The following is a 230,686-nucleotide window of genomic DNA, read 5'->3' on the forward strand; positions in this document are numbered from 1 at the left end:
GCTCATATAGAAGGGTACATTTTTGTAGGCCTGCTCCGAGCTTGTTCCGCCATCCTTGTTCCACATATCAATCACTTGACCGTTTTTCACAAAGGAAGTAAAACGCTCGCCCAATCCGTAAACCAGCTCGCCCACGCCGAGGTCCAGCTCTTCGCGCATATAAGTTCTTGTTTTACCTTCTTTAATATAGGCCATCGACTTCACGCGACTGCCCGTCAGGCGCTCCGCTCCGCGATAGAAGGAAACATGCCACTCCTCGCCCATTTGAACATGAGCGCTCAATGAGCCGCTAGTAAATATAATTTCGTTAGCCGTCTCTTCGATTTTCACAAAATCGCCTGTCTCCGGAGTCAGCATAAATCGCGGACCGCGTTGTCTTACTCCTTTAAAATGAACGAGCTTTACCCCGATAATTCCAGGCTTTGGTGAATGAAATTGCACCTTTAACATCGGCGTGTTTAATATATTTGAGCGAATAGCTATCGGACGTGGAGATACGTGGACAGTCAGCTCCTTATTATCAATTATATGATCATAGGGCTCGACTGCGCTTATCACCTCGTACTGCTCGCGAATCATCCAATTTCCGTCAGTAAACTTCATATTCTCCACCTTTTTCTATGTTGTGACATCTTATTGTGGCAGCTTTACAAGGACGTTATAGGTTTCACCTGCCTGAATATTGCTAACAGTATGACCCTCGATGATCTGATCGTCCACATAAACAGCCATTTCTTTTATATCCGCATGACGCTCGATTACAATATGGAACTCTGCGCCTCTAAACTGGCGATGAATTGAGGCCGTTTGCCAGTGAGACGGTAGCTGAGGAGCAATTGATAGTCCTTCCTTGCTGCCTCTTACCCCAAATAATCCGTCAATAATGCAGCGATATACCCAGGCTGCTGTTCCTGTATTAAAAAGATGACTCGATCTTCCCGCAGTCCGAGGTATTTGCCGGTAGGCTCCGCGGTAATAATTAGGAATAAATACTGGCAATTGACCACGATGAATAAGATCAGCTTGATCTGGACCAGGTATCATTTTTCTTAATAAGCGATATGCATGATCCTGCTGCTCCACCTGGTACAGGGCAAAAATATAAAAAGCTGCCGCGTGATTATAAACCGCACCATTTTCCGCACTGCCCGGATGCTTTTGCGTTAGACGACCTACATCCTCACGCATCTTCGTAAATGCCGGCGCTAATTTCTCAACACCATAAGGAGTTTCCAACAGCTCCTCTACTGCACGCAAAATTTTTGCTTGTTTTTCTTCATCTGCTGCTCCACTCATTAGCGACCAGCCTTGAGGATTGATGTAGATTTTGCCTTCCTCATCGGTATGAACACCAAACAACACGTTGTCATCCGTAATTCCTCTGGCATACCAGTTTCCATCCCACAAATATTTGTTTGCAATGGCATTGGTCTGCTCCGCTTCTGCTCTGAAGCGCTCTGCAACATCCGCTCGTCCTGCATCCTCACAAATCTGTGCCCACACCTTAAATGCATAAGCGGAAGCAATCGTCAGCCAGCCGGAAACACCTTTGCCCTTGTAGCCGACCATATTCATCGGGTCGCACCAATCGCCCTGCTCTATATAATTTAGCCCGCGCTCATCTCTCGTCGTGAGCAGCCAATTCATCGCGCGCACAATGTGCTCAAACACGCTAACAGCTGTTGGATCATCCTGGAATGGAACCATTTCATCCAAAATCGAATAGTCATTGGTCTCGTCCAAGTAGGTCATTAGACAGATCGGCAGCCAAATACAGTGATCTGTATGCGGCACTTGGTTAATATATTTCAGCTCTGCATCCTTATGCAAAATAATACCGTCCGGCATAGCACCAGATGCTGCTTGCTGCTGTAGTGCAGTCAGAAAAGCTTGACGCGCGGTTGTCGGGTCAATATAACTCATGCCCATATTGTCCTGCAAATAGTTGCGAGTTTGCGGATCTGTCGTTAGACGATTCGTCTGTCCGTGATAGTAAATTTGTCTCGGCAACCAATGGTTTACAAATTGATCAAAGGAGGCATCAGGTGTTTGAATCGTCATCCTGCCTGCGCCGCGCCCAATATATTGCTGGTAGGCTTGCTGCGCTGTGGTAAAGCCGTCCTCTCCTGCTGCATTGGTCTGTACAAAGTATTTATCTCTTAAAGCTGCAATTTCTTGTTTATTGTTGGCAGGCCCGAATAAAAAGCGGAATTGCTGCTCCTCTTCAGCCTCCAATGTTAAGCGAAATTGCATAACAGCAGCAGGTGTTTCATAGCGTGCATCACTATTGCTTAACATGTCATTGGCTAATGCGGAAGGATTATGAATGCCTCCTTCTCCTTCGAAGACCTCCCAATTGGCTTCCCAGCTATGTGGCGCTTTATCGCTTAACAAAAAGGTCATATCCTTCAGCTTTTTAATCTTTTCATAGTCCTTATACTTCTGATAAGGAGTAATCGAGGTGCAAACAATTCCTTGCAGATCAGCTTCATATTGACCAGCCTGATTCATCCAGGACATATATCCAATCGTAAATGACGGGTAAATACTAATTTTCCGTTGCTTATGCGAGTTGTTTTTGACGGTAACCTTCCACATTTCAAGCGGCTCGTCAGGTGACAAAGAAAGCGACATATTGAGTTCTACCTCGTCAAATACGACCTTCCAGGAAATTTCGTGCTGTCCAACAATAAATTGATATTGGTCTGGCATGGCGCGTACAGGCTCATATGGAGCCGAAAATAGTTTCTTGCTTTCCTCATCCTTTATATAGACAAATCTGCCTGGATGATGCGCAAAATAAGGTTGTTCAGGCTGCATAAAGGTTTTCATTTCCATATTGGGCGCATATGAATATTTCGCAGGCTCAGGCTGCATAAATTGTGCGACCGCGTAGCCTCTGCAATTGACGTCCATCATCATATGATCATTCCATAAGAAACCTGATGCTTTGGGCATGACGACCGGGCTATTCAAAATAATAGATTGCTCGTCCTTTGCTGTCTCTACCATTTTCTCTATCATGTGATCTACTCCTTACCTTCATATTCAAACCAATCAAAATATGCTTTTGTTTTATAACGCGAGTAGTTATACATGGCGATAAATACTCCTGTAAAACCACCGGCAACTTCTGTAGACAGCAGACGGGTTTCCCCTTCACCTATCCCGATCCATTGCCCATTGCCTGCTCGATAGGAGAACAGATAGTCTGTCGGCGTTGCTTCTATCCGTATTTGCACATCGGTGCTGTCAATTGGCTCAGAGTGCTTTTCATCAATCAAGCTGCCGATTTGCCTGCGCAATACAAGCTGCAGCTGACCATTAACTTTCGTCAATCCAATATCGTAATGATGCTTGTCATCCATAAATACAGTTAAACCCGCTTCATCATCATGCTGCGGATTATATGCCATGCTCGCAGTAATCTTGCAGCTATGATGCTGCTGTCTGCGCCCGATAAATGCAGGATACCCTGTACTAGCCAAGCGATCAGGAGAGCCAGCAAGCATTAGATAGCTTTCTCGCTCCGACAAAGACCATGTCGTCTGTGCTTCGCTGCGGATAAATGTCCAGCTATTATCAAGCTGTGCACCAGCAAACTCGTCTCGAACAGGTGTATGCTCCCACTTTGCCAGCGGCAGGCTTGGTGCTTGCTCTTCTAATTCAACTGTACCTTGATGACCAATTATCGGCCAGCCATCCTCTGTCCAGTGAACAGGCGCTAAAAAGGTTTCTCTGCCAATATGATGACGATATGGATACGAAACTGGACGTACTCCCAGAAACACCGCCCACCAGCTTCCGTCTTGTGCCTGCACCAGATCAGCATGACCAGTAGATTGAATTTTACGACCTGAACTGCGATGGGTAAGAATCGGATTATACGGACATGACTCAAAGGGGCCGTATGGCGATTTGCTGCGAGCAACAACCTCTGTATGTCCATACTCTGTTCCGCCCTCAGCGCACATTAAATAATAGTAGTCGTTGATTTTATATAAATGAGGAGCCTCTGTAAATTTCCCCCCAGTTCCTTGCCAAATGAATTGTGTTTCCGTTAATTTCTTGCCTGTCTCAATATCAATTTCGCATTGATAGATCCCAATTCCTTGTTCCGTTCCTGTACTTGTAAAATAAACTTTGCCATCCTCAAATAAGAGGGATGGATCGATGCCTGACTGATCTACATAGATCGGTTCTGACCACTCGCCGGCAGGATCATCTGCCCACACGTAAAAATGGCCACATTTCTTTTCATTCGTCGTTACCATATAAAAGCGTCCTTCGTGATAGCGAATCGTCGGTGCCCAGACGCCTTCAGAAATTTTTGCTCCTTCCAGCTGCAGCTGACTTTCCTTCGTTAAACAATGACCAATTTGCCGCCAGTGCACGAGATCCTTGCTATGCCAGATCGGAATTCCTGGAAAATATCCAAATGAGCTCGTTACAACATAATAGTCATCGCCAGCACGACAGATGCTAGGGTCAGGATAAAAGCCTGGAATAATCGGATTTTGGAATTTCATAGTCCACACCTCCTAAACATTTTTCAAAGGAACTTCTATAATATCTAATTGATAAGGTGCAAGCTCAAGCTCCGCTTCTCTCGCTGCTTCATTAAGCAGACTATAACCAGGGTGATCGAGTGGAATGACAACCTTCTCTCTGCTCAGATTCAAAATAAACAGATACTTGTTGCTGTCATTAAAGCGTTCTATAATTTGCACGCCCGCCGGCAAGCCAGCATGATAAGCAATATGCTGCTCCTCAGCTAATCGAGTCAATAGCTTTCGAAGATAGCGCTCCTCTGGATGAGTAGCTGCATAATACACCTTGCCGTTGCCTACGCGGTTGCAGGTTACCGCCGCTGTTCCGCTGTAAAATTCGTCCTCGTACCAAGCAATCGCTTCTGCTCCCTGCAAGCTGACAATATCGCACCAAGCAGAGCATGTATACGTCTCTCCAGCTTCGTCTCGAATATGCACAACATCTTGTCCAATCGCATCATACTCTTCCACATAAATGCCTGAGCTTTGCTGCAAATATCCTGGCAGCATTGCCTGGATATGCTGATTATTAATCAGTTTCACTCCGGAACGGAATGTTGTTAACACGGTACCTCCAGCGTGCGCAAACTGCTCCAGCCTGTTAGCCGTTTCAGCGTCCAATACATATAAGCTGGGAGCTATTACAAGCTTATATTGATCTAGTAAAGCACCGACTTCTATGACATCACAGCCAATTCCGAGCTTGGTCAATGCGCGGTGATAATCTTTTATATTTTCATAATAATCAAACCCGTTGGATTGATGCTGGATACGCATCGCTTCCATATTTTCATGTGAGATTAAAATCGCTGCCTGATGCTGAAAGGTCGTATTTATTAATTTCGGCGACAAACGATTCACTTCTTGCGCAAACTGCGAAAATTCCTGAAATCTTCGACCAGGCACATCACTCGGATCAATTAAGCCCTGCCAAAACTGCTCTGCTCCAGCCGCCGCCGAGCGCCAGCGAAAATGCAACACTTTATCTGCGCCTTTGGCAATAGCTTGCCAGGCAAAGGCTCGAATAAATCCTGGGTAAGGAGCTCGCCATGTCGGAAACCAGCAGCCTGGCGCTCCACTAAGCTGCTCCATAATGTAAAAGTTTTTTCTTTTAATGCCTCGTGTAACATCGAGCGCTAAAGCTCCACTATACGAGCCGGTTGCTTGCTTATGAGGAGCCGTATTCGGATAATAATCGAAAGAAGCAACATCAAGCACACGACCAAGCTGGTGCAAATTCAACCGTTGCGGGTATGTGTGAAAATTATGGGTTATAAACTGCTGCTTGCTATATTGGCGAATAAGTTTGATTTGTTCTGTCAAAAACGATTCCGTCGTATCCCATTGAAATCTGGTGAAGTCTAATAAATACGATGGATTTTGAAAGCGAGAGCCGCCATAAGGCACCGTAACTTGTTGCCAATCACTGTATTCTCCGCTCCAGACAATCGTCCCCCACTGTTCATTTAATTGGCTAATGGTTTCATATTTGTCAATCAACCACTGCCTAAATGAAGCATTGCACTGAGGGCAGTGACAATCCTGCATGCCAAATTCATTGTCGATTTGCCAGCCAATAACGGCTGGATGCTTGCCATAACGACTAGCCAGCTGATTGATAATAGCTGCTGCATAGTGCTTTAATGAATGGCTATTCAAGCAACGATGACCTCTGACGCCGGCATGATTAGTCGCTCCATTGGCATGAATCGGGAGAACATCCGGATGTTGATCTGTCAGCCAGCGAGGCGGAGTATTGGTAGGCGTGCAGAGAATAACTGCTATGTCATGTTTGGCAAACAAGTCGATTACTTCATCCAACCATTCCAGCGCATACTGCCCTGGCGCAGGCTCCATTCGACACCACGCGAATTCTGCTAATCGAACAACGGTGACTCCCGCTTCCTTCATTCGCTTAACATCTGCTTCCCATTTCGCTGAATCCCATTGTTCCGGATAATAAACTACTCCTACTTGCAATCGCTCATTCATCATTGCGCAACTCCATTTCTAACATAAAGGCTGTTCCGACAATCAAATGATCTCGTTGGAACAGCCTCATGCTACACTACTATATAATGAACTATTTTAATTTATCCCAAGCAGCTTGCATATTTTCTGTCCATTGCTGTGCATCTACTCTTCCTGCTAAAAACTCTTGAATGACGCTGCCAAATTCTTGCGTTACGCCATCCGGGTATTTACCAGAAATGTTAGGGAATGCTTCACCACGATTCACATAATCAACCAGCTCGGACGCAAGTGATCCCATATCTTCCGGGGAAGCTTCAATTGTAGATAGAGTAGGAATGAATTTGAAGTTTTTCGTAATATACTCTTTCCCCATATCAGATGTAACCAGCCAGTTCAAAAACATTTTTGCTTCTTCTTTTACTTTGGAATCTTTATTCACAACCAGGTTAACAGGTACGCCAACCGTAACTTTGCTCGTTACTGCTGCATCGTCGCTAATCGGCATTGGCAGAATGCCCATATTCATATCAGGATTAATGCTGTCGATCATATTTTGCGTCCAGTTTCCTTGCTGCATCATAGCTGCTTCGCCATTCGCAAACATCGTAACTGCCGTATTATGGTCGGTTGTTAATGGATTTTTGTTACCATAGTCTAATGTTAATTGCATTAATTTTGCCCAATTCAAAAAGTGCTCATTGCCCGCAATTGTAGCCGTTCCATCATTCAATCCATCAATAAATGCATTCGTATCCGGCTGATTGTTAAACGCTACACTAACGCCTTGGCTGCCGACTAACCACCATTCGTAATAAGCATTGGCAAATGGAGTTATGCCCGCATCAGAGATTTTTTTCGCTGCTGATTCAAGCTCAGAATAGGTTTTAGGCAGCGGATCAATGCCTACTTCTGCAAAAATGTCTTTGTTATAAATATAGCCGAAGCCTTCCATACTAAGAGGCAAGCCATATACTTTTCCATCTAGTGTAACCGGATCAGCTGCTGCTGGCGAAATGTCTTTCACCCACGGTTGATCAGATAAGTCCTCAATTCGTTCTTGCCATAGCAACAATTTAGAATAACCGCCATTGGAGAAAATATCCGGGCCTTCACCAGAAGCAAACTTCGTTTTCAAGCCAGCTTCGTAGTCGCCGCTGCCGCCTACTGTTTGTACATCGATTTTAATATTAGGATGCTCGGCTTCAAACGCTCTTGCCAGCTCATGCAATCCTTCTACAATTTCAGTCTTGAATTGGAAAACGGTAACTGTCTTTTTCTCTTGAGATCCATCTGCTTGCGTGTTTCCATTGGTGCCTTCTTTTGAATTGCCACCACAAGCCGCTAATACGAGTACCATAGCTAATAAAATGGAAACTAATTTTCTCTTTTGCATTTTAACGCTCCCCCTCAAAATTCAATTAAGTTAATTTATAATAACATGTCGTTATTACCCTTTGACTGAGCCGGCTGCAATCCCTTCTACAATGTAACGCTGTAAAAACAGGAAGAACACAATAATAGGTGTAACGCCTAGTACTAATGCCGGCAGTGCAAGATCCCATTGCTTCGTATATTCTGAGAAAAACGAAAAGGTTGCTAATGGAATCGTTCTAAGCTCTGGTTTTTGCAAAATTAATGACGGTAACAAATAGTCATTCCAAATCGCTAACGTATTCAGTACAATGACTGTCATTAGCATCGGCTTCAGCATCGGCAATACAATTCGGAAAAAGACACCAATGCGAGTAGAGCCGTCCACTGTAGCCGCTTCTTCAATTTCTAATGGAATTGATTTCACAAACCCATGGAAAAGGAAGACCGCCATCGGAGTACTTAAGCCCAAATAACTAATAATGAGTCCGATTTTCGAATTCATTAAACCTAATTCACTAATGACGCGAATAAGCGGCATCATAATCGTCTGAAATGGCACGACCATAGCGGCAACTAATACAAGCAGAAAAATCTGATTAAATAATGTATTAGCACGAACCATTCGGTAAGCCGCCATACAGCTAATAAGCCCGATTAATGCTACGCCGACAACAGTAATGACGAGAGAATTGGCAAAGGCTTCTGGAAAACGAGTTAACGTCCACGCTCTGGAGTAGTTCTCCCATTGAAATACTTGCGGCCAGCTTGCAGCGTCCGACATAATTTCCCCAAAGGGTTTAACGGAGTTTACAAAAAGGAAGTAAAACGGTGCGAGAAAAACGAGTGAAACTAGCACCATCCCTATTTCGAGAATAAGTGTTCTGCCCGTGTATCGTTTCATCGTTATGCCTCCACCTCCTTGCTTTTCGTCACACGAACCTGAATTAACGTAATAATTGCAACTGTAACAAAGAATAATAATGCTTTAGCGGTACCAAGACCGTAACGGTTATTTTGGAACGCTTCATTATAAATATTCATCGCTACTGATTCCGTGGACTTGTACGGTCCGCCTGCTGTTAGCGACAGGTTAATATCAAAGATTTTGAACGACCAGGAAATAGCCAAAAATAAACAGATCGTAACGGCTGGCATAACTAGTGGAATAGTAATGCTGCGCAGCATTTGCCAGCGATTAGCTCCATCAATTTCTGCAGCCTCAACAATTTCTTTAGGCACATTCGTTAATGATGAAATATAAATGACCATCAAGTAACCAGCCTGATGCCATATAAACACAATAACGATACCCCAAAATCCCGTGGTTGGATCACCTAGCCAAGCTAGTCCGAAAAAAGACCAGTCCGTAAGCTTATAAATGGTGTCAAACCCTTTAATAAAAATAAACTGCCAAATAAAACCTAGCAGTAAGCCGCCGATTACGTTCGGCATAAAGAAAACCGTCCGCATAATGTTCCGTAATTTCAATGCATTCGTTAACAAGTATGCAAAAACGAAGCCTACTATATTCACCAAGACTACGCCAACAACGGTAAACTTAGTGGTAAATATAAACGACTGCCAAAAACCTGTATCATCCGTGAACAGTGTTTTAAAGTTGCTAAGCCCTACCCAGTTGACTGTTTTTGCGATACCATTCCAATCTGTTAACGAATAGTACATCCCTAATAAAAATGGTACTATGAGAATAAGAACGAAGAATAAGAACACGGGTCCGACAAAGAACGCTTGTAGTCCCCATTCCATCTTTCTTTTTTTCATGAGGTATCTCCCTTCTTCAATCTTTGATGCTAAAGTACTTTCATTATAAAGACAGGAAGACTATACAAATACCTACTAGCGTGAACTAAAAGGGGTAAAATATTGATTGGGAGTGTTAAGTTGAAGTTCAAGACAATTCGAAGCAAGCTCATTGTATTTTTATTGCTGGCAACGATTATACCGATATCGACTACGATGCTGGTCAGTTATTATTATACAAGTGAGTCTTTAAAACAAAGAATAGCTGACGAGAATATGAATTTGCTATTTCAAGGGGCGCATAATTTGTCGGCGCTATTAGATAATTTAAATCGCGCAAGCTCTAATATTTATACGATTCAGACACTTATTCAAGGCGGCTACAACGATATGTATAGTGAATCGCGTGTATATGACGCACTGCGTTACATGACAACGGTCGTTCCCGATGTGTTTCAGGTGTATTTGTATGAAAATAAAAATAACAAGGCAACCCTTGTTACCTTGCACACGCCTAGTCGCAACTACAATATTGATGTTTATCCTGCCTTGGAGACTAACGAGCAGCTATTACCAACTCATTTAAGCCATACGTATGGACTAACATCGTTAACAGCCAACCATACACCTCGACATGTATTTACTTTTCAAAATCAAATACAAAAAATACCTTCTACGGAGGTAATCGGTTACTTAGCGATTGATGTTGATATTAAAGCGGTTACGAATATCGTTCATAATTTGTATAATCCCGGCGCTGAAAAATTTTATATTATCGATCATCATAATCAGCTCATATATAGTGATGATGCTGAACAGTACGAGCAGCCTTTTGCAGCCAGCTGGTACAACGAAGGTGTGCTGGCCAGCGAACAAATGCAAAATTATTTTGAAGCAGACAACAGCTTGTTTGTTTATCAAAAAATAAAAAACAATTTAACCGACTGGACATTAGTAAAGGAAATTCCTATCTCCTATTTAACGAAGGAAGCTAAAAAAGCTGCTACGATTAACATGTTGCTGCTAGCGATCTCGTTAATTACGATTATTATTGCAACCATCATTATTTCGATTCGTATTACATCGCCAGTACGCCAGCTTACAAGGTATATGAGCTTAATTCAAAGCGGTCAATTAAATGTCGCGATTCCATCCGTAAAGCAGCATGATGAAATTAGTGATGTCATTAATCGTTTCCGCGAAATGATGAATACGATTAACAATTTAGTTTTACGGGAGTATCAATTAGAATTGTCGAGTAAAAATAACCAGCTAAAAGCAATGCAGGCACAAATAAACCCGCATTTTCTCAATAATACCCTGCAAATTATCGGGACTTTAGCTTTAGAGCAAAATAATACCCGGATCTATAAGCTGCTTTCCTCGCTAGCTAAAATGATGCAGTACAGCATGCATAACAACAACAAGGTCGTGACACTCAACGATGAGCTTGATCATGTGAAGGCTTATCTTGAGCTGCAAAAGGAGCGGTATGAAAATCTATTTTCCGTACACTTTAATATCGATGAAGCGCTGCTGCCCAAGCCTGTACCAAAGCTGATATTACAACCGATCGTGGAAAATTATTTCAAGCACGGCTTCGAGCGAAATAAAGATAATCAGCAATTAATGATTCAAGTAAGTGCATTGCCTGCTAACATGATATGTATCAAAATAAGCAATAATGGACTACCAATTGCACCTGAGAAGCTGCAAGCCTTGCATCAAAAGCTGGAGCATACCGCGATTAATTTGCTTGACCAAGCTGACCATGATCGTGATGAGCATTCAATAAACTCCTCCATCGGTCTAAATAATGTACTAACAAGATTGAAATTACTTTACGATAACAAAGCAACCTTAGAGATTAGTAATCAATCAGACAACAACGGAACTGTTGTAATGATTACGTTTCCTGCACAAGTGAAATTGGAGCGTGAATAAAAGTGAAAGCTTTAATAGTAGATGATGAATCTCGCGTACGCAAGGCGATTCGGCTATTAGTGAATTGGGAAGAGCATGGCATTCATGAAATTAGAGAGGCAGATGGCGGCAACAAGGCAATCGAAATGATGAATGAATATAAGCCTCAGCTCGTCATTACGGATATGATGATGGATGCTGGCAACGGCATGGAGTTAACGGCCTGGATAGAGAGGTTCTCAAAAACCTGCAAATTTATCGTCATAAGCGGACATGATGATTTTGAATATATGCGCCATACCGTACAGCACGGCGGAATCGACTATATATTAAAACCGATCGATGCCGATATTATTAATTCTGCTGTAGCTACGGCTGTAAAGGCATGGTTAGCCGAAGAGCATTCGCGCCAAATTCAACTCGAGCAATCGATTATGCTGAATGAAATAAAACCGGTGCATGATGAGAAGCTGCTTTCACGGCTTATTGATGATGTCGCAAATATTAACACTACGGTGCAGCGATTAATAAAAAATCGTGTTATTCCAGATGGGATTACGGATGTACAACTCGTTATATTACAATTTAACAATGCAGATCAACCGCTATTAGAAAGGTTCGGCAACGATGTCGATCTATTGTTATTCGCTATTGAAAATATTTGTCATGAGTGCATTGGCGGGAATGCTAACGGTATAGCATTTAAATACTGGGGTTCATTCGAGCAAATCATATTACTGCTGTGGGATCATAAAGTAGATGCAGCCTTCATTACGAGCCAAATTAATCAGACGATGCATACTCTTTTTTCCCGCAAGTTCCACTTTGGAACAACGAAGCTGGACAAGTTTCCAACTAGTCTGGCTAAACAATATGACGAGGCGATCGCAGCATTAGATCATCGTAATTTGCTTGATGTCGCATCCTATTTGCATGATGCTAGTGAACCTCTCCTGCGTCTGCAACATCATGCAGATTATTCGTTTGCAGACGTTAGAGAGGAATGGCGAGTCGCATTATTAAGCGGCAATCAGCACCTGATTGAGAAATGCTCGACCTCCTGGCTGCAGCAATTTGTAAATCATGGTTATTTAAGCCCTCATCTATTACAAAACTGGTTAGAAGATATGCTTAGCTTTCGCAACTCTTTATTGCAAGAAATATCGAGCAATCAAAAAAATGAGCTATTAGCAATGTTGGAACAGCAGGATACAGCAGTTCCGCCACCGAGCATAAATGATTACAGCATTAAGATTCATGATTGGCGGCAATGGGTGCTGCAGTTCAACTTGAACCTGTCGCAAGCCATTACCAATAGCTTGCAAAACAAATCGCGTTCATTCTCTGATATTGTGTCATATATAGAGCTGCATTATAATGAAGAGCTTACCTTGCAGGAAATTGCTGATACGTTTCAAATTAGCCGTGAATATATTTCCAGAAAGTTCAAGCAAGATTATGCGATCAGTTTCACAGAATATTTAACCAGCTTTCGCTTGAACAAAGCAAAAGCTTTATTGCGAAATCGTAATTTGAAGCTAAATCAAATAGCAGAAATGGTAGGTATTCCAGATATCAAATACTTTAGCAAAGTATTTAAAAAGCATGAAGGCGTAACGCCAAATGAATACCGCAAAACGTTAATGAATTAAAAACAGATCAGCTTCTCCATCGGAGAAGCTGATCTGTTTGTATTCGCAATCCTTTCAACCCTCGTGCAAGCTAATGACAGCTCTTAGCTTTCATTCTTTACAGCTTTATCAGCATTCAGTTCACTGTCAGTCTGCTCGAGTACGTTAGCAATGTATTGCTTAAGCTCTTCTTCACTCGTTACAGCCAGAACTGCGGCTTTACCAACATAGGTTTCTTGCAGCAGATTCATTGGAGGAATTTGCATGCTTTCGCCCATCGTGCTTTTATAGCCTACCGTAGCAAGCTTCCACATATCATTTACCGATAAATTCGTATCGACGTAAGGACTAACCTCCTCCAGAATAGCTGGAAGCTTCATAACCGAGGTCGTAGAAGTCAATTTATCGACAATTGCCTTGAAAAACTCCCGCTGCCGCTCAGTGCGCGTAAAGTCGGAGGTGGCGTCATGGCGGAAACGAACATATTGCAGCGCCTTGTCGCCGTCCAAATGCTGCTGCCCTTGCTTCAAATCAATATCATACTCATGCTTGTCCGCTTTACTTGGATAATACATATCCTTCTCTACGTAAAAATCCACTCCGTCTATTGCATCTACCAGCTTGATAAAGCCTTGAAAGTCGGTATATACATAATATTGAATCGGTATCCCCAGCAAATCGCCAACCGCTTGCATCGCCGTATTCGGCCCATGGGTGATTGCCGTATTGATGCGGTTCTTCTTATGTCCAGGAATATCAATATAAGTGTCGCGCATGATGGAAAACAGATGAATGCGCTGCTTAACCGGATCGAGCGAAACGACCATCATCGAGTCTGATCTCGGAATTTCCCCTTCCGAGAAGCCGCGGGCATCAACGCCCATCAGCAAAATATTAACAGGCTCCGTGCCTGTCCATTCTGGGGGCTTAACCACTTCTGTTTCCGCTGAAGGCAAACCTTTAAAAGGAGAATTGTCTGGAGATTTCTGCAAGCTTTGCAATCCATTCAAAACCGAAGCAATATAATACGTTGCACAACCGATTAGCGCAAGCGCAACGATCATTATAACCATTAAAATTTTTTTCTTGCTTATGTTCATTAGAGTATGTCCTTTCTCTTTTTAAAACTAGCTCCATGGCTACGTAACGGCGAGTCTGCAATCCTCCTAAGTGTAGCCGCTGAATGTATATAAAAAGAGATAGACTTGTATAGAAGTTGTAAAATTTGCGATTATGGCATAGAAAATGCTCCTCTTTGCAGTAGACAGTTCTGTTATTTCAACTGTCTACCAAAAGAGGAGCATGGATCGGCAACTTATTTGACGGCCCCGATCGTAATCCCTTTTACAAAATACTTTTGAAAAAATGGATATGCGATCAGAATCGGCAGCACGCCAATTGCAGCGATTGCCATCCGCACCGATGTGCTAGGAAGCTGAGCAATAGCTTGGCTCGCTCCTGTCCCGGCTGCACTGCTGTTGCTGGTCAGAAATTGAATATCCATAATCATTTTTGTCAGCACTGTCTGTATCCCGAACAGATTGGTATCTGTAAGATAGATCAGTCCATTGAACCAATCATTCCAGTAGGCGATTGCCTGGAACAAGCCTATTGTAGCCATTATTGGCAAAGACAACGGCAATATAATACGATAAAAAATTTTAATTTCCCCCGCTCCATCAATGCTTGCCGCTTCGATCAAGGCCGGCGGGATAGAAGTCAAGAAGAAGGTCCGTACCAGCAGCACGTTGAATCCGTTCATAAGCAGCCCAGGAATGAGCAAGCCAAAAATTGTATTTTTAAGATCAAAAGTTTGCGTGTAGACGAGATAGGTCGGAACGAGTCCCCCATTAAACAGCAGCGTGAAAAACACGAGAAAGGTCCATAAGCGAGCAAGCGGCATATCTCTGCGCGACAAAGGATAGGCCAGCATTGACGTAATCGCCAGACTGACGACAGTCCCGATTACAGTAATCAGAACTGTAATCCCGTATGCTCTGCCGATCTCCAGCTTATGAATCCACAAATATTCATATGCTTTCAAGCTGAACTGTTCAGGAAAAAACGAGTAGCCATTTTGAATAATGCTTTGCTCACTGCTAAGTGAGGAAATAATAAGCAAGCAGAACGGAATAATACAAGCGGCAGCAAAAAGAGACAGTATAACATTGGCCACTATGTTGATTCCTTTATGATCCAGTGCCATTGTCGATCACCTCAATCTAATTAAAATAGAGCATTCTCACGATTTATTTTACGGACGATGAAATTTGCCGACAGAACCAGAATGAATCCGACAATAGACTGATAAACGCCTGCAGCAGATGCCATACCGATATCGCCCATAACCATTAACGATCTGTACACATACGTATCAATCACATTGGTTGCATCCGACAGCATGCCTGTATTCATTGGAACCTGATAGAACAAGCCGAAATCCGAGTAAAAAATGCGTCCGATGCTAAGCAATGTAAGCATTACGATTACAGGTGTAATAAGCGGAATCGTAATGGCCCGAATTTGCTGCCATTTCGAGGCGCCATCCAGCTTGGCTGCTTCATAGTATTCATGGTCTATACTAATAATTGATGCCAGATAGATAATGCAGGAGAAGCCCACTGATTTCCACAGGTTCACGAGCGTTAATATATAAGGCCAGTACTTCGGTTCGGTGTACCATGAAATCGGATCAATACCGAACAGCGGCAGAATTGTCTTGTTCATGAAGCCTGACTCCATGCTGAAAGCTGCATAAGCCAGATAGCCTACCACGACATAAGAAATCAAATGCGGAAGTACAATAATGCTTTGATAAAAGCGGGACAATATTTTTTTTCTAACCTCGTTTAACAAAATAGCAAAAATAATCGCAAGTATTGTTCCTAAAACAATAAAGACCGCATTATATAAAATGGTGTTGCGAGTAATGATATAGGCATCGCTCGTTTTAAAGAGATACTCGAAATTTTTAAATCCGACCCAGTCGCTTCCCCAAATGCCTTGCGTAAAATTTACGTTTTTAAAGGCGATAAACATTCCTAGCATCGGCAAATAGTTATTGATGAATAAATAAATTAGCCCGGGAAGCATAAGCAGCATAAGAGGCCAATATTTGTAATACGTCTTCCACTTGCTTCTTAACGTATTGCCCATTTGAAATCCGTCCCCTCCAATTCACTTGAAACGGACAATCCAATCGACAAGCAGCGATTGAATTGTCCGTCCTCCCTTAACTCACTCCATTAGCTGCAGCCCAAGCGTCAAGCTGCTTTTGCTTCTCTTCAATAATTTTATTAATACCGGCATCCTCCAGCTTTTTCAGGAAATCCGGAAGCGTTTTGTCGACATCAACGACTCCGCTCTCCAGCACTCTGCGATATTGCTCCAAAACAGCGTTGCAAGCAGCAATTTCATTTTTCAGCTCATCGCCATTGAAGGAAAATCCGAGCGCCTTGGAAGCGGCAGCTGATTTATTAAACTGCTCCATCTCCTTGTAAACCTCCGGGTCATCGCCTTCGAATACATAGGATAAAAATTGATTGCCGTGCATCCAGCTATAGTTTTTATAAGCAACATTATCGCCCGTAACCCCTTCAGGGTACTTAATCACATTGTCGCTGCCTTCAACCTTTACATAATGCTTGCCTTCAATTCCCCAATCAATCAAATTAATAATCTCTTGATCGGTATAGAGCAAATTCAAAAATTGGAGTGTTTTCGCCGGATTTTCTGATTTTGCAGCAACACCAAGTGCAACATTAGTTACTGTATCCGTTTTGGCAACGGCTTCCCCAGTGCGAGCAGCAACCATCTCCAGACCAACATTGCGGCTTTCCTGCTCTTCAAAACCAGGCTTCATGGCGGAGAACCAGCCAGCTGCTTTGCCCGATTTAACAATAACGTTGGTAAACTCAGGCGTTGTTGCCGCGTCTTGCAGCAAATAGCCTGCAACATACCATTCACGCAGCTTGCGTAAAATATGCTCATACTCCTCTGTTGCAAACAGGTTGACTACTTCCAAATTGTCCAAGCCGTTATTCATCAATACGCCAAGATTGTTGCCTAGCGGATCATGGATAGCGTACGTGCTTAAAATAGAGCCATTCGATAAATTCGCAGCGCCAACCATGCCCGGCTCATTTTCTTTAATCGCCTTAAATATAATCTCTACATCGTCAAACGTTGTTACCTGGCTCAAATCAATATTATGCTTTTCTACCAGGTCCTTTCTTACAACAAAACCGTAATCCTGCGCAAGGTCGCGAATACTCGGAATACCGTAGCTTACGCCATCAACCTTGGTTGCGTTATAGTAGTTCTCGCCAAGCACGTCAATGGTAGCTTGGGCATTCTCCTCCATAATGTTCCCGATTGGATATAGTGCGCCTCGTGAAATCTGAGTGCTGTAATCGCCCAGCATGACGAATGCATCCAGCTTCTCGCCGCCAGAGAGCATTAAATTAATTTGATTTGTGAAAGCGCTGTTGCTAATTGGCAGCAGCTTTACAGTGGCGTTGATCTTCTCCAACGTAATTTTGTTGATTTCATCCTGAACCAGTTGAAGATCGGTTGGAACACTTTCAAATGTCGGGTATGCATAAACAATTTCATATGGCTTTTCCCCTTCACCCGCACCGCCAGTATTCGTCTCTTGCGTCTGATTATTGCCATTCGCTCCATTCCCGCTGCAAGCGGCCAATACAAGCATCGTCGCCAGCAGCATCGTTAACCAGCTAGCCTTTTTCTTCATAACTTCTCCCCCCGTACATTAACGTTCAGATCCGAAGTAATTCGAATCATGGCTTCATTATATAGTTGGCGATACTGGGCCACTACTCAGATTTCGACATGTCAGTTGCACAGAATCGACTTTACTGCTGCTTCGTCGCACGGTAGTTCAATCGATATTCATGCGGACTGGCACCGGCAAACTTTTTGAATCTGCGCGAAAAATGGGCGAGATTGGAATAGCCGGACTGCACAGCAATGGTGCTGATTGGCAGCGTCGTTCGCTCAAGCAGATGCTGTGCCTGCTGCATTCTTTTGCTAATAATAAGCTCCGTAACCGAACAACCGGCTTCTTTTTTGAGGAGTCGATCCAAATAATCGGCATTAAGGTAAAGATGGTTCGCAACCTCTTCCCTCGTTAATTTTTCAGCGTCGATATGCTGCGCAATAAATCGCTCCACCCGTTCTATAATGGATGGTGAATTCTCTACAGTATCCATATATTCCATAGCTTTGCGAACGGTATAGTGTACCCAATCAATCATGTGGCTGACCGAATGCGCCGCCTTCTGAAATCGTTCCGTCGAATCAGCGTTGTCAAATAAAAGATGGGCTTCAATGCCTTTGAGCTTCAGCACATAAAATACGGTCTGAAGCAAATTATGGTGGAACCGATACAAGTTATCTGCATCCATCGCTTCCGAGCCGATGAAGCCCGTAAGAAAGGCTTCCGCCTCGGCAATGACCTGCTCTCCTCGTCCTTCCTTAAGCATGACGGCCCACAAATTCATATCAGGCAGGGCAAGCTCTGCGCTTGCAGCGTTTCGGCTTTCCCACGTAAACACATTTTTATGAATCGCAACATTACGCTTGTCCCACTCCAGCAGCTGACTGACCATTTTGCTTAACTCGTGACTATAAATATCCAAACCGATATAGATGGATAAATCGCAGTAGAAATAAGTAGAAGCAGATTCTATAAATGCTGTGCACCGTTCTTGCAGTTGACTTCTTAGTATAGATACGTCCTGCTCAACCGGAATAAGCGCAAGCAGCTTGCGCTGTTCCAGCTTGAAGAGAAAGCCTGCTCCCTGCAATCCTAACAGTTCCTCGCCGCTATTCGTTAACGCGTACTCTATAATTTTTTCATCTCTTACAGTAAGCGGCTTATGATAGCGATCAATTGACAGCAGCACCGGCAGCAGCCGCAGCTGTTCATCGAAAGGAATGTTGCGCTCCTCTGCTTCTTTTTTAATCGCCGCCAAATTCGACGGGACCGTCTGATCGATAATATCCATCCATAAACGTTCAGCGACTAAAGGCTGATGGCGTGCCCAATAGTAGCCAATTTGACTATATTGAATCTGATCATGCTCCTGTCGAATTTTCTCCAATACGCGAGCCACCACTTCATAAAGCTCATCGTTCAGCACTGGCTTGAGCAAATAATCGAAGCTGCCGAGCTGCATAGCACGTTTCGCATAATTAAAATCAGCATGACAAGTCATAAATACAGCTTCTGTTCGCGGATAATGCTCCTTTACCCAAGCCAGCAGCTCAAGTCCGCTGCCTTGAGGCATCTCGATGTCGCACAACATAAGATCAATCGCGACACTATCGAATATCTCCTTCGCTTGACGAGAATTGTAAGCCTTATAGACAGCGGTAATGCCTAGCTTCTCCCATTCGATGTCTGCTTCCAAAGCATCTGTTAGAAGCTTCTCATCATCTACTATTAACATTTGAATCATTACGCTTTACCTCCCTGATTCATGCTGTTGGCCAAGTCGGGCTTGAAGGGCAGTGTGAGATTTACAACTGCTCCTTGCGAAGCTGCATTAAAAAATTCAACGGAGGCTCGCTGCCCATACATTAGCCTCAACCGCTGCTTCACATTCCAAATCCCTATATGCTCGCCTTCCTCATCAACAATTCGCTTGTCTTGCTCGAGACTCTCGATAATACCTGGTTTAAATCCCGCTCCAGTGTCACGAATTTGGATAAACAAATTGGGCTGCGGAGACTCAATAAGCTCAATCACAATTTCAATGCGCACTGGCTCGTCAAGCGTAATGCCGTGCTTGATTACATTTTCAACAAATGTATGGATAATCAACGGAGGAACTGGTGTGCGCAGCAGAAAATCCTGTACTTGAATGTTGGACACGATCTGATCGGGAAACCTCAATTGCTGAATACGCAAATAGTTGCGTACATGCTGCAGTTCGTCCTTTAATGCGACAAAATCCAGATTGCTTTGAAACATATAGCGGAAATATTGGATGAGACATAGTGAAATTTCTTCTATTTTCTTTACATCCTTCATGCGAGCTAACGTATACAGCATATTTAATGTATTAATAAAGAAATGCGGCTTAATTTGCAGCTGCAAATGTTGAAGCTCTGCTTTTTGCTTCTTCAGCTGCTCCTCGTACACACTTATGCGCAAATCTTTAATCTCGCTTATCATATTGTTAAAGGTATCATTAAGAATTTGAAATTCTACCGATGTTTGATATTGCTTGATCTGCATGTCCAGATTGCCTTGGCTAATCAGATTCATCGTGCGCAACAGTCGATTAATTGGCTTAAGCAAGGTTGTCCGGAGAAACATAAAGCCGATTAGCAGGATGATAATCGAACCAAACGGAAGCAAATAAGAGATTGCTTTCAACGTGGGAAGCTGCTGCAAAATTTGCTCGTCTGGAATAAACGCGAACAGTCCAAATTCTCCTCTGGTCGATTGCTCTCCTATTGCAAGAAAGGTGCGTTTTTCCCCGGTAAGGTAAAAGGATGGAGCATCGAGCTTAATCGCTACACCATACTCATGCACAAAAGCAGCATTGACGATAGGATTGCCCTCATGATCGCTAAGCACTGCTGCTCCTGTATCTTCCAGCCCCAGTAAATCCAGCGTCGTCTGAAGCGAGCTGACATTAATCCAGGCACTAATGACAGAATGGTCGCTTAAAATAAACGTTCTGACCAAAAATACTTGATCACCGTTTTTCGTAATATACCATTTGCGCTGCATCTGCTGATCTGGAATAGGCTTGTGCGCAACCTCCTGTGTAATATGCGACTTTATATACATCCGGTCGTGCAAGGCTGAACGCTCGCGAAAGGCATATAAATATTGCTCGTCCTTGGGAAGATAGATGGAAATACCGTCGATAACCGGGAAGCGTACAATCGAATTTGATATTTCCTTATTCAAGCGGGTCGCTGCAAATACACGCTCGTCGCGATCCGTAATAAATGCCATATCAGATAAATCCGTATCGGACATCAAGCCGATCAAGTAGTTGTCAACCTCGCTCAGTCGTCCATCAAGCTGATCGCGGTACAACGTTAACAAGTCTTCACTGGAGTTGGCAACCTGCTGACGCACAACCTCAATTGCATACACATTTGAGTAAATAATAAAGCCAATAAGCGGGATGACAATCATTAATAAGCCAGCCATCAGCTTCATGCGAATTGAACGCCACGTTAATTTTCGCAACAGATTATTGGATATCCAGAACAATGCTAACTTCCTCCTGTCTCAATACGGTGCGCGAATAAGTTATCCTATGATAGCCTCACCTGTGTCGGTTGACAAGCTCCATTCTCGACCAATTGGTTGTATCGTTTCGACTTTATAGGATGTCCAAACATTCCGAATTTGATGGCGAGAGCTTTGCACACAAAAAAGCACCTTGTTCATTAAAGGTGCTTGGCTTCTTGCATTTTATTTAAAAGATCAGCTAGATATGGAAAGCTCAGTACAACCATAATATTTTGACTAAACCCGATAAGCTGTTTCGTTTCCGCATTAAACGAGAGGACAACCTGCGGCTTCTTCGTCTGCTTGTTTTTGAAAATGATCATGCCGGGAGCAACCTCTTCAATCAGCATGGGGTCTTCAAGATCCAGCTCATCATGCTTAATATCGCCGATTTGCTTCAGCAGCTGCTTGGCCGTGGCGATAACCTCATCTTTATTAGGGCTGCTGCCAGGTTGAACCTTCGATTCATAGAATTCGTAAGTTTGAATTTCCTGAATTTCTCCATCTTCAGCGTCCAGCATAATTGTATACTGATCGCGACTGTCATAGCTGTTAGTAGCAAACACACTGTATAAGCCATTAGGTATATCACCGAGCTCCTCTTTATATTGAACGAGCGGGTCCGGATCTGCTCTTCCTTTAAAGCTGTACAGCATGTTCTTTATCTGCTTCAGCTCGAGCGCATTTACTTCTATATTTAAATCCTCCAATGAAAAATTGGTATTATAATACTTATTAATCGCATTCACGCTTAATGTATGAATGACTTCCTCCGATAAAGCTCCTGGACTTTCCTGCTTCTGCTCGGGCGTTACCTGAGCGATTTTTTTCACCATTACCGTATCCTTCGGAATAGGCTGGTAATAGGCGCTGGCACTGCAGCCTGACATTAAAAGCGCGGAGACCAGCCCGACAGCGATTAATCTAGTTATGTTCATTGCTTCACCTCATTACGTTTCCCGGTCTCGAATATAACCTTAATGGTTGTCCCTACATTCTCTTCGCTGGCAACCTCGAACGTACCGTGATGCATCCGCGCCACGCTTTGGCAGATGGATAACCCGAGACCAACGCCGTTGTATCGTCGTGATCTTGCTTTGTCTGAAACGTAGAACGGTTCAAAAATTTTGTCCAAATGCTCGGGCGCGATGCCAATCCCTTGATCAGCCACCACTAAAACGCAGCGCTGCTCCTCGCCATATACCTTGATCGTAATAGTATCCTGCTCAGCAGATGCTTTAATCGCGTTATCGACCAAGTTATAGATGAGCATTTTCATCAAGTCCTTGTCCATCTCCATCCAGCAATCGTTAGCGTCTATTGCAATTTGAATTTGTCTTTCTTTCGCTTTCATTGTTAATACGGGCTCAGCTTCATCAAGCACCGCCTTCAAATTTTCCATACTCAGCTCAAAATGGTCCTCGCGTATTAATATTAAGTCCATCATTTTTAAGGAAAGCGATTCTAGCCGTTTCGCTTCATCATGGATAACATTCAGCCCATCTACAAAAACATCCTCCTGATATTTCGTAACGCGCAAAAAATTAGCATAGCCGATAATCGAGGTCAGCGGGGTTTTCAGCTCATGCGTGAAGTCATGGATAAAGCGCTGCTTTTCGAGATTGTTCAGCTCAAGCTCATTAATTTTATCCTCAACCACCTGAACCATTCGGTTAAAGTTTTCAGCCAGATTGCCGATTTCATCCTTCGTGTTCACATCTACTCTTTTCGAAATATCGCCTTGAGCAATCACTTTGGCTGTTCTAACCATTCTTTCAATTGGTCGAGTCAGTCCTTTACTAATGAAAATCATAAGGATCAAATAGAGCAGACAAGCTATAATATCAACCTTCATGAAAAACTGATACTGCTCAACCCGTTCTTCATAAACCGCAGTAACATCCTTCATATAGCGGATTGAATATTTTCTGTCATTAAGATCGACCAGGCTGGAGGTGAACAGAATCGTTCGCTCTCCCACATCGCTCAATATAGACAAAATTTCATCTTTAGCTGGAGACTGAAGCTCTTCCCATTTTTGCGGGATAGCAAAATCTATGTTGCTGTACGCAACTCGATTTGGTTCCTCGATAATGTTGAGATACATAGTATGATCGCTATTTTTGGCAACAAATTCATTGCCGATTGTCGTCCATACGGTTTGTTCGTAGTCCGGGGATCGATAGATTTTAAGAAAAGGAACGATGGCTTCCATTGTGGAACGAATACTCATATTTTCTCTAAGCGTCGTGTCGATTTCCTGCTGCAGCAGCTTGCTGTGATTGCGTTCGATAATGAGTACGGAAGCCAATGTAAAAATGATAATAAAGGGCAGGATGGAGAATAGGTAAATCTTCTGCCAAAGCTTCATGCCTAATCCTCCATTCGGTAGCCGATTTTGTAGACGGTTTTTATATGATCGTACAGGTTGAGCTTCTTGCGCAATGATTTAATATGCATGTCCACTGTTCGCGTCTCGCCAAAATAGGAGATTCCCCATACTTTATCAAGCAGTTGCTCTCTGGACAGGGCAATATTTTTATTTTTAAGCAGCACAACAAGCAGTTCAAACTCCTTAACCGTCAGCTCTACTGGCTTGCCATGAAGCTTCACCTCTCTTTTGTCCAGCAGCACCTGCACGTCTTTAAACGCCATAATCGTTTCCTCTCTGCCAAATCTGCGCAGCACCGTCTCAATTCGGGCAAGCAGCTCAAGCGATTCGAATGGCTTTACGATATAATCCTCCGCGCCCAGCTTCAAGCCGTGCACCTTGTCGATAACAGAATTTTTTGCAGTCAGAAAAATAACCGGTATGCGCAGTGGTTCTATTTTCTTCATCAATTCAAAGCCGTCGATTCCCGGAATCATCACATCCAGCAAAATTAAATCGAACCTTTCTCGCTGAAGCAATTCATAAGCATCCCGCCCGTTATACACTTCTGTAGTGTCATAGTTTACGATGTTAAGATTCATTTTAATGATTTTTGAAATATTAATATCGTCTTCAACAATTAATATTTTTTTATTCAAAGCATTCCGCACTCCTGACCATTTACGATTAAAAACATTATACATGCTGCCCTGTTAAAAGTGAATTAATGCGAAAAAAGCCTCGATTTCCACACTGTCTGGCAAGCGGAACTCGAGGCTTTCATATGCGTAAATGATGGCATTTACTCTATCCATTCTATGATGACGATGTTGTCAATATTGCTGCCATCTGCACTCCATACATTAACATGCTTATTGCCGCTGCCATGCAATTCACTATTTTGCGCTATAAAATCATCATACGATATTTTCTCATAGCGCTTATGCTCCCCCTTAATGGAATCGAGGAAGTAGTCAATTTTATAATAGCAAATGTAGATCCGACTATCGGCAGTCAAATTGAATTCAGCAAGCTTTCAGCGCTCCGGAGCAAAAACATCCTCCAGTCGCTTTTTAAATCGTAATGCTCCTTATTTGAATTTTTTAAGGTTGCATTACGATGTTATAGGCGACACACTGCGTTTTTCGGATGCTTTGCTCCTCCGCTGTAGCTTTTTTTTGAGTGCAAGGCCAAGAAGCTTGGACGATAGTAGAAAGCGAGGAGCGCTAGCTGCGACACAAGCTACGTGAGCACCTACAATGTTTCCGCAGGAAACATACCTCGGAAGCATAACCTTTTCGCTAGCGTTCAAGATTCGCCGTCGACTATGCTACAACGCAGCACATCGTCATCAAAGTCCAGCTTTTGAACCCACCTCTTCCGATCGAGGTTTAAAAAGCTGGGCTTTCAGGACCAAGAAGATGGCGCGATACTAGAAGGCGAGGAGCGCAGCGTAGGCAAATTGCTACGTGAGCACCGCAGCCTTCGGTAGCGTGACATATTCGCCGTCGAATACGCTACAACGCAGCGCATCGTCATCAAAGTCCAGCTTTTTAAACTTCCTCTTCCAATGAAAGGTTCAAAACTGGACTTTCAGGACCAAGAAGCTTGGACGCTAGTAGAAAATGAGGAGCGCAGCGTAGGCAAAAAACTACGTGAGCACCGGAATTTTCGCTAGCGTTCAAGATTCGCCGTCGACTATGCTACAACGCAGCGCATCGTCATCAAAGTCCAGTTTTTGAACCCACCTCTATAACTGTTTTTAGCCATCTCTTTGCTAGCAGATAATGCCCCGCCGCCGTCGGGTGAATGCCGTCCCATAGCCATGCTTCTGCATGTGTACGCTTGGCTGCTTCATCAAATACATCCTGCAGCGGCACAAATAAGGCGTCGAACTGCTCGGCAAGCTGCCGTGTCTTTACTTGATAATCACTAATCAATTCGCGCCATTGCGCAAAGTTGTCCCGCGTTGCCTCCGTCTCTAATATAAACGGCTCGCACAGCACCAGCTTCGTTTGCGGCAGCACTTCCTTTGTCTCAGCCAGCAAATGGCGGTAGGTGCGCTCAAAGCGGTCAGTTGCGCCTCCTGCATGCTGATGCACAATATGCCATGCATCGTTTACACCTGCTAAAATACTGATCAGATCAGGCTGCAAGCTAATCGCATCCTCGTTCCAGCGCGCGTATAGATCGGAGACACGATTGCCGCTAATGCCGCGATTGATGAACTGCGGATGGTACTCGGCATATTTGCTGCCCAGCTTGCCTGCAATCATATAAACATAGCCATGCCCTAAAATATGATTCAAATCGCTGCCGCGATCGCGATTGCCATCGGTAATGGAATCGCCTTGAAATAAAATAACTGAAGAGTGCTTGATTATTTGATTTTCCATTTAGCTCAATTCCTTTTCAATAGACGAAATAGAGGCAGCGCAACAGCTCTGCCTCCTATCATTCAACTATATTCAAATCGAATTGTCTACTGAGGCTAGTCGGCGCTCCGGAGCAATGCATCCTTCGCTGAAGTATCTGTTGGGTAGTCCCTTCAGTAAAATTGGGTACCGCTAAATAGGCTAGCCTTTTATGGAGCCGGCAGCCAGGCCTTCTACAATTCGATCGCTTAAAAAGATAAAGGCTATTAGAATTGGCAGGATGCTGATCATGAGTGTCGCGCCAATTGCACCCCAATCGGTTGTGTATTGACCGATGAAGTTTTGCACGCCGACCGTTAAGGTTTTTAGTTCATTTGAGCTAATAAACGTATTTACGAATATAAACTCGTTCCAGTTATAAATCATATTGACGATCCCGGTAGTCGCCACCACTGTACCGGTCATCGGGAAAATGATCGTCAGCACCAGTCGATGAATGGAGCTGCCGTCCATAACTGCCGCTTCTTCTATTTCTCTAGGGATCGTATAATAGAAGCCGAGCATAATAAGCACCGTTATCGGCAGGTTGAAGGCAATATACGATATTATGATCGACAGCGGATGGTCGATTAAGTGAGCGAAGTTAAACATGCTGTACAGCGGAATCAAGGTGGAATGGACCGGAATCATCATCGCGACCATTATCATCCCCAACGCCAGCTTGCTCAGCTTCCAGTTCATGCGCGTAATCGCATACGTAGCGAAGGACGCGATTACAACGGTTAATAGAGTAGCCACCACCGTTATCCATAAGCTGTTCAGAAAGTAAGTGCCGATATTGCCGGCGCTCCAAACCTTCTCATAGTTTTCCCATTTCGGTTGAAGCGGAAAAGACAACGGATGCGAGCTGAAGATCTGCTGATTGCTCTTCAACGAAAAGGTTAGCAGCCAATAGATCGGGAAGAGCTGGACAACTGCAATGATGAACAGCACGATATAAAGTACAGCTCTGCCGGCTGCTCCGATTGGCGAGCTGCCTGCTGTAGAACGTAAAGGTAAGCCTTGCATCGCACTTCTCTCCTATCAATATTGGATTTGCTCTTTGGAGGCGGTTAGCGCTCGAATGAGCCAAGTCACAACTAAGCAAATGAGCAGCAGGAAGAAGCTGACCGCGCTCGCATAGCCGAAGTCAAAGGATTTGAAGGCAATCCGATACATGTACGACGCCATAACCTCGCTCGCGCCATTCGGGCCGCCGCCTGTCATGACATAAATGAGATCGAAATATTTAAGCGAGCCGACCATCGCAAGCACCAGCGTCACCTTAAGCACCTCGGTAATGAGCGGAACTTTTATCCGATAAGCGATTTGCCATGCTGTTGCGCCATCGATTGTTGCTGCTTCCTCTACTTCCTTTGGCACGCCCTTTAAGGCTGCATAATAGATCAAAATGTAAAAGCCCGCGTACTGCCACAAAATCGGCAAAAAGATTGCAAACAGCACAATATCGGTGTTGGCCAGCCACTCTGGCGTATTGACGACGCCAAGCTTTTCCAAAAAAATGTTAATCAAGCCGTTGGACGGATGATAAATTTTCAACCACAGCTGTGCGATTGCAACTGAGGATAGCAGCATCGGAATCAAATATATTTTGCGCAGCGTATTAGCCCCTTTAATTTTGGAAGCCAGCACTAATGAAACCGCCAAATAAAGAATCAGGCTCAAGCAGGAAAACAAGGCAAGCAGCAAGGAATGCAGCGCACTGCTCCAAAACGCCTTGTCGCCAATCAGCTCCTTATAGTTTTCAAGGCCGACAAACGTCATTGCCTTAATGCCGTTCCAGTCGTTCAACCCATAGTAACCAGTCAGCACAATCGGAATGTAAATGATTAGAGCCAACAGCAGCAGTGCTGGCAGCATATACAGCGCAATAATCCATTTGTTGGACATCATCTTGTTCATGGTGCGAATCCCTCCCAGCAAGAAGGCTGCTCTAAAGCTCCAGCAAATTTGGATTTTAGAACAGCCCTGTAATCGTTCAACTATTTTTTAATCGCTTGCTCATGTGCCTCGGAAAATTGCTCAGGAGTGGCAGCATTGCCAAACAGTGCTTGAATTTGATTCAAGTGAACCTCGGCTGCTTCCGCTTCCAGCTGCACGTCTGCATATAGCGTAATGCTGGTTGCATTATTCATTTCATTGAACAATTCGACATACAAATCAGCCAGCTCAACGCTGCTTGTATCGACCTTTGTAGCAGGAATGACGCCTGCATCGGTTACTGCTTTTTCACCCCATTTTTCAACGAAGTAAGCTACAAATTGCTTCGCCTGTTCCTTCACTGGCGAGTTTTCCGCTACGAACAATCCGACGCCAGGGCCGCCGACCCAGCTGTTCGCATCGCCTTTGCCGCCGCTGACGACAGGGAATTTAAAGAAGCCTACCTTATCCTTGAACTCCTGCGGAATTTCCTCATTAGCTGTAAAGTTAGCCAGCTCCCATGTACCCATCAAATACATCGCTGCTGCTTCATTATAGAAATCAGCCTTGCCTTCATCATTGGACAGACCGTTGAAGCCTTTGTTAAATGCGTTCAGATTAACCAGGTTCTGCACCTCGCCAGCTGCTTGCAGCAAGCTGTCCTGCATGTACGTGTCCTTGCCTGCCAATGCGTTGGAGAATACCTCCTGGCCTGCGATGCGATCCGCCAGGTACATATACCAGAGTGAACCAGTCCAGCGATCCTTGTTGCCAAGCGCGATTGGCGTTACGCCGTTATCAACAAGCGTCTGCACAACGTTAAGGAACTCATCATATGTCGTTGGCACTTCAAGATTGTGGTTAGCAAAAATTTCCTTGTTGTAGTAGATCGGCGCAATGTTGAATTCAAGCGGAACACCATACGTGCTGCCGTCTACCTGAAATGCGTCCGTCGTACCTGCTACAAACTGATCGCCCAAGCCGTTGCCAAGCAAATCGTCCAGCGAAGCGAACAAGCCGCCTTCCACATACGGCTGCAGGAAGCCTGCTGCCCACGTTACCCCTACATCAGGCAGTGTATTGGAGGTGGATAAAACTTTCAGCTTGTTTTTATACTGCTCGTTGTCCAGCACCTCCAGCTTGATCGTTACATTCGGATGCTCGTCCTGGTACTGCTTAATGATGTCATTGACCACTTTGTTTTGCGCAGTGGATACGCCTTCAGGCCACAAATGCATAAAATTAATCGTAACCTTTTCATCAGCGCTCGTCGGGTCTGGATTTGCTGAGTTGCTTTCATTCTGATTATTGCCTTCTGCAGAGCCATTGCTGCCTCCGTTCGAGCTGCTGCAGCCTGCCAGCACTACCGTTAGGATCAAAAAGAGCAAAACTATCATTTTTTGTGTCTTCATGTGAATGATCTCCCCTTTTCTTGAAATCGTTTACAGTTTTATTTTATTAGGGATTATTGTATTGGGTAAGGATACAGCCATTAGGAAAAACTCCACTTTTATTAGAGGTAGTTTCAAAAGCTCGACTTTGATGACGATGTAATGCTTCGTAGTGGATTCGACGGCGAATATGTCACGCTACCGAAAAGGTTATGCTTCCGAAGTATGTTTCCTGCGGAAACATTGTAGGTGCTCACGTAGCTTTTTGCCTACGCTGCGCCCCTCGCCTTCTAGGGCGTGTCTGAGAACTCCGAGGACAGCCAATTTTGCCGAATTTTCGTTCCATGCAAGGCGCGATTGTGAAGGCGTACCGGGCGTACGTCAAGCAAACGGAACGAAGCAGGGGGCGAAAAGGCGGTGAAAGAGACCCCTGAGCGGGTTTTCAGACACGTCCTAGTATCGCGCCATCTTCTTGGTCCTGAAAGCCAAGCTTTTTAAACCTCATTGATAAGGGTAGTTTCAAAAGCTCGACTTTGATGACGATGTAATGCTTCGTAGTGGATTCGACGGCGAATATGTCGCGCTACCCGCTACCGTAGCCACACGAGATGGCGGTTGGGTTGAGTGCTCTATTAAATCAGGTTTGCTGCTTGCGATATTGGGCGGGGCTTAGCTGCTCATGCGCACGAAAGACGCGAATAAAATAGCGATCTGTCTGATAACCGACCTGTTCGGCGATTTGCTGGATCGACAAGCCGGTTGTTAGCAGCAGCCGCTTGGCAAGCTGCAGCCGTTGGCGCGTCACATAATCGGAAAAGCTGATGCCCGTCTGCTCCTTAAATAGCTGGCTAAAGTAATTCGCGTTCATATGCAGCATCTCAGCCAGCTGCTTCGCTGAAATGGCTTCACCAAGATGCTCGCGAACATATTGCATGGCCTTGTTAATATCCGCATGTCCTGTTTCCTGCTCCAGCTCCAGCAGCTGTACGTCGGCAACCTTCATTAGCCGATCCTGCTGCAGCTTTTCTTCTCTGCGCTCCAGCGCCCGCTGTACGGCCGCTATAATTGATTTTTTCTCCAGCGGCTTTAGCAAATAATCAATCGCTTCAAATTGAATCGCCTTTTGTGCATAGGCAAATTCGGAATAGCCGGATATAAAAATACAGTGCGGCTTTCGCTTTAAGCTGCTTACTCTTTCTACGAGCTCCAAGCCCGTCAGGCCAGGCATGCGAATATCGGAAATAAGCACATCAATCGCTTGCTTCTGCAGTAGCTCAAGTGCCGCCAGACCGTTGTCGGCAAGGTAAATGTGGTAGCTGCCCGTCAGCCACCCCTCCAGCACGCGCTTGATCCCTTCCCTTGTCCGCGGCTCATCGTCGGCAATTAATAGCTGAATCATACCATTTCCTCCCTTATTTGCGCAGGAATATGAAAGCCAACCTCGGTTTCCTGCTGCGAGCTTTTAATAAACAGCCCTTGATGGCTGCTGCCGTAATATAGCTTCAAGCGCTGATTGGTGTTTTTTAGTCCCATCCCTAGATGCTTGTCCTTGTCCTGCTGATGAGCGACAGGAGCTGCATCCTGCGCCAGCTCATGCGTTAATTTATGGAGCTGCTCGCTTGTAAAGCCTGGTCCGTTATCGATAACTGAAATGACAAGCTGCGGCGCTTCATCAGCCCGTCTTACAAGAATCGTCAGTCGACCAGGGTTCAGGTTGCGCTCAATGCCATGCTCGATCGCATTTTCAATAATCGGCTGGATCATCAGCTTCGGAATCGGCACCTGTTTAAGCGACTCCTGGCAAATGATTTGCCACTCAAAGCGCTCCATCAGCCGCATTTTCATAATGAGCAAATAACGCTCGGCATGCTCCAGCTCATCGCCAACCGTCACCCATTGATCACTGTCCTGCTTCGTGATCACATAGCGGAACACTCCGCTCATCGCCACAATGACCTCGGCAAGCTCGCTTTGCCCTTTCTCCTCCAGCTCCCAGTAGAATGCCTCCAGCGTATTAAACAGAAAATGCGGATTAATTTGTGCCTGCAGCGCTTTAAGCTCGGTCTTGCTTTGCAAAATTTCCTTCTCATATACAACCTGAATGAGTGCTTGCAGCGAATCTACCATTTGGTTATAGGTGTTGTTCAGCTCGGCGATTTCGATCGTCTGACTGCTGGCATCAATATGCTTTAGCCCGCCTAATCGCGCACCTCGCATGGCCCTGATCAGCTTCAAAATCGGGCGGCTAATTCGTTCTGCGATAAAATAGCTTAATATTAAGAAAAGCACGCTGCTGACAAACAAAAAAATGATGATCGTTGAACGAAGCAGCGCCAGCCCTTCTGTTGCTTTGGTGACTGGTGTTAAAATGCTCAGCTCCCAGCCAGCAAGCGGTATGCTGCGTTTCACATTAAAATAGTCCTGATTACGAATGTCGACGACGTCCATAGCCCCTGTAGCTTCAGGCAGCGCTAGCGAATCGCCAGCATTTGTGAAAATGACATGGCCTTGCTGATCCGTCAGCCACATATAGTCGGCTTGCTCCTGCCCCGTATCGGTCAGCAGCGATAAATCGAACAGCGAGAGATCGACATGCACAACTAAATAGCCGACATGCTGAAATGATTGGTTCATGAGTCGAATGTTGCGCATCGTTACGATGCTGTTAGGAAATTTGTCGTTGTAGCTGGTCCATACCAAGCGGCCCGCTGCCTGATCGGTGAGCTCAATCCACTGCTGCACATAGCGCTCATCGAGTCGCTCATTGCTAATTGGCAAATAGCTTTCATGACCGAGGGTGTAAATTTCGATTGCTTTAATGCCCTGCTGGTACGCCTCCAGCTTGCGAACCTCCTGCTGCAGCAGCTGCAGCTGATCAAAGCTCGCCTGCTTGCCGTTGTAGCTGTCCTGCAGCAGCGACTGCACCATCGCATTCGTTGCCACCTGCGAAGAAAAGGTATCGATTTGCTTCATTAGCAGCTCGACATTGGCAATCGACTGCACCGCTGTATTTTCCATATGCTTCTCAGCATTGGTTTGCAGCAAGCGGCTGACCTGCACATTAATATAAATGCCGACCGTTAGTAGAATAAAGAGCATCATGCTTGTATAGACGACAAACATTTGCTTGCGAAACGTATTCAGCTTCATCCAGCTTCGCATTGCCATTCCTCATTTCTGAGCAAAATGAATTGCATTCCAGCTGCTGCGCCTTATTAAAGCGCTTGCAGCGCCTACCATAAAATGTAATCAAAAATCACGCAAAGCACAACCGTAAACTTGTACCATCTAAAGAAATAAAAGAAACTTCTATATAATCTGCAGGATAGGTGGACAAATTAAAAAAGACGGCAGCTCATTCGGAAATACGTGAACGAGTGACGTCTTTTCGCTTTATTATTTATTTTTCAAATATATCCCGGTTATCGTTCCAATAATAATTGATATTAAAACAGTAATAACCAAGCCTTGCATAAGACCAAGCTTTACTGATAGAATCCCGGAAACCACACCAACCAAAGCTACAACAAGAATAAAATAGGTTAGTTTATTTTTCATTTATCTTGTGAGACCACCAGCAATAAATCCACTTACAGCTCCACCGGCAAAACCACCTACGAAACCAACAATCGCTCCACCGACTGCTCCTGGCACCGCGCCTGCACCTAGAAACGAACTTCCGATAAAGGCCCCAGTAACAGCGCCAGATACTGCACCTCCTGCTGCACCAGATACTGCTCCAACTAATGCTCCATAAGCAGCTTTACCCCAATCCCAACCACCAGTAAGAGTATACAACTCCTCAAGGTCAAGCGTTGCAAATTTAGAATTTAGACTCATTTCCATTTTAAATTCTCCTTTGATTTAATATATTTTGAAAGATGTTATGGCTATTATCCTATAACATCTATTCAATATAAAGAAAACTTAGATGTTGTTTGGATTTATTGAAATATACAGATCAAAAAAAGGAGATTCACCATATTGAATTTTATCGTCATTAACATTTACATTGTATACAGACGTAATTTGCTGCAACTCATGCCGTAAAATATATGTAAATAATTCATTATAGGCATCTTCTATCTTATTCGGATCACCAACATACCTCGTATACAGCGCATTCACCAACTGAAATACATCTTTAAACTTATAAGGCGAGTTAAGCTCAATAACTCTATCAATCGCCACAAGAAACTCAATATCTAGCATCTGTTCTCCATTTACAATTTCAACACTGTGCGTAGCTGATATCATTGGTCCGGCTTTTTGGGCCCCACTCTCTTGTAGTTTCCGTACAAAATGCTGAAGCGCATCATTAATTTCAGAAGCAGTTAATTTGCCTCTGAATGATGCAACCTTTTCGTATCTAAGCGTCTTGCCCTGTTCAATCGTTGTTGCTGTATTCATTGATCAGCCTCCTTTTGGCGCTGTACATACAATCATTACACAAAAGATTACATTCTAATCCAAATCATGTAAATATCCCAAACGGGATATTTACATGATTTGGATTACGATATATAATACTTAGTTTACTAGAAGGAGTGTGAGCACGACGCTTATTTCGTTAAAGCTCGATAGTGATATTCCGTTATATGAGCAATTGCGCAATCAGATTGTGCTTGGTATTGCGACTGGCAAGCTGCAGCCGCAAGAAAAGCTGCCTACAGTGCGACAGCTGGCGGAGGAGCTTGGCATTAATACGATGACCGTCAATAAGGCATACGCTTTGTTAAAGCAGGAGCATTATATTGTGATCGATCGTCGGCATGGCGCAAAGGTACACGCACATCCTGGCAAGGCTGCAATCGATGAGGAAGCCGCTGACCAGCTGGAGCAAAAGCTCGAGCTTATGATCGCGGAGGCATCGCTGCAGGGCGTAGCCGCAGATACCTTTTACAATCTGTGCGCGCGCATTTACTCGAGAATGAATATCCAGAAAGCATGAGGTGATGGTATGCTGATCGTATTAACGATTCCTGCGATTATTGTTTTTATTACACTTTTGCTTACATATCGCTCAGTGGCCAAATATAAGAACGGTATGCTGTTTGCAGTAACGCTGCCGCCGCATGTGCTGGAGCACTCGGAGCTGCAAAGCATTCAAGCGACTTATCGTAAGCAATTCAAGGCAACCTGGATCGGCATCCTGATTGCTTATCTTCCTTTGTTCGCGATGAATCAATGGGCCGCGCTACAAATCATCTATTATTTGCTATGGATTACGATTTCAATTGTTGTCGTCGTATTTCCGTTTCGCAAAGCGTTTCGCGCTACGCTGGCACTAAAGCGGCACGAGGAGTGGTTTGTTGGGGAAAAGCGCGTCATACACGCCGATTTGCGAGCAGCTCAATTGAAAAATAAACGCGCGGCATCGCCAGCGCTGTTCGTGCTGCCGCTGGCACTATCGGTGCTGCTGACGATTTGGGCTGGTTCCGCAGATAAGCAGCTGTATGGCATTGGCGTCTGTGCAATGGTGATAACGCTGCTGATGCTTGGCGCGGTTATGCTTATGCTGCGCAGCAAGGCCACCGTATATAGCGAGCATTCCGAGGTCAATATTGCCTTGAATCAACTGAAGCGTCGCTCCCTCTCTTATTTGTTCTTCACTCTGGCTCTTGTTGAAAATGTTCACTTTTACTTAATTGCCCAACAGCTGCTTAACGAAAATGAGCAGATGGCAAACCTTTGGCTGGGGATAACGATTGGCTTCACACTTCTGCCTGCCGCGATGATTATTATTGTGTATCGGCGAGTGAACGCGATGCAGCGTGAAATGCTGGAGCTGGAGGGCAAGCCGATTTACAGCGACGATGATGAATATTGGGCAAATGGGTTTACCTATCACAATCCTTATGACAAAAGCATTATGGTGCCGAAGCGAGTCGGCATTGGCGAAACGATCAATACAGGTACGATAGCCGGCAAGATCATTATGGGTGGAGCTGTAGGCTTGCTTGTCGTTGTTGTGTTCGGAGTGTCGTTCATGCTCATTCGCTCAGAGCTTACAGCTCCAAGCTTGACGATTTCGAGCGATGCTCAAGTCATGATTGACTACCCGATGTACTCCTTCTCATTTGCGATTGAAGAGATTGAAGAAGCGGAGCTGGTCGACAGCGTTCCTTCCGGCGTCAAAACCAACGGGGAGGCCGTCAGCAGCTATGCGCGCGGACATTTCCGCTTGAAGGATATCGGCAAAGCGCGGCTGTATGTGTTTAAGAACAATCCGCCATATATCCGGCTTAAGCTGGCCGATCAAGTTGTGTATTACAACGATGCTGATCCTGAGGCAACTAAAGCGCTGTTTGAGCAGCTGCAGAACGCTATGCGCTGACCTGTCTCGATATGACAAGCCCCCGACTGTCCTGGCTCTTGGACGGCGGGGGCTGCTTGCTGTGTCGCAATTTATTAAATTGACTGGTTCGAGCAGGCTAAGCAGCTTTAAAGTGTTCAGCATATCGCCTATACACGCTTCGCTCCAAATTGATATACTTGAGCTAGCCACTTCTGGCGCTGCTGCTCGCTGGAGCCTCTAACAGGAGATAGCTGGGTAACTTTTTTGGTGGAAATGCCGCAAAATTTTAATATATTGCGAATCATTACTTTCTGTCCCGCCCGCCTGTTCACAAGCAGCTCATACCAGCCTGGTGTATCGGATGTAATGATGAGATGAGCCGATTTGCCGCTCAGCAGCTTATCCCAGTAAGCGGAGTTTTTGCGGTACTTAAATGCAAAGCCCGGCATAAAGGTACGATCAAAAAATCCTTTCAATATAGCCGGCATAGAGCCCCACCAGTTCGGATAAATAAACACGATATGATCAGCCCAGCTAATAAGCTTTTGCGCTTGCTGCAGGTCCTCCTCTAAATCCATAGACTTGCGATACCCGTATTTTAGCACAGGATCAAATTGCAGTTGGCTTAAATCAATCATTTGCACCGCCGCAGCATGATCTGCTGCCCCTTGTATATAGGAAGCGGCCAAGGCAGCGCAAAAGCTTTCCGGGTTCGGGTGTCCGTTTACGACTAAAATATTTGAGCTCATTCCATTATTCCTCCTTGTTAAAAGCTACTACAAGCATACTGGAAAATGGATTGCGGCCCTATGTTCAAACACGCAAAATGATTGACTATTTATGCAAAGGTAGGGATGCACTAGATGACGAATAGCTTATCGATCACATTGGTATATCCTGTTATTAAAACGATTGTGCAGAAAGGATACAACACCGAGCCAATTTTCCAGGCGGCAGGCTTTGATCCGCGGCGTTTGCAGCATGCAGATAATCGAATCGAAACTGAACAATTGAAGCAATTGATCGAGGCGGCAGCACAACATACAGGCGATGATTACTTTGGCTTAAGCCAAGGGATGCTGATGGAATTTGCCGATTTGGGGATTTTGGGCTATGTGATTTCCCATAGCAAAACGGTTGGTGATGCGCTGCAAGCCTATCTTCGCTATTACCAAATTTTGATGGACTGTGTGCATACTATAATCACCATCGAAGAGGAGCAGCTCGTTATTCGTTTTATTGAGGAGGAAGCTCTCCATCTGTCCAGGCATTGTATGGATGAGATGGCAGTAGGCTTGTCTCGTATTATAAAAGCGCTGGCGATGCAGCCGCTGCCGCTAAGACAGGTCAGCTTCACCTATGAGCAGCCAGGCAGCATTGGTCCTTACATCGAAGCGTTCGGTTTGGCCCCGCAATTCGCTCAGCGGTATACGGAGCTGCGCTTCGATAAGGATATCCTTAACTGCGAGGTTATGTATGCCGACCACTATATGCTGCAAGCATTTGAGGAAATGGCACAAGCCGCAATGAAACGGCTCTTGCAAGGCAAGCAGTTTTCAGACCGAGTGATCGAATGGATGCATCAATGCATGCCGAACAGCTTTCCTACCTTGAAACAGACAGCAGAAGCTTTTTATATGAGCGAGCGAAGATTGCAGCAAAAGCTGGCAGAGGAGCAGACCACCTTTATCCAGCTTGCCAATCAAGTGAAAAAGGAGTTGGCGATCAGCCTTTTGAAGCAGGATGAATGCTCGATTAGCCAAATTGCCTATTTGTTGCATTTTGCGGAGCCAAGCTCATTTCAAAATGCGTTCAAGCGTTGGACGGGCAAAACTCCGGGGCAGTATCGCTTGACGCTGCAATCATCTGTTTATGATTTGGCTGAGTAGATTTGGCCAAGTAGAGCAGAGGCTTGCGGCGGACATTTAGCTTTGTTATGGAGCTTCGGTTGAGAGGTTGATCAATAAGTAAGGGCATTAAGTAAGGGCAATAGGTTAGCTCGAAGCTGCTTCCTATTGCCCTTTTGCGTGCATCCAGTTTATTTCTATTGCCGCGCTTATACTTGCTTTTGCAGCATTGCAGCTAAACTAGCTGTTCAATCCGAGCAGATCAAGCAGCCTGATGAGCATAACGACCGCTTCTGCACGAGTTGCGATCTGCAGTGGCTCAAGCTTTTGACTGCTTGATCCTACAATCAGCTTCTCTTCAACTGCTTTGGCAAATGCTGCTGACGCCCATTTTGGAACCTCAGCATGGTCTGTAAAGCTCGATAAAGCCTGGTCTTCCGCATTATGATCATCCCATTCCACAGCTCTGCTAATGAAGGCTACCATTTCCGCTCGTGTAATGGCTTCAGATGGTCGAACTGTTCCGTCTGCATAACCTTGTATAACTTGATGCTCGACAGCAGCCGCTACAGCCTGAGCTGCCCATGGAGCTACAGTATCTGCATCTTGAAAATCAAGCTTGGCTGCAGAATCAGTCCATCCGAGTGCTCGAGCAAGAATCGTTATAAATTGCTCGCGAGTGATCAATTCATCTGGACGGAAGCTTCCATCCGCAAAGCCATCGACAAGCTGGATAGCCGCTGCTCGTTTAATCGCAAGCTGCGCCCAATGGTTTGCAGTATCATTGAATTGAGCTGGCGACTCGGGGGACGGATTCTCTAGTAAAACTTCATCCTTAACTGCAAGCAATGCAAACGTTGCAAACTGATCGACTTCGGCTACGAATGTACCTGCATCCACTTCGCCTGCAATTTCAAGCCATTCAGCCTGAACAGGATCATAATAATGAAGTGCTGCACGATAGCCTTGCTGCAGCATGCTTTCATCGAAAGCAAAGCTTAAACGAGTTGGCTGCTTCAAGCTTCCTTCAAAGCTTTTTAACAGCTCAAATGCAGCGCTTAGTGGTTGTGATTCTGCCGGTAATGCAGCTCGTTGTTGCTCGCTTAGCGCAAGCTTCTCAATTGAAACTGTAAATGGTCCATCATATGCGTTACTGCCAATTTCCACCTTCAGCTCGTTGCCATAGCTTGTCGAGCAGCCGATTTCATTACAATAAAGATATAGCTTATTCGACGGTACAGACGGCTGTGGGCTGATGACCTGTCTTGCAACTTCTACCGAAATGCCAGCTGCAAGCTGCTGCGGATTGTCAATGCCAGCAGGCAATGCCAGATTGCCTTTGAACTGGTATGTGCCTGCTACAGCTCCGTTGTACGTTGGTGTGCCATTGTCCCATGTGACTGCTACTTCTAGTGCTGTATTATCGCTTAGTGTAACTTTTACTTTCTCAGGTAATTCTAATGCAGATAGCTCCGTTCCGTATGTTACGGTTAACTTTTCCAATTCAGCTACCAACTTCACTGTAACTGGCACTACTTGCGCTTCTTCCACTTCCACCTCGATGCCAGCAACCAGCTCTTGCGGATTGCTGATGCCAGCAGGCAGTGCTAGATTGCCTTTGAACTGGTACGTACCCGCTACAGTTCCGTTGTATGCTGGTGTACCGTTGTCCCATGTGACTGCTACTTCCAGCGTTGTATTATCGCTGAGCGTGACTTCTACTTTCTCTGGCAGCTCTAGTGTAGTGCGCTGGGTTCCATTTGGAACGATTAGCTTATCCAGTTGTGCTACTGACTCTACTGTAACAGGAACTATTGGTGCTTCTTCCACTTCAACCTCAATACTTGCAACTAACCCCTGTGGATTGTTTATACCAGCAGGCAGCGCTAGTTCACCTTTGAACTGATAAGTTCCCGCTACAGTTCCATTGTATGCTGGTGTAAAGTTGTCCCAAGAAACTGCTACTTCCAGTGTTGTATTATCGCTTAACGTCACTTTCACCTTTTCTGGCAGTTCTATTGCAGAGAGCTCCGTTCCATTCGGTACGATTAGCTTGTCTAGTTGTGCTACTGATTCTACTGTAACAGCAACTATTGGTGCTTCTTCTACTTCTACCTCGATGCTTGCAACTAGCTCCCCTGGATTCTCTATACCAGCAGGCAGCGATAAATCACCTTTGAACAGATACGTACCCGCTACAGTTCCGTTGTATGCTGGTGTGCCGTTGTCCCATGCCACTGCTACTTCCAGCGTTGTATCATCGCTTAGCGTGACTTTCACCTTTGCAGGCAGTTCCAGTACAGAGAGCTCCGTTCCATTTGGTACAATTAGCTTGTCCATTTGTGCTACCGACTTCACTGTTACTGGTACTACTGGCGCTTCTTCCACTTCTACAACAATGCTAGCTGCTAGCTCTTGTGGGTTGTCTATCCCAACAGGTAATGCTAGATTGCCCTTGAACAGATACGTGCCCGCTACAGTTCCGTTGTATGCTGGTGTGCCGTTGTCCCATGCCACTGCAACTTCCAGCGTTGTATCGTCACTTAACGTCACTTCCACCTTTTCTGGCAGCTCTAATGCAGATTGCTCAGTTCCATTCGGCACGATTAGCTTGTCTAGTTGAGCTACTGATTCTACTGTAACAGGAACTACTGGCGCTTCTTCTACTTCAACTTCAATGCTAGCTGTTAGTTCTTGTGGATTGTCTATACCAGCAGGCAGCGCTAGATTGCCTTTGAACTGATACGTTCCCGCTACAGTTCCATTGTATGCTGGTGTACCGTTGTCCCAAGAAACTGCTACTTCCAGCGTTGTATCGTCACTTAACGTCACTTCCACCTTTTCTGGCAGCGCAAGCGCAGAAAGCTCAGTTCCATTCGGCATGATTAGCTTTTCTAGTTGAGCTACTGACTTCACCGTTACTGGTACTACTGGCGCTTCTTCTACTTCAACTTCAATGCTAGCTGTTAGTTCTTGTGGATTGTCTATACCAGCAGGCAGTGCTAGATTGCCTTTGAACAGATACGTGCCCGCTACAGTTCCGTTGTATGCTGGTGTGCCGTTGTCCCAAGAAACTGCTACTTCCAGCGTTTTATCATCGCTTAACGTCACTTCCACCTTTTCTGGCAGTTCTAGTGCAGAGAGCTCCGTTCCATTCGGCACGATTAGCTTGTCTAGTTGTGCTACTGATTCTACTGTAACAGCAACTATTGGTGCTTCTTTTACTTCTACCTCTATGCTTGCAACTAGCTCCCCTGGATTCTCTATACCAGCAGGCAGCGCTAGATTGCCTCTAAATAGATACGTGCCCGCTACAGTTCCGTTGTATGCTGGTGTGCCATTGTCCCATGCCACCGCAACTTCCAGCGTTGTATTATCGCTTAACGTTAATTCTACCTTTTCTGGTAGCTTCAGTTCAATTAGCTCAGTTTTATACGGTACGATAAGCTTGTCTAGTTGAGCTACTGATTCTACTGTAACAGCAACTACTGGTGCTTCTTCTACTTCTATCTCGATGCTGGCAACTAGCTCCCCTGGATTGTCTATACCAGCAGGCAGCGCTAGATTGCCTTTGAAGTGATACGTTCCCGCTACAGTTCCGTTGTATGCTGGTTTGCCATTGTCCCATGCCACTGCTACTTCCAGCGTTGTATCGTCACTTAACGTCACTTCCACCTTTTCTGGCAGCTCTAATGCAGATTGCTCCGTTCCAGTCGGCACGATAAGCTTGTCTAGTTGAGCTACTGATTCTACTGTAACAGCAACTATTGGTGCTTCTTCTACTTCTACCTCGATGCTTGCAACTAGCTCCCCTGGATTCTCTATACCAGCAGGCAGTGCTAGATTGCCTTTGAACTGATACGTACCCGCTACAGTTCCGTTGTATGCTGGTGTGCCGCTGTCCCATGCCACCGCAACTTCCAGCGTTGTATTGTCGCTTAGCGTTACTTCTACTTTCTCTGGTAACTCTAATGTAGAAAGCTCCGTTCCATTCGGTACGATAAGCTTGTCTAGTTGTGCTACTGATTCTACTGTAACAGCAACTATTGGTGCTTCTTCTACTTCAACCTCAATACTTGCAACTAGCTCCCCTGGATTGTCTATACCAGCAGGCAGCGCTAGATTGCCGCTAAACAGATACGTTCCCGCTACAGTTCCGTTGTATGCTGGTGTACCGTTGTCCCAAGAAACTGCTACTTCCAGCGTTGTATCATCGCTTAACGTCACTTCCACCTTTTCTGGCAGTTCCAGTGCAGATAGCTCCGTTCCATTTGGCACGATAAGCTTGTCCATTTGTGCTACCGACTTCACTGTTACTGGTACTACTGGCGCTTCTTCCACTTCTACAACAATGCTAGCTGCCAGCTCTTGTGGGTTGTCTATCCCAACAGGCAGCGCTAGATCACCTTTAAACAGGTACGTACCAGCTACAGTTCCGTTGTATGCTGGTGTGCCGTTGTCCCATGCCACCGCAACGTCCAGCGTTGTATCGTCGCTTAACGTTACTTCCACCTTTTCTGGCAGCTCTAATGCAGATAGCTCCGTTCCATTCGGTACGATCAGCTTGTCTAGCTCAGAGACACTTGCTGCAATTGCATTTTGCGTAAACTTAAGCTCTATTGGAGCTCCTGCTTCATAACCAGCCGACCAATCCTGCTTGTATCTGACTAGAACGTTTAGATCACCAGGGAATATGGGTGGAGCAGACGAAAGATACGGCGTATAAACGGTGCCATTATCAAGCGAATATTCCATCGCTTCCGTTAAACCAATAATGGTATTGCTTGCATCATCGATGCTCAATTCAGCGGGCGCACCAACCTTTACATGCAGAAAAGGACCTGATGCAGCATTGCCCGCCGTTAAATAGCTGCCATCCTCAAGCTGTTCTACGAATCGCAAGTTATAAGTGCCAGCAAACCACTTTTCCCATTGTCTGTTCCCATTAGCATCAATTTTCAGCAGCATTCCGTTCAAGCTATTATTGCCCCCAGCAATGATGTAACCACCATCTAAAGTAGAAGCTATATGATAAGCCAGGGAATTGCTGTTTGTTTGAGAAGGATAGGTGCGCATCCACTCTTGTTCATGATTGGCATTCACCTTAATCAAAAGCGCACGCTGACCAGAGCTTAAATCACTTCCGGTTAGAAAATAACTGCCGTCCTCCAATATGTACGCACTTTGCAAGGTCGTAGACCCGGTGCCCACGCTTATAAAATCTCTAACAATATTGCCTGCTTGATCGATCATAACGGTATAGCCGTTAGTGTTCAGGCTGCCGCTATCGCCAATAATTAAATAATTATTCCCTATTTTTTGTACATCTCTTACATACTGCTCGCCAGCTCTTGAAATGCGTTTGTCTGTAATTTTGTTGCCGTTATGATCTGTCCACAGCAGCTGAATATCGCGCTCCGCCCCTGAACCAACGTAGCCGATTACGAAAAAGCCGTTAGTATCCTCAAATATCGCCGCAACACTTCCTTGAGAATAGTCGCCGGTTTCCTTTACAAACATATAGGAGCCTCCGGCATCAAGCTTGCCGTATATCCATTGGTCGCGCACAAAATCCCGCCCTGCAAACAAATAACCGTCGTCCCTTGCTTGCATGACATAATTAAGCGAAGTAAAACGATCCGGCTCTTCCTCGAAAATGAGCGTTGACCATTCGATAGCTCTTGCTTTATTCATCTTACTAATATAGTTTTCTCCCACGACAATATATTTGCCGTCTGAGGTAGGCTTAACGGCGCTAATACCAAAGTTTTGCGATACTGTCGTATGCACCAGCCTGCTGCCCTGCTCATCCAATAATTCTGCAGCTTGAACAGATGGCGCCAATACGGGGAGCGCTAGCAGAAAGACAAGCCATAACATTACTGTCTGTTTACATGTTTGCCATTGCAAGATTCTCATCCTCCATAGTTTTTATTTATCATTTAGATGCGACGCCTATAACCTTGCTGTATCAATGCTTGCTGCCTATCTACTACAATAAATTTATTACATAACTCTACCACATTTTACTATACTAAAGTGCAATAGATTTGACAATTTGCTGCAGCTGCTTTCAAACGCCATATTCATATAAAACAGCAAAAAAATACCTTCAGAAGCTCAATCATGATAAACTCATGATCTTAAGCCTGTGAAGGTATGGAGGTGTATAGTGATATGTTGATATGGTGAAAGAACAGTGAAGCTTAAGCCTCCGCCTGCATCACCCAGTGTCCCGGACTCGCCTCCACCAAACGAGCATTGGAGAGCTGGTAAGGATCGCCTTGATCCAGTTCCTCGACGCGCAGCTGCTTGCGATCCGGCACAATATCAGGATCAGGGATTGGGATTGCAGTAAGCAACGATTGGGTATAAGCATGCAGTGGGTTGGCAAACAGCTCCTCGCTCTCGGCCAGCTCAACAATTTTCCCGCGATACATAACCGCAACACGGTCGCTAATTTGCTTAACCATCGCCAAATCATGAGCAATAAACAGATACGTCAAGCCAAGACGCTGCTGAAGCTCCTGCAGCAGCTCGGCAATCTGCGCTTGAATAGAAACGTCAAGCGCTGAAAGCGGCTCGTCGCAAACGATAAATTCCGGATTAACAGCAAGCGTTCTGGCAATACCGATCCGTTGCCGCTGCCCGCCTGAAAATTCATGCGGATAGCGCATCGCATGCGAGGCTTCCAGTCCAACCATTTCAAGCAGCTCTTCAACTCTGCTTTGCCGCTCGCGCTTACTGGATACAAGTCCGTGTACGTCCAGAGGCTCGCCAATAATGTCAGCGACGCGCAATCTAGGGTTCAAAGAGGCGAATGGGTCCTGAAAGATCATGCCCATATGGCGTCTCAGCTTTTTCAGTTCTTTTTTATTCAAATGCTGCAGCGGAAAGCCTTTAAACAGCACCTCGCCGCCAGTAATTTCGTGCAGCCGCAAAATGCTTCTGCCTGTCGTTGACTTGCCGCTTCCCGATTCGCCTACCAGGCCAAGCGTTTCTCCGCTTTGAATATGAAAGCTGATATCATCAACTGCCTTAAGCGTTCTCCCTTTTCCCAAATCAAAATGCTGCTTCAAAGACGAGACAGCAATGAGTGGAGTGTCTGCTTGTTTATGAACAGAGCCAGCAGCTGACGACTTCTGTTTCTTCTGATCAAGCCGCGGCAGCGCGTTTAACAGCCGCTTCGTATATTCATGCTGTGGATTTTTGAATATTTCTCTCGTTTCTCCGCTTTCAACGATCTCGCCGTTTTTCATAACGATCACCCGATCGCACATGCCTGCTACAATTCCCAGATCATGCGTTATCAAAATAATCGCCGTGCCAAATTGCGCCTGCAGCTCCTTCATTTGCTGCAAAATTTGCGCTTGAATCGTTACATCGAGCGAGGTTGTCGGCTCATCAGCAATTAAAATCGAAGGCGAGCAGGCCATTGCCATTGCAATCATCGCACGCTGTCTCATACCGCCCGAAAATTCATGAGGATATTGGCTGTAGCGGATTTCGCTGTTTTGAATGCCGGCAAGCTTAAGCATGTTAATCGCTTCTTGCTTTGCTTGCTCGGGCTTCATCGCTCTATGCCTGAGCAAGCCCTCCTCGATCTGGCGGCCAACGCGCATCGTCGGATTGAGTGAAGACATCGGGTCCTGGAACACCATGCTAATGTCGCGTCCGCGGATTTGCTCCATTTGCTGCTCTGATTTTTGCGCCAGGTTTTCGCCATTAAACCAAATTTCTCCACTCTTCATCATCGAAGGAGGAGAAGGCAGCAGCCGCATAATAGAGCGAGCCGTTACACTTTTTCCACTGCCTGATTCCCCGACAATGCCTAATGTCTCGCCTTGATTCAAATGAAAGCTGACGCCTTTTACAGCTTGAACCTCTTTGTCATGGGCGAAAAAGGACACTGATAAATTGTCTACCTTTAATAATGCGCTCATCCTATCACCTTCAAAGTCAATGATGTCTATATCGTTAAGCTTTAATGACATGCTTGGAATAAATTATCTTGTTCTTTCCAAAACTAAGCCTCAGCCTGCTTGTCAACCTTTTTTTCAGTATTGACAGGTGGGTGGCCTCAAAATATAATCTACTATATCTATAGGAATAATGCAATTTAAATTCAAGCCGCAATCGTATATATTAAATCGTATATAATTAATGAAATTGAACTTATACCATATTAACTGATTGTCAGAACGAGAACAACAAAGGAGTAGATAGCATTGACAGGGCAAGTTGCATTACATCAGGACAGCATCGCAGACAAAGCTGTCTCTATCTACAAAAAAATGCTGCGACATCCTACTTATAAATGGCTCTTGCTCATTTTAGGCTTGCCGCTATCCATTATTCTAATTCCAATCTTCCGCTATTTTTCGGCAAAAAGCGGATATGCTCGTCTTAAGGAAAGCACTGTACAGGAGCTGACGCAATCAGGTCTGCCAGCGCAGTTGTTGCAGGAGGCACGCGAGCAGGTCAGACGCAAGCACCAATTTTTTGGGCAGTCGGTTAACGAAAAAGCGCTTGAGCAGGAAGCCAAAGCATGGGCTGACACAAAATTTTCAAATGCAGTAGATCAGCGCATGCAGCTTCAACAGCACACAGCAGAACCGTTTATGTTCGAGCATGCGTTTCAATGGTTTATTATGCACCCCGCTCGCTTTGCGTTATCCATTATTATTGCATTTCCCATGTACGTGCTGATGCTGATTTACAGCAACCCTTATGTGAAATACATTATTGAACGGTTAGTTATGGCTGTATTAGTCATTTTAGGCGTATCTGTACTCGTGTTTACGATTTTATATATTTCTCCAATGGACCCGGCGTCTAATTTGTTAGGTGAAACGGCAACCGAGGAGCAAATTGCCTCCTTCAATCAACTGTACGGTCTGGATCAACCTTATCTGGTTCAGCTCTGGGACACATTAAAAGGCATTGTAACACTAGATCTCGGCAAATCCTTTGCAGGCAATGAGCTCGTATCAACTGCGATTGCCAACAAATTTCCGATTACACTTACGTTGACCGTCATTGCTACCATTCTGGCGGTTATAATCGCTTTGCCAATCGGTATTATTTCTGCAACCAAGCCTAATTCGGTATTCGACTATTCCTTTATGTTCATTGCTCTGCTTGGACTGTCGATTCCAAACTTTTGGCTTGGGCTAATTTTTATATTGAATTTTTCGATTAAGCTGTCCTGGCTCCCGGCAACCTACAGCCCGGGGAACTGGATGTCGGCGATTATGCCTGTTGTCGTGCTGGGCACGGCGCTAATGGCTTCTGTCGCCAGAATGACTCGCTCCTCAATGCTTGAGGTCATTCATGAGGATTACATTATTACAGCCAGAGCCAAGGGCTTGAAAAGCAGGCATGTGCTGTGGAAGCATGCTATCGGCAATGCCTTGATTCCGATTATTACTGTAATCGGCTTGCTGTTCGGCAGCATGCTTGGCGGCGCGGCAGTGACAGAAAAGGTATTCAATATTAGCGGGATCGGAAGCTACATTGTCGACAGGCAGTTTATACCGGATATTCCTAGCATTATGGGCGGTGTTGTCTACACTGCTATTACGATTTCAATTGTGAATGTGATCGTCGATCTGCTGTATGCCTTTTTAGATCCGCGCATCCGTTCAAAAATGAAACAATATTAAATCAGGGGGAGACGACTGTGGTCAACATTGCATCAACACAACAGGAAATCAACTTTCGGTTGAAGTCAGCCCCGGAATATAGAGAAGCCAGCCTGGCGGGACTGCTTTCCTTATTAGTTGCCGCTATATTGCTGCTAAACGCGATATGGGTGGAAGGTAACAGCTTTCAGCCTCTTCTGCTCATCATCGGCGGCAGCTACCTGTTCTTTGCTGTTATACAGCTTGTAATCTGGTTCTTTATTCGACGCAATTTGCTCCATCATGGACATATTACGCCTGCTGTACGAAGATCAGGCTATTTGCTGCTGCCAGCGATTTTGGTTGCCAATGTGTTTGTAGTCATTGCTGGCAGCCAGCTGATTAAACGTTCAAAAAGCACTGCCTATACTTTGGCTGTTTATACACTGCTGTCCACGATTTTGACCTTTGCCGTTTCAGCGCTGAATACACTGAAGCCTTATGTAGCAGATTACTTCTTAATTGGCATGGCGCTGCTGTTAATTTGCGCCATTTTCCAGCTTGTTTCACTACTGCTGCTTGCCAAATATAAGCAAGAGGATTTTCTGCCACGCTGGATGTACGTGGTCGCAGCAATACTCATTGCAACAGCCGCTACCGGAAATGTGTTCGCTTTGTTCCTGGGCATTATGCTAATTGCGAAAATCCGCAATCAAGGCTACACCTCGGGAACGCGCTTCGGCGAAATTTTCGAGAAGCTGGCCAGAAGCATGACGTCCATGCTGGGCTTGCTTTTTGTATCTTTTTTAGTTACATTAGCAATTACAAGCATGCTTACCTTTGACAGCAGCTTGGCGATTGACAACAACTACAGCGCAATTTTACAGCAGCCTAGCGCAATGTACCCGCTTGGCACCGACAATTTCGGACGCGATTTATTTTCCCGCATCATAATGGGGGCTAGAATATCGCTGCTTGTCGGCGTTCTAACGACGGTTATTCCATTAATAATTGGCGGATTGCTTGGCGCGATTTCAGGCTATTATGGCAAGCATACGGACAATATTATTATGAGAGCCTTGGACATTTTGTACGCTATTCCGGGCATTCTGCTGGCAATTGCTATTATCGCAGCTTTTGGCGCTGGTATCTTTAATCTTATTATTGCGCTCAGCATTGGCTCAATTCCAACCTATGCGCGGATTATGCGGGCGAATGTACTGCAGGTTTCCTCACTGGAATATGTGCAAGCCGCTTCAGCGATCGGCTCCAGTGACCGCTTGATTTTATTCCGTCATATTTTGCCCAATACGGTTGCACCGATGATTGTGCAGTCCACGCTTACAATCGGTACTGCCGTCATTTCAACAAGCAGCCTAAGCTTTCTAGGGCTTGGCGTTGAGCCGCATATACCGGAGTGGGGCAATATTTTGAAGCTGGGCAGCGCTTATTTGGAAACTCATCCTTATACCGCGATCTACCCTGGTCTTGCCATTATTCTGCTCGTGCTTGCCTTCAACTTTTTAGGAGACGGCCTGCGCGATGCGCTTGATCCGAAGCTTAACTAGGCAATGAGCTTAAGCGTCACTTAGCAGCGGATCTGTCACGCTTGTATTCTATCGCCTTGCTGAATGCATATTAAGGCTATGCTTAAGATGGGCTTTGAATAATCAATACATTTCATATAAACAACATTGGAGGGAAATAGCATGAAAAAAAATATGAAATTCATCGCCTTGCTGCTGATCGTTTCCGTGGTGCTAAGTGCCTGCACATTGAAAACGAAAGACGAATCCGGCGAGTCAACTACACCATCTAATAATGCCAACGTCGATCAGACGCCTGTCGATATCGAGCTGCTTGGCATGAGTGCCAATGAGGATGATCTTAACATTGTGCGCGACCAGCTTGCCAAAAACGGCTTTAACGTCAAGCTGAACATTCAGCCTGACTACGGCAGCTTCAAGACACAAGAGGATGCCGGCAATTTCGATATTTCCTTGTCCAGCTGGACTACGGTTACAGGTAACCCGGACTATGCTGTCCGCTCCTTGTTCAAAACTGGCGGAGACTACAGCATTTTGTCTGATCCGGAAATCGATGCGTTGATTGATGAAGCATCGACGCAAACGCCTGAGCAATATCAAGACACGTACAAACGCTTTGAAGAAGCGCTGGTGTTTGAAAAAGCTTATATCGCTCCTTTATTTAATTCGATTAAATCGCAAGCATTCAACAAAGAGGTTTTGGCCGCAGACTCTGTACGCATCTCCAAATCCCGTTCTTTGCCTTGGGAGGAGCTTGAATTTACGGACACTGCAAAGCACGGCACTGACCCGCTAATTTTGCAATCGACATTCCCTACCCTGACTTCTCTTGATCCAATCAAGGGCAATGACGGTTCGATCAATATTATTAATACAAACCTGTATGTTCGTCTTGTTAACTTGACTGATGACGATAAAATTACGTCAGACGGCTCGCTTTCCTTAAATCATGCGATCGCGGAAGGCAATACCGAATACTACTTTATTTTGCGCGACGATATTAACTTTGCTAAAGTTACAGACAAAAAAGCAGTTGATTCCGGCGAGCGTGTCGGAGCAGACGATGTTATCTTCTCCTTGAACCGTGCCAAAGACAGAAACTCTGTGCCTGATCATCGTACCTATACGCTGCATGAGCATATTAATACGGTTGAGACTGTAACGGATCTTGCCGCTCTTGACGCACTTAAGGTTTCTGGCAGCGACGAGACAGTTCGAGCAGCGCTAGAGAAAGGCCTGGATGTTAAAATTTCCGAGCTTGTTGCCGATAAAAAAGATGCCAACAACAAAGAAGGCAAATACCAGGTTGTGAAGCTAACGACAACGACACCGTTCCCGCAGGTGCTTAACTATTTGGCTCACCAATCTGCAGGTATCGTTTCTCAGAAGCAGGTTCAAGCGATTAATACGTATGATGTAGAAAACTTCGATGTGAACAAAGATATTCCATATGGCGATCAAAATACCGTTACGGAAGGAAGCCAATACAACAATACGCTGTATACGAGCGGCCCTTACATTTTATCCCATAAAAACGACTACGAGGCTACCTTCTATAAAAACCCTGCGTATATGAAGGGTACTGAGCATGAGCCAAGAATCGAAAACATTAAAATCAAATTCATTCAGGATGCTGACAGCACGTTATCAGCGCTTCGCAGCGGAGAAATCCACTTGTTCTACGGCGTCAGCGAGTCCAAATTTGACGTTGTAAAAGGCGACAGCAAGCTAGAGCTGCAGTCCATTCCGAGCAACGCGGTATCGTACTTGCTATTCAACACAAGCAATCGTCCAGTAGCTGAAAGTGCAGATTTGCGCAAAGCGGTGCTGTACTCGATTAACCAGGAAGAATTTATTACGTTCTACTCTGGCAACAAGTACAAAGCTACCTCAACCCTTAGCCCAATCGTCAACACTGGTTTGGAGCTTAAAGCAGATGCAGCTAAAGCTAAAGAGCATCTGAATGCTTATAAAGCAAGCAAATAATCGGATAGATCATTTGGCGTAAAAGTCAAAACTGAGAGGCTGCCTATTGGCAGTCTCTTGCTTTAACCGCAGCTGCTATGAAAAGAATGATTATGACAGGGAGAGATACGCGATGAGTGAAACGACACAAGGAACAAAAACGAAGCTGTCGCAATGGGAAGCGTTAATGCTGGAATCATTGCGCGGACTTGGCTGGTCAGATGACGAATTGATCGATCGGGTTATGCGTCAGGAGCTGCCTCAGGATGATAGCAAATTTGAATTTGATTACTCGGGATTGGCTGCGCTGGCCAATGAGCAGCAGGAGACCTTTATAAGTGCGGTCAAGGATGGCTATACGATCAAATACAATACGATTCGCGGCATCCATAGCTGGATTTTGCTTACCTTCAAGCAGGACGCCCAACTCATGCTTGAGCCACCCGACGCAGAAGCGATTTATGCCGAGCTTAGTGACAGTGAAGCCAAGCGGCTCGCTTCCGTTCTATCATTCGGCTGGCAAATTAAAACTGTCTCTCGTGACGCAGAGCAGGCATTAACATCAGGCAAGCAAGTAGAGCCAGGAAAGCAAACATATGAAATTAAGCCGATTGCCGGCAATTAGCAGACAGCAAAGGACAGCATGTTCAAGCACTTCAGCTTGAGCTCGCTGTCCTTTGCTGTTCAGGACCAAAGAAGATGACACGATACTAGAAGGCGAGGAGCGCAGCGTAGGCACAAGCTACGTGAGCACCGGAATTTTCGCTAGCGTTCAAGATTCGACGTCGAATAACCTCCAACGCAATCGCATCGTCATCAAAGTCCTGCTTTTTAACCTACTTCTTCCAATCGAGGTTTAAAAAGCTGGGCTTTCAGGACCAAGAAGCTTGGACGCTAGTAGAAAATGAGGAGCGCAGCGTAGGCAAATTGCTACGTGAGCACCGGAATTTTCGCTAGCGTTCAAGATTCGCCGTCGAATCCGCAACAGAGAAGTTACATCGTCATCAAAGTCCAGCTTTTTAAACTTCCCCTTCCAATCGAGGTTTAAAAGCTGGGCTTTCAGGACCAAGAAGATGGCAAGATACTAGAAGGCGAGGAGCGTAGCGTAGAGCGTTGCTACGTGAGCACCGCAGCCTTCGGTAGCGTGACATATTCGCCGTCGACTAAGCTACAAAGCATCACATCGTCATCAAAGTCCAGCTTTTTAACCTACCTCTCTTAAAACAGCTTGTTACGCACGAGCAGTGCTGCCCCCGTCGCAACAGCATCCTCCAGCAACAGCCCTTCCATAAATTGCGCCTGGTATAGCGGCGAGTTGTACGTATACTTATGCGCGATGCTGGCTACAATTTCCGAGTAGCCTTTGTATGCCGAAATGAGCGCCCCGCCAATAATGACCTGATGCGGCTGAAACGTATTAATTAAATTCGCTACGCCTATGCCTAAATACATAGCAGACTGATGAAACAGCTCGCGCACGACTGGGTTTTCATGCCTCAGCTCGCGAATTAAAAAATCAAAATCAATTTGCGCTTCCTGAGCTGGAGCTGGGGTTGTCGAGCTTATACCCGTTCTGCCCAACCGATACTGTGTTTTATATTGCTCAACCAGGGCAGGAATCGACGCGTAATTTTCCAGCGCGCCTGCCGGCTTCCCTGGCAATATTGGCGGATCTCCTGCTCTAATAATCATCTCGCCAAATGCGCCTTCGCGATCATAGCTGCCCTGTACCAGGCTGCCGCCGGAAATCATCGCCGTGCGCAAGCCAACTCCTGCATTAATATAAAGCAAATGCTCAGCTTCAAGCCCTTGCTTGCGAAACATTAGCTGCTCGCCAATAGCTGCACAATCTGCGCCATTGTCAACCAATACAGGCATATCCATCCATTGTGCGACAAGCTCGGAGATCGGCAAATTCGCCCAGCCCTCTGCCGGAAAATGTGCAGGATTGATTAAAACGCCGCTCGTGCGATCAAGCGGACCGATTGAACCGATGCCAATGCCGACGATTTGCTCAAGCGAAAGCTGATGATCCTTGCAATAAGCGGAAATTTTTTGCGCGACAAGCTCGATAAACACCTCTGGCTTCATTGAGCTGTCCATTCTCCAGCGCGTAAGCGATTTCGCGTTAAGCGCCAGGTCATACAAACCAAGTGTCGCGTAAAAGCGTGAAATTTCAATCCCGACAATATAACCGTAATCGTGATTCACATTATATAAAATCGGCCTCCGTCCACCCTTGGACGGGCCGTAGCCGGAAGAAAGCAGCAAGCCTTCCTCTACCATATCCTGCAGCAGTCTGCTGGCAGTAGAGCTCGCTAGTTGCAGCGCTTGCTGAATCTCTTCCTTCGCGACATCATTTCGCTGTGCAATATATTGAAAAATGCCTCTTTTAGACGGAGATAAAGAAATAGAGCGTCTCATTATACACTGCCCTCAATTCTCAAGTAATAATATAGGAATTATATACTATAACCATTATAACGAACAGTCCACACAAAAAAATGATTTTCTCTTTAAACTTAATCCCAAAATGGAATAAAGATGATATGATATATAAAGACTTATCTAATCGGGAGTGATTATCTTTGACTAAAATTAAAAGGTTATTCTCTTTTTGGGAAAAACTTGAGAAATATACCCTTTTCCAGCTATTTGTCTCATTTTTGAAAATTAGCCCCTCCTCTTTCGGCGGCGGTTATGCCTTAATTCCAATCATCGAAAAAGAGGCCGTCCAGCAGCGCAAATGGTTAAGTGAGAGGGAAATTGCTGATGTCTTTGCCTTGGCTCAATCCGCTCCAGGTGCAATTGCTTTGAACTCGGCGATTTTTATCGGGTACCGTATGAAGGGAAAGCTTGGAGCGCTGGCTGCGCTAAGCGGCATCATCCTCCCCACCTTTCTTATTATGATCGTTTTATCCTTATTATTTTTGCAGGTTCACGATCATCCGAAGGTTGAAGCTGCCTTCACCGCTATTCGTACGACGATACTGGCGCTTATCGTCTATGCGGCGTTAAAAATGGGCAAGCAAGCGATTGTCAACTATGCAGCAATGATTATTTGCATTGCCGCTGTGCTGGCACTCTATTTCTTCAGCAGCTGGCTACACCCAATTTTTATTATTGTACTAGGCGCGATAGCCGGAATTGCAGTCTGCTCCCGCCATTCTGACGAGCTGCAACAGACCAAGCAAGAAGAAAAGCAGCAAACAGCTGCCCAGGATGATTATAGCGACTATATGATATAGCGAGGTAGATGCAGCATGATGGAGCTTCTCCAACTCTTTATTACCTTTTTTATGATCGGCCTTGTATCATTTGGCGGCGGGTATGCGATGATTCCGCTCATGCAAACGGAAGTAGTCAACCGCTATCAATGGCTGACCCTCGATCAATTTACTGACGTAACCGCCATCGCCGGCATGAGTCCGGGACCAATTGCCGTCAATATGGCGGTTTCGATCGGCTATATGCATAAGCAATTGCCTGGAGCTGTTGCTGCAACACTTGGCATTATCGGGCCTGCCTTTTTATGCATTTTAGTACTCGCCGCTTTCTACAAGAGAATGAAAAACAACCGTTACTGGCAAGGCTCCATGTTTGGAGTCCGCGCTGCTGTAACAGGCTTTATTGTTTATTCCGCGATCATATTTACTAAAAACAACGCTCTGTTCGGGGCAAATATGTGGTACACGCTTAGCCAGCTTATTATTTTCGGCGGTTCCTTTATTGCGATCGCCTATCTTAAAAAACATCCAGTCTATGTCATTGCTATATCAGGCTTGGTCGGGATCGCGTTATACAGCTAATCTCAAACTAATCGCATATCTTTCTGGAAATTAGAAATAATAGTGATGCGCAGCTTGCGCAAGTACACCATATCAATTTACGCTTACAGAAAGGTGCGTGCTGCAGATGGAGCTGCTTAAGGATTTAGGTGTCGTCATGATCAGAGTTGTTACCATCTTTCCCTTGATGCTGGCTGTCACACTGTTTATGGGGCGAAGAACGATAGGTGAAATGCCTGTATTTGATTTTCTAATTATTATTGCTTTAGGTGCTGTTGTCGGGGCAGATATTGCCGATCCGAACATTGAGCACATTCCAACTATATTTGTTATTCTGCTAGTCGCTCTGCTGCAAAAGTTGTTTTCGATCAGTTCAATCCGTTATCGCAGGTTTGGCAAACTAATTTCCTTCGAGCCCATCATTATCGTTTATCAAGGGAAGCTAATCCATAAAAATATGAAGAAGATCAAATATTCTGTAGACAACGTGCTACATATGCTGCGCGAGGAACAGATATTTGATCTAAAGGACGTTCATTTATGCGTCGTAGAATCGAATGGGCGAATTAGCGTTTTGGAGAAAACAGAGCCGCCGCAGCCCGAGGCTGCAATTTCATTTCCTATTATAAAGGAAGGGAAGATCGAGGTCGCCATATTGTCCGGGCTCGGCATTAGCGAGGCGTGGGTAAGACAGCAGCTGGCACAAAGGCAGCTTGCTCTGGATTCTGTTTTTCTCGCAACAGTCGATCAAAACAAAATTCTTTCCATCACGCTATACGAGGAGGAAGCCCATCAAAGCCTGCCACCCATTATCCATTAGCATTAGCAGCCTTGCACGCCTCTTCTCCCTACACGATCACCCTGCTCGTTACCTCAACCAGCTTGTCCGCAATTTTCTCAAGCGGCATAATATAGTCTACAGTCCCCGATTCAATAGCTGCTCTCGGCATTTCAAATACGGTGCATTTCATTTTATCCTGAGCGATAATCGAAGCAGCGCCAGCCTGCTTGGCCTCTGGCAGCTGCTGCGCGCCATCCTTGCCATTTCCCGTCAACACGACATAATGGCTTTTGAGCTCACGCAGCTTGCTTACCGAGGCAAATAACTCGTTGATCGGCCAACCAGACAGCTCTTCCTGCTCCTGCTGCTGCAAAGCAATGCGCAGCCGCCCGTTCCTATTAACGACCTTCATCAAACTGCCGCCAGGCGCCACATACACATGTCCATTAAGCACAATATCCCCATGACACGCCTCCTTCACCCGCAACGCGGAAATACTGTCCAAATGCTCCGCAAGTGCTGCTGTAAAGCGCGGCGGCATATGCTGCACAATTAAAATCGGGTAGGCAAAGCTTGACGGCAAAGCAGACAATATTTGCGACAGCACCTGGGTTCCGCCAGCAGCCGCACCGATAGCCACGATCTGCTCAACCTCAAGCTCGGAATAGGGATTCGTTTTAGGCATGCCGGACATCATTTTTAGAGCCGCATAAAACGGAACACCCGACCAGGGGCTTAAATAATTCACTTTTGCCGCCGCCTTAATCTTTTGCAGCAATTCAACTTGAAAATCGTACTCATCACTGAACTGTTCGCATTTCGGCTTTTGCACAAAGTCAATGGCACCTTCATGAAGTGCAGCAATCGTTTGCCTAATGCCATAGTAAGTAGGTGAAGCAAGCATAATGATCGGAGCAGCCGCAGCTCTCATAATATCAGCTACCGCAATTGCAACATTTTCGGCAGACAGCTCGCTTGCCATGACAACAACATCCGGTCTGACACGCTGCACTTTTTCTGCTATATCATATCCACTGCTGGATATATCGATTATTTCCAGAAAATGATCCTCTTTTACTGCTGCCCTTATCAGCTTTCTTATGAATGGATCGTCGTCAGCAACCAGTATTTTTATTCGCACTTTTTTACACATCCCAACTATGAAAACTTCTAATTTTAAGATCATAAAGAGCTAGTAATTTAGGACTAATTTTCATAATTCTATGATTTTGGAAAAGCTGTTACTAAGACCATTATACCATCTTTTAGTAATTTTAGTACGTGAATAATAGGTTGTAATTAAAAGTTTGCGAAAAGGATACACTTAAAATAAAAGGAGTTGTCCCTAATCATGAACTTAAGAGATGCACGCAAATTAAAACAACTTAGTCAAGAAAAAGTTAGCAGATTGGTCAATATTTCCTTGAAGCATTACCAGAACATTGAATACGGCATAGCAATGCCAACCGTGAACATCGCTTTGCACATTTGCGAGGTCCTTGAGGTAGACCCGCGCACTATTGAGGAGTGGAAGGATAGAAAAAAAACGCAATAATCCATGAAAGGATTAATAAAAAAAGCCCAGTCACCATTTGATGACTGGGCTTTATCATTAAGAAAGGATGCAATTCATCTGCAATTTTGCATAACCTTTCAAGCTTACATATTCATTTAAAAAGGCGGGTACAATAGCCTGCGCACTAGCCTTTCACCGACCCCGCTGTTAACCCTCTTACTAGAGATTTATACGTAAAGAAGCCGATCAGAATCGGGATAATAACAACCATCGTTCCGGCAGCTGACATTTTGCCCCAGAAATAACCTTGCTGCGTCATAAATTTACTCATATACACAGGCAAAGTCGCCGATTGCGTAGCAGTCGCAGTAACTGCGAAGAAAAACTCATTCCATGTCACAATAAACACTAACAACGCAGAAGAAATGATTCCGTTTTTAATTAAAGGCAGCATAATCTTGAAAAAGGTTCCGGCCTTGGAGCAGCCATCGATTTTTGCCGCCTCTACAATTTCACCAGGAATTTCTTTGAAATACGTCGTGCACATCCAGATCATTAATGGAATTCCCGCTCCTGTATTCAACAAAATTAAAGCTAGCTTGGTGTCCAGCAAATGAAGCTTTGCCAGTACAATATAGACCGGTGTAATGACGGCCACCGCAGGCAAAAAGATCGTTGTAATAAACCAAAAATATATATTGTTTGCTTTTTTAAGCGATGAGTAAACAAGCGCATAAGCGCCCAACACTCCCAAAATGGCCGATACCGCAACGGTTCCCGCTGTAACGAGCACAGAATTGTTTAAATGCTTGAAAAATTCAGGCGTAACGACAGCCCGATAATTTTCCAGGGTAGGCGTAAAGGTCAGCGAAGGCACAGCCACTTGACTTTCAAATTTGAAGCTGGACAAAAACATATAAAGCATCGGAAAAAGCCATAGCAGCACTACAACATACGCTATTGTTGTCAACATATTATTTTTCAAACGTCTGCTCAATCTTCTCACCACCTAAGCTTGATGTTCAACTATTTTTAGTATTGGTTTTATTCATAAAGCCGTAAAATCTTTGGACAACAATAAGCGTTAGCACTACGGTCACAACTGCTATAGCGGCAGCTGTTCCAACATTCCAATCATAGAAAAGCGCCTTATAGGAATAATACGGCAGGTTGCTCGACGAACTGCCCGGTCCACCGGATGTCGTCACGTAAATTAAGCCGAAAACCTTCAAAATATTAATCAGACCTAATGTCATAGCCACATTAATATGATCCTTAATAAGCGGCAGTTGAATGCTGGTCAGCAGCTTCCAGCCAGTCGCTCCATCGATTTTCGCACTTTCAATAATTTCAGAAGGCATATTTTGCAAGCCGGCCATTATAATAAGGAAGAAAAACGGCGTCCATTGCCATATGATCAGTATCATTATTGTAAGCAGCGCGTATTTTCCGAAGAAATCAATCGGATCAATCCCTAGCGCACTTGAAATATAATAGTTTAGTCCAAGCGATGGGTTAAGCATTAGCGTCTTCCATATAATACCTACAACCGCTTCCATTACGAAGTATGGAATAACGAACAGCGTTCTTAACAAATTCACACCTTTAAAGCTTCGATTCAGCATCAAGCCGAACAAAATGCCCAGCACAGTGCAGATTGTTAATGTTACGACAACAATTGCCAAGGAGTTAAAAACGACCTGATAAAACTGGCCGTCGGTCAAGATTTTTTTATAGTTGCTGATGCCTGCAAAATGAATGCCCAAATCAGGCCTTTTTACATTCCAGCTAATAAACGAAAAGATTATTGTAAGAATAAACGGAATTTGTGTGACTACCCCAACCACGACAAGCGCTGGAACAATTAGCAATTTACTCTTATCGCCCTTAGTATTCATTAGTTTTCTCCTCTTCCATTAATAAAAATTACTGGTACGAGCATCTCCGTACCAGTAATTTTGGAGAATGCAGTACTTGTTACTTCACGTATCCTCCTGCAACAGCTACATCGGTCAAGATTTTTTGTCCTTCTTCCAAAACTGCATCAATTGATTTTTGATCGACTAGATAGGATGCAAGCAATTGGGCGATTTGCTCACCCCAGGAAGAATATTCAGCCATATTTGGAATCGAGTTGCCCGTATATGGCGTTTTATTGATTGAAGGATTATAGAAATCCACCTGCAGGATTGCTTTTTTAGTTATATCTGCAAAATCGCTGGCTTGCTTATAGTTTTCATTGTCATACGTAGAAACGCGAGTGCCTGATGGCGTGCTTTCCCAGCCTTTTTTCTCGCCAACAAGGCTGATATATTCCTTGCTTGTCGCCCATGTCAAAAATTTGAATGCAGCATCTTTGTTTTTAGAGGAAGCGTTGATCGCCAAGCCCCAGCCACCGATCGTATTGGTTGCGTCCTGCTTCACTTGAAGCGGCGCCATTGCATATCCGATTTTTCCGGAAACCTGTGAATCCGTAGAGTTGGCGAGTGTTCCAGCAGAAACGCTGGCGTCATACCACATCGCAGCCTTGCCTGTTGACATCAAATTCAATGCTTCTGTGTAGCCGGTAGAGGTTGGCCCCGCTTGACCAGCGTCAGCTAAAATTTTCTTGTAAAACTCAATTGCATTTTTCATTTCTGGCGTATTGAAGGTAGCATTCCAGTCCACATCATAGTATTGCGCGCCAAATGCGTTGGCAATGGAGCTGAAAATGAACATGTTTTGCCCACTTCCTGGCAAGCCGCGCAATGCGATGCCTGCTATTCCTTGCGCTTTATCCTGCGCCTGTACTGCCAGCTCATACACTTGTTCCCATGTTGGATTTTCCGGCATCGTCAAGTTCTTTGCTTCAAAAATCTCTTTATTATAGAACAATAAGGTCGTTTCTGCGTAAAAAGGCAGTGCCCCTAGCCCTTTAGTTTGCGAGGATAGAGAATCTCTTACAACCGGGAAAACATCGTCCAGGTCATACCATGCTTTATCCTCATCGCTCATTCCATTCAACAGCTCGTCCAGCGGCTCGGTCCAGCCATTATCCAAATATACGGCTGAATCCTGTGCGCCAATTGTAAACAAGTCATATTGTCCGCCGCCCAAGCCAACGTCCTGAGTAATTTTCGAACGAATCTCATTCTCGGACAGAACCGTATAATTTACCTTGATGCCTGTTTTTGCAGTAAACTCTGAAGTCATCTCTTCCATAACGACCATATCATTGTTGTTTACTGTCGCAATATTGAGCACCACTTCCTTGCCCTTATTATTGCCGCTGTCTCCATTAGCGCTGCCGTTATTTTCAGAACAGCCGACTAATAATGAGCCGAATAGTGCAGCTACCGATAGTAAGCTTACTGCATTTTTCATCTGTTTGTTCATAAGTTGACCCTCCATTAACCGTAATGTGTTTCTATAAAATCGATAATATCGAGTGAATCCATATACTTTTTAACTACCATCAAGCCTGTCCCTTCCAGCATGCCGCCCTTCTCGCATTTAGAAATGCGAATATCAATCGAATCGACAATTTCCTCTGGCAGGTCACTGCTCAAATTCGTTTTAAGCTGCGCGATAAGCTTAGGCGAATTGACAATCATATCGCCAAACACGATCGTGTCCGGATTCAATATATAGAGCAGGTTTTTAATTCCGTATGATAGAAACCACGCCATTTGGTTGACTGCCCAAACCGCCAGCTCATCATCCTTTTCATAGTAATGATAAATATCGTTAATCGTAGAATGCTCGTGAAGCTGGCTGTGCGGAAACTCATGCAAGCGCTGTTCTACCAGGCGCACCAGGTTTTTAGGCGCCGCATAGCGCTCCAATATGCCTACTTTATTAAATTCATTGCGCTTGGCGTTGAAATTAATGCCCATATGGCCAATTTCTCCTGCGATTCCGTTCTTGCCGCGAATCAAATTTCCGTCAATAATAATCCCGCCGCCAATCCCGTCACCCAGGTTCAAATACATCATAATGCCCTTCGTATTTCCTGTTTCTTCTACGTAGTCTCTCCATTCCCTTAAGGCAGATACGTTAGCATCATGATCAATGTAAACCTTCATATGAGGGTATTTGCTCTGAATCTGCTTCTGGAAATCAACCTTGGACAGCTCGGGCATATCGTAGACTTTGGCTATCGTTTGGCCGTTATAGGTCATTAGTGGGCCGACTATGGCAATCCCGATGCCCAGCACCTTTTTGCCTGCATCCAATGCGATCATTCTGTCGATCCCTTCATAAATGATAGAAAGAATCGCCTCCACCGGAGTATCCTTATTAATTTCCACCATGCTTTCTTGCAGCACTGCCGCTTGAATATCGCATAAAGCAAACTCAATCGCGTCGCGATTAATTCGTATGGCAACGGATACTACATCATCAAGCGCCAAGGTGATGCCGGTAATTTTACGACCGTTTTCAGATTGAATTGGACCCTGTTCCTTGATTACACCCATTTCTTCAAATTCATTAATAATATTCGTAATCGTTGCTTTGTTAAGCCCGCTTTTCACTGCAAGCATTGATCTTGATATGATGCGATGTCTTAGCAGCAAGTTTAAGACGAGGCCGCGATTCGCTCTTTTTACTTCATCTATGTTTTGTGCTCGTTTCATTTTTCCTCCATTCTGTTTATCATATAAACTTTTATTGGACAAAAAATTTACATATTCAACTTTTGTTCGTTCGACAATTAGAATATATTACACACTGGAAGCGTTGTCAACTAGAAATATCGATTTAATTTCGTTGATTTTCGATAAACATCGTAAGAAATTTGTCGAATCGCTGAATATTCCACATTGAATTAATAAATTTTTTCGAATCTAAATGTTTACATGATAAACTTTATAATTTATGATATGGGTATATTTTAATACTAACACTGAATTAGACGAGGAGAAATTGATATGAGTCAAACGATGAAAGTAGCGATCATGAATACAGTCGGCAAACTGGACTTTGAGCAGAAGCCGTTGCCTCAAGTAAAGGATGATGATGTTCTTATTAAACTGGACTACGTAGGCATCTGCGGTTCAGATATGCATCTATTTGAAAACGGTTTTATCGGTGAAAAGCATGTTACAGAGCCGATCGTGCTCGGACATGAGCCTGGCGGAATTGTTGAAGCGGTCGGGAAAAATGTAACCTCGCTCAAACCTGGCGACCGCGTCGCGGTTGAACCTGGGATTCCTTGCTATACATGTGATTATTGCAAATCAGGTCGTTACAATCTTTGTCCGCATGTTTACTTCTACGCATCTTTGCCTGTGCTGGAAGGCTGCTTCGCAGAGTACATTTCCCATCCTGCGAATTTATGCTTCAAGCTTCCTGACAACGTAAGCACATTGGAAGGCGCTTTAATGGAGCCTTTGGCGGTCGGCATGCATGCCGCGCTGCAATCTGGCGCTCAGGTAGGTTCATCTGCCGTCATCCTTGGTGCTGGAGCGATCGGGCTGCTGACGATGCTTTCTTTAAAAAGCATGGGCGTAAGCACGATTACAGTTGTTGATCTTGTGCAGAATCGTCTCGACAAAGCAAAGGAGCTAGGCTGCACCCATACCATCAACGCCAGCGAGACCAATGCAATTGAAGCGGTAATGTCGCTTACAGGCGGCGAAGGCGCTGACTATGTATTTGAAACAGCCGGCTCAGAGGCAACGATAATGCAAACTGCCAAATTAGTTAAGCGCGGCGGTACGATTGTACTCGTTGGCTATACGAGCAGCGGCAAGGCGCAAATGCATGTGAACAACATTATCGATAATGAAGTAACGATTAAAACCGTATTCCGCTACCGCAACATATATCCTAAAGCAATTGAGGCTGTTGCCAGCGGCAGCATTCCACTAAAAGCGATTGTGTCCGACGTATTCGAGTTTAGCCGCATACAGGAAGCAATGGAAAAAGCGATCCAGCATAAAGATAAGGTTACCAAATGCGTCATTCGCATTCATGACTAAATTTTCGATTATATGTACGAAATGGAGGGCTATGCGTGGAAAAAGAAAGCACAATTGTTGCTGGAGTAGATTTTGGCAGTGATTCTGTAAGAGTCATTATGGTGGAAGGCGCAACAGGAACAACACTTGCTGAAGCGGCCTGTCATTACCCACGCTGGTCGACAAAACAATTTTGCAATGAAGCTATTAGTCAGTTCAGACAGCATCCATTGGATTATATCGAGGCCTTTACAAAAGCTTTCAAAACTGCACTTAACAATGCTGGCGAACAGGCTGGACAGCGGCTGCGCAGCATCGGCATCGATACGACAGGCTCAACGCCCTGCCCTATTGATGAAAACGGCGTGCCGCTCGCTTTGAAGAGTGAATTCTCAAGCAATCCGAACGCTATGTTTCATCTATGGAAGGATCACACCGCCGTCGCCGAAGCCGAGGAAATAAATACTGTTTTTTCTACCGCTGCTGAAATCGACTATACACGCTATCAAGGCACCTATTCCTCGGAATGGTTCTGGGCAAAAATTTTGCATACGATCAGAAGCGATGAGCAGGTGAAGCAAGCCGCCTACTCTTGGCTCGAGCATTGCGATTGGTTTGTCAATCTGTTGCTTGGGCAAAGCGACCCGCAGGCAATGTACCGCTCCTCCTGCGCTGCAGGCCATAAAGCGCTTTGGCACAGCCATTTTCAAGGCCTGCCGGCTGACGAGGTGCTGCTGCAGCTCGATCCCTATCTGCTGCTCGTCAAGCAAAGATACGGAGCCGGGCCAAGCCACGCTGATACAGCAGCAGGTACGATTTGCAAAGCATGGGCTGCTCAATTGGGCGTCAATGAGCAGGTCGTCATTTCCGGAAGCTCATTTGACGCGCATGCCGGAGCAGTCGGCGCAGGCATTCAGCCTCGCACACTAGTCAAGGTTGTTGGAACATCCACTGTTGATATGATGATTGAACAGCCCGAGCGTCTGGTCGGCAAGGAAATGAAGCAGATTTGCGGAATCGCCGAGCATTCAATCGTGCCCGGCTATGTAGGAATTGAAGCTGGACAAGCTGCATTTGGCGATATTTTCGCTTGGTTCAAGTCCGTCTTAATGTGGCCGCTTTCGAGCACTTTGCAGCATATGGACAGCTTAAACGAGCAGCAAAAACAACAGCTGCAGGAGCAAGCCGAACAGCAGCTGCTCGTCCAGCTCGAAGCCGCTGCCAAGCAGCTTCCGCTCGACGCAAGCCAAGTGACCGCGCTGGACTGGTTCAACGGCAGAAGATATCCGGTGCTGAATGAAAATGTTAAAGGTGTGATTGCTGGCTTGAATCTCGGCAGCACCGCTCCTGCGATTTATCAATCGCTGATTGCCGCTGCAGTTTTCGGAGCCAAGCGTATTTTTGACAGCTTCCTCGAGCACGGACTAAGCATTGATCGCATTATCATCATTGGCGGAATAGCGAAAAAATCTCCTTATATTATGCAGATGATGAGCGATGTTCTAGGACGTCCGATTATGATCAGCAAGGAGGATCAGGTTTGTGCCAAAGGAGCCGCGATTTATGGCGCTGTAGCATGCGGCTTGTTTCCCAGCATTGAGGAAGCGCAGCGCGTTTACTGCGAGCCATACGAAACAGATTATGATCCTGATTTCAGCAAGCAGCAGCTATATGAAAGCAAATATAAGCAGTATCTCGAACTGGCTCAGCATATTGAAGCCTTTCACAGCAATTAAACTACACTGATAAAGGAAGTGCATATATGAATACTAGCATCGAGCAGCTATCTGTTATGTCGTTGCGCAGCCTTGCGATTGATATGATCGAGCAGGCCGGCTCCGGCCATCCCGGCATGCCGCTTGGCTGTGCTCCTATGGCCTATGCCCTATGGACTCGACATATGAAGCATAATCCGAAAAATCCAGCCTGGTTTAACCGCGATCGCTTCGTGCTTTCCGCTGGCCACGGCTCAAGCCTGCTCTACAGCTTATTGCATCTGTCAGGCTATCCCCTTTCAATAGAAGATTTAAAGCAATTTCGCCAATGGCAAAGCAAGACGCCAGGCCATCCCGAATATAAGCATACACCGGGCATCGACGCAACTACCGGACCGCTTGGGCAAGGCATCGCTACAGCGGTAGGCCTCGCGCTTGCCGAGCAGCATCTGGCCGCCGTGTATAACCAGCCTTCTATGAGCATCATCGACCATTTTACGTATGTCATCTGTGGCGATGGCGATCTTATGGAGGGCATCTCATACGAAGCCGCATCGCTCGCAGGGCATTTACAGCTGGGCAAGCTGATTGTACTGTACGATTCCAATGATATTTCGCTTGACGGCGAGCTGCATATGACATTTTCCGAGGATGTTAAGCTGAGATTCGAGGCGCAGGGCTGGCAATATATTAAGGTTGAGGATGGCAACGACATCTCGCAAATCCTGCAGGCACTTGAGCTTGCCAAATCCGATTCCGCCAAGCCGACCTTGATCGAGGTGAAAACGACGATCGGCTTCGGCTCACCCAACAAAGCAGGCAAATCTGCCTCGCACGGCTCTCCTCTAGGTGCCGAGGAAGCTAAATTGACCAAGCAAGCCTTGGCTTGGAAGCATGAAGAAGCCTTCTACATCCCTGAGCAGGTCTATGCTCATTTTGAAGAAGAGGTCGCCCAAAAAGGAATCAGGCAGGAACAAGCATGGCAGGCATTATGGGAGCAATATGCTCTTGCCTATCCTGAGCTGGCCAAGCAGCTGCAGACGGCAATTCATAATGAGCTTGAGTTGAATTGGCAGGAGGCGTTGCCCCAATATCAATATGGCAGCGAAGCTGCAAGCCGCGCCGTTTCCGAAGAAATCATCAACCGTTTAAGCCAGCAGCTGCCAAGTCTGATCGGTGGTTCTGCCGATCTTGCCAGCTCCAACAAAACGATGATCAAGCACTCGGAGCCGTTTTTACCGCAATCCTATCAAGGCAAAAACATTTGGTTCGGCGTTAGAGAATTTGCGATGGGCGCCATGCTAAATGGGCTGGCGCTGCACGGCGGGTTGAAGCCGTACGCAGGCACATTTTTCGTTTTCTCCGACTATTTGCGTCCTGCGATTCGTCTTGCAGCGCTTATGGGTTTGCCTGTTACCTATGTATTTACGCATGACAGCATTGCAGTTGGCGAGGATGGGCCAACGCATGAGCCCATCGAGCAGCTAGCTTCCTTGCGAGCTATGCCGAACCTGTCCATTATCCGCCCTGCCGATGCCAATGAAACAGCAGCAGCTTGGCGAATTGCACTGGAATCAACCTCAACTCCAACTGCACTTGTGCTTAGCCGACAAAATCTGTCTACGATGAAGGATTCGCATCTGCTTGCCTACGATGGCGTTTCCAGAGGCGCCTATACGGTGTCCAAAGGAAATTCTGACAAACCGCACGCTTTATTATTGGCAACAGGCTCCGAGGTGCAGCTGGCGCTGCAGGTTCAACAAATGCTAGCCAAGGAGCAAATTGACGTTGCAGTAGTGAGCATGCCTAGCTGGGATCGCTTCGAACAGCAGCCAGCGGAATACAAGCATACTGTGCTTCCCCCATCCATCAAGAAGCGGGTTGCCATTGAAATGGCGGCTTCTCTAGGCTGGGAGCGCTATGTCGGCGATGAAGGAGACATTATCGCAATTGATAAATTCGGCGCCTCCGCTCCTGGAGATACAATCATCGAGCAGTATGGCTTTAGCGTCGTGCAAGTAGCGGCACGCGTTAAGAAACTGCTAGAGCTGCAGTAAGGCTGCCATGCACGATTTCGCATGGCATTATATTAGCTTTCTCTCCCCCTTATATGGAATTCAACGAGCCGCAGACGAACCGTCTGCGGCTATTTATGATGCGTCCCCTGCTTTTCGTGCCAATTTCCACAATCTTCTTTAAAAAGTGAAGTAGATTGTAAAGTTATTCAGGTAAAAAGGAAAATTATGTACCGTTATAATCAAGCTTAGGGATAGTTAAGCGCTTTCAATTGATGTCGCTTCGCTATTTCTACTAAATCTAATAGGGGGAATGTATCGGATGAAAGGTAAACTTACGAGGTGGATGTCGGTGATGCTTGCAGTTGCACTGCTGCTTCCATCAGGCTGGCTCGCTCCTGCTACAAAGGCAGAGTCGAATCCTGAAAAAGTCGTATACCATGAAACTTTTGAAAGCGGTTTAGGCGTAGCCACTCCGGCTGGCGCAAAGCTGACAGCTGTCTCGGATGCGATCTTTGCAGGCAATGAAGACGGCAATGCGATTCACCTAACAGAAAGATCGGCCGGCTGGAATGGCGCTGATATTCCATTCAGCAGTGTCGGTATGGAAAACGGCAAAGCATATACCATTACTGTGACAGGCTTCGTTGCCGCTGATACAACCGTACCAGAAGGCGCACAGGCGCTATTGCAAAATGTAGATACGTATAATGGTTTGTACGTGCCGGCAGATTTGACTGCTGGGCAAGCCTTTACGTTAACAGGCAAGTATACGGTAAATACGGAGCCAAATGGAGATGGCAATGCTGACCGCGCCTTGCGTATTCAGTCGAATTCAGCAGGTGCTGAGGTGCCTTTCTTCATTGGCGATATTTTAATTACGACTACCGAAGAAAACACTGGCGAGGAGGAGCCTGAGGAGGAGCGTCCACCTGCCAAGCCATTTGCGCCTATTACTTTTGAAGATGAACAGCTTGGCGGCTTTGAAGGCAGACATGGCGATGAGCAACTAACTATTACCGATGAAGCGAATCATACCGAAGGCGGCAAGTATGCCTTGAAGGTAGAAAACCGCAACAACACTTGGCATGGCCCTTCATTGCGCGTCGAGCAATATGTCGATAAAGGCCAGGAGTACCGCATTTCCGCTTGGGTTAAGCTGATTTCTCCAGATTCAGCACAGCTACAGCTGTCCACGCAGGTAGGAAATGGTGACGGAGCAAGCTATAACAATTTGCAGGGCAAAACCATTAGCGTTGAGGATGGTTGGGTTAAATTTGAAGGAACGTACCGTTACAGCAGTGTTGGCAATGAGTATTTGACGATTTACGTGGAAAGCTCGAACAACAGCACGGCTTCCTTCTACATTGACGATATTACCTTTGAGCCAACTGGCACGGGCATTATCGATATCGAACGCGATTTAACGCCGCTAAAGGACGCCTATAAGGACTACTTCCTGATTGGGAACGCCATCTCTCTTGGCGAATTAGAAGGAACGCGCCTGGAGCTGCTTAAAATGCATCATAATCTGGTCACCGCAGAAAATGCGATGAAACCAAGCTATGCATACGATGATGAAGGCAATTTCGACTTTACGACTGAAGATGAGCTTGTGCAAAAAGCGCTGAATGAAGGCTTTAAAATTCACGGACACGTGCTGGTATGGCATCAGCAATCGCGCGAAGCGCTTCATACCGATGTCAATGGCAATCCGCTATCGCGCGAGCAAGCGCTGGCTAACCTTGAAACTCATGTCAAAACAGCCGTTGCGCATTTCGGAGATAACGTTATTTCCTGGGATGTTGTCAACGAAGCAATGAATGACAACCCGTCGAATCCGGAAGATTGGAAGGCTTCCCTGCGTCAATCCGGTTGGCTGAAAGCGATCGGTCCTGACTATATCGAGCATGCATTCCGCTTTGCGAAGGAAGTGATCGACGAAAACGGCTGGGACATTAAACTGTACTATAATGACTACAACGATGACAATCAACGCAAAGCAGAAGCCATTTATCAAATGGTTAAAGAAATTAACGAAAGCTATGCCGCAGAAAATAATGGCGAGCTGCTGATCGACGGCATCGGCATGCAGGCGCACTACAACTTGAACACGAACCCGGAAAATGTTCGCCTTTCTATGGAAAAGTTCATTTCCCTCGGTGTTGAGGTTGGCGTAACTGAACTGGATGTTACCGCTGGCAGCGACAATGTGCTGACGGAGGAGCAAGCGAAGCAGCAGGCTTATCTGTATGCGCAGCTATTCAAGCTGTACAAGGAAAATGCAGAGCATATCTCTCGCGTCACGCTGTGGGGATTAAATGATGCAACAAGCTGGAGAGCGGCGCAAAGCCCGCTACTATTCGATAGAAATCTGAAGGCTAAGCCTGCTTATTACGCCATTTTAGATCCTGAGAAATTTATCGAGGAGTATGACGGAGGCGAACAGGTTGAGGCCAACCGCGGCCAGGCAGTATTTGGTACGCCAGTAATTGACGGTCAGATCGACGGCATTTGGAATAACGCGCCAAGCCTGCAAGTCAACCGTTATCAAATGGCATGGCAAGGAGCGAACGGTGTCGCGAAAGCGTTGTGGGATCAAGAAAATCTGTACGTTCTGTTCCAGGTGAGCGACTCCGAACTGGATAAATCGAATGCAAATGCCTGGGAGCAGGATTCAATCGAGGTTTTCATCGATGAAAAGAACGATAAAGCAACCTATTATAAGGATGATGACGGTCAATATCGCGTTAACTTCGAAAATGCCGGCTCATTTAATCCGGAAAGCATAGCTGAGGGCTTCGAATCCGCTACTCATGTAACGGAGTCCGGCTACACAGTTGAAGTGAAAATTCCGTTTAGAGCGATTACGCCAGCGAAAAATACCGAAATCGGCTTCGACCTGCAAATTAATGACGCCAAGGATGGCGCTCGTCAAAGCATTGCCACCTGGAACGATTTAACGGGTCGCGGCTTTGAAAATCCGGCTGTGTTTGGCATATTAACCTTAGTTGATACGATCGGCAACCCGGGCGGCAATCCAAATCCTGATCCGGGCACGAATCCAGGTACGACTCCACCTGCCAGCAGCGGGGATAGTAATGCCATTACACCTGCATTAACGAACAACAACAATCATATCGTCGGCCAAGTGACAGCCGAGCAGCTTAACCAAGCAATTGCAAAAGCTGCTGCCGATGCAAATGGACAAAAGCAAGTTGTGATTGAATTGACCAAGCAAGCAAATGCTGCTTCCTATGAAGTGCAGCTGCCAGCCAAAGGATTGCAAAACTACGATAAAGCCGATCTTATCATTAAAACAGAATTGGCAACGATTACTCTGTCTGCTCAGTCTCTACTTAATGCAGCAAGCAGCGCGGAGCAGCTCGCTATTCGTGTTGCCCCTGGTTCTATCGAGCAGCTTGATACAGCAGCAGGCGAAAAGGTTGGCGACCGTCCGACAGTAAGCGTTAGTTTGCTAGCTGACAATAAAGCTGTGGCCAGCTTGAATAGCAACGCAGCTACGATTTCAATTCCTTACAAGCCAGAAGCAGAGCTGAATCACGACAGCATCGTTGTATGGCGTCTCGACGAAAACGGCAGCGCCGTCACCATTGCAAACAGCCGCTATGATGCAGCAGGCGCTGTAATCTTCGAAACAAACGAACCAGGCAGCTTCGCAGTTGCATATGCTGCCCATGCCTATAGCGATGTAGCTAATCTGCCTTGGGCGCAGCAGGCGATCCATACAATGGCAGCACGCGATATTATAACGGGTACGTCGGAAACCAGCTTTGCTCCGCATACGCCGATTAATCGCGCTGACTTTATCGCTTCGCTAGTTCGAGCACTTGGCCTCAAGGCTGATGTTAGCAGCACATCGATGTTTAACGATGTACAGGACAATGCAAGCTACTATGAGGAGCTGGCAATTGCGAAGACGCTGGGGATCGCTACCGGCTTTAACGACAATACCTTCAAGCCTGATAGCAGCATTTCTCGTCAGGATATGATGGTGCTGACCGTACGAGCACTTGCTAAAGCAGGCAAGCAGCTTGAAGAAGCTGGCTCGCTAGACAGCTTCAGCGATGCTGATTATGTAGCGCCATATGCAAAAGCTCAAGCTGAAGCGCTTGTGCAAAGCGGCATTATTAACGGTAAAAACGGAAAATTAGCTCCGCAGGATTCACTTACTCGCGCTGAAGCAGCCGTTATTCTATACCGTATCTGGAAGCTGTAAAAACTGAAAGCAAGCAATATGCAATAAAAATAGGGGTTGCCAGAAGTCAATGAACATTGACTTCTGAGCAACCCCTATTCATGCTGTGAATTACTTGCGTTCGGATATAATTGGACTCGTGTTTTCCACTACATCCAGAATCTTTTCACCTTTGATCATCGAGGAATGACATTTAGGGCATTCGGGAGTTGCGGAAAAAGAAAAATTGTCTCTCATCCATCCCTTGCAGTTCTCGTTCGTGCATGACCATATTACAGTTAACTCAGTTGGAATATCTTCTAATGGTTTTTTTCGAGAATTATACATGTGCTCCCCTCTTTCTATTCCTAATTTATCAAGGATACTCGATAGCTGCCCGACTGAAATTAGTGTAAAAAAATTGCCCCAAGCATGTTGTTCGGGGCAATTCGTTCATGTACTAAAGTTTTACAACGTTTTCTGCTTGAGGACCGCGGTTGCCTTGAACAATGTTAAATTCAACGCGTTGACCCTCTTCCAATGTTTTATAGCCTTCGCTTACGATAGCGCTGAAATGTACGAATACGTCGCTTCCGCCTTCAACCTCGATAAATCCAAATCCTTTTTCACCATTAAACCATTTCACTGTACCTGTTTCCATTAAATAAACCCACCTTTTCATTGTTCCCAAAATTTACTGAAATAAAAAAAATTTGCATGCTGCTTGCGGTTATTGAATAACTAATAACCTCACATCATGCAAATATCACTCTGTTCGTTATTTCAATAACTCATTATAACACACATTGAATAGAAATGCCAACAAGTATTTTCTTATATCACCAGTATTGAAATTTTCTGTTAACGCTGCTCTCTAACGTTCAAGAAAATAATCGGTTCGCCTACTCATAATCTTGCTTAATCCTCCCTCCGACTGAGATTCAACCCAACTATAGACCAATTCATTTAAACTCGGCATCAGATAAAATGAACGTAAACAAACGATCTTCAGTAGGAGGAGTCTCATGTCTAACCTGCGTTCAAAACGGACTTGGTTAATCGCAGTCTCATTACTTGCCATAGGCGTAAGTACGTATTTGACTATTACAAACTTTTTCTTTGGTGTAACATCCTCTGGACTTATCCAAAACAAATTAAACCAGCATATGCAGCTATCCAACATTTATTACATCGTGCTATATTTGCATATCGCTACTGGTATTATCGCATTATTGATTGGCTGGCTCCAATTTATCGAGTCCTTTAGAAAAAGAGCTATCGGTTTTCATCGAATAATCGGTAAAATCTATAGCGTTTGTATTCTCTTCTCTGGCATAAGCGGCCTGTTTATCGCTTTCAAAGCTACTGGCGGATGGATATCTACGTTAGCCTTCTTACTGCTTTCTTTATTATGGATTTACACCATTATAAAAGGGTATCGAGCTATTGTTGTGAATAGAGATCAACGAAGTCATCAGAAATGGATGCTGCGCAATTATGCGCTGACCTTTGCTGCAGTCACACTGCGCATATATTTACCAATCTGCATGCTGTTGTTTGGATTTGAAATGTTTGAGCTGTATTACCGCGCCATCGCCTGGCTTTGCTGGATTCCGAATCTTATCATTGCAGAGTGGATCATCCGACGAACTGCTCATCGACTTTCATAAGAAAGGGTATAGAAAATCAATAACCCGTTTTCGAGCCAAGCAGCTTACGCTGCCTCCGACTCGAAAACGGGTTTTAGCTAATCATTTATAGTCTTGCCTGCATTATGACAATTATAGTTATATGAAGTTACTGCCAAAGCTCATTGGCCGCTGCCTGGAACGGCTCCTTATACTTCTCAATGACAGTCGATACGGAAACCCCTTCGCGCAGCTCGCCAACAAATTCATAGTATGGCATTGACGGATAAGCGTCTATTCCTTCAATAACTCTTATGCTTTCCCCGGCCGTTCTTGCATTCTGTACATCCGCTTCGTTTTGGAACCATTTCTCAAGATCCGCTTGTCTTGGATAGTCATACACCGATTCTATATCATATATTTTTTCCCACAGATATACAATTTGCTCGGGATTCTCTACTGCCTTAGGAATGGTGTAATAATTTGGAATCGTATTGAACGAATGATAGCCTGTTGCACTAGGTCCTTTCGGGAATGGCAGGAAACCGATATCGTAGTCCGCCATATCCGTATTAAAGGAATCCATCTCATAATCCGCACCAGCGAACATCAGCGTATTGCCTTGAATGAAAAACTGCTTCGGCTCAGTCCAGTCTCCCCCTTCCGTCGGTCTTGCCACCGCTTCCGTTGCAAGGCGGGAAATGAAGTTCAACGCTTCCAGCGTTTTAGGATCTTCAAGCGTTTGCTGTCCTTCCGCGAACATGCTTGCTTCATTGGCAGCCAAAGCCTGAATTAGAATCGAGTCTGATGCAAGCCCCCACGTATCGAGCTTGCCATCGTTATTCGTATCCTGATTCGCTTCCTTGGCAACCTGGACAAAGGTATCCCAGTTCCAATTGTCCGCATCAACATATTCTTGAAGCGATTTGATACCGAGCTGATTCATCAGGGTGCGGTTATAGAAAACACCTTGCGATGCGCCAGCAACTCCGATCCGGAAGCCGTAGCCTTCGCCGTCAAACTGTGACAGCTCGCTTGTATATTGCAAAACAAACGCATTATCATTCGTCACATAATCATCGAGCGGCCAGAATAGATCCTGCTTGACCAGCGTAGGAATCATCCATGGTCTTGCCAATCGAATAATGTCTCCAATCGGCTCGCCGGCCATTAGTGAAGCCGTAACCTTATCTTTATACTCGCCATAGTCTACAACGACATATTCTACCTTGAAATTATGCTTCTCCATAAGAGCATCCAGATTAGCCTTCATCTGAATCCCGTCCGGGCTATTCTCCTGAATTGACTCGTCATACCAGGAAACGAGCTTTAACGTTCTGCCCCCCATATCAAAATCCATCTCAGGCGTTGCATTAGGATTAACGGATTCTTCTTCCGTCTGCTCGGAAGAATTATCATCTGGAGCAGCATTGCCACCATTATTGCTAGCGTTAGAAGCGTCTGAATCATTTACAGCTCCCCCGTCTCCTGTCGTACTGCTCCCGTCATTGCCGCCATTGCTGCAAGCCATCATAAATACAAGCATCAAACTACATAAAACGAACAGCACTTTCCGAGTGTTCATTTGCGATCCCCCTTTTTATCGTCAGCCCATTCTTTAGATAACGCTTTCATAACCAAATTATATAAATGCTCTCAGCTGTACCACCATAGAGCATTTAAAGATTATTTGTAAAAATTAAACATACTTTTCAGACTAAATGTCCAAGCTTTTCACAGGTTGTAATGGGCTGTAAACGATGTAAAATCTTCCGTAAGCAGTATTGCTATTGTAAGGGGGAGAGTCGTGTGAATATAGAACAATTTGAATATCTCAATCCGAACATTATTCATTTTGTAGAAAGAAAAAATACTCCAGATTGGATTATTCCAAAGCGACAAAACGGTTTCCATGAGCTCTACTTTATATTGGATGGAAAAGCTGCCTTTAACGTTGATGGACAATGCTTCACAGCTCAGGCTGGCGATATTGTTTACATCAAGGGCGGCAGTACTCGTGAAGCGCATACGTACAAAGCCTGTCCGGTGCATACCTTCGCCGTTAACTTTCACTGGTTGAATGACAATCACGTATCGCTGCCATTTGGAGCATTGCTTAAAAATAAAATGAATCAGGACATCCTCGCCTATCTTACAGAAATTCAACAAGTCCATTCACTTAAGCCTACCTTTAGCAAATTTAAAGAACGCGCCTTGTTTATGCTGCTGCTAAATCATTTGTTTCAATTGTATTTCTGCAGAGTCCAGTCCAACATCGACCCAAGAATAAAAAAAATTTTAGATTATATCCATCTCCATTTTGCCGACCAGATCGAAATTAACAGACTCGCGCACATGATCAATCTGCATGCCGTCTATTTAGGCAAGCTGTTTAAAGAGAACACTGGCTTTACCGTTAAAGCCTACTTGAACCGAATTCGCATTAATCAAGCAGAGCGCCTGCTTGCCGCCGGACAATTCAGCGTAACGGAGGTTGCCGAGCAGTGCGGGTTTAGCGATATATACTACTTCAGCAAGGTGTTTAAAAGGACGAAGGGCTATTCTCCTTCAATTGTTATCAAGCAAAACATTATATAAGTACAAAAAAAGATGCACCGTCAGTTAATTGCATTGCATAAGCTGACGATGCATCTCAATAGTGTTCTAGTATCCAATCTTTAGCTGCCTTAATCGTTAACCCGGTTGAATTTAACGGGCATTAACCTGCAAGCGAATAACATTCCAGGAAGCCTTGGACAGCAGCGCTTTAACATTGGCCTGATCAATCGTTGTTTTGCCGCCATTATGCGGAACGACATTGTCAGGAGCATCCTTCGTATTGATCGCCTTCAAGTCGTCATGCTCAAGCACAATATGCTCAAGCAGACTGACATTGCCAAAGCTGCGCAAATCAACATCAAGCTCCATTTGCTCGCTCAAATGGCGGTTGACAGCAAATATTGTAATGATGTCCTGCTCCTCATCATGCACGCTAATCGCTTCAAGATATGGAACATCTGTATAGTCCTTGGAATCATATTTCGGCGAATCAATAATCGCCTGCAGCGCCTTGCCTCTGCCGTATTTGGAGGCATGAAGAAACGGATAATACGTTGTTTGCAGCCATAGCGCACCATTGCGCTCTGTCATAATTGGCGCAATAACGTTGATCAATTGAGCTAAACAAGCCACCTTTACGCGATCCGCATGCCTTAAAATCGTAATCAAGTAGCAGCCTAGCGCCAGCGCATCCTCATGGGTATAAACATCCTCAAATTCAGGCGGCGCGATTTGCCAGCGTTCCTCCGCACGGCTTGAGCCGATCGTTTTCCATACATTCCATTCATCAAGCGACAGCATCAGCTTTTTCTTGCTGCGCTTTTTAGCTTGAACTGCGTCCGAAATCGAAGCGACACTCGAAATGAAATGATCGAGATTCATCGACGACGCCAGGAAGTTGGCTGTATCATTGTTGTTATTGTTGTAATACGCATGCAGCGATAAATAATCAACCTGCTCGTAGCACAAATCAAGCACCGTATCCTCCCAATAGCCAAATGTGCTCATGCCGCTGCTGGAGCTGCCGCATGCCACCAGCTCGATTGTCGGATCGACCCACTTCATCGCCTTCGCTGTTTCATTGGCGATGCGGCCATATTCCTCAGCCGTTTTCGCGCCAATTTGCCATGGACCGTCCATTTCATTGCCGAGACACCATGTTTTAAAGCGATGCGGCTCCTTATAGCCGTGGGAAATACGCAAGTCACTCCAGTATGAGCCGGAAGGATGATTGCAATATTCAACCAGATTGCGAGCAGCGTCAATCCCTCTTGTGCCAAGATTGACTGCCATCATCACCTCAGTGCCGACCAGCTTCGCCCAGTCAGCAAACTCATTCGTGCCAACCTCATTCGTTTCCGTTGTCCACCACGCAAGCTCAAGCAGACGCTTGCGCTGCTCCTTAGGACCAACGCCATCCTCCCAATTGTAGCCCGATACGAAGTTTCCTCCAGGATAGCGAATAATCGGTACCTGCAGCGCCTTTATCGCCTCTATCGCATCCTGGCGAAAGCCTTGTTGATCAGCAGTTGGATGATCAGGCTCATAGATCCCCCCATATACCGCTCTACCCAAATGCTCAATAAATGAGCCATATATACGCTTGTCTACAGAAGAAATGACAAAGTGCTTATCGATTAACATGTTAGACTTCAAAGCCATACTCGCAGCCTCCCTATTTAGAATTAACTTATAACCAAATTCTATAGCTTGATATTCTCATTAAATTTGTATCATATTATAGTTATTGATACAATTAAAATCATCAGGATTCGTAAAATTCATAATTCTAAAGGAGAGGCAATATGCTTTTAACAACGAACACAGCTTCCCTGCAGGTGTATGAGGCGCTTGCGAGCGACATCCGCCTTAAAATTATCGACCTGCTATTCATAAAGGAAATGCATATTAAAGAGCTGGCTGCCGAGCTTTATTTAAGCAATGCCGTTGTGAGCAGCCATGTGAGCAAGCTGGAAAAGGCGGGCATTGTCGGCAGTCAAATGAGACGGATTGATGGAGGAACATATAAATATTGCTTCGTAACGAGCGAATTTATGCAAATTAAGCTATCCCCTGCCAAACGAGAGACATATTTCAAAGAAACAGCCATTCCTGTCGGGCATTATTCAGAGCATGAGGCAGTACCGACCTGCGGCATAGCAACAACTGAAAAAATTATTGGCCATTACGATGACCCCGTTTCCTTTCTTGAGCCCGAAAGGATGAATGCCGGTATTCTCTGGTTTGCCAGAGGCTTTGTTGAATATAAAATTCCAAATTACTTGCTGGGCGACCAGCGGCTGACCGAGCTGGAAATCTCAATGGAAATCGGCTCGGAGGCGCCTCAGGTTAACGAGCATTGGCCGTCTGATATCCGCTTTTATTTGGATCAGCAGCTGCTCGGAACATGGACTAGCCCGGGCGATTTTGGCGAACAAAGAGGCAGATTGACACCCGCCTGGTGGAAAAGCGACGTCAACCAGTACGGCATGCTGAAGGTGCTGCGCCTGAATGAACGCGGCGCCTTTATTGACGGCGTTAAAATTTCAAGCATGACGATTGATGCCCTTGATCCATCCGCCAGCTACTGGAGCTTTCGAATTAGCGCCGAGGAGCTGAAGAAGGGGCGCGGCGGCTTGACGCTTTACGGCCGCGGCTTCGGCAACTACGATCAGGACATCGTAGTCAGAAGCTATTACACCGAGCTCGATTAGCTTCTGATTTGCCCCAAGCACAAGTCCGTATATGCAAAGGGCTGCTGATCGAATCCTTCGATTCAACCAGCAGCCTTATATGCATACATTACCAAGGGGGAGTAATATTGCATTTTTCCCAAAAAGCTAAGAAATAATACCAACCTGTTTTAGAACTTGACGAATTTCCTCTCTGGCCGCATCATCCAGGGAACGGAAAGGAGCACGTACCGGGCCGGAAGGCAAGCCGACAATGTCCAGCGCAGCCTTGACCATGGCAGGCTGACCGTACTTTTTGGCAAGCTCGCGAATCGGCTGCCAGCTGTAGTAGCGCTCGATCGCTTCCTCTTGGCGCCCTGCCTTAATATCCTCGTACAGCGCTACAAATTCACTTGCCATAAAGTTGGCATTGGTAGACGTACAGCCTGCAAGCCCTGAAGCAATCGCGCCTAGAGCAAGTCCGTCAGAACCGCACATAACGGCAATTTTGTCCCCTGCATAGGCTTGCGTGCGAACAAGCGCATGCAAATCTGTCGCACCCTGCTTCACTCCTGCAACATTGGACAGCTCAGCAAGCCCTTTAATTTCCTCAGGCGTTAAATGCACGCCAATGCTTGCGCTGTTGTAAATAAAGATTGGAAAATCGACCGCGTCATTCAGCAGCTGAAAATGGTAGGCTATATCAGTCGGACGCACCTCCGAAACATAAGGCGGCGTAACCATAACACCACTGGCGCCATATTCTTTGGCAGCCTCGGTCAGCATAATCGCCTCCGCCGTTCCGCTGGCTGCTGTACAGCATAGCAGCGGCACTCTGCCAGCCACTGCTTGCGCGGCATATCGGAACAACGCTTTGCGCTCCTCAGCCGTCATACTAGGATATTCGGCGTACGTTCCGCCTACAACAATACCATGAGCGCCCGCAGCAATATAATGATCGATATTGCGCGCCAGCGCCGCCTCGTCAATAGCTGATCCATCCGCAGTAAATGGCGTGATGGCGAGTACATAAATCCCTTTCAGCTGAGCCTTCAATTGTGCAGCCTTCATCCTGCTTCACCCTCTCGTGTCGTCGTTATAGCTTGTAGCCCAGCAGCTTGCCAAGCTGCTCCAATCCTTCCTCAATTTCCGCCATGGATATCGCATAGGACAAGCGCAAATGCTTGCCGCTGCCAAAGCCGGTCCCCGGCATGACTGCAATATTGCCCTCAGTAAGCAGCACATCAGCAAGCTTGTCCACCGAATCAATAACCTGACCGCATAATGTTTTGCCCAGCCATTCCGAAGCATCTACCCAGACATAAAACGCACCATCCGGCACCAGGCATTTCAAGCCGCGAAGCTGGCGAATTCCTGCAACAAGCACTTCTCTCCTTGCCAAATACGTGTTGCGCATCTCCTTAATGCTGTCCTGCGGCCCATCAAGCGCCGCAAGCGCAGCGGCTTGGGCAATCGAGGCAGGATTGCTAGTCGTATGCGATTGCAGCTTAAGCATGGCCGCTGCTACATGTGCCGGAGAGGCGGAATAGCCAATTCTCCAGCCAGTCATGCTGTAGCTTTTCGAAACCGCGTTAATGACAATCGTTCTTTCCTTCATCCCGGGCAAACTGGCAATGCTGGTGAAGCCTTCCTCTTGAAACACGAAGCAGGAATATACCTCATCGCTAATTACCCACAAATTATGGCGTATGCAAAATTGTGCAATTTGCTCCAGCTCCGCACGCGTATATACCGCGCCAGAAGGGTTGTTCGGCTGATTCAAAATAAGCAGCTTGCTCGCCGAGGTGACCGCCTGCTCCAGCATATCGGGCGTCACCTTGTAGCCTGAGCTGGCATCTGTTTCCACTAAGCAGGGAATGCCGCCTGCGAACTTGATCTGCTCCGGGAAGGAAACCCAATACGGCGTTGGCAGCAGCACCTCATCGCCCTGCTGCAGCAGCGTATTAATCGCATTAAATAGCGAATGCTTGCCGCCAATCGAGACGACAATCTCATCAGGCTCGTAGTGCACGCCGCATTGCTCCTGCAAGGAGCGCGCTACAGCCTGGCGCAAGGATAAAATGCCTGCTGTGTCGGTGTAGCCCGTAAAATTATCGTTTATTGCATCTATCGCTGCTTGCTTGGCATGCGGCGGGGTCGGAAAATCAGGCTGGCCCAGCCCGAAGCGGTATACCTTGCTCCCTTCCCGCTGCATGCGAGCAACCTTTGCTTCCAGCTCTGCCGTTGGCGAAGGCAGCAGCTTTTCTGTCCAAGGAGCCAGAAGGTTGTTATTTGTTTGTTCTGCAATCATCGCCAGCTCACCTCGATCAAATTTGTAATAAGCGGTCCGCGGCTTGCAGTCCGCAGGCTGTTGCTCCGCTTCAGCTTTCACCTAAGCTTCCACTTGAGACGCCGCCTCTAATGCAAAGTAGGCATACACATAAGCGGCTTTTTCCAGCTCATCAATCGTTACCCACTCGTCAACCTTGTGGGCGATGCTAAAATCGCCAGGACCGTAAATAACCGCCGGAATTCCTTTCGCAACAAAATGCGTCATGTCACAATTGGCGGTCAGACCGGTAATGACCGTCTCCTGTCCGTACACATCGGCCAGCACCTGTTTGCCGAGCTGCACAAGCTCATGCTGCTCATTCGTTTCCGAGGCTGTGCCGGTTGTCGGGATCATCCGCTCAATATAGACCTGCCCTGCAAGCTGGGGGTCACTCTCCAATACGTTCATCATTTCCTCAAGCGCAGCCTGCTCCGACTCGCCGGGAATTAAGCGCCGATCAATAAGCGCCTCGCAGTAATCCGGAATCATCGACTCCTTTATGCCGCCCTTTATAATCGTTACGGCAAGCGAGGATTGCCCGGTAAGCGGATGAGTGCGATGAACAAGCTGCTCCTCAGCAAATCGATCGAGTGCCACAACCGCCTTGGCCATTAGCGAAACTGCATTTTTGCCAAGCTGCGGCGTAGAGGAATGAGCAGATACGCCCTTAACCGCAACAATCGGTCGAATGCTGCCGCGATGAGCAATAGCGAGTGTTCGATTCGTCGCTTCGCCAATTACGGCAAAGGAAGCAGTCAGCTCCTGCGGCAAGCCTTTGGCGCCTAGACTGGCAGCCTCCTCATCGACTACCGCAGCCAAAATGATATCTCCAGGAAGCGCAATTGCTGCACTGGCGATCGCTTCAATCGCCACCATCATCGCCGCAAGCGGACCTTTCGCATCCATCACACCGCGCCCGATAACGCGGCCATCATCAACCTGCATCGTAAACGGATCGCTGCTCCAACCTTCTCCCGCCGGCACGACATCAATATGCGTATTGAAAATGATCGACTTCCCTCGACCGGAGCCCTTCAACACGGCAATTACATTAGGCCGTCCAGGCTCTACCTCCTGCAACGACACCTCGCAGCCTGCTGCTCGCATAAAATTTGCGATATAGTGCGCCGCCTCCTGCTCCTTGCCACCGGGATTCACGCTCTGAAACGCAACTAGCCGCTCCAGCACCTGCAGCACACGTTCGATTTTGATTTCACTTCCCAGCTTCAGCTTTAATTCGTCCATCCTCATATCGACTTCACCATGCCTCCGTCGACGAGCAGTGTTTGCCCGGTCACATAGCTCGCATCATCCGAGCAAAGGAATGCAACTACCTTTGCCAGCTCCTCCGGCTTGCCGTAGCGGCCAAGCGGAATTGCCGCTTCTGTTTTCGCCTTGTACTGCTCGGGCGTAATGCCTGCTTTTTGCGCTCGCAGCTGATCCAGGCTGCGCACACGGTCGGTATCAATGCGCCCTGGCGCTACTGTGTTGACGCGAATGCCGTAGCCGGCAAGCTCCTCCGACAGCGTTTTGCTTAAGCCCGCTACTCCCGTGCGCATTACGTTGGACAGCGTTAAGCCAGCAATCGGCTGCTTGACAGATGACGAAGCGAGATTAACAATCGCCCCCGACCGTTCCTTCAAATGCGGCAGCGCATAGCGCACCGTACGCACAATGCTCATCAGATTCAGCTCAAACGCGTAAAACCAATCCTCTTCCTGCAATTGCTCAAATATGCCCGCTGGCGGTCCGCCGCTATTCGTCACTACAATATCCAGCCCGCCAAATACATTGACCGTCTGCTCGACGCAGGTGCGAATATCGTCTTCCTTGCAAACATCGACCTGCAGGCCAATTACCGACGAGCCTGTAGCAGCGGCAATTTCCGCAGCAGTCTGCTCCGCCACCGCCAAATCCCGGCTAAACAGCACAACGTTCGCGCCTCTTGCCGCCAGCTCGCTCGCAACCGCTTTTCCCAGTCCTTTGCTCGCCGCCGCAACGATAGCGGTTTTCCCATTCATTGAAGTTGTCATAGGCTTAACCTCCGATAATAGTCAATTCTCTTGGCAGCGACGTTAAAATTTCGCAGCCCGTCTCAGTTACAACCAAGGTTTCGCTAAAGCCAACGCCGTACTGGTTAGGCACGCGCAGCGCTGGTGGAATATGAAACACCATGCCCGGCTGCAGTACACGCTCATCATCACGCTGCAAGCTCATAATATGCCCTTCGCCCCAGTCAGGCGCAAAAGCAACTCCAATTGAATAGCCTGTACGCTTGCGGAACAAATCGTATAGGCCGGCTTTTTCAATCGTGCCGCGGCAAGCCTGATCGACCTCGCCAGCAGTAACGCCCGGCTTGATCGTCTCGATCGCGGCATTCAGGGATGCAATGCATACCTCGCTCACGCGCTTGATTTCATCCGAAGGCTCGCCCGTATAGGCAGCCCGCATCAGCGCGCCATGATAGCGATTGACTGCACCCGCTACCTCAAGCAGCAGCGTCTCGCCTTGCCCAATCACTTTATGTCCCCAAGCCGCATGCATATTGCCGGAGCGGTTGCCGGACGAAATAAACGGCTCCATTCCCAAATATTCTCCGCCAGCCAATATCATCGCCGAAAACATCGCTGCCGCCGCTTCATCCTCATTAGCGCCAACTCGAATTGCATCCAGCCCTGCCTGCATCGAGGCATCTGCAACCTTGCAGGCTTGGCGAATATAGTTAAGCTCGTTGGCCGACTTAATAACACGAAATGCTTCAACCGTACCCTGCCCGTCCACAAGCGAATATTGATCAGCCAAGCATGCAGCCAGCTTCTTGTAATTGCGAACCTGCAAAAACCACGAGCCTGTCTCGACACCAATCTCGCCTGCTGCAACACCCATAGCTTTAACAGTAGCAGCTGTCATTTCCACCGGGTCATTCGTATCCTCATAAGTTACAACCTGCTCCAATGACAGACAGCTGTACGTCTCCACATTCGCCAGCTCGCCACGGCGCAGCACCAGCCTCGGCTCACCTTGCGCCGGCACGATTAAGCATTGATACATGTAATAGCCCGGGCTTTGATAGCCGGTCAAATAAAAAATATTTTCCGGAGTATGCACCAGCAGCGCCGGCCATTTCTTGCTTTGCAGCTCCTGCTGCACCTTGCTCACACGACTTTGAAATTCTTCAATTGGAAATATTAGCTGCGACATTGTCATCCCTCTTTCGTATTTTGAATATTCAGCGCTTCGGAGCAATGCATCCTCCAGCCGCTTTTTAAATCGTAATGCTCTTATTTGAATTTTATGGTTGCATTACGATGTTAAAGGCGACACACTCCGTTTTTCAGCGCTCCGGAGCAATGCATCCTCCAGCCGCTTTTTAAATCGTAATGCTCTTATTTGAATTTTTATGGTTGCATTACGATGTTAAAGGCGGCACACTTCGTTTTTCGGTATGCATTGCTCCTCCGCTGTAGCTTTTTGAATGCAGGACCAAGAAGATGTGGCACGATATTAGAAGGCAAGGAGCGCAGCGTAGAGCAAAGCTACGTGAGCACCGCAGTTTTCGCTAGCGTTCAAGATTCGCCGCCGAATACGCTACAACGCAATTACATCGTCATCAAAGTCGGATTTTTGAACTTCCTCTTCCAATGAGAGTTCAAAAATTCGGCTTTCAGGACCAAGAAGATGGCACGATACTAGAAGGCGAGGAGCGCAGCGTAGAGCAAAGCTACGTGAGCACCGCAGCCTTCGGTAGCGTGACATATTCGCCGTCGACTAAGCTACAACGCAACCACATCGTCATCAAAGTCGAACTTTTTGAACTTCCTCTTCCAATGAGAGTTCAAAAATTCGGCTTTCAGGACCAAGAAGCTTGGACGATAGTAGAAAACGAGGAGCGCAGCGTAGAGCAAAGCTACGTGAGCACCGCAGTTTTCGCTAGCGTTCAAGATTCGCCGCCGACTAAGCTACAACGCAACCACATCGTCATCAAAGTCGGATTTTTGAACTTCCTCTACCCGCTATATAGCTCTGATCGCCGATCCCGCAAATACGGAATCCTCTCCTCATACTGCTCGTTAAGTGACAAATCAATTGTCAGCAGCTGCATCGCTTCCTGATCCAGTTCCGCATCGAGCAGTAACTCACCGCTGGGAGCAGCCACCTTGTTGTTGCCAAACAGCCAGCTTTCCTCTGTTAGCCCACCAACCCCGTTGACTGCTGCTACAAATCTCGTATTTTCCAGCGCTCTCGTCGCAAAGTAAATATTCCAGCGATGCGCTAAATCCTTCGTAAATGCCGAGGGCGCAACTAGCAGATCAGCTCCCTGCAACGTCAGCGACCTTGCCATTTCAGGAAATGCTGCATCATAGCAAATCATTAGGCCAACCTTGGCAAAATCAAAGGCGATGACGAGCAGCTCATCGCCAGCCGCAAAATAGCGTTGCTCCTCAGCCCATAGATGAACCTTGGCATACTGAGCAACGATTTCCCCTTTGCGGTTGATGACCAGCGCACCATTGACAATGCCCGATGTTGAGAGCAGTGGCATCGGCAAAATTGCGTTGATCGCAGCCGCCTTTGCCGCCTCGCAAAGCTGTCGCACCGCCGCACTCTGCTCATGCTGAGCAAGCTCTCGATAACGACTGCCGAGTGCATCCAAGTCATAGCCTGTCAGAAACAGCTCAGGAAAAACAACAAGATCAGCCTGCCGCATACCCGCTTCCTGCATAAAGGAAATCGCCTTGCGCGTATTGCCAGCCACATCTCCTATAACACTATCAAATTGCACAAGCGCCAAAGTAGCTGCTCGCATACGATCACCCTCCATTTATTTGCGCATGTTATTGAATACGGCCGCTGAAACGCCCTGCCGCTGTCTGTAACGAAACTGGATATCACTATTTCATTCAATCGTTTGAATTCAAATTCTAATGAATCTATTGCATCTTATTTGGCCAATTTCCTCAGAAAACAAGCATTTTTCAAGCATTAACGATATAGAGATTCATTAGCGCTCCAAATAGCGCCATTCAACCAAATTAACGTTACTCAGCTTCATTAGAATTCACCAGCGCTCCGAAGCGCTAGCTGCGGCAAATTGCTACGTGAGCACCGCAGCCTTCGGTAGCGTTCAAGATTCGCCGTCGACTATGCTAAGTAGCAACGCATCGTCATCAAAGTCCAGCTTTTTAACCTACCCTTCCAATCGAGGTTTAAAAAGCTGGGCTTTCAGGACCAAGAAGCTTGGACGCTAGTAGAAAATGAGGAGCGCAGCGTAGGCAAATTGCTACGTGAGCACCGGAATTTTCGCTAGCGTTCAAGATTCGCCGTCGACTATGCTACGTAGCAACGCATCGTCATCAAAGTCCAGCTTTTTAACCTACCTCTTCCAATCGAGGTTTAAAAAGCTGGGCTTTCAGGACCAAGAAGATGGCACGATACTAGAAGGCGAGGAGCGCAGCGTAGGCCATTAGCTACGTGAGCACCGAAGCCTTCGGTAGCGTGACATATTCGCCGTCGAATCCTCTACGAAGCATCACATCGTCATCAAAGTCCTGCTTTTTAACCTACCTCTTCCAATCGAGGTTTAAAAAGCTGGGCTTTCAGGACCAAGAAGCTTGGACGCTAGTAGAAAATGAGGAGCGCAGCGTAGGCAATAAGCTACGTGAGCACCGGAATTTTCGCTAGCGTTCAAGATTCGCCGTCGAATCCTCTACGAAGCATCACATCGTCATCAAAGTCCAGCTTTTTAACCTACCTCTAACTGATTTTAGTTAAAAACTGTTCTAACTTGGGATACCCCCCCACCTCGCCCAGCTTGCTGGTCGGAACATCCTCGACGATTACTCCGTCATCCATAAAGATGATGCGGTCTCCGACGCGTCTGGCAAATTCCATTTCATGCGTGACGATGACGACCGTCATCCCGTCTCGCACAACATCGACAATGACATCGAGCACCTCGCCCGTCATTTCCGGATCAAGCGCTGAGGTCGGTTCATCAAACAGCATCAGCTTTGGATTCATTGCCAGTGCTCTTGCAATCGCGATCCGCTGCTGCTGTCCGCCTGACAGCTGCTCGGGATAATGATTCATCCGCTCTGTTAGCTGCACGCGATCAAGCAGTCGCAGTGCGCGTTCGCGGACAATTTTTTCATCCTCCTTGCGCACGATCTTTGGCGCGAGCATGATATTTTCCAACGCAGTCAGATGGGTGAACAAATCGAAGGATTGGAACACCATGCCGATCTCGGAACGATTTTGTCTGGAAGCCAAAATGTCCTTGCCTTCAAACAATATTTTGCCGCTATCAATCGACTCAAGCCCTGCCATGCAACGAAGCAATGTGGACTTTCCTGAGCCGGACGGCCCGATAATGACGACCTTTTCACCTTCTTTAATGTCCAAACGAACCTGCTTCAATATTTGCTGACCGTTATACGATTTCGTTAAAGCTTCAATATGAATCATGGTCATCCTCCTCTCGTGATCAGATGCGGTTACGCTGCCGGTTGACTCTCACTGGAAAGCTGAGAATTAGCAACAATTTTACGATTTTTCCGCTCGGAAGCTTTCACGACATCAAGACGCCGCTCGATGTAGCCCTGCAGCATCGTAAAGAGCGCGGTAAAGACGAGATAGTAAATGACCGCTGCAATTAACGTGTCGATATAGTTAAAGGTAGCACTTGCGGCTTGCTGTGCAGTCAGCAGCAGATCCATATAGCCGACAACCGAAGCCATCGCCGATGTTTTCAGCATGCCGATAAACTGATTGCCCGTAGGCGGAACGATTACGCGAAATGCTTGCGGCAGCACGATGTAGCGCATCGCTTGCCAGCGGCTCATGCCAAGCACATGCGCCGCGCGATGCTGGCCTTTGCCAACCGAATTTAAGCCTGAGCGAATAATTTCCGCCATATAGGCCGCTTCATTCAAGGCCAGCGCCAGCAAGGCGCATTCAAAGCCCGACAGCTTGATGCCGAATTGCGGAAGCGCATTGAACACAAAGATAAGCTGAACAAGTACGGGAATGCCTCTAAAAAACCAAATGTATCCGTTCGCCGCGCCATTCAAAGCCTTCCACTTTGACATTTTCATTAATGCAATAATAAATCCGAGTAAAACGCCAAACAGTTGTGCCAACAGCGTCAGCTTTAACGTATTGATCGCAGCAGTAGTAAACGACTGTGAGGTCATATAATCAACGATGCTGTTCACATGCTCCAAGAAGCTCATTATTATCACTCTCCCTTGATTAGCTGTCGGCAATGCAGCAACACTGCCGACAGCACCTGTTCATCCCGATCCTGTTATTCATTAACTGCTATCGCTATTTAGCCAAGCGGTTAGAATATGCTCATTTCAAATGGCAAATTGTATTTCTCCATCAGCTTGAAGTAAACGCCTTGCTTGACCAAGGAATCAACGGCTTCAGATATTGCTTGCGCCAGTTCGCTTTCGCCTTTATTGACGGCGATACCAATTTGTGTGCCAGAATCCATTGTATGGGCAATTTCAAATACGCCTGCGCGCTCCTCCATCAAATAAGCTGCACCTGGAGAAGAGTGCAAAAATGCGTCTGCTCGTCCATTTTCAGTTGCCAGCACCGCATCGTTTGCGGTAGGCAGCGCCAAAATTGTAATTTGCTCAACACCTTGGCTTTTCAGTTCTTCATTGAACTCCGTTACATAAACCTCTTCAATCGCGCCTCTCGTTACAGCAACTGTTTTGCCGGATAACGATTCCATCGAGGTGATGCCTTGCTCATTGCCGGCCGGCACGACGATGGAGCGTCCAATGCCCATATACTTAACGAAATCAACCTGCTCAGCGCGAGCATCGGTAATAAACATCGCCGAATTGATCAGATCAATTCGTTTGCCTTGCAAGGCAGGGATCAGTCCATCAAAGTTCATTGCGACGATTTCCACCTCAAGCCCCAGCTCTTTGGCGATCAGCTCCATAAACTCGATATCAAAGCCGACATATTGCTCGTTTTCCATATATTCAAATGGAGGATAGGTTGCAGCAACTCCGTACGTAATTTTGCCTGGTGTCACAAGCTCGTACGAATTACCGCTATCTGTTGACGCCTCATTGGTCGTACCAGCATTGCTGTTATTGCCTGTTGTCGTGCTGCCGCCGGATTGGTTCGTATTGCTGCTTGAGCATGCTGCGAGAAATACCATCAAACCTGCAAGTAATAGGCTAAACTTTTTCAACTTCATATAAATCCCTCCATTGTGTCTGGTTAATGTAATGTAGAACAAACTCTTCAGTTTTGCGGTTATGCTCGACGAGAAAGCGTCCTGCCTCCTCAGCGCGTCCTTGCTTCATCAGGTCAACCAAATGGCGATGCTCCTGAATAGAGCCTTCAACCATATGCTGGTCTCGCAGCAAAATGCGGCGGTAACGCTCGCTTTGCTCCCATAGCCGGTTAATGATGCCAAGCATGAGCGGCTGCTGCGCCAGACCGTAAATGTACATATGAAACTGGCGGTTTGTTGCAAGAATCGTCTCCAGTTCACTGCCAGCAAGCTTTTCCTGCTCGGCAATCATGCCATACAGCTTGTCCACGTCCTCCTTCGTCATATGCTGGACACCAAGCTTGATTGCCGCTTCCTCAAGCAAGCAGCGAACAAAGTAAATTTCCTGCAAGTGCTTGACGGACAGCTCGCTAATAGTCGCGCCGCGATGAGAATGAAGCTTGACGAAGTCCTGGGCAGCCAGCTTCTCCAGCGCACTGCGCACAGGCATTTTACTCACCTGCAGTCGTTCGGCAATCGCATCCTGATCCACCTTCTCTCCTGGCGCCAGCTCTCCTGTCAAAATCCACTGCTTAATTTGGAAATAAACATGCTCTGCTACCGTTCGCATATTTGGCGGTTTCTCCAATACACATCGCCTCCAGATTTGATCAAATATCAAATATCACATTCAAGATGCTCACATCATAATAGATGTTTTAATATCGCGTCAATATATCTAACATATTTTAATCGAATAATGTAATTTAAAGTCGAATAATGCAAATTCAATTAGATATTTTATAGTTTCTTTTAATTTAAAGTTATGTTATCTTACATTTATCATTAAAAATCAAAGTCATTCAATTAATTCACGTCATATAATATGACACATAACATTGAGGTGCAGCCTATGTATATTACTAGTGTTGATATTTTCAGATATGATCTTCCGTTATCGCCGCCGTTTACCCATGCTTCATCTGGCACCGTAACTCATTTGCAGGAGGTGTATGTGAAGCTGACAGCAGATACGGGAGAGGTTGGCTGGAGCGAGGTGCGAGGAAACTGTGAATATGTAACCGGAGATACGCCAGAGCGCATTGTTGCCGTGCTGCAGCATCGCCTCGCCCCTTGCTTGCTGGGCAAGAATCCATTGCAGCGCAATGCGATTAATCGCGAGCTGGATCGCCTGATTGCCGGCAATAGCGCTGCCAGGGCAGCGATCGACATCGCGCTGCTTGATTTGGCAGGAAAACACTATCATATCCCGGTCGCACAGCTGCTTGGCGGCATTGTTCAGTCCAGCTTTGCCAGCGATGCTACGATTGCATTTGGTACAGTTGAGCAAGCGCGGCAAGAAGCAACAGACTATTTGCAGGCTGGTTTTCGGGTGTTGAAGGTTCGGGTTGGTACGGATCGTGTGCTGGACCTCGCGCGTGTTGCAGCTGCCAGAGAAAGAATAGAGCAATTGGGTTTAACGGAGGAGGTGCTGTTTTGCGTCGATGCCAATCAAGGCTGGAGCGTGAAGGAAGCGGCAATCCGTATTGCGCAATACGCGCCGCTTGGAGTGGAATGGCTCGAACAGCCCGTGCCAGCAGAGCATATCGCCGGCTTAAAAGCCTTAAAGCAAATGAGCACTATTCCGATTGTAGCCGATGAAAGCTGCAAGTCCATTGCCGATGTCGCACGCATCGCCGCGGAGGATGCAGCAGATATCGTTCATCTGAAAATTGTAAAGGCAGGCTCGATTGCCAACCTGCAGCAAATGATGAGTATCGCCGAGGCATTTCATATTCCAGTCATGCTTGGACAAATGGATGAAGGGCGATTAGCGACCGCTGCACTGCTGCATGCCGCAGCAGCCTCCAACGCCAAGCATTTTGAGGTATGGGGCTTTCAACGCGTCAAGGCTGAGGATGATCCTGCTTCAGCGCTAATGGTAGAGAACGGCCGTGTTCATTTGCCAGCGGGCGCCGGCCTGGGCATAAGCGTGGACGAAAACCGCTTGCACAAGGTGGTCAGTCTGTCCCTTTAAGCAGAGAGCCCTGCTACCTGCCAGGCAGTGAACTGCCCTAAAGCTGTCAGCGAGCAGGAAAAGCAACATTCGCCGCTCGCTGACACAGCATAGGCAGTCAGCCTCACATGCACCATATTTCATCCCTGACTGACCAGACGTTTGTAGTGTGAGCAAACTTCTATTCATGCACAGCTCGGTTGGCTCTCCCCGCTGCTTTTACCGGGCATTCGCTTAGCTATGCGCTTCTTCAGCAGCCATCGCAATCGCTTTTGTTTCGTGTATAGTACCAAATGGATGGGCTGGCGGGCCGTAAATCGTATAGAGCTTGAGCGGCTTATTCCCTGTGTTGATGACGTTATGCCACGTCCCGGCCGGAACGAGAATCGCATAATCCTCCTCAACATGCTGCTGGAAATAGAGATTGTCTTGTGTGCTGCCCATTTGTACAAGCGCTTTGCCTTCCTCTATACGCAAAAATTGATCATGTTGCGGATGTACCTCCAGCCCGATTTCTTCCCCTGCATTAAGGCTCATCAGCACAACCTGAAGATGACTCCCTGTCCACAGCGCCGTACGAAAATTTCGGTTTTGCTCTGTTGCTTCCTCAATATTAATAACAAAAGGATTGGCTCCGTAGTCATGCAGCATCAGCTCTCTTTGCCATTGCTTCCTTTCCTCGCTCCAATCAAAGCCGCTCCAACGGTAATAATCAGCCCCAATATGGTTGCAACAATAATTACTCCAATAGATATAGCCGGGATAATGCCATCCAGCGTATTCATATAATCTGGGATACAACCCCAATCACCCCTTATCTCGTCATTCCTATATGTTATGCTGCTGCCTAAGTAAAGGTAACGTTAAAACACCAGCGGTTCAATTGAACTAAAAATATATAAACAAATTTTAGATTTTCATGGTATATTATTCCTATATTATGAAATAAGGAGTAGAAAACAACCTATGAAAAAAGCTCTTCTCACAGCAATTATTTTCTGCTTGATTATGATTGGCCTGCCTCAGGCAATGGCACACGCCTCAACCAACACTGTAAAAGTGAAAGAGGTAAAAGGTGACGCTATATTGTTGGAGGATGGTACACTATGGCTTAAAAAGCCGCAAAAAGGTTTTACAAAGTATCAAACGAACGCAGCCACCATTCGAAGCCAGGATTCATCTCCTGACAGCATCGGGCTTACTGAGAAAGGCGAGCTCGTATACTGGGGCGACAAGAACACACCTACTGTTGATAAGAAGCAAACGAATATTAAACAGCTTGACGGCAACTATTATGTGAAGCATGATGGCACAGTTTGGAATACGGATGGACAGCAATATACGAATTATAGCGACGTCGTCATTTTAGGCAATGGCGCTTTCTTCAATAAAAAAGGCGAGCTGCGCAACTCTAGCGATGGATATGTATTGGCAACAGTCGATGATCCAGAATCGATCGTTAGCCTGAAAGCAACTGAAGATTTCATTGCATTTCTCGATAAAAACGGAAAAGTTACGGCTCTGAGCGATTATGATTTTGAAGTGATTGATGGCGTTGTTGTCTACAACACTTACGTTGTTGCTGAAAATGCGGTCAGCATTGATTTCCATCCATCTGACGCATTAATTGTAACAAAAAAAGATGGTACAGCCTGGATAACAGCGATAGAAGGGACTTATAAGGACAAATTTAAATTAGTCGAGCAAATAAAAGACATTAAAGACGCGGTTCAAGTATCCGATTATTATGGAACATTAGCCTACGATCCAGAGGCTGGACGAGATTCTGATGAAACGATTATTGTTACAACTGAAAGAAATAAACCACAGTGGTTAGTTAAGCATAAAGACGGAAGCTGGAAAATTTACCGAGATAATAAGGTTTATCCTATTGAAGCGCCGACGATAACCGGCCTGTCATTGACAGCTTCTAATAGCAAGCTTGCGGTAGGCAATACGGTCAGCTTCAAGCCTGTTCAAACCTACAGCAATGGATACAAGGAAACATTGTCTGGCGCAAAGCTAACGTTTGACAAGCCCTATTTGGTTAAAGCACTAAGTAATGGCTCTTACAAAGCTGTTGCAGTAGGCGAAACTAAAGTAAGCGTAACGGAAAATGGCAGCAGCAAGTCAGTTACAATTTCAATTAGCGCCAGCTCCAATTTAACTGGAGCGGTGAGCAAGGATAATACGACATACTTGCCACTCGTTTCCGTATTCAAAGCTTTAGGAGCAACGGTCAGCAACAAAGACGGCAAAACCTTTGATGTTAGCCTTGGCGATACAAAGCTGCAGCTTAAAACAGGGCAAAAGAAAGCAAAGCTTAATGGCAAGGACATTACCTTAAACCAAGCCGTTCAAGTCCATAATGGCACAACTGTTTTCCCTGCTGCCCTCTTAACAAAAGCGTCAATCGCCAAGCTTGATTGGGACAGCAAATATAAGAAAATGAAAATTACGATCGGCAAAGCAGCTTTGGTTGTCGAATCTGCAGAGACAGCAGCGATCGAGAAGAAGGAAAAGCAGGGCAATCTGACCCAATTTATTAACAAATCCTATTGGGTTAACCGCTACAGCGATTGGGAAAGATTCATGAAGCTTACCGTTACAGATATCGTGCCAACAAGCGGAGATAATTTCCAAGTTGTCTTCAAAAATGCTAATGGCAAAACGTATAAGATGAAGGAAACTTCCAGAGATTTCGTTTCAGGTATTTTGAATGATTCAGATACATTCTTGTCCTTCGATCCGTACAAAAAATATAGCTGGTCAACTTCAACGTGGAACATGATTAAGGCCGAGAAAATTGCAGTAGGCATGAGTAAAACACAGGTTGAGCTTTCTTGGGGACGTCCTTCCTCCACCTCAAAGCTATCTTCTAGCGGCATTACAGTAGAGGTATGGAGATACGGTACGCAATATGTCAGCTTTACAAACGGTATTGTTCAATCCATTTATACGTATTAAATGAACAAGGGGGCTGCTTCAGATCGTCAGTTTTCACTGACCTTCTGGCATGCCCCCTTCGTTCATCTAACCACTCAGCTATTGATTGCGGTGTACGATATAATCCAGCAAATATTTCAAAAACATGGTGCGCGGCCGCAGCTGCTTCAACGCGTCCATCGCACTGCAATAATGCTCCCACATCGCCTTCTGCGCCCCTTCATGCCCCAGCACAGTAACAAAGGTTGATGTATTATTGCGAATATCGAGGCCAACCGGCTTGCCAAGCAGGCTGGCATCTCCAATAAAATCAAGCAAGTCATCCTTAATTTGAAAGGCGATGCCAGCATGGTAAGCATATGTCTTCAAGGCCGCAATTTCCGTTTCGTTCACCTGCGCCAAAATTGCCGGCATAACGAGTGCCGCTTCAAATGCGATCGCCGTTTTGTAATAGCAGATTTCATTCAATTGTTGCAGTGTCAAGCTCTTTCCTTTCGAGCTTAGATCCATCAACTGACCAATGCACAGCTCTTCCGCTTTTTGTGAGGAATAGCGCATCATTTTAAGGACAATCGTGGAATCAAATGAATAAAGCGAGGACTGCTCATAGATCGCTCTTTGAATAAGCAGCAGGCTCGTCAATTCAGCAGTTGCGCTATTGTGAAGCATATGCAGCGTAGGGCGCCCACGACGTGTCGCAGCATTATCCTGAGTAGGCAAATCATCAATAATTAATGAAGCGGTATGCATATACTCCAACGATCGCAGCACAGGCATTAGCGCCACATCCGACAAGCCGTATTCCTGAGTTCCCATCACCCAGGACATAATCGGCCGCAGCCGTTTGCCACCGCCTTCAAGGCTGTAATTCGCCGCATCATACAGCAATTGCTTGACAGGCAGCATCACTTCCTTCGCCTCCAGCAGCAACGCCGCATTAAATTGCTCGCGGGCACGCTGAATCATTTCCGAAAAGGCCTGCTTCTGCTGCTGTTCATTTTTCAGCATATCTACGAGCTGGTCGCGGATCAGCTTATCTAAAAAGTCGACATCATCAGCTTTATCGACCAATTGAATAATTTGCAGCTTAAAGCCATCATTACCCACAAACAAGCTATTCATCAAGCTAGTAAATTGCTCTGCTCCATGCTTGCTCTTAAACCGTTTAAGCCCGCCTATCGCGCGTCCCAGCATGACATCGCGTGTTTTTTCATCAGAGTGGTATACATGATGCAGCAAATAAGCGATAACGGCCCAGTACAGCTCGAACGGATTGATTAGATCTGTCCGCTCCCCGCGGTAAGTCAAAAAATACGTATACGGAGTAACCGCTCCTGCAGCTTTATCATCCAGCATATCAGCAAAATCATCCGCCAGCTGATTGTATATCCCATAATAAAAGGTTTGCCTGTCGAACTCCTCATCCTCCTTAGCACGAAGCACCGAGCGTGCAATTAACCGTGAGGAAGCTGATTTCAGAATGATCGGAATGTAGAGCTCTTCATTGGAATAAGCTTTATTGCTCATCTGCTTCGTTCGATCGAGCTCTTGCGCGTGAAAGAAGACGTAAGCCTGTTCCAAAAACAATCGCTCTGTTTCTGGACGTTGAACATTTTTAACGTATTGGAAGGCCTCGCTAAGCTCAGAATGGATAAACTTGAGGGCCGGGTTGTCAGTACCTGTCCACTGCTCCAGGTCTGGCACAATACCTGTGCTTAGCGCTGCGCGCAACAGCTCAGCGTAATCAAGCTTTTCCTGCTCGGTCAAAGCCTTGGAGTCGAGCAAATCATCTATAAACGGATAGGTCAAACCGTAGCAATAGCCTAAACGAATCGCTTCATCCAAAATTTGTGAACGCTCGGCTGGAGGTACAGCCTCGTCCATCTCCTCTATTGCATGCATAACAACGCCAACAATAATTTTAATCAGCTTGCGCTGTGCATGCTCAGCATTCATTTCTGCCGGCAAATGATCAGCAACCTGCTTCAGCTTGCCGATCACCCAGATGACTGCCAGCTCTACCTGCTCCTTCTGGGCCCAGCGGTATACCTTTTCCAAACTAATAAATTCGAGCAGCTGACCTTGATCGTCCGCCCTGGAATGAAGCAGCATTCGCTTAACATCAGCTGTGATCGTTCGAATTCTCGCTTGTGTATCCGGCTCGTTCAGCCTTTTCCCCAAATCTCTCAAGTAAATGTAAGATACACTGCGATCAAGATAGTCATCCAGCTTGCCCGCTTTCTCCAGCCATTCAATATATCGCTGGCCTTGAGCTGCTGATCTGGACTGTCTATTGTAGCCTGTTAGCCAGGAAAGCCAGGAACGGCTGCTTTTATGCTTTTGCCCCCACTGCTTAAAATCTTCCTTAAGCACAGATGCGTAATTTTTACTTTTCACCAGCTCGTACAAGGCTGAAAAATAGCGGGCAGCCTTGCGCTCAGCCGACCTATAGCAGTTCTCTGTGTCTATAACTAAAACGTTATTCATATGGTACATGACCTCAATTTCATTAGATGACAATCCATAAACATTCACAATCTACAATACGCCAAATATGTATAGAGGTTACGAAATCATTTCAATCACTTATCTTTATTGCTATGAGTTCATTTTTTCAGAAAGACCTGAAGATATATTTTTCTTGAAAAAGTGCCAAAAGAAAAGGATAATGGTGGAAAATACAAAATTAGTAGGAAAGAAGATATACCTTCCTAAAGCCTCAGAACTATTATAGAGGATGTTCAACAAGTCCGACTTTGATCAGAGCAGGACGTTGAAGAGCAATCGAACTAAATCGCAAATGAACAGGAGGTCCTAATATGAATACGATCATTTGCCAAAAATGCGGGCATTCGAACAATAACAGTAACAATTATTGCGGAAAATGCGCAGCACCGTTGCAGCGCACTCAAAAAGTTCCACCGCCACCTCCGCAAGCAGCACAAGCGTCTCAGCCGCCTTGGCCACCGCAGCAAGCACAAGCGTCTCAGCCGCCTTGGCCGCCGCAGCAAGCTCAAGCGTCTCAGCCGCCTTGGCCGCCGCAGCAAGCTCAAGCGTCTCAGCCGCCTTGGCCGCCGCAGCAAGCTCAAGCGTCTCAGCCGTCTTGGCCGCCGCAGCAAGCGCAAGCGTCTCAGTCATCGCAGCAACCTTGGTCGCCGGAACCGCCGCAATTTACAGCGCTCTCCGGACCCCAATTCGCCAAGGTGAAAAAGCCTAACTTAATATGGAGAATTATAAAAATTGGGGTGCTGTCCGTCGTTGGTTTTTTCGTCCTTCTTATCGCCCTTGTTGTCATAATCATTATCTTCTCGTCAAATAGTTCAACAACGACTAATAGCTCTACAAGCACCTCTCAAAGCACCAGCAGTGATGCCGCCTCCGAAGTTTCTGTTTCGCCTGAGGAGCTGAAGCAAAGGGTCGGCGAGCAAGATGCAATCGTCTGGGAAAATTTTATGAATATCGTGACCGCACATAATCAGTTAATGGATGGCATGGACAAATACTCGCGAGCAACGATTAGCTCGCTGGATTTTTATAATCTTTGTAAAGAGGTTGAGGAACATCAAGCGAAAATGTCCCTCTATTCGCCGCCCGATACACCTGATATCGCAACAGAATACATAAGCTCAATCCAGGATATGGCGCTGTACTCACAAATTACTGCACAAAATCTAATGAAATATTTAGATAGCGAAGCAACAAGCGATCTGGCTGAGATTAGTGAGTCAATAGAAAAAGTGAAAGCTTCTATTGACATTATTTCTAACAATCGCACAAAGGTATTAAGTGATGCCGGGTTTACGAAAGAAGAAATTGTAGAAATCGCCAATCAAATTGAATTGCCGTAAACGAAGCATGGATATACCGCCCAATATTTGTAAATGCTATTGCATGAAGCTCAATATTACGCATTTCATTTAGGGAGGCAGTTTGTGTGGGAAAATTTGAAGGAAAAGTTGTGATCATTACAGGAGCGGCTGGCGGGATCGGTCAAGTAACCGCGAAAAAGCTCGCTGAGCAGGGAGCGAAGCTTGCACTGGTTGATTTGAAGCTCGAAGCGGTTCAACAGGTCATGGCAGAGCTTGGGCTTAATGACTCCAATGCTATTGCCCTGCAGGCAAATGTCGCGAAGGAAGAAGAAGTAAAGGCTTATGTTGATGCTACGGTTGCAAAGTTCGGTCGCATCGACGGCTTTTTCAACAACGCCGGCATTGAAGGCATTACGGCAAATGTGGAGGACTATCCGACGGAAACATTTGAAATGGTGCTAAACGTTAACGTTAAGGGCGTATTTTTTGGCTTGAAGTATGTCGTGCCCGTTATGAAGAAGCAAGGCTATGGCAGCATCGTTAACACTTCTTCAGGAGCAGGCTTGATCGGCTCGCCAGGCTTTGTAGGCTATAACAGCTCCAAGCATGCGGTTATCGGCATGACGCGAGTTGTCGCCCTTGAAACTGCTCCGCATGGCGTACGAGTTAATGCTGTCGCGCCTGGTGTCATTAACACGCGCATGATGCGACAAATCGAGAAAAACACAGTGCCTGAGGATGCAGAAGGTGCAAAACAAGCCTTTAGTGCTGCTGTGCCGATGGGCAGATACGGTGAAGCGGAGGAAGTGGCGAATGTTGCCTTGTTCCTGCTGTCTGACGATGCGTCATACGTTACACAATCAATTTACACCGTTGATGGAGGACAAATGAATCAGTAGTTGCCATGCTCCCAACGTGCGCGACCCATACACGAAAGCGAGAAGCGCGTTATTGCCGCACTTCTCGCTTTTTAGCTTCGTGTACTGCTTTTTAGCCTCGTGTACTGCTTTTCAGCTTCGCGTACTGCCGCTTGCTGCCGAGCTTACTTTGAGCCCCAAATCGCTTTATTGTTGGAACCAATTAGCGAGAACGTCATCACTTCATTGCGGCTAGCAAGCTCATTGCGCTGTTTAAAGAACACGCCTTTATACGTTACCCCGCCAATCACCATCGTGCAATGATAGGTGCCCGCAGTATGCGACCAAGTGCCCGAAACGCTGCCCGATATTGTTCCGTTCGAGTTAAGCGTTACGCTCTGGGTCGGCAGCATGCCAACCCCCGAGGTTGCAGCATCCAGTCCCATGTCGACAAACTGATATGTTCCCGCCATATCGCTCAAGCTATAGCCCGTAGGCGAGATGCTGCTGCCCAAAAATTCATAGACTGCGGTAACTGGCCATTTATCCGCATTTAAAAATTGCTGGTGCACGCGCACTTCATGCGCCTCTGTGCCATTATTAAAGCGCGTATGGTAAACCAAATATCTTGCGCCGTCCGTGTCGATTAATGCGGAGTTGTGTCCGCCTGATTTATAGCCTAACGGCAGGCCAGACAAATTATAATTTCCAAAAAGCTTCACACCATGATTGCCCTGGTTGACTGAAGACGATGAATAAACGGCTGAATTGCCGGCAGCGTCCGTATAAGGTCCATCAATGCTCGTCGAGCGGTAGACACGAATATGATAGCCGCCGTCTCTACCCAGCCAGCCATAGGATACATATAGATAGTAGTAGCCCGCTTCCCGATCGTAAACAATATAGGGAGCCTCGCCGGATTTGCCGAAGCCGCCAGCGATTTTTTTACCGAAATAACGGTCGGTATTGCCGCTGTCAGAGCCTGGATAAATTGGTTTGCCGGTTGCACGGTCAATTTGCAAAATATAAATGCCGCCTGACCAGGAGCCATAGCTCATCCACAGATTGCCTGCGCTGTCATACGATAGCTCTGGGTCGATGGCATTCGGAAACTGTGAATTGTTAAAGCCGCCGTTACTCGTAAACCAGCCGCTTCTTGTCCCGGACAATGTTCCGTTGTCGATCAGCTCCGGAATATTCGTATACTTGAACCACGTATCAACGGTTTTCGTCCCTAACGCCGAGCTTGTCGTAATCGGATTGCTTGCATTGGTGAAGCCTGAGTAAAGAATCGTATCGACATATTCGTAAGGCCCGTTGATCGATTTTGATACTGCAAATCCGATGGCAGAGCGAATATAGGTTGAGGACGTGCAGTAATACATCATATACGCGCCTGTAGAACCATCGGCCCATACGTATGATGCATTATAGATTGGCCCGGGCGCCCAAACGGAATGTCCGCCAGAGCTGTCCTGATCATTATAGCCTGCCCAGGCAAAGGATGGCGCTAACGCATTGACTAGCGATGTTCCGGTGCTTCTAGCAGCGTTGCCGGTTCCTCCAGCCTTGACCAGCTCCCACTTCTGCATGTCTCCGCCCCAGTATGCCCACTGCTGAACATTTGCACCGCTAGCCGTACTGCCATCCGCCACATCAAGCGCAGCAGTATATCCCGACGCTTTAGTAAGGAAGGCTACGGACCCATCAGCATTTTGCTGGATTCTAAAAAGCTGCATAGTGCCGCCCCAATAAGCCCACTGCTCAATGTTAGCTCCATTAGCGGAGGAGCCACTGTTGACATCAAGTGCGCTATTGTAGGAGGAATTAGCCGTTAAGATGTAATAATCCCCGTTGCCATAATGACGAATTCTGAACTTTTGCGCATCCGATCCGTTATAGGTCCACTGCCGTATGTTCGTGCCGTCGCTGCTCGACCCGTTCTCAACATCAAGATATAAGCCGCTGTTTCTGTTCTTGATGTAGTAATAGCCTTCAAAGGTGGACGCTGCGTATAAGCTTGAGTTGGTGTAGCCCTGTGTTCCCAAATACGACCAGTTTCTTAAATCGGTGCTGGATGCCTGTGCCAAATGAGAGCCGAAAATATAGTACCTGTTCGTTGAAGCGTCGTAGTATACAGATGGGTCGTGTACCGATACTCGTGTTGTATTTGCTGTCGATGATGAACTGGCTGCGCCGTAGGCACTGCTGCTGCCTACAAGTGCTGCCAGCATGGCAAAAATTACAACCGCTGCAATAAGCTTTGTGCTCCATAGCTTTTGCTTATGAATATGCTGCATCATCTTTCAAATCTCCTTTCATTTCTCTTCCCAAAGAGTTTTGAAGCGCTTACAAATTAGTTTGGAAACCTCAAGCTCAGGCTAAAGTGAACTTGCCTCCCTTCTATTCATTATTTGCTCTCTTTAGAAACACTCACTCCTATTTGAGCCTATCTTAAACCGAAGCTTATGTCTAAGTAAGGGAATTATTGTCGAACAACTTTTAAAATTTAATATTTTTATTAACTTATTAATGTAAACATGACCTTTGTAACCATTGAATCTAAGCAAGCATTTGGCTTAATCGTTAGCTCTAGGTAGGCAACGTTGCAGACAGGAAGCAATTGTACATTTCTGCTCTATCTATTTGTTTATAAATATGTTAATTTTTAATATGTTAACAAATCATTTGTAATAACATTAAAATGAAAAGGGTGATGAGAATGGCGAAATTAATAGAAGCTGCTCCTGAAGAGGTCGGACTGAATCCGGCCCGTGTCCAAGCGCTGCATGATTTTGTAGACCGAATGTATGAAACGAACGTAACACCTGCTCAAGTATATGCTGTCGCCAGAGCTGGCAGGCTGATTGCGCATCGTGCCGTAGGCAAGCTGAGTCCGCAGCAGCCGTCAGTTGAGTTAAGCACATCAGCTTTATTTCCACTCTGCTCCATTACAAAGGTGTACACAGCAGCAGCAATTATGATTTTAGTTGAACATGGGCTTGTCGGGCTTAATCGTCCGGTCTGCGATTATATCCCTGAATTTGCTCAAGGCGGCAAAGCTGATGTGCGCGTCCATCACTTGCTTACACATACTTCCGGCATTCGTGGGGATGATGTATATCATTATCGCAATACTTCGACTGATCCGCTTCCGCCATGCGAGCCGAACTCCAATCCAGAGCTCCACGAATTTATTTATTCGGCTTGCGGCGTGTCATTGGGGAATAAGCCAGGAGAGAAAATGGAATATCTCGGTTACGGCTATGAGCTGTTAGGGGAAATCATCCGAAAAACGAGCGGCTTGTCCTATCCCGAGTTTATGCAAAAGCATCTGTTTGACCCGCTTGGCTTAAAGGATACCTATTACAATGTTCCTGCTGCAGAGCGCCACCGCATCGTACGCCGCGCACCAGAGGATGCATGTGCGGAATGGCTGGAAACAGATCAAGCTATCGACTCTGAGTCTGCTGGCGGCGGCCTGTATGCGACGGCCTATGATGTCGCGGTGTTTGCGCAAATGTTTCTGAACGGCGGCGAATATAACGGCAATCGAATTCTCAGCCCTGTGTCAGTCCGAGAAATGACGCGCAATCGCATTCCCGGCGTCCCTTCAGAATACCGTGATGAGTATTTTCCGGAGGCGTATTGGGGGTTGGGCTGGAGTGTGAACGGCAACAAGCTCGACGGAGGCGACCTGTTCTCGCCAAAAGCATACTCTCATTGGGGCGCAGCAGGCGTTTTTGTAGCCGTCGATCCCGTCTATGATTTGGTATCGGTATATTTTACGGTGGAGAGAGATTTACAGAAGCCGTTCAAAAATATGTATACCGACCATTTCAATAATGTGCTGCTTTCATCCATTAATAAGTAGCTAGGCGAAAGCAGCAAAATAAACGGCATACGGAAAACATGGAGCTAAACGGCTACTCCCGTTTAGCTCCATGTTTTTAGTTTGCACCGCTGATTTGTCAAGCTCATATCGCTCCAACACAGACTCTTTCCTGACCATGCGCCTTACAACCACCAGGGCATAACCATGTTCCGCTTAGAAGCTGCTCTTTATCGTATCCTGTGGCAACAGGCTAGAGTAACAAAACCTTCCAACATGTCGTCAATAATATAAATCTTAGAAAGGAGAAAAACGAATGCCGAAAAAAGAACTATTGTTTCATTTATTCATTACAACGCCTTTTCTTACACTTTGCCAAGCAATCTACGCTGCAAACCAAGCCATAAACGCTCAAAAACAAGAATATACATTGGGTTACGATTGGATTTTTCTATTTTTTATCTATCTGCTGCTGCTTATTCCTGTCAACACTATCTTAAGTTTCGCATTATTTGGAATCAGTTCTTGGTTGAAGAAGTCGACCTTGAGCCTACTTGTATTTAATATCATCGGTTTAGTTGGTGTTGGCGTATTACTTCTTCTGAAAAATACTGATACCGTCTACTTATATTCTTCATTCCTCGTGATCAGCGTCATATCCATACTGTTTTATAAGAAGAACCAAAAATCAACTTAGTGATCACCATTCCCCCCACTTCAGCAGCTCTACCATAACTCCCCGCACGCAGTTTATTTCGCCAAATTCTTTCAGATTTAAACAAGAATGATATAGTATAATCATAAGAAGCATGTCAAATTTGCCCATATAATAAAGGGAATTTTTCCACTTTTGTCGAATAAAACTACTATGTTTTTAAAATCGCTACTATTTGGAGGAACATTTGAAATGGATAGTTCAGCAAATCTAGCTTTTAAGGCACATATATCAAACCTGATGCGCGCCAGATTTTCTTTCATATATATTTCGACCTGGGAAGAAGAGCGTGCCCTCTCCCTTATTTCTACTGTCGCTACAACTGAAAGCCTTATTAAAACGCAGCGCAAAGTATTTACATGGAGCGTAACGAATGGCTTGGCTGAAATAGGCCAACGAGGCAGAGAGGATTGCAAGGCTCCTTTAAAATGCTTGGAATATATCGAAGCGTTTGATCAGCCTGCTATATTTATTTTGAAGGATTTCCATGTCTACTTTGGCGCTGGGGGTAAATCACCAGACCATCAGGTTATCCGAAAAATTCGTGATTTAATCCCCGTGCTCAAGCAAAGCCCTAACCCGAAAAATGTTGTCATTATAAGCCCAATTTTGCATTTGCCAATTGAGCTGCAGAAGCAGGTTACAATTGTCGATTTCGAGCTGCCATCATTCACTGAAATAAAAATATTGCTGGATGAAATGATTTTTGCCAATCAGGCTAGTGGACGCATTACGTTCGATCTGCTTCCAGAAGATGAGGAAAGATTAGCTAAAGCAGCGCTCGGCCTTACTCTGCATGAAGCCGAAAATGCGTTTGCCCGAGCAATGGTCGAGGATGGGAAATTAAGTAAACAAGACGTTGATATTATTTTAGAAGAAAAGCGCCAAATCATTAAAAAGTCGGAAATTCTTGAATTTGTTAAAACTGATCTGAAAATAGAGGATGTTGGCGGTTTGGAAAACCTGAAGCGCTGGCTGCAAAAGCGCAACAAATCATGGCTGGATTCCGCTGCGGTCTATGGCTTGCCTGCACCGAAAGGCGTTCTCATTACTGGTGTGCCAGGCTGTGGTAAAAGCTTGATTGCGAAGGCAGTAAGTGCAATGTGGCATTTGCCGCTATTGCGTCTGGATTTGGGTAAAATTTTTAGCGGTATTGTTGGCAGTAGTGAGGAAAACATGCGCAAGGCGATTCAAACAGTCGAGGCAATTTCCCCTTCAATTTTATGGATTGACGAAATCGAAAAAGGATTCAGCGGCATGTCGAGTGCTGGCGACAGCGGCACATCGAGTCGCATATTCGGTACGTTCCTGACATGGATGCAGGAGAAAACCAAGCCGGTATTTGTTATTGCAACAGCAAACAACATTCATTCCCTGCCAGCAGAGCTGCTGCGCAAAGGCCGCTTTGATGAAATCTTTTTTGTTGATTTGCCGACAAAAAAAGAACGCAAAGATATTTTCCGCCTACATATAAATAAACGACTAAAGAATCCACAGGTAATCGGTGATTTTAATTTGACTGAAGATGTGCTGGAGCTGCTTGCTCAAGCTACCGAAGGCTATGTTGGAGCTGAAATCGAGCAAGCTGTAATTACAGCATTATTTGAGGCTTTCTCTGAGGATCGCGCCATTAAGCTGGACGATTTCCAGAAAGCATTTGCAGCCACTGTTCCACTCTCGATTACACAGGCTGAGCAAATACATGCTATTCGTGAATGGGCTAATGTACGGGCAGTAGCGGCTACCCCTCATGAAGACCGTGTTGAATATAAAAGCGAGGTTCCTGGCTGGCAGCCTCCTGAGCCGGCAATTGAAGATATTCATGCTTCTCGTGGCGGCAGAGCGATTGATTTTTAACAAAAAGGCAAGGTGATAATTATGTCAAAGAAACAAATTCGCGTACAAATCTTTGCTGATGGACAAATAAAAGCTGACGTAATCGGCGTAAAAGGAAAAGCATGCATGGACTATATCGATATTTTGGAGCAGCTGCTGGATGCCGAAACGGTAGATTCTGAATATACCGCAGAATACTATGAAACAGAGCTAGTCGATTTGCGCCAGCAGCAGAAGAATATGAATAACAATTATTAAAAGGAGGAAGCTTGATGTCTGTCTCTCTTGCTTTAGTTCCGATTGCACTGGCTATGAGACTCGTAATGGGTAAGAAAAATTTCGACAATTGGGTTCAATCCATGCAATTCTCCATCCCTTCACTGTTTGAAAAAGAGTCAGAGCTTGCTCGAACCGTTCGCAAAGCCGGCTATGATTGTGAAAAATGGGGCAGCAGCTATAAAACACATATCGATGGTGAAGATTTATTTTTCTTCTGGGAATTTTTAAATGGAAAGTGGGTTGCTGTTTTCGGAAAATATGACTCCAGGCAACATATAGAGCGGTTTATTGCTAATGTTAATAGAGCAGCGGGGAAGCAAATGTTTGATGTTAGCACGCTTCAACAAAATGAGCTGAAAACAGGGAGTGCTGCGTTGCCAGCGACCAACACAACAGCGGCCATGCTTCCGCAAGCCTTTCCTACTAACTTCCGAGATGGTGAGCTATTGTTTAAAACGTTAAAGGAGTTCGGCATTAATCCTGTACGCAATGGTTCGGTTATTACTTGTAAAATAGAAAATTCGCACCTGACATTTCGGCAATCAGGTGATCATCCGTTTCAAGTGGAAATACATAATGAGCCTGATTTGCGAAAAATTTTTCAGTATTTATCTGATATCGACGACGATTATAAACGCTGCCTGCAGGAAGTTGTGTACAAAAAGCTAAAGGCCCGTGCTGAAGAACGGAATATGACAATTGAGAGCGAGGAAGTTATGGAAGATAACTCGATCGTGTTGACCTTAAACATTGGGAGCTGACGATATGATTGAATATTCTACTCAAAAAATCTTTGAAATTTGTGAGAGTTATTCCTTTGACCGGTATTTTGTTGGAGATCGTATTCCAGAAAAAAAAATTATAAATGCGCGTTCCAAATACCCAGTTCCAGAAAATGTTCAAATATTGGCGTTGATTGACACTGCTCTTTGGAACAGCGGAAAAACTGGTATGGCTATTACAGACAGAGGATTATATTGGTACAATGGTGGCCCGAGTAGCTCTGAAAAATCCTCTATTAGCTGGGAAGAATTCAGCGAAGTAATAATTTGGTCCTCTAAAGAAGATCGCATAGAAATAGGGGACAAAAGTTACTTTTTCATATATCCCCGAATCAACGATAAAGTAACTGAGTTGCTTGAAGAAATTCAATTTTATTTGCTCGGTTATGATGATGAGGATGAGGACGAATATGATGATCTTTTATTAGACGATGACGAGGATGAAGACAACGCAATAACGATTAGTTTGTCTTTTGACGATTCTGATGATGATTTAACCGACAGCTCCACTGAGTGGATGATTGCGATTGCTGGTCAGCAATATGGACCTTATCAGTTGGATGTCATTCGCGACATGGTCCAAACAGGGCAGATTCAGCCTGCGACTACTCATGTATGGACGGCCGGAATGGCGAATTGGGTTGAGTTTTTACAGCAGCCGGAAATGGCGGCGCTAGTAAGGCCGCAAGCTCCAGCTATGCCGCCAGTTCCTCCGCCTCCTCCTGTCCAGCCTGCTCCCCCTGCACAGCCAGCCCTCGATGCACTGTTTGCAGAGCCGGTACAAGCTGGCAATAGTAGCGTTGATGGTTCGCTAATAGATTTTAATCAAGCGACAGAGGAGCAATTGCAGGAGCTGCCTGGGATCGGAATTATAGGAGCTAAGCGGATTGTGCAGGAACGCGGTTCTATTGGCGGGTTCCAGTCAGCTGAGCAAGTCGGTGAACTGCTTGGGTTAAAGCCGCATCAGGTCAATAAGCTGAAAAGCAAGGCTGTCTTCCGTCCTATTACTATCACTCCTATTCATCGCGGCGGTGGCCGTATGGTTGACTATTAATTATGGCACTGCGAATACATCAATTTATTCCGTCAACGAAAGTCGAGGGACCGGGCATCCGTGCTTGCTTGCAAGTACAAGGCTGCCCGATCCATTGCCCAGGCTGTGCGGTTCCGTTTACTTGGAACGAATCTGGCGGATTTACAGTAGAAGTGGAAGAGCTGGCAGAAAAAATTTTACATGGCCCTAAAGTAGAAGGAATTACGTTTTTGGGAGGAGAGCCCTTTGCACAGGCTGGTGAGTTGGCTCGGCTTGCTGCTATTTTAAAGCAGGAAGGGCTTTCCGTTATGACGTTCACCGGGTATGTGCTGGAGGAGCTTCTTAACTCCAATGATCCAGGCATTCTAAAGCTAATCGAGCTAACTGATCTGCTTATAGACGGACCGTTCAAGCAGGAGCTGCTCGATACAAGCCGCCCTTGGGTTGGCTCTTCCAATCAAAGATATCATTTTTTAAGCGAGCGATATTGCGAGCTTGAAGATCAGCTTCCTAATATCGGGAACCGCTTGGAGGTACGGCTGTCTCCCGACGGCAGAGTAGCTGTGAACGGTCTTGCCAAGAAGGCTGATTTAGAGGCATTGTTCAAGGAGCTGCTATAGGCATCACACAATATGATCATGGCTCTTCATGTTGTTTGTGGAAATTCAGCGCTACATACCTTCCTTGTATTTCCTGAAGTTTGCCAAGCAACGCTTCTTTAAGCTCTGGCGGAGACAGCACGACTACCTTGGCCCCATAGCTCAGCACAACAGACAAGGCGTAGTCTTCACTGTAAAACACGGTTTGCACGTCAATATAGTCTCCTTCATAGCTGCATTGATCGGCAAACTGCTCCGAAACGCGCGGCTCGGCGGATTTATCGAATCGCAGATGAGCATAAATGCCAAGCGGCTTATCCTGTTCTTCGTCAGCAGTATAGACCGCTCTTGGCTGGAACAACTCGTCCGATACTTGAAGAGCCTTCATCCTTGAAATGCGAAATAGACGGCTCGCTGAGCGAGTCAAGCAATAGCCTTCGACATACCAGACGCCGCGCTCCCATAGCAGGCGATATGGTTCCAGCTGGCGCTCGGTAATGGCGCCAGCCGCATTTTGATAGGTAAAGGCAATCATACGCTTCTGTTGTATCGCATAATAAATGTCGCGAACCACCGCTTTGTCGGCTTGTGACGTACTGGCATCGAGCAGCAAATCATGAGCGGCTTCCGAACTGGACAGCTTGGGATGGAGACTGCCCAGCTTGTCCTTTAATAGTGTAAATTTATCTCCGACCGCTCCTTCCACCCCTTGCAGCAGCTGGTAAATGACCGAGAAGTCCTGCACCGTAAATTGCTGCTTGGTTAAGAAAAAGCTGTCCATAAGCTCAAACCCGCCATCTGCTCCTGTGTAGGAAACGACCGGTATGCCGGCCTGGTTGATCAGTTCAATTTCCCGATAAATTGTTCTTGTCGACACCTCGAAGCGCGCGGCTAAATCGGAGGCCCTCACCCGTTTTTTAGCCATTAGCTCTAGTGTGATCGCCAGCATACGATGCAGCTTCATGCCCTCACCTCTTTATCCATCCTAGTAGCCCTATTTCTTCAGCATACCAAATCAAGCTGGACGAGTCGAACGAAGCCAATATAGCTGCATTAGCGTTAATGGATCGTTCTGGTAATAAAAAGCTTTATGCCTAGCTAAGGCTGCGGAAAAACTGCCTCAAATCCTTTACAAATTGTGCAGGCTGCTCCATCGCGAAGAAATGTCCGCCTTCCGCTGCTTCTGTCCAATGCATAATGTTGTGATCCTTTTCTGCGAGGCGGCGAACCGACATATCATGCGATGTCGATACAAGCACGCCTGTCGGCACGGTTCCTTTTTCTTTAGGTGCCCAAGCCATCGGATCGTGCATCGACTCATAATAAACTTGCGCCGATGACCATGCCGTTCCACTGAACCAATATAAGCTGACATTGCTCAGCATTCGATCTCGATCAATCACTGCTTCTGGCATTGCTTCCTCAGGCGCGGTCCACTGTTTAAATATTTCAGCAATCCATGCCAGCTGGCTGACAGGGGAATCATGCAGCCCGTAGGCTAGTGTATTCGGACTTTTCGATTGAATTTGCATGTAGCCGTCATTAAAGCTTTCCATCCGCGACAAACGCTGCAGCTCTTCCTCGCTCAAGCCTTCCAGCTCGCCTTCTTCACCAGTTGGAAATGTAAACATCGCGTTCATATGAACCCCCACTAGGCGCTCCGGTGCTTGCTTTCCCATTTCAGGCGCAATAAAGGCTCCTGTATCGCCGCCCTGCACGCCAAAATGCTCGTAGCCTAATCGGCTCATCAGCTCGAGAAATGCACCAGCCATGCGTGCCGGCGTCCAGCCGCTCTCCTGCAGCGGAGAGGAGAAGCCAAAGCCGGGGATGGACGGGATCACGAGATGGAACGCATCCTCAGCGCTGCCTCCGTGTGCGATAGGATTCGTGAGCGGCTCGATCACATAGAGAAACTCGATAAACGAGCCTGGCCAGCCATGAATGAGCATTAGCGGCTTGGCATTGGGCTCCTGCGAGCGAATATGAAGAAAATGAATGTTCTGCCCCTCTATCGTTGTTATATAATGCGGAAATTGGTTGAAGAACGCTTCCTGCTTGCGCCAATCAAATTGATGCTGCCAGTAGGCTGCCAGCTCCTGCAAATAGGCCAGCGGCACTCCCCGCTCCCAGCCTGTATCTACTAATTGCGGATAGCGGCTGCGGTCAAGCCTCCGCTTTAAATCATCAATGTCCTCCTGTGAAACATGAACACGGAATGGTTGGATACGTTCATCATTTAATTTGTGCTGAGCTTGATAAATATCGTTCATAGTCTTGCTCCTTTCAAATTTAGATCCATGAACAAAATAGCACAGTAATTATGACAAAAAGCTTGTCATAATTAAAAATAATAGGCTTGCAACATAACGAGCTTTGATTAAGGTAGCAATAATTGACTGCATAATCATCATATGGAATGATAAAGTGGGTGATAAAAATAATGGAAATAAATGAAAAGGATACAGGACTCGGAGCAAAGGAGCAAGACTCTGCATCCCTGTCAGAGGAATGCACAGCGAGCGGCAAAGGCGGCCCTCGCGCAGGAGCAGGTCGAAAGCCGATAGGTGTGACTCGAAAAATATCGCTTACCTTGCCGCAGCCGTATTGGGATGAAATCGATCGATGCTGCTCTAAGGGCGACTACTCTATATCCGAGGTGCTTAGAGAAATTATTGAGGACTATCTTCAGCAAGCAGATCTTCTGCAATAAATTATGAGGGAGGTTATGAACATGATCCTGCAATTAAAAAATGGCGAAATTTATTATGATACAGCAGGCAGCGGAGAGGCTGTTATTTTAATGCATGGCAACTTTAACGATCATCAAATATGGAACGAGCAGCTTCCTGCTCTTGCTGAGCATTATCAAGTGATACGTTACGACTTGCGGGGTTACGGCCGTTCCAGCACGCCTGAGGCTGCATTTTCCAATGTTGCAGATCTAAAAGCGCTAATCGACGAGTTGGCGCTCGCTCAAGTTCATCTCGTTGGCTCCTCGTCAGGCGGCGGAGCAGCGATAGATTTTGCATTGGAATTTCCTCAACTGGTGCGAAGCCTTACATTGGTTGCGCCTTCCGTTAACGGCAATCGCTATCCATGGCGGATGACTTGGCAAGCGATCAAAAACTATAATGCCGTGAAGCGCAAAGGCCGTGAGCAAGCGATAGAAGCTTTTATTAGCAATCCATTCTGGCAATATTTTTTTCCTGCTGAAAGCAAGGGAGCAGCCCGTATGAAGGTTTTGCACAATGTTAGAAACAGCAGCAACTTCTACCGCTTCCCGCCGGCACTTTCTGCTGCGGTGAAGCCATACGCATTTAACAGATTGCGGGAGATTAAGGTGCCGGCGCTGATCATCGTATCAGATCAAGACCATCCCTTTAACCTTAAAACTGCCGAGACGCTGCATGCCAATATAGAAAACTGTTCCAAAATCGTAATGCCTGGCTGCAGCCATCTCCCGTTTGTCGAGGAGCCAGCAGCATTCAATCAAATGGTTTTGGATTTTCTTTCGCAGCAGCGCCTTCGTTGAGCAGATGATTCAGCCGATATGGTGAATTGCAGTCGCTACTACGAATAGAAAAAGAGCCATGGATGCATTTATGAGCTCCATCAGCATAAGTGAGCGGGACATTTTGGTCGGAGACTTCGGAAAAACGCCTGCTAAATCGAGGGCATAAACGAGAAAATATAATACGGCAATGACTTGTGCCATTAAAACAGATTGATCGTGGGAAATTAACAAGAAATAGCATGTTATATACGAGGTTATGCCAAGCAGAATGAGAAACAGATTAAATCCCCAAAACAGACCGCCTCTTAAATGCGAAAAATCTCTGTTCTCAATTGGCCCTCCCGGCACTAAAACTGTCAGTAATGTCGCATTTAAAAATAGGAGTATGCTTGCTATAATCATAAGCTCCTGCATATTGTCTTCTCTTCCCTTCGCTAATGTTTATGCCGAGCTTAACATGAAGGGAAGTTCGTGTATTGTAAAAAATAAGCAGCCATTTACAACAATATAGATTATTGCGGTCCATGCCAAAGGTAGTCAAGTGTTAGTTCAGGCAGCTGTTTTTCAAGCTGCTTGATCGTTTTTCCGGCAAATTTATGAGCGGCTTTAAGCAAATGTGATTGATCATAGTAGCGATGCTCCAGCCAATTTCTCCGCCCTTTCATCTCAACATGCTTTCTGAATTTCACAATATTGCCGTAGCTTTTGGGGGTGAGGCCGACGTCTTTTTTAAAGCCTCGTTCTAGTGTACTGACAGAAACACGAAAATGGTGAGCCATCCTCACAATGCTCAGCTGCTCGCACTCCTGCTCCACATAAGCGAGCATCTCCTCTATTCGACTCGTATCCTTCTCGTCAAGCTCCTCCAGTTTGTAAAGCAGGTAATGATTAATGGCATAAAGAGTATCGTCGATGTCTGTTGAACCAATTAGTATGCGATACAGCTTGTCCAGGCCAGCATCAACACATGCTGCTGGTACCATTTGCTCTGTTAATTGAATACCAGGGTATTGAAATAATTGCAGCAATCCCAGCGGAGTTAATGCGATGCCAATTTGAGTTAAATGTGAGCCATATTGCACATACTTCGCGCTTTTAATTTGACCAATTATAACTGAGTCGGGAATTACGGTTATCTGCTCTTGTTCCATCAACCTGTAGGCTGAACCATAGTTGAAAATAACATTGACATGACCTAGCGGCATAATCAAATCGTCCCTGTTGTCCTCAGCTAAAAAGTCGAAATCAACGACCCAAATGTAGTCTACTAATTTGCGTAATGCATCTATAGGCCTAAAGGTACGAATCATTTATCGGCTCCTTCAATTTGTAAATGGAATTTTAGACAATTTCATGAAAAAATCTCTATTCAAATAGTGACAATTTTGTTACAATGTATAGGAAATATTTCCTAAGGAGGTGTTAGAATTGTCAGCATCAAGAATTTTGAAATGGGTAACAGGATCGTTTGAGCTTATTTTGGCCATACCTCTAATTGGTGGGACCCTTGTCATTTCAAGCGGATATACTGTTTTAGGATTGATGTTTATCCTTCATATTGTAACCCTGGTACTATCGAGCAAGAACAGAGAGCCAATGTACGGATCTATACTAGGTATTATTACTTCACTCCTGGCGTGGATTCCGCTAGTAGGATGGATTTTGCATCTACTTACTGCAATCTTCCTAATGGTTACTGCCGCTCAAAAGCCAAGAGCTGCAGTTGCTCCGCCACCACCGCCACCATTCGGTACATAAGCTTTTTGTATGCAAAAAACGTCTCTTGTTTAAGAGACGTTTTTTTGTGTTAGGTTTAGACCTTTGAGCAAATGATTGCAGACTACAGTGTATTGAGCAGGTACGAGGTTCCGATCATTAGCCCAAGCACAACGCCAGCTATTAAAGACCATTTAACCGTTGTTCTCCACTCTGTACTTCCGATTACAAAGTAATGTTTGAATTTCATTGGCTCACCTCTTCGTCCATTTATTGTAAATCATAACAACAATTTCGAGCATTCGCAACACATTTGGCTTTGCAGCAAGCAGTTTTTGCAACAGGCGGATATTTGCTCCCTCTCCAGACCGATTTTGCGCTCCGACTACCGACCAGCCGAGAAGCCTACCTCTAGCCTGATTTTTCCATTTGCGGAATCACATACAATTAAGAAAACTAGCTAGAAGCGGCATACCAATCAGGCATTAGCAGGATAAGCACAAGGGTCAGGGATGAGCCTGACTCAATTAACGATCGGAGGAGATGTAAGAAGTGAAGCAGCTAATTGAATTCAGAAACGTAACGAAGGAATACAACGTTGGGGAAGTGACGATTAAGGCTCTAGCTGGTGTTGATTTTTCTATCTTGGAGGGCGAATTCGTCGTTGTTTTAGGTGCAAGTGGTGCTGGTAAAAGCACGATATTGAATATACTTGGCGGTATGGATACAGCCAGCTCCGGTCAAGTGATTGTTGGCGACAAAGAAATTACACGCTTCAATGAAAAAAAGCTTACACAATATCGCGGCGAAAAGGTTGGCTTCGTATTTCAATTTTATAATTTAATTCCGAACCTGAACGCCTTGGAGAATGTTGAATTTGCTACGGAAGTATGCAGCAGCCATTTGGATGCTAAAGATATTTTAACGAAGGTTGGCTTGCAGCATCGGCTTAAAAACTTCCCTTCCCAGCTCTCTGGCGGAGAACAGCAGCGCGTTGCAATCGCGAGAGCCGTTGCCAAAAATCCTTTGCTTTTACTTTGTGATGAACCAACAGGTGCTTTAGATTATGTTACAGGCAAATCTGTCTTAAAGCTGCTACAGGATCTGAATAAGGAAACCAATAAATGCGTTGTGCTGGTCACTCATAATTCAGCGATTGCCCCAATGGCTGATAAAGTGATAAAGGTAAAAAGCGGGATGATTGAAAGTGTAACGGTCAATCAAGAAAAACAGAGTGTTGAAGGGATCGAGTGGTAATCATGAAGCTATTTATTAAATCATTAAGGGATATCAGGCAATCTATGGGGCAATTTATAGCCTTTGTGCTGGTTATCGCGGTTGGAGCCTTTTTCTATACAGGGCTAATTACGTTAAGCGATAATCTTGGCAGCTATTCGAACGCTTATTTCAAGGAGCATAACTTAAGCGACCTGAATGTTTATTACAGTGAAATTTCGCAGCAGGATGCGCAAGCTTTAAGTAAAATTAACGGCATAAATAAACTGGAAGCCCGCTACACCTTTGATGCCACGCAGGCATTTGACAATAATCAAGCAGCATTAAAAATTCATTCGATCCCTGCAAATAACGAAATCAATACTCCGGCAATTATCGAAGGCAGCTTTCCGGTAAAATCAGATGAAATTTTGCTGGATTCCCATTATGCAAAGGAACATCAGCTACAGGTCGGCGAGCAAATCCGTATCGTTGCCAACGGAAGCAATTTGGCATTTACGATTAGCGGCTTGACTGAAAATGTGGAATACGCTAAAAAGAACGCGATCCAGGACCATAAGAGCTCTGGCTTCGCTTATATGCTGGAAGAAGCAATACCTGAAATCTCAGGCAGCTTCACCTATAACGAACTCCTGATTGATGCTCAAGATGGCTATCATATTGATACACTTGGCCAGTCCATTGAAGCACAATCCAAAGCTCTCCCCTATTTAAATCAAATCAGCAAAGAGCGGTCGTTCAGCTATTCTCAGCTGCAGCAAACGATCTACAACAATAAGATGATGAGCAGAGTTATTCCGTTAGTGCTCTTTATCATTGAAGCGGTCATTCTTTTTCTTACAATGTCACGGATCATTGATTCGCAAAGAAATCAAGTCGGCATTATGAAGGCTTTGGGCGTAAAAAATAGAAGCATCATGCTTCATTACATGGGATATCCGGTGCTGGTGGGCATCCTCGGCTCACTTCTCGGTTATGTCATTGCAGCTATTGTATTTGTCCCATTCGTCGAGACATCGAATGCGCGGTCGTACTCTTTGCCTGACATTGAATTCTCTCTTTCCCTATTGTATGTTGTACCTCCTATTCTCATCTCCAGCGCTTTCGGAATTTTGTCATGTTACTTAAGCGGGAGAAGCATATTAAAGGAACGAGCAGCTCAGGCTATGCGTCACAAGCCGCCTAAGAAAATGAAAAAGCTGTTAATCGAAAGAATTCCGGGGATTTGGGGCAACATCTCTTATAGCTACAAGCTCATTTTGAGAAACATATTTTTAAATAAACCTAAAGCGCTCGCGAGCATCGTTGCAGTTGTGGTCAGCACAGTATTGTTAATTACTGCCTTTGGCACTCAAACCTCGCTATTAAAGGTAGCCTCCCAGGTTGAAGAGGTGTATGCGTATGATCTTAGAATAGATTATAAGCTGGGAGCATCACCTGAATCGACCGCGCTGCTGCCCGACGGCATTGAAAACAGCTACTTCTTGTCGACCTTTCCTGTGGAATTTGTAAAGGGCGATGAAAGCGAAATCGCAACCCTAATTGTAACCGAGAAGGAAAATAATCTGATCCATTTCTTTGATGAACAAGACAAGCAGATCGCCTTGCAGGATCATGGGGTGCTTGTACCAAAATCGTACGCAGATCACTATCAAATTGCTGAAGGAGACCTTATCCAGCTTGTCTTTACTGCGCCAGAGCTGGCAAATAAAACAGTCGAAATGAAGGTTTTACAAATAACGAATCAATATTCGAACCCGTCATTTTACGTTACACCAGCCTATTTGCAAAGCTTGGGTATCGACTACATTCCGAACTCCTTGCTCGTAGAAACCAGTAATGTAGCAGATGTTGCAAGTACACGCAGCTTCTTTGAGAGTGAGCAGCAAGTAGAAACGATTTCAGACAAGATTGATCTTAAGGAATCGGCTCAATATATTGTGAAGCAAAACAGCTTTCTCTTTATTATGTTTATTGTTTCGGCGGCCGTTCTTTCCTTCGGCGCCATCTATACAATCTCTTCGATCAACATTTATGAACGAAATCGTGAGCTGGCAACACTTAAAGTATTAGGCTATCCTAAGCAGAAAATCAATCGGCTTATCTTTTTTGAAAACATTGTGCTTACTGCCCTTGCGATCCTTGTCGCGTTGCCAATTGGCGGCTATATGTTCACCCTTGTTGTAAAAGCATTGTCAAGCACTCACCAGCAAATTCCGAACCAATTGAATCTCGTCGTTATACTTGCTGCTGTCGTGCTGGCTTTTGTGCTCACCATACTTTCAAACCTGCTGCTGCGCCGAAAAGTGAATCACATTAATATGATCGAGTCGTTAAAAGCGATGGAGTAACAAAAAATTATCCGCGAATTAACATTTGGAAAAAGTCGTGGCACAGTAAAAGGAGCAAACCGCAAATTGTCGGGTTCTGCTCCTTTTCAAATCCTGAAGGCTTAACATGGCAAAAAATTATAGGTTGACTTATCGCGTAATACGGAGTATATTTTGTGTGTAACCGGTTACCTATACAGATGGAGTGAAAATATGATTTCAATCAAAGATGTTGCCAAGCATGCAGGCGTGTCTGTAGCAACTGTATCCAGAGTTTTGAACAATAGTGGCTATGTAGGCCAGGATACACGGATTAAAGTCGAAAAGGCGATTCAGGAGCTCAATTATAAGCCGAATGAAGTGGCAAGAAGTTTGTTCAAGAAGCAGTCCAGCACGATTGGCTTGATCGTGCCCGATATTACGAACCCCTTCTTTCCTGAGCTTGCAAGAGCTGTTGAAGATACTGCAATTCAGTTAGGATATAACGTTATTCTTTGTAATTCTGATGAAGATGAACAAAAAGAGCAAAATTACCTGGACTTACTGCAGCAGCAATATGTAAAAGGTATTATTGTTTCCTCAAATACGATGACTGCGAAGCAAATCAAGCAATTAAATATTCCAGTCGTCAGTATCGACCGCGTCATTAGCAAGGGCTTGCCGACAATTGTCGTAGAGAACAAAAAAGGCGCGATGATGGCCACGCGCTTTTTGCAGAGCAAAGGCTGTCGCAGAATCGGCCATATTAGTGGAAACAGCGGCGTATCCAATGCTGAAGAACGCTGCGAGGGCTATAAGGAAATTGTCAGTGGGGAGCCTTGGTTTGACGAAACCTATATTGTAAATGGCAAGTATGATATGCAAGCCTCTATTCAAGCAGCGATGGAGCTGCTGCAAAGACATCCTGAGATAGACGGTATCTTTGCGGCGAATGACATTATGGCGATTGGTGCGATTAAAGCAGCATATCAGCTTGGCAAAAAGGTTCCTGGCGATATTGCAATCGTTGGCTTCGACGGCATCAGCCTCTCCAAGGCAACGACTCCGGAGCTGACTACGGTACAGCAGCCCCTTTATGAAATGGGTGAGAAGGCAACCAAGATGCTGGTAGGCTTGATGGAGCAGCAGCAGGATATGGACCAGGAAAATTACCAAATATTAGACGTTGCACTTATAGAGAGAGAATCAACCTAACAAGGAGAGATAGGAATGGAGCGGAAACCTAAAATTACTGTTGTTGGCAGCATCAACATGGATCTAGTCACCATAACAAACCAGATGCCTCAAATCGGCGAAACGCTCCTTGGCAAGCAGTTTCAGATGAATCCCGGCGGGAAAGGAGCCAATCAAGCCGTAGCTGCAGCACGTCTTGGTGCTGATGTAAGCTTGATTGGCTGCGTCGGCACTGACCGTTTCGGTCAGGAAATTTTAGAGCATCTAAGCAATGAAGGCATTGACGTGTCCAATGTGGAACCGGTTACAGATCAAACCGCAACGGCTACCATTACCGTTTACGACACAGACAACAGCATCATTGTCGTACCGGCGGCCAATTATCATGTAACCGCAGCCTTTGTGGAGTCCAAGCGAGAAGCTATCGCAAATAGTGATGTTCTGCTCGTGCAGTTGGAAATACTACTGGAAGGTGTGCAAAAAGCTGTAGAAATTGCCAAAGAGAATGGCGTCACCGTTATTCTGAATCCTGCCCCCATTCAGGAGCTGCCTGAAGAATTAATACAGCAGGTTGACTACCTGACGCCGAACGAGCATGAGCAAATGGAGTTGATGCGGCAGCATAGCGGAAATATCGGCGATAAGCTGATCGTTACGAAAGGAAGTCAAGGCTTGTCGATTAGACAGGATGGGCACGAGTTGAACATTCCCGCTTATAAAGTCGAGGTCGTGGATACGACTGGTGCGGGAGATTCTTTCAATGGCGGGCTGGCTGTTGCATTAAGCCGCGGCATGTCGCTAAAGGCTGCCTGTGAATACGGCAATGCTGTTGCAGCCTTGTCGACCACCAAGCTCGGCGCGCAAAGCGGAATGCCAACCAGTGAAGAGGTAGCACAGTTTATTCAAGGAGGAAAAAACTAATGAACAAAAGACCGATTATCATTGATACTGACCCAGGGATTGACGATGCAGTTGCGTTAGCAATTGCCCTGTACAGCGACCAGCTGGATGTGCGCTTGATTACGACTATTGCCGGAAATGTTGGCTTGGATAAGGTAACGCTGAACGCTTTGAAATTGCTGAAGTTTTTCAAGAAGGATATTCCGGTGGCAATGGGTGCAGACCGTCCATTAATGAAGGACCCGATTGATGCCAGCAACGTGCACGGCTCAACTGGAATGGATGGCTACGAGTTTGAAGAGCCATCGAAGGAGCTGCTCTTGAAAGAAAACGCAGTCAATGCAATGTACCGAGTTATTATGGAAAGCGAGCAGCCGGTCACGCTCGTTCCGATCGGACCTTTGACGAATATCGCGCTTTTGCTCAAAGTATACCCGGAAGTGAAGGAGAATATTGCCGAGGTTGTGCTTATGGGTGGATCAACGGCTCGCGGCAACGCTGGAGTTATGGCAGAGTTCAATATCTATGCTGACCCTGAAGCGGCCAAAATCGTGTTCCAAAGCCATTTGCCAGTTGTTATGGTTGGACTTGATGTTGGATTGAAAGCGCTCGTTTATCCGGAAGACAGCGCACAGCTGAAAGAGATGAACGAAACTGGAAACATGATCTATCAATTGTTCCAAAAATATAGAGGCGGCAGCATGAAGACAGGCTTGAAAATGTACGATAGCTGCGCAATCGCTTATCTTTTGCAGCCTGAAATGTTTACAGTGGCTGAAACATTTATCGATGTAGAGACTCATGGCTCGCTAACCTCCGGTTGCACCGTCGTTGACCTGAAAGGATATTTGGGACAAGCCAACAATGCCAAAGTATGCCTCGATATCGATCCGCAAATGTTTAAAACCTGGTTTATGGAAAGCTTGAGCAAGTGCAACTAAGCTGATCCAATTTGCATCTTAGGAGGAACATGACTATGGGCTCTAATCTAATTATGTACGGCTCAGCGGTTATTGCTGTACTTATCGTTATTTATATGCTAATCAAGAAAATGGATATTAAAATTACATTATTCCTAATGGGGATCATTTTGATTCTGGTCGCCACAGCTATGGGCAACGATATTGCGATCAAGGATTTCGCTTCGACGGGCTCTGTCTGGCTCGATCCGCTCCAGGTCATCGTTACCCAGTTTAAACAGACCTTAACGGCTGCGGGCTTCATTATATTATTGCTTGGAGGCTACACTGCCTATATGTCCTCCATCGGAGCGAATGAAGTAACAGTTAACGCCTTGACGAAGCCCATCTCAAAAATTAAGTCGCCCTATATTTTGGTGCCTATCGTTTTCTTGCTTGGCAATCTATTGTCGCTCGTTATTCCGAGTGCATCTAACCTCGCCATTATTTTGCTGGCGACCTTGTTCCCGATTCTAAGAAAAGCGGGCATGTCAGCGCTTTCTGCGGCTGCGGTCATCGCTACATCGGCTACAATCGTACCTACACCGCTTGGAAGCGATAACGTTGCCATCGCCGAGGAATTGGCCAAGCATTCGTTGTTTGCCAACCTGTCGGTTACGGACTATGTGTTCAGATACCATGCTATCGTCTCGATCCCGACCTTGATCTTTATCGCGCTCGTTCATTATTACTGGCAGAAGCGAATGGACAAGAAAGCAAGCAGCCTGCTGGTTGAAGGCGAAGAGAATCACGAATCCAAAGAAATTACCGAGATTAAAGGCGGCATGCTGTTCAAAACTGTATATGCGATTTTGCCGATCTTCCCGATTATTTTGCTGCTGGGCACTTACGCTATTCAAATTACAACAGGCAATGCGATCGAGCTTAGCGTAGAGTCAGCAACCTTGGTATCGTTCGTGCTTGCTATTATTTGTGAGCTTATTCGCCACAAAGGCAGCAAAACTGTGCTGGAAAAAACCGAATCCTTCTTCAAAGGAATGGGCGGAGCAGTACCAATCGTCGCCCTGCTGGTTGCAGCTTCCGTCTTTGTTACGGGACTAAAATCAATCGGCTTGGTGGATGCGCTGCAGCAATCGATGCAAAACATTCAAGGCAACGGCTTGGACTTCATTCTGCCGCTTATTCTGGTAGCTATTACAGCGCTAATTGTCATTCTTAGCGGCAGCGGAACAGCCTTAATCTTCGCGATGGTGCCGTTGATGGTTCCATTAGCCGATGCAGCAGGCATTAGCCCAATTGCGATATCAGTGCCAATGGGACTTGCGGGCAATCTGTTCCGTGCTGTATCCCCGGTTGCGGCCGTCGTGCTGATCGTTGCTGGTACAGTGAAAACCGATCCGATCGCAATCGTCAAAAGAACTGCGGTTCCGATGATCGCAGGCGTTATCTTTATGTTCGTGCTGTCGATGGTTATCTTCCTCTAAACGCATATCCAGCAATCTTGGTTTGCGGAGGAATGCTTTGCTCTACAATTACGATAAACAAGGAGAGGGCTTGCTCAGATTGTCGGTTTTCACTGACTTTCTGGAGCAAGCCCTTTATGATTTATCAATTATCGTTAACGAGCATCACTAAAAAGCTTTACTGTCTTTGGAAAACGAGACGCTCGATAAATACAGCTGCCTCGGCGCGTGTTGTTGTCCTGCTTGCTTCAAGCTTGCCGCCGTAGCCTTGAATAATATTTTGCTCGACTAATGAGGCAAGTATTTGCTTTGCATAGCTTGCAACCGATGACGAATCAGTAAACTGCGCCAAAGCTGCATCGTCCTTGGCGGAAGCCAGCTGCAAGCTGTCCACCTTGTCAATTGCTTTATAGGCCATCACAAACATTTCCTGCCGCTCTATCTGTTGCTCAGGCTTAAACTCGCCGGAAGGATAGCCATTAATGATGCCTAGCTGAGCTGCTGTCGTGACGGCTTCATAGTAGTAAGCATTTGCCTCGACATCTGTAAATGCTGCGGAACGCTCTGAAGCAGCTGCAGTCAGCCCTAAAGCGCGCATCAGCATGACGGCAAAATCAGCTCGAGTTACAGGCTCATTTGGTGCAAAGCGTTGTTCATTAATGCCGTTAATAACTCCTTTGGCAGCCAATGTGCTAATCGCGTCATAAGCCCAATGCGTGCTTGGCACATCAATGAATGATTTGCTGCCGACCAGGATGAGGTATTGGCCAGGTTGATTAACCTTCGCTCTCATTCCCTCTGCCTTCTTATCGTAATAAGCATTGGGAATGGCAGTCGTCGTCTTACCATCATCCGCAATCTGTCTTATTGTCAGCTTTGAAAGCTGACTGGATTCCGCAGCGGTCGGTATATACGGAATAAACAGCTCTAATGGTCGCGCTGAGTAATTGTAATCCAGTGGCTGCCCGTTGCTATGCCATTCAATCGCGATCGCAGCTTTCGCTCCTGCAATCTCATTATCCGCTAGCGCATCGGCTTGAGCCTCCCCTGATTCATTGCGAATTTGAATGCTAATGGTTGCATTTTCATTGTCGGTAACTACTGCTGCATCAGCAAATGCTTCGCCTGGAATGAGAATACTACCAATCGGAGTAAGCAGCTCGATATCGTACGCTTCAACCTTGGCAGAGAAAAGCTGCGCTGGCACTAGAAGCTGATAAGCCTTTGCTGCTGGTGCATCCTTGTCGCCGAAAGCAATTGTTACTTTTCGCTCCGATTGTGAATTCAAGCCAGCAATCGCTGCTTTGGCCTGTTCCGAGCTTAGCTCGCCTGTCACTCTTCCATCTGCTGCTGTTCCTTTCAATTCAAAGAAAGTTGTTGGAGCAGGACTTGGGTTGACCGGACTAACGGGAGTACCCGGATAGCCTGGATTTTCGTTAGTTGGCGGAGCTATAAAGCTTAAGAAATGACCAAGCTGAATATTTCCCGCTTCATCACGAACAATTTCTAACGGCACCTCCAAGCTTTTAAAGTTGCTCTCGGAGATAACTGTTCCGGCTGCATTAGCAGAGCGCGTTCCGTCATAAAAATAGTTGTTTCTCGTTCTAGCGTTGTCAGGCACTTGATCCTTTGCAATATTTTCTGTCGCAAATGAGACGAACCCGTCAATCGTAAAGTCTGGCTTAATATGACCGTAGGTTGTGAACACAATATTGCCCTTCAAATTGTTGAAGCCAATATTATTGTAGGCGATCACTCCAGGGTTGCTATTGCTTGTAAAGCCTGCTGTACCATTATTGAAAGCAATGCTGTTGCGAATGACATGTGGAACATGAATGCCTTCGCCGCCCAGTTTAAAGCCATTGCCGTCGCCTTTAAGCTCGGTGCTGCCCATTGGATAGCCGTTGTTAAAAGCAATGCTATTCTCAATCGTTACCGCTCCAATTGCGCCAGAGCCAGCCTTCGTATACAAATCCCAGCCGTCATCCACATTATTGTAGGCGATCGCGCCGCGGAATACATTGCCAACGCCGGAAGTCAGCTTGGCGGCAAAGCCATCCGCATTATTGTCGGACGGATCACGGTTGGCAAATGACGTGCTGTTGAGGATCAAATTATAGGATGGCCAGTCTGCAATATTGGTAGAGTTATCGGTTCTGCTAATTTGCAAGCCTGTGTCTCCATGCTCATAGAAGCGGCACAGCTCAATCATATTGTGACTGCCGCCTACTGTAAAACCCTTCGTATTGCCTGCGGAACGGGCAAAATCTAAGCCGATAATATGCCAATAGTTGCCGCTAAGCACAACACCCTCTGACTTTTTATCAAAATCAATGACTGGCCGTGCTCCCTCTGCTGCCTTTAGCGTCTTCATCGCATTCGCGGTTCCATCATTGTATTTTTTAATGTCGAGCTTTTGATTGCGTACGTATTGTCCATCCTGTACAATAATCGTTTGCCCGGGAGCGACATAAGCAATTGCCGAATCGAGATCGAGCGGATTATTTACTGTTCCATCTCCCTCCGGGCTGCCATCTGGAGCAACATAAATATCTCCTTCATACTGCTTTACTGTAACGGTATGGTTTTGCACAATCGTGTCATAGCTCGTTAAAAACTCCGTATCGCTCGGCATAAAGCTGATCGTAAAGCGATTATTGCCCCGCACCAAATCTGTTGCCTTGACCAATAGTTGATTCGCTTCTATCGGCTCATCATTGACAATGATCGTATCGCCTTGCTTAATCGTGACGGAACCAGATGTGTTGGCTTTGACTTTAACTTCATACTGCTCAGTAGTTGAGGTTTGCTTCAAGGATACGAGCTCAATTGCCGGCTCCAGCGGAACAGCCGGCGGCTCTACCCGAGGTGCATCCGATGCCGCAGCAGTCACCTTAAGCTCAATATTATGAACCTCAATCGTAGCAAGCCGCGCCGTATAAAATCCTACATACATTTTATGATCCTGAACATGTAAAATATCGGGTGTGTACAAAACAGCTGGCTCGCCATCGTTCAGCTTTCCTGTAAATCCGCTATTCGTTTTCGCTAATGTCAGTTTGTACGATTGAGCGGGGTAACTGTTTTCCAGTGATGGACGCCCTTCTTGCAGCATAATCGCTTGAATACCCTGACTGCCGCTGCCATCCGGCGATTCAATTCCGGTGCGGGCAAATAGCTGTGTGCCATTCGGATTTCGCGTTCCTCCGCTATAGCCGCCGACTGCAGCAATATTCGAAGCGAACACCGATGAATCATTGGCGGTGCCGATAGCGTCGCGCGCCATTATGCCAAACGATTCTTGTCCGTCATGCTCTGGGGACTTGGCGTATTCAATTACCTTTATATCTGCCGACAGCTCGAAATTATCCTCCAGCGCATCCAGCTCAACATAATAAAAGCTAATGCCGTCGTGGTCGCCCGTCACTTTACCTGCCGAGCCGCCAAGCGCTTTTAGCGTAACGACGCCTTGCTCATCCACTTCGATCGTGTTATTGCTTGATGAGGTTGATTGTCCAAAGCGAATGCTCTTCCATTCTAGCGGCACATCGTCGCGAACATGAACCTTCAGCTCAAGCGCAGGCAGCTCGCTATCATTTGCTGAAATCGTAATTGTATATGGGCCTGCTGCGTTTGCGTTATAATTTGTCGTGTCGATGTGGTAGCGACTATCTGTAATCGCTTGCAAATCGCCGTTGTCGTAAGCAATGGCCAGTTTTAATTGCGATAGATCCAATTGCTCGCCCAGCTTGTAGGTCGTTTTCGGATATTGAATCACGGCTAACGCCACAGCTTCTTTTTCCTTAATAGTGAGCGAAAGTGTGGTTGACTGGTCACGATACGAGATCACCAGCTTTTGCACGCCAGCAGCAGATGCATCAAAATCTGATATGTTCAGCTTCAGCTCCTCTCTTGCAATGCGTTTTCTCGAGCCGTCGCTGTAATGGCCATAGACGATCATTCCATCCAATTGCAGCTGTTCATTAATGAAATAGGTTGATTTAGTTGGCAGCTGCGCAATTTCCAGGCCGGTTAAGCTGGCATCGGCAACATGAACTGTAAATTCAACCACAGCATTCGTATTTTCTGTCGAAACGACGGCAACACGATAGCTGCCTGCAGCGGTGAAGCGATGCGGCTCGCCTTTTTCATTATTGCCGTATCCATCATACTGCTGACCTTCGACCATAATCGTATATAGCTCTGGTGTAAGCTCTCTCTCCATATACCCAGCGTCATAAATCGCTTCAACCGTTAAGCCTTGCAGCTGAAGCTCCTCTCCCACATAATAGCTCGTAACAGCTGGTTCATATACGATTTCCAGGGAGGTCACCTCTAGTGCCACCACCTCATAAGCCAATAAAGCTGTTTTCCCTTTATAATGAATCGTCAGCTCCTTGCTGCCTGCTTCTGAGCTGTCAAAGCCCGTTACAATGTACTCCTTATCCGACAATACCGTCTCACTGCCGTCATGCATAACCGCTTTCACAACTAAGCCTGTTAGATCAAGCTGTTCCTGGAGACGATACTTGGTTTTCATTGCTGAAGCATCGAGCTTAAGCTCTTGAACAGCGGCTGAATCCATTTGCAGCTTAATATCGGAAAATGCAACCTTCGCATCGCGTGCAACATAGACCCCGGCATATAATTGCTCTGAAAATAAAGCATCCGCCTGGATAAGCTGACTTTCACCATTTACTGTTAATGTATAGCTGTTTTGATTTTTTTCAATTTTTAGCTGATAAACCTCATTTGCTGCTGGTGCAGTTGCTGCAGCGTACGGGTCCAGCTTAGTTTGAGTGCCGCCCTTGCCGTCAACTACGCCAAATTTATAAAAGCCTTTCATCACCGTATCGAGCGCGCCAACCGCCACATAATTCGAGGTGGTCGCTGAAGAAGAACGATGCTCGCCAACGGCGTCGCGCAGCATAAGTCCAAATGATTTTTGATTCGGTGTTGAAATCGAGGCGTTGCTGTTAAATGCCGCTACAGTTGCTGTCGCTTCTAATGTAAAGCTGGCATCAGCCGCAGCCTGATACGCCAAAAATGATAGCCCCTCATCTCCAGAGGCGACCTTTCCGCCAGTTGCCTCCAACGTGTAGCTGCCCGCTCCTTCAATGACTGGCTCTGGATTTTTATCCTCTGATGTATTTCCGCCAAAGGAGTAAAATTGCAGCTCGCCAAGCTCTGGCGGCTGTTCGGAAGCAAGCGTCAGCTCGATATTGTTGTATGTAATGTCTGCATTGCGAGCAGTAAAGAGCCCAACATAGCTCACATCCGAAGCATATTGATCAACGACATAGCTAAAACCATTTACGGTTACTACAAAAAGATTGGCAGATTTTTTTATACTGAGCTGATAGCTGCTGCCCGCAGCTGGAACGGCTAATTGCTCATCCAAATCCTGCTTCGCTTGTACAGTGCCTAGCCGATTAAATAGCTTGAGCTTTTTATCTAATGCGCCAACAGCTAAATAATCGTCCTTGGCATAGTCACTTCCATGAACATAGCTATGCACACTGTTTCTAAGCATAATGCCGAAGGAAGCTTGATTATGATCGGCAATGCTATTGACCGTTGCAGTGGCTGAAAACTCAAAATCTTGATCAAGTGGAACCGACTGATACAAATAAGCAATCCCGTCTGTTGTTGATGAAATTTTCCCGCGGTCGTTCATGCTTTTTATATGAACCGCGCCTTGCTCATCCTCAACGATGCTAAAATTGTCAGCAGTAATTTTATCTTGTCCGCCAACATCACCAAATACAGAGGCTTGCCAGTTGGAGCCTGGCTGCAGCATTGCGATTGCCGGCTCCTGAGTTGGTTCATTGACGCCTTCTTCCGCAGCGATCACCCCTATGTTCGCAGGCAATAAAAGCATGAATGCAAGTAATGAAGTGAATGTTCTTCTAATCATTTTCCGTCTCATGTGAACGCTTTCAACTCCTTGCTTGAATTTTGGATTGTACCAGTTTCTCCTTGCTACACACCACCTTCTCACCGTCTATATTGCAAGCATGCAGCACATCGTTCAATGCTGCGCCGCTGTGCCCTAGCCGCATGCTGCACGGACTATATTATGCTGAAGCGACTAGTACTTCAATAATCATAAGCTCAGCCTTTTGCGTTTCAATTAAAAAATGAACCAGAATTTTAACAAATAGTAACAAGATGCTTATTACTTCCTGAAATGATTATTCAAAGAAGAAAGCCAAACCTGACAGGTTTGGCTTTCTTCTTGGCAATCACTTACTGTTCGAGCGATTTATCGATCAAGCGAATGATCATTGCAACTGACTCGGCGCGGGATGCAGAATCATTCGGTTTGAACATTCCATTGCCTTGCCCGTTTACAATACCCGCAGCTGCAAATGCGTTGATTTGTTCTGACGCCCAGCTCGTTGTTACATCCGAGAATAGATTCGATGTGCCAGGAACATAGTTCGTCAGCCGTGCAAGCATCACAACGATCTCGGCGCGGGAAATTTCTTGATTAGGACGGAAGGTTCCATCGCTATAGCCTGTAATGATTCCATTGGCCTGTAATGCTGCAATTGCTGCTGAAGCCCAATGCCCTTGCGTGTCGGCAAAGGACGAACCGCTAGCACCCTTTAGTCCAAATGCTTGTGCAAGCATCGTAGCAAATTCAGCGCGAGTTACTTTAGCATTAGGACGATATGAACCATCACTGTATCCTGTTACTATCCCCATCCTGGATGCGCGCTCTACTACTGAAGCACTCCACGAGGAAGCTGGGACATCAGTAAAGCTTACGGCAGGAGCGGACTTCTCTTTCTCCACAATCTCTTTCACTGCTTCTACATCAACCTTGTCATTAAAGACAGGCTTCGTAGCTGTTGGTCTTTGCGTTGGTGCCGGTGTTGCTGTCGGTACCGGCGTCGATGTCGGCGCTGGTGTCGACGTTGGTGTTGCTGTCGGCGTTGGCACTGGTGCTGAAGTTGGTGTAGGCGCCGCTGTCGGAGTTGGCGTCGTCGGCTCATTTCCCGCTGCTTTCACGATTGAAAACGTGTCAACCATATCTCCTTCAATCGTACGCGCTTCCACACGAATCTCATTTTCAGTAATCTCAATAGCTGAATATACAGGCACATCTTCATCAAAAATATAATTCAAATATTGATATTGACTGCCATCATAAAATTTCCAGCCGGAAGCACCGCCATCTAAATATACCGTGCCCTCATTGGTCGTTTTATTTGGTTTTCCGTCCACCATCGGATACGTGCGTGCATAGACATGATCATGACCAACCAGCACCAAATCCACTTTCTTCTCTTCCAAAATCGGTGCAAAATACGTCTGAGTATATTCCACAAGCGACTCGCGGCCATTTTCAGTATGATAGGCCGGACGATGGAACATGACGACCGTCCATTTCTGTTTGTTCTGATCTAAATCTTTTTCTAACCAAGCTGCTTGAGCAATCATTTGCTCCTCTGTGCCTTCCGAGTTCAATACAACGAAATGCGTATCATCAACATTATAAGCGTATGCATACTGTACTTGAGTTTCAGGTCCGTTTTTCGGAAAATTGGCCCCTTTCGTGAATACATCCTTGCCTTCGCTCTTCACATCATGATTACCCAATGTTAAAGCCGTTGGCAGCGATGCTGCATAGACTGAGGTCGCTTCCCAGAACTTTTGCCATTCCTCAAATGCGCCGCCTGCATCGACCATATCTCCACCATGCATAACAAACTGGGTTGCCGGATATTGTGCCAATGCATTTGTCATAAGCTCTTGATAGGTTTGCATGCCTTGCAATTGATTAGTATGAGAGTCTGTAACAAACAAGAATGAGGTCGGTGTTGATTTGTCCTGATCGATCGTAGCATAGTCGTACCACTCCGACCAATTGCCCTCATAGCCGACACGGTATTTATAGGCCGTATTTGCTTTCAAGCCTGCAATTAAAGCATTATGGAAGCGGATTTCGCCCTTTGTTCCATTCTCCTTCATGCTTAGCACTTGCAGCTCACTTTCTGCCTGCTGCTGCTTTACATGATCGGCAGCCGGGGCTTCACCAGTTCCCCATTCACTCGCTTCAATATATTGCACATATGAGAGGGCTTGATCCGGATTTGTTTGCCATGCGACACTTAGCTGTGAAGACATATCTTCTGACACATATGTTTGAACATATTGAGGCTTATCCGTGCCGTATTGCTCGACAACTTCATAATTGACAACCTTACTGTTCTGATCACCGTTAACCGCTTGAACTTGGTAGGCTCCGAGCGCCAACGTCGTCACGTCTGTCGTGAATTGTCCGTTAGCATCTGTTTTACCAAGACTGCCGCTCAATAGCTGGCTGGTTACATCGGCTTCTGCAATATAGCCTGTTGTTTGTCCATCTGCCAACATAACCTCGAACAATCCATCCTCAGCTTCTGCCGCAGCGTAGTAACGCTCACCCGCTTTTGCAACCATTAAAATGTCTGAAGACGTATCATCGTCCTCATATACATTAGTCGTTTCCGCGTTAATTGTAACTAGCGAGCTTTGCTTTAACAACCCAGCGAACATAATGTCCACGCCTTCTTGCGGTTTGCCTTGGCGGTCAAATACTGTAAAGGTGGAAGCCGTGCCCAAACCTGATCCTGTCATCTCCAGGCGATATGGAAATGCGATGGTGTAGCGAACAGGAGCAGCGATTGGCGAGCTAGTTTGAACCTCGCCGGCTGCAAGGCTCGTATTGCTCATGGTGATCGTTTTGTACGCTTCCCCGCGCTCTAGTACAGCATGCGAGCTCACTCTGAACTGAACCGTAACATCATGCGCTGCTGCTGATAGATTAGCAAGCGCCACCTGAACCATTCCGTTCTCATTATCAATCGTTGAGTTTACAGCAATCCCGTTCGCTTCAGTTATCGTTTCAACCTGAAGAGTTTTCGGATCATAATTTAGTGAAAATGACGCCTGATCGGCACCAGCGTAATCCTGAATACTAACTTGAACAGCGTAAATTTCATTGCTTACTGCTTCTTCGTTCCCAGTCATGGACAAACGCTCTCCTGCTTGTATTGTAAAAGCGTATGCTTTCTCGGCAGGATTGCCGTTTTTATCCTTCACTTCAATGACAAGCTCATGATAACCGCCATCTACAAGTTCTCCTGGATAAGTCAACACATTAGTATCGGGAGAATAACTCACTTTATCCGTAATGTCCGTTCCGTCCAATGAAACAGATAATGAATCCAAATCAAGTCCTGATCCGCTATCAGTCAGCTCGACCTGTAATTCATCCAGCGGAGCAGTCAGCACTGCATTTTCAAGAGGAGCTATTGCTTTAATGGTAGGAACCTCGTTATCCTCATTAGATTCCTCGTAAATAAAGGTAATGTCATCCACCCAAAGTGAGCCTTTATTTTTCTTGCTCATATTCGATTGCTTCAGCTGGAAAAACAATTCAAGAACAATCGGCTCTGGCTTGCCTTGCGGCACATCCGCCTCAATATACTTCCAGCCGGACCAGTTGATGCCCAATTCGCTCTCATCATAGAATTCTGCCTGAAAGGAAGAGCCCTCTTGATCTCTAAATTTAGTCGTTAGCAAATGTCCTTCGTTGTTCCCGTAAACCCACATGCCAACTTTAATCGGATACCCTGTTACCGGGATTCTTCCCGCATTATACCCTACTTCAATTTGCGAAGGGTTATCTACAATGTCAATCATATCGTAGTCAATTCGAGCCGAGTATTGACCATTTCTTACATACTTCTTGTTATCCTCCAAATGCAGCGTAGCCTCATACATACGTTTAGGGTTAAATTTCACATCTGAAATTCCATCCTCGAAATCTTCCACCATTACATATGGCGCAGTCTCATCTGCTGCATAGATATGTTGCTTTTGACCGAAGCCAGTGCTCCACCCGCCTACCAGCAGCGAAAGCATGGATGCGATCAATATTGTTTTGCGCAATATCATTGATTTCATTACTTTTCTATCTCCTCTTAGTAAATTTCATCATCCAAGGAGTACTATAACAGTGCATTGTAAAATAAAAGCTCATAAATTATTAAGAAATAATATTTATTCATTTACATCGATATGAATAGTTATACAAAGTAATTGAACTAACTTCCAGTAAATGGAGTTCTAACTATTTTTCGAAACACAAAAAAGGCTGTACATAAAGCCAGCGAAACCCTGACAGTTTGTACAGCCTTCAACTTGGATAACTTTACTTTTCAGTAATCACTTTATCTTTGCCAATCACTACGGTTATAGAGTTGTCATTAAAGAGATTACCTATAACCACTTCCCACTGTTCATTGGCGTTATGATATTGAATATTATCAATAACAGCGATGCCCTCATTCCACTTTTCGTTTGCATAGTCAAGGCATGCTCTAATGATCTCTTTCTCACCAGGAAGTTGTTGCTCCTGTATAATCTTTTTCGCTGAAGAAACCCCTGGATACGTATCATAGCCATCGCCAAGCTTCACAGTAAGCAAGCTGCCAATCCGTTCATCTTTCAGATTGGTTATCCATACAGCATCTCTAACTTCAATTTGATTGGTAGTTGAGTGTTGTATAGCTTCAACAATCAATACCTGATCATCAGCAAAATGAACAGCGTATCCAGTTATTGATTGATCAGTTTGGTTGCTGCAGGAAAGAAGGAGCAAGAGCATACCTACAATCCACGTTTTCAGCAGCTTCATCATATAAACCCTTAAAGATTCGCCTTTATAAATTCATAGGTCATCTCCGCTACTTTTCTATTTCCAGCCTCCGAAAAACCATGTCCTTCCCCTGGAAATAGCTCGAAGCTTATGCTCGAATATAAGCTTGCAGCTTTCTTGGCACATTCAAGCGCCACGATATCATCTTGATCCCCATGAAAGATCAACACATTTTTGTGGAATTTTCCAATATGCTCAAAAACATCATAACGATGAATGCTCTCAAAAAATACTCTGCCAAGGGTCATTCCCCATAGCTCATGACTGTCAGGAATGCTGTCCAAGGTCGGATATCGTTCGTTCCAATTTTCTGCGATGCAAAATGCCGGGAATAGCAGCAGCAATCCTTTTATATCGTCTATTCGTTCATCGGCAGCTAATGCTGATACCAAGCCGCCCTGACTGCCGCCAAACAGAAAAATATTGTCGCGATCTACGTTGTCCCACTTCTTAATCTCGTCAACAACCGCGCACAAATCTTCTTTCTCTGTAAATAGCGTCATCTCCGTTGTCTGAAGGCCGCTCTTTGAACGGACCGATCCACCGCAAAAGTCAAAGCAGTATGCGCCCACACCCTTGGAAACCAAATATTCGCTATTCATAACAAAATCCGCATTCGTTCCATTATAGCCATGGCTGAAAATAACAATCGGGCATTTTTCTACATTTTCAGGCATATAGGAAACTCCATAAATTTCTCGATCCTGATGCTTGATCATTACTACGGTTTTAACACCAACACTCATTTTAAAACCTCCAATACCGGGGATGCCTGGTGGATTATAAACCATCACTATGGCAACCGTATTTTCCCTAGCTTATCGCAACACTAAAGTCACTGTCCCCCGACTTTAGTCCAGTATTTGGTATTTTAAAGCTTATTAAGCTCCTTCACAACGTCCAGCGGAATTTTCAGCTTGCGATCCTCAGTCAGCAGCCCATTCACTTCCTGCTGTACATCGGTAATTTGCGTGTAGCAATAGCCTGCAATATAGTCGGTCTCCTTTATTGCACGGTGGAGATCCTGGATTCGCTTAATAAATGACTCCTCCGATGTCTCTTGATGGCCATAGCCCCATCCCGCTTCATTCTTTAAGGCAACTCCACCAAATTCGCTGATAATGATCGGCTGCCCATTATACCGGTAGCCATCCGCATATGCGTATCTCTTCTTATTAAATGCAATCTCGTTATGGACAATGCTGTATTTGTCCGCGTACCGCTTACGGAATTCATCACCGCTCTCCACATAATCGTGAAGCGTTAATATATCCGACACCGTATGCTCCCAGCCATCATTCGAGACTACGAGCCGCGTAGCGTCAAAGGCTTTAGTCAAGTGATAGATTGACTCCGTAAACGCCTGCTGCTTCCGATCCTTGGCAACATTCATAATCCCCCACGATTCATTGAAGGGAACCCAAGTCACTATACAAGGGTGGTTGTAATATTGGCGAACGACATCCATCCACTCGCTTGTAAAGCTCTGAATCGCATCATCATTAAATTCGAAGGTGGCGGCCATCTCAGACCATACGAGCACTCCTTTAACATCGCACCAGTAAAGAAATCTCGGATCCTCCAGCTTCATATGCTTGCGCACACCGTTATAGCCCATCTCGAGAATCAAATCAATATCGCGAATGATGGCTTCTTCAGACGGCGGCGTTAAATGACTTTCCTGCCAATAGCCCTGATCGAGCAGCAAACGCTGATAGATCGGCTCATTATTCAGCAGCACCTGCCCATTTCGTGTAGAAATTTTCCGCATTCCGAAATAGGAGTAGACATGGTCCAGCTTTTCTTCCCCTCGATACAGCGTAAATTCAATATCATACAAATTCGGGCTGTCGGGCGACCAATAGCACATCTTCCAGGGCCCGTTCACTTCATGCAGCAAATCGATATCGAAGCGGAGCCATTCCCGATCGACAACATGCACCACCCGTTTCACTTGCTTGCCCTTCAAGCTAATTACGGTCTCCAGCCTTACTTCTTCGTCAGCAAAATCTCCCGCCACATGATACTCCAGCGACACCGACCTTGTATCAAGATCAGGCGTCATCTTAACCTCTTTAATATAGGTCGCATTCACATACTCCAGCCATACGCTTTGCCATATTCCGGTCGTCTGGACGTAAAAACACTCAAAGCTGTCCTTCTCCCAGCGCTGCTTGCCGCGCGGCTGAGCCGCATTCATGCTATCCTCCGCCTTCACCGTCACACGATTGCTTTCCCCATACACAATATAAGGCGTAATATCAAATGAAAACGCCGTGTACCCGCCTTGATGCCGTCCGACATACTGGCCGTTTACCCAAACCTTTGCCACGTAGTCAACAGCCTGGAAATGCAAAATGGCCCGCTTGCCTGCTGCCGATGCCGGAATCTCGATTAGACGCTCATACCAGACATAAGGGTGATGCTTCGTTTCCCCTATGCCACTCGCTTGCGTTTCATAGGTGAACGGAACCGTAATCGTTTGCGTTCCGCCAAACTGCTCCGCCCACTTTGCCTGTTCTCCTTCGTTATCATCATCGAAGCCAAAGCTCCATTGCCCATTCAAATTTGTCCATTCACTTCGCACAAATTGTGGTCTGGGATAATCCTTTATATACATTTTAGTTGTCATGTCCTATCTCCTGTTCTCTGAATCATAATGTCCGAAGACGCACCAGCCTTCCAGTCTCATCCCTTAAGCAAATGGTGGTTAGCCTTTAACTCCCGTCATCGACACTCCTTGAACAATATGCTTTTGCAGCAAAATATAAACAATCATCGTCGGGATCGCCGCGATCGCGCTTGCGGTCATAATCGTGTTTACATGCAGCACATTGTTTGCTAAAAAGGTCGGCAGACCCGTAGCCAGCACCATATTTTCTTCCGTATTAATGACGATGTATGGCCAGATGAAATTGTTCCAGGACATTATGAAATAAAAGATCCCGATTGAGATCATCGCCGAGCGCGTAAGCGGCATATAAATCGACCACCATAGTCGAAGATCCTTGCAGCCATCTAGTTGGGCCGCCTCCATATAATCCTTCGGCAGTCCATTCATAAATTGCATAATTAATATAAGCCCGAGTGGATTGGTCAAGCTAGGCAAAATAATTCCCCAGTTGCTATCGAGCAAATTCATGCTTAGCACAGTTTCATATAACGGAATCAGCATCGCTTCCGTCGGAATGAGCAAGCCTGAAGCGCATAGAATGAACCAAAACCCTTTCGTCTTAAACGTTTTCCGTGAAAATGCGAACGCTGCAAGCGAGCTGATCAGAACTGTAATAATGGTCGTTATCGCGCCAATAATCAAGCTATTGTAAGTCCAGCGCAATATTTGCGACTCCGTAAGCACCTTTTTGTAGTTTTGCAGCGTCAAATCCGAGAAGTCTACCCATTCATTGATCGTAATTGCGGATACACCTTCAGGCTTGAATGAAACGACAAACATCCAAACGAGAGGTATAACAAATATGACGGCCAATAGGACGGTTAAACTGTAGATTGCAACTTTAGCCACCTGTTTTCCCCTCCATTACGATTCTTTCCTGTTCAGAAGCATGAATTGGATTGCAGCTATTAACAGCATAAAGAGACAGAATAGCGTAGACTGCGCCGCCGCAAGGCCAAACATATCCTTCTTGAAGCCGGTCACGTAGATGTAGCGGACAATAGTATTCGTTACGTCTCCCGGGCCGCCGTTCGTCATAATCTGCACTTGACCAAACAACTTCAGTCCCGCAATGATCTGGAAAAATATTTGCACCTTCATCACAGAGGATAAGCCTGGCAGCGTTATATAACGAAACTTGTGGAACGTTGATGCTCCGTCAATATCTGCCGCCTCATAAAGCTCAGGCGATATTTCCTGAAGTCCTGCCAGAAACAAAACCATAACAAATCCTACCGTCCACCACACGGTAGCGATAACGATCGACCACCAGGCAGCACCGGGATCTGTCAGCCAATTGATCGGCGGGATGCCGAGTGACTCAAGGATGACATTTACAAGTCCATGCTTTGAATCAAACATTCTTAACCATATAAAGCTAATAACAGAGACGGACAGCACATAAGGAAGAAAGTAGATCGATCTGAACGTCGTCTGAAACGGGATTTTCCTTTGAATTAATAGTGCTAATATTAAACCTAGTAAAATAATAATTGGAACAACAAGCAGTACAAAGTAAAGGCTGTTCCATAAATATTTGAAGAAATCGCCATTCGTCAACAGCTTCGTGTAATTGTCGAGGCCAACATATTTTTGCATGCCGAGAATGCCCCAGGTATGAAAGCTGATCCACACGCCACGCAAAAGCGGCCATATATAAAATACAATGAGCGGAATTAGAAAAGGAGACAAAAAAGCGATCGCTGAAAATTCAAGCTTAAGTAGTTTCTTCCACCGGGCACCGGCACTATGCTGCGCTCTCACATTCATCCTCCTTAAAAAGCTGGCTTGCCAGCCTGCTTGCATATAGGTGAAGGAACGGAACCGCATGCTGCCATGCAGTTCCACCTACGCCCTAGTTTTGAATAATTTCGTTAATCTCTTTTTCCATATTGCTTAGTCCTTCTTCAACTGAAACAGTCTTAAAAATAATCGCTTGAAGCGCTTCTTTCACAACAGTGTCAATCGCATTATACTGATCTGTTTTTGGTGCATATTTTACAGTTTGCTGAGACGCGATGAACTCTGCACGATAAGGCAGATTCAAATACTCTTCGCTGGCTACAACAGCTTTACCAGCTGGTACATGACCAGCATTTGCCCAAATTTTTCCGCCTTCCATCGTAAAGTATTTCATAAATTTCATGGAGGCTACCTTTTTCTCATCTGATACATAGTTTGGAATAACAAGCGTGTGAGAGCCGGACCAATGAGCATCGCTGCCGAAGAATGGCGGGATTGAGGCAATTCCTACATTTAGTCCTTCCTCGCCAAGATGCCAGCCCGCTTCCCAAACTCCGCCGAACCAGGTTGCTGATTTTCCGTTATGGAACGAATCCCAAGGCGTCTTGTCATTAATGTCGCTCAGTCCTTGGTCGTAAAGATCAAGGTAGAAGTTCAGTACATTTTTCGCATTATCGTTGTTGAGAGCCGCTTGCGACAGATCGTCTGTTAAAATATTTCCACCAGCCTGATAGTACAAATTGTAAAATGGCTCATGGAAGTATGGCGTATTGACTCCAAATGGCGTCACACCCGGTACTTTGTTTTTAATTTCTGTCAGGAACTGCTTAAAGCCCTCTGGAGAAATCTCTCCGAATTTCGGCGTGCCGTCCTCGTTCAGCAAGCCTGCCTGACTTAAAATATCCTTGTTGTAATAGAACATATGGAAATGTGTATCGAGCGGAACAGCGTATGGCTTGCCTTCATAGCTGACGCTTTCTACGTTTGCATCTGTAATCTCGTTAAAGTCGAACTGCGCCTGTGCCGCAATTTCATCCAGCGGGCTAAGCTGATCCGCTTTGACGAACGGTGCTAATCTATCAGCATGAGCTACTGCTACGTCCGGTCCTTTGCCTGAAGCAAGCGCTGTGCCAAGCTTGGCATAATACTCATTGGACTCCAGTCTAAGCGTCTTGACGATTACTTCCTTCTGAGATTCGTTAAATCCATTAACGATCTGATCGACGAAATCACCTTCGCCTCCGCCGAACAGATTCCAGAACGTAATTTCGACTGGCTCGTTTGATGCAGTCTCCTCGGCTCCACTATTTGAATGATTTGTCTGAGAGGAGTTGCTTGTGTTTGCCGGTTGATTTCCGTTGCTTGAGCAGCCCGCAAGCACTAAAATAACTGCAAGTGCTGCTAATAATGTTGAAGTCCAGCTTTTGTTTGCTACCATTCTTTTATTTTCCCCTTTTCTTAGGGCGTGTCTGAAAACCCGCTCAGTGGCCCCTTTCACCGCCTTTTCGCCCCCTGCTTCGTTCCGCTTGCTTGACGTACGCCCGGTACGCCTTCACAATCGCGCCTTGCATGGAACGAAAATTCGGCAAAATTGGCTGTCCTCGGAGTTCTCAGACACGCCCTATTAATTTCGGAGCTTTATGCATCCGCTCCCCCAAAGCTGTAAGCGTCTACATTTCGTTCCTGATATCATCTTAGCCCTTGCTCAGCCTTGCGAAAACGCACATAACCTCCTAATCCTTCGTAAAATCCCACTTTAAAAAACCGCACGAAGCTTTTACTGATTCGTGCGGTGCAATATTGAACAATAGCGGTGTCATATTTACAGATCGCGCATAATGCAGTTCGCAATAGTCCGCTTAATTAATGATCGACCTAGCATAAAGCCTGTTCATCTCCCTATACTCGCTCGGCGTCATCCCTTCCATCTTCTTAAACAGCTTGGAAAAATATTTGGAGTCTTGAACGCCAACCATTACGCAAATTTCGCTGCTTTTCATCTCCGTGCTGCGCAGCAGCGCCTTTGCTCTCTCTAAACGAACCTTGTTAATATAGTCAATAACCCCTTCGCCTGTTTCCTTCTTGAACAGATTAGCCAAATAATTTTTGCTTAAATGCACATGCTGGCTAAGAATTTGCAGCGACAGCTCTTGCGTATAATGCTGCTCGATATAGGCAATCACTTTAGGGACTGCGCCTTGATCGCTAGCATAGCCGCTGCGCAGCTTGCCGATCAATTCCTCGTATACCTCGATAAACCAAAGCTTCATATCCGCTAAGGTTTCAAGCTCTTTAATTTGATCGTACAGCTCTTTCTTGCGCTCATACAGCCATTCATGATCATTGGTCAGCTCCGAATACATCGCTGTCAAATTCAGCAGCAGCTCAATCGCAATGAGCTGCGCTCGATCATAATCCATGCTTGCTTCCGTATCATCGAGTATTCCTGTTACATACTCCTTCATCGCTTCTTTATCCAAGGAGTACAAATATTCGTTAAGCCTCTTGCTCGTAATTAGAGTCGGGCTGCTTCCTGCATCTGATTGCGGCCCAGGCGTAGAGGAAATCACGCTTCCGCAGCCTAAAAACAGCTTAAGCTTATAGCGCTCCTCAGCTTGCGCATAAGCATTGCGCAGCTGCGAAAGCGAGGAAAATTGATCACTCACCGATACTGTGACCGAAACGTTCCAGACCTTGGAAAACTGGTTGACGATGTGATAACCAAGCCTTATTGCCGCATCGTCTTCCACATCCTTCAGCAGCATATTCCATTCGCCAATGCTGCCCGAGAATTGCTCGCTAACGTACCCTTCAGCAGAGCAAGCTTCATATACAGCCTCTGCACCTTGCGCATGCAGCAACAGCATATCGCCCTCCGCCAAACGTTTGCTCAGCTGCTCCAGATAATCCACTTTAATATGAAGCAGCAGCAGCTTACCCTCCAGCTGCGACAAACCTGACGCGTGCAGCTTCTCCTCCGTCATAGAGGCTGAAGACATTGTGCCTTGCACAAGACCTAGCAGCAGCGTCTCTGGTGCAATCATCTCGACAGTCGCATCGCTCGCCTGCGCATGCGGCGTATGGCCGCTTCTCTCTCTTTCTTCGTCCAGCGTGGACTTGAGCTTCAGCATGACCTCCTCGAGATCCTTCGGCATCATGTCCGATTTGATTAAATAATCAGTCGTCCCAAGGCGCATTGCCTTTTGCGCATAGTCGAAATCCTCGAGACATGTAAGCAAAATAAGCTTTACCTGTCTGTCCAGCGACCTGACCTCAGCGATAAATTCCATTCCGTCCATTATCGGCATCTTAATATCGGATATGACTACATCCGGCTTCAGCTCCTCGAATGCGAGCAAGCCGTCCTTTCCATTGCCAGCTTCGCCCACAACGTTGAAGCCTATGCTCTCCCAATCAATCATCGCCTTGATGCCGTATCGCACCAAATGCTCATCATCGACAATTAACACGTTATACATCACTGTTCTCCCCCTTCATAATGGGAAGCGTTATCGTAACAGCGGTTCCCTCGCCCGGTCTGCTCGTAATCGCCAAGCCATACTCTTGCCCGCAAATTAGCTTAATTCGTTCCGATACGTTGGAAAGTCCCACTCCGAGAAATGAAGCGCCCTTCGCCGACTCGTCAAAGGAAGCTTGCTCAGGGCTATATACGGCCTGCTCAAATCCATGTCCGTTATCTACGATCTCGAACAAGAGACGTTTTCCTTCCTCTCGGCAGCGAATCGAAATAACTCCGCCTTCCGTCTGATCGGCAAAGCCGTGCAAAATCGCATTTTCCACGATTGGCTGCAAAATAACCTTCGGCGTTCTGTACATTTTCACCTCATCGGCGATATCAAACTGCACGTCAAATTTGCCAGCCGCTCGCAAGTTTTGAATGCCTAAATAACATTCCACATGCTCGATTTCCTCCTGTACGAGAACTGTGTCGCTTCCTTTGCCGATGCTAATATGCAGCAATCTCGATAACAATCTCGCCATCTCAGCCGCATTATTCGCCTTCTGAAACAGTGCTGTCCACTTGATCGCATCCAGCGTATTGTATAGAAAATGCGGATTAATTTGCGCTTCCAGCGCTTTGACCTCCGCTATTCTTTTATTGTTTTGCTCCTGGTACACGACGTCCAGCAGCTCCTCGATTTTTGCAACCATATCGTTGAAGTGATGCTGCAGCCGACCGATTTCATCCAGTCGCTTTGGATCCTGCTTAATTCTGGCCGACAGATTGCCGATATGAACCTGATTCATCGCTCTCACCATTTTTTTCAAAGGACTGGAGACCGAGCTGGCCATCGCATAGGCAGTAATAATTGAAAAGACAATGCCCGCTAGCATAATGATCACGATCACCTGAATGACTCGATCTGAATCCTTATACAAGCTGGAGCGTTCGATAACATGCACCACTCTCCAATCATTTGTTTGCAGCTTTAAATAATTGACCATAACTTCCTTGCCTTTATAGCGGGCAACGAAGCTGTCCTCTGCGTCTTCGTTATATAGCGCTGCACTTCCGTTCTCTTCAAACCATTGTTCAACCGAGGTTAGCAGCATTGATTTGTCAGCATGGGAAATAATGCTTCCCTTCTCATCAATTAGAAAGCTTTCGGTGCCTAGCTCGCTTCCAGCATTCTTTTTCAAAATATCACTTAGTATTTCTTCCCGTATATCCAGCACAACGGCCATATCAAGCTGACGACCATCATGAATATTAAACACCTGCTTCGATACAGAAAAAACCATCTCGTTATGGCTGTCCGCTGTATCTGAATATAAGCCTAAACGAGTGGGAAACCATACAAAATCGTTGCCGGCAGCTATCGTCTGATGGTAGAAGTCGTTCTTGTAATCCTCTTGATCATCCCAGCGAAAAATGCCTTTGATGTACATCGATTCCGTCATAAAGGATACGGATTTGAATTCTGGAGAAACGGCCGTATAATAGGCAAGCTTGGACGTAAGCGAGAGGTTTTCGACAACGCTTTCATCTTGATGCCTAATTTTTTGCAGCAGCGGCATAATTTCCGGGCTTGTAATCAACTGCATTACGATATCCTTATAGCCGGAGAAGCTGATGTCGATATTGTCCACCGTCTGTCTAATCAATTGCTTGGATGCATCTGCAACCTTCTTGTCGATCGCATCCTTCGTAATCGAATAGGAGACAGTGCCTAGCAGCAATAGAGGAACGGTCGTTATTGTAATAAGCAGCAGCATCCATTTGTATGTAATGCTTGATCTAAATGGCATTGAGACCTTTCTTAGTGTCTCTATCATATCATCATCTCCACAGGTGCAAGTTCTACTTAACAATATACGAACCTTCTATCATCCCGCAACAACAAAGAAGGACCCGTCTATTGGACAGGACCCTTCTTTGTCTTATTTCACAGCAAGCTCTGGATTATGGATACAGGGTGAAATTATCGAAGGATGTGCTCTTATGCGCCGTTCTAAGGCCAACCTTGCCATGCGTAAACGCTGTTGGCGAATAGTCGTTATAATCAATTTTCGGCACATTCATATCTCCCACGTATACCTTGATGTTCGTTCCGTTGACGGTTACCTTCATCCTATGCCATGTATTGATTGCCAGTGGCGTAGCAACCCCCGTCAAATTGCTCCAGCTATAGTTTTGCTTGCCGAGGTAAACGCCATCGGTCTTGATATAAGCGTAGTAGCCTTGCATAAAGTCAGCATTGCCCTGTCCGCGCTCCAATCCGTTTGCCGGATTTTTGCCGCGTATAATCAGACCTGCATCGCCGCCGGCTTCATTCATTTTAATGTCGGCTTCAACCGTATAGTTCGCCCAATTGTCATTGCCGAACGTCGTCTTGGCAAATGTTCCGCCTGCAGAATGATATTGTCCGTTGCTAACGGACCAGTTCCCTTCCCAACGCTTCCAGCCATCGCTGTTATTATCATTAAAGTTGTCCGTCAGATGAGGCACAGCTACGTGATGATGGAATTCCATCGAGGCAAAGTCGGCTTCTCCTGTCACGAATTCCACTCTCAGCTCCCTTGGCCCTTGCGTCAGCGGAACATTGTGCACCGTAATCGATCTCCAAGCATCCCAGCCGCCCGTATTTGGAACCGATACGATGCCTGTCAGATCAGTTGTACCATCCCATAGCCTAATTTGCACACCATTCATCGTCGTTGCCATACGGAAGGTCACATCGTAAGCTCCAGTCGAAGCAACATTGACACGATACTTCAACCATTCGCCGGACTGATTCCAGCCAACGTTATAGCCGCCTTCCGGATTGACGCGAATGTCGACGCCATCCTTGCGGTACTGCCCACCGATGTTTTCCGGCGTAGTATCATGGTAAGCGACGCCTTCCCCACCGCTCATATAATGAACAGCTTCAATTTTTCCCGGAACAGGCTTGTAGGCATCCCAGGCACTGCTGCCACCAACCTTATTGCTGAATGCGACATAAGCAAAATCGGCGTGGGTGTCCTCGGTCAAATAGCCGACTTTGCCACCAGCCAAATTGGCGCTTCTCGTCACCTTCAGCATATGATCAACATAGATTTTGAATTCCGTGCCGGCTTTCTCTACCCGAATATTATGCCATTTGCTGTAATCGAAGCCAGCAGGCAAATCAGCATTCACCCAGCCTTGAGACACGCCATTGACAACAAAATTCGTCTCAACCCGATTATATTTCGAGCTTAAGAGCGCTACTCCATAATTGTTTTCATCAATATAGGAAAACGTGACGCCATACTTTGGCGAGGCGCTCGTTCCTCTCGCCATTTGCTTTGTATGGAACTCAGCTGTATAGTTGGTGGCCGTCGACGCATTGGTTACTTGCTTGTACCATGTCGTAGCGCCCATTGAATTTTGCCACATTAATTCCTGATTGTAGATGCCCCAATTGCCGCCGTTCACATTGCTCCAGCTTGAACCAATTGTTGTTCGATTAAATCTATCCTGGAAATCGGGCTGTGCAGGATCAGGCTGAAAGGTTGCAGTTGGACCTAATACAATCATCTTATCTCCGTTCCAGACCACTCTATCCATATTCGTGCTGCGGATTGGCCAGCCTTCTGGCGTGTACCCTCTCCAGTCATGATAGAACATATATAGCGAGTCCAAATCCGGTCCCGTCACTAAGCTGTTATGGCCTAGCCCAATGGTCGGCCCTTCTGTAGAAATAAGAACCGGATTCTGATTGGTCGCAGGAACAAAGCCTGTGAGCGGATTGTTGCTAACTGCATAATCGACGCGGTATGCGGGACTATGCACGTGATTGCCGGTGTAGGTCATAAAGTATTTGCCATTGCGCTTAATGACGGTCGCCCCTTCCGTCCAGCCTCCATTTATCGACGCGCCAGTATTCACGCCAGGGCCGAACGTATATGGATCACTCATCCGATGCGCAATAATTTGTCCATGCTCTGCGCGATAAAAATACCATTGTCCATCATCATCTATAAACACATGTCCATCAATCGTCAAGCCTTTATTCGGGGTCTGAATCGTAAATGGCCCGGTTGGACTTTCACTTCTCAGCACGTAATGACCGCCTCCTCCCGGAGACGTGTACATGTAAAAGTAACCATTCCAGTAAATTACTTCAGGCGCATAAGCTCCTTTCGTCAACGGATCAGTTGCTACCAAGCCGACATAGGTCCAGTTCACCAAATCAGTGGAGCTCCATGCTTTAATGCCTGTTTCCGAATCCTTAGTGCTGACATACAAATAGTAAACGCCCTTAAATTTCAGCACATAAGGATCGCCTGAGCCATAGGTTGGCCATTCGTTGCTAAGCGTTTTTGGATTCTGATAAGCGTAAGCTAACGAAGAGGGAAGCGCGAGACATACAATCATTAGCACGAGCAGTACTTTAAATTTTTTGAACATCATACTCATCCTCTCATACGATCATGTAATCGCTTGCAATTTACGTTAACATCGTATCATCATCCATATTCGATTTTTATATCTTATTAAGTATATTTTTATGAAAAAGTGTAACGGGCACAGCAACTCTTCGCGGATTGTACGTTCCCTGAATTTGCTCCAGCAGCATGTCAACCGTCACCTTGCACATCTCCTCCACATTTTGCTTCACATAGCTGACATCGGGCAGCTCCGACTGATCGAAGCTAACCAGCTCCAGACTTCGTCCAGAGGATTGCCCCAGCAGTTGAATCGCTCGATGCGCATAATGCGTCAGCTCAGCATTGACCGTAAAAACAGCTGTAATCTGCGGATGCTCCTTCAGAAACTCCTGAATCATAAATACCCCGTTGCCTGATGCAATATCGGCAATGCTGAGCATGCACCACAAATTTTTATTGATTGATAGATTTCGCTCCAAAAATGCTTTCTCAAACCCTTGCGCACGATCGGTTGTCGCTGAATTCGTAACATTAACCGTTACGAAGGCGATATGCTCATGCCCTTTGCGAAGCAAATAATTGACCGCCTGATAAGCGCCGTCCAAATTGTTGGCACTGGCGCTATACGTTTCAATTTCCTTCATGTAGCGATCAATCAGCACAAGCGGGAAGCGATCCAGCGACAGCCTTAAAATATCGTTGTTGTACATCTCCTGCTCGATCGGGAAAATAATAAGTCCCTTCACCCGCAAATGCATCAAATCCTCGATTGCTCTGCTTTCCTCCAGTGCTGATTCCTGCGTAATTTTAATGAGTAGATGATAACCATTCTCCCGCACATATTGCTCAACGGCGTTAATAATATGTTGATCGACCTTTGTTTTCATGCACGGCAGAATAAGCCCGATCAGCCCCTTATAGCGGCTCATCGATTCATTGTCATCATCAATATGCTTTACAAACGTCCCTTTGCCGCGATGTCTGACGAGCACGCCTTCTTCAACCAATCCATTTATCGCATTTTTAGTCGTAATCTTGCTTACATGATAATGCTCCATCAGCTCCGTCTCCGACGGCACGCGATCCCCTGCCCGCAATTTACCCGAGCGGATCATATAACGGATATCCTCTTGAATTTGTTTGTACAATGGCATAGACTTCATCAGAATTGCCTCGCTTTACATGGAATTGCGTCGCATGAAATAATGAGTTCAGAGCTGCTTCGCAGGCCCGGACTATATGCATCATTTCATTTTCATTTTGGCAGAAACAGCAAAAATCTACAACCGTCAGTCAAGCGCTATTCCATGAAGCAAAAGCTCGACCATTTGCTCCAAAAGTTGTTCCAGTGGAGCTTGTGCTGCTCTGCGATCACGCCGCTCCTCCATTAGCTGATACAAGCTGCCGATATACATTTGAATAAATAAATCCATATTGAAGGGTCGCAATATGCCTTCCTTAACTCCTTGCTCGACCAATAGCTGCACTTGACCCCAGCCGAGCGTCACATGCTTATCAATTTCTGCCCATTGCTTCGGATATTTCTGTTTGAACTCCTTCAGGAGACGAATATCGGACAGAATAAACCATTCCGGTACATTAACAAGTGTCTTTTTCAGCTTCTCAAGCAGCGTTAGACTTACATCCTCCATAATAGAAGCCTCTGCGGCTTGCATCTCGAGAATGGAATTTGTAACGATTGCATCAATGATTTGCTCCTTGGACTCAAAGCTTTGGTAAATCGTTTTCGAGCTGACTCCTAATCGCGCCGCTAAATCTCTCATCGTAAACCTTAGACCGTTTTCAATAATCTCTTCCTTTGCGGCCTCAATGACACGTTGTTTCATTATTAGTTAGCTCCTCCTTTTTCGCTTAGATTAGGCTGATCTAATCAACTTCGGCAAGAAAATAAGCGGATAGACGATCAAGAACGAATTGGGAAGCCACCACCAAATATCAAAATCTCCCCTTATCGCCCAAAAGGAAATAGCCTGCAGCCCTGCACAAAACGTCAAGCTTAAGGAGACGATGCAAAGCGGCAGCCAAGCTCTACTCTTTCTTCGAAAAAGAGCAATACTTAATAACCCGGTAAGCGAAACCATCAAATCCAATGGAATAAACGAAAGATTCCATGCCACCATAATCGGATTATCGTAATCCTTATACAGAAACTCACTCGGCAGCAGCCCCATTAATACAATGAACCAATAAGCTAAAAACCCAACATCCGTAATCAGCATAGACACTTTCAATGATTTCCCCATAGTAACCTCCAGTGCGAAGTATGCACAGCAGTGCAAAAGCAACGATAAATGAAAAGTGTAAAAAGAATGCGAAATATGCGAGGAAAACAAATAAATAATTTTGTTTTCTTTGTTTTACATGATACTACTTTCTTGCTTGAGGTTCAAGTGGTGGGAATGTGAGGGTTGGAGATGTGGGATTTCGATTCATTTGGTAAAAAAGGGGCTGTCTGAAAAGTAAAGGGCTGAAAGGCAGACAAGGGATGCTGGCTAGTCGCTAAGGAAGCTGGATAACGTTATGTGTGACCAATGAAGCCTTGCTCATGCTAAGGAATATACAACGTCTTATTAGTCGGTTTTCCCCGTATTTAAGGGAGATTTCCGTACTTAAGGTTATGCATATTCGTTAGAATGTCCTTCGCCTGCAAACGGATCATTTAACGTTATCCAGATTCTTTAAACCTTCACTTTTACCTTGCACAGAGGCTTATATCTCAGCTTCTTTAATGCTATTAACCATTTTTTTGAGAACGTTTATACACATTCAAAATAACTAACCAACTCATGACGACGATTGCTGCAAAAAGCACAAGCATATTACTGTACAAATAAGTAGAACCATCAAAATTGATTGGTAGCAGCTTCCGATCCAGCAAGCTAATAGATAGCAAACCGCCTACAATGGCAATTCCCATTCCCTCTGCTAAAAAGCTTGTGAAATTAAGCAAACTCATTCCAGCGCCAGCTTCCTTTTGCTTCAAGCTGCTCGATACAATTGTAGATATAACGGTTTTGGTAAAGGAAAGCCCTCCAAAAACAAAAACCAAGATCGTTGTCATAAGCCATGGTGTTGCTTCTATAAAACATGCAGCGATTAAAAAGCTGATCGAAAGAAAGGCAGCCCCTATAGTTAGCACATACAAGGAACCTTTCCGATCAACAAGCAATCCCCCAATATAGCCGAAAATAATGACACTAATGGTTCCAGGAAAAAGTATTCCGCTGCCAATTGCTGCAGTACTTAAATGGTGAACATCCTTCATCATATAAGGAACCATCGAAATAAAGCCCGCTACAGTACCGAAGATAAGCCCTCCACAAAGGACTCCGATCATAAATGATGCATTTTTCCCCAGTGCAGGATCAACAAAAGGATCTGCTGCTTTTCTAATATGCCTTATAAATAATAAAAGCAATACAACACTAATAATTAACAAGAAAACCTTATAGGATGTTGTGAACATCATAAAACATACGATGCCTGCTGACATCAATACCATCCCTGCAATATCAAAACGGCCTTCAACTCTTTCTTCCTTTTCCAGCAGTTTTATTAGAAATGGAACCGTAATCATCGTCACGGTTGGAATAAGCAGCAAGTATGACCAATTGATGTAGTGAGCAATGAACCCGCCAATAGCTGGCCCAACACCTTCTCCCATCGCTACTATAGAACCGATAAGGCCAAATGCTCTACCTCTATTTTCCTTTGGAATATAGCGTGCGACGACAACCATCACAAGTGCAGGAAATGCTGCTGCACCGATTCCTTGAATTAAACGGGCTGTAATCAGAATAGGAAAGAAAGAGTGTCCAGCAAACCCAATTATCGATCCGAAGCAGTTCATGATAATTCCAAAAAGAAGCAGCTTTTTCAGACCCAGCTGATCCGATAGCTTTCCATATACCGCTGTCCCAACAGAAAAGGTCAACATAAAAGCAGTATTCACCCAATTTGCAATCGCTGGCGGTTTACCAAAATAATCGGCAATATCGGGTAATGAAACATTCAAAACCATTTCATTTAGTACACTGAAAAAAGATAAAACACAAAGCCAAACTAAAACTTGATTATGGTTATATCGTACAGTTAAACGTGAATAAGACTTATTCACATTTTACCCTCCAATAGCGAGGGCAGACGTAGTTTATAGGGTCATTGATACGCTTCCCTCTGTTAATTGTACCCTGTTATATTTATAGCACTTCATAATAATGCCTCCTGAATTTGATGGATATAGTTTATCATACATTTATACGTACAAGTAAGCTTGAATTCCAACTATATAATTGTTATAACAATTGAATAAGATGATAAGGAGAGAATTTCCATGGATAGGATGAATGACATGGAACGAAAAGTAACCAAATTTGGTAACAGCTTAGGTATCACCATGACTGACGCTTTAAAACAAATAGGATTGGATCAAGGCGATATTGTCAACATAGCTGTTAACCCTGAATCGGGAGAAATTATCATTAAAAAATCAACAAAGGTTTCATTGCCAGAAGGGGTTAGCTCAGATTTCATGAGTACCTTGACAGATGTCATTGAGGAATATGATCAAACACTGAAAGGACTTAAGGACAGATGACCTCGAATCGTTTTTTAACTTCCAAGAAGTAATAGCTATTAATGTGGCTATGATACAACGCTACAGTCCCGGTGAACAAATAGGAGTTAAAGAACTGGGATTACTTGAATCATCTGTCCATCGACCTCTAACTTCTGTATTTGGCAAAGACGCTTATCCAACTATCTTTGAGAAAGCGGCGGCTTTGTTTGAATCACTTGGTCAAAACCACCCCTTTCACAATGCAAATAAACGAACTGCTTTCACAGCACTGGTAATATTCCTCCATTATAATGGCCTTCATTTTAAAATGAATACAAAAAAAGCTGAAGATTTTACGGTAGATATGGTCAATCATCAGTTTAATTTTCAAGAGATCGCTTCGATTATTGAAGGTCACTGCCTTACGATTCATGCTTGACAAGCAAAAACACCATCCTCATGAGGATGGTGTTCATTATGGTGGAGGTGCACCGTGGCTTTCCGAAGCTACAATTCGCGACCACAAGGTGAATTGGTGATGTTTGTAGAAGTTGCTAAAACGATTAAATTGACTCCATCTTCAATAATATATGTTTATCCAGCAGTGCTTTGAGCTTAGCCTCCTCTTCACTTCCTGTTGTTGGAAAACGATGCAAGGCAACGCCATATTTTTCGAAAATCTTTTCTTTCTTTTTATCTCGTTCTAGTTGCTTCGGATTATTTTCATGAAAAGCAAAACCATCCACTTCGATAGCAAGGACCGGAGAGTTATCAAACTTATAGTAAATAACAAAATCAACCGATGCTCGGTATAGCACGAACCGCCGTTCCTCTTCTTCTAATATGTTAAGATTAGGAAATAAATTCATAAGCAACACCTGATTAGCCAGCCGGAAATCTTTATAGCGGGAATCTTTTAAAATCGTATCTAACAAAGCATGCATAATGTTCTCACTTTTATGTCGCGAGCTTTGATATTGCCCGACTTTCTCTCGAAAATCCCTAAGTTTGTTCGAGTAATCTCGATACAGTAAGTCAAAGATTGAGATAATCTCGCTTTCCACCACATTGGGATCTAGCGTACTATATTCCATATATCTCATTAAATCGCTGATTTCATTCCCGTATTTTCTGAATGCTCTTCGATCTGTCACCAGAATAAATTGGTTCTGAGCACGCGATACAGCCACATTGATCTTACAAGGATCATTCACAAATTTCATTCCCATTTTTCCCGATCGGGTCTGATCTAGAACCGTAGACATAATCATAGTTGATTTTTCACGACCTTGATACTTATGGATAGTGTCGCTCTCAACCATCACATCAAATTTCTTAGAGGCTTTATCGGCCTGGTGCCGATAGGGCGTAACCACTCCAACTTCAGTATGGCCGACTGAAGCCTCAGCCACCATACCTTTGAGGATTTCCTTCTCAATTATATCCAATTCCCTCTGATTAAACTTTCCCTTCCTTCCATCTCTCATATGATTACCCTCGACCGTTCCATAAATTAAAAGGGGATTATCCGTTTCATTCGCATGTGTGAAGACAATCAATTCCCCGTTATAATACTTTTTATTACAAAACTCAATGATTTGTGGATGGCAGCGATAATGTTCCCTTAGCATCACTTTTGGAATAGAATCGCCATATAAAGAGAGTAGCGAAGAAAGGATATTATGCTGAAAATAATTATACGCTTCATTTACCCCATCAAAAAGTTCTCGTTGCACTAATTCCTTGATCTCTGAATCCACGATTTGTGGCAATTGCTTAGTATCTCCAACAATAATCGCCCGTCTGCAGCTGGATAAGGCTAAAGCTCCCGTCAACAAGTCAACCTGGGAGGACTCGTCAATAATACAATAGTCAAATAAATAATTAGCCGGGATGCTATTACGCAAGGAATGAGTGGTGCTTAACACAATCGGATAATGCTCTATAAAAGAACCAAAATGCTTCCTGTCCATATATGTTTTCTCATCACACGTTAATTGTTGACGGTTATGATACTTTTCATATAATTTATGCCGAAAGAGCTTAGTCGAATAGTTCTGATGCTCATCCATTAAATGCTGATAGGAATGAGCATTTAATTCACGGTCGATAGCATCAATTTGTGAGTTCAATGCCTCAACCTTGAGATTATAGAATTGACGCTGATAATTCAATATCACTTCATGCCCTTGATCCTTTAATAACTTAAATCGAGTAAACCCATACTTGAAAAACAGCTTGAACTTATATAAAAGATAGTCTTCAGTCCCCAACTCTACTGCTAGAAAGCTATCCTTCATAAATTCCAAAATTCGCTCTGGCGTCTGTCGGTAAAAGGACAATTTGTGTAGCTGCTGCACATCCTTCTGGACATAAAAATGCTCAAAATGCTCCTGCTCCAAAAGAAATTCCGCCAGCTTCTGTTTGAGAACAGCTCTTTCACGATCCAGTTCCATTAAGCGGCGAATGCTGCTATCCAAGCTAGCCAGCTTTTCCTTAATCTCGAACACTGGCTGCTCACTTTGCCAATCCGCAACATTCCATGTTGGAAGTTTACGAAAAAAATCTTTTTTATTGGACTGGTTACCTAAACTAGCGGCAAAGAAGTCGTAACCTTCCCGCTCAAGCTTCTCACGGACATTCTCAACTGCTGCATTATTTCCTGAAACTACGGCCACAGTCTTACCCTGTATTACAGTTAAATTGGCGATTATATTCAAGATTGTCTGAGTTTTACCTGTACCCGGCGGCCCTTCTATGATACTGATGGTGCTTTGCAAGGCTTGATGGAGCGCACTCTTCTGACTGAGATTGTGCCGAAATGGAAATATGCAGCTAGAATCAATATCACTGCTACTGTGAATAGGATTAGCATTAAGGTAATGGTTCAATACGCTATCAGGGTGAATGAATGTTAGCTTAGAAAACTCTCTTGACAGAAAAGCTTCTTTATCCCCTTGACCCTCTTCATTCTTCACATGTTTCGAAATAGTCCTCCAATACTCCATAATAGATTTCGCTTCTGTGTACTGGATGCCACAACTTTTAATCTCGATACGCTCGCTTTCATAGGATCGAACAGTTCCATTTGCAAAATGCACTCTTATTCTAGGACCGAAATCGAGTATTCGAGTCACATTAAAAAAGGGATAACCGTCACAAAAAACCGCCATGCCCTCCATTATCTTGACGACTTCGGGATGCTCCAAAATAACTATGTCTGCAGGATTATAGTTATAATCCTGCGATGAGTTATTATAGAAAATTTTAACCTTGGATTTTATATATTCATATGAAGCAACTTGCTCTGTCTTGTCTTTGCCTCGAATTATAATTAAATACTTTTCAATATCCATCTCAAACCTCTATATTGTATTAGGATTATCAGCAATATAGCTGACTTCTACGTTACCCAACGTAATTCCTGCTAAAAAACCTGGGTTCAGCTACCTAAGAGATAATCATCACGGCTTTAATTTTCCATATTTATATAAGGATCAACTTAGATTGTAGAAAATTTTGGAAAAATGTAGTACTATTGGAGTGAAATTTAATTAGGAGGTTATTAGATTGAAAGAATCAGTAAAAAAACAATTCTATAAAAAATGGTGGGTTGGTGCAGTTCTTATTATTGTTATCGGAATGATTAGTGGTTGCAGCGTTGAAAGTGGTGAAACGAAAACCGTACCCGTTAATAAATCAACTACCAGTACACCTGAAGTAAAAGATAGCGAACTAAAACAGGATGAGCCTGTGAAGGAAGAACAAGATAGTTCCGTTGCCGATGATAATGTACCTAAAGAATATATATCTGCACTGAACTCAGCTGAATCCTACTCAAAAACAATGCACATGTCTAAGACTGGAATTTTTGAGCAGTTAACATCTGAATATGGCGAAAACTTTTCTGAGGAAGCTGCGCAATACGCAATCGATAATTTGAAAGCTGACTGGAAAGAGAATGCTTTGAAGTCTGCTAAAAGCTACTCCGATACTATGCACATGTCTAAAAAAGGCATCTACGAGCAATTGATCTCTGAATTTGGCGAACAATTTACTGCTGAAGAAGCGCAATACGCAGTCGATAATTTAGAAGCTGACTGGAACGAAAATGCTTTGAAGTCTGCTAAATCATATCAGGATACAATGGACATGGCGCCTGAAGCGATCAGAGAGCAATTGACCTCTGAATTTGGCGAGCAATTCACCGCTGAAGAAGCGCAATACGCAATCGATAATTTAGATAAATAAGCCTATTCTGAAAAAACTCTGACTATAGCGGTCAGAGTTTTTTCATAGCTCCTTAATCCAACCATCCCTTGCTGCGTGCGATATCTATTGCCTCGATCCGTGTATTTGCCCCGAGCTTCCCAATCGCCTCTGACATGTAGTTTCGTACCGTTCCATAGGATAGAAACAGCTTTGCTCCAATATCTTGAAGAACTAAGCCTTGGGCAGCCAACTTCATAACCTCACGCTCCCTGGGTGATAATGGACATGGATCATCCCATACCGCGAGCGACAATTCTGAATTGATGACACGTTTCCCATCATAGACCCGACGAATCGCATCAGCCAGTTCGTCGCTGCCCGTATCTTTAAGAAGATATCCATAAACTCCTGCTTGCATAGCTCGCTGGAAATATCCAGGACGCGCGAATGTCGTCAGAATGATTACACGACAAGCTAACTTATTTTTTTGAACCAATTCCGCAATATCTAACCCCGTTTTCAGTGGCATCTCAATATCCAAAACAGCTACATCTGGTTCATATTGCTGAATCATGGACATCACTTCTTCCCCATTTTCAGCTTGACCGACTACTTCAATATCATCTTCTAACGAGAGTAAAGTTGCCAGTGCTCCCCTTAATAATTTTTGATCTTCTGCCAAAACAATACGAATCATCTAAGCTCTACCTACCCTTTCATTTCGTATTACCCTAGGTATATGTAAGGTGACTTCTGTCCCTTTGCCTGAGGACGAAGATAGCGACATGCGTCCGTCGATCATAACCAACCGTTGCCGTAATCCGGCAATGCCATTACTGCTAGTATAGAATTGTTCCGTATCTGCCCCAATACCGTCATCACGTACAGATACACGAACTTCCCCTTCCTGAATATTTAGATGAACGTTGCACTTTGTTGCTCGGCTATGTCGAACCACATTAGTAATCGTCTCGCGAAAACACATCGCCAAAATCGTCTCCTGCAAAGGTGTTAAAGGAAGCTGATTGCTCACTAAAGCGTCTTCCATCCCTACATTAGAAGCTCTGGGATCTGAAATCGATTGATATTGAAATAAAAGCGATATGCCCGCAGCTGAACATAACGATACAGCATGCTTATATTCGTCAGCGAAATAGGTGACTTTCATCTCCGTAACCAATTCACGCATTTGTTTCAAGGCTGCTCGTGCCGTTTCTCGTATTTCACGAGCCTCTTCTATCGCTCGCTCGGGATGACGATTGACCAATTTCTCAACGACCTCCCCTTTTAGTGCGATTAATGACAGCGTATGCCCCAATGTATCATGTAATTCACGCGCTATCCGCTGGCGCTCCTCCTGCTGTGCCATTCGTTCAGCAGTTTCTGCCCGCAACCGAGCAGACTTCTGTTGAAACCTGATCGACGTTCGAATAATATACGGCAGAATACAGATTCCAAACATTGGCACCAGCCCTACCCATAATAGGATGCCCATCCGATCCAAGTAAGGAACAGCGATAAATCCCATAGCTACAGTAAAAACAATCGTTATAGAGAGTAATATCGGCAGCTTTTGTTTGCTAAGCGGAACAGCTATCATAAAACCTATAAATGTATACATAGGGTGAAATACAGCTGCTAAAATTAAAAGTATACCCACCTGAACTATCAATATTGGCGTAGCCCACTTTGCATAAAAGTAGGATTGTCGAAACAATAGAACAAATATGCCTAACAGAACAAAGCCAAGCCACTGTATACCTGGTGGCTCATAAAGTAAAAAGTACATAGGGATTATTAAATTTGTTAACAAAAAATAAGGGGCGACTCCTTCCGATTTTGGAAAGAGACGCCAGTTCTCTCTATTCAATTAAACCGCATCCCGTCGATTATATATATAGATTGATAGTAGCATAAAGAAGAGACCGCATCCTGTCAAAATTATGAAATCAATACTTGCTGGAGTTTTTCCGGCGATCATATTCCATGCCCCGTTGGCGTAACGGTGAGACGGAAGCCATTCCCCGACCGAGCCCATCCAGCTTGGCAAAGTACTAAGCGGCATCCATAGCCCTCCCACAATGGCAAGCCCCATCTGTAATACATTTCCGATTGCAACGGAGGTATTCGCATTTTTAAGCGTTCCTAACAAGGCACCAAGCGCCAGAAAAGATATGCTGCCAATCCATAACCATAATCCGCATAAAATCCATTGCCCGGCTGTCAATTGTATATCATGAACAAGGCCAGCAGATAAAAATATAACAACAATTACGATCAAATGAACAGCCATTTGCGATACAATTTTGCTGCCAATCCAGACTGCAGGAGACAGTGGAGTTAGCTTCAACAAGCGTACCCACCCGTCTTGATGCTCGAACGATAGACGGATACCGAATTGAGATACGGCTGTACCAATCAAACTGAATGCAGTCATCGACATCAATGAAAAGACACCCCAAGTTGTCGATTGAATCGATTTGTCCACCCCATTCATACTCGCAAATAAAAAGTAGAAAGCAAGCGGCATCGCAATAGAGAATAGTAAGAAAAATGGACTGCGGATAATTCGTATACTTTCTGCTTTGGTCTGTGCAACAAACATATGTAACATAGCTAATTTCCTCCTAAAAATGTTCTTTATCGTATAGTCGTTGATTTATGTGTACCTGTAAGAGTTAGGAATGTATCCTCCAAGCTGGCAGATTGTATATCAATATCTGAAATTCCCCATTCAGACTGCATCAGTGTAAATAACAATTCATCGGTCTCCTGGGCATAAAGACGAATTCGCTCGCCGTTGCACTCTACCTTTTCTACACCAGGTAATGTGAGCCATTCCTGCTGGGCTGGCGCGTTCGCCGCTCTAAATGAAACGGTTCTAAGCGTTGTTTGTGCTTTTAAACGTTCCGGAGTCCCTTCCGCAACAACCTGTCCACTGGCAATTACTGCGATATGATCTGCGACAGCATCCGCTTCCTCTAAATGATGTGTCGTTAAGAGCACAGTACGTCCGTCATTTGCCAACGCTTGGATGGTGTCCCAAAAGCGACCACGAGCCTCGATATCCATTCCTACAGTTGGTTCATCAAGCAGGAGAAGCTCTGGATTCCCCGCCAAGCTTTGGGCAAAAGCTAATCTACGGCGTTGTCCTCCAGACAGGGAGGATGCGCGCCGTTTCTGATCAGCGTGGAGACCAGAAATGTCTAACAATCGCTCTAGCGACATCGGATTACGATAATAACTGCGGAACAATTGAAGCACTTCCTTGACCGTAAGTCCATCTGCCGCTTTAACATCCTGCATAAGCGCTCCGACGCGTTGCCGTAATTCTTTTGTTCCAGACGGAACCCCCAAGACCTTAACTTCTCCTGATGTTGGCGTGATCAGTCCGAGTATCATAGAAATGGTTGTCGTCTTGCCTGCCCCATTCGGTCCGAGCAGTGCCGATATTTGACCTTTCTCAAATGAGAGATTCATATGATCAACGGCACAGTAGTCGCCGAATTTCTTCACTAGATTTATACATTCTATCGCCTTTTTCATTATATATTAACCTCCGCTAATTTCTTCTTTCGTTACTTGATGTCCTCATTATATTGAAAAAGCGCGAGATTCAATTAGTGTGGGTTGTCACAAGCCGATTATGACAAATGTCAGAAAAAAGAAAGCAAAAAAAGAAGGGCCTCTAGACCTCTACGGGTGTAGTTACGATTTTTATGTCACCGATGCAAGCCATATTATGGTAAAATAATCCTGACCGATCATAAATATAACAAGGATGGTGTACGATTTGAAGTTGCTCTCAAGAAAGAGAGAATTTGAAATATCAGGAACTGGAATCAGTAAGGTTGAGATATTGTACATTGGCGGGATTGAACAATCCATATTAATACAAGCCGAGCATATTGACAAACCTGTGCTTCTATTCCTACATGGAGGTCCAAGTATGCCGCTTCCAGGTGTAAGCTGCAGATCTCGGGATTATACGGTGGCAACTACCACTAAGGAACTCGTTCAACATTATGTACTTGTGTTTTGGGACCAGAGAGGAACAGGGAAGTCCTATCACCCAAGCATCCCTACAGAATCAATAAAACTCTCTCAGTTCATTTCTGACGCAGAGGAGCTTGTAGATTATCTCAGGAAACGTTTTAACCAAAATAAAATAGTTATTGCCGCACATTCGTGGGGAAGCATTATCGGTCTAACCCTCGCAGCAAAAATACCTGATAAATTACATGCTTACATAGGAATTTCTCAGATTGTAGATTGGCCTGAAAACGACCGATTATGTCGGGAATGGGCAATAAATGAAGCAAAAAAGAACGGGCACAAAAAAGCTGTTGATGAATTGACTCAATTAGGAGAACCACCCTACACCGAAAGCTTCAAGCAATGGGGGCAGTTGAGAAAGTGGTTAATGAAATATAATTCCATGATCTATAAAGATAAAGAGATTCAACCTCCCAGCCTTTTGGATGCTGTAAAGATTATGCTTCACTCACCTGATTATACGCTTAAGGACATTTACAATTCATTTTATAAAGGCTTCCTATTTTCTTTCACACAACAAATGATCCAAGATTTTTCTACGGTAAATTTTATAAAGTCCTCTAATAAAATCGAGATACCTATATACTTTATTCATGGTCGTAAAGATGTTCATGTTTACGGCAGTCTTGTTCAAACATATTTTGATCATTTGAATGCGACGAAATCGAAACATTTGTTCTGGGTTGAGAAGTCTTCGCATATGTTTCACCCTGACGATGCAAAAGAGATTGAAAATATTCTGATCAAGCATGTTGGTGCTGCTATTGGCAAATAAGATAATACTTTACCTTTTTCGCACTAATCACAATTTTAATACCAGCAAAATAAACGAATCTCTTCGATTCCTGTAGAGACTTTAGTCGGTCAAAACAACAATTTAAACCCTTGACTAAGAATCGCGTTTTTACATTGACCGATGTCTGTATTTAGCTCTAATGATACGCCAACAAAGCTGATAGTCTCGAAATATGAACGAGTTGTACAGCAACTTAATCGTCTGCTCATCAATCCAGACGGCACGCGACCGCTCGACTTCTCGCCAAGCCCGATGTTTACATGGTGTTAGTTTTTGACCATCCATATTGAATACCGTTATCAACGGTTCCTCTCCGTCATGAAAATGATTATGATTCATCGATCTCACAACATCTGTACGACATGCTCTGGCCTATAGTATTAACATATAACAAAAACACCATCCTCATGCGGATGGTGTTCATGATGGTGGAGGCGAACCATGGCTGTGCAAATCCACAATTCGCCGCAATATTTTACCAACTTCAAACCTGATTTGTCATATCTCTAAGTGCAGTTTTTCCCTTAGTAATACTATAAGCTCCTTTGCAGACTCAGTGGCTTGCTCTAATGAAATAGTTAATCGATCTGTCACCGAGATAATGTCTTCATGATTTTCAGGTGTTTCGAGTACCTTCCTAATATTTAAATCAGTTGTCCGTATTATTTCTGCTTTATTCATCAACCGGAGTATTGCACTCATTGAATAATGTGCTGCCCTTAGTGTACGGATAATTTTCAATCGCTTTATTTCCTTCGCTGTATAGGAGCGTGATCCATTTGAAAGTCTAGGGACTGTCAGCAAGCCATTCCGTTCCCAATTCCGAATAACCTCAGATGAAAGGTCCAGTGCCTGAGCAGCCTCTTTTCGTGTATACGTTTGAATAGATGCAGATTCTAATCCACCCATCCACTGCTCCGAAAGCTCAATAGCTTCTAATGCCCGATAATATTCTTTTTCTAAATGTGACAGATAGGCTTGTGCATATTCCAGTGCTTGAGCAAAATCCTCTCTACCGCTAGCTTCTACAATAGCTCTTGCCTTTTCCCGAATGAGTCCCTGCACAATTTCACAACGAAATGCGACTCTAGCTACTTTTAGTTGAAATAGATGCACGTCTGAATAAATGCGGTAGCCATTCTCGCCTCTCGGAACAGATGAGATATATCTCCAGTCTTCATAAATCCGTACGGTGTTGGGATGTACCCCAACTAATGCTGCGATTTCTTTGGTTTTGTACATCCCGTAACCCTACTTCCATTTAAAAAATTTGAACGCCCCAACCAAGCTGATAACCGTACAAATACCTAATATTAACATGGGCACCGCCATACCTGCCATGGCTTCACCTGTAGTTACCATTTTTAATAAATGAATACCATGTGACAAAGGTAGGATATCCATTATCAATTGAACGAAGCGCGGCATCACTTCATATGGAATCGTCGCACCTGAGAACAATAACATGGTAAAGTAGGCAACAGAACTCCACATATTCGCTGCCTTTTGATCAGGTACGACACTGCCAATGAAAATACCAATACTGTACATGGCTACAATAACGAATGCATATACACTCAAAAACATAAACCAGGAACCTGCTAATCGATAATCAAAAAATAAATAATACACAAGAGTAACACCAACGAATGAAACAAGGGCAGAGGAAAGCTGAATTAGACCTTGTGCAAACAAAAGCTGTAAAGGCGATACTGGCGTCACTTGGAAGCGTTTCAGAATGCCCCGGTGCCGATAATCAGCAATCGTTAGCGGTAGACCCATTACACCCGTTGCAAGTACGCCAATAGTTATAACAGCCGCGTAAGATAATTCGAAGTTAGAAGAGCCTGACGATGCCTCTTTGCTAAGCAAGTAACCAAACAGAACTGCCAAAATGATCGGAAAGCATATACCGAAAATCAAAATATCAATACCTTTCCATACGAGCTTACCTTCGATTTTCAAAAGTGCAAACATTGTACTCATTCCCAGTGTTCCCCCTCACCTGCAAAAAGTAAATATGCGTCTTCAAGCGTTGTTTTCTCACTTGCGATTAACGCTTCCTGAATTGTTCCATGAAAGACAGTTTGCCCCTCACGCAAAATTAATATCTCATCGCATAACGCTTCAACCTCATCCATGTAATGTGATGTCAGAACTATTGCCAAACCATTTTCTTTCATTGTTAAAAGCTGCTTCCACAGCATACGACGAGCCTTAGTATCAAGCCCTGTTGTCAGTTCATCTAAAAACACAAGCTTCGGTTCAGGAATGAGGGCAAGCAGTACGGCTAGTCGCTGACGCTCCCCACCAGAAAGCAATTTAACAAGTTGCTTTTCCTTACCTGCCAACCCAAAGGTTTGTAGTAAAGCAGGTAAGTCAGCCGATTTTCGATAAAGTGCTTGCCACTGTCTGCATGCTTCGGAGACGGTTAATTTATCTTGGAAATTGGTTTCTTGAAACTGCACTCCTACTTGTTGAAATACCTCCTTTCGATTGCGTACTGGCGATTTACCAACTATACCAAGCTCATCATGAGTGCTTTTTTCAATACCGAGCACTGCAGCAATTGTTGATGATTTTCCTGCTCCATTCGCACCTAGTAATCCAAATACATGCCCAGGCTTTACTTGAAAACTAATCCGATCTACTGCCGTTTTCTGACCATACGTAACCGACAAATTTTCAACCTTCAGTACCACGTTCTAACCTCCTAAATTAATCTTAGGACGTAACTATAACAAAAGAGCTATAGGGTGGTGGCATAGTGGAGGGTTTGAATCGTTGCAATTCTAATTGACTATTCGAAACTTGCACAATTTACATTGGCATTTCATATTGGAATAGCAAAAATCCACAACCTCTTGCGGTTGTGGATTTACATGGTGGAGGCGAGCTTACACTGTTAAAAACCCTGTCAGTTAGGTATATAAATTTGAAGCTTGGTAAAAATACGATTAAAGCCAAAGGATGATCATTAGGTTTTTAATTTATTCATTCTATAATTCATATTCTAAATGCAAAAGCTGCCACATTAAATGTAGCAGCTTTTATAGTTCTCATTGCGCCACATGCCAGTTGCAATGATCGCAATGCGCATGAATATGTTTATTCCCGTTCCAGTCACAAAAATATTGAAGTTTCTTCTTTTCGCACATTGGGCATTCAATCGGCTCGCCATCTGGATTCCCGTCGCTCTTTTCATATATCTCAAGTACCCTTTCAGATACTGTTGTAAAGGCGGCTACCATCTTTTCAATTTCTTCCTCGCTAAATTTCCTTCTCATTAAAAACCCACCTTTCATCATTTGAACGGAACCATAAATACATTCCGCTCTTTATCCCACTTAAGATACTGTTCTTTGACTAGCCAGTTCACCGCATCTTTAACTTGCTGCTCACTCCGCATAGATCGCTGTGCAGTGAGCTTTACGTCAAGTCCAAACCATTCATACCTATGACTGTGAAACAGCACCGTATACACTTTGCGAATGGTATCGTCTCGTATTCCTAACATGGCTCATCGTCCACCTCTATGCTTTGAATATCTTCTACAGGAAACCAATCATCGCCCACTCTAAAACGTCCATATAAGCGGCTGACACTCTCCACCACTCCAACAACGCGCAATTGCTCAAACGGATCATACAAGTTGATGCAAAGCGGAACACGATGACGCATTGACTGCTGCAGCGCTCGATTGATCTGCTCCAGCTCATGGTCTGCCAGCTGCTTACGTGGCATGCGCTGCTGCTCAGCTGCCCAATCATTGAGCGCCTGGACGTGTTCAGGCAGCATCATGCGAGATGATTCCCAAACGCCATTTCCTTCTAGCTTGCCTGCCATTTCCGCAATACCTCCATATCTACTACACCGCTTTTGTTAAACGTCCTCACGCTCTTAGCTTGATAGCAATACGCCTTAAAATGTGTATCTCCTGCAGCAAGCACTTTGACATTGCGGATAGATATATTGCGCTTATTGTCAATATAAATAAGTTGAACGTCCTTGCCAATGTAGTTTTGCATACGTATCACCTCATCATTCGTTTGAAGCTATTATATACGAACACTTGTTCTGTTTCAAGTTAAAAAAAGATCCCACTTCTCTATTCAGTGGGATCTTTTTTGTTTATTTTTTCTTCAATCGCCGTAATGATGAAGTCATTTAGACTCATCCCTGCGCGCTTGGCAGCGGCTTCATACACCGCCTTACGCCCTTTAGGGGCATAAGGGTATAGTCTATCATAATTGGCGGCATTGTATTTGTTTTTGGCGCGTGTTGCTGCTGAACCTTTTTTCTCTTTATCCATGTAATCACCTCTGTATTATCATACTCCAAAAAATATACTAACGCAAGTATAAAAACACTTGACAATATACTCACGTGAGTATATAATTAAAGTATAGAAAGGAGGTGAGAACAATATGGATAATTTAACGGCTAAAGCATTTGAAAAAATGCAAAAAAGAGAACACCTCCTGCGAGTGTTACGCGACCAAATGGGACTTGGACGCATTTCGCGGGAAGTGTTCCGGCAAGAAGTTTCAAAAGTCGTTGAACGTTACGCACTAACGGACAACGAACAGCGCGCTTATGACCTGCATAACAAGATCACTGATCAGCGCAAAAGCAAGTAAAGTGTTGGAGAGGGTTAGCGGCCCTCTCCTCCCAATCTTAACATAAAAGCTTTGATTAATAAACTGGGAGGGCTTGAGTATGGCTCATATCATTAGTTTCACTGCTGCTAAGCAACAACGTGAAGATGAACAATTACTTGACGATTTTAAAGGGTTTTTAATTGAAATTATGCAGGAAATGACTACTGAAGAAAGAATGGAATTACTCAACTGCTTTGAGCAAGGAGACGTCGAGAAATATCTTTCCATTACTCAGCCGATTTGGAATAGAAAGGTCATTCGAGAAATTAATTCGGGGAGGGTTCACTGATATGGATAACTTGGGATCGATGGTAAAGGTACTGTCAAAAGAGTCCGCAAAAGATTATGTTCTAAACGTCTTACACATGGATAAGGTTCGATCGCTACTTTCGCCTGACACTGATTACTGGTTTTTCAAAGGGAAAAACGAAAACGGTGATTGGATGGAGATCAGAATTGAACGCAAGCCTAATAAACACAAATTACATAACGTTTCAGAAAGAAAATGGGAAGCATTAAGCGAAGGTGATTTTACATGGATAGATGCTCTTCCAGAATGGAATATTGCACCTTCTGACGATGTAGACAGTTACTTGCCTAAAGAATAAAATCGGGGCTTTAGCCCCTTCAAGGAGTGATTAACTATGAGCAGACTAAAGCAGTTAAAACACTTAGACTACGCCGTATATGGCAATCTGATCGTACCTATGCTGATGTTTGACGCAATATCCATCATGGACATATTCGACGATAACGAAGGCGGCAAATGTCGGATTGTGAGCCGCCGAAGAAAAAATAAATCCTACAACTGAATCTTGCAACCAGTAATTCTATAGCCCCTCTAATTTACAGAGGGGCTATTTGTCTCTATTTTACGCGCTGTACAACATCAGATATTTCACAGTCTAGCACCTCGCATATGCGGTCAATAACCTCTAATGCGACATAATCATCTTTCCATAGTTTTGACGCTGTTCCTGGCGCCAAGCCTACCATTTTTGCAAACTCAGTTTTTGCTAAGTCTCGCTCTATCAATAAATGTCGCAGTGGCTTATATGTTATCACGTCATCACCTCACAAATCTTGTAACTATAATACACAATGTTGGCGATAATTTCAACTTCTTGAAAATAATTTCGCGAACATAGTTGACAATAAATTCGTGATGTTGTATATTAATTACAAGAAGTTGAATATATTTTCGAGATGATGATTAGAATGAAGGTTTACGTTAATGGTAAGTTTGAAAAGTTGGAGTTTAATTTCAATGGTGTTAACTGTGCGCAAGATGTCATCGGTAATCAGGACGGCTTGCAATTTTTTCACTATAACGAGGAGGTCGATGCTTATGAGTGCGATCAAAGCACCTTCGATTACTGGAAAAAGGCACTTGCAGATCACGAGGAGCTGGAAGAAAAGAAACAAGAACTAATCACGATTTACGGCTCCGAAATTGTTTATGCTGCAATTAATGAAGCAGGTGATTACGACTTTGATGATCAACCTGCGGTTTACATCGCAGCACTGGAAGAATTACAAAAAGAAAAGCCCCACCCGGCAGAGTAGGACTTATGAGAATAGCAGAGTTGCCCCTCTGTTATTCTCCCCCATTATAACATATGGAGGATATGATGATACAGTACGAGGACGATTTTTGCAATTGGCTCAAAAGTGACAATTTAACGGATGGTACGATCCGTAACCTCCGTTTTGCATTTGTAGAGTTTGCTAGGTTCTGTTTGGAGATAGGTGTTGATTTTGACACATTATCCGTTGATGTTAGCCGGCAATATATGATTCGCCTCAATGAACGTCCGAGCTACCAGAAACCTAATCAGTTGTTATCTAAAAGTACCATCCTTAAGCATTTTCAATTTTTAAAAAAGTTGGAACGGTACTTAAATGAAAAAGGTCTATATATCGGAATACTGGTAGGTGATATACGCCGACCTCAACCTCGTAAAACAGTCATTAACGGGTTCACTGCTGAACAATTGCAGGCTATTATCGATGCCGTAAGAGAAACTAGGAAGGACGAGTATTACAGAGATCGCATGACCCTAATCCTATACTTACTAGCATCGACAGGGTTGAGAATTGGTGAAGCCTTACGACTCAATATTAGTGACTTTGATTTCAAATATCGCGTTATGCTCGTTCTTGGAAAAGGTGATAAAGAACGAATCGTTCCGTTTTCTCCAGAACTGCGCGAATTACTCCAAATCTACATTCAAAAATATAATCTGAACAAAGATGATTTATTGTTTGCATCACGATATGGCAAGCCTCTGTCACCAGCAACTATTCGTGATGCATTACGAGTTGCTAAAAGACGGCTTGGCACTAAATACAACATCGATCAGATGCGAGTTAGCCCGCATACGTTCAGGCATACTTTCGCAAAACTTTGGGTGGTCAATGACGGCAATCAAATCGCATTAAGTCGGATTATGGGGCATGAGTCTATGGCCATGACCAATAAATATGTGCAACTATGGAGCGTTGATTTAACTGATGCATATGACACATGTAATCCTTGCAAAAATATAAAAATATCTATGGAGTGATGACCATGGCTAAACTAAACGAATATTTGAGAGGTCTTATTGCGGGTAAGATTATGACGATGGCTGCGTCAGAGCTATACAATGCTGCTAAGCTCTGTAAGTCACTAGAAATTTTAGCGGACTGTAATGATGCTTATGATTTGGAGTTTGTACAGCGTTCTTTTGATTCTTCTGATGAATGGGAATATGCGGACTTAAAAACGGATAATTTGTACTATGTTTGCGTTGAGTTCCCTGATGGTAGGCATTTACCTGTACCGATGCTAGCGGCAAGAGATTACGATGGAGATAAAGTAAGAGACAGGAGTTTTTCTCATGGTATACAGGGGGAGATGATTGAGTATGCAATTAAGCATATTAGACCATTCCGTCGAGCAGCCATTAAAGCTATGGCTCAGTATGCCGTAGATGAACGTAAATATTACTTTATGCCCCACCAACCAAGTCGATGGTCATAAATTCAGAAACAAAGCCCCTCCTTCTTGCAGAGGGGCTTTGTTCTGCTACTTTAGCAGTGGTTAGTACACCATTATATATCTACATTGGTACTTTGCTTTTCTAAGGCATCGCTTCTTTCTTTTCTGTTCAAAAACCACAGAAAAGACTTTTTGTGTATTGAATAAATAAAGTAGCATGTCCACAATAAAGGTAATATCCACCAAAGACCATATATGGAAAGCCTAAGTGGATAATTGCTTAATTCTAAAGCGGAACCAATAAGACTGATTAAAACGATGATTCCATAGGATAAAGTCATTACTGGGTATCGCGCTATTAAGGACGAGTTATCATCTTTTGAACTACTTAAATTTTTATCTGTAAGTTTTGCAATGGAATTTACCAGAAAGAATAATATCAAAATAACCGACGAAGCACCGACAGAGCTAATGATCAGCAACTTACCTATACTCATATTTTGAGCATTATTGAATAAGCTTGTGAATCCCTGCATTGCCCCAAACGAACCTAAAAGAATAGCTGCGAAAATACCTAAAATGCTAATGAATTGTGTTGTTGCCCCTTTAACATTCGAGTTAAGTTTACTCAACTTTTTTTCAAGCTTTTCCAGGTGTTTTAACTGTAGTTCAAATTCTTCTTGTTGTTTTTTGAATTGAGCATCAAGTTCCATGCTTCGCTCATGAATTTTTAATATTTCCTCAGCCTGTTGTTTATAGAGATAGTTCTTTTGCTGTTGTGCAAGTTCAAAATGTGCAACCATTTTAAGGAATTTATTAAAATTGTCCGAAACTTCATCCTCGCAATATGCTTTATACTTATCTTGAATTGAATGAACCATATATAACAGGTCATGGGATTTATTTTCGTATACAAATTGCGTGATCACTGGATATGGAAGCATTACAATGTCTAGTGTCTCGATTATGTCATGCAATCGTATAATGAGATCATCCAAATTGTCTAACTCATCTACAGGTATTTTACTTATAACACCTTGGATTCTTATTAGTACATCCATAAGTTGTGTGTTAATGTTTACTTCATCTTTATTCACTAAAGTCATTTGCTATATTCTCCAATGAATATACTACTTTCTCTTGTCTGGCTATCTTTTCTTTATTGTTCCACCACGTGCTGTGCTCATGACTTTCCTCAACCAAAACATTTATATTTTCGTCGAGATATTTTATTATGTGCTTATCAAAATCTTCATAATCTACATCGTAATTGCCATCTGAAAAAATCGGGTATCTACCAAAACCAGAAAATCTAAAATACTGAGACCTCACTACAGGACCGTAGGTCCAAGCTTCAAATGGTTCGTCGTACATACGTCTAAGTTGAGGAGTAATTCCATTTTCTATGATAAAATCACCGACTGCAAAATACATAATTTTTTGTAATTGCAAGTTACTGATTCTGTCTCCTTCTAAATTGGCTACAGCAATCACATGATCGGCAAATTTTCTCATGCTCATAGACAATTCCTCCTTTATATGTATTTTTGCGAACAACCGTTCTTAGTGTTACCATAATTATTGCATAATAGGGTCATTTTGTACATAGGCAGCACAACCCAACTACATGAATTAAAACTGCAACGAAAACAAAAAAAGCCCCACCGCCAAAAGGCAGCAGGGCTGGTTGCAAAAATTAGGTTGTTTTTGTTGATTGGTTGCAATCACACAATCTACTTAAGCAGCCGCATCGCAATAACGTTATTAAGCCAGTTTAATTCACTATTAGTGATCGTTCGTTTCTGCACCTTTTCGAGCCATTTCTGGTCACTAATCACTTTCTTATCAAGTGCTTTGGCGATGTTGTTTTCGAGCATTTTCCATTCCGAATCAGACAATTTCATTTCTTCCTCATCCCCTTCCTTCAACCTTTTCAACTCATCTTGTATCAACGGAATAAACACAGTCTTTGCTGATGCAATACTATTGCCAACTCCCATAAAGTTAGTGCCAGGACATGTCTTGCTGCTCTTGCCAGCAATGTAGTCACCAAGGTACACACCAGACGCGCTATACCAAGCGTGGTACACGATTGTATTTGTACTTGGTACAATCTTTAGCCGCTCACATAAACAGGCGTACAGATGGATTGTAGCGTCTCTCTGAGCTTGCGTCATGGTATCGCCGCCTTTGTCAAAGTTGCCGATGATCTCGATGCACAATGCGCCTGTGTTAGCACCTGAGATGCCAGCTGGTGTTTTATTGAGGTCGCGGTCAAGACTTATTGCGATTTTTCCATCTTCAAACACAGTTATGTTTTGCCCTGTGGCCGACCATTTGTTGTTATTAACATGATGGTTACGCATGCCCTCTAAACACGTAAAATGGTCTTGCTGTGCCACGCCGTTAATCATCCGGCGCGTGGCATAGTTTGGCGCAGCAGTATGATGTACATGCAGCTTATTGATTGTACGAGCGATAGACTGGCCTTGCAGCCAGCCCCTAAACTCGCCTATGTCCATCAACAAAAAGTTACCCTTGCGTTGCATCACGCATCACCCTTTGTAGATTGCTTAACAAGCTGATGCCCATAAACGGCACACGCGCCTGTTATAACGCCCTGTATGATCGTCTCGACCGTCCAGCCTAACAAGCCGCAAGAGAGCAGCACAGCCGCTACAGTGACGATATAGACGATAGTCCAGTCAGGCACTTTAGGCGTTTTTTTGAGCGTGAAGCCAATCACCCAGCATGCCGCCAATACAATCAATAGTCTTGCTTCGATAAGTCCTTGTACAATATTCCAATCCATTGTTCATCATCCCTTCGTTATTCGTTATTTGATTACTAAAGCTAGTAAGGCCGCTACCACAGTTCCAATAATTGTGGTAGCTACCCAATAAATAATTTTGTCGATCTTATCAAGCCGTTTATGGGCTGATTTCGATTTTTCTAAAGCTTCTTTCGCCACATCGTCTGATACATCAAGCTTCTCTACGAGCTTATTTACACTGGCTGCCATGTCAGTAATCGCTTTTGTGCTATTTTCCTGCATAGCTTCCAAGCGCCCTACTTTTACATTGATGTCGTTTAACGCTTGCTCTTGATTCACTGCTCCACCCCCATTTAGGCAATAAAAAAAGACCTACTCTGTAGCGGTCTCGTCATCATCTGTATTTTGCTCTGGACTTTGCTCTGTAACGGTCGGGCTATCTCCCCATACGGCAAAGATTGCATTTTGCTGAGCTTCCGGCAGCTCTGCCTGCACCTCTAATCTACCTGATGCACTGTTTAGGTACGCTTTGCGGTGCGGCTCGCCAAGCAGATGCTCTACGCCTTCAACTTCGATGACCTTTTGCGTTTTTACGCTGACACTATGCTCACTAAGCATATCCAATGTGTATCTAGTAATCATGGTTGCGCCTCCTTAATCTATTAAGTATGAAAATTGAAAATCAAAACGGGATGTATTGGTTAGGTTAGTGCCCCTAATTGCCTTATAAATAGCTACAAAACTTGGGCCATTATATTTCAACTCCACGCTAGTTCCTCCCTGTATCACTTGAGCTCCAAATTGCGCCCCTTCGGGAACATCCAATCCGTGAACAATTCCAATGTTGAAACCGTAATACATCCCTAAAGAGGATGTATTTAATGCGACCTTATAAGGAAGCCCTTCAATTTTTACAATTCCTATGTCGCTAGTACCTTTGTTTGATATTGATACTGAGCAATGAATAGTAACCAATTTCCCTATTCTAGTATACGCCCCCAATCGATGGTTGTACGTAATTCCAGTTGCTGAACCAGCAATTAAGGTTGGTGTCCAAGTTCCTTGTTCGTAAAAGTCGGATTGATTTTTAGTGATCGCTTGCTTAACTCTAAGAGGTGTCATATCCGTTGCGTTGTCTGTGCCTGCTTCTGCTTGGGCTTGCGTGGCTATAGTTCTGTTCACCTGTGCGCCCGTTGCGATGCCGTTGAGTTTTGTTTTATCCGCTGCTGACATCAAACCATTAGCTGATGTTGTTACGACAGCCGTGGATGCTTTTGCATTCCAAGTTGATTTTTCAGCATCCGAAACAAAACGATTACTTGCATCCTGTGCAATAATGCTTGGTGGATGTGTTGCTGGATGCACATAGTTATTTGCCCCTGTTGCGATACCGTTAAGTTTCGTTACCATTGCAGCGCTCATAAGTCCATTTGCGCTTGTAGTGGCCACCCCAGGATTAGGTTGTGCTCCTGCTGCTATGCCATCTAATTTAGATTTATCAGTTGAGGACATTAAACCATCTTTCGATGATGTAGCATTTTCTTTATAAAATACTTCCTTCCACGCCCCCCAACTTCCATAATAATTTCTTTCAAAACATCTTAAATTATCATGGGCGTACGTTGTAAATCTTTGCACTACTCCTGCATGTCTTTCAATTCTTAAACTGAATGCTAAATTAACTGGTGTGTTTGATATATTTGCTACTTCGGCATTGCTATTATTATAAAAAATACCTTCAGTTGTATAAGTGTTTAAATCTGCGCCAGAAGGAATTTTTGTTGCGTTAACTTTACTATCTACATAGTCTAAGGATGCAATTTCTCTCCAATCTGTCCAATTTCCGCTAAAGGAACTTCTAATCAATAACCTTGTGTTGGTAGTGTTATTATACGATAAAGCTATCTGCCCTCTATTTCCTGTCTTACTTGAATAGAAATAGGTATATACATGCCAGTACATTCCACTACCTCCACCGGGACCATTTGCATGGTTAGTAACAATATAAGCCTCCTGGGTGGTATTTGGATCAGCAGAGCTTGTAGTTGCAACCATATTTGTTGCATAGTCTTTAGCTAAATTGAGTGCTTCATTCATGCGATCTCTAGCCCATGATGTAGTTGCTAATTGATTATCATTGCTTGTAGCTAAAGGTTTTGGAGCAGTTGGTATTCCCGCAAAAGTGGGAGAGTTATTATTTGGTAATTCAAACCATTCACTCCAAGTGTCCGAAGTAGTTGTAGTTTGTAGTCTATAAAATATATTATTACTACCACTACTGGATTGTGTTGGATATACAAACTGCATTATCCTACTAGATGTTGATTTTATAGTTTCAACTATGGCATAAGCATTATTCCAGCCATTAGCAGGTGTATTTATATGAAAAATGCTATATCCATTTGGATAAGAAGATGGTGGATCAGTTACAAGTTTTGCCGCAATAGCAGGAAATTTAGCATTAGATTCAGCATTATTTGCAGCTCTTTGAACGAATGCTGTTGTAGCTAATTGTGTTGTGTTTGTACCTTCTGCAGCAGTAGGAGCTGTCGGAATGCCTGTAAATGTAGGAGATTCTGATGAAGCAACTGTTCTCCAACCTCCCCACGCTCCAGTGGTAAGAAAACTACCAAATAAGAAAATACCTGTCATAGAAAAAGCATAAGCGTATATTCTCGAAGCTCCAAATTTTTCAAGATACAAAATTCCAGATACAAAACTAATGCCAAGAGCAGTGTTATTGTTTGAGTGTATTGACATATGAAGTTTACTTTTCTCTGGCATAGCCGCTGCTATATCCTGCATAGTGCTAGAACTATTTAGAGTAGAAGAAATTTCATTTACCGTGGTAAATATTTTCCATCCATTGTGTAACTCAGAATTAAGATTAACTTGAAGAATGCCGTCATTTATTGGGTCTGCAATCCAATCTCCCCATGTTCCATCAACCCCAACTCGAACCCAGCTCCTTACACCGGTTGCTTGTGTTACTCGTTGAATTGTTCTATTTGTAGCATCCACAAGTCTAAAAACCTCTAACAAACCTTCTACAAAACCTACGGGTTTATTTGTGGCGGTAGAATTGCAATAGTAGATTCTAGTTACTGTATTTAAATTATTTAAGTCACCTGAATACCTTGAAAGCGTACCGTTATCGAGCGTCAGCTTATTCATCTGAGCTGCGGCAACTGCCGCATAATAACTTCCATGTTGTCCGTCTAAAAGGTCGGCATTCAAGTTAGTTTGTAGCGTCCCGTTCTTATCTGCTTTGGCAGTCCAGTTAGTACGCTCGGCGGCAGTGACGTGTATAGTCGTATCATCCATATGGGCTTTTGCTGCCTCTAAATTAGTCGCTGGCACACTGTACCAATTGGTTTTTCCGATGATAACCCGAATCATAAAAGCCAAATAACCTAACAGTGTAGTGAGTTTACCTGTGGTCGCCCTCGGTTGATTGGTATCGTTTATCGTGCGATCACCGATTTTTTCGTCAGTGGCGCTTCCAGGACCAGATGCAGCGTCAATCTTATCCCAGTTGTCATTTAGCATTGTTTCGATGTTAAATGTATCATTAGCGTCCGCAACTGGGTCTTTCTTTAACAAATCCAAATTCGGTGTATGACTAGCCATTGCTTACACCTCCTGCAAATTTATCTAATGTTGTGCTGTCCATCTGTGCAATTGTCATAGCCTGTACCTCTTTTATAAGCAGATAGCGGAAACTAAAAGATATTTTAAGGTGTGCTGGTATCGCAGCTTCTAGCGCTTCTTGTAAATCTGGAATGTTTTCGGGCGTGCCTAGTCCACTAGTAAATTTAATTTTAATAGTGGATTCACTAAAGCCAACCTCTACATTTCCGTTTGTCCAGCTGTCCGATATAACCTTAATTTCCTCTGCACCAATTTTCCCGCTGTCTCCTCGCATTTTTGCTAGTATAACAGCTCTACGGTCTGCTAATGACTTAGACAAATCGGTCGGTATTCCAAGTTCGTATTCATACAGCGGAATCGCCCATGTGGCTTTTTGGATGTCAATTTGCTCCTGATATACGACAATTTCTTTGTCCGTATCATCAAGTTTTTTTCCTACGCTTCCGGCCATATCATTTACAAATGGATCGCTGCGCAATATTTTGTGTAGCGATCTTATAATCTGCTCTTTACGCAATTGTCACACCACCTAAAACAGCAACCTGTTTGTCTCCTATGCTAACGTTATTGGTCGTGTTGTTAATTTTTAGGTTGCTATAATCCAGCACTCCCTCGCAGTTGTATATGACATTACCAACGGCTGCATAGCTGACATAATTAGATTCAAACGCGATTGATTTTAGGTAATCAGTTAATGCTCGTACTACTAAGTCATGTACCTGTGCATCTGTGTAGTTGCTGTCCTTACTTATTGTCACTGATACGTTGATGGATAATGCTACAGCGCTCTCGACATAACAAAAAGCCCCTATTGGAGCTTGACCGTATCCTAATCCCTCGCTGTTAGGGTCAATATAGTCTTGTACTGCTGCGACTAATGCGGCGCTTGCTGGCTGTTTGTTTTGATCGATAATGACTAATGTTACGGTGTTATCTCCTCTCGACAACGGGTACACTTTAACGCCGCCTACGCCTGCGACAGAAGTCGCCCACTGCTTATAATGGTTAACATTACCGCTGGTCGCTGGCGTGCGTACAGCCAAGTAATAACGCTCGCGCAAGCTGTCATCCGACTCAGCTGCAAAGCCATCGTAGGTAGGTGCTGGATTGGTCACTGATGTTATGCCGGACAACGTTACAGGCATTTGTGTGATTTGATTAGCCCCAACATTACCAATCTCACCAGCCAATACAGCGGCTATTGCAACAGTTCCGCTGCCGCTGATTACTTTAGTTTCAGTCGCTTGAAATTGTATTCCGGAATCCGTCTCGAATAGGTCGCCTTTATTAATTGTTCCACTACCAGTAACTAACAGTGTGCCAATTGCATGTGTTGCAGGGTTACGCTCAATCCCTTTGCGTTGGTATACATAGGTAGCGAGTAGCGCCCCTGTGAGCTTGTCAACGTCATACAATGTCTTTAGTCTCTCAAACTCGCTGTCATAATCGCTCATTACTATGGCAAATGCTTTGAGTAGATCGTACACAATATAGCCCGCTGACTTATCGTATGCGTCACTAATATTGTCTAAAAGCTGTTGTAATAGCTCATCCACTAAACAGCACCTCACTTTCCAGCCCTTCGATCAGGCTTCCGTTGACTGTCTGTACGCTGAAGGTTATTACAGCTTTATTGTCCTGGCGCTCGAAATTAAAATCATCAACAGATACAATCTCGCTGTGTTTTGTAAGCTGCTCCTCTACCTGTCGGCGTACCTCACTGCTTATGGTGCTGATCGGAAGATCCTTGCGCCCGATAAATTGACTGATGCTAAGTCCAAAATCAATATCGCCGTATACTTTATATTTCCCCTGCTCGCTAAGCAGCACCATGTCAATCCATTGTTTGATTGCATCCTCATACGATGCACCAACAGGTTTTCCCGATGCAAAAACAAATTTTCGTTGCTCAAAATCAAACTTCAAAACATATCCTAATCCCTGTTGTTGGCTGCCTTCTTTATCTGGCTCGTAGTTTACCACTGGAAACATGTCATTCACCCGCCTTATCGATCAGGGCATATTTTTGCCCACTCGAATCTGGTATTAATATGACCTCATCGCCAATGGCTAAAGGCTTTGGAACAGGCGTATGATACTCATTTGCTTGATGAGTGTGCTTAAAATAAAGCTGATTGGCAATAAATAAATCCTCTTTATCTAGCAAAATATCGTCGCCAACGGCTACGGTGATATTGGGTAATGGTTTAATTACCTTGCCAACAATAAAGCCTGCAGCAATGGGTTTGTTTTTGCTATCGTTAAACATTTTGACCATTTCTAGTTCCCATGCTTCCATCACCTCACCCCTTTCAACTCGACAGCAACTTTGTGTATACCGTTGCTGATGGTATGGCTGGCGCTCATAATTAAGTATTTACCAACCATTTCTATATTCGGCTCATTTAATTCAATTGTTCTTCCAGCCCGCACGTCGTCATGACCTAGCAGCTCACATGACACGCTCTCATTAACTTTATTGAGTTCGGTGAGCGTTGTTTTTGCGATGTTTCGAGCTTGGGCGCGGTTTTTATCGTCCACCGTTACAACCTCGGTTAGCAGGCCGTATTTAGCAATGCTGCTGGCATCCTGTAATGTTGTATATACCTTTGTCCGATCATCACCGTCAGCAACGACGATAACATTGTTTTTCATATCCTCTATGCTTCTTTCCACACTTGGATTGCTCACTGTTTTGGCAATCGGAAAGGAATAGGTGTTACCGCTCAGCTTAATATAAGGGTTAATTAGCAGCTCACTTTGCCGCTCAATGACTAAAGTATCTTTATCCATTTCCATGCGGTGCTGCTGCCCTGTTTCTTGGCGCACTTGGTCGAGTATATCTAAAATAATGTCGCTCACCGTCTGATCTTTATAAATCTTCTTGATGAGCGTATTCATTTTTGCGATACGATGCTTCACACCAAACTTATCTAACAATTTTCCTATAGCATCCGAAGCGGAAGCTTTTTTGAACTGTATGATTGTCTCATTTTTGTTGAGATACCAAGCGCGATCAAAGGCAGTTACAGTCAAATTGTTTTGTCCATCTCTTGATGTTGTCACCACTACAAAATAATTAAGCGGCTGTTTATTGCTCAGTAAAATGAGCTGGTCGCCAGTCTCAACACTATAAGCACCTCTAGCCATATCAAAGCTTAGTTCCACCCCTAATGCATCGATATGGCTAGACCAAGTTATATTGCTGCATGCATTCGTAATGTTAGTTTGCAGCTTGCCTTTTGCAAGAATGATTTCATGTGCCATGTCCTCACCTCAAAAACACAAACTCTTTAAGAGTTAGTGTGTATGGTATATCGCCAGCTCGATCAACCCCATATTCAAACGACTCAACCAAGCAGGCCATGTTCAGCATTTCTATGTTATCGGCGGTAATGATTAAGCGTATCGGATTTTTACTATTGGCCCACTTATTAATCTTGTTGACACATGCCCATCCTTTTTCTTTAGATTTTGCAAATGCATAATCTTTGGTCGGGAAAAATGATGTGAGTGTTGCAACTTTGAGATCGCGATTGCCAGCGATATTAAGCTTGCCTACTCCGTTCGCGCTGCTAAACAGCTCATATTCCTCGTTCATGCGAACGTTTATCGGAATCATAAGCTCTGCTGGAAGGATAGGCAGCACTAATGATTCCGCGAAATTGTTATATGCCAGTACAATGTCCATCCTATCCCTCCTATACGTTACCTATTGCCGCATTACCTAATGCCAATTTTAGTTTAGCGGCAGCCGCTGTCATGATACGGTTGACATACTCCTCGTCCCCTATCACATTCCCTTGAATAATAATGTTTATATTTGTTTCGCCCTTGCTGTTGTCAATAAGTTGCTGCGATTTATCCGAAGGAATGACTTGTGTTCCGTTCGGTAGGTTTAAAATCTCGCCGCCGTTGCGCTCATTGATACGTGCCAAGCCGCCAGTAAAGTATGGTGTACCAAGTCCGAAGTTAGGTATGCGAGGAATATTAAATCCAAATTTATCCGATCCAATAAACTCTTGAGCAAATTCAGGGATTGGAATACTGAACCCATTGATCTTGTCGATCACGATATTGACTAGATCAATAACCCCATTCAACGGTGCTTTAGCATAAGTCTTGATCATACTAAATGTGCTGCTAAATGCCTGCACAATGCTATCCCATGCACCTTTCCAGTCACCCTTAAAGACTGATTTTACGAAGTTTACAATGTTTCCGAATATATCTTTCATGCTTTTATACATATCTTCTACGGAAGATAATAGCCCTTGCCCGAACGGAAACGAGCTTAACCAGTTTTTGATATTGGTTATCTTTTCCGTGATGGACGATTTTAATTTGTCTATGGCTTCGCCCGCTTTGGTAGGGATCGACTTGAAAAATCCGATAACGGCATCGATTGGGGCTTTAGCTTTGTCTTTTAACTTCCCTAGCGTCGCATCGAATATTTGAGTTATTCCGCTCCATGCTCCCTTCCAATCGCCTTTAAATACAGATTTAATGAATTTGGTGATTCCACCAAATATATTTTTGGCATTCTCGACCGACTCTTTAAATCCCTTTACGATTGACTGGCCTAACGGAAACGAATTTAACCAATCCTCTATTGCTTGCACTTTGTTCATTACGGATTCTTTTAAATTGTCGAAGGCTTCGCCTGCTTTTTCGGGAATGGATTTAAAAAAACCAGCAATTGCATCTATAGGAGCTTTCACTTTGTCTTTTAATTTCCCGATTGTCGCATCAGAAATTTGAGTCAGCCCTTCCCATGCTCCCTTCCAATCGCCTTTAAAAACTGACTTAAAAAATTGGGTTATGCCGCCAAAGATTTCCTTCGCATTTTCTACCGATTCCTTAAACCCCTTTACGATTGACTGGCCTAGTGGGAATGAATTAAGCCAGTCCTCAACGCCTTTAACCTTCTCCATGACGGATTCTTTCATGTCATTAAAAGCGCCTGATACTTTATCTCTAATGCCACCAAATATGTTTGATACCCAATCCTTGATTCCACCCCAAGCATTCTTTATGCCATCCCAAAGAGCCGCTGCCTTTTCTTTTACTACATCCCAGTTTTGCCAAAGGGCTACGCCTGCAGCGACAACTAGGCCGATGATTGTCGCAACCCAACCAAATGGGGAAGCTTTTGTAGCGATATTTAAAGCAATCTGCGCAACGGTCATGACTTTGGTTGCAGCTGTCCAAGCCTTATACAATTTGCTGATCGTACCTATCACCTTTTGAGCTGCGATTGCAGATGTTAAGCCTACGACAACCGGTACTAACCAACCAGCATTGTCTTTTGCCCAACTAATCGCTTTACCAAAGCCATCTAAAACTTTAGCGCCTTGAGTAAAAGCCTTATCTATAGCGGATTCTATCGCTGGCCCTTGATTTTTAAACCATTCGCCAAACTCGGATAGCTTTGGCAACACCCTATCAGCAATAGGAATGAGTACGTTAGTTTCAACAAGCCTTCCGATTCCTTGGAAAGCTTGTGTTGCATCGTTATATTTGATCTTGTTTATCTCGCCCATCGTATCTTTTGTCATATCGAATTGATTGCGAGCTGTTCCAAGTGCAGCTATTACATCGGCTTCCATATCCTCAAACTGCGTGCCAAATAGAGCTACGCCTATTGTGCTCTTTTCGATTGGGTCTTTGATGTTACTTAATTTATCAATGACCATCTGCATGGCGTCCTTGCCTTGTATAGCGCCGCTCGCTAGATCATCTAATATGTTTTGCCCATCACCCATAATGGATTGCAGCGTTGTAAAGGTATCGTTTGCCGACTTACCGCCTTTTTGCAAGTTTTTGACCATTTGTGTAGCAGTTTCTGCTCCTACTTTTTTGGTCAACTCCATATACTCCGCTGACTTTACACCGCCTTTGGTGAGAGCATCAGTCCACTCCACTATGTCATCCGGCGCAAATAGCTGCGCAAGGGCTTCATTCGTAAGCTTGCTATCGTCTTTAATACGAATCCCAAACTCTTTTACTGCATCCCCGACCTTATCAAGATTAAATGCCCCTGTCTCTAGCCCCGCTGCAAACTGATCAAACATTTCATTTGCGCTATAGCCTAACGTTTTATAATAAACGCTGTACTCATTCGCGGTATCCAGCAGCTCGTCCGACTTATTCAATCCTTTTTGCGCGCCTTGAGATAACAAATTGAATGATTGCTCGGATGTAATGCCGAAGTTTTTCATCATCGTATCAGCGGCCTTGACGGATTGTGTAACATCCTCGCCAAAAACATCACGATAAGTAACAGCCATAGCCGTTGTTTGCTTTAACTCTTCCCCTACTTGTCCTGTCACTTGCTTAGCGGTAGTCATAGCAGTGGCTAAATCATTCCAGGATTCGCCCATGTTCTGCTTGTAAAGATCGGTTATCTGCTCTTTCATTTCCGCTGTCTCAGCGGCTGTAGCACCCGTAGCGGCTTGCAAATTAGTAAGTGAGGATTGATAATCCTTAACAAACTGAATCCCCTCACTGATCTTGCTAGCGGCTTGCTGTACACCTATAAATGCTGCCGCTGCAACTCCAGCCTTTTTAGCAACAGATGTAAAGCTGTTTGAAGCAGATTTTTTGAAGTTGCTCATATGATGATCGAGCTTCTTCATTTGCTTGGATTGATCTTTGGTTAGGTTTGCAGTTTTTTTGAACTTACTACTAAAGTTGTCTTTGAGGTTGAGGATTGTATTTATTGACTTCGATCGTGCCACTTTGTTTTCTCCCCCTCACATCACGCAAAAAAGAGAGGGCATTTATTTGCCCCCTCCAAACATTGCTTTATAACGCTCTGCTTCGCGTTCATGCTCTCTTACCATGCATGCAAAATAGAACGACTTTTCTGTTTCACTCAAATTCACCAATCGCGCATGATCATGACCTCTGAGCAAAAAATACTCAATCAATTGCAGCTCAGCGTCATGCGCTATTAGTTTTTTACATCTTCAGTAAGATCAGGCTTCGCGAATCCAGAAAGCTCCATGATTTCAACTGCCAGCTCACTAATTTCCCACGGCTCTAATACTTCATTGACAGCATCTACAGGATCACCATCACCTATAAAGTCGGGATGCTGGAACAAAGGAACTCCATGGTAGACAGCAAGTGAATTTGCATACATTTTTTCAGCTGTTGAGTCGCCGTTTGTATCACTTATCTTGTAGAGGATATTACGTTTTACCGACTGCAGCACAATCTCTGCTTCAAGAGATTGAACATATACCTCTTTTGATTTTACCTCTTGCGTTTCCTTTGCGGCTTTCTTTTGCAGCAATGCTGCAAGTGTTAGCTTAGTGTTTTTATTAGTTTTGTTTGTCATGATTCAACTTCTCCTTTTATATAAAATGAATTACATTACTTCCGGAAAATCGATATCAGCAAATGAGAATGGAATAGATTCCTCTGCAATTGATTTTGCTTCACTATTAGCACCAAACTCGCTGAATGTGATACCTGTGATAACAGCCCTCTCAGCCTTCCCTGTCGCCTTATTGCCCATTTTTGTGGTAATAACTACATCTGGCATGATGCCTGATTTAATGGCATCCCGAAGCAATTTAATACCGCGCGACTGTACTTTATTAAAGGTAAGAGTGCCTTCACCTGTATAGCCTTGAAATTTTTTGTACGTTCGGTGGTCGCCCAGGTAATTGACATCTGCAAAATCAAGAGATACCTTCCATTCAAAACTCTTAATATCTTCAAGAAGCTCTCCATTAAGCCACACAAAACAATCATTACCGCTGATTACTCCATTTGTTTTATCTAATGCCATAGTCCTTACCCTCCTATTGCAGCTCTACGCCAAATTTAAAATCTTCCATCGCATCAGGGCATTTTATATAGCCAGCTAGAAATACATGGCTGCCGAACGGATTATTTTTGACGGTTTGATCATCCCAATCCTCGGCCTGTGTTTTGCCAGCAGCGAGCCAAGCATTTCGCTGTGTATCAACATCAACGTCGGCGATGTTTGTAAAAGATGAATCCAGTACACCATCAGCAGCAAGTGTTGCAAAATAGCCGTTGATCGCGCTAATAAGCAAAATTTGATTGTCATAAGTGTTTTTGTATCGACCAATGTACGAATCCTTAAACGCTGAAGCAATGTCCTCTTTGATTTGATCGAGGGTTTCTACAATTAGGATTTTTCTAAAATCCTCGCTTATGGTTGCGGTAAATGTTTTGAGACTATTAATACCTCGCCCAATGCGTACCGTTTCCTCATCATTAAACAGGACAAATTCACCGTTGTTAATTGCAGCATTTACATCTGCTGGCTCTACAACGCTGCTTAAATCGTCAAATGCAATATAAGTGCTGGATCTTGTTAGCGGCAGCCCTGCTAATGTACCAAGCAACCGCGCTACAAATTTTTCACCTGTTACTGTTCTGCCATCGCTGTACGTAACAGCTTCATTCGTGTAGTTAACGATATGCATAGAATCTGGTGAAGTAATCTTATGAACAATAGCCTTAATTGACTTACCAGCGGTTTCTTGCTCCTTTACGTAAGCAGCTAGTTCAATCTGCTCTCCTTCATTCCCCTCTGCTAACCCGATCCAGTTATATTTTCGACTGCCAATCACTGCAATCGCATCGGCTATCACAGAGTCGCTTACTGTCGGCACACAGGCCACAATCACCTTTGCTGCCCCGCCAATCAATACATCTTTGATGTACTGTGTGTTTTCGGGCGTATACAAGCCGCTGCTGATTGAAGTAACGCTTTTATATTCAGCCACAGTAGCGGATGTATCTCCTTGCGTATCATCCTTTACAATCAGCGCTACAATCCCGCGCTGGCTACGTGCAATAATCGATGCTGCCAGCTTTTTAAATACAATCTCAATCGTTGGCAATCCAATTGTCATTGTGTTATCCCTCTTTTCTCACTTTCACTTTTAGGTGCTCCATCATTTCGCTGCCCGCTCCGCTATCTTGATCAGCTCGCTCAAGCAGATAAATCGAAAAGCTAGTCTGCAGCACGCCATCCGTTACAATACTGTCTACCTCATCGGGAAAAACATAGAAGCTTTCCGTTATCACAAATGGATTTCGGAAAGCTTCTTCTAATGTTTCTTGTTTTTCGAGTAATTCAATTTCATATTCATATCGATCACTCGGAAAATAAAAAATTGTGACCTCAATGTTACGTTCGCGCTGATTACCAATGCTAGTTGCCGTTTTCACGTCAACAAATTCAACAAAAAGGGAAGGTCGATCAAACCCTTCCTCTATGTCATTGCTTTGTATTGGTACTTCTGGCATTAGATGTGTAAGCTTGTGACAAATCGCCTGCATGACTTGCGATAAAGTGATCATGTCTTACATCTCCTCAAGCAGTTCATCAATAAACTGCTCAGCATCTTTGACGTATTGTGCTTCAAATTCTTTTTCGGTCTGCTGAAATACTTTCTTTCCTCTTGCAAACCCTACTTCTTTGCCATTCCTTATGATTCTGTGCCCATCCTCAATTAAATGAGCATGTGGAGCAGAATTGTATACTCGTATGGATTGATCTCCGGCAAAGATATAGACTTTCCCGCGCTTGATACCTTTAATGTAGTTTCCTGTATACTGTTTCACTTCCAGTTTAGCGCGCTTAATTGTTAAGTTTTTTAGCTTATTGCCTTCACGCATTAAGAATCTGCGCGTTTCCCTCGGAACAGTTCTCTCGGCAAATTCAAGCATATCTTTTGCAAAATCATCCAGCTCGCGCAAGTCAAAATCGCTCATTCAATCACTTCCTCAACCCAAATATCCATTCGGGTGTTGCTCATGTACGGATCAGATACATATTTAACATCAAAGCGTCTACCCCTGTACTTTAAATACATGTCGTTTTTGATCATTTTCGCTGAATTAAAACGACAAACTACTTTGTGCGTGCACCTTACAAGTATCGTTTCGGCGGGTCTATTTTGCATACTGTTTGTTTGAGGTATAAAATCGCACCACAAATCTTTAATTTTTTTATCTTCTTTTGTATTTTTTCCTAAAGAATTTGTGCTGCCGCCTTTCTTCCCCCAAACCTCAACTTTATGCTTTAATTTTCCTGCATCCATACTTAAAGACCGTCCTTAAGCTTCGGTATGATGTTGATGAATACTTGATCATAACCATCCATTTTCTTTTCGGGATTTCTGTTTTCGTAATGCATGGATACATGCAAGAAAACAGCGACCTTGTATAGTGCCTTTTCTGATTCAGGTACACCAGCTTGCTCAAGTGACTCCTTGGCTGCTGCTAGCATGATTTCTAGCATTTCATCCTCATCGTCTGTATCAATTCGGAGATAATCTTTTACGTGTTGTAAAGTTACTGCCAACTCAGATTCCCCCTTTTGGCATACTCTAAGCGCTACACTAACAAGTACACATCAATATTTGTGCCGTTTAATGCACTACTAAGTGTTATCGTGTTATGTTCCAATGCGGTTGTATTAGTAGTGACTGTTGGCGCTGTTCCTTCTAGCACATCGTTCCTATATGCTTTTAACACTGTGTTATGACGTAATTTGTACGGTAAGCCTAGCTTATTTCCCCATCCAATACTAACAGTATCGGTATTTTCATTTACCTCTGCTGGCAGCTCGATTTTCATCACCTTCTTAAACGCTTTTGCGGATTCTACCGCTGTATTTCCATTTAAGGTAATTGTCTCCGAAATGGCATCATCGTTGTAGTTCGTCCCATGAATGATAACATCCCCTTTAATTTCAGGAGCGTTACCTGTAACGCGCAAGCTTCTTGGTGCTGCAGGGCTTGTTATTCCCTCGCTGATTACCTGTGCTTCTTTTTTTAGTGCAGTAGCAGCTAGCACGCCATTAAGATTTTGAGCGGTTGCTTTTTCCCCGGTTATGCTTATTCTTACAGGATACATTCGTTCAACCGTCTTACCTCTAACATCGGTACGCACATAGTTTTCAAAATGCGGTGAATACTTACTCATTATTTATACCTCCTAAGAGGATAGGAAGGGCATTCGCCCCTCTTATCCTTCGTCTTGGAAAGTCCAGTAGGTAAATGTTTCTTTGGCAAACAAGGGCTTACCACCGCTGTATACCTTACCACGCCATACTGTTTTATCTTCTGAGAATTTTTCAGATGTATTTGCTTCCAATGTAAAAGCTTCGGATTCATTGACGATATACGTTGATAAATCCCCAAATAAAATACCGCCCTCATCAGATGGCGGTATTTGAGAAGTGAAGATAACTGGCAAGCCAGCAATTAGATATACGGAAGCACCAGGGCCGCCTTGTACTGGTGTTGTTGTCACTAGCGGCTTGCCTGCAGCATCTGTAAGCGAGAAAAACTTAGTGAAGAATGTTGAGCGACTCATCACCCATGTTCCGTTATCACCATAAGGGCTATCTACTGCCGCCAAGATCATACCGATTTGCTGCCAATCCATTTGCGAATAGGTTTGGACAGCTGAAGGTGTTGCTTTAAGGTCCGTCAGAATACCTTGAAAGTTAGAATCAGGACCAATTACGCTGTTGAGTACATTGTTTTCCAACTGTAAACCAATATACTTACCAATTTCTCCAGCTAGATATTGCTCGAACGCTAGAATACTGTTTTTAAGTAACAAGTTTTTAACAATGATCGTCGCAACGACTGCCTGCTGCGAAATTTTAACTTCTGTGAAACTAAAATTTAAAGTTACTGTACCGTTAGGATTTTCAGTAGGTGCTCCAGCTGTACCAATAGGTAACGCAACATCGCCTGTGAATCCATACTTTGTAATAGCAGAATATAATTTTCCGTATTGCTTAATGACTGAATACACTTTATCCAATGTTGTTTGTGGAACTAGATATTCCGATCCGCTTGTCACGCTGCCGCCGTTCATTTCGGTAATGGCCCGTTTGCCATATGACATGATTTCTGCATCTGACTCGCTAACTTGACCGTTCAAATACGAACGATAGAAAGCATCGCGGTACTTAGTGGAGCTGCGATAATTATCTTCCGTTAATTCTCCGTTGCGCCCGCTGAACAGCCCTCGCTTGTTATCTTCTGGCGCATCCTTTAATTGTTCATTGATTTCGTCGATTTCCTCAGAGATTGACCGTAGTTCGTCGGCTCTCTGGTTCAGTTCTTCCACCGAAACCCCACGATGATTTTTTACGCTTTCCTTCAAGTTCAGTCGCTTTTGCTCTAATTCAGACTTTTTTCGCTTTAGTTCCGCTGCTTCTTTTTGTGTAAGTGCCATAATATAAATCCTCCCCTTGCAGCTTATAGCTGCTCAATTAAATTAATCAGTGCTGCTTTTTTCGCTTCATCATCGTCTATGTTTACTTGCTCTTGTTCCTGTTCCTCGGCTATTACCACCGTTTCTTCATAGGCTGGGAATGCCAAAACACTAACCTCGTAAATCTCATTAATTTGTGCAATAATGTCAATTTTGTTCTCCCAGTCTGTGGCGATGGTAGCTTTTGAATCAAAGTAGAAGCTCATTCCATCAACTAATTCGCGGGTTACTCTGTCGAATACATAATCATCAAGCCAAGTATTACCTAGCGTTACTTCTACGAATAGTCCTACTTCATCAATCTCTAAGCGTGCATTTTTGCCTGCTCGTCCTAGCACCCAAGCTGTGTTATGATCCCATAGCACAGGCACAGAAGATAAATCCACACCATCAAGAGCTGTTTTGCTTACTTTCTCTTTCCAAACACTTCCCCGCCAAGGTGTGCCAAGAACGTCAAATAAAATGGCGTAACCTCGGATTTTCCGAATGGTCACGCCATCTAGTTCCTCAGCAACTGCACGAAACCGTGCCCTGCTTACATCGTACTGCACTCTTCTCTTTGATTGAGATGAGAGCGGCGATTGCTTATTTTTCTCCTTGCTCGTCATCCTCTTCACCTCCTTCCACGGAATATACGCCTGGTTTCAGTGTTTGAAAGTTTTTGCTTTCCATGTACTCATCCAGCATTTTTGGCCCTTTAGGTAGTCCAATCCGCTTACGGACTTCATTCCTCGTCATTACTGATGCAAACATCATTTCTTTAAAAAAAGCTGTCCTGGCGGATAGTGTACTAATTTCCAAATCGATCAATTCAGCTAGCACTTTATTATGGTGATTCATTTCAGTTCGAGTAAATATTTTGTAAGTCATCTCTTCTTCGATTTGAAATACTATTGGCATAATTGTATTGCTAATGAATTGTTCGATTTGAATTTCAGTTGCGCTATGCGTAAAAATGTCTCTACTGCCACCAAAATAGGTATATAGATAGTCCACTACCTCGTTCAGCACTTCTTTATTTAGCGGCTGCATTTTCAAATCCAAATTGTGTACTTCGTATTCTGGCCCGACCATTCCAAATCCAGTTGTGTTTTCGGATGTTAAAAATAACTCTTTAAACTCCTCCAACTTCTTTTTCATATCACTGCCCTTTAATTGTGATTTATTAATCAATAAGGCTGCGATCCGTTGGCTGTTCTTGGAGTCGTTAACGGCTTGGGATTGTAATGTATTGACGATTTCCATGTATCCCCTAGTCGCTTGATTTGGTGCTCCACCCGTTAACGTTGGAAACCTCTGAAAATGTATAATATCCTCGTAATAGAAAAGACCTTTCGCTCCCGCTTCAGGGAAATAAATGACTATGTTCCCATCTTCGTCTTGTTGAAATTCGTGTTGTGAAAATGGAAGCGGATAGATGGCACGCAAATTCCCGTTATCATCCCAATCAGGGAAAGCATATGCGTTGTTGGCAATTAGCAACCGCGAAACCATAAGTGTCCAAAATACTTGCGGCGTTTGTAGAGGATTAGCCCGCTTCGCAAGTACGTACTGAACGCTGCTTTTCATAGTTTGTACATTTCCTTCATCATCTGCTTTGGCGTGATAGAACGGCACACTTCCTACTTTTTCAGCAATAAAATTGATTGCTGTTCTTACTTCTGGCGTATCGTACAAATTGCGCCCGAAACTCAGCAAGGGTATGCCTCTACGTAATAGATCAATGATCTGCGCTGCTGTAATGGTTTCTTCTTGTTTAGGTGGTCGAAACACATTTGCGATTCTTTGCCATACTCCCAATTAGTTACACCTCCTAACTTTGATACTCTTCGAATAGATCGATTACCTTTTTATAAGCGATATAAGCCAGTAAGAAAGACATATACCCGTCAATACGTGCTCTGCTTTTAGACTTGTCAGGCTGTATACCGTTATTAGCATCGATCTTTGCTGCGGTGTTTGTCACACACCAGCGGAATAAACCATTATGCCTGCTAAACTGAATAATTTTATCCTCAAACAGCACACGCGTTTCTTTCATTGGCGTGCTTAATGATTTTGCACCTGTAGCAATTGGAAACGTCACGCCGCGCTCGTTTTGATCTTCTTTCGGAAACCCGTTCATTTCCATGTCATCCACCCAATCACCACCATGCCAACGGTCATAACCAATTTTCCAGAATGTAACTTGATAGGTTGTTGCTAGTTCAAGAAACCATGCTGTTACATCCGATTTTTTTACCATTGCGCCATCGCATATATGCAGCAATTCTTTGTTTAACGGGTCTTTGGCAGCCGTTTTTACAAAACTCTCATATGCCATTTTATCAGCCTTACTGTTTTGCTCAATCCTTTGACGTGCAATAAAGTATTTTTGAAATACGTGTAATTTCCCGTCTAACGGAACGATAGCAGTCGCGCAACATAGGTCTGTTGTCTCTGCCAAATCCACACCGCCAACGGCATAACGATCTTGGATTAAAGATAAATTCATGTCGGTTGAACATCTATCAACCTTTGCCAAATCAAAATACGTAATACTCGTTCCTGCAGCACGGTTAAGATGCTTAGCTAGGAATGAAGGAAGCTGCGCAGGATCTTGCAGCGCTTTTTGATATTCTCCCTTCAAGTAGCTCATGGTTGGACGGCCTTCGGGAATGCCTGGATTTGCTTTAATCCAGCATGACGGATCAGCAGGATCATCACCGTCATCAATTCTGAATATCATCGGGAAAATGCGCTCTTTACTCTTCCCGTCCAGCACATCCATACAGCGCTTGAGAATTGAATCAAAGATTCCCTCACGCACGAAACCGAATGTCGAAATAATAACGCCTAGCGGTTGTGTTCTTGCACCTTGAGCAGAAGAAAATACGTCATAGGTGTTACGATTTTTAATCGCGTGCAGCTCATCGATAATATAAGCATGTGGGTTTAAACCATCTTGGTTCTCGCTGTTTTTTGAGCCAGCTTTCATGAAGCTGTTTGTTCGCGGAAAAAGCAACATTTCTGTGTTATCTTTATCCCGCTTCGTTTTCCAATGCTTCTTTGGGTTATCTTGCGGCGTTAATACTTTGCTTGATTGCAGGAATGCTTTAGCATTCTCATAAACAATCGCCGCTTGCGTTTTCATTGTGGCCAAACACCATACTTGTGCTGCTGGCTCGTTGTCAGCCATTAGCAAAAAGTCTGCAATGGCTGAAATAAACGTCGATTTCCCCCATTTTCGCGCTACAAAAAGGACGAGTTCCCTAAAGTAGCGCACAACTACCCCGATTTCCTCGTCCATCATCTTAAATCCAAATATACATGCTGCTATATATTTTTGCTCAATCGATAATTCTAATGGTTGTCCTGCCCATCGCCCTTCTCGATGCTTAACGAGTCTACAAAAATCCATGAATGCTTCAACATCAACTGGGTCGTACCATACCTTCTTACTTTTGAGCAGCTTTTCTATTAGTTTCTTTAGCTTTTTAATATCTTTACTATGCTTTTTTGGTTCCCGCTTTACGTAATCATGCCAATCCGCAATATATGTTGGGATGCTATTTCCCATTTCCCCGCTCCAAGATTTGTTCAAACTCATCTTTTTTAGGCGGTTCTTTTAGCGGCGGCGGGGTAGGCGGAACCAACTCCGCAAGTTGCTTAATTATCTTTTGATAATTGGCATTCATGGTATTGTACAATTGAGCTACTGGACGCTGCCGCTCGTAAGGTTTAGTTGTTGGTGATTGACTGAACAACTCGACATGTCCGTTTTCTTCCAGATCGCGTTCATATTCTTCAAGTGTTATACGCATGAATGCCGCACGTTGGATTAATCCATCTGCCACACGCATTAAATCTTCTGGCAGCTCCTTATAGCTTTCGCGCAGACGATTCTCTTCTTTGTTTAACTTTCGTCTCCTATCTTTTTTTTCTTTATCAGCTTGTTTCTTTTCTTCTTCTTCCTGTTTCCGCTTTGCTTCCCGCTCGGCCTCCATTTCCACCATCCGTAACCGGTGTTTTTCTTGTTCAATGAGGATTTGCGCGGCTGCATCTCTTCTTGCTATTTCCTCTTCTGAAAGTTTCATTCTTTTCTCAAATTCTTCGTCATTTTCTTCGATGTTTCCATTTTTTTGAAGATTTTCAAATTCGCTCGTTTTCAAGATTGTCACCGTCCTTTCATGGGGGGTAGGGGGGTCACGCGAAAATTGCCCGCGAGTAAATTTGTAACTTCCCTATGCGGTTACGAGCAATGTTAATTTTATTTAGCCCCTGGGGGGGATTTAAAACAATCATGCATTTCGTCCATGACTAACACTGCTCTCCCTATTCCGTCTAATTCGTTTTGATTCCATGATATAAGGTCTCTTCTCGTCCTTATCTTTGTGTTACTGTACTTTGTTGCCTTCAAGAATCTATCTACCGCATCCCGTAATTCAGCAAATTCCTTGGAGCTTAATCCTTCACTGTTCAACAATAGGAGAATCTTTCCATCTTCTTTTTCTGGTGTGTGGAACTGCTCGGTTCTGATCTTCCGACTGTATTTTCAAATCCTTCTCAATACTATTGCACAATGCTTTGATTCTATTTTTCTTTTCTTTCATATCCTCTGTCGTATATGCATCAATTGATTTTAATGCATCAAGGTATTTTAATTTTGCAAACATTTCATCCATCATTTTAATCATCCTCTCGTATTTTTAACTTCTGACGTGTCCGATTCGGTCACATTTCTTCCTCAATATCTTTTGAAGGTGGTATTAAAAAGTTTTGCAGCCCATTGCTCCTTGAATGCTTATTGTTATGGCAATCAGTACATAAATACTGTAGGTTATCTGGATTATAAGCAATGTTCCAATCGTGTTTGTTATCATTTGTTAACTCTATGATGTGGTCTACATCCTTACCCCGCTTGACTATATCTCTCTTAACGCAAGACTCACATAATCCATTTGCCCTTGCTATTACAAATTTTCTAACCTTACGCCATTCAGTTGTTGCATATATCTCAGGATGACGCGCCATATCCTACTCACTCTTTCCTTGAATACTTCTCTTCGTGCTTCAGTTCTAGTTCATTTTGGCGGGCTAATTGTTTGGGTGCATCTTTGTGGATGCTTTGGACGTTGATTATATAAAAGAGTGTCAGCAGGATAGCGCCGAAGCTCTTGCAAAATCTCTTTTGTTGCTTGGTTAGTTGCATCTCGTTCACGCTCCTTTTTTGTAATAGTTTATCTTTTTCTCCTATCGATGTTCGGTTTTAGGACAAAGAAAAAGCCACTCGTTAGAGTGACTTGAACTTGACTTTATATGTTATTGTGGCTTTTCCGTCAGCTATACTTATATCTTCCTCTTTTTGCAAAGTAACTTTATAGCCTAATTCCTTGATTTGATTAACTAATGACACATATTTATCTTCTTCACTTTCGCCCTCCGCTATTAGGTTGTGTTTTTGGGCGAATTTTTCAATCTCTGCTTTTATTAGTTCATCTATCTCTTTGGTGGAATGTGAGATCATAGTTCGTTTCCTCCCTTTTGAAACTGGCCTTCGAATCTCGTATTTACAATTCATTCGATGGTATCATTTTACTTGTCAAATTTATGCTTTACAAGCACCTTAACAAGACAAGTACATGCCATTTTAAAGACAATTTGCAGCCAGTTCTAAATACTCCGCTATTGCTCTCTTATGCCAGCGAACAAAAGTACGTTCTGTAATGTTTAAAGCTACTGCTGCTGTTGTGGATGAATATCCATCAATATATTTATATTTCAGCAATTTTGCAAAATCAGGCTTGTACTGCTCCAACGCTGCAAGAACATTGTCTATTCGTTTTAATTCAATCTGAATGTCTTGCATCTCCGCTATGATATCAAGTACTTTATCAATATCATTGCGTTCATCGTATCCTCTTGCTGCCAAGACTCTTGCAATTTTGAATTTTAGGTCTTGTAATGTTTTTGTATCCTCCTCATCCACCCCAACTGTAGCAATAGCCCTATGTTGACTCTTGATTCCTGCTGGGTATTTACCTCCTAAATATGCGTGTGCTACCGTTTCTAGTTGCTGCTCTTTTTTTGATAAATACATGTAGGTCGGTAGCCCGCGCAACTTTCGGTGTAGCTCCTGCAAATGATCATCTTCATTTAGTCTGCTTACGGTGATTCCCGCTCCTACAGAATAGTTGGACAATACATGTAAGCGAGCTTTCATACGTTTATAGTTGTTTAGTTGCTCGATTGCTTCCTGTTCGATTGCTTCCTGTTCGGTCATTTGCTTCACCTGCAATTCTGTATACTTTTAGTGATTCTTTTTGTCGTTGGCGTTCTGACTTCGGTACAACTGCCCGCTTCGGCTGCTTGTACTCGACATATGCCATTCTTCTACCGCTCATGCTCATCTGATATGCCTTCTCCCTTCAAAAATTTTTCAAAATCTTTTTCGCATTTTTTGCATAGTTCAAACCTATGTTCAATCCCGTCCCCGATCCAAAGCAAAAAAAATACTCGAACTTTTTTGTTACCTTAATGACAAACCTCGGAAACTGATGTTCCGATATTTCTTTATTGCATCGATCACATGTTTTATATCTTACTTCCCCCACTACATCAGCCCCCTGCTTGCCTTGAGAATCCGTTCTGCATCCTTGATTGCCTGCATAGGATGCTCGTCCTGCGCTCTCATTATGTCACCGCGCTCGTTGCGATATATCCAAACCTCTTCCCTCGTCCATTTTCCGTGATGGATTTTTGAGGGCTTACTTTGAGCAACAATAAGTTCGGTTTTGTCTCCTTGTTCAGAAGCTGGGTCAACGTCAGCATGATTAACGTCGTACTTCTCTTGATCAGCTTGATCGGTGCAGCCCGCTATATTGTCTGCTTCCTCTTCTTGTTTTGGCTGCTCTATTGCTGACTGTCTTGCTGCAGGAACTTCTTCAACTATTGGAGCAACTTGCTTTGCCTGCTTTGCGTCCTTAATGCTCATGCTTCCTTTAGCCTGGTATTCCTCGTATGCTTCCTGTTGTTGCTCTTGCGGCATCGTTGACAGCTCATAAGCGGTCGATATGTTTACATTGCCTTCCCGAAGCTCCTCCTTAAATGCAGGAGTCAGATTTTTGTCGATTGATTCCATGCGGGCTATTTGTGTTGGTGATGTATCCAGCACACTTGCAATTAAATCTCTTAGCCTGCCTGGTATCTTATCCCGCTTCTTTATTTGCTCAAGAATGGACTTCATTTCCTTTGCCTGCTGAATCTTCTCCCAATCTGACAGCTGACGTGCTGTTGAATTGGTTGTAATCAGCAATAAGCGCTCCTGTAGCTCGTCTTTTTCTGTTTCTATCATACAAGGCACTTTCTCAAACTCTTTCTTTCCTTCCTCCACTAAAGCTAAAGCAGCCAAGCGGCGGCGGTGGCCTGCTATCACTCTGTATTTGCCATTGTCCAATGGTGTGACAACTAGGTTTTGCTTTATGCCAAATGCAGCAATGGACGCTTTTAGCTCCTCGATCTGCTCGACGCTATAAAAGTTATCTTCTGATGGCTCTAGCTCGTCCACCGGAATAAAGGTTATTTTATAGCTTTGGCTGTTGTCGTCTTTGCTTGCTGCTGGCTTTCCACCGCCTAAAAGTTGATTGAGGTTAAACTTCGACATGCTCTTGTCTCCTCTCGACTAGATTCTCGTCCATGATGTTTCCCAGTCGCTGCGCAATTTTCTTGTATTCTTCCTCTCCAAAACTTTGTATAGATTTTTTTGCACGTTCGATTGCTTTCTTGTAGCGCTCTGATCCTGCAATTTTATAACCTGTCTCGCCGCATGTAACACACCAGCATTCATATTTTCCAGCGTGGAATATATAAAATGGTATGCCATATTGCTCAAATACCTTCTCGCCTGTTACCGTTCGATATTCTGTTTGACTTACTTTGATTCGAAACTGAACAGGATTTCTCAACTTTCTTATAGGAGCTGGCGCTTTTTCCTTGCGCGGTTTTGATTTTCGGTTTCTGCTTGGTTTTCTTTGTCGTTTCAATTCTTCTCCGAATAGAATCATGTCAACCCCTGTTTCTTTCTTAAATAAATCTATAGTTTCGTTGAAATGATTTGTGTGTGCTTCCTTAAAATCGATCTTTCTGTCTTTTGTTACTAGTTGTTCGTACCACCAAGGGCGAAACACTTTAATGTATCGCATATGAGAAAAATCATCCCAATACTTAAATACCCGCATGAGTTGGAAGCGCGGAACAACTTTTCCCGCTTCCAGTGCTTCCCTTACGATCCGATAATGCTTCTTTTTAACCCTCTGCTTTGTCATCTAACCCGCTCCTTTGTTTTTGTGTCCGATTCGGTCACTTTTCAAAATCCGCAAAATTTATTGAGGATTACCGCGCTTGACAACTCAAGGCGGCTTTACTTGCTTTAGTGCTTCGGGGGTAAATTCATAGTCACCGCTATTCAATCTGTTTAGTACGCCGTTAATGGCATACGAATGATTCATGAGGCCGCCCTCTTCATATGTCCGTTTCCAAGCCATCAAATCGGTTTCCAGTTTTTCTGCATCTATGGCTTTAACATGACTAATGCTGAATCCCTTTTGCTTATTCTCTATCCAGCTTTCTTGTACGCTGATCACATCCTCATAGCTTGAGCAGCGTGCTTTTAACTCTTCATTTTCTTTATGTGCTTGCTCTAGTTGATCAAGAAGAGTCTTAACCCATTGCGGCATGCGTGAGTCAAAATACTCCTCAACGCCAATGTCTAACTTATCAGGCACGATAAACATTTCTTCGCCATTATCAAAGCGGATCATTCCTTTTTCATGGTTAATTTCAATCACTTGATTCACCCTTTCGCAATTTTAATTACCCATTCAGCTACGGCTTTACGCTCAAGCAGAATTTTTTGAAAAGTTCAGTTTTTGTATTTTCGCGTGTAGTCTTTAATCATGGATCTTCTTCCCCGATCTCTACCCAAATCTCATAAGGCAGTGGATCTTCCCCCTGACCTTGGCAATCCTCTACATATTCTTCGTATTGCCGGTCAAGTTCGATCTCGTCTAGGCAAACTCCGCAAACGTCCCAATTGTCCATTTTGGCAAAGTTTTTTCCGCATCTTTCGCATTTATCGCTCATCTAGTTCGCTCTCCTCTAAAAATGGTAATACCGAATATAGCCATGCACGATATTGTTCGCCTGTTACCCCGCCTGGGCATGGCTGCACTCCATCAGAAAGAGCTTGTTTTACAGCGACTAACTTTTTGTTTGCTTCATTAAGTTGATTTATAGCTTTCTTGTACTCTGTGATTGCCTTCCCCACTGGTATTGGGTGTTCCGCAATCAGCATACGCTCCATATCATTGACAGAGATCAAATCTTGCTGTAACTGCTTTGCAGATTCACGAGCCTCAATTACCTTTTCATCCCCTTCGACTTCTACAATCGGTTCAAAGATCCACTCGTCAAATCCGCATTTCTTGCAATCCTCTGTAGGCTTTTTTTTATACGGCAATACCTTGTTGATTGCATCGCCGCAATTATTACAAAAAAATACGCCCTTCTCCATTGACTTACCCTCTCCTTTTCTTAATCATCGTACTGTTCAGTTGTACTTCTTCGGTGTGATGGTCCCACACTTTCAATTTCCCTCCCCTCTTAGGTACTCAGCCACTAATGCAAGGTAGTCGTAAGCAGCTCCACAGCGGCGAGAGTATTCAAGTATTGGTTTGGCGGCAAAGGTGCTTTCGTCTACTTTTTCCGTTTTACGGATGTGCGTCCTAAACAACGGGTACTCCTTTTGACCATGAAGCCATTCTTCTCCTTGTTTGTTTACCTCGTTACGTTGGTAGCTCGTAACGAAGCAACCTCTAAGCTGGAGATCAGGATTAAGCTCCTCTTGCGTGTTTTCAATTTGCTCTTTCAGCTCAGCTAAGCCGTCAAATGCGAACTTGTCTATTTTGATCGGGATTAGCACATCATCAGAAGCGACCAGCGCATTAATGACCGATATATTAATGTCAGGTGCATTGTCTATTATGCAGTAGTCGTATTTGTCGGCTACGGTTTTAAGTGCTGATCGTATGCGTGTCTGCTGTGGGCGTGTGCTATCTAGTAATACTTTCAGATTTGCACGCAATAGATTCATATTTGCTGGTATAACGTGTAAATTATCGTATCCCGTTTGAGTGATGATCTGGCTTACGTCAGGATTGCGCTCTGTCATAACATCAGCAATGCTTAATGCATCATAGTTGTGAGCATCGAACATTTTTGAAGCGTTGCCCTGCTTGTCATTGTCGATAAGTAGCACACGCTTGTTATGGACTGTAGCCAAGATATGAGCGATGTTTACGGCGCTGATCGTTTTTGCTACGCCGCCTTTCAAGTTGATTACTGAGATTGTTTTCATGCTTTTCCCTCTTTCATTTTTTATCATCAAACGAGAAATTTTTAACTGCATTCCGTAACAAGCGTTCGCAGCGCTTGCCAATACAAGACTTCATGAAACGAAGGTCTTTGTTCGTGAATAACCCGCTCCAACTATCTACAAAATTCATCAGTTCCAGTATTTCAGCCGGCTTCATCGTTTTTAAGCCTTCCTGAAATTTCTTTCTATCTTCTTGAGTTAGCTTGATCGGGGCGGTCATGTCTTACCCTCCCTCTGGTTCTTGCCCTTCGTCTAGCTCGCCCGATATTTCGATAATAATTTCAATGTCCTTTTCAATCAGCGCAAAGGCACATCGTGTGTCGTAATCTCTTGCCTGCCAATCCTTTCGGAATAGATCGAGGTCGTCTTTGTAAATGTCTTGGAATGGGTTTGCTTGCTCGGCGTAAAACATTCCTAGCATGATCTGCTCATCGTAGGCCTGTTCCCAACCCGCTAGATAGTATGTCTTGGAATGAGGGATTTTCAATAAGCGGAACAGAGCAATAACTCCGTTAAAATGATCGTAGGCTTTTTGGATGTTCTGGAAGTCCTCCTCTGACATGTTCTGTCCCTTGTTGGCTTCGCGGATTTGCTCAATCGATCTGCCGCCTGTAACGATCTTGCCTTTGATAATTTTGTGATCATTGCCCATGTCCATCCATCCTTTCAGAAACGTAATCCAAGAACATTACTGCCCCGTTGAATTTAACCCTGTACTGTTCAATATCTTCTGTTTTCAAGTATTGGCGACCGTATATCGCCTTCATATCCCGCCAGATATTCCACGGTATAAAATAAAAGTTGTCTTTGATGCCCACGCATACACCTGTAACAGCTCCTAACTTTCGGTGATGCTCTAGGCTTTCCATTTGCTCATCCGTAAGCACTGATCGCTTTATTTGATCGGTATTTGTATATTTCGCTTCAAAGTGAATTGCAGTACCGCCTTTAAGCGTGCCGCTAAAATCTGGCTGCGCGGCTGCTGTGAAGCGTCCAGTAAATTGACCGTTAGCCAGTTTTTTTGTAACCCTGAAAGGCTCAGGTACTTTATTAATCTCAGCTCGCTCTTGAGAGCTATAGATCACGCACCCTGTTTTGATTAGTTCCTCGAACAAGTGACCTTGTGCGTTGCTCATCATATTTCTCGCCTGGGTTTTCAATTGTTCATCATTCTTTTTCATACTCCCGCTCCTCCTAAAATAATTCCAACTGTCCGTATCCAATATCTTCAACTTTGACTAAATTCGATGCTCCTTCCCATGGGTCTCTGTATCCGTATCCTAATTTGCCTTCATAAACTATTTCGTGTCCGTTTTTATATTCATAAACGCTATATGCGTTAATAACACCTTCCTCAATTGCTGCGCAATGAGTTTTGTAGTATTTATTAACACCGACCAGTGTCAACCCTTTTGATTCAAGAATGGGTCGTAATCTCTCTGCGTTTTCGATTAGTTCATTCATCGTTGCCGTTAATCCAGCATAGCTTTCCGTATCCATGTCTTTCCTCCTTAAAATAATCTCAGTTGCCCCCACTCGGCGGCTGCTGGGTTAATCCATAACACTTCCTCGCGAGATGCCCCGCCCTCTGCTTTGGCTGACTTGGTTTCTCTGTACCAGTGGGCCAGCCGTTTATTGTAAAGCTCGTTATCATACCCACTTAACAGCACCGCTCCTGGATGAGCGTCAAGTAAGTCTAATAGCTCAATGTGGTCTTGATCTGTCATTTCGTGTCGGTAGGATGTCGTTGTGCGAGTGCTGTGAACATAAGGTGGATCGGCGTAAATAAGCACATTAGGCTTTGCATACCGCTGCAGCAATTGGCTTGCTGGTTGGCATTCGATTTGCACACCTTTCAAGCGATCTGCGACAACTTGAATCCGTTCCGGAAACTTTAACCACTCTTTGCCCGGCAATGGCCCGTTAAGTTCAATGAGACTGCGCCAACCGGTACGGTGCGAGGTTTTCCCCCCCCGACCTTGCCACAAACGTACTATCAGGCGGCGCGCTCTTTCTAAGCTGTCCTCTGCTGGATAATAACTGCCGTAGTATTCTTGTCTTGCGTGCGGCGTCCAGCGTATGACGTGAGCTAATTCCTCTGGACGCTCGCGAATGACTTGAAATAGATTGACTATCTCACCGTCAATATCATTGATTGTTTCGAGCTGGCTGCGTTCTTTTGAAAAAAGAACAGCCCCACTCCCGAAGAATGGCTCAATATAGGTTTCATGCGGCGGCATATGAGATATTATCCAATCGGCTAAGCTCCATTTGCTGCCTGGGTAGTGCAAAATGCGTGGTATAGTCATTTCTTTCTGCCTCCATCCCTCTTAGGGAAATTCCTTTCTCGTTTTTCTTTTGTTAATAATCCAATTTCTCGGCTGGTCATCGGCTTACGTGTAGACGCTTCATCGAGACTCCACCCTGATTTAACCCTCCTATGAAATGTCCTTTCAGATATTCCATTCTTGGTAGCGAGTCTTAAATACTCGACTGGGTACTTTCGACTGAATTCGTGTGCTCTGGCCGCTTGAGCGCTTCGATCTTGAAGGGGCTGCGTGGCAGCTCTTTCTTTGCTCCAACCTAGCCTATTAACCCGATAGCGAAATGTGCTATAGCAAATTCCGTTCTGTTCAGCTAAGGCAATCCAGTCTTTTCCTAGACTTCTTTTTTGATGCGGTGGTGTTCGTAACGCCTTTTCTTTCGACCAGGCTAATCTTCTAATCCTCACTTCGAGTAAAGCTGGCCTTATTCCGATTGCTTCTGCCTGCTCGTAATCCTCTGGTGCAATGTAGTAATCGTAGGGATTCATTTGATTACTCCTTTCTTAATGCACAATCGATATTGTTCTTTCGTCCTGTGGCATAACCCATACAGGATTCCAGCTCAATTCAAACGTCAAGCCCGCTTCTGCTTCGGCTGCTGCAGCCAGAATGACATTTCCCATCTGTTCGGCTGCTCCGCATGGTACTGCATTCCCAATGTATTCGCGCGCCTTTGCGTCTGAGCATCCCTCCAACTGAAACGGTCGTCCGTCCGGCAGATGTGTAGGGAAACTTTGGAGCATTGCCAGCTCGTAGGTAGTTAGCGGTCTGTGCCAAGTACCATCTTGAGCAATAATTACCCATGTTCCTTGCTCGTTATCTGCTGGTATGCGCGGATCAGCAATAGCTGCTGCTGATGCATGAACGTCTGCGCTGCCTATTACTGTTTTGCTTGGTTTATGCCAAGCCTGCACGCCCATTGTGTCAGCTCGCGGCGCGCTTTTAATGCGGGGATCGGCAATTAGTTGAGCACCGTTTTGCACATCTGTTGCACCAGTGACCGTTGCAGCTGGGTTATTTGCCGACTGCATGCGGAATTGATCGGTATATCTTCCCTCGCGGTTTGGCACTCGCGGGTCAGATACACTACCGGCAGCTTGCATGATACGATTGGCTGCTCGGACAGTCTTAGCGGTATCATCCCAATCTTGTACGCCGTAGCTATCAGGCATTAAATCAGTGTTAACTCGCGGGTCAGATATTGCGATTGCTCCGCTCCCAAATCTTGTTCCAGTTACGCATGGGGCAACCTCTTCTGCTCCGACTACCCTGTACTGTGCTGGATGTCGTCCAGGCTTCTCTGTCAATTTCGGGTCAGCGATGCAAGCAGCTCCTTGATTGACTCCTGCAGCACCTGTTACGCATCCCGCTTCATTCTCGGTGGACTGAACACGAAGCAAGTTTGTTTTACCGTCTCCGCTAATCTTTACCCTTGGGTCAGATACCGCCGCTACTCCATTGCTGCGACCAAATCCTGCCGTACTTGTTACTGCTCTGCTTGGCTTAGACCAATCGGCAACCTCATATGCTCCAGCTCGTGGGCTATGAACGACTCTAAGCGACTGCCAATCGACCTTATTGAGATCGCGCCAGTCACCGCCAGCAGGAATAAGGGCCAATCTCATCCACGTTTTCCATTGCAGGCGTGGTAATCGATGTAGCGGCCCGCCCGCTTCTGTGTCGCCTGGTGATGGTAGATTTCCGATTACATCACCGATAGAGCGCATTGGCTTAGGCGTTGGATAATAGATTACATTCGGAATCTGCTTCGGATCGCGTGCTAGAATCAAGAAACGTACCCGTTGTTGACCAAGACCGCCTATTTCGCCTAAATTATGATCCGCTCGAATACTAACCTCGTATCCGAAACTTTTGAGCAGCTTCTCGATCTTTCTCAGCAGCGGCTTTCCGCGCGATGTAATGCGCGGTACATTTTCCATTTGTATGACTGCTGGTATGCCGCCGCCGTAATCAACACAGGCTTGCAGCGATAATTTAAGTCCGCTGACCGTTAGATAATTTAAGGCTTGATATTTGTCGCTTTCGGATTTCTTTTGCGGCAACAGCCCAGACAAGCCTTTGCATGGTGGCGACAGAAAGAGAAACCACGGCACTCGCTCTTTGAACGCTTTCCAAATATCCCAGCTCGTAGCTTCTCGCCAATCTTCCGGCGGCTCATGTCCATGCCATGCTACATATTGCCAGCGCTCGAACAAATCCATTGTTACGGCTGTCTGCTCCCCTGTAATCAAATCATGGTTATGATTAGCAACTGGATCACTGTCGATTGAGCAGAGCAATTTGAAGCGATAAAGCTTCCCGCCGTACTCAACTTGGGACTTTAATAGTCCTGCCGACTCGCCGCCAATCCCGCCAAATAGTACGGCTGCTGTCTTGTGCTGCACATTATCTATAGCTAACAAATCTATTCCTCCTTATTTTTGCCTAGTGTAGATTTGATTTTTGGTTGATCTTATTTCTGCTCGAATCTCTTGAATTTTTCCCTCGATCATTTCGTCAGCCTTGGCGCTGGTTAAGCCTGCTGCTCTAAGATCGCTCTTAACTGCTAACAAGAAATATTCCAAGTTATAAAGCTTGTTATAAAGAAGTTGATGCCAACTGTTGTACGCCATCTGTACGCTTGTCTCTTTTTCCGCTGCCCGCTCCTTAGACATAACTCAACCCTCCTATATTCAGAATTTTCAAACGATTGGAGCTATCATTCTCTTGATCGGCGTAGCTTGAGGTATACCGACCAGCCTGTAAGATCGTTATACTCAGCTCTTGCATCCGTCAAATCCCAATCGGGGTATTGCTTCTTCCAGTAGATCAGATTATCTATTTCATCTTTGACAATCCGCTCCACCTGACGGCGTGAATACTTATGATCGTTTGTGCTGTACTCAGGCCTTTCTAGGTTCTGGCTGCTGCTCCATCGCTTCTTGCCGTTCGGATTTTTCATAAGGTATCGGGCGATAGCTTCTAATCCATATTCATTAGGCTTCAAACGGTCTGCATTGACAAATCCTATTCTGTCGCCTTTTTTCTGCCCTTTTTTCTTCGGCTTCCTCCACAATTCTTCTATCTCATCCCGATCTAATCCACCATTCATAATAATGTGATGGTGGATACGAACAGGCTTCTCATCGTCTTTACCTGTTCTATATTCGGTGATAAGCACATATTTTAATGGGTCAAGCCCTTCCTTCTTCCGCTTGTACGCTATGCGCCGAATGTATTTAGACACTTCTTTTTCAGCTGCTTCTATTGTGTCAGGCAATTCTGCGTAGGTAAGGGATACATGAAGGTCGCCTTCTCCAAAGTTCGTATTCAACAACTGTACAAAGTACCGCTTAGCGTTTTTATCGTTCAAATTCTTTTGTTTGGGAGCTGACACTTTCCCTTTCTTTGAACGCTTTCTTGGTGTAGGAAGGCTTGTGTGCGAATATATGTCAACTTCCATGTATTTCTTGCCACAGTAAATCTTTTTTTCTCTTATACAGCTTCTCACGGCTATTCCTCCAGCTCGTTCATGATCTGCCGTAAGGGGTATATCTATCTGCCACGCTTCAAGGGCTTTTCTCTCCCTGCACATATCTGCATCGTCAGAAAGATAATACCCATTACAAGCCCGATAACGCTTGGTTAAGCGTTTTTTAAGGTTGTTGCTCGCCGCGAGAAATGCTACAATTAATTTAGTAGATTAATAGATTCTCGCTTTGAGTTCGCCCCTGGTCGCTACCGTTAATAGCACCAAAGGGCGTTCTTTTTTGCCCTCATATGGCATCGGCAAGCGTTATGTCTTGCGGACGTACGAGCATAACGCTGTTTCCGTTTAAATCCATCAACTCAGCTTGGATGAACATTCCAGTTTCCGACTTTCGGTAGATGATTGCTGAGATATGCTTGTACCTTAAGCCGCGATGCATGATAGCTTGTCCGCTTGCCATTGCTGCCTTTAACTCCTCGTTATCCAATGCGCTTACCCCCTTTTAATCAAATGGCTTGCCGTAATTATGCGGCTGATTCCGCATCTCTTGCTGCAGCATATCTAGGGCCAGTTCGTATGCTTCTACTCCTTTACCAGCACTAGGGCAAACTGTTAAAGAAGCTAGTCCAAGATTTTGCAGTGCTTCACCGTATGTATGTGTTCCTCTCTTAGCTTCGATAACGATCTGTTCCGCTGTTTCTTCTATTGACATGGGTTCACCTCCAACTTTTTGAGGAAGCGTCCCAATTTTTTAGATTCTTCCGCAGTTAAGAAAATTGCGCCGACCTCTTCGCCGTCAAAATATTGCTTTAATTCGACGACTCCGCCAGTTGCGTCAGCAACCAATTTACTCGAAAGATTATCGTAAATTACTTCTTTCAAGAACTTCACCCCTTAAATGAAAAATATGAATCTTTGATGTATCAGCTACATCTAATGAGTAATGATGAAGGAGGAAACATCATTACCCATTAGATAGAGCTGATCGGCTCTATCAATCTATTACAATCCAATCATCGGCCTGTAAGTCATTAAGGCTTGGTAGCCATGCTCGTACTCCATCTAAACCATCAAGGCGGTACACCAAGCATCTAGTCGCACCGTTTTGAGGTTTTACTTTTTTGTATTCAAGCTCAGCGGAATTGCGCCTCGTCATAAACCGCTTTTCCTCTGCTGCCTGTCTAGCAGCTTCTTGTATATTCACAATCTCACCTTATTCCCCTTAAATGCTAAATTACTTGCTTTTCAGTTGAGCTCCGCTCCTCTTCTTTTTGCTTCTCAATTTCTTTTAATACAATATTTGCCCATACATCCACTAAATTCTTTGGATTCGGGTGCGGAATGGTTTTAACTGTAGCTCTTATCATTTCTTCTCCTCACTTCCTTAATGAGCTTGTATAATATTTCCTCTTTCTCTGCTAAAATGTTAATTGATCAAATTTATCAAGAAAGAGGGTGCTAGATTGCTTAGTTTTTTTAAATCACTGTTCAAATCTACAAATGAACCTCGTGAAGAGTCCATAAGTTATCGCAAAACCATTGATATTGAACAATTTAGGCAATATCAAACATCTGTAGCAGGTATAACATTTGAAAATCTTGACGGATCTTCAAGAGAGCTTATAGCTTCTCGTTGTCGTTACGGTCAAAAATTATTGCTTACCAGAGAGCCTGAAAACCCTCATGACAGTAAAGCAGTAAAAATTTTGACTCAAGATGGGCAACAACTGGGCTACTTAGACAAGAAAGAAGCAAGTGATATGCAAGCTTTACTAAAGGGAACATCAAAGACGTTTAGCCATGTTGAAGCATATTTTTTAGAATTTACCGAATTTGAAAATGACAAAGGTAAACTAATTCCATCCTGCGAAATTTGTATTCGTAAATACTACAAAAACAAGTATTGATTAAGTTAGCCGTCATAACTTGGCGGCCAACTTTAATATCCACGTACTTCTGCGCAAGCTTCTTCATCAGTTTTCAAAAACTGTGCCACATTGCTTTGTTCCCTTTCGGGAACATTTTGTTCAAAAAAATGTCCCGCTTCTGATTGAGGGATGTTTAATACTTCCAACATTGTTGCAAACTCCTCAACGCTGATTTTAATTTTTCCATTTTCTTTCTTATGATAAGAGGTACGGTTAATATTTAGAGCTTGTGCCATGTCCTCTTGAGATACCTTGCGAGATAGTCGTTCAAATCTCAATCTTTGCAAGTTGAATTTCATCGTTCCTCACCGCCTTTCATGATTACACTATAATTATTTCGTTCCCGTTTGTCAACATATGTATTCGATTTTTACCTTTTTGTTGCCTAGAGGGAACAGTTTGCTATATAATAACGCTGAGGTGATAAAAGGGTGCGCAACTCAAAAGAAGTAATTCGGTTAATTAAAAAATTGAGAGAATCTAAGGAAATGTCAGTTGAAGAATTGGCAAACAGGGTCGGTATAGCTAAATCCTCGCTGTCAAGATATGAAAATGAACAGCGTTCATTTCCTATTAATGATATTGGTCTATATGCAAACGCATTAGGTACAACGGTGGAATTTTTATTGGGAATTGGTACTCAAAGTAATGTCAAACTAAGCAGCAATGACATGGAACTGATAAGAAAATATAACTCTTTGGATGATATAGGAAAGTACACTGTTGATACAACTTTAGACGTCCAGTACAAACGCTGTACTTCTCAGGATAATGATCTAATTGCTGCTCATAGCGACGATTATTCGGAAGAACAGCAAAAGCTTATGCTTGAGGACATAGCCGAATTAGAAAGGCTGCATAATAAACGAAAAAATAAATAGGAGCGTGAATCAATGGGGTACGAGAGCCTATTGATCAAAGCAGAGCAGCACGGGGTAAACATCTACGAAATTGGCTTACGATCACCAGCAAAAGGACTAATAAAAAATAACATCATCGCTATTAATAAAAATATATCCGCAACAGAGAAAACTTGTGTGTTGGCTGAAGAATTGGGGCATTACTTCACTTCAACGGGAAATATCCTTGATCAGTCCTCAATCTCGAATCGTAAACAGGAATATCGTGCAAGAGCATGGAGCTATGAAACGCTCATCTCACTCGAAAGAATTGTTGAAGTGGGACAAGCAGGGATTGAAGGCAGACATGCAGTAGCGGAATATTTAGGAGTAACCGAGGAGTTTTTACAGAATACAATTGAGCACTACCAACGTAAATATGGGCTTCATACGTTTTATCGAGAATTTTTAATATATTTTGAACCTCTGCAAGTAATTCGTTTATAAATACCTTAAGTGATGCATTTATGCATCTTTGCGTCCAAAATACAGAACATACGTTCTTTAAGAGAGGAGTTTTACAATGAAAAAGAAAGTAATTCGAGTTGCGGCCTATCCCCGCTACAGTTCTGATAATCAACGAGACGAATCAATCACTGCCCAAATGAGAGCAATTAGAGAATATTGCAAGCAAAAAGGCTATGTAATCGTTGATATATATCCCGACGAGGAGTTTTCAGCGACTGTAGACCGCAGGCCAGAGTTCCAGCGAATGATTGCTGATGCACAAAAGAAATTATTTGATGTTGTCGTTGTTCATAAGCTTGATCGATTTGCTCGTAACCGCTATGATAGTGCTCACTATAAGCGCATCCTAAAAAAGAACGGCATACGTGTTGAATCTGTGCTTGAGCAATTGGACGGATCGCCAGAATCGGTAATCCTCGAAAGCGTCTTAGAGGGAATGGCTGAATACTATAGCCTTAATCTATCTCGAGAGGTTAAAAAGGGGATGTTTGAAAATGCATTTCAAGGCATCCATACCGGCGGTAAACCACCTTATGGATTAAAAGTCAATCCTGTCACAAAAAAGTATGAAATCGACGAAAAACGTTATCGTGCAGTTCAACTGTATTTTGATGGCATTGATAACGATCTATCGAACGAGAAAATAGCCGCAATTCTCAATAAGGAAGGATTCAGAACCCAAAAAGGACGACTTTTCACGAAAAATAGCTTTTACGGGTGGGCCACAAATAGAAAATACAAAGGAGATTATGTGTTTAACGCTGCATCCGCAAAAGACGAAGAAGGCAGGCGCAATAATAGTAAGAAGAAGCCAGAAAGTGAACAAATTATTATTCCTGGCATCATTCCTGCTATAATTACTGATATAGAATTATGGGATAGAGTTAACGAGAAATTTAAGAATCGTAGACATGAACCAGGAAGGATGAAAACTAAAGTGGCGTACCTATTAACTGGTAAAATAATTTGCGGCAAATGCGGATCACAGTATGCAGGAAATTCTTATCACAATGCTAAAAGCAAGGAACGAACTTTGCTTACTTATTATAAATGTCAATCTAAATGCGGAAATACTAATGTGCGCAAAGATGATATTGAATCGCTAGTCATTCGCGAACTAGCTGCGCATTGCTTTTCGGATGAAGCAATGCAAGAGATAGTTATGCGAGTACAGGAACTTTATAAGAGCGAAAAATCTCAATTGGAAAACGATGTTGAACCAATTAAAAAAGAGCTTGCTGATATAGAGAAGCAAATTAAAAACTATACAACTGCAATCGGCGCTGGCGTAATGAGTGTTATTGAAAACCTTAAGCAAGCAGAGCAGCGCCAAGAAGCTCTTTTGTATGCACTAGACCGCGCTAAAATGGTTTCAAAAATAGATGCTCTTGATAATGATCATATTTTAGCCGTTTTGACAAGCAAAAAGAACTCCCTTATGTCAGCAGATGATGATGACAAAAAAGCAGTTCTCCAAGAATATGTTCAACAAGTAGTTATTCAGCCTTCGACTGATATTAACAATTATGAAGCTGAGATAACATACAGGGTTTTTAATGGTGGAGGCGAGGGGATTTGAACCCCTGTCCGAAGACTACGCCACATAGGCCTCTACGGGTGTAGTCACAGTTTTAATGTCGGCAAAGCAAACGCCCCGTAACCGGCTTTCGCTAGGCCCAGCCTGATTGTCTTCTTCAGCACACCCCAGGCGGAGATGTGACAGCGTATCCCACTAAAGTTGAGCCCTCATCCCGGTACATGGGCGATACAGAGCGAGAGCACGCGTGCAGGTTATTAAGCTGCTACAGCGTAAGAAGTTTGTTGTTTGCCATTTAATAGGCTTTAGCGTTTTATAGTGGACGACTCCCCACTACCCGCAACCCATGCTCGTTCAATCCCCGTCGAATCCATAAACGCCCCCTAATAGGCTTCCACTCTTAACACGAGCTTCTGCTATAAGGGCGCTTGCTTCTTCGCGAAGTAAGCACGGATCAAATGAACTCTGACTGTCTGTCAGCCACCGACTAACAAGCTCAGTCACTACTACATACTATACGCAGCCAATCTGCAAATGTTGCATCGATTAGCTATGTTTATAGTATAACATGAACCATCAAGCAATACACGCTGCAATCTATGGTAAGCTGCGCAATGTTTGCTATCTGATCACTTTTTGCTTTTCACGCAGTATGCGCTGAATATCGCGCTGTGAATCGCGCTTGGCTGCCGCTTCACGCTTGTCATATTGCTTTTTACCTTTACCAAGTCCAATCAACAGCTTCGCATAGCCATTGCGAATATAAATTTTCAGCGGCACAATCGCATAGCCTTCCTGCTTGGCCTGACCAAACAGCTTGGAAATTTGCTCCTTGTGCAGCAGCAGCTTGCGAGCTCGAGTAGGATCGGTATTATGAATATTCCCTTGCTCAAATGGGCTGATATGCATATTGTGAATGAAAATCTCGCCGTTGCGAATTGTAGCAAATGCGTCATTGATATTAGCCTTGCCGTTGCGAATCGACTTGATCTCCGTCCCAGTCAGCACCATTCCCGCTTCATAGGTTTCTTCAATGAAATAGTCATGGGAAGCCTTCTTATTTTGCGCTAACGGCTTGTCATTATTCTTTTGTTTTCCCATGCCTTTCACCTCTCTACTCTAATCTCATGGAATTATATTGTAGCAATTTGTGCCGTATAAATCAATATATAGAAAGAACCGCTCTCCGAAAAGGTAGAGCGGCTCCTCGCACGCATTGTGCGTAATCAGCTATTAAAGCTTAACTACGTTTTCTGCTTGTGGTCCACGGTTGCCTTCAACTACGTTGAACTCAACTTGTTGGCCTTCTTCAAGAGTTTTGAAGCCGTCGCCTACGATCGCGGAGAAGTGAACGAATACATCGTTACCGCCTTCAACTTCGATGAAGCCGTAGCCTTTTTCTGCGTTAAACCATTTAACTGTACCTTGTTGCATGTGAAATAGCCTCCTTCACTAAATAAATAATATGCGCCTATTTCGTTGTAAAACAAAAAATTCACACATTGAAAAAGGTTCATTAAAGCTGATGATACCCTTTTCAATATGTGAATTCAGGTAGTTCAGATCAGATAGTTTGAGTTTACTATAGGAATGGGAAAAAAGCAAGAGGTATTCGCAACGTTTTAGCCGTTTTCCCAATAATGGCTAGAACTGTATGCCTACTCGCATATGCAAATCATCCTTACATATACTGCTATTTGCGTACATTGCCAGCAGCGCAAGCAACTGAACGAGCCTTGCGCTGCTGGATATCCAAGCCGCTACTTTTTACGCACAAAAGCAGACATTGCTTTCTTTGCTTTTACTTTTTTCTTCTTGCCTTTTTTCACTTTGGCGTGAAGGGAAGGAGCGTCCTTGTCGCCGCCGCCATTAAATACGCCGCTTGCTGACGTCTTTTTCTTGCGCTTCTTGCTGAGCGATACTCCGCTGCCACTCGCACCTGCTGGCTTCTTTTTCTTCTTATCCTTTTTCAAGCCCGCATCAAATGGGTTGGAGAAATATGAGTCGTTCTCCGCACTGCGAATAAATTCGCCATTTGCTTGATCGTATGCATCAAAATCCAGCAGCAACGCGTCGGAGGCTTCCTCGCTCCACGGATTCTCCTTGCTCGCGGCGCTTGTGCCTGGTCCGCGCTTAAAGTCCTTCTTTCTTGCACCATTACGGCTACCGCTATTCTCTCTTCCACCATTGCCGCTGCTGCGTCCGCTACGCGCCTCATCGCTTCTGCTGCCTCGGCCTTCCTTCCGACCTCTGCCCGACGAATAATTGCCGCCAGACTGCTGATCTGAAGCTTTGCGCTTGCGGCTTGCAAAACCACCGCCACCAGCTCCGCCATGATTAGAGCCTTTTTGATTGGCAAACTCGAAGTCAATCGTATGATCGCTCATATTGACGCGACTTACGATTATTTCCACCTCGTCGCCAATCCGATATATTTTTGAGGTGCGCTCGCCGACAAGAATCATATGCTCAGGATGGAAATGATAGTAGTCGTCATGCAAGTCGCCCAAGCGAATTAGCCCCTCCACCGTATTCTCCAGCTCTACGAACAAGCCAAAGCTGGTTACGCTGCTAATAATGCCGGAGAAGGTTTCGCCGATTTTATCGAGCATATACTCACATTTTTTAAGCTTATCTGTATCGCGTTCCGCTTCAACCGCTACACGCTCGCGCTGAGAGGAATGCTGGGCAATATCCGGCATGCGGGCCGCCAGCGCATCATGCCGCTTTGGCGAAAGTGCGCCGCCGCCCGCCAATACCTCGCGAATGATGCGATGGATAACAAGGTCCGGATAACGACGGATCGGCGAAGTGAAGTGCGAGTAAAATTCTGCTGCAAGCCCAAAGTGCCCCAAGCTTTCCGCATCATATTTCGCTTGCTTCATCGAACGCAGCATCATCGTTGAGATAACGGTCGCTTCCTTCGTGCCTTGAATTTTATCCAGCAGCGTTTGCAACGCTCTCGGATGCACCGAGTTGCCTTTGCCTTTGACGATATAGCCAAAGTTGGCTGCGAAGGTCATGAACGTTTGCAGCTTTTCCTGATCCGGGTCTTCATGGATCCGATACAGGAACGGCACCTTCAGCCAATAGAAATGCTCAGCAACCGTTTCATTGGCCGCCAGCATAAATTCTTCGATTATTTGCTCGGCTATGGAACGCTCGCGCTTCACAATGTCGATTGCTTTGCCCTGCTCATCGACAATAATTTTCGACTCCTGAAAATCAAAATCGATTGCCCCGCGCTTCATCCGCTTTCTGCGCAAGCCAGTCGCCAGCTCCTCCATCAGCTTGAACATATCAAGCAGCGGCGCATAGCGCTCCTTCAGCTCGGTCTCGGGGTTTTCCTCGTCCGCCATTAAAATACGGCGCACATCAGTATAGGTCATTCGCTCCGTTGTTCGAATGACGCTAGTGAATATATCATGGCGCACCTGCTTGAGCGTGCCCGCTTCAAACTCCATTTCACAGCTAAGCGTCAAGCGATCGACCTTCGGATTCAAGGAGCATATGCCGTTGGAAAGTCGATGCGGCAGCATCGGAATAACGCGGTCAACCAGATAGACGCTCGTGCCGCGGCGAAATGCCTCTTGATCTAATGCAGAGCGCTCCTTGACATAGTAGCCTACGTCGGCAATATGAACGCCTAGCACATAATTGCCATTGTCCAGCCGCTTCACATGCACCGCATCATCCAAATCCTTGGCATCGGCGCCGTCAATCGTGACGATCACCTCATTGCGCAGGTCGCGTCTGCCTTGACTGAAAATCTCTTCCTCTGAAATTTGCTCTGGCGCCGCAATCGCCTCCGCCATAACCTCTTCGGGAAATTGCTCTGGCAGCTGATGCTTGCGTATAATTGATAAAATATCGACGCCTGGATCATTTTTATGGCCGAGTATTTCAATTACTTCACCTTCAGCCGCTGAACGGCCTTCGGGATAAACGTTAATTTGTACAACAACCTTTTGCCCGCTTACCGCTCCCATCGTTTTATCCTTCGGAATAAATATATCCCGATTGATCCGCTGATCGTCAGGCAATACAAAAGCAAACGCCTCATGGTTTTCTAAAACGCCAACAATTTGCGTAATGGCACGCTGAACGACGCGAACGACCTCGCCTTCCATCCGTCCGCCGGATTCGCTTTTGCTAGTGATGCGCACGAGCACAATATCTCCGTTCATCGCGCTTTTCAAATCATTGGCATGAAGATATACGTCAGGATGCTCGCTGTCATCAGGCAGGAGGAAAGCAAAGCCCTTTGCATGAGCCTGCACAGTACCACGCAATAAGTTCATGCGCTCAGGTACTCCATAGCGCTCATTGCGTGTACGGTAAATTTTGCCCTGCTCTTCAAGTGCCACGAGCATTTTCAAAAAGCTTTTAAAATCTGCTGCATCCGTAATGTTGAAATGCTGCTCTAGCTCAGAATAGGTCATTGGCTTGTAGGCGACTTCCTTCATAAATTCGAGCAGTTGGCTCTCGTTTATCATCCTGTGATCTCCTTTATCGTTGAAATTGGGTGATGGCTGGTTCATCTCTTTATTGTAAGTATATACGTTTCTCCTGTATTACATCCCCATCTAAGTACAAGCTTAACTGCTCAAGTCGCAATTGTACATCAGCATTCAGCCACATTCGGCTAATTTCTGCTCTAAAAAACAAAAAAGCGAGGATAACCTCGCTTTTTCCAAGTACCATTATTGGTTCACAAAATACGATACAACTAACGCTAGAATAAAGAAGCCTGCTGCCAAGCCTACAGTTAAACGCTCCAGGAACAAGTCCAGACCGCGTGCTTTTTGTTTACCGAAAAGATGCTCCGCACCGCCAGTAATCGCGCCAGAAAGACCAGCACTTTTACCTTTTTGCAGCAATACAGCGCCAATCAAGCCGATAGCAAATACGATTAGCAAGATTTTCAATGCAATTTCCATTACTTCCACCTCCAGCATAGCACTCGCTACATAAACAGTTAGTTCCATTGTAGCATACACAAGCTCCTGTTACAATAGCGAGCCCTTGACAGATGGTTGAGCGTACAGGAACTGCGACTGAGCTTGATTTTGGCGCTCCTCCTGCAGCAATTGCGTAATGTACTGGAAGTTTTTTTCGGCGTCCTCCATCGTTTTTCCAGTATGGGATTGCTGCTCAATATACAGCACCTTTGATTCCAAATTAGTCATCGACGTTAAATGCTTTCTATAATCAATTTCGCCATGCTCCAACAGGCAGTCCTTTCTGCCCCTTGTAATGGTTCTTAGATGAACGAATGGCGTACGTGCCTCATAGCGCTCATAAATTTCAAATGGATTTAGGCCAGCCAAGTACAAATCGCTAAAGTCAAGCTCAAGCTGAATTTGCTGCTCGTCAAACGGCTCCAGCAGCTTATCGAGCACAAAGCAGTCCTCCTCCTGATCTTGATCGTCCACACTTTTATCAAATTCGCGCGAGAAATTATGGAGCACAAGCTGAAGCTTTTGCTGCTCTGTAATTTTAACCATGCTGTTCAATAAATGCTGTAAAAACTGAAGCTCATGCTGCTTCAGCGTTTCCCGAATTGGCAGCCACGGCACGACAATGTAGTGCGAGCCTGTTTCCAAGACTAATTTGGCTAACCGTTCAAACTCCTTCTCGATTTTTTGCTCATCGTAAACTGGAATTGCCACATGGACCGAAGGAATTTGCAGGCCGAGACGCTTGGCTATTGTGCGAATTGTGCTTGGCTTGAACGTATAATAGGCCACTAGCTCAATTGTGCTATAGCCAATCTTTTTTACGTCCATCAATGTTTTAACGAGGTCCTTTTCCGCCAAATGCTTGAGCGAATACATTTGCAGGCCAATTTGAACGTGCTTCGCGTTATCCACTACCTCTCACCTCCTTAGCGCTCCATGGCTAATTTTTCATCGCCTTCATTATTGCCTGTCCTGATGAAAACATGTACCAACTGGTTGAAGCAATGGTGGTTGCGCTATAATATGGATGAGCTGACTTTCGCAGCTTCTGTCAAGAAAGACAAGAAAGTGGTGCTTTATGAATATAAACGTACATATTATCGCTCCTTATGAATCGATGCAGTTCATCATTAAGGAATGCATGCCTTTATTCCCTGAACTAGATATTACGTACTCTGTTGGAGACCTGGCTAAGGGGATGGAATTAGCTGTTTTGCAAGAGCAGCAAGGAGCTGACATTATTATAAGCAGAGGCGGTACAGCTAAATTAATAAAAAAAGCAGTTTCCGTTCCTGTTATCGATATTCAGCTATCGGGCTACGATATGATTCGTTCGCTAATGCTGGCCAGCCACTTTGAGGATAAGACCGCAATTGTCGGCTTTCCCAACATTACTTCCGGCGCCCAGGCGATTATCGAATTGCTGGACCTGCCGTTAAAAGTGTTTACGATCAACAGCTCCGACGAGGTTGCTCCGCTGCTATTGGAGCTGAAAAACAGAGGCTATAAACAGATCGCCGGCGATGTAATCACATTTGAGACAGCCAACGCCTACGGGCTTAAAGGCTTTTTGATTCAATCCGGCAAGGAAAGCATTATTAAGGCGCTGGAGGATGCCAAGCTCGTTTATGGATACTTGCAAAAAAACAGCAAGGTACAGCGCATCCTGGAGCAGTTTGCTTTGAACACGAACCGCAATTTGCTCATTTTTGATGAAAATAATGAAATGATCTATGAATACTTGACTGACTTTAATACTAAGCTCGTCACGCAGGAGCAAATGTCTCTGCTGCATGCTGAGCTGGAGCGACAACAGGATAAAGTAAAGCGGAACTTCGTAGTCGGCAACAGTATTATCGACATTACCGGTTATTATCAGCCGTTTGATGGCATGTACTATAAAATTTATCTTTTGAAAAAAAATCCATTTAATTTGATGGAGCAAAAAGGAATTTCTGTTCTGTCTTCAGCGATCAATGAGCCGATTGCTGCCGCATCCTCGTCCATTCGGCTTATATTGAATCAAATAACCGCTTTATACGAAAGCAAGGAGCCAATACTTCTGCAAGGTGAAAAAGGAAGCGGCAAAGACTTTATATCAAGCTACATCCATCAGCAATTTGCGCAAAATGGACTGCTTGTAACGATTGATTTCAAGCACTTCAATCTCGACCAGCTTGATTTTGAGCAGCTGTCGAAGCTGTCCAATGTGCGTACGATCAGAATGAAAAATTTGCAGCATATTCAAGATTACGATCAAGCGATTGCATTTATAAACATGTGCTTGCAGCAACGTCTTCATCTCTTTTTGATAGTACAGGATGCTGCAGCCAGCTCGCTGCTTTCCGAAGTTTCCATGAGCAAAATTACGATGCCCAAGCTTGCGGACAGGCAAGAGGATATTCAGCCCTTGGTGCAATATTTTTTAAGCGACTATCATCAACGCTTGGGAACGACAGCTGTTAAAATTAGCAATGACGCCTTGAATATGCTTCATGCCCATGCACGCAGCTGCAACATAGATGATCTAAAGAGCATAATCAAGCAAGCCGCTCTCATGGAAAAAGATTATGTGCTCCACTCGGAAACGATAAAGCAAGTATTGTCGCATGCAGCGAAGCCGCTGGATTTCATTTCACTAAGCGGCACATTAAGGGATATTGAAAAAGAGATTATAAATTATGTGCTGCAAGAAGAAAATAATAACCAATCGAGAGCTGCTGAACGCCTCGGAATCAATAGAGCTACATTGTGGCGCAAGCTTAAAGACTAACTTTAAGCCTGCGCCATTTTCTCACAACAAACTGTTGCAATATTAAACACTTTTAAAGAAAATCTAAAATCCCATAAAATATATGTTGCTATTTTAAACAAATTATTTTAAGATGATTGCTGTAAACGCTTCAAAAAAAGTAATGCGAGGAGTTAAGACTATGAAAATTAAAGCGACTTTAGATCGAATTCCTGGTGGAATGATGGTTGTTCCGCTATTATTAGCTGCAACCATTAACACGTTCTTTCCTAATCTGCTGCGGATAGGCGGATTTACGGAAGCTTTGTTTGTGAACAGTGCAAGCGCATTAATTGCTTTATTCTTATTAATTGCAGGCACTCAAATCAATATCAAAACAGCCAAGTCATCGGTTGGCAAAGGCGTAACCCTGCTAGTTTTCAAATGGGTAATCGGTTCACTTGTTGGTTTGCTCGGTTTTTGGCTTGCAGATTCCAATGGACTATTTCTAGGATTGGCTCCAATTGCGATTATCGCCGCGATGACAAACTCTAACGGCGGTCTATATATCGCGCTAGCTGGTCAATACGGCAAGGAGGATGATAAAGCAGCCTATCCTTTCCTTGCGCTTAGCGACGGACCATTTTTAACGATGGTCTCGCTCTCGATCTTCGGAGCAATGGGCTTTGCAACAGGCATGTTCTCTTTAACGTCCTTGATTGCGGTCGTACTGCCGCTTGTAATCGGGGTTGTAATTGGCAACCTGGATCGTGAAATGGGCGACTTCCTTAATAAAGGCAGCGACAAGCTCGTTCCATTCTTTGCTTTCGCCTTGGGGATGGGCATCAATTTCGAAGCGATAATTAAAGGTGGACTAAGCGGTGTTTTATTAGGCGTGCTAACTGTGCTGCTAACTGGCGGGATCGGATACTTAATTTTCAAAGCAATTGGCTGGAACCCGATTGTTGGCGCATCTGAAGGCTCTACAGCCGGAAATGCCGTAGGGACGCCGGCTGCGATTGCTGCTGCCAATGCTACCTTCGCCCCGATTGCAGAGCTGGCCACCGTGCAAATAGCTGCCAGTGTTGTGACGACCGCGATTCTGCTGCCGATCTTTATCGGCTTCCTTGCCAAACGCGTAGAGAAAAATGGCGGCTTGGCGAAATACAACGAACGAAACTAAACATGAGAGAAGAGGCTTCCCTCTTCTCTTTCACGCTTCTATTTTTTGGAGGAGATTGGAATGAAACTAGCGATAATTGCTGATGATTTAACAGGAGCTAATGACAGCGGTGTGCAATTAGCGCGCCACGGCTTGAAAACTGCTGTACTGTTCGAAATGGATGGTGCGAATACGAAGCATTACGAGGCCGTCGTGTTCGATACCGACAGTCGTTCCATTAAGCATACTGAAGCTTATGAGAAGGTAAAGCAAGCTGCGCAATTTTTAGTGGATGCAGGGTTTGATTTTATATTCAAAAAGCTCGATTCCACCATGCGCGGAAATATCGGAGCTGAGATCGATGCCATCTATGACGTGCTAAAGCCTCATTTTATGATGATTGCGCCAGGCTATCCTAAAAACAATCGGGAAATTCGTCATTCTACGCACTATTTGAATAAAATCCCGTTGGGAGAAACGGAAATTGCCAAAGATCCGAAAACGCCAGTCACCATTTCCTACCTGCCCGATCTTTTGCAGCAGCAAACAGATCGCGCTATTGCAGCCATTACGATTGATGATTTGGTGCAAGGGGAAGCGCATATCGCCGACATGCTTAAGCAATATGCCGATCAAGGCATCCCTTATCTCATTATTGATTCAACGGAAGAAGAGCATTTGCAGCAAATACTCGCCTACACGAAGCATTTGCCGTATCAATTTGCCTGGGTTGGCTCTGCGGGCATTGCCAACTACTTGCCTGAGCACTACGGCATAGCAGTCAAGCAAAAATCGTCCACTATCCCTGCTAATAACGGTCCAATCCTTACCGTCGTCGGCAGTGTTAATATAAATTCAAGAGTGCAATTAAACAAACTGCTTGAGGAAGGCAATGTTTATGCGATTCCATTTGAATCGTACAAGGCTTTGTCCAGTCCCGCAGATCGCGAACATGAAATAAGCAAGGTCTATAAGCTGGCCTATGAAAAAGCCGTCGCCGGGCTAGATGTCGTCATCTATTCAACTGCCGAACAGGCTGACATTGAACAAGCGTGGAAGGTTGGCGAAGCACAAGGGCTTTCCCATACCGAAATCAGCAATGAAATTGTGAAAGCAATCGGGAATGTCTGCTCGATGCTGCTGGAAAAGCAGCTGTTTAAAGGCGTTTCGATGACTGGCGGAGATACGGCAAAGCAAATTTGCAGCTTATGGGGAATTAAAGGCTTCGAGCTGCTTGACGAGTTGGAAATCGGAGTGCCAATCTCCAAATTTCTCGGCATCGAGCATTTGCACGTCATTACGAAGGCAGGCGGCTTCGGCTCTGAGCGCGTATTTATTCATGCGATTAACAAATTGAAGGGAGATCATCAATGATGAAACCAATTATCGGAATTACGATGGGCGATGCAGCTGGCGTTGGCCCGGAAATTATCGTAAAGGCATTAGGCTATAAGGAGCTTTATGACAAGTGCAAACCTGTCGTAATCGGTGATGCTAAAATGCTGGAGCGTGTTCTGCCAATTGTCGATTCGCCATTAACTATTCATGCCATTAAGCAACCGGAGGAAGCGAAGTACGAGTATGGCTCCATAGATGTGATCGATTTGGATTTATTGCCAGCTGATTTGCCGTTTGGCCAGGTTTCGGCCGCTGCAGGAGATGCTGCTTTTCAATACTTGGCAAGAGCAATTGAACTGGCAAAGGAGCAACGCATTCATTCTATATGCACAGCTCCGCTGAACAAGGAAGCACTTCACCTGGGTGGTCACATCTATCCTGGACATACTGAAATTTTAGCCGATTTAACGGATACTGAAGACTTTTCGATGATGCTGACTACGCCGAATTTGCGCGTTATTCATTTGACCACCCATATGGGATTAATAGCTGCAATTCAAAGCATTACGCCTGAAAGAACCTATAAGGTAGTGAAATTAGCGCATGAGACGCTTGCCAATGCCGGATTCAAAAATCCAAGCATTGCAGTATGCGGCATCAATCCGCATGCTGGCGAAAATGGCTTGTTCGGAAACGGCGAAGAGGAAGAAAAGCTAGTACCAGGGATTGAACGGGCTAAAGCAGAAGGGATCAATGCATCCGGCCCCTACCCTGCCGACACTTTGTTTTTCAGAGCTGGCAGAGGCGATTTTGATATCGTCGTAGCCTGCTACCACGACCAAGGCCATGCTCCTATTAAAGTAATGGGCATTGAGGAAGGCGTCAACATTACCGTTGGCTTGAAAGGCGGAATTATCCGAACCTCTGTCGATCATGGCACAGCCTTCGATATTGCTGGTAAAAATATAGCAGATGAGAAAAGCATGATTGCAGCGATTAATTCCGCAATTGAACTTGCACCAAGACGCTAACACAGCTACAAAAAAATCCCTTGCCGATGCATCCGGCAAGGGATTTTTTCTATTTAGCAAAATGTTAATTTAAGCTTATTTGAAAGCTTTAAGGTTGTAGAATGCTGATTTGCCTGCGTATTGTGCAGTCGAACCAAGCTGATCCTCGATACGAAGCAATTGGTTGTATTTCGCAACGCGGTCTGTACGTGAAGGAGCACCCGTTTTGATTTGACCTGCATTAGTAGCTGCAGCAATATCAGCAATTGTGCTGTCTTCAGATTCACCAGAGCGGTGAGAAATAACTGCTGTATAGCCAGCGCGTTTCGCCATTTCGATAGCATCGAATGTTTCAGTCAATGTACCGATTTGGTTAACCTTAACAAGGATTGAGTTACCTACGCCTTTTTCAATACCGTCAGCTAGACGAGCTGTGTTTGTAACGAACAGGTCGTCACCAACCAATTGAACCTTTTTGCCTAGGCGGTCAGTAAGCAGCTTCCAGCCTTCCCAGTCATCCTCGGAACAGCCGTCCTCGATTGTAATGATAGGGTATTTATCAACCCAAGACTCAAGCAGATCAACAAACTCAGCAGAAGTGAAGGATTTGCCTTCGCCAGCAAGCACGTATTTGCCGTCTTTGTAGAACTCAGTAGAAGCAACGTCCATACCGATAAATACTTCTTCGCCTGGTTTGTAGCCAGCACGCTCGATTGCTTCGATAATTGTGCTGATTGCTTCTTCGTTGGAGCCAAGGTTAGGAGCAAAGCCGCCTTCGTCGCCAACTGCAGTGTTAAGACCTTTGCTGTGAAGAACAGCTTTAAGGTTATGGAAAATTTCAGCACCAATGCGAAGTGCTTCCTTGAAGCTTTCAGCACCAACTGGAAGAATCATAAATTCTTGTACGTCGATGTTGTTGTCCGCATGCTCACCGCCATTGATGATGTTCATCATAGGAACTGGAAGAACCTTTGCGTTGAAGCCGCCAAGATATGTGTAAAGAGGTACATCCAAAGCATCAGCAGCAGCGCGAGCAACCGCCATAGATACAGCAAGAATTGCGTTTGCACCCAGCTTGCCTTTGTTATCTGTACCGTCTAGTTGAATCATTTTACGGTCGATCGCTACTTGATCAAGAGCGTCCAGGCCGATAATTTCTGGAGCAATAATCGTATTTACGTTTTCAACCGCTTTAAGCACACCTTTACCTAGGTAACGAGATTTGTCGCCATCACGAAGCTCAACAGCCTCATATGCGCCAGTAGATGCGCCAGATGGAACGATTGCACGGCCTTTGCCGCCGGATTCTAGTGAAACTTCAACTTCTACAGTCGGGTTACCACGGGAGTCAAGAACCTCACGTGCGTATACATCAACGATGATAGACATTTCGTGTAACACTCCTTATTATTTTTATAGTTTTATTGTACATGCAAAGCTATTACTTAATCAATGTAGAACCTGTCATTTCTTCAGGTTTATCCAGATTAAGCAGCGTCAGCATTGTAGGGGCAATATCAGCCAAAATGCCGTCCTCACGCAGCTCTACGCCTTCTCTGGTAACAATGAACGGAACCGGGTTCGTCGTATGTGCAGTATGCGGGCGTCCATTTTCATCAAATACCATATCGGCGTTACCGTGGTCAGCTGTAATGATGCAAACTCCGCCAGCAGCATGAACCGCTTCTACCACTTTGCCCAAGCACTCATCCGTTGCTTCTACCGCCTTAATTGTAGGCTCAAGCATGCCTGAATGACCAACCATATCCGGATTCGCAAAGTTAAGAATAATAACGTCATGCTTATCCTTCTCGATTTCGTTTACTGTTGATTCTGCAAGCTCGTAGGCGCTCATTTCAGGCTTCAAATCATAGGTTGCTACCTTAGGCGAGTTAATCAATACGCGAGTCTCTCCTGGCAGCTCAACGTCGCGGCCACCGCTGAAGAAGAACGTGACATGCGGATATTTCTCCGTTTCCGCAGTGCGCAGCTGCGTCAAATTGTTTTGCGCCAGCACTTCGCCTAGTGTATTATCCAGGTTTTTCGGTGAGTAAGCAACCAAGCCGCCAACCGTTTCACTGAACAGCGTCATACAGACGTAGAACAGATCCTGCGGCTGCTTATCTCCACGCTCAAAGCCGCGGAAGTCTTCGTTCGTAAATACTTGGCTCAATTGGATAGCACGGTCTGGACGGAAGTTGAAGAAAATAACCGAGTCGCCGGATTCAACTAGTCCAACCGGAGCTCCATCCTCCTGTACCAGCACAGTTGGCACGAAAAATTCATCGTACACATCTGCTGCATAGGAGTCCTTCACTGCCTGCAGCGCATCCTTTGCCGTTGGACCTTCGCCATACACCATCGCGCGGTAAGACTTTTCAACGCGATCCCAACGCTTGTCGCGGTCCATTGCATAGTAGCGGCCTTGCAGGGAAGCGATTTTGCCAACGCCGGTTTCAGCGATTTTCTGCTGCAGCTGCTCCACAAAATGCACGCCGCTGTCAGGCGCTACATCGCGGCCATCAAGGAAGGCATGGATGTAAACATCGTGGAAGTCATTGCGTTTGGCAAGATCTAGCAAAGCGAACAAATGATCAATGTGGCTGTGCACGCCGCCATTCGACAGCAAGCCGTACAAATGCAGCTTTTTGCCGTTTTCCTTTGCATGCAGCAAAGCTTTCAGCAGCGTTTCATTTTCATAGAAATCGCCTTCGCGCACAGATTTCGTAATACGAGTCAAATCCTGATACACAATGCGTCCAGCGCCAATATTCAAGTGGCCAACCTCAGAGTTGCCCATTTGTCCTTCTGGCAAGCCAACTGCCTCGCCGCATGCTGTAAGAGTAGTATGCGGGTACTGGCTCCAATAGCGGTCGTAATTCGGCTTGTTCGCCTGTGCAACCGCGTTGCCTGTCACATCATTGCGCAATCCAAATCCATCCAAAATAATTAAAGCTACTGGTTTACGATTTGCCATCTTACTTGGCCCCCTCGACAAGAGCGATATAGGAATCCGGCTCCAGGCTTGCACCGCCAACTAGCGCGCCGTCAATATCAGCCTGGCCCATATATTCAGCAACATTGTTAGGCTTAACGCTGCCGCCGTACTGAATGCGGATTGCATCTGCAGTTGCTTGATCGTAAAGCTCGGCAATGATGCTGCGAACATAGCCGATTACATCCTGTGCGTCAGCAGATGTTGAGGATTTGCCTGTTCCGATTGCCCAAACTGGCTCGTACGCGATAACGGATTGCGCAGCCTGCTCAGCTGAAACGCCTTTGAATGCTGCTTCTGTTTGCACTCTGCAAACATCCTTCGTTGTGCCAGCCTCGCGCTCTTCCAAATTTTCGCCGATACAAACGATTGGCACCAGGCTATGCCTAAATGCAGCATGCACCTTTTTGTTAACTGTCTCGTCAGTTTCAGCAAAGTATTGGCGACGCTCAGAGTGGCCGATCAATACATATTTCACGCCGAGATCCTTCAGCATTACGCCGCTGATTTCACCAGTAAAGGCACCATTGTCTTCAAAGTGAAGATTTTGTGCGCCGATCGCAATCGATGTTCCTTTAGCAGCCTCAACAAGCGCTGGAAGGTTAGTAAATGGCGCGCAAATGACGCTCTCCACGCCTGCAACCTCAGCTTTGCCTTTAACAGCCTCAAAGAAAGCTACTGCCTCAGAAACCGTCTTAAACATCTTCCAGTTACCTGCAATAATAGGTGTTCTGCTCATGATAGATCCTCCTCAAGATTTTTCAATAACTTGCTCTTAATACTTCTTGCAATTGAAAAATCGCTACGAAAGCATTCTCTTGATTTTTCAATAACTTGCTCTTAATACTTCTTTGCAATGCTGCTCTTTAACAGTCCACAAGGATGTACGATTTTTTGCAAGATCGCACATCCTTATCAGGACAAATTATTTATCGTTAAGTGCTACAACGCCTGGTAGAGCTTTGCCTTCCATAAATTCAAGGGAAGCGCCGCCGCCAGTAGAGATGAAGTCCATTTGATCAGCCAGGCCGAATTTTTCAGCTGCAGCTGCGGAATCACCACCGCCGATGACTGTGTAAGCAGCTGTTTCTGCTGTAGCTTGTGCAACTGCACGTGTACCATGGGAGAACGGCTCGATTTCGAACACGCCCATAGGTCCGTTCCATACGACAAGCTTGGAGTTTTTAATAACGTCAGCGTAGATTTCACGCGTTTTCGGACCGATATCGATGCCTTCCATATCAGCAGGAATGCCGTCTACTGGTACGATTTTCGTATTTGCTTTCGCGCTGAACTCGTCTGTTACAACGATATCAACTGGCAGGTACAGGTTCTTGCCTGCTTTTTTCGCTTTTTCAATAAACTCAAGCGTCAAATCAAGCTTGCTGTTGTCCAGCAGCGATTGACCGATTTCATAGCCTTGAGCCTTGAAGAATGTATAGGAAAGACCGCCGCCGATAATGATATTGTCTGCGATCTCGATCATTTTCTCGATTACAGCAATTTTATCTTTAACTTTGGAGCCGCCAACGATAGCTGTGAAAGGACGGTCAGGATTGTTAAGCGCCTTGCCAAGCACATCAAGCTCTTTTTCCATAAGCAAGCCTGATACAGCCGGCAAATAATGCGCGATTCCTTCAGTAGAAGCATGTGCACGGTGAGCCGCACCGAATGCATCGTTAACAAATAGATCAGCAAGCTCAGCAAATTGCTTAGCCAGCTCTGGATCGTTTTTCTCTTCGCCAGGATAGAAGCGAACATTTTCAAGCAGCAATACATCGCCGTTTTGCATGTCAGCGATTTGAGCTTTTACCGCGTCGCCAACTGCTTCATTAGCTTTAGCAACCGGCTTGCCAAGCAGCTCGGATAGTCTAGCGGCGCTTGCAGTGTGACGAAGCTCTTCTACAACCTCACCATTTGGACGTCCCAAGTGGCTTGCCAAAATGATTTTCGCACCTTTTTCGATCAAGAAATTGATCGTTGGCAATGTTTCACGAATACGTTTATCATCTGTAATCGCGCCATTTTCCAAAGGCACGTTGAAATCTACACGAACAAATACTTTTTTACCAGCTAAATCAGCCACGTCACGAATACTTTTTTTATTCATGGATTAGCCCTCCTATGGATTTCAAGTTTGCATAATGAATGCAATAAAAGCAGGCGCCCTTCCGAGGGAAGAAACGCCTGCTTTTTACGCCCGCTTTAAGCTACGCTAAGCAAGGCTATGGACCGACATCTTCATGAAGAGTCATGCCCCGTCGGCTTTCTTTCCTTATAGACCTTTGCTTGCGATGTAAGCAGCCAGGTCAACTACGCGGTTAGAATAACCCCACTCGTTGTCGTACCAAGAAACAACTTTAACCATGTTGCCTTCAACAACCATTGTAGAAAGTGCATCGATTGTAGAAGAAGCAGGATCACCGTTGTAATCAGAAGATACAAGCGGCTCTTCGCTGTAGTTAAGGATGCCTTTAAGCGCACCTTCAGAAGCTTCTTTAAGAGCTGCATTTACTTCTTCAACTGTAACGTTAACTTTTAGCTCAGCAACCAAGTCAGTTACAGAAACGTTAGGTGTAGGTACGCGCATAGCCATACCGTTCAATTTGCCTTTAAGCTCTGGCAATACAAGAGATACAGCTTTAGCCGCACCAGTAGTAGATGGGATAATGTTTTCTGCAGCCGCGCGAGCACGACGAAGGTCTTTATGTGGTAGATCTAGTACAGATTGGTCGTTAGTGTAAGAGTGAACAGTTGTCATCATACCTTTAACAATGCCAAATTTATCGTTGATTACTTTTGCAAATGGTGCTAGGCAGTTTGTTGTACAAGAAGCGTTGGAGATAACTGTGTGGCTAGCAGCATCGTATTTGTCATGGTTAACGCCCATAACGATTGTAATGTCTTCGTTAGTAGCTGGAGCAGAGATGATAACTTTTTTAGCTCCGCCTTGCAAGTGAAGCTCAGCTTTTTCTTTTGCAGTGAAGATACCAGTAGATTCAACTACGATTTCAGCGCCTACAGAAGACCATGGAAGATCAGCAGGGTTGCGCTCAGCGAAAACTTTGATTTCTTTACCGTTAACTACAAGAGCGCCTTCTTTAGCTTCTACAGTGCCTTCGAATTTGCCATGAGTTGTATCATATTTTAGCAGATGAGCCAAAGTGTTAACGTCTGTAAGATCGTTAACTGCTACTACCTCAACTTCAGGATTGTTGAAAGATGCACGGAATACGTTACGACCGATACGGCCGAAACCATTGATACCAATTTTAACCATTGTCATTTCCTCCTAGTCATTTGGCAAAATTTAAATTTATGTCAAGTCGAATTGTAATCGCAAGTTCGAAAAGCATGGCTCAACAAACTTTACATCATTACAACTCGCCATGATGCCCACTTTCTTCATGCATTCGGATCATTTCCAAAGCCGCGCTTTCATCTGTAACAAGCGCATGGTTATGACCGAAGCGCATTATTGCATCAATTGCTACAGCCTTGCTTGGGCCGCCCGCAACTGCAACAATGCATTCAATTTTCAAAATGTCTTCCAGTCGCATGCCTACAGTTTTCATTTTGTGAATCGGCTCGCCATGTCGATTGAAGTAAAAACCGAACGATTCTGCCATTGCCCCTTCGGCGACCATCGCACGTACTTCCTCAGGATCTGTCTTTCTTCGCCTCGCCATTACTGTAGCGTCACCAATGCCATGGATAAAAATTCTTGCATGGCGGATTACCTCTACTATCTCCTTAATGGAAGGCTCCTGCATCATCGACTCGTAAGCCTCTTCGCTAATGTGATCAGGAACGTGCAGCAAACGATATTGCCCGCCTGTACGCTTCGCCATCATGGAAGCAATCGTGTTGGCCTGATAATCAAGGCTTTCACCCAAGCCGCCGCGAGCGGGTACAAACATAACATCCTTTATCGTACCGGGCAGGCTTAAATATTTGGCTACTTGAGCCGTTGTTGTGCCGCCCGACACTGCAATCACATCGCCTGATTTGATGACACGCTTCAAAAGCAAGCCAGCAGCTCGACCCAGCTCTCGCTTGGACGCTTCAGACTGCTCTGAATTTCCTGGAACTACAATCACCTGCTGCAAGCCGTACATATTCTGAAGCTTTATTTCCAGCTCCGAGTTACCGAAAACAAGTGGACCAAGCTGCTCAAGCTCCTCCAGCACCATTCTGCCCTCTTCACTAAGCGACATTCCCGATGCCGAAATGATCAGCAAACCTTGCTCCTTCAACAACTCTGTTTCCGCCCGTAGAACTCGCTCCGTCATTGATAGCACATTAGCAAGCGCACGACGACCGATTGTTCCTGCAAGCATAACTTGTTGCAGAATCTTGTAACGTTTTCTCATCACTTCCAAAAGCTCAGGTACTAACTGCCGCTGCAGTTCTATAAGCTGTCGCATAAATACCATCACTCCATCGGCAAGAGTCAACGTAGAGGTTCAATCACCCTTGGACATTTATTGTCCCTGTGGTGTTATTTAAGTCCCACTTATATTGTAATAGATTACGCCAGCCATAGCAAGAGCACTTTTTAAATGAAATCGATTACTTCATCTATTCGTTGCAAAAATATGCTGCTTATTGTCAGCTAACTGCAAATAATGTGCAGCATTTGTAAGCAGCAAACAGATAGCCGATGCTTTCCGACCTGTTTCTACGCCGATTACTTCGTATGTATAAGCTGCTTCGCCGCGCACTCAGCAGGCTCAATTTCTAGCTTACCCGTTAAAAACAAATCTCATAAGCAAGAACTTGCGAGAAACACTTGATTCGCGCGCCATTTTCCAATACAATATAGTAGTTGCGCCCGTGGTCCAATGGATATGACGTAGGCCTCCGGAGCCTGAGATCTAGGTTCGATTCCTAGCGGGCGCGCCAATACATAAACTAAACTTTGCCACGATACAAGGCGAGCTGGATCGATACACAATCCAGCTCGCTTTTTTTTCTGGAATTTTTCTTCTCATGTAGCGTTTAGCGCTTGCGCAGAGCGGCAACAATGGTAACAAACAAAAAAGTTTGACTATCTTTGACTTTTAAACAAAATTCCATTATGATATTATCACACAGCACCACAAAGCAATCAGCAAAGGCAATTATACCTTGCTTTTCAGCGATAGTTTCAGGCATGCATGGAACAGCCGCAGGAAAGACAAAAAAATTTTAGGAGGATTGGTTAAATATGAACTTTGTACCTATGGTTATTGAACAAAGCAATCGCGGAGAGCGTTCTTATGACATTTATTCTCGATTGTTAAAGGATCGTATCGTTATGCTAGGGTCAGGGGTCAATGATGTCGTCGCCAATTCTATCATTGCTCAATTGTTGTTTTTAGCAGCGGAGGACCCTGAAAAAGACATTCATCTATATATCAATAGTCCGGGCGGTTCGATTACTGCAGGGATGGCAATCTATGATACGATGCAATATATTAAGCCTGATGTATCTACAATCTGCGTTGGGATGGCCGCATCAATGGGAGCATTCCTGCTTACCGCTGGTGCAAAAGGCAAGCGTTTTGCGCTGCCTAACAGTGAGGTTATGATTCATCAGCCTCTTGGCGGTGCTGAAGGCCAAGCAAGTGATATTGCGATTCGTGCCAAACGCATCATTAATATGCGTGAAAAATTGAATCGCATTATGGCAGAGCGCTCAGGTCAGCCGATTGAGCGAATTAATCAAGACACTGATCGCGATTACTTTATGAGTGCGCAGGAAGCTGTCGATTACGGCTTGATTGACAAAGTAATCGAGCGCGTGTAACGAAGTTGCCTTAATCTTATGTTGTAAGACTGTTGCATGTTGTTGTCTACTATCGAACCCCTATCTCTACGGCGGGGCTGATAATCAGCCCCCTACACTAGTGTAGCTCTTGAGATATGGACCTGGGTGGACAGCACTGCTGCAGTCTTTTTCTTTTTTCTTTAAATTTCTCCTTTCTACCCCTAAAGCAAATCTCACACTCGACTAAATTATCCACTTTGTGATTTTTATCACATAACAATTTCATGCTTCCATATATGATAAAGGCATCAGATGATCAGCACTTCCAAGATAATCTGCAGATTAGCATCAGTTGCGTGTATGGGGGATTCATTATGGAAACAGAAGCGTTGCACAAAATCGAGCTGCTTGCAGCCAAAAAGCTGAAAATATTTGAACAAAGCAAGCTGCGCTATCTTCTGCGCTCGATGGTTGCCAGTATGTTTATCGGCTTCGGCGTGATTGTCGCCTTCAAAACTGGAAGCTTCTTTTACGAGGTCCATTCCCCATTTGCATATCCTGCAGCCGCTATTACGTTTTGTATGGCCATCATCTTGATCTACTATGGAGGTGGAGATCTTTTTACCGGCAATACCTTTTACCTTAGCTACAGCTCGCTGCGCGGCAAAATGAGCTGGCGGCAATCTTTAAGGCTGCTGGGCTTAAGCTATATCGGCAATATGATTGGCGCTATTCTGTTTGCACTTATGATTGCGATGACAGGCCTGTTTGCCAGCGAGCAGATTTACGGCTTTCTAATTGAAACCGCGCATAAAAAAGTGGACGCAACGACCATTGAGCTGCTTTTCCGCGGCATTCTCTGTAACTGGCTCGTCTGCCTGGCATTTTTCGTACCTTACGCAATGAAAGCCGACGGCGCAAAAATATTTATTATGATCCTGCTCGTCTTCAGCTTTTTTATTGCAGGCTTTGAGCACAGCATCGCGAATATGTCGGTATTCGCAATCTCGATTGCAGCAGCAGGCTGGGGCTCTTTGACACTCGAGCAAATTCTGCATAACCTAATTCCCGCAACATTGGGCAATATGATAGGCGGGGTGGTGTTTATGGCTATGTTTTACTACTACATTAATAAACCTTTTGTAGAGGATGTTTAAAAACCGGACTTTGATGACGATGCCGTGCGTTGTAGCTTAGTCGGCGGCGAATCTTGAACGCTAGCGAAAACTGCGGTGCTCACGTAGCTGGTGCCTACGCTGCGCTCCTCGTTTTCTACTAGCGTCCAAGCTTCTTGGTCCTGAAAGCCCGGTTTTTAAACTCCTATTGGAAGTGGAGGTTTAAAAAGCCGGACTTTGATGACGATGCTGCGCGTTGTAGCTTAGTCGGCGGCGAATATGTCACGCTACCGAAAGCTTCGGTGCTCACGTAGGTCTATCTACGCTGCGCTCCTCGCTTTCTAGTATCGTGCCATCTTCTTGGTCCTGAAAGCCCCGTTTTTAAACTCCTATTGGAAGTGGAGGTTTATAAAGCCGGACTTTGATGACGATGCCGTGCGTTGTAGCTTAGTCGGCGGCGAATCTTGAACGCTAGCGAAAACTGCGGTACTCACGTAGCTTGTGCCTACGCTGCGCTCCTCGTTTTCTACTAGCGTCCAAGCTTCTTGGTCCTGAAAGCCCGGTTTTTAAACTCCTATTGGAAGTGGAGGTTTATAAAGCCGGACTTTGATGACGATGTATCTTCAATTAAAAATGAAAGCGAGGAATTATGATGAAAACTAGAAAGGTTGTTATTATTGGAGCGGGATTTGTTGGTTCTACAACGGCTTATACCTTAATGCTGCGCAATCGTGTCAATGAGCTGGTGCTGATTGACGCTAATCATGCTAAAGCAGCAGGCGACGCATTGGATATGAACCACGGCATGCCGTATATCGGGGGCGCAAAGCTGTGGGCGGGCGGCTATGAGGATTGTGCAGGCGCTGAGATTATTATTATTACAGCAGGAGCTGCACAGCGTCCAGGAGAAACACGCACCGATTTATTGAAGCGCAACGCGGATATTTTCGACAGCATCATTAAGCAAATTTTGCCTTACAATCAGGAAGCGATCCTGCTTATTGCGACCAATCCGGTTGATATTATGGCCTATGTGACATTGAAAAAATCCGGCTGGCCTGTTAACCGTGTTATTGGCTCTGGTACATTGCTGGACAGCGCACGCTTCCGCTACCTGCTTGGCAAGGAGCTGAAAATCGACCCTCGCAGCGTGCATGCCCATATTATTGGCGAGCACGGCGATTCGGAGCTTGCAGTATGGAGCCTGGCCAATGTTGCTGGCGTAGAGCTGGAAATTGCCGAGGACATCAAGCAAAAGCTGTTCCTGCAAACACGCGACGCAGCGTATGAAATTATTGAAGCAAAAGGCGCTACGTACTATGCCATCGCCTTGGCGCTTGATCGCATCGTTACTGCCATTCTCGACGACGAAGGAGCAGTGCTGAACGTATCGACATTGCTTGATAACTACTGTGGAGTATCGGATGTATATTTAGGCGTACCATGCATCGTAGACCGCACTGGCGTACGCGAAGCACTAGAGCTAACACTAACAGATGAAGAACAAGCCCTCTTCGAAAAATCCGCCAACAAGCTAAAAGCGCTCATAGACAGCTTAAACCTTGACCTGGACCCAAACAAAATCTAACCAACACAGACCTCTCCCCAGCGCAAATGCATCGTCTTCAAAGCCCAGCTTTTAAACCTCATCTTCAAATGAAAGTTTAAAAAGCTGGGCTTTCAGGACCAAGAAGATGGCACGATACTAGAAAGCGAGGAGCGCAGCGTAGGCACTTACTACGTGAGCACCTAAAATGTTTCAGCAGGAAACATACATCGGAAGCATAACCTTTCGGTAGCGTGACATATTCGCCGTCGAATCCACTACGAAGAAAATTACATCGTCATCAAAGTCCAGCTTTTTAAACATCCCATCTAAAAAGGCTGCCAGTTATTCCATTCCTTCGGAATAGACCAACTGGCAGCCTGATGTGTCTTTGCAACACATTATTGATTTTCAAGCTCTTCCTTGCTAACTAGCGCGATTAGCGCGTTAACAGCCTGCTCTGCGTCAGAGCCCTCTGCACTAATTGTAATTTCAGTGCCCGAGCTGATTGCAAGACTCATAATACCCATAATCGACTTCGCGTTCACTTTCTTATCGTCTTTTTCCACAAAAACCTCGGAGGAAAATTTGTTCGCTTCTTGGACGAATAACGCTGCGGGTCTAGCATGTAACCCTGTTTTCAAACGAACAACTACTGGAAGCCTTGCCATGTAATACATACCCCCTATATTTAAAGTCAAAAATTATAATCGGTCATTTAGAGCTTTATAAGTTATTATACCATTTACATACCATTTCTACTAGGTTAAAGTTGCACCATTCCTTATTTTTTCTGCCATTTCATCAATTTTACGCAATCGATGGTTGACACCGGACTTGCTCACCTTAACCTTTAACAGCTCGCCAACCTCTGTCAAATTAAGATCTGGATGCTGCAATCGAACCTCGGCCACCTCGCGAATTTTATCGGGCAAGTTCTCGAGTCCGATTTCCTTTTGCAGCAGCTTTATGTTATCGATTTGTCTAACAGCAGCACCAATCGTTTTATTCAAATTCGCTGTCTCACAATTGACGATCCGATTTACCGAATTTCTCATATCACGCATAATGCGCACATCCTCAAACTTGAACAGCGCTTGATGCGCACCGATAATGTTGAGCAATTCAATAATTTTCTCGCCTTCCTTAATGTAAAAAATAAACCCTTTTTTACGCTCAATGCAGCGCGCATTGAGGCCGAAGCCATTGGCAAGCTCCACCAGCGCCTTGCAATGCTCCTCATACATTGAAGCGATTTCCAAATGGTACGAAGAGCCTTCCGGATTGTTAACTGATCCTCCAGCGAGGAAAGCACCACGCAAATAAGCGCGCTTGCAGCAATTTTTGCGAATGATTTTGCTATCGATTCCATCGTTGAACATGAAGCCTTCAGAAACAATTCGCAAATCAGTTAAAATTTCCTGAACCTTCTCTGGCATTCGCACGATGTAAACATTATTTTTCTTCAAGCGCATTTTTTTACGCACAAGCAGCTCAACATGAACAGCGAAATGCTTTTTAACCAATGTATAAATACGACGAGCAATTGCAGCATTCTCGGTCGAAATATCCAATACAACCTTGCGGCTGGACAGGCTGACAGATCCATTCATGCGGATCAAGGCAGCTAGCTCCGCCCGCTCACAGCAGGCATCCGTTTCGACCATCGTCAGTTCTTTTTTCGTTTGCGCCGCAAAAGACATCGTTCTCACCTCTTTCTAAGCATCCAGTTTTCCACCAGCTTGTAGATATGATGACTCAAACGCTCAGCATCATGACGCAAAAACGTACGGAAAAGTACAAGCTGGTCGGCAATGACCTGATAGCCTCGCTTAGTCACCTCGTCAATATCAAGCTGAACTGCCTTTGCGCCAATTTCCGCATACTTGCTTTCCACATGCGGAGGGATTTCACCATTATTCACAATAACGTAATCAAATAAATGATGACCGATATGATCATAAATCGCGTCCAAATGGTCGCTCACCGAATAATTGTCTGTTTCCCCCGGCTGCGTCATAACATTGCATACAAACAGCTTTACCGCTGTCGATTCTACAATCGCCTGAGCCAGCTTAGGCACGATCAAATTAGGCATGATGCTCGTATAAAGACTGCCTGGCCCGATTAAGATCGCATCTGCCTGCTCAATCGCTTCCACCGCTTCCGGCAATGCCTCAACATCCTGCGGCTCCAGAAAGACGCGCTTGATCGCACCATTTGCCTTCGGAATCATCGACTCGCCTGTTATGATTGTGCCATCCCGCATCTCTGCCTTAAGCACAATCGCGCGATTCGCTGCTGGAAGCACTTTGCCGCGTACCGCAAGCACGTGAGACAGCTCTTTAATGCCGGTAACAAAATCCCCTGATATGTCGGTAATCGCTGCCAGCATCAGGTTGCCGAGCGTATGCCCGGCAAGTCCTGAGCCTGACTTAAAGCGATACTGTAACACCTCTGCGAGCAACGGCTCTGCATCAGCCATTGCCGATAATACGTTGCGAATATCCCCAGGCGGAGGGATTTGCAGCTCATTCCGCAATATGCCTGAGCTGCCGCCATCGTCTGCTACCGTAACAATGGCAGTAATATCAAGCGGCTTCTCCTTCAATCCTCGAAGCATGACGGATAACCCCGTACCTCCGCCGATCACTACTATTTTCGGACGTCTAACGACCTTCTGCACGATGTGCATGCTCTCCCCTCATTATGTCCTGTCGCGCTCTGAATCGCGGTGACTTACACGTATCTGCTCCGTCTCCCTCAGCTTCAGCGTTTTTCCTAGATACTCGGAAATCGCAACCGAGCGATGTTTGCCTCCCGTACAGCCTATGCCAATAATGACCTGGCTTTTGCCTTCCTCCTCGTATTGCGGAATCAAATACTCCAGCATATCAACAAGCTTGACAAGGAAGGTCTGGGTCTCTGGCCATTTCATGACATACTCATAAACATCAGGATGCTGACCAGTATTCGGGCGCAGCGTATCGATATAATGCGGATTCGGCAAGAATCGGACGTCAAAAACAAGATCGGCATCGAGTGGAATGCCATATTTGAATCCGAAGGACGTAATATTAACCGTTAGCGCTTTGTGCTGCGCTTGGCCAAAATGATTAATAATCCGTTCCTTCAGCATGGCCGGCTTCAAGTCGCTCGTATTAATAACGAGTGTTGCCTTGCCCTTCAAATCCTCAAGCAAAGTGCGCTCGGCGTGAATGCCCTCCAGCGGCATGCTTTGCTGCGACATCGGATGACGGCGTCGGCTTTCCTTGTAGCGTCTTACCAATGTTTCATCGCTTGCGTCCAAAAATAAAATTTCGCAATTAATCGTATGATGCTCATTCATGTACTCAATTGATTCAGAAAGCGCAGTAAAAAATTCTCGGCCGCGCAAATCAATAACAAGCGCAACCTTGCCTATTTTACCGTTTGACTGCTCAATAAGCTCAGCAAATTTGGGAATAAGTACTGGCGGCAAATTATCGACACAGAAAAAGCCCAGATCCTCCAGGCTTTGCACAGCGATCGTTTTACCTGCACCAGACATTCCCGTTATAATAACAAGCTGCGATAAATTCGTTGCGATTTCCATTAGCAGCACCTACTATCCTCTTAGAATTAAACCTGCTGCACCTACAACCCCTGCATTGTTTCCAAGCACCGCTGGAACGATCTTCACATTTTCCTTGGAAGCATCCTGCGTATATTTTTCAAATACTTCGCGAATTTGATCAAATAAGAAATCGCCGGCCTTTGCCACGCCGCCACCGAC

General features: G+C 44.8%; 218 protein-coding genes, 1 tRNA gene and 1 other RNA gene (2 of these 220 only partly in view). 62 read left to right on the forward strand and 158 right to left on the reverse strand.

Features of this window, described 5'->3' with window-relative positions:
- The 7 genes from yicI to KJS52_RS16155 all read right to left on the reverse strand — a co-directional run.
- A protein-coding gene (gene yicI, locus KJS52_RS16125) for an alpha-xylosidase (protein WP_213517131.1) crosses the window boundary here: on the reverse strand, positions 1–603 show its 5' end (the start). 1,722 nt of this gene lie to the left of the window's left edge; only the first 603 of its 2,325 coding nucleotides appear in the window; its start codon is at positions 601–603; the stop codon falls past the left edge of the window.
- Positions 604–633: 30 nt separating this feature from the next.
- Positions 634–3,012, reverse strand: coding sequence for a GH36-type glycosyl hydrolase domain-containing protein (locus tag KJS52_RS16130; RefSeq protein ID WP_213517592.1), 2,379 nt, complete (start codon positions 3,010–3,012; stop codon positions 634–636).
- A gap of 17 nt (positions 3,013–3,029) precedes the next feature.
- Entirely contained in the window at positions 3,030–4,529 is a 1,500-nt protein-coding gene (locus tag KJS52_RS16135) for a glycoside hydrolase family 43 protein (protein WP_213517132.1), read from the reverse strand.
- 12 nt (positions 4,530–4,541) lie between these two features.
- On the reverse strand, positions 4,542–6,542 hold the full coding sequence (locus KJS52_RS16140; RefSeq protein WP_213517135.1) for a beta-galactosidase: 2,001 nt from the start codon (positions 6,540–6,542) through the stop codon (positions 4,542–4,544).
- Positions 6,543–6,633: 91 nt separating this feature from the next.
- Positions 6,634–7,917: an ABC transporter substrate-binding protein gene (locus tag KJS52_RS16145; RefSeq protein WP_213517137.1), complete on the reverse strand. Its 1,284-nt coding sequence runs from the start codon at positions 7,915–7,917 to the stop codon at positions 6,634–6,636.
- Positions 7,918–7,971: 54 nt separating this feature from the next.
- Entirely contained in the window at positions 7,972–8,799 is an 828-nt protein-coding gene (locus tag KJS52_RS16150) for a carbohydrate ABC transporter permease (protein ID WP_213517139.1), read from the reverse strand.
- Between the two features lie 2 nt (positions 8,800–8,801).
- The gene (locus tag KJS52_RS16155; RefSeq protein WP_213517141.1) at positions 8,802–9,680 is read right to left on the reverse strand and encodes a carbohydrate ABC transporter permease; all 879 of its coding nucleotides are present in this window, start codon (positions 9,678–9,680) and stop codon (positions 8,802–8,804) included.
- Between the two features lie 120 nt (positions 9,681–9,800).
- Between KJS52_RS16155 and KJS52_RS16160 the strand changes: the two genes are divergently transcribed.
- Together KJS52_RS16160 and KJS52_RS16165 are read left to right on the forward strand one after the other, a co-directional pair.
- Positions 9,801–11,603, forward strand: a complete 1,803-nt coding sequence (locus KJS52_RS16160; RefSeq protein ID WP_213517142.1) for a cache domain-containing sensor histidine kinase — start codon at positions 9,801–9,803, stop codon at positions 11,601–11,603.
- Positions 11,604–11,605: 2 nt separating this feature from the next.
- Positions 11,606–13,234 carry a response regulator transcription factor gene (locus KJS52_RS16165; protein WP_213517144.1) on the forward strand — a complete coding sequence of 543 codons (1,629 nt, stop codon included), beginning with the start codon at positions 11,606–11,608 and terminating at the stop codon, positions 13,232–13,234.
- An 83-nt stretch (positions 13,235–13,317) separates the two neighbouring features.
- Here the strand turns inward: KJS52_RS16165 and KJS52_RS16170 are convergent, their stop codons facing one another.
- From KJS52_RS16170 to KJS52_RS16260, 19 genes are all read right to left on the reverse strand, one after another.
- Positions 13,318–14,313, reverse strand: coding sequence for an LCP family protein (locus tag KJS52_RS16170; RefSeq protein ID WP_213517146.1), 996 nt, complete (start codon positions 14,311–14,313; stop codon positions 13,318–13,320).
- 215 nt (positions 14,314–14,528) lie between these two features.
- On the reverse strand, positions 14,529–15,419 hold the full coding sequence (locus KJS52_RS16175; RefSeq protein WP_213517148.1) for a carbohydrate ABC transporter permease: 891 nt from the start codon (positions 15,417–15,419) through the stop codon (positions 14,529–14,531).
- 20 nt (positions 15,420–15,439) lie between these two features.
- Positions 15,440–16,369, reverse strand: coding sequence for an ABC transporter permease (locus tag KJS52_RS16180; RefSeq protein ID WP_213517150.1), 930 nt, complete (start codon positions 16,367–16,369; stop codon positions 15,440–15,442).
- A 76-nt stretch (positions 16,370–16,445) separates the two neighbouring features.
- Positions 16,446–17,966 (reverse strand): ABC transporter substrate-binding protein, encoded by a 1,521-nt coding sequence (locus KJS52_RS16185; protein ID WP_213517152.1) that lies wholly within the window; start codon positions 17,964–17,966, stop codon positions 16,446–16,448.
- A 121-nt stretch (positions 17,967–18,087) separates the two neighbouring features.
- Positions 18,088–19,695, reverse strand: coding sequence for a response regulator (locus tag KJS52_RS16190; protein WP_213517154.1), 1,608 nt, complete (start codon positions 19,693–19,695; stop codon positions 18,088–18,090).
- The gene (locus KJS52_RS16195) at positions 19,695–21,473 is read right to left on the reverse strand and encodes a sensor histidine kinase (RefSeq protein WP_246563654.1); all 1,779 of its coding nucleotides are present in this window, start codon (positions 21,471–21,473) and stop codon (positions 19,695–19,697) included. Before KJS52_RS16195 ends, KJS52_RS16190 begins: the two co-directional genes overlap by 1 nt.
- A 179-nt stretch (positions 21,474–21,652) precedes the next feature.
- Complete coding sequence (locus KJS52_RS16200; RefSeq protein ID WP_213517156.1) at positions 21,653–22,432, reverse strand: hypothetical protein; 780 nt, start codon at positions 22,430–22,432, stop codon at positions 21,653–21,655.
- Complete coding sequence (locus KJS52_RS16205; RefSeq protein WP_213517158.1) at positions 22,429–23,865, reverse strand: sensor histidine kinase; 1,437 nt, start codon at positions 23,863–23,865, stop codon at positions 22,429–22,431. The genes KJS52_RS16200 and KJS52_RS16205 overlap by 4 nt, the downstream gene beginning before the upstream one ends.
- 2 nt (positions 23,866–23,867) lie before the next feature.
- Positions 23,868–24,524, reverse strand: a complete 657-nt coding sequence (locus KJS52_RS16210; RefSeq protein WP_213517160.1) for a response regulator transcription factor — start codon at positions 24,522–24,524, stop codon at positions 23,868–23,870.
- A gap of 143 nt (positions 24,525–24,667) precedes the next feature.
- Positions 24,668–24,883 (reverse strand): hypothetical protein, encoded by a 216-nt coding sequence (locus KJS52_RS16215; protein ID WP_213517162.1) that lies wholly within the window; start codon positions 24,881–24,883, stop codon positions 24,668–24,670.
- Between the two features lie 706 nt (positions 24,884–25,589).
- Positions 25,590–26,261 (reverse strand): SGNH/GDSL hydrolase family protein, encoded by a 672-nt coding sequence (locus KJS52_RS16220; protein ID WP_213517164.1) that lies wholly within the window; start codon positions 26,259–26,261, stop codon positions 25,590–25,592.
- A gap of 180 nt (positions 26,262–26,441) precedes the next feature.
- Positions 26,442–27,308, reverse strand: a complete 867-nt coding sequence (locus KJS52_RS16225) for a carbohydrate ABC transporter permease (protein WP_213517166.1) — start codon at positions 27,306–27,308, stop codon at positions 26,442–26,444.
- A 15-nt stretch (positions 27,309–27,323) separates the two neighbouring features.
- A complete protein-coding gene (locus KJS52_RS16230; RefSeq protein ID WP_213517168.1) occupies positions 27,324–28,202 on the reverse strand; it encodes a carbohydrate ABC transporter permease in 879 nt (292 codons plus the stop codon).
- Positions 28,203–28,282: 80 nt separating this feature from the next.
- Positions 28,283–29,632 (reverse strand): extracellular solute-binding protein, encoded by a 1,350-nt coding sequence (locus KJS52_RS16235; protein WP_213517170.1) that lies wholly within the window; start codon positions 29,630–29,632, stop codon positions 28,283–28,285.
- A gap of 616 nt (positions 29,633–30,248) precedes the next feature.
- The gene (locus KJS52_RS16240; RefSeq protein WP_213517171.1) at positions 30,249–31,010 is read right to left on the reverse strand and encodes a response regulator; all 762 of its coding nucleotides are present in this window, start codon (positions 31,008–31,010) and stop codon (positions 30,249–30,251) included.
- Positions 31,007–32,773: a sensor histidine kinase gene (locus KJS52_RS16245; protein ID WP_213517173.1), complete on the reverse strand. Its 1,767-nt coding sequence runs from the start codon at positions 32,771–32,773 to the stop codon at positions 31,007–31,009. The genes KJS52_RS16240 and KJS52_RS16245 overlap by 4 nt, the downstream gene beginning before the upstream one ends.
- 234 nt (positions 32,774–33,007) lie before the next feature.
- Positions 33,008–33,169 carry a hypothetical protein gene (locus KJS52_RS16250; protein WP_213517175.1) on the reverse strand — a complete coding sequence of 54 codons (162 nt, stop codon included), beginning with the start codon at positions 33,167–33,169 and terminating at the stop codon, positions 33,008–33,010.
- Positions 33,170–33,457 carry a hypothetical protein gene (locus KJS52_RS16255; protein ID WP_213517177.1) on the reverse strand — a complete coding sequence of 96 codons (288 nt, stop codon included), beginning with the start codon at positions 33,455–33,457 and terminating at the stop codon, positions 33,170–33,172.
- A gap of 81 nt (positions 33,458–33,538) precedes the next feature.
- On the reverse strand, positions 33,539–34,021 hold the full coding sequence (locus KJS52_RS16260) for a GyrI-like domain-containing protein (RefSeq protein ID WP_213517179.1): 483 nt from the start codon (positions 34,019–34,021) through the stop codon (positions 33,539–33,541).
- 139 nt (positions 34,022–34,160) lie between these two features.
- On the opposite strand from KJS52_RS16260, the gene KJS52_RS16265 reads away from it, so the two are divergent.
- Together KJS52_RS16265 and KJS52_RS16270 are read left to right on the forward strand one after the other, a co-directional pair.
- The gene (locus KJS52_RS16265) at positions 34,161–34,562 is read left to right on the forward strand and encodes a GntR family transcriptional regulator (RefSeq protein ID WP_213517180.1); all 402 of its coding nucleotides are present in this window, start codon (positions 34,161–34,163) and stop codon (positions 34,560–34,562) included.
- A gap of 9 nt (positions 34,563–34,571) precedes the next feature.
- Positions 34,572–35,948, forward strand: coding sequence for a DUF5808 domain-containing protein (locus tag KJS52_RS16270; RefSeq protein ID WP_213517182.1), 1,377 nt, complete (start codon positions 34,572–34,574; stop codon positions 35,946–35,948).
- Positions 35,949–36,076: 128 nt separating this feature from the next.
- Here the strand turns inward: KJS52_RS16270 and KJS52_RS16275 are convergent, their stop codons facing one another.
- A complete protein-coding gene (locus KJS52_RS16275) occupies positions 36,077–36,658 on the reverse strand; it encodes an NAD(P)H-dependent oxidoreductase (RefSeq protein WP_213517184.1) in 582 nt (193 codons plus the stop codon).
- A 114-nt stretch (positions 36,659–36,772) separates the two neighbouring features.
- Between KJS52_RS16275 and KJS52_RS16280 the strand changes: the two genes are divergently transcribed.
- On the forward strand, positions 36,773–37,798 hold the full coding sequence (locus tag KJS52_RS16280; protein WP_213517186.1) for an AraC family transcriptional regulator: 1,026 nt from the start codon (positions 36,773–36,775) through the stop codon (positions 37,796–37,798).
- Between the two features lie 198 nt (positions 37,799–37,996).
- Here the strand turns inward: KJS52_RS16280 and KJS52_RS16285 are convergent, their stop codons facing one another.
- Together KJS52_RS16285 and KJS52_RS27760 are read right to left on the reverse strand one after the other, a co-directional pair.
- Positions 37,997–43,636, reverse strand: coding sequence for a DUF4073 domain-containing protein (locus KJS52_RS16285; RefSeq protein ID WP_213517188.1), 5,640 nt, complete (start codon positions 43,634–43,636; stop codon positions 37,997–37,999).
- A gap of 326 nt (positions 43,637–43,962) precedes the next feature.
- Positions 43,963–45,699, reverse strand: coding sequence for an ABC transporter ATP-binding protein (locus KJS52_RS27760; RefSeq protein WP_213517190.1), 1,737 nt, complete (start codon positions 45,697–45,699; stop codon positions 43,963–43,965).
- A gap of 279 nt (positions 45,700–45,978) precedes the next feature.
- Between KJS52_RS27760 and KJS52_RS16295 the strand changes: the two genes are divergently transcribed.
- The 4 genes from KJS52_RS16295 to KJS52_RS16310 all read left to right on the forward strand — a co-directional run bounded on the left by KJS52_RS16295 (position 45,979) and on the right by KJS52_RS16310 (position 51,516).
- On the forward strand, positions 45,979–47,421 hold the full coding sequence (locus tag KJS52_RS16295; RefSeq protein ID WP_373871371.1) for an ABC transporter permease: 1,443 nt from the start codon (positions 45,979–45,981) through the stop codon (positions 47,419–47,421).
- A 17-nt stretch (positions 47,422–47,438) separates the two neighbouring features.
- On the forward strand, positions 47,439–48,947 hold the full coding sequence (locus tag KJS52_RS16300) for an ABC transporter permease (RefSeq protein ID WP_213517192.1): 1,509 nt from the start codon (positions 47,439–47,441) through the stop codon (positions 48,945–48,947).
- Between the two features lie 141 nt (positions 48,948–49,088).
- The gene (locus KJS52_RS16305; RefSeq protein WP_213517194.1) at positions 49,089–50,912 is read left to right on the forward strand and encodes an ABC transporter substrate-binding protein; all 1,824 of its coding nucleotides are present in this window, start codon (positions 49,089–49,091) and stop codon (positions 50,910–50,912) included.
- Positions 50,913–51,024: 112 nt separating this feature from the next.
- Entirely contained in the window at positions 51,025–51,516 is a 492-nt protein-coding gene (locus tag KJS52_RS16310; RefSeq protein ID WP_213517196.1) for a hypothetical protein, read from the forward strand.
- A 593-nt stretch (positions 51,517–52,109) separates the two neighbouring features.
- Here KJS52_RS16310 and KJS52_RS16315 read toward each other — a convergent pair.
- Complete coding sequence (locus KJS52_RS16315) at positions 52,110–53,315, reverse strand: ROK family transcriptional regulator (RefSeq protein WP_213517203.1); 1,206 nt, start codon at positions 53,313–53,315, stop codon at positions 52,110–52,112.
- Between the two features lie 164 nt (positions 53,316–53,479).
- Between KJS52_RS16315 and KJS52_RS16320 the strand changes: the two genes are divergently transcribed.
- The 3 genes from KJS52_RS16320 to KJS52_RS16330 all read left to right on the forward strand — a co-directional run bounded on the left by KJS52_RS16320 (position 53,480) and on the right by KJS52_RS16330 (position 55,499).
- Positions 53,480–54,139 (forward strand): chromate transporter, encoded by a 660-nt coding sequence (locus tag KJS52_RS16320; protein WP_246563658.1) that lies wholly within the window; start codon positions 53,480–53,482, stop codon positions 54,137–54,139.
- Positions 54,140–54,157: 18 nt separating this feature from the next.
- Positions 54,158–54,700 (forward strand): chromate transporter, encoded by a 543-nt coding sequence (locus tag KJS52_RS16325; RefSeq protein WP_213517205.1) that lies wholly within the window; start codon positions 54,158–54,160, stop codon positions 54,698–54,700.
- A gap of 136 nt (positions 54,701–54,836) precedes the next feature.
- The gene (locus KJS52_RS16330; RefSeq protein WP_246563660.1) at positions 54,837–55,499 is read left to right on the forward strand and encodes a DUF421 domain-containing protein; all 663 of its coding nucleotides are present in this window, start codon (positions 54,837–54,839) and stop codon (positions 55,497–55,499) included.
- A 28-nt stretch (positions 55,500–55,527) separates the two neighbouring features.
- Here the strand turns inward: KJS52_RS16330 and cheB are convergent, their stop codons facing one another.
- The gene (gene cheB, locus KJS52_RS16335) at positions 55,528–56,601 is read right to left on the reverse strand and encodes a chemotaxis-specific protein-glutamate methyltransferase CheB (protein ID WP_213517209.1); all 1,074 of its coding nucleotides are present in this window, start codon (positions 56,599–56,601) and stop codon (positions 55,528–55,530) included.
- A 210-nt stretch (positions 56,602–56,811) separates the two neighbouring features.
- Between cheB and KJS52_RS16340 the strand changes: the two genes are divergently transcribed.
- On the forward strand, positions 56,812–57,015 hold the full coding sequence (locus KJS52_RS16340) for a helix-turn-helix domain-containing protein (protein WP_213517211.1): 204 nt from the start codon (positions 56,812–56,814) through the stop codon (positions 57,013–57,015).
- Positions 57,016–57,160: 145 nt separating this feature from the next.
- Here the strand turns inward: KJS52_RS16340 and KJS52_RS16345 are convergent, their stop codons facing one another.
- From KJS52_RS16345 to KJS52_RS16360, 4 genes are all read right to left on the reverse strand, one after another.
- Positions 57,161–57,973 carry a carbohydrate ABC transporter permease gene (locus tag KJS52_RS16345; RefSeq protein WP_213517213.1) on the reverse strand — a complete coding sequence of 271 codons (813 nt, stop codon included), beginning with the start codon at positions 57,971–57,973 and terminating at the stop codon, positions 57,161–57,163.
- A gap of 25 nt (positions 57,974–57,998) precedes the next feature.
- On the reverse strand, positions 57,999–58,874 hold the full coding sequence (locus KJS52_RS16350) for a carbohydrate ABC transporter permease (RefSeq protein ID WP_213517215.1): 876 nt from the start codon (positions 58,872–58,874) through the stop codon (positions 57,999–58,001).
- 79 nt (positions 58,875–58,953) lie between these two features.
- A complete protein-coding gene (locus KJS52_RS16355) occupies positions 58,954–60,351 on the reverse strand; it encodes an ABC transporter substrate-binding protein (RefSeq protein ID WP_213517217.1) in 1,398 nt (465 codons plus the stop codon).
- A 14-nt stretch (positions 60,352–60,365) separates the two neighbouring features.
- A complete protein-coding gene (locus KJS52_RS16360) occupies positions 60,366–61,592 on the reverse strand; it encodes an ROK family transcriptional regulator (protein ID WP_213517219.1) in 1,227 nt (408 codons plus the stop codon).
- 294 nt (positions 61,593–61,886) lie between these two features.
- Between KJS52_RS16360 and KJS52_RS16365 the strand changes: the two genes are divergently transcribed.
- From KJS52_RS16365 to KJS52_RS16380, 4 genes are all read left to right on the forward strand, one after another.
- The gene (locus KJS52_RS16365; protein ID WP_246563664.1) at positions 61,887–62,939 is read left to right on the forward strand and encodes an NAD(P)-dependent alcohol dehydrogenase; all 1,053 of its coding nucleotides are present in this window, start codon (positions 61,887–61,889) and stop codon (positions 62,937–62,939) included.
- Positions 62,940–62,974: 35 nt separating this feature from the next.
- Positions 62,975–64,654, forward strand: a complete 1,680-nt coding sequence (locus KJS52_RS16370; RefSeq protein WP_213517221.1) for a ribulokinase — start codon at positions 62,975–62,977, stop codon at positions 64,652–64,654.
- A 26-nt stretch (positions 64,655–64,680) separates the two neighbouring features.
- Entirely contained in the window at positions 64,681–66,690 is a 2,010-nt protein-coding gene (tkt, locus tag KJS52_RS16375) for a transketolase (protein ID WP_213517223.1), read from the forward strand.
- A 280-nt stretch (positions 66,691–66,970) separates the two neighbouring features.
- Positions 66,971–70,888, forward strand: a complete 3,918-nt coding sequence (locus KJS52_RS16380; RefSeq protein ID WP_213517225.1) for an endo-1,4-beta-xylanase — start codon at positions 66,971–66,973, stop codon at positions 70,886–70,888.
- Positions 70,889–70,978: 90 nt separating this feature from the next.
- On the opposite strand, the gene KJS52_RS16385 is transcribed toward KJS52_RS16380, so the two are convergent.
- Both KJS52_RS16385 and KJS52_RS16390 read right to left on the reverse strand, forming a co-directional pair.
- A complete protein-coding gene (locus KJS52_RS16385) occupies positions 70,979–71,194 on the reverse strand; it encodes a cold-shock protein (RefSeq protein WP_213517227.1) in 216 nt (71 codons plus the stop codon).
- Positions 71,195–71,306: 112 nt separating this feature from the next.
- Entirely contained in the window at positions 71,307–71,507 is a 201-nt protein-coding gene (locus tag KJS52_RS16390) for a cold-shock protein (protein ID WP_213517229.1), read from the reverse strand.
- 364 nt (positions 71,508–71,871) lie between these two features.
- On the opposite strand from KJS52_RS16390, the gene KJS52_RS16395 reads away from it, so the two are divergent.
- Entirely contained in the window at positions 71,872–72,516 is a 645-nt protein-coding gene (locus KJS52_RS16395) for a DUF2306 domain-containing protein (RefSeq protein WP_213517231.1), read from the forward strand.
- 127 nt (positions 72,517–72,643) lie between these two features.
- Here KJS52_RS16395 and KJS52_RS16400 read toward each other — a convergent pair whose 3' ends face one another.
- Positions 72,644–74,059: an ABC transporter substrate-binding protein gene (locus KJS52_RS16400; RefSeq protein WP_213517233.1), complete on the reverse strand. Its 1,416-nt coding sequence runs from the start codon at positions 74,057–74,059 to the stop codon at positions 72,644–72,646.
- A 224-nt stretch (positions 74,060–74,283) separates the two neighbouring features.
- On the opposite strand from KJS52_RS16400, the gene KJS52_RS16405 reads away from it, so the two are divergent.
- Positions 74,284–75,072, forward strand: coding sequence for an AraC family transcriptional regulator (locus KJS52_RS16405; RefSeq protein ID WP_246563667.1), 789 nt, complete (start codon positions 74,284–74,286; stop codon positions 75,070–75,072).
- A 111-nt stretch (positions 75,073–75,183) separates the two neighbouring features.
- Here the strand turns inward: KJS52_RS16405 and arfA are convergent, their stop codons facing one another.
- On the reverse strand, positions 75,184–76,695 hold the full coding sequence (gene arfA, locus KJS52_RS16410) for an arabinosylfuranosidase ArfA (RefSeq protein WP_213517242.1): 1,512 nt from the start codon (positions 76,693–76,695) through the stop codon (positions 75,184–75,186).
- A gap of 143 nt (positions 76,696–76,838) precedes the next feature.
- On the opposite strand from arfA, the gene KJS52_RS16415 reads away from it, so the two are divergent.
- Positions 76,839–77,747: an ArsR/SmtB family transcription factor gene (locus KJS52_RS16415; protein WP_213517244.1), complete on the forward strand. Its 909-nt coding sequence runs from the start codon at positions 76,839–76,841 to the stop codon at positions 77,745–77,747.
- Between the two features lie 126 nt (positions 77,748–77,873).
- On the opposite strand, the gene KJS52_RS16420 is transcribed toward KJS52_RS16415, so the two are convergent.
- From KJS52_RS16420 to KJS52_RS16465, 10 genes are all read right to left on the reverse strand, one after another.
- A complete protein-coding gene (locus KJS52_RS16420) occupies positions 77,874–78,776 on the reverse strand; it encodes a dihydrodipicolinate synthase family protein (protein WP_213517246.1) in 903 nt (300 codons plus the stop codon).
- Between the two features lie 25 nt (positions 78,777–78,801).
- Entirely contained in the window at positions 78,802–80,097 is a 1,296-nt protein-coding gene (locus tag KJS52_RS16425) for a pyridoxal phosphate-dependent aminotransferase (protein WP_213517248.1), read from the reverse strand.
- On the reverse strand, positions 80,098–81,288 hold the full coding sequence (locus KJS52_RS16430) for a M20 family metallopeptidase (RefSeq protein ID WP_213517250.1): 1,191 nt from the start codon (positions 81,286–81,288) through the stop codon (positions 80,098–80,100).
- Positions 81,285–82,070, reverse strand: a complete 786-nt coding sequence (locus KJS52_RS16435) for an SDR family oxidoreductase (RefSeq protein ID WP_213517252.1) — start codon at positions 82,068–82,070, stop codon at positions 81,285–81,287. Before KJS52_RS16435 ends, KJS52_RS16430 begins: the two co-directional genes overlap by 4 nt.
- A 4-nt stretch (positions 82,071–82,074) precedes the next feature.
- Complete coding sequence (locus tag KJS52_RS16440; RefSeq protein WP_213517254.1) at positions 82,075–83,238, reverse strand: M24 family metallopeptidase; 1,164 nt, start codon at positions 83,236–83,238, stop codon at positions 82,075–82,077.
- Between the two features lie 805 nt (positions 83,239–84,043).
- A complete protein-coding gene (locus KJS52_RS16445; protein WP_213517256.1) occupies positions 84,044–84,844 on the reverse strand; it encodes a nitrilase-related carbon-nitrogen hydrolase in 801 nt (266 codons plus the stop codon).
- Positions 84,845–85,791: 947 nt separating this feature from the next.
- Positions 85,792–86,502, reverse strand: a complete 711-nt coding sequence (locus KJS52_RS16450) for an amino acid ABC transporter ATP-binding protein (protein ID WP_213517258.1) — start codon at positions 86,500–86,502, stop codon at positions 85,792–85,794.
- A 29-nt stretch (positions 86,503–86,531) separates the two neighbouring features.
- A complete protein-coding gene (locus tag KJS52_RS16455; RefSeq protein ID WP_213517260.1) occupies positions 86,532–87,269 on the reverse strand; it encodes an amino acid ABC transporter permease in 738 nt (245 codons plus the stop codon).
- Positions 87,270–87,379: 110 nt separating this feature from the next.
- A complete protein-coding gene (locus tag KJS52_RS16460) occupies positions 87,380–88,261 on the reverse strand; it encodes an ABC transporter substrate-binding protein (protein WP_213517262.1) in 882 nt (293 codons plus the stop codon).
- On the reverse strand, positions 88,242–88,928 hold the full coding sequence (locus KJS52_RS16465; protein WP_213517264.1) for a GntR family transcriptional regulator: 687 nt from the start codon (positions 88,926–88,928) through the stop codon (positions 88,242–88,244). Before KJS52_RS16465 ends, KJS52_RS16460 begins: the two co-directional genes overlap by 20 nt.
- 237 nt (positions 88,929–89,165) lie before the next feature.
- Here KJS52_RS16465 and KJS52_RS16470 point away from each other — a divergent pair, with 237 nt between their 5' ends.
- A complete protein-coding gene (locus KJS52_RS16470; RefSeq protein ID WP_213517266.1) occupies positions 89,166–90,317 on the forward strand; it encodes a mandelate racemase/muconate lactonizing enzyme family protein in 1,152 nt (383 codons plus the stop codon).
- Between the two features lie 213 nt (positions 90,318–90,530).
- Here KJS52_RS16470 and KJS52_RS16475 read toward each other — a convergent pair whose 3' ends face one another.
- On the reverse strand, positions 90,531–91,097 hold the full coding sequence (locus tag KJS52_RS16475) for a cupin domain-containing protein (RefSeq protein ID WP_246563670.1): 567 nt from the start codon (positions 91,095–91,097) through the stop codon (positions 90,531–90,533).
- A gap of 165 nt (positions 91,098–91,262) precedes the next feature.
- On the opposite strand from KJS52_RS16475, the gene KJS52_RS16480 reads away from it, so the two are divergent.
- Positions 91,263–93,263, forward strand: coding sequence for a stalk domain-containing protein (locus KJS52_RS16480; RefSeq protein WP_213517268.1), 2,001 nt, complete (start codon positions 91,263–91,265; stop codon positions 93,261–93,263).
- Positions 93,264–93,341: 78 nt separating this feature from the next.
- On the opposite strand, the gene KJS52_RS16485 is transcribed toward KJS52_RS16480, so the two are convergent.
- Both KJS52_RS16485 and KJS52_RS16490 read right to left on the reverse strand, forming a co-directional pair.
- Positions 93,342–95,738 (reverse strand): polyprenyl synthetase family protein, encoded by a 2,397-nt coding sequence (locus KJS52_RS16485; protein ID WP_213517601.1) that lies wholly within the window; start codon positions 95,736–95,738, stop codon positions 93,342–93,344.
- Positions 95,739–96,071: 333 nt separating this feature from the next.
- Positions 96,072–96,380 carry a hypothetical protein gene (locus KJS52_RS16490; protein WP_213517270.1) on the reverse strand — a complete coding sequence of 103 codons (309 nt, stop codon included), beginning with the start codon at positions 96,378–96,380 and terminating at the stop codon, positions 96,072–96,074.
- A 65-nt stretch (positions 96,381–96,445) separates the two neighbouring features.
- Here KJS52_RS16490 and KJS52_RS16495 point away from each other — a divergent pair, with 65 nt between their 5' ends.
- Both KJS52_RS16495 and KJS52_RS16500 read left to right on the forward strand, forming a co-directional pair.
- Positions 96,446–97,090, forward strand: coding sequence for a hypothetical protein (locus tag KJS52_RS16495; RefSeq protein ID WP_213517272.1), 645 nt, complete (start codon positions 96,446–96,448; stop codon positions 97,088–97,090).
- Positions 97,091–97,176: 86 nt separating this feature from the next.
- Entirely contained in the window at positions 97,177–97,950 is a 774-nt protein-coding gene (locus KJS52_RS16500) for an SDR family NAD(P)-dependent oxidoreductase (RefSeq protein ID WP_213517274.1), read from the forward strand.
- A gap of 143 nt (positions 97,951–98,093) precedes the next feature.
- On the opposite strand, the gene KJS52_RS16505 is transcribed toward KJS52_RS16500, so the two are convergent.
- Positions 98,094–100,211, reverse strand: a complete 2,118-nt coding sequence (locus KJS52_RS16505; protein WP_213517276.1) for an RICIN domain-containing protein — start codon at positions 100,209–100,211, stop codon at positions 98,094–98,096.
- A gap of 419 nt (positions 100,212–100,630) precedes the next feature.
- On the opposite strand from KJS52_RS16505, the gene KJS52_RS16510 reads away from it, so the two are divergent.
- From KJS52_RS16510 to KJS52_RS16540, 7 genes are all read left to right on the forward strand, one after another.
- Positions 100,631–101,782, forward strand: a complete 1,152-nt coding sequence (locus tag KJS52_RS16510; RefSeq protein WP_213517278.1) for a serine hydrolase domain-containing protein — start codon at positions 100,631–100,633, stop codon at positions 101,780–101,782.
- A 274-nt stretch (positions 101,783–102,056) separates the two neighbouring features.
- On the forward strand, positions 102,057–102,437 hold the full coding sequence (locus KJS52_RS16515) for a hypothetical protein (RefSeq protein ID WP_213517280.1): 381 nt from the start codon (positions 102,057–102,059) through the stop codon (positions 102,435–102,437).
- 210 nt (positions 102,438–102,647) lie between these two features.
- Entirely contained in the window at positions 102,648–104,312 is a 1,665-nt protein-coding gene (locus KJS52_RS16520) for a Ycf46 family AAA ATPase (protein ID WP_213517282.1), read from the forward strand.
- A gap of 21 nt (positions 104,313–104,333) precedes the next feature.
- Positions 104,334–104,549, forward strand: coding sequence for a DUF2997 domain-containing protein (locus KJS52_RS16525; RefSeq protein ID WP_213517283.1), 216 nt, complete (start codon positions 104,334–104,336; stop codon positions 104,547–104,549).
- Positions 104,550–104,614: 65 nt separating this feature from the next.
- The gene (locus tag KJS52_RS16530) at positions 104,615–105,331 is read left to right on the forward strand and encodes a hypothetical protein (protein ID WP_213517285.1); all 717 of its coding nucleotides are present in this window, start codon (positions 104,615–104,617) and stop codon (positions 105,329–105,331) included.
- A 4-nt stretch (positions 105,332–105,335) separates the two neighbouring features.
- Positions 105,336–106,406: a helix-hairpin-helix domain-containing protein gene (locus tag KJS52_RS16535; protein WP_213517287.1), complete on the forward strand. Its 1,071-nt coding sequence runs from the start codon at positions 105,336–105,338 to the stop codon at positions 106,404–106,406.
- Between the two features lie 2 nt (positions 106,407–106,408).
- Entirely contained in the window at positions 106,409–107,005 is a 597-nt protein-coding gene (locus KJS52_RS16540; protein WP_213517289.1) for a 4Fe-4S single cluster domain-containing protein, read from the forward strand.
- Between the two features lie 16 nt (positions 107,006–107,021).
- On the opposite strand, the gene KJS52_RS16545 is transcribed toward KJS52_RS16540, so the two are convergent.
- The gene (locus KJS52_RS16545) at positions 107,022–107,948 is read right to left on the reverse strand and encodes a helix-turn-helix transcriptional regulator (protein ID WP_213517291.1); all 927 of its coding nucleotides are present in this window, start codon (positions 107,946–107,948) and stop codon (positions 107,022–107,024) included.
- A 130-nt stretch (positions 107,949–108,078) separates the two neighbouring features.
- Positions 108,079–109,254, reverse strand: coding sequence for an epoxide hydrolase family protein (locus tag KJS52_RS16550; protein ID WP_213517293.1), 1,176 nt, complete (start codon positions 109,252–109,254; stop codon positions 108,079–108,081).
- A gap of 170 nt (positions 109,255–109,424) precedes the next feature.
- Between KJS52_RS16550 and KJS52_RS16555 the strand changes: the two genes are divergently transcribed.
- Both KJS52_RS16555 and KJS52_RS16560 read left to right on the forward strand, forming a co-directional pair.
- On the forward strand, positions 109,425–109,694 hold the full coding sequence (locus tag KJS52_RS16555; protein WP_246563672.1) for a ribbon-helix-helix domain-containing protein: 270 nt from the start codon (positions 109,425–109,427) through the stop codon (positions 109,692–109,694).
- Positions 109,695–109,715: 21 nt separating this feature from the next.
- Complete coding sequence (locus KJS52_RS16560; protein ID WP_213517295.1) at positions 109,716–110,516, forward strand: alpha/beta fold hydrolase; 801 nt, start codon at positions 109,716–109,718, stop codon at positions 110,514–110,516.
- Between the two features lie 9 nt (positions 110,517–110,525).
- On the opposite strand, the gene KJS52_RS16565 is transcribed toward KJS52_RS16560, so the two are convergent.
- A complete protein-coding gene (locus KJS52_RS16565; protein WP_213517297.1) occupies positions 110,526–110,912 on the reverse strand; it encodes a DUF8051 family protein in 387 nt (128 codons plus the stop codon).
- Between the two features lie 98 nt (positions 110,913–111,010).
- Positions 111,011–111,808 carry a DUF6597 domain-containing transcriptional factor gene (locus KJS52_RS16570; RefSeq protein WP_213517299.1) on the reverse strand — a complete coding sequence of 266 codons (798 nt, stop codon included), beginning with the start codon at positions 111,806–111,808 and terminating at the stop codon, positions 111,011–111,013.
- A 118-nt stretch (positions 111,809–111,926) separates the two neighbouring features.
- Here KJS52_RS16570 and KJS52_RS16575 point away from each other — a divergent pair, with 118 nt between their 5' ends.
- The gene (locus KJS52_RS16575; RefSeq protein WP_213517300.1) at positions 111,927–112,256 is read left to right on the forward strand and encodes a hypothetical protein; all 330 of its coding nucleotides are present in this window, start codon (positions 111,927–111,929) and stop codon (positions 112,254–112,256) included.
- Positions 112,257–112,338: 82 nt separating this feature from the next.
- Here KJS52_RS16575 and KJS52_RS27765 read toward each other — a convergent pair whose 3' ends face one another.
- Positions 112,339–112,464 (reverse strand): hypothetical protein, encoded by a 126-nt coding sequence (locus KJS52_RS27765; RefSeq protein WP_281425615.1) that lies wholly within the window; start codon positions 112,462–112,464, stop codon positions 112,339–112,341.
- A 302-nt stretch (positions 112,465–112,766) separates the two neighbouring features.
- On the opposite strand from KJS52_RS27765, the gene KJS52_RS16580 reads away from it, so the two are divergent.
- The 6 genes from KJS52_RS16580 to dcuC all read left to right on the forward strand — a co-directional run bounded on the left by KJS52_RS16580 (position 112,767) and on the right by dcuC (position 120,257).
- Positions 112,767–113,471, forward strand: a complete 705-nt coding sequence (locus KJS52_RS16580; RefSeq protein ID WP_213517302.1) for an ABC transporter ATP-binding protein — start codon at positions 112,767–112,769, stop codon at positions 113,469–113,471.
- Positions 113,472–113,473: 2 nt separating this feature from the next.
- A complete protein-coding gene (locus tag KJS52_RS16585; protein WP_213517304.1) occupies positions 113,474–115,801 on the forward strand; it encodes an ABC transporter permease in 2,328 nt (775 codons plus the stop codon).
- A 192-nt stretch (positions 115,802–115,993) separates the two neighbouring features.
- On the forward strand, positions 115,994–116,974 hold the full coding sequence (locus KJS52_RS16590) for a LacI family DNA-binding transcriptional regulator (RefSeq protein ID WP_213517306.1): 981 nt from the start codon (positions 115,994–115,996) through the stop codon (positions 116,972–116,974).
- 15 nt (positions 116,975–116,989) lie between these two features.
- A complete protein-coding gene (rbsK, locus tag KJS52_RS16595) occupies positions 116,990–117,874 on the forward strand; it encodes a ribokinase (RefSeq protein WP_213517308.1) in 885 nt (294 codons plus the stop codon).
- The gene (gene rihC, locus KJS52_RS16600) at positions 117,874–118,794 is read left to right on the forward strand and encodes a ribonucleoside hydrolase RihC (protein ID WP_213517310.1); all 921 of its coding nucleotides are present in this window, start codon (positions 117,874–117,876) and stop codon (positions 118,792–118,794) included. The genes rbsK and rihC overlap by 1 nt, the downstream gene beginning before the upstream one ends.
- A gap of 35 nt (positions 118,795–118,829) precedes the next feature.
- Entirely contained in the window at positions 118,830–120,257 is a 1,428-nt protein-coding gene (gene dcuC, locus KJS52_RS16605) for a C4-dicarboxylate transporter DcuC (RefSeq protein ID WP_213517312.1), read from the forward strand.
- Between the two features lie 157 nt (positions 120,258–120,414).
- On the opposite strand, the gene KJS52_RS16610 is transcribed toward dcuC, so the two are convergent.
- From KJS52_RS16610 to KJS52_RS27985, 16 genes are all read right to left on the reverse strand, one after another.
- Entirely contained in the window at positions 120,415–126,153 is a 5,739-nt protein-coding gene (locus KJS52_RS16610; protein WP_213517314.1) for a right-handed parallel beta-helix repeat-containing protein, read from the reverse strand.
- A 332-nt stretch (positions 126,154–126,485) separates the two neighbouring features.
- On the reverse strand, positions 126,486–130,196 hold the full coding sequence (locus KJS52_RS16615; RefSeq protein ID WP_213517316.1) for an S-layer homology domain-containing protein: 3,711 nt from the start codon (positions 130,194–130,196) through the stop codon (positions 126,486–126,488).
- 247 nt (positions 130,197–130,443) lie between these two features.
- Complete coding sequence (locus KJS52_RS16620) at positions 130,444–130,929, reverse strand: hypothetical protein (RefSeq protein ID WP_213517318.1); 486 nt, start codon at positions 130,927–130,929, stop codon at positions 130,444–130,446.
- A gap of 11 nt (positions 130,930–130,940) precedes the next feature.
- A complete protein-coding gene (locus KJS52_RS16625; protein ID WP_213517321.1) occupies positions 130,941–131,696 on the reverse strand; it encodes an alpha/beta hydrolase family protein in 756 nt (251 codons plus the stop codon).
- A gap of 125 nt (positions 131,697–131,821) precedes the next feature.
- The gene (locus KJS52_RS16630; protein ID WP_213517323.1) at positions 131,822–133,582 is read right to left on the reverse strand and encodes a glycoside hydrolase family 2 protein; all 1,761 of its coding nucleotides are present in this window, start codon (positions 133,580–133,582) and stop codon (positions 131,822–131,824) included.
- Between the two features lie 78 nt (positions 133,583–133,660).
- Positions 133,661–134,473: a carbohydrate ABC transporter permease gene (locus KJS52_RS16635; protein ID WP_246563674.1), complete on the reverse strand. Its 813-nt coding sequence runs from the start codon at positions 134,471–134,473 to the stop codon at positions 133,661–133,663.
- 15 nt (positions 134,474–134,488) lie between these two features.
- On the reverse strand, positions 134,489–135,388 hold the full coding sequence (locus tag KJS52_RS16640) for a carbohydrate ABC transporter permease (protein WP_213517325.1): 900 nt from the start codon (positions 135,386–135,388) through the stop codon (positions 134,489–134,491).
- Positions 135,389–135,479: 91 nt separating this feature from the next.
- A complete protein-coding gene (locus tag KJS52_RS16645; protein WP_213517327.1) occupies positions 135,480–136,805 on the reverse strand; it encodes an ABC transporter substrate-binding protein in 1,326 nt (441 codons plus the stop codon).
- Between the two features lie 421 nt (positions 136,806–137,226).
- The gene (locus KJS52_RS16650) at positions 137,227–138,846 is read right to left on the reverse strand and encodes a response regulator transcription factor (protein ID WP_213517329.1); all 1,620 of its coding nucleotides are present in this window, start codon (positions 138,844–138,846) and stop codon (positions 137,227–137,229) included.
- The gene (locus tag KJS52_RS16655) at positions 138,839–140,638 is read right to left on the reverse strand and encodes a cache domain-containing sensor histidine kinase (RefSeq protein WP_213517331.1); all 1,800 of its coding nucleotides are present in this window, start codon (positions 140,636–140,638) and stop codon (positions 138,839–138,841) included. Before KJS52_RS16655 ends, KJS52_RS16650 begins: the two co-directional genes overlap by 8 nt.
- Positions 140,639–140,792: 154 nt before the next feature.
- Positions 140,793–143,264 carry a family 43 glycosylhydrolase gene (locus KJS52_RS16660; protein WP_246563676.1) on the reverse strand — a complete coding sequence of 824 codons (2,472 nt, stop codon included), beginning with the start codon at positions 143,262–143,264 and terminating at the stop codon, positions 140,793–140,795.
- 76 nt (positions 143,265–143,340) lie between these two features.
- Positions 143,341–144,399, reverse strand: a complete 1,059-nt coding sequence (locus tag KJS52_RS16665) for a GntR family transcriptional regulator (protein ID WP_246563687.1) — start codon at positions 144,397–144,399, stop codon at positions 143,341–143,343.
- Positions 144,400–144,534: 135 nt separating this feature from the next.
- The gene (locus KJS52_RS16670) at positions 144,535–145,092 is read right to left on the reverse strand and encodes a TetR/AcrR family transcriptional regulator (RefSeq protein ID WP_213517335.1); all 558 of its coding nucleotides are present in this window, start codon (positions 145,090–145,092) and stop codon (positions 144,535–144,537) included.
- 30 nt (positions 145,093–145,122) lie between these two features.
- Positions 145,123–145,509, reverse strand: a complete 387-nt coding sequence (locus KJS52_RS16675) for a DUF5360 family protein (protein ID WP_213517337.1) — start codon at positions 145,507–145,509, stop codon at positions 145,123–145,125.
- 491 nt (positions 145,510–146,000) lie between these two features.
- Positions 146,001–147,383 carry a Tet(L)/Tet(K)/Tet(45) family tetracycline efflux MFS transporter gene (gene tet, locus KJS52_RS16680; RefSeq protein ID WP_213517339.1) on the reverse strand — a complete coding sequence of 461 codons (1,383 nt, stop codon included), beginning with the start codon at positions 147,381–147,383 and terminating at the stop codon, positions 146,001–146,003.
- A gap of 33 nt (positions 147,384–147,416) precedes the next feature.
- On the reverse strand, positions 147,417–147,479 hold the full coding sequence (locus KJS52_RS27985) for a tetracycline resistance efflux system leader peptide (protein WP_444980916.1): 63 nt from the start codon (positions 147,477–147,479) through the stop codon (positions 147,417–147,419).
- A gap of 120 nt (positions 147,480–147,599) precedes the next feature.
- Between KJS52_RS27985 and KJS52_RS16690 the strand changes: the two genes are divergently transcribed.
- Positions 147,600–147,863 (forward strand): AbrB/MazE/SpoVT family DNA-binding domain-containing protein, encoded by a 264-nt coding sequence (locus tag KJS52_RS16690; protein ID WP_213517343.1) that lies wholly within the window; start codon positions 147,600–147,602, stop codon positions 147,861–147,863.
- 49 nt (positions 147,864–147,912) lie between these two features.
- The gene (locus KJS52_RS16695) at positions 147,913–148,263 is read left to right on the forward strand and encodes a type II toxin-antitoxin system death-on-curing family toxin (RefSeq protein WP_213517605.1); all 351 of its coding nucleotides are present in this window, start codon (positions 147,913–147,915) and stop codon (positions 148,261–148,263) included.
- A gap of 124 nt (positions 148,264–148,387) precedes the next feature.
- Here the strand turns inward: KJS52_RS16695 and KJS52_RS16700 are convergent, their stop codons facing one another.
- On the reverse strand, positions 148,388–151,180 hold the full coding sequence (locus KJS52_RS16700; protein ID WP_213517345.1) for a DEAD/DEAH box helicase: 2,793 nt from the start codon (positions 151,178–151,180) through the stop codon (positions 148,388–148,390).
- Between the two features lie 214 nt (positions 151,181–151,394).
- On the opposite strand from KJS52_RS16700, the gene KJS52_RS16705 reads away from it, so the two are divergent.
- Positions 151,395–152,075 (forward strand): Ltp family lipoprotein, encoded by a 681-nt coding sequence (locus KJS52_RS16705; protein WP_306433585.1) that lies wholly within the window; start codon positions 151,395–151,397, stop codon positions 152,073–152,075.
- A gap of 52 nt (positions 152,076–152,127) precedes the next feature.
- Here KJS52_RS16705 and KJS52_RS16710 read toward each other — a convergent pair whose 3' ends face one another.
- From KJS52_RS16710 to KJS52_RS16725, 4 genes are read right to left on the reverse strand one after another with little or no spacing between them, the layout of a single operon-like run.
- Positions 152,128–152,733, reverse strand: a complete 606-nt coding sequence (locus tag KJS52_RS16710) for a response regulator transcription factor (RefSeq protein WP_213517347.1) — start codon at positions 152,731–152,733, stop codon at positions 152,128–152,130.
- A complete protein-coding gene (locus KJS52_RS16715) occupies positions 152,734–153,906 on the reverse strand; it encodes a sensor histidine kinase (protein ID WP_213517349.1) in 1,173 nt (390 codons plus the stop codon).
- Positions 153,907–154,650 carry an ABC transporter permease gene (locus KJS52_RS16720; RefSeq protein WP_213517351.1) on the reverse strand — a complete coding sequence of 248 codons (744 nt, stop codon included), beginning with the start codon at positions 154,648–154,650 and terminating at the stop codon, positions 153,907–153,909.
- Between the two features lie 26 nt (positions 154,651–154,676).
- Positions 154,677–155,582, reverse strand: coding sequence for an ABC transporter ATP-binding protein (locus KJS52_RS16725; RefSeq protein ID WP_213517353.1), 906 nt, complete (start codon positions 155,580–155,582; stop codon positions 154,677–154,679).
- A gap of 247 nt (positions 155,583–155,829) precedes the next feature.
- On the opposite strand from KJS52_RS16725, the gene KJS52_RS16730 reads away from it, so the two are divergent.
- Positions 155,830–156,867, forward strand: a complete 1,038-nt coding sequence (locus KJS52_RS16730) for an alpha/beta hydrolase (protein WP_246563677.1) — start codon at positions 155,830–155,832, stop codon at positions 156,865–156,867.
- 519 nt (positions 156,868–157,386) lie between these two features.
- On the opposite strand, the gene KJS52_RS16735 is transcribed toward KJS52_RS16730, so the two are convergent.
- From KJS52_RS16735 to KJS52_RS16770, 8 genes are all read right to left on the reverse strand, one after another.
- Entirely contained in the window at positions 157,387–158,130 is a 744-nt protein-coding gene (locus KJS52_RS16735) for a MerR family transcriptional regulator (protein WP_213517361.1), read from the reverse strand.
- A gap of 9 nt (positions 158,131–158,139) precedes the next feature.
- Complete coding sequence (locus KJS52_RS16740; RefSeq protein ID WP_213517363.1) at positions 158,140–158,874, reverse strand: ABC transporter permease; 735 nt, start codon at positions 158,872–158,874, stop codon at positions 158,140–158,142.
- Positions 158,871–159,590 (reverse strand): ABC transporter ATP-binding protein, encoded by a 720-nt coding sequence (locus tag KJS52_RS16745; protein ID WP_213517365.1) that lies wholly within the window; start codon positions 159,588–159,590, stop codon positions 158,871–158,873. Before KJS52_RS16745 ends, KJS52_RS16740 begins: the two co-directional genes overlap by 4 nt.
- 357 nt (positions 159,591–159,947) lie before the next feature.
- Complete coding sequence (locus tag KJS52_RS16750) at positions 159,948–160,175, reverse strand: hypothetical protein (protein ID WP_213517367.1); 228 nt, start codon at positions 160,173–160,175, stop codon at positions 159,948–159,950.
- Positions 160,176–160,192: 17 nt separating this feature from the next.
- Complete coding sequence (locus KJS52_RS16755; RefSeq protein WP_213517369.1) at positions 160,193–160,405, reverse strand: hypothetical protein; 213 nt, start codon at positions 160,403–160,405, stop codon at positions 160,193–160,195.
- A complete protein-coding gene (locus KJS52_RS16760; protein ID WP_213517371.1) occupies positions 160,399–160,734 on the reverse strand; it encodes a YolD-like family protein in 336 nt (111 codons plus the stop codon). The genes KJS52_RS16755 and KJS52_RS16760 overlap by 7 nt, the downstream gene beginning before the upstream one ends.
- Entirely contained in the window at positions 160,719–160,916 is a 198-nt protein-coding gene (locus KJS52_RS16765) for a hypothetical protein (RefSeq protein WP_213517373.1), read from the reverse strand. The genes KJS52_RS16760 and KJS52_RS16765 overlap by 16 nt, the downstream gene beginning before the upstream one ends.
- Before the next feature lie 80 nt (positions 160,917–160,996).
- Positions 160,997–161,200, reverse strand: a complete 204-nt coding sequence (locus tag KJS52_RS16770) for a transcriptional regulator (RefSeq protein WP_213517375.1) — start codon at positions 161,198–161,200, stop codon at positions 160,997–160,999.
- A gap of 115 nt (positions 161,201–161,315) precedes the next feature.
- Between KJS52_RS16770 and KJS52_RS16775 the strand changes: the two genes are divergently transcribed.
- The 3 genes from KJS52_RS16775 to KJS52_RS16785 all read left to right on the forward strand — a co-directional run bounded on the left by KJS52_RS16775 (position 161,316) and on the right by KJS52_RS16785 (position 162,157).
- Entirely contained in the window at positions 161,316–161,528 is a 213-nt protein-coding gene (locus KJS52_RS16775; RefSeq protein WP_213517377.1) for a hypothetical protein, read from the forward strand.
- Between the two features lie 79 nt (positions 161,529–161,607).
- On the forward strand, positions 161,608–161,838 hold the full coding sequence (locus KJS52_RS16780; RefSeq protein ID WP_213517379.1) for a hypothetical protein: 231 nt from the start codon (positions 161,608–161,610) through the stop codon (positions 161,836–161,838).
- 1 nt (position 161,839) lies between these two features.
- Complete coding sequence (locus KJS52_RS16785) at positions 161,840–162,157, forward strand: hypothetical protein (protein WP_213517381.1); 318 nt, start codon at positions 161,840–161,842, stop codon at positions 162,155–162,157.
- 259 nt (positions 162,158–162,416) lie between these two features.
- Here the strand turns inward: KJS52_RS16785 and KJS52_RS16790 are convergent, their stop codons facing one another.
- On the reverse strand, positions 162,417–162,614 hold the full coding sequence (locus tag KJS52_RS16790) for a helix-turn-helix domain-containing protein (protein ID WP_213517383.1): 198 nt from the start codon (positions 162,612–162,614) through the stop codon (positions 162,417–162,419).
- Positions 162,615–162,767: 153 nt separating this feature from the next.
- Between KJS52_RS16790 and KJS52_RS16795 the strand changes: the two genes are divergently transcribed.
- From KJS52_RS16795 to KJS52_RS16805, 3 genes are all read left to right on the forward strand, one after another.
- A complete protein-coding gene (locus tag KJS52_RS16795) occupies positions 162,768–163,115 on the forward strand; it encodes a hypothetical protein (RefSeq protein ID WP_213517385.1) in 348 nt (115 codons plus the stop codon).
- Positions 163,116–163,180: 65 nt separating this feature from the next.
- Positions 163,181–164,116, forward strand: coding sequence for a tyrosine-type recombinase/integrase (locus KJS52_RS16800; RefSeq protein ID WP_213517387.1), 936 nt, complete (start codon positions 163,181–163,183; stop codon positions 164,114–164,116).
- Positions 164,117–164,121: 5 nt separating this feature from the next.
- Entirely contained in the window at positions 164,122–164,574 is a 453-nt protein-coding gene (locus tag KJS52_RS16805; protein WP_213517389.1) for a hypothetical protein, read from the forward strand.
- A gap of 71 nt (positions 164,575–164,645) precedes the next feature.
- Here the strand turns inward: KJS52_RS16805 and KJS52_RS16810 are convergent, their stop codons facing one another.
- The 51 genes from KJS52_RS16810 to KJS52_RS17055 all read right to left on the reverse strand — a co-directional run bounded on the left by KJS52_RS16810 (position 164,646) and on the right by KJS52_RS17055 (position 200,836).
- The gene (locus KJS52_RS16810; protein ID WP_213517391.1) at positions 164,646–165,638 is read right to left on the reverse strand and encodes a hypothetical protein; all 993 of its coding nucleotides are present in this window, start codon (positions 165,636–165,638) and stop codon (positions 164,646–164,648) included.
- On the reverse strand, positions 165,622–166,053 hold the full coding sequence (locus KJS52_RS16815; RefSeq protein ID WP_213517393.1) for a Panacea domain-containing protein: 432 nt from the start codon (positions 166,051–166,053) through the stop codon (positions 165,622–165,624). Before KJS52_RS16815 ends, KJS52_RS16810 begins: the two co-directional genes overlap by 17 nt.
- Before the next feature lie 212 nt (positions 166,054–166,265).
- On the reverse strand, positions 166,266–167,081 hold the full coding sequence (locus KJS52_RS16820; RefSeq protein ID WP_213517395.1) for a peptidoglycan recognition protein family protein: 816 nt from the start codon (positions 167,079–167,081) through the stop codon (positions 166,266–166,268).
- Positions 167,081–167,344 carry a phage holin family protein gene (locus KJS52_RS16825; RefSeq protein WP_213517397.1) on the reverse strand — a complete coding sequence of 88 codons (264 nt, stop codon included), beginning with the start codon at positions 167,342–167,344 and terminating at the stop codon, positions 167,081–167,083. Before KJS52_RS16825 ends, KJS52_RS16820 begins: the two co-directional genes overlap by 1 nt.
- A 24-nt stretch (positions 167,345–167,368) precedes the next feature.
- Positions 167,369–167,644 carry a hemolysin XhlA family protein gene (locus KJS52_RS16830; RefSeq protein ID WP_246563680.1) on the reverse strand — a complete coding sequence of 92 codons (276 nt, stop codon included), beginning with the start codon at positions 167,642–167,644 and terminating at the stop codon, positions 167,369–167,371.
- A gap of 33 nt (positions 167,645–167,677) precedes the next feature.
- Complete coding sequence (locus KJS52_RS16835) at positions 167,678–167,947, reverse strand: hypothetical protein (RefSeq protein WP_213517399.1); 270 nt, start codon at positions 167,945–167,947, stop codon at positions 167,678–167,680.
- Between the two features lie 12 nt (positions 167,948–167,959).
- Entirely contained in the window at positions 167,960–170,935 is a 2,976-nt protein-coding gene (locus KJS52_RS16840) for a pyocin knob domain-containing protein (RefSeq protein ID WP_213517639.1), read from the reverse strand.
- Positions 170,928–171,473 carry a putative phage tail protein gene (locus KJS52_RS16845; RefSeq protein WP_213517401.1) on the reverse strand — a complete coding sequence of 182 codons (546 nt, stop codon included), beginning with the start codon at positions 171,471–171,473 and terminating at the stop codon, positions 170,928–170,930. The genes KJS52_RS16840 and KJS52_RS16845 overlap by 8 nt, the downstream gene beginning before the upstream one ends.
- Complete coding sequence (locus KJS52_RS16850) at positions 171,466–172,512, reverse strand: baseplate J/gp47 family protein (protein WP_213517403.1); 1,047 nt, start codon at positions 172,510–172,512, stop codon at positions 171,466–171,468. The genes KJS52_RS16845 and KJS52_RS16850 overlap by 8 nt, the downstream gene beginning before the upstream one ends.
- Positions 172,505–172,948, reverse strand: a complete 444-nt coding sequence (locus KJS52_RS16855) for a DUF2634 domain-containing protein (protein ID WP_213517405.1) — start codon at positions 172,946–172,948, stop codon at positions 172,505–172,507. Before KJS52_RS16855 ends, KJS52_RS16850 begins: the two co-directional genes overlap by 8 nt.
- Before the next feature lies 1 nt (position 172,949).
- Positions 172,950–173,255 (reverse strand): DUF2577 family protein, encoded by a 306-nt coding sequence (locus KJS52_RS16860; RefSeq protein WP_213517407.1) that lies wholly within the window; start codon positions 173,253–173,255, stop codon positions 172,950–172,952.
- Entirely contained in the window at positions 173,255–174,223 is a 969-nt protein-coding gene (locus KJS52_RS16865) for an XkdQ/YqbQ family protein (protein WP_444980914.1), read from the reverse strand. The genes KJS52_RS16860 and KJS52_RS16865 overlap by 1 nt, the downstream gene beginning before the upstream one ends.
- A gap of 4 nt (positions 174,224–174,227) precedes the next feature.
- On the reverse strand, positions 174,228–174,647 hold the full coding sequence (locus KJS52_RS16870; RefSeq protein WP_213517411.1) for a hypothetical protein: 420 nt from the start codon (positions 174,645–174,647) through the stop codon (positions 174,228–174,230).
- A gap of 10 nt (positions 174,648–174,657) precedes the next feature.
- A complete protein-coding gene (locus KJS52_RS16875) occupies positions 174,658–177,696 on the reverse strand; it encodes a phage tail tape measure protein (RefSeq protein ID WP_213517413.1) in 3,039 nt (1,012 codons plus the stop codon).
- A gap of 215 nt (positions 177,697–177,911) precedes the next feature.
- Positions 177,912–178,301: a hypothetical protein gene (locus KJS52_RS16880; RefSeq protein ID WP_213517415.1), complete on the reverse strand. Its 390-nt coding sequence runs from the start codon at positions 178,299–178,301 to the stop codon at positions 177,912–177,914.
- Between the two features lie 30 nt (positions 178,302–178,331).
- Positions 178,332–178,757: a phage tail tube protein gene (locus tag KJS52_RS16885; protein ID WP_213517417.1), complete on the reverse strand. Its 426-nt coding sequence runs from the start codon at positions 178,755–178,757 to the stop codon at positions 178,332–178,334.
- Between the two features lie 13 nt (positions 178,758–178,770).
- The gene (locus KJS52_RS16890) at positions 178,771–179,856 is read right to left on the reverse strand and encodes a phage tail sheath C-terminal domain-containing protein (protein ID WP_213517419.1); all 1,086 of its coding nucleotides are present in this window, start codon (positions 179,854–179,856) and stop codon (positions 178,771–178,773) included.
- A 4-nt stretch (positions 179,857–179,860) separates the two neighbouring features.
- Positions 179,861–180,307 (reverse strand): phage tail terminator family protein, encoded by a 447-nt coding sequence (locus tag KJS52_RS16895; RefSeq protein ID WP_213517421.1) that lies wholly within the window; start codon positions 180,305–180,307, stop codon positions 179,861–179,863.
- 3 nt (positions 180,308–180,310) lie between these two features.
- Positions 180,311–180,721 carry an HK97 gp10 family phage protein gene (locus KJS52_RS16900; protein ID WP_213517423.1) on the reverse strand — a complete coding sequence of 137 codons (411 nt, stop codon included), beginning with the start codon at positions 180,719–180,721 and terminating at the stop codon, positions 180,311–180,313.
- Positions 180,718–181,050, reverse strand: coding sequence for a phage head closure protein (locus tag KJS52_RS16905; RefSeq protein WP_213517425.1), 333 nt, complete (start codon positions 181,048–181,050; stop codon positions 180,718–180,720). Before KJS52_RS16905 ends, KJS52_RS16900 begins: the two co-directional genes overlap by 4 nt.
- Positions 181,051–181,052: 2 nt before the next feature.
- Entirely contained in the window at positions 181,053–181,313 is a 261-nt protein-coding gene (locus KJS52_RS16910) for a head-tail connector protein (RefSeq protein ID WP_213517427.1), read from the reverse strand.
- 32 nt (positions 181,314–181,345) lie between these two features.
- Positions 181,346–181,936 carry a hypothetical protein gene (locus tag KJS52_RS16915; RefSeq protein WP_213517428.1) on the reverse strand — a complete coding sequence of 197 codons (591 nt, stop codon included), beginning with the start codon at positions 181,934–181,936 and terminating at the stop codon, positions 181,346–181,348.
- A 42-nt stretch (positions 181,937–181,978) separates the two neighbouring features.
- Positions 181,979–183,205: a phage major capsid protein gene (locus tag KJS52_RS16920; RefSeq protein ID WP_213517430.1), complete on the reverse strand. Its 1,227-nt coding sequence runs from the start codon at positions 183,203–183,205 to the stop codon at positions 181,979–181,981.
- A 23-nt stretch (positions 183,206–183,228) separates the two neighbouring features.
- A complete protein-coding gene (locus KJS52_RS16925) occupies positions 183,229–183,852 on the reverse strand; it encodes an HK97 family phage prohead protease (RefSeq protein ID WP_213517432.1) in 624 nt (207 codons plus the stop codon).
- Entirely contained in the window at positions 183,830–185,044 is a 1,215-nt protein-coding gene (locus tag KJS52_RS16930) for a phage portal protein (RefSeq protein ID WP_213517434.1), read from the reverse strand. Before KJS52_RS16930 ends, KJS52_RS16925 begins: the two co-directional genes overlap by 23 nt.
- A 13-nt stretch (positions 185,045–185,057) precedes the next feature.
- Complete coding sequence (locus tag KJS52_RS16935) at positions 185,058–186,803, reverse strand: terminase large subunit (RefSeq protein WP_213517436.1); 1,746 nt, start codon at positions 186,801–186,803, stop codon at positions 185,058–185,060.
- Positions 186,793–187,395, reverse strand: coding sequence for a hypothetical protein (locus KJS52_RS16940; protein WP_213517438.1), 603 nt, complete (start codon positions 187,393–187,395; stop codon positions 186,793–186,795). The genes KJS52_RS16935 and KJS52_RS16940 overlap by 11 nt, the downstream gene beginning before the upstream one ends.
- Before the next feature lie 300 nt (positions 187,396–187,695).
- Positions 187,696–187,908 carry a hypothetical protein gene (locus KJS52_RS16945; RefSeq protein ID WP_213517440.1) on the reverse strand — a complete coding sequence of 71 codons (213 nt, stop codon included), beginning with the start codon at positions 187,906–187,908 and terminating at the stop codon, positions 187,696–187,698.
- Between the two features lie 49 nt (positions 187,909–187,957).
- Positions 187,958–188,257 (reverse strand): HNH endonuclease, encoded by a 300-nt coding sequence (locus KJS52_RS16950; RefSeq protein ID WP_213517442.1) that lies wholly within the window; start codon positions 188,255–188,257, stop codon positions 187,958–187,960.
- Between the two features lie 259 nt (positions 188,258–188,516).
- Entirely contained in the window at positions 188,517–188,750 is a 234-nt protein-coding gene (locus KJS52_RS16955; protein WP_213517444.1) for a hypothetical protein, read from the reverse strand.
- 123 nt (positions 188,751–188,873) lie between these two features.
- Positions 188,874–189,506 (reverse strand): ECF-type sigma factor, encoded by a 633-nt coding sequence (locus KJS52_RS16960; RefSeq protein WP_213517446.1) that lies wholly within the window; start codon positions 189,504–189,506, stop codon positions 188,874–188,876.
- A 330-nt stretch (positions 189,507–189,836) separates the two neighbouring features.
- Positions 189,837–190,886, reverse strand: a complete 1,050-nt coding sequence (locus KJS52_RS16965; RefSeq protein ID WP_213517448.1) for a ParB/RepB/Spo0J family partition protein — start codon at positions 190,884–190,886, stop codon at positions 189,837–189,839.
- On the reverse strand, positions 190,873–191,547 hold the full coding sequence (locus KJS52_RS16970; RefSeq protein ID WP_213517450.1) for a hypothetical protein: 675 nt from the start codon (positions 191,545–191,547) through the stop codon (positions 190,873–190,875). Before KJS52_RS16970 ends, KJS52_RS16965 begins: the two co-directional genes overlap by 14 nt.
- A gap of 84 nt (positions 191,548–191,631) precedes the next feature.
- Positions 191,632–192,078, reverse strand: coding sequence for a hypothetical protein (locus KJS52_RS16975; protein ID WP_213517452.1), 447 nt, complete (start codon positions 192,076–192,078; stop codon positions 191,632–191,634).
- Positions 192,079–192,175: 97 nt separating this feature from the next.
- Positions 192,176–192,364, reverse strand: coding sequence for a hypothetical protein (locus KJS52_RS16980; protein ID WP_213517454.1), 189 nt, complete (start codon positions 192,362–192,364; stop codon positions 192,176–192,178).
- The gene (locus KJS52_RS16985) at positions 192,354–192,794 is read right to left on the reverse strand and encodes a hypothetical protein (RefSeq protein ID WP_213517456.1); all 441 of its coding nucleotides are present in this window, start codon (positions 192,792–192,794) and stop codon (positions 192,354–192,356) included. The genes KJS52_RS16980 and KJS52_RS16985 overlap by 11 nt, the downstream gene beginning before the upstream one ends.
- A 72-nt stretch (positions 192,795–192,866) precedes the next feature.
- The gene (locus KJS52_RS16990; protein WP_213517458.1) at positions 192,867–193,637 is read right to left on the reverse strand and encodes a ParA family protein; all 771 of its coding nucleotides are present in this window, start codon (positions 193,635–193,637) and stop codon (positions 192,867–192,869) included.
- A 13-nt stretch (positions 193,638–193,650) separates the two neighbouring features.
- Positions 193,651–193,875 (reverse strand): hypothetical protein, encoded by a 225-nt coding sequence (locus KJS52_RS16995; RefSeq protein WP_213517460.1) that lies wholly within the window; start codon positions 193,873–193,875, stop codon positions 193,651–193,653.
- Between the two features lie 3 nt (positions 193,876–193,878).
- Entirely contained in the window at positions 193,879–194,307 is a 429-nt protein-coding gene (locus KJS52_RS17000; protein ID WP_213517462.1) for a hypothetical protein, read from the reverse strand.
- Entirely contained in the window at positions 194,297–194,836 is a 540-nt protein-coding gene (locus tag KJS52_RS17005) for a Holliday junction resolvase RecU (protein WP_213517464.1), read from the reverse strand. Before KJS52_RS17005 ends, KJS52_RS17000 begins: the two co-directional genes overlap by 11 nt.
- Positions 194,837–194,849: 13 nt before the next feature.
- Positions 194,850–195,155 carry a hypothetical protein gene (locus KJS52_RS17010; protein WP_213517466.1) on the reverse strand — a complete coding sequence of 102 codons (306 nt, stop codon included), beginning with the start codon at positions 195,153–195,155 and terminating at the stop codon, positions 194,850–194,852.
- Between the two features lie 11 nt (positions 195,156–195,166).
- Positions 195,167–195,964, reverse strand: a complete 798-nt coding sequence (locus tag KJS52_RS17015; RefSeq protein ID WP_213517468.1) for a DNA adenine methylase — start codon at positions 195,962–195,964, stop codon at positions 195,167–195,169.
- Entirely contained in the window at positions 195,961–196,467 is a 507-nt protein-coding gene (locus KJS52_RS17020) for a hypothetical protein (protein ID WP_213517470.1), read from the reverse strand. The genes KJS52_RS17015 and KJS52_RS17020 overlap by 4 nt, the downstream gene beginning before the upstream one ends.
- 15 nt (positions 196,468–196,482) lie before the next feature.
- Positions 196,483–198,402: a DNA cytosine methyltransferase gene (locus tag KJS52_RS17025; protein ID WP_246563682.1), complete on the reverse strand. Its 1,920-nt coding sequence runs from the start codon at positions 198,400–198,402 to the stop codon at positions 196,483–196,485.
- Positions 198,403–198,414: 12 nt separating this feature from the next.
- A complete protein-coding gene (locus tag KJS52_RS17030) occupies positions 198,415–198,654 on the reverse strand; it encodes a hypothetical protein (protein WP_213517472.1) in 240 nt (79 codons plus the stop codon).
- Between the two features lie 44 nt (positions 198,655–198,698).
- The gene (locus KJS52_RS17035) at positions 198,699–199,574 is read right to left on the reverse strand and encodes a rolling circle replication-associated protein (RefSeq protein WP_246563684.1); all 876 of its coding nucleotides are present in this window, start codon (positions 199,572–199,574) and stop codon (positions 198,699–198,701) included.
- A gap of 181 nt (positions 199,575–199,755) precedes the next feature.
- A complete protein-coding gene (locus KJS52_RS17040; RefSeq protein WP_213517473.1) occupies positions 199,756–199,956 on the reverse strand; it encodes a hypothetical protein in 201 nt (66 codons plus the stop codon).
- Between the two features lie 15 nt (positions 199,957–199,971).
- Entirely contained in the window at positions 199,972–200,181 is a 210-nt protein-coding gene (locus KJS52_RS17045; RefSeq protein ID WP_213517475.1) for a hypothetical protein, read from the reverse strand.
- The gene (locus KJS52_RS17050) at positions 200,172–200,351 is read right to left on the reverse strand and encodes a hypothetical protein (protein WP_213517477.1); all 180 of its coding nucleotides are present in this window, start codon (positions 200,349–200,351) and stop codon (positions 200,172–200,174) included. The genes KJS52_RS17045 and KJS52_RS17050 overlap by 10 nt, the downstream gene beginning before the upstream one ends.
- A gap of 112 nt (positions 200,352–200,463) precedes the next feature.
- Positions 200,464–200,673, reverse strand: a complete 210-nt coding sequence (locus KJS52_RS27990; protein ID WP_444980915.1) for a Thoeris anti-defense Tad2 family protein — start codon at positions 200,671–200,673, stop codon at positions 200,464–200,466.
- Positions 200,674–200,698: 25 nt separating this feature from the next.
- Positions 200,699–200,836, reverse strand: a complete 138-nt coding sequence (locus KJS52_RS17055; RefSeq protein ID WP_213517479.1) for a hypothetical protein — start codon at positions 200,834–200,836, stop codon at positions 200,699–200,701.
- A gap of 96 nt (positions 200,837–200,932) precedes the next feature.
- On the opposite strand from KJS52_RS17055, the gene KJS52_RS17060 reads away from it, so the two are divergent.
- Positions 200,933–201,376, forward strand: a complete 444-nt coding sequence (locus KJS52_RS17060; protein WP_213517481.1) for an HIRAN domain-containing protein — start codon at positions 200,933–200,935, stop codon at positions 201,374–201,376.
- 32 nt (positions 201,377–201,408) lie between these two features.
- On the opposite strand, the gene KJS52_RS17065 is transcribed toward KJS52_RS17060, so the two are convergent.
- Positions 201,409–201,696, reverse strand: a complete 288-nt coding sequence (locus KJS52_RS17065) for a helix-turn-helix domain-containing protein (RefSeq protein ID WP_213517483.1) — start codon at positions 201,694–201,696, stop codon at positions 201,409–201,411.
- A 132-nt stretch (positions 201,697–201,828) separates the two neighbouring features.
- Between KJS52_RS17065 and KJS52_RS17070 the strand changes: the two genes are divergently transcribed.
- The 3 genes from KJS52_RS17070 to KJS52_RS17080 all read left to right on the forward strand — a co-directional run bounded on the left by KJS52_RS17070 (position 201,829) and on the right by KJS52_RS17080 (position 204,343).
- Positions 201,829–202,278: a helix-turn-helix domain-containing protein gene (locus tag KJS52_RS17070; protein ID WP_213517485.1), complete on the forward strand. Its 450-nt coding sequence runs from the start codon at positions 201,829–201,831 to the stop codon at positions 202,276–202,278.
- Between the two features lie 12 nt (positions 202,279–202,290).
- Complete coding sequence (locus tag KJS52_RS17075; protein ID WP_213517487.1) at positions 202,291–202,743, forward strand: ImmA/IrrE family metallo-endopeptidase; 453 nt, start codon at positions 202,291–202,293, stop codon at positions 202,741–202,743.
- Positions 202,744–202,819: 76 nt separating this feature from the next.
- Positions 202,820–204,343: a recombinase family protein gene (locus tag KJS52_RS17080; RefSeq protein ID WP_213517489.1), complete on the forward strand. Its 1,524-nt coding sequence runs from the start codon at positions 202,820–202,822 to the stop codon at positions 204,341–204,343.
- On the opposite strand, the gene ssrA is transcribed toward KJS52_RS17080, so the two are convergent.
- From ssrA to KJS52_RS17110, 6 genes are all read right to left on the reverse strand, one after another.
- Positions 204,322–204,685: a transfer-messenger RNA gene (gene ssrA, locus KJS52_RS17085) on the reverse strand. The genes KJS52_RS17080 and ssrA overlap by 22 nt on opposite strands.
- 237 nt (positions 204,686–204,922) lie before the next feature.
- Entirely contained in the window at positions 204,923–205,402 is a 480-nt protein-coding gene (smpB, locus tag KJS52_RS17090; RefSeq protein WP_213517490.1) for an SsrA-binding protein SmpB, read from the reverse strand.
- A 132-nt stretch (positions 205,403–205,534) separates the two neighbouring features.
- Positions 205,535–205,735 carry a cold-shock protein gene (locus KJS52_RS17095; protein ID WP_213517493.1) on the reverse strand — a complete coding sequence of 67 codons (201 nt, stop codon included), beginning with the start codon at positions 205,733–205,735 and terminating at the stop codon, positions 205,535–205,537.
- A gap of 326 nt (positions 205,736–206,061) precedes the next feature.
- Positions 206,062–208,797 carry a ribonuclease R gene (gene rnr, locus KJS52_RS17100; protein ID WP_213517495.1) on the reverse strand — a complete coding sequence of 912 codons (2,736 nt, stop codon included), beginning with the start codon at positions 208,795–208,797 and terminating at the stop codon, positions 206,062–206,064.
- A 207-nt stretch (positions 208,798–209,004) separates the two neighbouring features.
- Positions 209,005–209,241, reverse strand: coding sequence for a preprotein translocase subunit SecG (secG, locus tag KJS52_RS17105; RefSeq protein ID WP_213517621.1), 237 nt, complete (start codon positions 209,239–209,241; stop codon positions 209,005–209,007).
- A 69-nt stretch (positions 209,242–209,310) separates the two neighbouring features.
- Positions 209,311–210,174 carry a sugar phosphate isomerase/epimerase family protein gene (locus KJS52_RS17110; protein WP_213517497.1) on the reverse strand — a complete coding sequence of 288 codons (864 nt, stop codon included), beginning with the start codon at positions 210,172–210,174 and terminating at the stop codon, positions 209,311–209,313.
- Between the two features lie 166 nt (positions 210,175–210,340).
- Here KJS52_RS17110 and KJS52_RS17115 point away from each other — a divergent pair, with 166 nt between their 5' ends.
- The 4 genes from KJS52_RS17115 to pdxA all read left to right on the forward strand — a co-directional run bounded on the left by KJS52_RS17115 (position 210,341) and on the right by pdxA (position 215,524).
- The gene (locus tag KJS52_RS17115; protein WP_213517499.1) at positions 210,341–212,035 is read left to right on the forward strand and encodes a sigma-54-dependent transcriptional regulator; all 1,695 of its coding nucleotides are present in this window, start codon (positions 210,341–210,343) and stop codon (positions 212,033–212,035) included.
- Between the two features lie 160 nt (positions 212,036–212,195).
- A complete protein-coding gene (locus tag KJS52_RS17120; RefSeq protein WP_213517501.1) occupies positions 212,196–213,176 on the forward strand; it encodes a 2-keto-3-deoxygluconate permease in 981 nt (326 codons plus the stop codon).
- A gap of 60 nt (positions 213,177–213,236) precedes the next feature.
- Positions 213,237–214,529: a four-carbon acid sugar kinase family protein gene (locus tag KJS52_RS17125; RefSeq protein ID WP_213517503.1), complete on the forward strand. Its 1,293-nt coding sequence runs from the start codon at positions 213,237–213,239 to the stop codon at positions 214,527–214,529.
- Positions 214,529–215,524: a 4-hydroxythreonine-4-phosphate dehydrogenase PdxA gene (gene pdxA, locus KJS52_RS17130; protein ID WP_213517505.1), complete on the forward strand. Its 996-nt coding sequence runs from the start codon at positions 214,529–214,531 to the stop codon at positions 215,522–215,524. The genes KJS52_RS17125 and pdxA overlap by 1 nt, the downstream gene beginning before the upstream one ends.
- A gap of 75 nt (positions 215,525–215,599) precedes the next feature.
- Here the strand turns inward: pdxA and eno are convergent, their stop codons facing one another.
- From eno to KJS52_RS17160, 6 genes are all read right to left on the reverse strand, one after another.
- Complete coding sequence (gene eno, locus KJS52_RS17135; protein WP_213517507.1) at positions 215,600–216,892, reverse strand: phosphopyruvate hydratase; 1,293 nt, start codon at positions 216,890–216,892, stop codon at positions 215,600–215,602.
- Positions 216,893–216,944: 52 nt separating this feature from the next.
- Positions 216,945–218,480 (reverse strand): 2,3-bisphosphoglycerate-independent phosphoglycerate mutase, encoded by a 1,536-nt coding sequence (gpmI, locus tag KJS52_RS17140; RefSeq protein ID WP_213517509.1) that lies wholly within the window; start codon positions 218,478–218,480, stop codon positions 216,945–216,947.
- Between the two features lies 1 nt (position 218,481).
- Positions 218,482–219,237 carry a triose-phosphate isomerase gene (tpiA, locus tag KJS52_RS17145; RefSeq protein WP_213517510.1) on the reverse strand — a complete coding sequence of 252 codons (756 nt, stop codon included), beginning with the start codon at positions 219,235–219,237 and terminating at the stop codon, positions 218,482–218,484.
- A gap of 186 nt (positions 219,238–219,423) precedes the next feature.
- Positions 219,424–220,608, reverse strand: a complete 1,185-nt coding sequence (locus KJS52_RS17150; protein WP_213517512.1) for a phosphoglycerate kinase — start codon at positions 220,606–220,608, stop codon at positions 219,424–219,426.
- A gap of 165 nt (positions 220,609–220,773) precedes the next feature.
- Positions 220,774–221,778, reverse strand: a complete 1,005-nt coding sequence (gene gap, locus KJS52_RS17155; protein WP_213517514.1) for a type I glyceraldehyde-3-phosphate dehydrogenase — start codon at positions 221,776–221,778, stop codon at positions 220,774–220,776.
- A 97-nt stretch (positions 221,779–221,875) separates the two neighbouring features.
- The gene (locus KJS52_RS17160; RefSeq protein WP_306433586.1) at positions 221,876–222,871 is read right to left on the reverse strand and encodes a sugar-binding transcriptional regulator; all 996 of its coding nucleotides are present in this window, start codon (positions 222,869–222,871) and stop codon (positions 221,876–221,878) included.
- 457 nt (positions 222,872–223,328) lie between these two features.
- On the opposite strand from KJS52_RS17160, the gene KJS52_RS17165 reads away from it, so the two are divergent.
- Positions 223,329–223,403 (forward strand) — tRNA-Arg (locus tag KJS52_RS17165).
- A gap of 96 nt (positions 223,404–223,499) precedes the next feature.
- On the opposite strand, the gene KJS52_RS17170 is transcribed toward KJS52_RS17165, so the two are convergent.
- Positions 223,500–223,655: a hypothetical protein gene (locus tag KJS52_RS17170; protein WP_213517518.1), complete on the reverse strand. Its 156-nt coding sequence runs from the start codon at positions 223,653–223,655 to the stop codon at positions 223,500–223,502.
- Positions 223,656–223,707: 52 nt separating this feature from the next.
- Here KJS52_RS17170 and clpP point away from each other — a divergent pair, with 52 nt between their 5' ends.
- The 3 genes from clpP to KJS52_RS17185 all read left to right on the forward strand — a co-directional run bounded on the left by clpP (position 223,708) and on the right by KJS52_RS17185 (position 226,953).
- On the forward strand, positions 223,708–224,289 hold the full coding sequence (gene clpP, locus KJS52_RS17175) for an ATP-dependent Clp endopeptidase proteolytic subunit ClpP (protein WP_213517520.1): 582 nt from the start codon (positions 223,708–223,710) through the stop codon (positions 224,287–224,289).
- A gap of 335 nt (positions 224,290–224,624) precedes the next feature.
- On the forward strand, positions 224,625–225,407 hold the full coding sequence (locus KJS52_RS17180; protein ID WP_213517522.1) for a formate/nitrite transporter family protein: 783 nt from the start codon (positions 224,625–224,627) through the stop codon (positions 225,405–225,407).
- Positions 225,408–226,017: 610 nt separating this feature from the next.
- Positions 226,018–226,953, forward strand: a complete 936-nt coding sequence (locus tag KJS52_RS17185; protein WP_213517524.1) for an L-lactate dehydrogenase — start codon at positions 226,018–226,020, stop codon at positions 226,951–226,953.
- Positions 226,954–227,312: 359 nt separating this feature from the next.
- Here KJS52_RS17185 and KJS52_RS17190 read toward each other — a convergent pair whose 3' ends face one another.
- The 5 genes from KJS52_RS17190 to KJS52_RS17210 form a co-directional block, all read right to left on the reverse strand.
- Positions 227,313–227,582 (reverse strand): HPr family phosphocarrier protein, encoded by a 270-nt coding sequence (locus tag KJS52_RS17190; RefSeq protein WP_213517526.1) that lies wholly within the window; start codon positions 227,580–227,582, stop codon positions 227,313–227,315.
- Positions 227,583–227,672: 90 nt separating this feature from the next.
- Positions 227,673–228,614 (reverse strand): DNA-binding protein WhiA, encoded by a 942-nt coding sequence (gene whiA, locus KJS52_RS17195; RefSeq protein WP_213517528.1) that lies wholly within the window; start codon positions 228,612–228,614, stop codon positions 227,673–227,675.
- A 5-nt stretch (positions 228,615–228,619) separates the two neighbouring features.
- The gene (mgfK, locus tag KJS52_RS17200; RefSeq protein ID WP_213517530.1) at positions 228,620–229,606 is read right to left on the reverse strand and encodes a gluconeogenesis morphogenetic factor MgfK; all 987 of its coding nucleotides are present in this window, start codon (positions 229,604–229,606) and stop codon (positions 228,620–228,622) included.
- Positions 229,607–229,618: 12 nt separating this feature from the next.
- The gene (gene rapZ, locus KJS52_RS17205; RefSeq protein ID WP_213517623.1) at positions 229,619–230,506 is read right to left on the reverse strand and encodes an RNase adapter RapZ; all 888 of its coding nucleotides are present in this window, start codon (positions 230,504–230,506) and stop codon (positions 229,619–229,621) included.
- Positions 230,507–230,518: 12 nt separating this feature from the next.
- Positions 230,519–230,686: the end of an ROK family glucokinase gene (locus tag KJS52_RS17210; RefSeq protein ID WP_213517532.1), read on the reverse strand. 783 nt of this gene lie beyond the right edge of the window; the window shows 168 of its 951 coding nt (coding positions 784–951); its start codon lies off the right edge, out of view — the gene reads right to left on this strand; its stop codon occupies positions 230,519–230,521.

The organism is Paenibacillus montaniterrae, from assembly GCF_018403185.1.
Lineage (GTDB): Bacteria > Bacillota > Bacilli > Paenibacillales > Paenibacillaceae > Pristimantibacillus > Pristimantibacillus montaniterrae.

Bases quoted from the DNA above. Each gene is read 5' to 3' on its own strand.
- KJS52_RS16130 (WP_213517592.1), bottom strand. From the start codon at position 3,012: ATGGTAGAGACAGCAAAGGACGAGCAATCTATTATTTTGAATAGCCCG.
- KJS52_RS16135 (WP_213517132.1), bottom strand. From the start codon at position 4,529: ATGAAATTCCAAAATCCGATTATTCCAGGCTTTTATCCTGACCCTAGC.
- KJS52_RS16140 (WP_213517135.1), bottom strand. From the start codon at position 6,542: ATGAATGAGCGATTGCAAGTAGGAGTAGTTTATTATCCGGAACAATGG.
- KJS52_RS16145 (WP_213517137.1), bottom strand. From the start codon at position 7,917: ATGCAAAAGAGAAAATTAGTTTCCATTTTATTAGCTATGGTACTCGTA.
- KJS52_RS16150 (WP_213517139.1), bottom strand. From the start codon at position 8,799: ATGAAACGATACACGGGCAGAACACTTATTCTCGAAATAGGGATGGTG.
- KJS52_RS16155 (WP_213517141.1), bottom strand. From the start codon at position 9,680: ATGAAAAAAAGAAAGATGGAATGGGGACTACAAGCGTTCTTTGTCGGA.
- KJS52_RS16170 (WP_213517146.1), bottom strand. From the start codon at position 14,313: ATGAACATAAGCAAGAAAAAAATTTTAATGGTTATAATGATCGTTGCG.
- KJS52_RS16175 (WP_213517148.1), bottom strand. From the start codon at position 15,419: ATGGCACTGGATCATAAAGGAATCAACATAGTGGCCAATGTTATACTG.
- KJS52_RS16180 (WP_213517150.1), bottom strand. From the start codon at position 16,369: ATGGGCAATACGTTAAGAAGCAAGTGGAAGACGTATTACAAATATTGG.
- KJS52_RS16185 (WP_213517152.1), bottom strand. From the start codon at position 17,966: ATGAAGAAAAAGGCTAGCTGGTTAACGATGCTGCTGGCGACGATGCTT.
- KJS52_RS16190 (WP_213517154.1), bottom strand. From the start codon at position 19,695: ATGATTCAAATGTTAATAGTAGATGATGAGAAGCTTCTAACAGATGCT.
- KJS52_RS16200 (WP_213517156.1), bottom strand. From the start codon at position 22,432: ATGAACATAACTAGATTAATCGCTGTCGGGCTGGTCTCCGCGCTTTTA.
- KJS52_RS16205 (WP_213517158.1), bottom strand. From the start codon at position 23,865: ATGAAGCTTTGGCAGAAGATTTACCTATTCTCCATCCTGCCCTTTATT.
- KJS52_RS16220 (WP_213517164.1), bottom strand. From the start codon at position 26,261: ATGGAAAATCAAATAATCAAGCACTCTTCAGTTATTTTATTTCAAGGC.
- KJS52_RS16225 (WP_213517166.1), bottom strand. From the start codon at position 27,308: ATGCAAGGCTTACCTTTACGTTCTACAGCAGGCAGCTCGCCAATCGGA.
- KJS52_RS16230 (WP_213517168.1), bottom strand. From the start codon at position 28,202: ATGAACAAGATGATGTCCAACAAATGGATTATTGCGCTGTATATGCTG.
- KJS52_RS16235 (WP_213517170.1), bottom strand. From the start codon at position 29,632: ATGAAGACACAAAAAATGATAGTTTTGCTCTTTTTGATCCTAACGGTA.
- KJS52_RS16240 (WP_213517171.1), bottom strand. From the start codon at position 31,010: ATGATTCAGCTATTAATTGCCGACGATGAGCCGCGGACAAGGGAAGGG.
- KJS52_RS16245 (WP_213517173.1), bottom strand. From the start codon at position 32,773: ATGCGAAGCTGGATGAAGCTGAATACGTTTCGCAAGCAAATGTTTGTC.
- KJS52_RS16250 (WP_213517175.1), bottom strand. From the start codon at position 33,169: ATGAAAAATAAACTAACCTATTTTATTCTTGTTGTAGCTTTGGTTGGT.
- KJS52_RS16255 (WP_213517177.1), bottom strand. From the start codon at position 33,457: ATGGAAATGAGTCTAAATTCTAAATTTGCAACGCTTGACCTTGAGGAG.
- KJS52_RS16260 (WP_213517179.1), bottom strand. From the start codon at position 34,021: ATGAATACAGCAACAACGATTGAACAGGGCAAGACGCTTAGATACGAA.
- KJS52_RS16270 (WP_213517182.1), top strand. From the start codon at position 34,572: ATGCTGATCGTATTAACGATTCCTGCGATTATTGTTTTTATTACACTT.
- KJS52_RS16275 (WP_213517184.1), bottom strand. From the start codon at position 36,658: ATGAGCTCAAATATTTTAGTCGTAAACGGACACCCGAACCCGGAAAGC.
- KJS52_RS16280 (WP_213517186.1), top strand. From the start codon at position 36,773: ATGACGAATAGCTTATCGATCACATTGGTATATCCTGTTATTAAAACG.
- KJS52_RS16285 (WP_213517188.1), bottom strand. From the start codon at position 43,636: ATGTTATGGCTTGTCTTTCTGCTAGCGCTCCCCGTATTGGCGCCATCT.
- KJS52_RS27760 (WP_213517190.1), bottom strand. From the start codon at position 45,699: ATGAGCGCATTATTAAAGGTAGACAATTTATCAGTGTCCTTTTTCGCC.
- KJS52_RS16305 (WP_213517194.1), top strand. From the start codon at position 49,089: ATGAAAAAAAATATGAAATTCATCGCCTTGCTGCTGATCGTTTCCGTG.
- KJS52_RS16310 (WP_213517196.1), top strand. From the start codon at position 51,025: ATGAGTGAAACGACACAAGGAACAAAAACGAAGCTGTCGCAATGGGAA.
- KJS52_RS16315 (WP_213517203.1), bottom strand. From the start codon at position 53,315: ATGAGACGCTCTATTTCTTTATCTCCGTCTAAAAGAGGCATTTTTCAA.
- KJS52_RS16325 (WP_213517205.1), top strand. From the start codon at position 54,158: ATGGAGCTTCTCCAACTCTTTATTACCTTTTTTATGATCGGCCTTGTA.
- KJS52_RS16330 (WP_246563660.1), top strand. From the start codon at position 54,837: ATGATCAGAGTTGTTACCATCTTTCCCTTGATGCTGGCTGTCACACTG.
- KJS52_RS16340 (WP_213517211.1), top strand. From the start codon at position 56,812: ATGAACTTAAGAGATGCACGCAAATTAAAACAACTTAGTCAAGAAAAA.
- KJS52_RS16350 (WP_213517215.1), bottom strand. From the start codon at position 58,874: ATGAATACTAAGGGCGATAAGAGTAAATTGCTAATTGTTCCAGCGCTT.
- KJS52_RS16355 (WP_213517217.1), bottom strand. From the start codon at position 60,351: ATGAACAAACAGATGAAAAATGCAGTAAGCTTACTATCGGTAGCTGCA.
- KJS52_RS16360 (WP_213517219.1), bottom strand. From the start codon at position 61,592: ATGAAACGAGCACAAAACATAGATGAAGTAAAAAGAGCGAATCGCGGC.
- KJS52_RS16365 (WP_246563664.1), top strand. From the start codon at position 61,887: ATGAGTCAAACGATGAAAGTAGCGATCATGAATACAGTCGGCAAACTG.
- tkt (WP_213517223.1), top strand. From the start codon at position 64,681: ATGAATACTAGCATCGAGCAGCTATCTGTTATGTCGTTGCGCAGCCTT.
- KJS52_RS16380 (WP_213517225.1), top strand. From the start codon at position 66,971: ATGAAAGGTAAACTTACGAGGTGGATGTCGGTGATGCTTGCAGTTGCA.
- KJS52_RS16385 (WP_213517227.1), bottom strand. From the start codon at position 71,194: ATGTATAATTCTCGAAAAAAACCATTAGAAGATATTCCAACTGAGTTA.
- KJS52_RS16390 (WP_213517229.1), bottom strand. From the start codon at position 71,507: ATGGAAACAGGTACAGTGAAATGGTTTAATGGTGAAAAAGGATTTGGA.
- KJS52_RS16395 (WP_213517231.1), top strand. From the start codon at position 71,872: ATGTCTAACCTGCGTTCAAAACGGACTTGGTTAATCGCAGTCTCATTA.
- KJS52_RS16400 (WP_213517233.1), bottom strand. From the start codon at position 74,059: ATGAACACTCGGAAAGTGCTGTTCGTTTTATGTAGTTTGATGCTTGTA.
- arfA (WP_213517242.1), bottom strand. From the start codon at position 76,695: ATGGCTTTGAAGTCTAACATGTTAATCGATAAGCACTTTGTCATTTCT.
- KJS52_RS16415 (WP_213517244.1), top strand. From the start codon at position 76,839: ATGCTTTTAACAACGAACACAGCTTCCCTGCAGGTGTATGAGGCGCTT.
- KJS52_RS16420 (WP_213517246.1), bottom strand. From the start codon at position 78,776: ATGAAGGCTGCACAATTGAAGGCTCAGCTGAAAGGGATTTATGTACTC.
- KJS52_RS16430 (WP_213517250.1), bottom strand. From the start codon at position 81,288: ATGAGGATGGACGAATTAAAGCTGAAGCTGGGAAGTGAAATCAAAATC.
- KJS52_RS16435 (WP_213517252.1), bottom strand. From the start codon at position 82,070: ATGACAACTTCAATGAATGGGAAAACCGCTATCGTTGCGGCGGCGAGC.
- KJS52_RS16440 (WP_213517254.1), bottom strand. From the start codon at position 83,238: ATGTCGCAGCTAATATTTCCAATTGAAGAATTTCAAAGTCGTGTGAGC.
- KJS52_RS16445 (WP_213517256.1), bottom strand. From the start codon at position 84,844: ATGCGAGCAGCTACTTTGGCGCTTGTGCAATTTGATAGTGTTATAGGA.
- KJS52_RS16450 (WP_213517258.1), bottom strand. From the start codon at position 86,502: ATGATTCATATTGAAGCTTTAACGAAATCGTATAACGGTCAGCAAATA.
- KJS52_RS16455 (WP_213517260.1), bottom strand. From the start codon at position 87,269: ATGAGCTTCTTGGAGCATGTGAACAGCATCGTTGATTATATGACCTCA.
- KJS52_RS16460 (WP_213517262.1), bottom strand. From the start codon at position 88,261: ATGAAGTTGAAAAAGTTTAGCCTATTACTTGCAGGTTTGATGGTATTT.
- KJS52_RS16470 (WP_213517266.1), top strand. From the start codon at position 89,166: ATGACACATAACATTGAGGTGCAGCCTATGTATATTACTAGTGTTGAT.
- KJS52_RS16480 (WP_213517268.1), top strand. From the start codon at position 91,263: ATGAAAAAAGCTCTTCTCACAGCAATTATTTTCTGCTTGATTATGATT.
- KJS52_RS16485 (WP_213517601.1), bottom strand. From the start codon at position 95,738: ATGTACCATATGAATAACGTTTTAGTTATAGACACAGAGAACTGCTAT.
- KJS52_RS16490 (WP_213517270.1), bottom strand. From the start codon at position 96,380: ATGACTGAGACGCTTGCGCTTGCTGCGGCGGCCAAGACGGCTGAGACG.
- KJS52_RS16505 (WP_213517276.1), bottom strand. From the start codon at position 100,211: ATGATGCAGCATATTCATAAGCAAAAGCTATGGAGCACAAAGCTTATT.
- KJS52_RS16510 (WP_213517278.1), top strand. From the start codon at position 100,631: ATGGCGAAATTAATAGAAGCTGCTCCTGAAGAGGTCGGACTGAATCCG.
- KJS52_RS16515 (WP_213517280.1), top strand. From the start codon at position 102,057: ATGCCGAAAAAAGAACTATTGTTTCATTTATTCATTACAACGCCTTTT.
- KJS52_RS16520 (WP_213517282.1), top strand. From the start codon at position 102,648: ATGGATAGTTCAGCAAATCTAGCTTTTAAGGCACATATATCAAACCTG.
- KJS52_RS16525 (WP_213517283.1), top strand. From the start codon at position 104,334: ATGTCAAAGAAACAAATTCGCGTACAAATCTTTGCTGATGGACAAATA.
- KJS52_RS16530 (WP_213517285.1), top strand. From the start codon at position 104,615: ATGGGTAAGAAAAATTTCGACAATTGGGTTCAATCCATGCAATTCTCC.
- KJS52_RS16535 (WP_213517287.1), top strand. From the start codon at position 105,336: ATGATTGAATATTCTACTCAAAAAATCTTTGAAATTTGTGAGAGTTAT.
- KJS52_RS16540 (WP_213517289.1), top strand. From the start codon at position 106,409: ATGGCACTGCGAATACATCAATTTATTCCGTCAACGAAAGTCGAGGGA.
- KJS52_RS16545 (WP_213517291.1), bottom strand. From the start codon at position 107,948: ATGAAGCTGCATCGTATGCTGGCGATCACACTAGAGCTAATGGCTAAA.
- KJS52_RS16550 (WP_213517293.1), bottom strand. From the start codon at position 109,254: ATGAACGATATTTATCAAGCTCAGCACAAATTAAATGATGAACGTATC.
- KJS52_RS16555 (WP_246563672.1), top strand. From the start codon at position 109,425: ATGGAAATAAATGAAAAGGATACAGGACTCGGAGCAAAGGAGCAAGAC.
- KJS52_RS16560 (WP_213517295.1), top strand. From the start codon at position 109,716: ATGATCCTGCAATTAAAAAATGGCGAAATTTATTATGATACAGCAGGC.
- KJS52_RS16565 (WP_213517297.1), bottom strand. From the start codon at position 110,912: ATGCAGGAGCTTATGATTATAGCAAGCATACTCCTATTTTTAAATGCG.
- KJS52_RS16570 (WP_213517299.1), bottom strand. From the start codon at position 111,808: ATGATTCGTACCTTTAGGCCTATAGATGCATTACGCAAATTAGTAGAC.
- KJS52_RS27765 (WP_281425615.1), bottom strand. From the start codon at position 112,464: ATGAAATTCAAACATTACTTTGTAATCGGAAGTACAGAGTGGAGAACA.
- KJS52_RS16585 (WP_213517304.1), top strand. From the start codon at position 113,474: ATGAAGCTATTTATTAAATCATTAAGGGATATCAGGCAATCTATGGGG.
- KJS52_RS16590 (WP_213517306.1), top strand. From the start codon at position 115,994: ATGATTTCAATCAAAGATGTTGCCAAGCATGCAGGCGTGTCTGTAGCA.
- rbsK (WP_213517308.1), top strand. From the start codon at position 116,990: ATGGAGCGGAAACCTAAAATTACTGTTGTTGGCAGCATCAACATGGAT.
- rihC (WP_213517310.1), top strand. From the start codon at position 117,874: ATGAACAAAAGACCGATTATCATTGATACTGACCCAGGGATTGACGAT.
- dcuC (WP_213517312.1), top strand. From the start codon at position 118,830: ATGGGCTCTAATCTAATTATGTACGGCTCAGCGGTTATTGCTGTACTT.
- KJS52_RS16610 (WP_213517314.1), bottom strand. From the start codon at position 126,153: ATGATTAGAAGAACATTCACTTCATTACTTGCATTCATGCTTTTATTG.
- KJS52_RS16615 (WP_213517316.1), bottom strand. From the start codon at position 130,196: ATGAAATCAATGATATTGCGCAAAACAATATTGATCGCATCCATGCTT.
- KJS52_RS16620 (WP_213517318.1), bottom strand. From the start codon at position 130,929: ATGAAGCTGCTGAAAACGTGGATTGTAGGTATGCTCTTGCTCCTTCTT.
- KJS52_RS16625 (WP_213517321.1), bottom strand. From the start codon at position 131,696: ATGAGTGTTGGTGTTAAAACCGTAGTAATGATCAAGCATCAGGATCGA.
- KJS52_RS16630 (WP_213517323.1), bottom strand. From the start codon at position 133,582: ATGACAACTAAAATGTATATAAAGGATTATCCCAGACCACAATTTGTG.
- KJS52_RS16645 (WP_213517327.1), bottom strand. From the start codon at position 136,805: ATGGTAGCAAACAAAAGCTGGACTTCAACATTATTAGCAGCACTTGCA.
- KJS52_RS16650 (WP_213517329.1), bottom strand. From the start codon at position 138,846: ATGTATAACGTGTTAATTGTCGATGATGAGCATTTGGTGCGATACGGC.
- KJS52_RS16655 (WP_213517331.1), bottom strand. From the start codon at position 140,638: ATGCCATTTAGATCAAGCATTACATACAAATGGATGCTGCTGCTTATT.
- KJS52_RS16660 (WP_246563676.1), bottom strand. From the start codon at position 143,264: ATGTTCAAAAAATTTAAAGTACTGCTCGTGCTAATGATTGTATGTCTC.
- KJS52_RS16665 (WP_246563687.1), bottom strand. From the start codon at position 144,399: ATGCCATTGTACAAACAAATTCAAGAGGATATCCGTTATATGATCCGC.
- KJS52_RS16670 (WP_213517335.1), bottom strand. From the start codon at position 145,092: ATGAAACAACGTGTCATTGAGGCCGCAAAGGAAGAGATTATTGAAAAC.
- KJS52_RS16675 (WP_213517337.1), bottom strand. From the start codon at position 145,509: ATGGGGAAATCATTGAAAGTGTCTATGCTGATTACGGATGTTGGGTTT.
- KJS52_RS16690 (WP_213517343.1), top strand. From the start codon at position 147,600: ATGGATAGGATGAATGACATGGAACGAAAAGTAACCAAATTTGGTAAC.
- KJS52_RS16695 (WP_213517605.1), top strand. From the start codon at position 147,913: ATGATACAACGCTACAGTCCCGGTGAACAAATAGGAGTTAAAGAACTG.
- KJS52_RS16700 (WP_213517345.1), bottom strand. From the start codon at position 151,180: ATGGATATTGAAAAGTATTTAATTATAATTCGAGGCAAAGACAAGACA.
- KJS52_RS16710 (WP_213517347.1), bottom strand. From the start codon at position 152,733: ATGATTCGTATTGTTTTGGCAGAAGATCAAAAATTATTAAGGGGAGCA.
- KJS52_RS16720 (WP_213517351.1), bottom strand. From the start codon at position 154,650: ATGTTACATATGTTTGTTGCACAGACCAAAGCAGAAAGTATACGAATT.
- KJS52_RS16725 (WP_213517353.1), bottom strand. From the start codon at position 155,582: ATGAAAAAGGCGATAGAATGTATAAATCTAGTGAAGAAATTCGGCGAC.
- KJS52_RS16735 (WP_213517361.1), bottom strand. From the start codon at position 158,130: ATGTACAAAACCAAAGAAATCGCAGCATTAGTTGGGGTACATCCCAAC.
- KJS52_RS16740 (WP_213517363.1), bottom strand. From the start codon at position 158,874: ATGAGTACAATGTTTGCACTTTTGAAAATCGAAGGTAAGCTCGTATGG.
- KJS52_RS16750 (WP_213517367.1), bottom strand. From the start codon at position 160,175: ATGAGAAGGAAATTTAGCGAGGAAGAAATTGAAAAGATGGTAGCCGCC.
- KJS52_RS16755 (WP_213517369.1), bottom strand. From the start codon at position 160,405: ATGTTAGGAATACGAGACGATACCATTCGCAAAGTGTATACGGTGCTG.
- KJS52_RS16760 (WP_213517371.1), bottom strand. From the start codon at position 160,734: ATGGCAGGCAAGCTAGAAGGAAATGGCGTTTGGGAATCATCTCGCATG.
- KJS52_RS16765 (WP_213517373.1), bottom strand. From the start codon at position 160,916: ATGCAAAACTACATTGGCAAGGACGTTCAACTTATTTATATTGACAAT.
- KJS52_RS16770 (WP_213517375.1), bottom strand. From the start codon at position 161,200: ATGGATAAAGAGAAAAAAGGTTCAGCAGCAACACGCGCCAAAAACAAA.
- KJS52_RS16775 (WP_213517377.1), top strand. From the start codon at position 161,316: ATGGATAATTTAACGGCTAAAGCATTTGAAAAAATGCAAAAAAGAGAA.
- KJS52_RS16780 (WP_213517379.1), top strand. From the start codon at position 161,608: ATGGCTCATATCATTAGTTTCACTGCTGCTAAGCAACAACGTGAAGAT.
- KJS52_RS16785 (WP_213517381.1), top strand. From the start codon at position 161,840: ATGGATAACTTGGGATCGATGGTAAAGGTACTGTCAAAAGAGTCCGCA.
- KJS52_RS16795 (WP_213517385.1), top strand. From the start codon at position 162,768: ATGAAGGTTTACGTTAATGGTAAGTTTGAAAAGTTGGAGTTTAATTTC.
- KJS52_RS16800 (WP_213517387.1), top strand. From the start codon at position 163,181: ATGATACAGTACGAGGACGATTTTTGCAATTGGCTCAAAAGTGACAAT.
- KJS52_RS16805 (WP_213517389.1), top strand. From the start codon at position 164,122: ATGGCTAAACTAAACGAATATTTGAGAGGTCTTATTGCGGGTAAGATT.
- KJS52_RS16810 (WP_213517391.1), bottom strand. From the start codon at position 165,638: ATGACTTTAGTGAATAAAGATGAAGTAAACATTAACACACAACTTATG.
- KJS52_RS16815 (WP_213517393.1), bottom strand. From the start codon at position 166,053: ATGAGCATGAGAAAATTTGCCGATCATGTGATTGCTGTAGCCAATTTA.
- KJS52_RS16820 (WP_213517395.1), bottom strand. From the start codon at position 167,081: ATGCAACGCAAGGGTAACTTTTTGTTGATGGACATAGGCGAGTTTAGG.
- KJS52_RS16825 (WP_213517397.1), bottom strand. From the start codon at position 167,344: ATGGATTGGAATATTGTACAAGGACTTATCGAAGCAAGACTATTGATT.
- KJS52_RS16835 (WP_213517399.1), bottom strand. From the start codon at position 167,947: ATGATTACTAGATACACATTGGATATGCTTAGTGAGCATAGTGTCAGC.
- KJS52_RS16840 (WP_213517639.1), bottom strand. From the start codon at position 170,935: ATGGCTAGTCATACACCGAATTTGGATTTGTTAAAGAAAGACCCAGTT.
- KJS52_RS16855 (WP_213517405.1), bottom strand. From the start codon at position 172,948: ATGTTTCCAGTGGTAAACTACGAGCCAGATAAAGAAGGCAGCCAACAA.
- KJS52_RS16860 (WP_213517407.1), bottom strand. From the start codon at position 173,255: ATGGAAGCATGGGAACTAGAAATGGTCAAAATGTTTAACGATAGCAAA.
- KJS52_RS16865 (WP_444980914.1), bottom strand. From the start codon at position 174,223: ATGGCACATGAAATCATTCTTGCAAAAGGCAAGCTGCAAACTAACATT.
- KJS52_RS16870 (WP_213517411.1), bottom strand. From the start codon at position 174,647: ATGGACATTGTACTGGCATATAACAATTTCGCGGAATCATTAGTGCTG.
- KJS52_RS16880 (WP_213517415.1), bottom strand. From the start codon at position 178,301: ATGACAAACAAAACTAATAAAAACACTAAGCTAACACTTGCAGCATTG.
- KJS52_RS16885 (WP_213517417.1), bottom strand. From the start codon at position 178,757: ATGGCATTAGATAAAACAAATGGAGTAATCAGCGGTAATGATTGTTTT.
- KJS52_RS16890 (WP_213517419.1), bottom strand. From the start codon at position 179,856: ATGACAATTGGATTGCCAACGATTGAGATTGTATTTAAAAAGCTGGCA.
- KJS52_RS16895 (WP_213517421.1), bottom strand. From the start codon at position 180,307: ATGATCACTTTATCGCAAGTCATGCAGGCGATTTGTCACAAGCTTACA.
- KJS52_RS16900 (WP_213517423.1), bottom strand. From the start codon at position 180,721: ATGAGCGATTTTGACTTGCGCGAGCTGGATGATTTTGCAAAAGATATG.
- KJS52_RS16905 (WP_213517425.1), bottom strand. From the start codon at position 181,050: ATGGATGCAGGAAAATTAAAGCATAAAGTTGAGGTTTGGGGGAAGAAA.
- KJS52_RS16915 (WP_213517428.1), bottom strand. From the start codon at position 181,936: ATGAGTAAGTATTCACCGCATTTTGAAAACTATGTGCGTACCGATGTT.
- KJS52_RS16920 (WP_213517430.1), bottom strand. From the start codon at position 183,205: ATGGCACTTACACAAAAAGAAGCAGCGGAACTAAAGCGAAAAAAGTCT.
- KJS52_RS16925 (WP_213517432.1), bottom strand. From the start codon at position 183,852: ATGACGAGCAAGGAGAAAAATAAGCAATCGCCGCTCTCATCTCAATCA.
- KJS52_RS16935 (WP_213517436.1), bottom strand. From the start codon at position 186,803: ATGGGAAATAGCATCCCAACATATATTGCGGATTGGCATGATTACGTA.
- KJS52_RS16945 (WP_213517440.1), bottom strand. From the start codon at position 187,908: ATGGATGAAATGTTTGCAAAATTAAAATACCTTGATGCATTAAAATCA.
- KJS52_RS16950 (WP_213517442.1), bottom strand. From the start codon at position 188,257: ATGGCGCGTCATCCTGAGATATATGCAACAACTGAATGGCGTAAGGTT.
- KJS52_RS16955 (WP_213517444.1), bottom strand. From the start codon at position 188,750: ATGATCTCACATTCCACCAAAGAGATAGATGAACTAATAAAAGCAGAG.
- KJS52_RS16960 (WP_213517446.1), bottom strand. From the start codon at position 189,506: ATGACCGAACAGGAAGCAATCGAACAGGAAGCAATCGAGCAACTAAAC.
- KJS52_RS16965 (WP_213517448.1), bottom strand. From the start codon at position 190,886: ATGTCGAAGTTTAACCTCAATCAACTTTTAGGCGGTGGAAAGCCAGCA.
- KJS52_RS16970 (WP_213517450.1), bottom strand. From the start codon at position 191,547: ATGACAAAGCAGAGGGTTAAAAAGAAGCATTATCGGATCGTAAGGGAA.
- KJS52_RS16980 (WP_213517454.1), bottom strand. From the start codon at position 192,364: ATGAGCGATAAATGCGAAAGATGCGGAAAAAACTTTGCCAAAATGGAC.
- KJS52_RS16985 (WP_213517456.1), bottom strand. From the start codon at position 192,794: ATGGAGAAGGGCGTATTTTTTTGTAATAATTGCGGCGATGCAATCAAC.
- KJS52_RS16990 (WP_213517458.1), bottom strand. From the start codon at position 193,637: ATGAAAACAATCTCAGTAATCAACTTGAAAGGCGGCGTAGCAAAAACG.
- KJS52_RS16995 (WP_213517460.1), bottom strand. From the start codon at position 193,875: ATGACCGCCCCGATCAAGCTAACTCAAGAAGATAGAAAGAAATTTCAG.
- KJS52_RS17000 (WP_213517462.1), bottom strand. From the start codon at position 194,307: ATGGGCAATGATCACAAAATTATCAAAGGCAAGATCGTTACAGGCGGC.
- KJS52_RS17005 (WP_213517464.1), bottom strand. From the start codon at position 194,836: ATGAAAAAGAATGATGAACAATTGAAAACCCAGGCGAGAAATATGATG.
- KJS52_RS17010 (WP_213517466.1), bottom strand. From the start codon at position 195,155: ATGGATACGGAAAGCTATGCTGGATTAACGGCAACGATGAATGAACTA.
- KJS52_RS17015 (WP_213517468.1), bottom strand. From the start codon at position 195,964: ATGACTATACCACGCATTTTGCACTACCCAGGCAGCAAATGGAGCTTA.
- KJS52_RS17020 (WP_213517470.1), bottom strand. From the start codon at position 196,467: ATGAATCCCTACGATTACTACATTGCACCAGAGGATTACGAGCAGGCA.
- KJS52_RS17030 (WP_213517472.1), bottom strand. From the start codon at position 198,654: ATGTCTAAGGAGCGGGCAGCGGAAAAAGAGACAAGCGTACAGATGGCG.
- KJS52_RS17035 (WP_246563684.1), bottom strand. From the start codon at position 199,574: ATGTGCAGGGAGAGAAAAGCCCTTGAAGCGTGGCAGATAGATATACCC.
- KJS52_RS17045 (WP_213517475.1), bottom strand. From the start codon at position 200,181: ATGTCAATAGAAGAAACAGCGGAACAGATCGTTATCGAAGCTAAGAGA.
- KJS52_RS17055 (WP_213517479.1), bottom strand. From the start codon at position 200,836: ATGATAAGAGCTACAGTTAAAACCATTCCGCACCCGAATCCAAAGAAT.
- KJS52_RS17065 (WP_213517483.1), bottom strand. From the start codon at position 201,696: ATGAAATTCAACTTGCAAAGATTGAGATTTGAACGACTATCTCGCAAG.
- KJS52_RS17075 (WP_213517487.1), top strand. From the start codon at position 202,291: ATGGGGTACGAGAGCCTATTGATCAAAGCAGAGCAGCACGGGGTAAAC.
- KJS52_RS17080 (WP_213517489.1), top strand. From the start codon at position 202,820: ATGAAAAAGAAAGTAATTCGAGTTGCGGCCTATCCCCGCTACAGTTCT.
- smpB (WP_213517490.1), bottom strand. From the start codon at position 205,402: ATGGGAAAACAAAAGAATAATGACAAGCCGTTAGCGCAAAATAAGAAG.
- KJS52_RS17095 (WP_213517493.1), bottom strand. From the start codon at position 205,735: ATGCAACAAGGTACAGTTAAATGGTTTAACGCAGAAAAAGGCTACGGC.
- rnr (WP_213517495.1), bottom strand. From the start codon at position 208,797: ATGATAAACGAGAGCCAACTGCTCGAATTTATGAAGGAAGTCGCCTAC.
- secG (WP_213517621.1), bottom strand. From the start codon at position 209,241: ATGGAAATTGCATTGAAAATCTTGCTAATCGTATTTGCTATCGGCTTG.
- KJS52_RS17115 (WP_213517499.1), top strand. From the start codon at position 210,341: ATGAATATAAACGTACATATTATCGCTCCTTATGAATCGATGCAGTTC.
- KJS52_RS17120 (WP_213517501.1), top strand. From the start codon at position 212,196: ATGAAAATTAAAGCGACTTTAGATCGAATTCCTGGTGGAATGATGGTT.
- KJS52_RS17125 (WP_213517503.1), top strand. From the start codon at position 213,237: ATGAAACTAGCGATAATTGCTGATGATTTAACAGGAGCTAATGACAGC.
- pdxA (WP_213517505.1), top strand. From the start codon at position 214,529: ATGAAACCAATTATCGGAATTACGATGGGCGATGCAGCTGGCGTTGGC.
- eno (WP_213517507.1), bottom strand. From the start codon at position 216,892: ATGTCTATCATCGTTGATGTATACGCACGTGAGGTTCTTGACTCCCGT.
- gpmI (WP_213517509.1), bottom strand. From the start codon at position 218,480: ATGGCAAATCGTAAACCAGTAGCTTTAATTATTTTGGATGGATTTGGA.
- tpiA (WP_213517510.1), bottom strand. From the start codon at position 219,237: ATGAGCAGAACACCTATTATTGCAGGTAACTGGAAGATGTTTAAGACG.
- KJS52_RS17150 (WP_213517512.1), bottom strand. From the start codon at position 220,608: ATGAATAAAAAAAGTATTCGTGACGTGGCTGATTTAGCTGGTAAAAAA.
- gap (WP_213517514.1), bottom strand. From the start codon at position 221,778: ATGGTTAAAATTGGTATCAATGGTTTCGGCCGTATCGGTCGTAACGTA.
- KJS52_RS17160 (WP_306433586.1), bottom strand. From the start codon at position 222,871: ATGAGAAAACGTTACAAGATTCTGCAACAAGTTATGCTTGCAGGAACA.
- KJS52_RS17170 (WP_213517518.1), bottom strand. From the start codon at position 223,655: ATGCCTGAAACTATCGCTGAAAAGCAAGGTATAATTGCCTTTGCTGAT.
- clpP (WP_213517520.1), top strand. From the start codon at position 223,708: ATGAACTTTGTACCTATGGTTATTGAACAAAGCAATCGCGGAGAGCGT.
- KJS52_RS17180 (WP_213517522.1), top strand. From the start codon at position 224,625: ATGGAAACAGAAGCGTTGCACAAAATCGAGCTGCTTGCAGCCAAAAAG.
- KJS52_RS17185 (WP_213517524.1), top strand. From the start codon at position 226,018: ATGAAAACTAGAAAGGTTGTTATTATTGGAGCGGGATTTGTTGGTTCT.
- KJS52_RS17190 (WP_213517526.1), bottom strand. From the start codon at position 227,582: ATGGCAAGGCTTCCAGTAGTTGTTCGTTTGAAAACAGGGTTACATGCT.
- whiA (WP_213517528.1), bottom strand. From the start codon at position 228,614: ATGTCTTTTGCGGCGCAAACGAAAAAAGAACTGACGATGGTCGAAACG.
- mgfK (WP_213517530.1), bottom strand. From the start codon at position 229,606: ATGCACATCGTGCAGAAGGTCGTTAGACGTCCGAAAATAGTAGTGATC.
- rapZ (WP_213517623.1), bottom strand. From the start codon at position 230,506: ATGGAAATCGCAACGAATTTATCGCAGCTTGTTATTATAACGGGAATG.